The sequence below is a fragment of the Streptomyces sp. B93 genome, from assembly GCF_018070565.1.
Lineage (GTDB): Bacteria > Actinomycetota > Actinomycetes > Streptomycetales > Streptomycetaceae > Streptomyces.
Window position 1 is genome coordinate 56,707 of record NZ_JAGPXL010000006.1, and the last position, 202,163, is coordinate 258,869.

Annotated in this window: 206 protein-coding genes, 1 tRNA gene, 4 pseudogenes and 1 riboswitch (1 of these 212 running past the window's edge); of the genes and pseudogenes, 110 read left to right on the forward strand and 101 right to left on the reverse strand. The window is 71.6% G+C overall.

All coding sequences use genetic code 11. From position 1 onward, the window contains the following. The 6 genes in view from KBY47_RS07850 to KBY47_RS07875 are tightly spaced (at most 54 nt apart) and all read right to left on the reverse strand, a layout consistent with a single transcriptional unit that may run on beyond the window. Positions 1 to 355: the 5' end (the start) of a 4-coumarate--CoA ligase family protein gene (locus tag KBY47_RS07850; RefSeq protein WP_210920238.1), read on the reverse strand. It extends 1,250 nt beyond the left edge of the window; the window shows 355 of its 1,605 coding nt (coding positions 1-355); it begins with the start codon at positions 353 to 355; its stop codon lies off the left edge, out of view. Between the two features lie 53 nt (positions 356 to 408). Further along, the gene (locus KBY47_RS07855) at positions 409 to 1,542 is read right to left on the reverse strand and encodes an acyl-CoA dehydrogenase family protein (protein ID WP_210920239.1); all 1,134 of its coding nucleotides are present in this window, start codon (positions 1,540 to 1,542) and stop codon (positions 409 to 411) included. Positions 1,543 to 1,596: 54 nt separating this feature from the next. Beyond that, entirely contained in the window at positions 1,597 to 3,447 is a 1,851-nt protein-coding gene (locus KBY47_RS07860) for a biotin carboxylase N-terminal domain-containing protein (protein WP_210920240.1), read from the reverse strand. Positions 3,448 to 3,456: 9 nt separating this feature from the next. Next, complete coding sequence (locus KBY47_RS07865; RefSeq protein ID WP_210920241.1) at positions 3,457 to 5,055, reverse strand: acyl-CoA carboxylase subunit beta; 1,599 nt, start codon at positions 5,053 to 5,055, stop codon at positions 3,457 to 3,459. Beyond that, positions 5,052 to 6,731: an acyclic terpene utilization AtuA family protein gene (locus KBY47_RS07870; RefSeq protein WP_210920242.1), complete on the reverse strand. Its 1,680-nt coding sequence runs from the start codon at positions 6,729 to 6,731 to the stop codon at positions 5,052 to 5,054. The genes KBY47_RS07865 and KBY47_RS07870 overlap by 4 nt, the downstream gene beginning before the upstream one ends. Then, the gene (locus KBY47_RS07875) at positions 6,728 to 7,522 is read right to left on the reverse strand and encodes a TIGR03084 family metal-binding protein (RefSeq protein ID WP_210920243.1); all 795 of its coding nucleotides are present in this window, start codon (positions 7,520 to 7,522) and stop codon (positions 6,728 to 6,730) included. The genes KBY47_RS07870 and KBY47_RS07875 overlap by 4 nt, the downstream gene beginning before the upstream one ends. A 234-nt stretch (positions 7,523 to 7,756) precedes the next feature. On the opposite strand from KBY47_RS07875, the gene KBY47_RS07880 reads away from it, so the two are divergent. Next, the gene (locus KBY47_RS07880; protein WP_210920244.1) at positions 7,757 to 8,971 is read left to right on the forward strand and encodes an MFS transporter; all 1,215 of its coding nucleotides are present in this window, start codon (positions 7,757 to 7,759) and stop codon (positions 8,969 to 8,971) included. A gap of 64 nt (positions 8,972 to 9,035) precedes the next feature. Here the strand turns inward: KBY47_RS07880 and KBY47_RS07885 are convergent, their stop codons facing one another. Then, positions 9,036 to 9,983: a DMT family transporter gene (locus KBY47_RS07885; RefSeq protein ID WP_210920245.1), complete on the reverse strand. Its 948-nt coding sequence runs from the start codon at positions 9,981 to 9,983 to the stop codon at positions 9,036 to 9,038. 204 nt (positions 9,984 to 10,187) lie between these two features. Between KBY47_RS07885 and KBY47_RS07890 the strand changes: the two genes are divergently transcribed. Then, on the forward strand, positions 10,188 to 10,640 hold the full coding sequence (locus KBY47_RS07890; RefSeq protein WP_210920246.1) for an NUDIX hydrolase: 453 nt from the start codon (positions 10,188 to 10,190) through the stop codon (positions 10,638 to 10,640). 10 nt (positions 10,641 to 10,650) lie between these two features. On the opposite strand, the gene KBY47_RS07895 is transcribed toward KBY47_RS07890, so the two are convergent. After that, the gene (locus KBY47_RS07895; RefSeq protein WP_210920247.1) at positions 10,651 to 13,497 is read right to left on the reverse strand and encodes an FAD-binding and (Fe-S)-binding domain-containing protein; all 2,847 of its coding nucleotides are present in this window, start codon (positions 13,495 to 13,497) and stop codon (positions 10,651 to 10,653) included. A 252-nt stretch (positions 13,498 to 13,749) separates the two neighbouring features. Here KBY47_RS07895 and KBY47_RS07900 point away from each other — a divergent pair, with 252 nt between their 5' ends. The 7 genes from KBY47_RS07900 (at position 13,750) to serC (ending at position 21,068) form a co-directional block, all read left to right on the forward strand. Next, positions 13,750 to 15,999 (forward strand): ATP-binding protein, encoded by a 2,250-nt coding sequence (locus KBY47_RS07900; RefSeq protein ID WP_210920248.1) that lies wholly within the window; start codon positions 13,750 to 13,752, stop codon positions 15,997 to 15,999. Further along, positions 15,996 to 16,403, forward strand: coding sequence for a roadblock/LC7 domain-containing protein (locus tag KBY47_RS07905; RefSeq protein ID WP_210920249.1), 408 nt, complete (start codon positions 15,996 to 15,998; stop codon positions 16,401 to 16,403). The genes KBY47_RS07900 and KBY47_RS07905 overlap by 4 nt, the downstream gene beginning before the upstream one ends. Next, entirely contained in the window at positions 16,400 to 16,747 is a 348-nt protein-coding gene (locus KBY47_RS07910; protein ID WP_210920250.1) for a DUF742 domain-containing protein, read from the forward strand. Before KBY47_RS07905 ends, KBY47_RS07910 begins: the two co-directional genes overlap by 4 nt. Continuing rightward, positions 16,728 to 17,363 carry an ATP/GTP-binding protein gene (locus tag KBY47_RS07915; protein WP_210920251.1) on the forward strand — a complete coding sequence of 212 codons (636 nt, stop codon included), beginning with the start codon at positions 16,728 to 16,730 and terminating at the stop codon, positions 17,361 to 17,363. Before KBY47_RS07910 ends, KBY47_RS07915 begins: the two co-directional genes overlap by 20 nt. Further along, positions 17,360 to 18,595 (forward strand): cytochrome P450, encoded by a 1,236-nt coding sequence (locus KBY47_RS07920; protein WP_210920252.1) that lies wholly within the window; start codon positions 17,360 to 17,362, stop codon positions 18,593 to 18,595. The genes KBY47_RS07915 and KBY47_RS07920 overlap by 4 nt, the downstream gene beginning before the upstream one ends. Further along, positions 18,592 to 19,842, forward strand: coding sequence for a cytochrome P450 (locus KBY47_RS07925; RefSeq protein WP_210920253.1), 1,251 nt, complete (start codon positions 18,592 to 18,594; stop codon positions 19,840 to 19,842). The genes KBY47_RS07920 and KBY47_RS07925 overlap by 4 nt, the downstream gene beginning before the upstream one ends. 107 nt (positions 19,843 to 19,949) lie before the next feature. Next, positions 19,950 to 21,068: a phosphoserine transaminase gene (gene serC, locus KBY47_RS07930; RefSeq protein ID WP_210920254.1), complete on the forward strand. Its 1,119-nt coding sequence runs from the start codon at positions 19,950 to 19,952 to the stop codon at positions 21,066 to 21,068. Between the two features lie 93 nt (positions 21,069 to 21,161). Here the strand turns inward: serC and KBY47_RS07935 are convergent, their stop codons facing one another. Continuing rightward, positions 21,162 to 21,986 (reverse strand): ABC transporter permease, encoded by an 825-nt coding sequence (locus tag KBY47_RS07935; protein WP_210920255.1) that lies wholly within the window; start codon positions 21,984 to 21,986, stop codon positions 21,162 to 21,164. Continuing rightward, positions 21,983 to 22,963, reverse strand: a complete 981-nt coding sequence (locus tag KBY47_RS07940; RefSeq protein ID WP_374103060.1) for an ATP-binding cassette domain-containing protein — start codon at positions 22,961 to 22,963, stop codon at positions 21,983 to 21,985. Before KBY47_RS07940 ends, KBY47_RS07935 begins: the two co-directional genes overlap by 4 nt. A gap of 87 nt (positions 22,964 to 23,050) precedes the next feature. On the opposite strand from KBY47_RS07940, the gene KBY47_RS07945 reads away from it, so the two are divergent. Further along, entirely contained in the window at positions 23,051 to 23,815 is a 765-nt protein-coding gene (locus KBY47_RS07945) for a TetR/AcrR family transcriptional regulator (protein ID WP_210920256.1), read from the forward strand. Here KBY47_RS07945 and KBY47_RS07950 read toward each other — a convergent pair. Beyond that, entirely contained in the window at positions 23,790 to 24,803 is a 1,014-nt protein-coding gene (locus KBY47_RS07950; protein ID WP_210920257.1) for a WD40 repeat domain-containing protein, read from the reverse strand. The genes KBY47_RS07945 and KBY47_RS07950 overlap by 26 nt on opposite strands. Before the next feature lie 88 nt (positions 24,804 to 24,891). Here KBY47_RS07950 and KBY47_RS07955 point away from each other — a divergent pair, with 88 nt between their 5' ends. Both KBY47_RS07955 and KBY47_RS07960 read left to right on the forward strand, forming a co-directional pair. Then, entirely contained in the window at positions 24,892 to 25,569 is a 678-nt protein-coding gene (locus tag KBY47_RS07955) for an SGNH/GDSL hydrolase family protein (RefSeq protein WP_210920258.1), read from the forward strand. A 77-nt stretch (positions 25,570 to 25,646) separates the two neighbouring features. Then, a complete protein-coding gene (locus tag KBY47_RS07960; protein ID WP_210920259.1) occupies positions 25,647 to 26,207 on the forward strand; it encodes a Uma2 family endonuclease in 561 nt (186 codons plus the stop codon). A 1,496-nt stretch (positions 26,208 to 27,703) separates the two neighbouring features. Here KBY47_RS07960 and KBY47_RS07965 read toward each other — a convergent pair. Continuing rightward, positions 27,704 to 28,120: a hypothetical protein gene (locus tag KBY47_RS07965; RefSeq protein WP_210920260.1), complete on the reverse strand. Its 417-nt coding sequence runs from the start codon at positions 28,118 to 28,120 to the stop codon at positions 27,704 to 27,706. A 119-nt stretch (positions 28,121 to 28,239) separates the two neighbouring features. Between KBY47_RS07965 and KBY47_RS07970 the strand changes: the two genes are divergently transcribed. From KBY47_RS07970 to KBY47_RS07980, 3 genes are read left to right on the forward strand one after another with little or no spacing between them, the layout of a single operon-like run. Then, positions 28,240 to 29,016: a helix-turn-helix transcriptional regulator gene (locus KBY47_RS07970; RefSeq protein WP_210920261.1), complete on the forward strand. Its 777-nt coding sequence runs from the start codon at positions 28,240 to 28,242 to the stop codon at positions 29,014 to 29,016. Next, on the forward strand, positions 29,013 to 29,234 hold the full coding sequence (locus KBY47_RS07975; RefSeq protein WP_210920262.1) for a DUF397 domain-containing protein: 222 nt from the start codon (positions 29,013 to 29,015) through the stop codon (positions 29,232 to 29,234). The genes KBY47_RS07970 and KBY47_RS07975 overlap by 4 nt, the downstream gene beginning before the upstream one ends. Before the next feature lie 20 nt (positions 29,235 to 29,254). After that, a complete protein-coding gene (locus KBY47_RS07980) occupies positions 29,255 to 30,250 on the forward strand; it encodes an aldo/keto reductase (RefSeq protein ID WP_210920263.1) in 996 nt (331 codons plus the stop codon). A gap of 134 nt (positions 30,251 to 30,384) precedes the next feature. On the opposite strand, the gene thpR is transcribed toward KBY47_RS07980, so the two are convergent. Genes thpR through KBY47_RS07995 form a run of 3 tightly spaced genes read right to left on the reverse strand, consistent with a single transcriptional unit; the run spans position 30,385 to position 32,852 of the window. Then, a complete protein-coding gene (gene thpR, locus KBY47_RS07985; RefSeq protein WP_210920264.1) occupies positions 30,385 to 30,957 on the reverse strand; it encodes an RNA 2',3'-cyclic phosphodiesterase in 573 nt (190 codons plus the stop codon). Positions 30,958 to 31,006: 49 nt separating this feature from the next. Continuing rightward, complete coding sequence (locus KBY47_RS07990; RefSeq protein WP_210920265.1) at positions 31,007 to 32,374, reverse strand: MFS transporter; 1,368 nt, start codon at positions 32,372 to 32,374, stop codon at positions 31,007 to 31,009. Between the two features lie 40 nt (positions 32,375 to 32,414). After that, entirely contained in the window at positions 32,415 to 32,852 is a 438-nt protein-coding gene (locus KBY47_RS07995; protein ID WP_210920266.1) for a MarR family winged helix-turn-helix transcriptional regulator, read from the reverse strand. A gap of 164 nt (positions 32,853 to 33,016) precedes the next feature. Here KBY47_RS07995 and KBY47_RS08000 point away from each other — a divergent pair, with 164 nt between their 5' ends. Then, a complete protein-coding gene (locus KBY47_RS08000; RefSeq protein WP_210920267.1) occupies positions 33,017 to 33,199 on the forward strand; it encodes a CopG family antitoxin in 183 nt (60 codons plus the stop codon). A 37-nt stretch (positions 33,200 to 33,236) separates the two neighbouring features. Here the strand turns inward: KBY47_RS08000 and KBY47_RS08005 are convergent, their stop codons facing one another. After that, positions 33,237 to 34,691, reverse strand: a complete 1,455-nt coding sequence (locus KBY47_RS08005) for an NCS2 family permease (protein WP_210920268.1) — start codon at positions 34,689 to 34,691, stop codon at positions 33,237 to 33,239. 173 nt (positions 34,692 to 34,864) lie between these two features. Here KBY47_RS08005 and KBY47_RS08010 point away from each other — a divergent pair, with 173 nt between their 5' ends. Further along, positions 34,865 to 35,140 (forward strand): DUF2530 domain-containing protein, encoded by a 276-nt coding sequence (locus tag KBY47_RS08010; RefSeq protein ID WP_210920269.1) that lies wholly within the window; start codon positions 34,865 to 34,867, stop codon positions 35,138 to 35,140. Between the two features lie 98 nt (positions 35,141 to 35,238). Continuing rightward, positions 35,239 to 37,638: an HAD-IC family P-type ATPase gene (locus KBY47_RS08015; protein ID WP_210920270.1), complete on the forward strand. Its 2,400-nt coding sequence runs from the start codon at positions 35,239 to 35,241 to the stop codon at positions 37,636 to 37,638. A gap of 10 nt (positions 37,639 to 37,648) precedes the next feature. On the opposite strand, the gene KBY47_RS08020 is transcribed toward KBY47_RS08015, so the two are convergent. The 3 genes from KBY47_RS08020 to KBY47_RS08030 all read right to left on the reverse strand — a co-directional run bounded on the left by KBY47_RS08020 (position 37,649) and on the right by KBY47_RS08030 (position 42,816). Further along, positions 37,649 to 38,503, reverse strand: coding sequence for a DUF5707 domain-containing protein (locus tag KBY47_RS08020; protein WP_210920271.1), 855 nt, complete (start codon positions 38,501 to 38,503; stop codon positions 37,649 to 37,651). A gap of 172 nt (positions 38,504 to 38,675) precedes the next feature. Continuing rightward, on the reverse strand, positions 38,676 to 41,783 hold the full coding sequence (locus KBY47_RS08025) for a sacsin N-terminal ATP-binding-like domain-containing protein (protein WP_210920272.1): 3,108 nt from the start codon (positions 41,781 to 41,783) through the stop codon (positions 38,676 to 38,678). Positions 41,784 to 41,886: 103 nt separating this feature from the next. Next, complete coding sequence (locus KBY47_RS08030) at positions 41,887 to 42,816, reverse strand: DUF3027 domain-containing protein (protein ID WP_210920273.1); 930 nt, start codon at positions 42,814 to 42,816, stop codon at positions 41,887 to 41,889. A 303-nt stretch (positions 42,817 to 43,119) separates the two neighbouring features. Between KBY47_RS08030 and KBY47_RS08035 the strand changes: the two genes are divergently transcribed. The 4 genes from KBY47_RS08035 (at position 43,120) to KBY47_RS08050 (ending at position 46,580) form a co-directional block, all read left to right on the forward strand. After that, entirely contained in the window at positions 43,120 to 44,547 is a 1,428-nt protein-coding gene (locus KBY47_RS08035; RefSeq protein WP_210920274.1) for an MFS transporter, read from the forward strand. A 62-nt stretch (positions 44,548 to 44,609) separates the two neighbouring features. Continuing rightward, on the forward strand, positions 44,610 to 45,086 hold the full coding sequence (locus tag KBY47_RS08040) for a DUF2771 domain-containing protein (RefSeq protein WP_210920275.1): 477 nt from the start codon (positions 44,610 to 44,612) through the stop codon (positions 45,084 to 45,086). Then, entirely contained in the window at positions 45,056 to 45,736 is a 681-nt protein-coding gene (locus KBY47_RS08045; RefSeq protein ID WP_308405082.1) for a futalosine hydrolase, read from the forward strand. Before KBY47_RS08040 ends, KBY47_RS08045 begins: the two co-directional genes overlap by 31 nt. Beyond that, positions 45,723 to 46,580, forward strand: coding sequence for a 1,4-dihydroxy-6-naphthoate synthase (locus tag KBY47_RS08050; protein WP_210920276.1), 858 nt, complete (start codon positions 45,723 to 45,725; stop codon positions 46,578 to 46,580). Before KBY47_RS08045 ends, KBY47_RS08050 begins: the two co-directional genes overlap by 14 nt. 11 nt (positions 46,581 to 46,591) lie before the next feature. Here the strand turns inward: KBY47_RS08050 and KBY47_RS36980 are convergent, their stop codons facing one another. Continuing rightward, positions 46,592 to 46,975 (reverse strand): cold-shock protein, encoded by a 384-nt coding sequence (locus KBY47_RS36980; RefSeq protein WP_210920277.1) that lies wholly within the window; start codon positions 46,973 to 46,975, stop codon positions 46,592 to 46,594. A 165-nt stretch (positions 46,976 to 47,140) separates the two neighbouring features. On the opposite strand from KBY47_RS36980, the gene KBY47_RS08060 reads away from it, so the two are divergent. After that, complete coding sequence (locus tag KBY47_RS08060) at positions 47,141 to 47,392, forward strand: hypothetical protein (protein WP_210920278.1); 252 nt, start codon at positions 47,141 to 47,143, stop codon at positions 47,390 to 47,392. On the opposite strand, the gene KBY47_RS08065 is transcribed toward KBY47_RS08060, so the two are convergent. After that, positions 47,368 to 48,000: an HAD family hydrolase gene (locus tag KBY47_RS08065; protein WP_210920279.1), complete on the reverse strand. Its 633-nt coding sequence runs from the start codon at positions 47,998 to 48,000 to the stop codon at positions 47,368 to 47,370. The genes KBY47_RS08060 and KBY47_RS08065 overlap by 25 nt on opposite strands. Positions 48,001 to 48,058: 58 nt before the next feature. After that, complete coding sequence (locus KBY47_RS08070; RefSeq protein WP_210920280.1) at positions 48,059 to 48,946, reverse strand: hypothetical protein; 888 nt, start codon at positions 48,944 to 48,946, stop codon at positions 48,059 to 48,061. Between the two features lie 106 nt (positions 48,947 to 49,052). Between KBY47_RS08070 and KBY47_RS08075 the strand changes: the two genes are divergently transcribed. From KBY47_RS08075 to KBY47_RS36990, 3 genes are all read left to right on the forward strand, one after another. After that, positions 49,053 to 51,596, forward strand: a complete 2,544-nt coding sequence (locus tag KBY47_RS08075) for a helicase C-terminal domain-containing protein (RefSeq protein ID WP_210920281.1) — start codon at positions 49,053 to 49,055, stop codon at positions 51,594 to 51,596. A 233-nt stretch (positions 51,597 to 51,829) separates the two neighbouring features. Continuing rightward, a complete protein-coding gene (locus KBY47_RS36985) occupies positions 51,830 to 51,958 on the forward strand; it encodes a hypothetical protein (RefSeq protein ID WP_282108377.1) in 129 nt (42 codons plus the stop codon). A gap of 130 nt (positions 51,959 to 52,088) precedes the next feature. After that, on the forward strand, positions 52,089 to 52,346 hold the full coding sequence (locus KBY47_RS36990) for a hypothetical protein (protein WP_210920442.1): 258 nt from the start codon (positions 52,089 to 52,091) through the stop codon (positions 52,344 to 52,346). Here the strand turns inward: KBY47_RS36990 and KBY47_RS08085 are convergent. Beyond that, entirely contained in the window at positions 52,324 to 52,872 is a 549-nt protein-coding gene (locus KBY47_RS08085) for an ATP-binding protein (protein WP_282108385.1), read from the reverse strand. The genes KBY47_RS36990 and KBY47_RS08085 overlap by 23 nt on opposite strands. A 22-nt stretch (positions 52,873 to 52,894) precedes the next feature. On the opposite strand from KBY47_RS08085, the pseudogene KBY47_RS08090 reads away from it, so the two are divergent. From KBY47_RS08090 to KBY47_RS08105, 4 genes and pseudogenes are all read left to right on the forward strand, one after another. Next, positions 52,895 to 53,272, forward strand: a pseudogene (locus KBY47_RS08090) (transcriptional regulator); the annotation flags it as partial. A 55-nt stretch (positions 53,273 to 53,327) separates the two neighbouring features. Beyond that, positions 53,328 to 53,768 (forward strand): hypothetical protein, encoded by a 441-nt coding sequence (locus KBY47_RS08095; RefSeq protein WP_210920282.1) that lies wholly within the window; start codon positions 53,328 to 53,330, stop codon positions 53,766 to 53,768. A 648-nt stretch (positions 53,769 to 54,416) separates the two neighbouring features. Further along, on the forward strand, positions 54,417 to 55,532 hold the full coding sequence (locus KBY47_RS08100; protein WP_210920283.1) for a hypothetical protein: 1,116 nt from the start codon (positions 54,417 to 54,419) through the stop codon (positions 55,530 to 55,532). Continuing rightward, a complete protein-coding gene (locus KBY47_RS08105) occupies positions 55,529 to 55,888 on the forward strand; it encodes an ASCH domain-containing protein (protein WP_210920284.1) in 360 nt (119 codons plus the stop codon). Before KBY47_RS08100 ends, KBY47_RS08105 begins: the two co-directional genes overlap by 4 nt. A 587-nt stretch (positions 55,889 to 56,475) precedes the next feature. Here KBY47_RS08105 and KBY47_RS08110 read toward each other — a convergent pair. From KBY47_RS08110 to KBY47_RS08120, 3 genes and pseudogenes are all read right to left on the reverse strand, one after another. Continuing rightward, positions 56,476 to 57,039, reverse strand: a complete 564-nt coding sequence (locus KBY47_RS08110) for a DinB family protein (RefSeq protein ID WP_210920285.1) — start codon at positions 57,037 to 57,039, stop codon at positions 56,476 to 56,478. 80 nt (positions 57,040 to 57,119) lie between these two features. Next, the gene (locus KBY47_RS08115; protein WP_210920286.1) at positions 57,120 to 58,331 is read right to left on the reverse strand and encodes a recombinase family protein; all 1,212 of its coding nucleotides are present in this window, start codon (positions 58,329 to 58,331) and stop codon (positions 57,120 to 57,122) included. Then, positions 58,319 to 58,627 (reverse strand): annotated as a pseudogene (locus tag KBY47_RS08120) (recombinase family protein); the annotation flags it as partial. The gene KBY47_RS08115 and the pseudogene KBY47_RS08120, both read right to left, overlap by 13 nt. A gap of 159 nt (positions 58,628 to 58,786) precedes the next feature. On the opposite strand from KBY47_RS08120, the gene KBY47_RS08125 reads away from it, so the two are divergent. Then, the gene (locus KBY47_RS08125) at positions 58,787 to 60,427 is read left to right on the forward strand and encodes a DNA repair helicase XPB (protein ID WP_210920287.1); all 1,641 of its coding nucleotides are present in this window, start codon (positions 58,787 to 58,789) and stop codon (positions 60,425 to 60,427) included. A gap of 189 nt (positions 60,428 to 60,616) precedes the next feature. After that, on the forward strand, positions 60,617 to 62,665 hold the full coding sequence (locus KBY47_RS08130) for a UvrD-helicase domain-containing protein (protein WP_210920288.1): 2,049 nt from the start codon (positions 60,617 to 60,619) through the stop codon (positions 62,663 to 62,665). Between the two features lie 313 nt (positions 62,666 to 62,978). Here the strand turns inward: KBY47_RS08130 and KBY47_RS08135 are convergent, their stop codons facing one another. Then, entirely contained in the window at positions 62,979 to 63,671 is a 693-nt protein-coding gene (locus KBY47_RS08135) for a copper homeostasis protein CutC (RefSeq protein ID WP_210920289.1), read from the reverse strand. A gap of 142 nt (positions 63,672 to 63,813) precedes the next feature. After that, complete coding sequence (locus KBY47_RS08140; protein ID WP_210920290.1) at positions 63,814 to 64,494, reverse strand: maleylpyruvate isomerase family mycothiol-dependent enzyme; 681 nt, start codon at positions 64,492 to 64,494, stop codon at positions 63,814 to 63,816. 50 nt (positions 64,495 to 64,544) lie between these two features. Between KBY47_RS08140 and KBY47_RS08145 the strand changes: the two genes are divergently transcribed. From KBY47_RS08145 to KBY47_RS08155, 3 genes are all read left to right on the forward strand, one after another. Continuing rightward, on the forward strand, positions 64,545 to 65,201 hold the full coding sequence (locus KBY47_RS08145; protein WP_210920291.1) for a hypothetical protein: 657 nt from the start codon (positions 64,545 to 64,547) through the stop codon (positions 65,199 to 65,201). Between the two features lie 28 nt (positions 65,202 to 65,229). Next, the gene (locus KBY47_RS08150) at positions 65,230 to 66,333 is read left to right on the forward strand and encodes a GNAT family N-acetyltransferase (protein ID WP_210920292.1); all 1,104 of its coding nucleotides are present in this window, start codon (positions 65,230 to 65,232) and stop codon (positions 66,331 to 66,333) included. 62 nt (positions 66,334 to 66,395) lie between these two features. Next, on the forward strand, positions 66,396 to 66,986 hold the full coding sequence (locus KBY47_RS08155; protein ID WP_210920293.1) for a Uma2 family endonuclease: 591 nt from the start codon (positions 66,396 to 66,398) through the stop codon (positions 66,984 to 66,986). On the opposite strand, the gene KBY47_RS08160 is transcribed toward KBY47_RS08155, so the two are convergent. Both KBY47_RS08160 and KBY47_RS08165 read right to left on the reverse strand, forming a co-directional pair. Next, positions 66,983 to 67,249: a DUF4031 domain-containing protein gene (locus tag KBY47_RS08160; protein ID WP_210920294.1), complete on the reverse strand. Its 267-nt coding sequence runs from the start codon at positions 67,247 to 67,249 to the stop codon at positions 66,983 to 66,985. The genes KBY47_RS08155 and KBY47_RS08160 overlap by 4 nt on opposite strands. Continuing rightward, positions 67,246 to 67,626, reverse strand: a complete 381-nt coding sequence (locus KBY47_RS08165) for a hypothetical protein (RefSeq protein ID WP_210920295.1) — start codon at positions 67,624 to 67,626, stop codon at positions 67,246 to 67,248. The genes KBY47_RS08160 and KBY47_RS08165 overlap by 4 nt, the downstream gene beginning before the upstream one ends. 55 nt (positions 67,627 to 67,681) lie before the next feature. Here KBY47_RS08165 and KBY47_RS08170 point away from each other — a divergent pair, with 55 nt between their 5' ends. The 3 genes from KBY47_RS08170 to KBY47_RS08180 all read left to right on the forward strand — a co-directional run bounded on the left by KBY47_RS08170 (position 67,682) and on the right by KBY47_RS08180 (position 70,043). Next, positions 67,682 to 68,626, forward strand: a complete 945-nt coding sequence (locus KBY47_RS08170; protein ID WP_210920296.1) for a MurR/RpiR family transcriptional regulator — start codon at positions 67,682 to 67,684, stop codon at positions 68,624 to 68,626. 48 nt (positions 68,627 to 68,674) lie between these two features. After that, positions 68,675 to 69,616 (forward strand): N-acetylmuramic acid 6-phosphate etherase, encoded by a 942-nt coding sequence (gene murQ / locus KBY47_RS08175; RefSeq protein ID WP_210920297.1) that lies wholly within the window; start codon positions 68,675 to 68,677, stop codon positions 69,614 to 69,616. 79 nt (positions 69,617 to 69,695) lie between these two features. Further along, positions 69,696 to 70,043 (forward strand): DUF6336 family protein, encoded by a 348-nt coding sequence (locus tag KBY47_RS08180; RefSeq protein ID WP_210920298.1) that lies wholly within the window; start codon positions 69,696 to 69,698, stop codon positions 70,041 to 70,043. Here KBY47_RS08180 and KBY47_RS08185 read toward each other — a convergent pair. After that, positions 70,021 to 70,389 carry a hypothetical protein gene (locus tag KBY47_RS08185; protein WP_210920428.1) on the reverse strand — a complete coding sequence of 123 codons (369 nt, stop codon included), beginning with the start codon at positions 70,387 to 70,389 and terminating at the stop codon, positions 70,021 to 70,023. The genes KBY47_RS08180 and KBY47_RS08185 overlap by 23 nt on opposite strands. Before the next feature lie 121 nt (positions 70,390 to 70,510). Between KBY47_RS08185 and KBY47_RS08190 the strand changes: the two are divergent. Together KBY47_RS08190 and KBY47_RS08195 are read left to right on the forward strand one after the other, a co-directional pair. Next, positions 70,511 to 71,351, forward strand: a pseudogene (locus KBY47_RS08190) (Scr1 family TA system antitoxin-like transcriptional regulator). Then, positions 71,335 to 71,541 (forward strand): DUF397 domain-containing protein, encoded by a 207-nt coding sequence (locus tag KBY47_RS08195; RefSeq protein WP_210920299.1) that lies wholly within the window; start codon positions 71,335 to 71,337, stop codon positions 71,539 to 71,541. Before KBY47_RS08190 ends, KBY47_RS08195 begins: the two are co-directional and overlap by 17 nt. Positions 71,542 to 73,090: 1,549 nt before the next feature. Here KBY47_RS08195 and KBY47_RS08200 read toward each other — a convergent pair. Then, positions 73,091 to 74,330: pseudogene (locus KBY47_RS08200) on the reverse strand (IS256 family transposase). A gap of 516 nt (positions 74,331 to 74,846) precedes the next feature. Between KBY47_RS08200 and KBY47_RS08205 the strand changes: the two are divergent. The 3 genes from KBY47_RS08205 to KBY47_RS08215 all read left to right on the forward strand — a co-directional run bounded on the left by KBY47_RS08205 (position 74,847) and on the right by KBY47_RS08215 (position 76,682). Continuing rightward, complete coding sequence (locus KBY47_RS08205; RefSeq protein WP_210920300.1) at positions 74,847 to 75,320, forward strand: DUF5707 domain-containing protein; 474 nt, start codon at positions 74,847 to 74,849, stop codon at positions 75,318 to 75,320. A 139-nt stretch (positions 75,321 to 75,459) separates the two neighbouring features. Then, positions 75,460 to 75,978, forward strand: a complete 519-nt coding sequence (locus tag KBY47_RS08210; RefSeq protein WP_210920301.1) for a DinB family protein — start codon at positions 75,460 to 75,462, stop codon at positions 75,976 to 75,978. A gap of 134 nt (positions 75,979 to 76,112) precedes the next feature. Beyond that, on the forward strand, positions 76,113 to 76,682 hold the full coding sequence (locus KBY47_RS08215) for a hypothetical protein (RefSeq protein ID WP_210920302.1): 570 nt from the start codon (positions 76,113 to 76,115) through the stop codon (positions 76,680 to 76,682). 58 nt (positions 76,683 to 76,740) lie between these two features. Here the strand turns inward: KBY47_RS08215 and KBY47_RS08220 are convergent, their stop codons facing one another. The 6 genes from KBY47_RS08220 to thrC all read right to left on the reverse strand — a co-directional run bounded on the left by KBY47_RS08220 (position 76,741) and on the right by thrC (position 82,641). Beyond that, positions 76,741 to 76,974 (reverse strand): hypothetical protein, encoded by a 234-nt coding sequence (locus KBY47_RS08220; RefSeq protein ID WP_247694386.1) that lies wholly within the window; start codon positions 76,972 to 76,974, stop codon positions 76,741 to 76,743. A gap of 64 nt (positions 76,975 to 77,038) precedes the next feature. Continuing rightward, complete coding sequence (locus KBY47_RS08225; RefSeq protein WP_210920303.1) at positions 77,039 to 78,163, reverse strand: NADH:flavin oxidoreductase; 1,125 nt, start codon at positions 78,161 to 78,163, stop codon at positions 77,039 to 77,041. Positions 78,164 to 78,431: 268 nt separating this feature from the next. After that, positions 78,432 to 80,054 (reverse strand): chaperonin GroEL, encoded by a 1,623-nt coding sequence (groL, locus tag KBY47_RS08230; protein WP_210920304.1) that lies wholly within the window; start codon positions 80,052 to 80,054, stop codon positions 78,432 to 78,434. A gap of 387 nt (positions 80,055 to 80,441) precedes the next feature. Next, complete coding sequence (locus KBY47_RS08235) at positions 80,442 to 80,645, reverse strand: cold-shock protein (RefSeq protein WP_004986573.1); 204 nt, start codon at positions 80,643 to 80,645, stop codon at positions 80,442 to 80,444. Between the two features lie 440 nt (positions 80,646 to 81,085). After that, a complete protein-coding gene (locus KBY47_RS08240; protein WP_108707492.1) occupies positions 81,086 to 81,361 on the reverse strand; it encodes a MoaD/ThiS family protein in 276 nt (91 codons plus the stop codon). Further along, the gene (gene thrC / locus KBY47_RS08245; protein WP_210920305.1) at positions 81,358 to 82,641 is read right to left on the reverse strand and encodes a threonine synthase; all 1,284 of its coding nucleotides are present in this window, start codon (positions 82,639 to 82,641) and stop codon (positions 81,358 to 81,360) included. Before thrC ends, KBY47_RS08240 begins: the two co-directional genes overlap by 4 nt. An 18-nt stretch (positions 82,642 to 82,659) precedes the next feature. After that, a riboswitch (SAM riboswitch) is annotated at positions 82,660 to 82,819 on the reverse strand. A gap of 161 nt (positions 82,820 to 82,980) precedes the next feature. On the opposite strand from thrC, the gene KBY47_RS08250 reads away from it, so the two are divergent. Both KBY47_RS08250 and KBY47_RS08255 read left to right on the forward strand, forming a co-directional pair. Further along, positions 82,981 to 83,925: a glucosyl-3-phosphoglycerate synthase gene (locus KBY47_RS08250; RefSeq protein WP_210920306.1), complete on the forward strand. Its 945-nt coding sequence runs from the start codon at positions 82,981 to 82,983 to the stop codon at positions 83,923 to 83,925. Between the two features lie 62 nt (positions 83,926 to 83,987). Further along, entirely contained in the window at positions 83,988 to 85,388 is a 1,401-nt protein-coding gene (locus tag KBY47_RS08255; RefSeq protein ID WP_210920307.1) for a trehalose-6-phosphate synthase, read from the forward strand. 585 nt (positions 85,389 to 85,973) lie between these two features. Here the strand turns inward: KBY47_RS08255 and otsB are convergent. Genes otsB through KBY47_RS08270 form a run of 3 tightly spaced genes read right to left on the reverse strand, consistent with a single transcriptional unit; the run spans position 85,974 to position 88,343 of the window. Continuing rightward, a complete protein-coding gene (gene otsB, locus KBY47_RS08260; protein WP_210920308.1) occupies positions 85,974 to 86,828 on the reverse strand; it encodes a trehalose-phosphatase in 855 nt (284 codons plus the stop codon). Positions 86,829 to 86,847: 19 nt separating this feature from the next. Continuing rightward, a complete protein-coding gene (locus KBY47_RS08265; protein ID WP_210920309.1) occupies positions 86,848 to 87,084 on the reverse strand; it encodes a DUF3263 domain-containing protein in 237 nt (78 codons plus the stop codon). 17 nt (positions 87,085 to 87,101) lie between these two features. Continuing rightward, positions 87,102 to 88,343: an extracellular solute-binding protein gene (locus KBY47_RS08270; protein WP_308405083.1), complete on the reverse strand. Its 1,242-nt coding sequence runs from the start codon at positions 88,341 to 88,343 to the stop codon at positions 87,102 to 87,104. Between the two features lie 195 nt (positions 88,344 to 88,538). On the opposite strand from KBY47_RS08270, the gene KBY47_RS08275 reads away from it, so the two are divergent. The 3 genes from KBY47_RS08275 to KBY47_RS08285 all read left to right on the forward strand — a co-directional run bounded on the left by KBY47_RS08275 (position 88,539) and on the right by KBY47_RS08285 (position 91,726). Further along, complete coding sequence (locus tag KBY47_RS08275) at positions 88,539 to 89,480, forward strand: ROK family protein (RefSeq protein WP_210920311.1); 942 nt, start codon at positions 88,539 to 88,541, stop codon at positions 89,478 to 89,480. After that, a complete protein-coding gene (nagA, locus tag KBY47_RS08280; RefSeq protein WP_210920312.1) occupies positions 89,480 to 90,697 on the forward strand; it encodes an N-acetylglucosamine-6-phosphate deacetylase in 1,218 nt (405 codons plus the stop codon). Before KBY47_RS08275 ends, nagA begins: the two co-directional genes overlap by 1 nt. A 99-nt stretch (positions 90,698 to 90,796) precedes the next feature. Continuing rightward, a complete protein-coding gene (locus tag KBY47_RS08285) occupies positions 90,797 to 91,726 on the forward strand; it encodes a 1-phosphofructokinase family hexose kinase (RefSeq protein ID WP_210920313.1) in 930 nt (309 codons plus the stop codon). 21 nt (positions 91,727 to 91,747) lie between these two features. On the opposite strand, the gene KBY47_RS08290 is transcribed toward KBY47_RS08285, so the two are convergent. Then, entirely contained in the window at positions 91,748 to 92,701 is a 954-nt protein-coding gene (locus KBY47_RS08290) for a carbohydrate-binding protein (protein WP_210920314.1), read from the reverse strand. Positions 92,702 to 92,819: 118 nt separating this feature from the next. Beyond that, entirely contained in the window at positions 92,820 to 94,466 is a 1,647-nt protein-coding gene (cdgB, locus tag KBY47_RS08295) for a diguanylate cyclase CdgB (RefSeq protein ID WP_210920315.1), read from the reverse strand. A gap of 335 nt (positions 94,467 to 94,801) precedes the next feature. On the opposite strand from cdgB, the gene KBY47_RS08300 reads away from it, so the two are divergent. Beyond that, positions 94,802 to 95,395, forward strand: a complete 594-nt coding sequence (locus KBY47_RS08300) for a flavin reductase family protein (RefSeq protein ID WP_210920316.1) — start codon at positions 94,802 to 94,804, stop codon at positions 95,393 to 95,395. A 16-nt stretch (positions 95,396 to 95,411) separates the two neighbouring features. Here the strand turns inward: KBY47_RS08300 and arfB are convergent, their stop codons facing one another. Continuing rightward, entirely contained in the window at positions 95,412 to 95,849 is a 438-nt protein-coding gene (arfB, locus tag KBY47_RS08305) for an alternative ribosome rescue aminoacyl-tRNA hydrolase ArfB (RefSeq protein ID WP_210920317.1), read from the reverse strand. A gap of 196 nt (positions 95,850 to 96,045) precedes the next feature. Between arfB and KBY47_RS08310 the strand changes: the two genes are divergently transcribed. Then, the gene (locus KBY47_RS08310) at positions 96,046 to 96,621 is read left to right on the forward strand and encodes a TerD family protein (RefSeq protein ID WP_210920318.1); all 576 of its coding nucleotides are present in this window, start codon (positions 96,046 to 96,048) and stop codon (positions 96,619 to 96,621) included. 219 nt (positions 96,622 to 96,840) lie between these two features. Then, positions 96,841 to 97,386 (forward strand): N-acetyltransferase, encoded by a 546-nt coding sequence (locus KBY47_RS08315; RefSeq protein ID WP_210920319.1) that lies wholly within the window; start codon positions 96,841 to 96,843, stop codon positions 97,384 to 97,386. Here KBY47_RS08315 and KBY47_RS08320 read toward each other — a convergent pair. Further along, the gene (locus KBY47_RS08320) at positions 97,380 to 98,828 is read right to left on the reverse strand and encodes a M1 family metallopeptidase (RefSeq protein ID WP_210920320.1); all 1,449 of its coding nucleotides are present in this window, start codon (positions 98,826 to 98,828) and stop codon (positions 97,380 to 97,382) included. The genes KBY47_RS08315 and KBY47_RS08320 overlap by 7 nt on opposite strands. Before the next feature lie 586 nt (positions 98,829 to 99,414). Here KBY47_RS08320 and KBY47_RS08325 point away from each other — a divergent pair. Then, complete coding sequence (locus KBY47_RS08325; protein ID WP_210920321.1) at positions 99,415 to 99,915, forward strand: hypothetical protein; 501 nt, start codon at positions 99,415 to 99,417, stop codon at positions 99,913 to 99,915. 45 nt (positions 99,916 to 99,960) lie between these two features. On the opposite strand, the gene KBY47_RS08330 is transcribed toward KBY47_RS08325, so the two are convergent. After that, the gene (locus KBY47_RS08330) at positions 99,961 to 100,668 is read right to left on the reverse strand and encodes a pentapeptide repeat-containing protein (RefSeq protein ID WP_210920322.1); all 708 of its coding nucleotides are present in this window, start codon (positions 100,666 to 100,668) and stop codon (positions 99,961 to 99,963) included. 157 nt (positions 100,669 to 100,825) lie between these two features. Between KBY47_RS08330 and KBY47_RS08335 the strand changes: the two genes are divergently transcribed. The 3 genes from KBY47_RS08335 to KBY47_RS08345 all read left to right on the forward strand — a co-directional run bounded on the left by KBY47_RS08335 (position 100,826) and on the right by KBY47_RS08345 (position 104,611). Beyond that, entirely contained in the window at positions 100,826 to 101,998 is a 1,173-nt protein-coding gene (locus KBY47_RS08335; protein ID WP_210920323.1) for an FAD-dependent oxidoreductase, read from the forward strand. A 61-nt stretch (positions 101,999 to 102,059) separates the two neighbouring features. Then, positions 102,060 to 103,037, forward strand: a complete 978-nt coding sequence (locus KBY47_RS08340; RefSeq protein WP_210920324.1) for a zinc-binding dehydrogenase — start codon at positions 102,060 to 102,062, stop codon at positions 103,035 to 103,037. Between the two features lie 68 nt (positions 103,038 to 103,105). Further along, entirely contained in the window at positions 103,106 to 104,611 is a 1,506-nt protein-coding gene (locus KBY47_RS08345) for an MFS transporter (protein ID WP_210920325.1), read from the forward strand. A 77-nt stretch (positions 104,612 to 104,688) separates the two neighbouring features. Here KBY47_RS08345 and KBY47_RS08350 read toward each other — a convergent pair whose 3' ends face one another. Further along, entirely contained in the window at positions 104,689 to 106,098 is a 1,410-nt protein-coding gene (locus KBY47_RS08350) for an FAD-binding oxidoreductase (protein ID WP_210920326.1), read from the reverse strand. 79 nt (positions 106,099 to 106,177) lie between these two features. Between KBY47_RS08350 and KBY47_RS08355 the strand changes: the two genes are divergently transcribed. Further along, positions 106,178 to 107,053 carry an aminoglycoside phosphotransferase family protein gene (locus tag KBY47_RS08355; protein WP_210920327.1) on the forward strand — a complete coding sequence of 292 codons (876 nt, stop codon included), beginning with the start codon at positions 106,178 to 106,180 and terminating at the stop codon, positions 107,051 to 107,053. On the opposite strand, the gene KBY47_RS08360 is transcribed toward KBY47_RS08355, so the two are convergent. The 3 genes from KBY47_RS08360 to KBY47_RS08370 are packed head-to-tail and all read right to left on the reverse strand — an operon-like array spanning position 107,010 to position 110,388. After that, positions 107,010 to 108,920 carry a cell wall metabolism sensor histidine kinase WalK gene (locus tag KBY47_RS08360; protein ID WP_210920328.1) on the reverse strand — a complete coding sequence of 637 codons (1,911 nt, stop codon included), beginning with the start codon at positions 108,918 to 108,920 and terminating at the stop codon, positions 107,010 to 107,012. The genes KBY47_RS08355 and KBY47_RS08360 overlap by 44 nt on opposite strands. Then, positions 108,917 to 109,606 (reverse strand): response regulator transcription factor, encoded by a 690-nt coding sequence (locus KBY47_RS08365; protein ID WP_210920329.1) that lies wholly within the window; start codon positions 109,604 to 109,606, stop codon positions 108,917 to 108,919. The genes KBY47_RS08360 and KBY47_RS08365 overlap by 4 nt, the downstream gene beginning before the upstream one ends. 20 nt (positions 109,607 to 109,626) lie before the next feature. After that, the gene (locus tag KBY47_RS08370) at positions 109,627 to 110,388 is read right to left on the reverse strand and encodes a L,D-transpeptidase family protein (protein WP_210920330.1); all 762 of its coding nucleotides are present in this window, start codon (positions 110,386 to 110,388) and stop codon (positions 109,627 to 109,629) included. 83 nt (positions 110,389 to 110,471) lie between these two features. Between KBY47_RS08370 and KBY47_RS08375 the strand changes: the two genes are divergently transcribed. Next, positions 110,472 to 111,656, forward strand: coding sequence for a phosphatidylserine/phosphatidylglycerophosphate/cardiolipin synthase family protein (locus tag KBY47_RS08375; protein ID WP_210920331.1), 1,185 nt, complete (start codon positions 110,472 to 110,474; stop codon positions 111,654 to 111,656). A gap of 49 nt (positions 111,657 to 111,705) precedes the next feature. Here KBY47_RS08375 and KBY47_RS08380 read toward each other — a convergent pair. Beyond that, positions 111,706 to 111,783 (reverse strand) — tRNA-Thr (locus KBY47_RS08380). A 214-nt stretch (positions 111,784 to 111,997) separates the two neighbouring features. Here KBY47_RS08380 and KBY47_RS08385 point away from each other — a divergent pair. The 3 genes from KBY47_RS08385 (at position 111,998) to KBY47_RS08395 (ending at position 114,591) form a co-directional block, all read left to right on the forward strand. Continuing rightward, entirely contained in the window at positions 111,998 to 113,086 is a 1,089-nt protein-coding gene (locus KBY47_RS08385) for an ABC transporter ATP-binding protein (RefSeq protein WP_210920332.1), read from the forward strand. Between the two features lie 242 nt (positions 113,087 to 113,328). Further along, on the forward strand, positions 113,329 to 113,784 hold the full coding sequence (locus KBY47_RS08390; protein WP_210920333.1) for a hypothetical protein: 456 nt from the start codon (positions 113,329 to 113,331) through the stop codon (positions 113,782 to 113,784). A 72-nt stretch (positions 113,785 to 113,856) separates the two neighbouring features. Beyond that, entirely contained in the window at positions 113,857 to 114,591 is a 735-nt protein-coding gene (locus tag KBY47_RS08395; RefSeq protein WP_210920334.1) for a nucleotidyltransferase family protein, read from the forward strand. 85 nt (positions 114,592 to 114,676) lie between these two features. Here KBY47_RS08395 and KBY47_RS08400 read toward each other — a convergent pair whose 3' ends face one another. From KBY47_RS08400 to KBY47_RS08425, 6 genes are all read right to left on the reverse strand, one after another. Then, positions 114,677 to 116,398, reverse strand: coding sequence for a DoxX family protein (locus KBY47_RS08400; RefSeq protein ID WP_210920335.1), 1,722 nt, complete (start codon positions 116,396 to 116,398; stop codon positions 114,677 to 114,679). A 117-nt stretch (positions 116,399 to 116,515) separates the two neighbouring features. Further along, the gene (rlmB, locus tag KBY47_RS08405) at positions 116,516 to 117,454 is read right to left on the reverse strand and encodes a 23S rRNA (guanosine(2251)-2'-O)-methyltransferase RlmB (protein ID WP_210920336.1); all 939 of its coding nucleotides are present in this window, start codon (positions 117,452 to 117,454) and stop codon (positions 116,516 to 116,518) included. A gap of 100 nt (positions 117,455 to 117,554) precedes the next feature. Then, positions 117,555 to 118,952 (reverse strand): cysteine--tRNA ligase, encoded by a 1,398-nt coding sequence (gene cysS, locus KBY47_RS08410; RefSeq protein ID WP_210920337.1) that lies wholly within the window; start codon positions 118,950 to 118,952, stop codon positions 117,555 to 117,557. A gap of 234 nt (positions 118,953 to 119,186) precedes the next feature. Continuing rightward, positions 119,187 to 119,684 carry a 2-C-methyl-D-erythritol 2,4-cyclodiphosphate synthase gene (gene ispF, locus KBY47_RS08415; protein WP_210920338.1) on the reverse strand — a complete coding sequence of 166 codons (498 nt, stop codon included), beginning with the start codon at positions 119,682 to 119,684 and terminating at the stop codon, positions 119,187 to 119,189. After that, entirely contained in the window at positions 119,674 to 120,435 is a 762-nt protein-coding gene (gene ispD, locus KBY47_RS08420) for a 2-C-methyl-D-erythritol 4-phosphate cytidylyltransferase (RefSeq protein WP_210920339.1), read from the reverse strand. Before ispD ends, ispF begins: the two co-directional genes overlap by 11 nt. Positions 120,436 to 120,762: 327 nt before the next feature. After that, complete coding sequence (locus KBY47_RS08425; protein ID WP_003953493.1) at positions 120,763 to 121,245, reverse strand: CarD family transcriptional regulator; 483 nt, start codon at positions 121,243 to 121,245, stop codon at positions 120,763 to 120,765. Between the two features lie 590 nt (positions 121,246 to 121,835). Between KBY47_RS08425 and KBY47_RS08430 the strand changes: the two genes are divergently transcribed. Further along, the gene (locus tag KBY47_RS08430) at positions 121,836 to 122,495 is read left to right on the forward strand and encodes a DUF461 domain-containing protein (protein WP_210920340.1); all 660 of its coding nucleotides are present in this window, start codon (positions 121,836 to 121,838) and stop codon (positions 122,493 to 122,495) included. Positions 122,496 to 122,586: 91 nt separating this feature from the next. On the opposite strand, the gene KBY47_RS08435 is transcribed toward KBY47_RS08430, so the two are convergent. Then, positions 122,587 to 123,267 carry a response regulator transcription factor gene (locus KBY47_RS08435; RefSeq protein ID WP_004929857.1) on the reverse strand — a complete coding sequence of 227 codons (681 nt, stop codon included), beginning with the start codon at positions 123,265 to 123,267 and terminating at the stop codon, positions 122,587 to 122,589. After that, positions 123,264 to 124,547 (reverse strand): cell wall metabolism sensor histidine kinase WalK, encoded by a 1,284-nt coding sequence (locus KBY47_RS08440; RefSeq protein WP_210920341.1) that lies wholly within the window; start codon positions 124,545 to 124,547, stop codon positions 123,264 to 123,266. Before KBY47_RS08440 ends, KBY47_RS08435 begins: the two co-directional genes overlap by 4 nt. A 349-nt stretch (positions 124,548 to 124,896) precedes the next feature. On the opposite strand from KBY47_RS08440, the gene phoU reads away from it, so the two are divergent. The 5 genes from phoU to KBY47_RS08465 all read left to right on the forward strand — a co-directional run bounded on the left by phoU (position 124,897) and on the right by KBY47_RS08465 (position 128,124). Then, the gene (phoU, locus tag KBY47_RS08445) at positions 124,897 to 125,610 is read left to right on the forward strand and encodes a phosphate signaling complex protein PhoU (RefSeq protein ID WP_210920342.1); all 714 of its coding nucleotides are present in this window, start codon (positions 124,897 to 124,899) and stop codon (positions 125,608 to 125,610) included. 217 nt (positions 125,611 to 125,827) lie between these two features. Then, positions 125,828 to 125,995, forward strand: a complete 168-nt coding sequence (locus KBY47_RS08450) for a hypothetical protein (protein WP_210920343.1) — start codon at positions 125,828 to 125,830, stop codon at positions 125,993 to 125,995. Between the two features lie 142 nt (positions 125,996 to 126,137). Beyond that, positions 126,138 to 126,386 (forward strand): SCO4226 family nickel-binding protein, encoded by a 249-nt coding sequence (locus KBY47_RS08455; protein WP_210920344.1) that lies wholly within the window; start codon positions 126,138 to 126,140, stop codon positions 126,384 to 126,386. 176 nt (positions 126,387 to 126,562) lie between these two features. Continuing rightward, on the forward strand, positions 126,563 to 126,970 hold the full coding sequence (locus tag KBY47_RS08460) for a YciI family protein (protein WP_210920345.1): 408 nt from the start codon (positions 126,563 to 126,565) through the stop codon (positions 126,968 to 126,970). 8 nt (positions 126,971 to 126,978) lie between these two features. Further along, on the forward strand, positions 126,979 to 128,124 hold the full coding sequence (locus tag KBY47_RS08465; RefSeq protein ID WP_210920346.1) for an RNA polymerase sigma factor: 1,146 nt from the start codon (positions 126,979 to 126,981) through the stop codon (positions 128,122 to 128,124). Between the two features lie 463 nt (positions 128,125 to 128,587). Here the strand turns inward: KBY47_RS08465 and KBY47_RS08470 are convergent, their stop codons facing one another. After that, positions 128,588 to 129,157 carry a GNAT family N-acetyltransferase gene (locus tag KBY47_RS08470; protein ID WP_210920347.1) on the reverse strand — a complete coding sequence of 190 codons (570 nt, stop codon included), beginning with the start codon at positions 129,155 to 129,157 and terminating at the stop codon, positions 128,588 to 128,590. Next, positions 129,154 to 129,927 carry a GntR family transcriptional regulator gene (locus tag KBY47_RS08475; RefSeq protein ID WP_210920348.1) on the reverse strand — a complete coding sequence of 258 codons (774 nt, stop codon included), beginning with the start codon at positions 129,925 to 129,927 and terminating at the stop codon, positions 129,154 to 129,156. Before KBY47_RS08475 ends, KBY47_RS08470 begins: the two co-directional genes overlap by 4 nt. A gap of 727 nt (positions 129,928 to 130,654) precedes the next feature. Between KBY47_RS08475 and KBY47_RS08480 the strand changes: the two genes are divergently transcribed. The 16 genes from KBY47_RS08480 to KBY47_RS08555 all read left to right on the forward strand — a co-directional run bounded on the left by KBY47_RS08480 (position 130,655) and on the right by KBY47_RS08555 (position 141,542). After that, a complete protein-coding gene (locus tag KBY47_RS08480) occupies positions 130,655 to 131,077 on the forward strand; it encodes an NUDIX hydrolase (protein WP_210920349.1) in 423 nt (140 codons plus the stop codon). A 184-nt stretch (positions 131,078 to 131,261) separates the two neighbouring features. After that, a complete protein-coding gene (locus KBY47_RS08485) occupies positions 131,262 to 131,531 on the forward strand; it encodes a DUF6284 family protein (RefSeq protein WP_210920350.1) in 270 nt (89 codons plus the stop codon). Next, entirely contained in the window at positions 131,528 to 131,722 is a 195-nt protein-coding gene (locus tag KBY47_RS08490; protein ID WP_210920351.1) for a hypothetical protein, read from the forward strand. The genes KBY47_RS08485 and KBY47_RS08490 overlap by 4 nt, the downstream gene beginning before the upstream one ends. Then, the gene (locus tag KBY47_RS08495; protein WP_210920352.1) at positions 131,719 to 132,579 is read left to right on the forward strand and encodes a protein spdB; all 861 of its coding nucleotides are present in this window, start codon (positions 131,719 to 131,721) and stop codon (positions 132,577 to 132,579) included. Before KBY47_RS08490 ends, KBY47_RS08495 begins: the two co-directional genes overlap by 4 nt. Then, on the forward strand, positions 132,579 to 132,926 hold the full coding sequence (locus KBY47_RS08500) for an RRQRL motif-containing zinc-binding protein (RefSeq protein ID WP_210920429.1): 348 nt from the start codon (positions 132,579 to 132,581) through the stop codon (positions 132,924 to 132,926). Before KBY47_RS08495 ends, KBY47_RS08500 begins: the two co-directional genes overlap by 1 nt. Then, the gene (locus KBY47_RS08505) at positions 132,926 to 133,243 is read left to right on the forward strand and encodes a hypothetical protein (protein ID WP_210920353.1); all 318 of its coding nucleotides are present in this window, start codon (positions 132,926 to 132,928) and stop codon (positions 133,241 to 133,243) included. Before KBY47_RS08500 ends, KBY47_RS08505 begins: the two co-directional genes overlap by 1 nt. A 104-nt stretch (positions 133,244 to 133,347) precedes the next feature. Beyond that, positions 133,348 to 135,480, forward strand: coding sequence for an FtsK/SpoIIIE domain-containing protein (locus tag KBY47_RS08510; RefSeq protein WP_210920354.1), 2,133 nt, complete (start codon positions 133,348 to 133,350; stop codon positions 135,478 to 135,480). Between the two features lie 204 nt (positions 135,481 to 135,684). Next, a complete protein-coding gene (locus tag KBY47_RS08515; protein ID WP_210920355.1) occupies positions 135,685 to 136,149 on the forward strand; it encodes a hypothetical protein in 465 nt (154 codons plus the stop codon). A gap of 14 nt (positions 136,150 to 136,163) precedes the next feature. Next, complete coding sequence (locus KBY47_RS08520; protein ID WP_210920356.1) at positions 136,164 to 136,337, forward strand: hypothetical protein; 174 nt, start codon at positions 136,164 to 136,166, stop codon at positions 136,335 to 136,337. 14 nt (positions 136,338 to 136,351) lie between these two features. Continuing rightward, positions 136,352 to 136,840 (forward strand): hypothetical protein, encoded by a 489-nt coding sequence (locus KBY47_RS08525; RefSeq protein ID WP_210920357.1) that lies wholly within the window; start codon positions 136,352 to 136,354, stop codon positions 136,838 to 136,840. 4 nt (positions 136,841 to 136,844) lie between these two features. Then, the gene (locus KBY47_RS08530; RefSeq protein ID WP_308405084.1) at positions 136,845 to 137,117 is read left to right on the forward strand and encodes a hypothetical protein; all 273 of its coding nucleotides are present in this window, start codon (positions 136,845 to 136,847) and stop codon (positions 137,115 to 137,117) included. 86 nt (positions 137,118 to 137,203) lie between these two features. Continuing rightward, positions 137,204 to 138,109 (forward strand): bifunctional DNA primase/polymerase, encoded by a 906-nt coding sequence (locus KBY47_RS08535; RefSeq protein WP_210920358.1) that lies wholly within the window; start codon positions 137,204 to 137,206, stop codon positions 138,107 to 138,109. Next, positions 138,106 to 138,462: a hypothetical protein gene (locus KBY47_RS36365; RefSeq protein ID WP_247694388.1), complete on the forward strand. Its 357-nt coding sequence runs from the start codon at positions 138,106 to 138,108 to the stop codon at positions 138,460 to 138,462. The genes KBY47_RS08535 and KBY47_RS36365 overlap by 4 nt, the downstream gene beginning before the upstream one ends. Continuing rightward, positions 138,459 to 139,880, forward strand: a complete 1,422-nt coding sequence (locus tag KBY47_RS08545) for a phage/plasmid primase, P4 family (protein WP_210920359.1) — start codon at positions 138,459 to 138,461, stop codon at positions 139,878 to 139,880. Before KBY47_RS36365 ends, KBY47_RS08545 begins: the two co-directional genes overlap by 4 nt. Positions 139,881 to 139,969: 89 nt before the next feature. Further along, positions 139,970 to 140,218 carry a helix-turn-helix domain-containing protein gene (locus tag KBY47_RS08550; RefSeq protein ID WP_210920360.1) on the forward strand — a complete coding sequence of 83 codons (249 nt, stop codon included), beginning with the start codon at positions 139,970 to 139,972 and terminating at the stop codon, positions 140,216 to 140,218. Positions 140,219 to 140,306: 88 nt separating this feature from the next. Then, a complete protein-coding gene (locus KBY47_RS08555) occupies positions 140,307 to 141,542 on the forward strand; it encodes a site-specific integrase (protein WP_210920432.1) in 1,236 nt (411 codons plus the stop codon). A gap of 78 nt (positions 141,543 to 141,620) precedes the next feature. On the opposite strand, the gene KBY47_RS08560 is transcribed toward KBY47_RS08555, so the two are convergent. Continuing rightward, positions 141,621 to 142,382, reverse strand: coding sequence for a phosphoglyceromutase (locus KBY47_RS08560; RefSeq protein WP_210920361.1), 762 nt, complete (start codon positions 142,380 to 142,382; stop codon positions 141,621 to 141,623). 173 nt (positions 142,383 to 142,555) lie between these two features. Between KBY47_RS08560 and KBY47_RS08565 the strand changes: the two genes are divergently transcribed. Further along, positions 142,556 to 143,818, forward strand: coding sequence for an MFS transporter (locus KBY47_RS08565; protein ID WP_210920362.1), 1,263 nt, complete (start codon positions 142,556 to 142,558; stop codon positions 143,816 to 143,818). A gap of 10 nt (positions 143,819 to 143,828) precedes the next feature. Here the strand turns inward: KBY47_RS08565 and KBY47_RS08570 are convergent, their stop codons facing one another. Then, positions 143,829 to 144,296 (reverse strand): DUF2000 domain-containing protein, encoded by a 468-nt coding sequence (locus tag KBY47_RS08570; protein ID WP_210920363.1) that lies wholly within the window; start codon positions 144,294 to 144,296, stop codon positions 143,829 to 143,831. Between KBY47_RS08570 and KBY47_RS08575 the strand changes: the two genes are divergently transcribed. After that, on the forward strand, positions 144,295 to 145,107 hold the full coding sequence (locus KBY47_RS08575; protein ID WP_210920364.1) for an AraC family transcriptional regulator: 813 nt from the start codon (positions 144,295 to 144,297) through the stop codon (positions 145,105 to 145,107). The two genes, KBY47_RS08570 and KBY47_RS08575, sit on opposite strands and share 2 nt — an antisense overlap. Here the strand turns inward: KBY47_RS08575 and KBY47_RS08580 are convergent. Beyond that, on the reverse strand, positions 145,104 to 145,607 hold the full coding sequence (locus tag KBY47_RS08580) for a YbjN domain-containing protein (RefSeq protein ID WP_210920365.1): 504 nt from the start codon (positions 145,605 to 145,607) through the stop codon (positions 145,104 to 145,106). The two genes, KBY47_RS08575 and KBY47_RS08580, sit on opposite strands and share 4 nt — an antisense overlap. Continuing rightward, positions 145,600 to 146,940: a D-inositol-3-phosphate glycosyltransferase gene (gene mshA / locus KBY47_RS08585; protein WP_210920366.1), complete on the reverse strand. Its 1,341-nt coding sequence runs from the start codon at positions 146,938 to 146,940 to the stop codon at positions 145,600 to 145,602. The genes KBY47_RS08580 and mshA overlap by 8 nt, the downstream gene beginning before the upstream one ends. Before the next feature lie 239 nt (positions 146,941 to 147,179). Between mshA and KBY47_RS08590 the strand changes: the two genes are divergently transcribed. The 4 genes from KBY47_RS08590 to KBY47_RS08605 all read left to right on the forward strand — a co-directional run bounded on the left by KBY47_RS08590 (position 147,180) and on the right by KBY47_RS08605 (position 151,784). Further along, complete coding sequence (locus KBY47_RS08590; protein ID WP_210920367.1) at positions 147,180 to 147,755, forward strand: dihydrofolate reductase family protein; 576 nt, start codon at positions 147,180 to 147,182, stop codon at positions 147,753 to 147,755. Positions 147,756 to 147,918: 163 nt separating this feature from the next. Beyond that, complete coding sequence (locus tag KBY47_RS08595; protein ID WP_210920433.1) at positions 147,919 to 148,713, forward strand: class I SAM-dependent methyltransferase; 795 nt, start codon at positions 147,919 to 147,921, stop codon at positions 148,711 to 148,713. Positions 148,714 to 149,004: 291 nt separating this feature from the next. Further along, entirely contained in the window at positions 149,005 to 150,105 is a 1,101-nt protein-coding gene (locus KBY47_RS08600) for a C40 family peptidase (RefSeq protein WP_210920368.1), read from the forward strand. A 299-nt stretch (positions 150,106 to 150,404) separates the two neighbouring features. Continuing rightward, positions 150,405 to 151,784, forward strand: a complete 1,380-nt coding sequence (locus KBY47_RS08605) for a PP2C family protein-serine/threonine phosphatase (RefSeq protein WP_210920369.1) — start codon at positions 150,405 to 150,407, stop codon at positions 151,782 to 151,784. A gap of 51 nt (positions 151,785 to 151,835) precedes the next feature. Here the strand turns inward: KBY47_RS08605 and KBY47_RS08610 are convergent, their stop codons facing one another. The 3 genes from KBY47_RS08610 to KBY47_RS08620 all read right to left on the reverse strand — a co-directional run bounded on the left by KBY47_RS08610 (position 151,836) and on the right by KBY47_RS08620 (position 153,515). Then, positions 151,836 to 152,162 carry a DUF2516 family protein gene (locus KBY47_RS08610; protein ID WP_247694390.1) on the reverse strand — a complete coding sequence of 109 codons (327 nt, stop codon included), beginning with the start codon at positions 152,160 to 152,162 and terminating at the stop codon, positions 151,836 to 151,838. Positions 152,163 to 152,314: 152 nt separating this feature from the next. Next, a complete protein-coding gene (locus KBY47_RS08615; protein ID WP_210920370.1) occupies positions 152,315 to 152,920 on the reverse strand; it encodes a hypothetical protein in 606 nt (201 codons plus the stop codon). 154 nt (positions 152,921 to 153,074) lie between these two features. Next, positions 153,075 to 153,515, reverse strand: a complete 441-nt coding sequence (locus KBY47_RS08620; RefSeq protein ID WP_210920371.1) for a helix-turn-helix domain-containing protein — start codon at positions 153,513 to 153,515, stop codon at positions 153,075 to 153,077. Positions 153,516 to 153,624: 109 nt separating this feature from the next. Between KBY47_RS08620 and KBY47_RS08625 the strand changes: the two genes are divergently transcribed. The 3 genes from KBY47_RS08625 to KBY47_RS08635 all read left to right on the forward strand — a co-directional run bounded on the left by KBY47_RS08625 (position 153,625) and on the right by KBY47_RS08635 (position 156,651). Continuing rightward, the gene (locus KBY47_RS08625) at positions 153,625 to 154,497 is read left to right on the forward strand and encodes a GNAT family N-acetyltransferase (protein WP_210920372.1); all 873 of its coding nucleotides are present in this window, start codon (positions 153,625 to 153,627) and stop codon (positions 154,495 to 154,497) included. A gap of 154 nt (positions 154,498 to 154,651) precedes the next feature. Continuing rightward, the gene (locus KBY47_RS08630; RefSeq protein ID WP_308405086.1) at positions 154,652 to 155,584 is read left to right on the forward strand and encodes an NAD(P)-dependent oxidoreductase; all 933 of its coding nucleotides are present in this window, start codon (positions 154,652 to 154,654) and stop codon (positions 155,582 to 155,584) included. A gap of 113 nt (positions 155,585 to 155,697) precedes the next feature. Continuing rightward, positions 155,698 to 156,651: an RNA polymerase sigma-70 factor gene (locus tag KBY47_RS08635; protein ID WP_210920435.1), complete on the forward strand. Its 954-nt coding sequence runs from the start codon at positions 155,698 to 155,700 to the stop codon at positions 156,649 to 156,651. Positions 156,652 to 156,662: 11 nt separating this feature from the next. Here KBY47_RS08635 and KBY47_RS08640 read toward each other — a convergent pair whose 3' ends face one another. Further along, positions 156,663 to 157,241, reverse strand: a complete 579-nt coding sequence (locus KBY47_RS08640; protein WP_210920374.1) for a hypothetical protein — start codon at positions 157,239 to 157,241, stop codon at positions 156,663 to 156,665. A gap of 264 nt (positions 157,242 to 157,505) precedes the next feature. Between KBY47_RS08640 and KBY47_RS08645 the strand changes: the two genes are divergently transcribed. Beyond that, positions 157,506 to 158,615 carry a MerR family transcriptional regulator gene (locus KBY47_RS08645; protein WP_308405087.1) on the forward strand — a complete coding sequence of 370 codons (1,110 nt, stop codon included), beginning with the start codon at positions 157,506 to 157,508 and terminating at the stop codon, positions 158,613 to 158,615. Between the two features lie 70 nt (positions 158,616 to 158,685). Here the strand turns inward: KBY47_RS08645 and KBY47_RS08650 are convergent, their stop codons facing one another. Then, a complete protein-coding gene (locus KBY47_RS08650) occupies positions 158,686 to 159,024 on the reverse strand; it encodes a helix-turn-helix domain-containing protein (protein ID WP_210920375.1) in 339 nt (112 codons plus the stop codon). 87 nt (positions 159,025 to 159,111) lie between these two features. Here KBY47_RS08650 and KBY47_RS08655 point away from each other — a divergent pair, with 87 nt between their 5' ends. Beyond that, on the forward strand, positions 159,112 to 159,999 hold the full coding sequence (locus KBY47_RS08655; RefSeq protein WP_210920437.1) for an NAD(P)-dependent oxidoreductase: 888 nt from the start codon (positions 159,112 to 159,114) through the stop codon (positions 159,997 to 159,999). Here KBY47_RS08655 and KBY47_RS08660 read toward each other — a convergent pair. Next, a complete protein-coding gene (locus tag KBY47_RS08660; RefSeq protein WP_210920438.1) occupies positions 159,974 to 160,483 on the reverse strand; it encodes a hypothetical protein in 510 nt (169 codons plus the stop codon). The genes KBY47_RS08655 and KBY47_RS08660 overlap by 26 nt on opposite strands. 228 nt (positions 160,484 to 160,711) lie before the next feature. Here KBY47_RS08660 and KBY47_RS08665 point away from each other — a divergent pair, with 228 nt between their 5' ends. Next, positions 160,712 to 161,575 carry a nitroreductase/quinone reductase family protein gene (locus KBY47_RS08665; protein ID WP_210920376.1) on the forward strand — a complete coding sequence of 288 codons (864 nt, stop codon included), beginning with the start codon at positions 160,712 to 160,714 and terminating at the stop codon, positions 161,573 to 161,575. 16 nt (positions 161,576 to 161,591) lie between these two features. Here the strand turns inward: KBY47_RS08665 and KBY47_RS08670 are convergent, their stop codons facing one another. Beyond that, positions 161,592 to 162,662: a phosphotransferase gene (locus tag KBY47_RS08670; protein WP_308405088.1), complete on the reverse strand. Its 1,071-nt coding sequence runs from the start codon at positions 162,660 to 162,662 to the stop codon at positions 161,592 to 161,594. Between the two features lie 277 nt (positions 162,663 to 162,939). On the opposite strand from KBY47_RS08670, the gene KBY47_RS08675 reads away from it, so the two are divergent. Together KBY47_RS08675 and KBY47_RS08680 are read left to right on the forward strand one after the other, a co-directional pair. Then, a complete protein-coding gene (locus tag KBY47_RS08675; protein ID WP_210920378.1) occupies positions 162,940 to 163,719 on the forward strand; it encodes an HAD family hydrolase in 780 nt (259 codons plus the stop codon). 87 nt (positions 163,720 to 163,806) lie between these two features. Then, entirely contained in the window at positions 163,807 to 164,787 is a 981-nt protein-coding gene (locus tag KBY47_RS08680) for a hypothetical protein (protein ID WP_210920379.1), read from the forward strand. On the opposite strand, the gene KBY47_RS08685 is transcribed toward KBY47_RS08680, so the two are convergent. The 3 genes from KBY47_RS08685 to KBY47_RS08695 form a co-directional block, all read right to left on the reverse strand. Continuing rightward, complete coding sequence (locus KBY47_RS08685; protein WP_210920380.1) at positions 164,784 to 165,647, reverse strand: GntR family transcriptional regulator; 864 nt, start codon at positions 165,645 to 165,647, stop codon at positions 164,784 to 164,786. The two genes, KBY47_RS08680 and KBY47_RS08685, sit on opposite strands and share 4 nt — an antisense overlap. A gap of 66 nt (positions 165,648 to 165,713) precedes the next feature. Then, positions 165,714 to 166,424 carry an HAD-IA family hydrolase gene (locus tag KBY47_RS08690; protein ID WP_308405089.1) on the reverse strand — a complete coding sequence of 237 codons (711 nt, stop codon included), beginning with the start codon at positions 166,422 to 166,424 and terminating at the stop codon, positions 165,714 to 165,716. Between the two features lie 29 nt (positions 166,425 to 166,453). Then, positions 166,454 to 167,332, reverse strand: a complete 879-nt coding sequence (locus tag KBY47_RS08695; RefSeq protein WP_210920382.1) for a winged helix-turn-helix domain-containing protein — start codon at positions 167,330 to 167,332, stop codon at positions 166,454 to 166,456. A gap of 129 nt (positions 167,333 to 167,461) precedes the next feature. Between KBY47_RS08695 and KBY47_RS08700 the strand changes: the two genes are divergently transcribed. Further along, a complete protein-coding gene (locus tag KBY47_RS08700) occupies positions 167,462 to 167,650 on the forward strand; it encodes a hypothetical protein (RefSeq protein WP_210920383.1) in 189 nt (62 codons plus the stop codon). Positions 167,651 to 167,663: 13 nt separating this feature from the next. Here the strand turns inward: KBY47_RS08700 and KBY47_RS08705 are convergent, their stop codons facing one another. Next, positions 167,664 to 168,572 (reverse strand): FadR/GntR family transcriptional regulator, encoded by a 909-nt coding sequence (locus KBY47_RS08705; protein ID WP_210920384.1) that lies wholly within the window; start codon positions 168,570 to 168,572, stop codon positions 167,664 to 167,666. A gap of 159 nt (positions 168,573 to 168,731) precedes the next feature. Between KBY47_RS08705 and KBY47_RS08710 the strand changes: the two genes are divergently transcribed. Continuing rightward, positions 168,732 to 168,914 (forward strand): hypothetical protein, encoded by a 183-nt coding sequence (locus tag KBY47_RS08710; RefSeq protein ID WP_210920385.1) that lies wholly within the window; start codon positions 168,732 to 168,734, stop codon positions 168,912 to 168,914. 161 nt (positions 168,915 to 169,075) lie between these two features. On the opposite strand, the gene KBY47_RS08715 is transcribed toward KBY47_RS08710, so the two are convergent. After that, positions 169,076 to 170,341, reverse strand: coding sequence for a GNAT family N-acetyltransferase (locus KBY47_RS08715; RefSeq protein ID WP_210920386.1), 1,266 nt, complete (start codon positions 170,339 to 170,341; stop codon positions 169,076 to 169,078). 490 nt (positions 170,342 to 170,831) lie between these two features. Beyond that, complete coding sequence (locus tag KBY47_RS08720) at positions 170,832 to 171,434, reverse strand: aerial mycelium formation protein (RefSeq protein WP_210920387.1); 603 nt, start codon at positions 171,432 to 171,434, stop codon at positions 170,832 to 170,834. Between the two features lie 203 nt (positions 171,435 to 171,637). Here KBY47_RS08720 and dtd point away from each other — a divergent pair, with 203 nt between their 5' ends. Further along, positions 171,638 to 172,063 carry a D-aminoacyl-tRNA deacylase gene (dtd, locus tag KBY47_RS08725; RefSeq protein ID WP_210920388.1) on the forward strand — a complete coding sequence of 142 codons (426 nt, stop codon included), beginning with the start codon at positions 171,638 to 171,640 and terminating at the stop codon, positions 172,061 to 172,063. A gap of 12 nt (positions 172,064 to 172,075) precedes the next feature. On the opposite strand, the gene KBY47_RS08730 is transcribed toward dtd, so the two are convergent. The 6 genes from KBY47_RS08730 to KBY47_RS08755 form a co-directional block, all read right to left on the reverse strand. Further along, the gene (locus KBY47_RS08730; RefSeq protein ID WP_210920389.1) at positions 172,076 to 173,041 is read right to left on the reverse strand and encodes a folate-binding protein YgfZ; all 966 of its coding nucleotides are present in this window, start codon (positions 173,039 to 173,041) and stop codon (positions 172,076 to 172,078) included. A gap of 10 nt (positions 173,042 to 173,051) precedes the next feature. Next, positions 173,052 to 173,501, reverse strand: coding sequence for a Fur family transcriptional regulator (locus KBY47_RS08735; protein ID WP_210920390.1), 450 nt, complete (start codon positions 173,499 to 173,501; stop codon positions 173,052 to 173,054). Between the two features lie 16 nt (positions 173,502 to 173,517). Then, on the reverse strand, positions 173,518 to 174,093 hold the full coding sequence (locus KBY47_RS08740) for an FABP family protein (protein WP_210920391.1): 576 nt from the start codon (positions 174,091 to 174,093) through the stop codon (positions 173,518 to 173,520). Positions 174,094 to 174,330: 237 nt separating this feature from the next. After that, entirely contained in the window at positions 174,331 to 175,251 is a 921-nt protein-coding gene (locus tag KBY47_RS08745; protein ID WP_247694391.1) for a hypothetical protein, read from the reverse strand. Further along, on the reverse strand, positions 175,248 to 176,030 hold the full coding sequence (locus tag KBY47_RS08750) for a hypothetical protein (RefSeq protein WP_247694392.1): 783 nt from the start codon (positions 176,028 to 176,030) through the stop codon (positions 175,248 to 175,250). Before KBY47_RS08750 ends, KBY47_RS08745 begins: the two co-directional genes overlap by 4 nt. Further along, a complete protein-coding gene (locus KBY47_RS08755; RefSeq protein ID WP_308405090.1) occupies positions 176,027 to 176,791 on the reverse strand; it encodes a hypothetical protein in 765 nt (254 codons plus the stop codon). Before KBY47_RS08755 ends, KBY47_RS08750 begins: the two co-directional genes overlap by 4 nt. A gap of 144 nt (positions 176,792 to 176,935) precedes the next feature. Here KBY47_RS08755 and KBY47_RS08760 point away from each other — a divergent pair, with 144 nt between their 5' ends. Beyond that, positions 176,936 to 177,298, forward strand: coding sequence for a DsrE family protein (locus KBY47_RS08760; protein WP_210920393.1), 363 nt, complete (start codon positions 176,936 to 176,938; stop codon positions 177,296 to 177,298). Between the two features lie 9 nt (positions 177,299 to 177,307). Here the strand turns inward: KBY47_RS08760 and KBY47_RS08765 are convergent, their stop codons facing one another. The 9 genes from KBY47_RS08765 to KBY47_RS08800 form a co-directional block, all read right to left on the reverse strand. Further along, positions 177,308 to 177,694 carry a VOC family protein gene (locus KBY47_RS08765; protein WP_210920394.1) on the reverse strand — a complete coding sequence of 129 codons (387 nt, stop codon included), beginning with the start codon at positions 177,692 to 177,694 and terminating at the stop codon, positions 177,308 to 177,310. A gap of 10 nt (positions 177,695 to 177,704) precedes the next feature. Further along, positions 177,705 to 177,965, reverse strand: a complete 261-nt coding sequence (locus KBY47_RS08770) for a DUF3099 domain-containing protein (protein WP_210920395.1) — start codon at positions 177,963 to 177,965, stop codon at positions 177,705 to 177,707. A 97-nt stretch (positions 177,966 to 178,062) separates the two neighbouring features. After that, positions 178,063 to 178,353 carry a DUF1416 domain-containing protein gene (locus tag KBY47_RS08775; protein ID WP_210920396.1) on the reverse strand — a complete coding sequence of 97 codons (291 nt, stop codon included), beginning with the start codon at positions 178,351 to 178,353 and terminating at the stop codon, positions 178,063 to 178,065. Positions 178,354 to 178,386: 33 nt separating this feature from the next. After that, a complete protein-coding gene (locus KBY47_RS08780) occupies positions 178,387 to 179,226 on the reverse strand; it encodes a sulfurtransferase (RefSeq protein WP_210920397.1) in 840 nt (279 codons plus the stop codon). A gap of 127 nt (positions 179,227 to 179,353) precedes the next feature. Then, positions 179,354 to 179,434 (reverse strand): putative leader peptide, encoded by an 81-nt coding sequence (locus KBY47_RS37340; protein ID WP_353963671.1) that lies wholly within the window; start codon positions 179,432 to 179,434, stop codon positions 179,354 to 179,356. A 195-nt stretch (positions 179,435 to 179,629) separates the two neighbouring features. Next, positions 179,630 to 180,364 carry a DUF2993 domain-containing protein gene (locus KBY47_RS08785; RefSeq protein ID WP_210920398.1) on the reverse strand — a complete coding sequence of 245 codons (735 nt, stop codon included), beginning with the start codon at positions 180,362 to 180,364 and terminating at the stop codon, positions 179,630 to 179,632. A 435-nt stretch (positions 180,365 to 180,799) separates the two neighbouring features. Beyond that, positions 180,800 to 181,936, reverse strand: coding sequence for a hypothetical protein (locus tag KBY47_RS08790; protein ID WP_210920399.1), 1,137 nt, complete (start codon positions 181,934 to 181,936; stop codon positions 180,800 to 180,802). 8 nt (positions 181,937 to 181,944) lie between these two features. Further along, positions 181,945 to 182,199, reverse strand: coding sequence for a MoaD/ThiS family protein (locus KBY47_RS08795; RefSeq protein WP_210920400.1), 255 nt, complete (start codon positions 182,197 to 182,199; stop codon positions 181,945 to 181,947). 37 nt (positions 182,200 to 182,236) lie between these two features. Beyond that, complete coding sequence (locus KBY47_RS08800; protein ID WP_210920401.1) at positions 182,237 to 183,139, reverse strand: S9 family peptidase; 903 nt, start codon at positions 183,137 to 183,139, stop codon at positions 182,237 to 182,239. A gap of 273 nt (positions 183,140 to 183,412) precedes the next feature. Here KBY47_RS08800 and KBY47_RS08805 point away from each other — a divergent pair, with 273 nt between their 5' ends. The 6 genes from KBY47_RS08805 (at position 183,413) to KBY47_RS08830 (ending at position 189,085) form a co-directional block, all read left to right on the forward strand. Further along, on the forward strand, positions 183,413 to 184,192 hold the full coding sequence (locus KBY47_RS08805) for a response regulator transcription factor (protein ID WP_210920402.1): 780 nt from the start codon (positions 183,413 to 183,415) through the stop codon (positions 184,190 to 184,192). A 149-nt stretch (positions 184,193 to 184,341) separates the two neighbouring features. Continuing rightward, the gene (locus KBY47_RS08810) at positions 184,342 to 185,364 is read left to right on the forward strand and encodes a LacI family DNA-binding transcriptional regulator (RefSeq protein WP_210920403.1); all 1,023 of its coding nucleotides are present in this window, start codon (positions 184,342 to 184,344) and stop codon (positions 185,362 to 185,364) included. Positions 185,365 to 185,480: 116 nt separating this feature from the next. Further along, the gene (locus tag KBY47_RS08815; RefSeq protein ID WP_374103061.1) at positions 185,481 to 186,548 is read left to right on the forward strand and encodes a S1C family serine protease; all 1,068 of its coding nucleotides are present in this window, start codon (positions 185,481 to 185,483) and stop codon (positions 186,546 to 186,548) included. A 19-nt stretch (positions 186,549 to 186,567) separates the two neighbouring features. Continuing rightward, positions 186,568 to 186,744, forward strand: coding sequence for a hypothetical protein (locus KBY47_RS08820; RefSeq protein WP_210920405.1), 177 nt, complete (start codon positions 186,568 to 186,570; stop codon positions 186,742 to 186,744). Between the two features lie 155 nt (positions 186,745 to 186,899). Further along, on the forward strand, positions 186,900 to 187,634 hold the full coding sequence (locus tag KBY47_RS08825) for a response regulator transcription factor (protein ID WP_210920406.1): 735 nt from the start codon (positions 186,900 to 186,902) through the stop codon (positions 187,632 to 187,634). Beyond that, complete coding sequence (locus tag KBY47_RS08830; protein WP_210920407.1) at positions 187,631 to 189,085, forward strand: HAMP domain-containing sensor histidine kinase; 1,455 nt, start codon at positions 187,631 to 187,633, stop codon at positions 189,083 to 189,085. The genes KBY47_RS08825 and KBY47_RS08830 overlap by 4 nt, the downstream gene beginning before the upstream one ends. Before the next feature lie 19 nt (positions 189,086 to 189,104). Here the strand turns inward: KBY47_RS08830 and KBY47_RS08835 are convergent, their stop codons facing one another. Beyond that, positions 189,105 to 189,815, reverse strand: coding sequence for a hypothetical protein (locus KBY47_RS08835; protein ID WP_210920408.1), 711 nt, complete (start codon positions 189,813 to 189,815; stop codon positions 189,105 to 189,107). Between the two features lie 256 nt (positions 189,816 to 190,071). Here KBY47_RS08835 and KBY47_RS08840 point away from each other — a divergent pair, with 256 nt between their 5' ends. Continuing rightward, complete coding sequence (locus KBY47_RS08840; protein ID WP_210920409.1) at positions 190,072 to 192,114, forward strand: pectinesterase family protein; 2,043 nt, start codon at positions 190,072 to 190,074, stop codon at positions 192,112 to 192,114. On the opposite strand, the gene KBY47_RS08845 is transcribed toward KBY47_RS08840, so the two are convergent. Together KBY47_RS08845 and KBY47_RS08850 are read right to left on the reverse strand one after the other, a co-directional pair. Continuing rightward, the gene (locus KBY47_RS08845; protein WP_210920410.1) at positions 192,101 to 192,304 is read right to left on the reverse strand and encodes a DUF397 domain-containing protein; all 204 of its coding nucleotides are present in this window, start codon (positions 192,302 to 192,304) and stop codon (positions 192,101 to 192,103) included. The genes KBY47_RS08840 and KBY47_RS08845 overlap by 14 nt on opposite strands. Next, the gene (locus tag KBY47_RS08850; RefSeq protein WP_210920441.1) at positions 192,301 to 193,125 is read right to left on the reverse strand and encodes a helix-turn-helix transcriptional regulator; all 825 of its coding nucleotides are present in this window, start codon (positions 193,123 to 193,125) and stop codon (positions 192,301 to 192,303) included. The genes KBY47_RS08845 and KBY47_RS08850 overlap by 4 nt, the downstream gene beginning before the upstream one ends. Before the next feature lie 133 nt (positions 193,126 to 193,258). Between KBY47_RS08850 and KBY47_RS08855 the strand changes: the two genes are divergently transcribed. Together KBY47_RS08855 and KBY47_RS08860 are read left to right on the forward strand one after the other, a co-directional pair. Continuing rightward, on the forward strand, positions 193,259 to 193,477 hold the full coding sequence (locus KBY47_RS08855; RefSeq protein ID WP_210920411.1) for a hypothetical protein: 219 nt from the start codon (positions 193,259 to 193,261) through the stop codon (positions 193,475 to 193,477). Continuing rightward, entirely contained in the window at positions 193,474 to 193,770 is a 297-nt protein-coding gene (locus KBY47_RS08860; protein ID WP_210920412.1) for a hypothetical protein, read from the forward strand. Before KBY47_RS08855 ends, KBY47_RS08860 begins: the two co-directional genes overlap by 4 nt. Here KBY47_RS08860 and KBY47_RS08865 read toward each other — a convergent pair. The 5 genes from KBY47_RS08865 to KBY47_RS08885 form a co-directional block, all read right to left on the reverse strand. Then, a complete protein-coding gene (locus KBY47_RS08865) occupies positions 193,758 to 195,056 on the reverse strand; it encodes a hypothetical protein (protein WP_247694393.1) in 1,299 nt (432 codons plus the stop codon). The two genes, KBY47_RS08860 and KBY47_RS08865, sit on opposite strands and share 13 nt — an antisense overlap. Before the next feature lie 17 nt (positions 195,057 to 195,073). Next, positions 195,074 to 195,268: a hypothetical protein gene (locus tag KBY47_RS08870; protein WP_247694394.1), complete on the reverse strand. Its 195-nt coding sequence runs from the start codon at positions 195,266 to 195,268 to the stop codon at positions 195,074 to 195,076. Positions 195,269 to 195,360: 92 nt separating this feature from the next. After that, positions 195,361 to 198,039 carry an SUMF1/EgtB/PvdO family nonheme iron enzyme gene (locus tag KBY47_RS08875; RefSeq protein WP_210920415.1) on the reverse strand — a complete coding sequence of 893 codons (2,679 nt, stop codon included), beginning with the start codon at positions 198,037 to 198,039 and terminating at the stop codon, positions 195,361 to 195,363. Beyond that, positions 198,036 to 198,812 carry a methyltransferase gene (locus KBY47_RS08880; RefSeq protein WP_308405091.1) on the reverse strand — a complete coding sequence of 259 codons (777 nt, stop codon included), beginning with the start codon at positions 198,810 to 198,812 and terminating at the stop codon, positions 198,036 to 198,038. The genes KBY47_RS08875 and KBY47_RS08880 overlap by 4 nt, the downstream gene beginning before the upstream one ends. Positions 198,813 to 199,035: 223 nt before the next feature. Beyond that, entirely contained in the window at positions 199,036 to 200,841 is a 1,806-nt protein-coding gene (locus tag KBY47_RS08885; RefSeq protein WP_210920417.1) for a bifunctional UDP-sugar hydrolase/5'-nucleotidase, read from the reverse strand. Between the two features lie 144 nt (positions 200,842 to 200,985). Here KBY47_RS08885 and mshD point away from each other — a divergent pair, with 144 nt between their 5' ends. Further along, positions 200,986 to 201,912: a mycothiol synthase gene (gene mshD, locus KBY47_RS08890; RefSeq protein WP_210920418.1), complete on the forward strand. Its 927-nt coding sequence runs from the start codon at positions 200,986 to 200,988 to the stop codon at positions 201,910 to 201,912. Positions 201,913 to 202,163: the final 251 nt, after the last annotated feature.

A 202,163-nucleotide genomic window follows, 5' to 3' on the forward strand; every position in this document is an offset into this window, starting at 1 on the left:
TGACGATCCAGCGGGCGGCCGAGTCGCCGAGCTGCTTGGCGAACTCCTCGGCGGTGGCCAGCGGGTGCACGGTGGTGACCGAGGCACCCGCGCGGGTGGCCGCGTAGAAGGCGGTGGGGAAGGCGATCGTGTTGGGGCTGTGCAGGGCGAGCACATCGCCCTTGCGGACGCCCGCGTCGGCGAGCGCGGCGGCGACGCGCCGGTGGAAGCGGTCCAGCTGCTCGTAGGTGAGAGTGGTTCCGTCGGTGCCGTCGACGAGCGCGGGGAGGTCCCCGAACTCGGCGGCGCGGCCGAGGACCGCCTCGTGGATGGGGAGTTCTACGGGTGGGACGTCTGCGTACTCGCTGCGGAACATGGGTTCCTCCTCGCACGACGCTGTGCCGGACGGATGACGTCGGACGGACGACGTCAGTAGGACTTCGGCAGGCCGAGGGTCTGGTGGGAGACGTAGTTGAGAATCATCTCCCGGCTCACCGGAGCAATACGAGCCACGCGCGCCGCCGTTATCAACGAGGCGAGCCCGAACTCGCGCGTGAGGCCGTTCCCGCCGAGGGTGTGCACGGCCTGGTCGACCGCCTTCACATTGGCCTCCGCGGCGGCGTACTTCGCCATGTTCGCGGCCTCCCCCGCGCCGACGTCGTCGCCCGCGTCGTACAGGTACGCCGCCTTCTGCATCATCAGCCGCGCGAGTTCCAGGTCGATGTGCGCCTGTGCGAGGGGGTGGGCGATGGCCTGGTGGGCGCCGATGGGCGCCTTCCACACGGTGCGTTCCCGGGCGTACTCGATGGCCCGCGCGAGCGCGTAGCGGCCCATGCCGATCGCGAACGCGGCCGTCATGATCCGCTCCGGGTTGAGGCCCGCGAACAGCTGGAGCAGGCCCGCGTCCTCGTCCCCGACGAGCGCCTGAGGGGGCAGTCGTACGTCGTCCAGGACCAGCTCGAACTGCTTCTCGGCGGCGTTCAGCTCCATGTCGATCCTGCTGCGCTGGAAGCCGGGTGCGTCGCGCGGGACGATGAACAGGCAGGGCTTGAGGTTGCCGGTGCGGGCGTCCTCGGTGCGGCCGACGATGAGGGTGGCGTCCGCGATGTCGACTCCGGAGACGAAGACCTTGCGGCCGGTGAGCAGCCAGTCGGCGCCGTCGCGGCGGGCGGTGGTGGTGATGCGGTGGGAGTTGGAGCCCGCGTCGGGCTCGGTGATGCCGAACGCCATGGTGCGGGTGCCGTCCGCCAGGGCGGGGAGCCACTCCTGTTTCTGGGCGTCCGTGCCGAAGCGGGCGATCACCGTGCCGCAGATGGCCGGGGAGACGACGAGCATGAGCAGGGGGCAGCCCGCGGCGCCCAGCTCCTCGAGGACGATGGAGAGTTCGGTGATGCCGCCGCCTCCGCCGCCGTATGCCTCCGGCAGGTTGACGCCGAGGTAGCCGAGTTTGCCTGCGTCGGACCAGAGTTGTTCGCGGTCGTGGTTGCGGCCGTGGCGTCTGCCCAGTTGGGCGACCGCGGATCGGAGAGCCTTGTGTTCTTCGGTCTCGATGAGGGTGGTCACTGTTGTCCTCCGGGTGCGGGTGGTGGGTGGCTGGTCGCGCAGTTCCCCGCGCCCCTAAGGGGCGTCGCTGTCGACGACCGCCAAGAGGGTGCCGACCCGCACTTGCTGGCCCGGGGCGGCGTTCAGGGCGCTGAGCGTGCCGGTGGTCGGGGCCTTGATCTCGTGTTGCATCTTCATCGCCTCCAGCCAGAGCAGGGGCTGTCCGGCCTCCACCCGGGCGCCTGCCGCCAGGCCCTCCGCCACGCGGACGACCGTGCCCGGCATGGGGGCCAGGAGGGAGCCCGGGGCGTGCTGTTGCGTCGGGTCGGGGAAGCGGGGCAGAGCCGCGAGGCGGGTGGTGTTGACGTACACCTGGTCGCCGTAGCGTGTGACCTCGTACTTGCGGCGTACGCCGTCCACTTCCAGGACGACGAGGCCCCCGTCGGCGTGCACGACCCGCACCCCGTCCGCCTCGAAGCCGCCCGCGCGGGTGTGCCGGTACTGGACCTCTCGCTTCTCGCCCGCCACCGCGTAGCGCTTGGTCTGGGGCTGGGAGGGCAGGTTGCGCCAGCCGCCGAAGGGGGAGCGGGCGTGGGCGTCGGCCAGGGCGGCGGCGAGGGGGGCGTGGGGGTCGGGGACCGGGTCGGTCAGGTCGTCGAGGTGGCGGTCGTAGAAGCCCGTGTCCATGTGGGCGGACGTGAACTCCTCGTGGCGCAGGGAGCGGATCAGCAGGTCGCGGTTGGTGACGGGGCCGTGGATCGTGGCCCGTTCGAGGGCGTCGGCGAGTTTGCGGACGGCTTCGGCGCGGGTGGGGGCGTGGGCGACGGCCTTGGCGAGCATGGGGTCGTAGTGGACGCCGATGTCGTCGCCGTCGGTGTAGCCGGTGTCCAGGCGGACGCCGGCCGGGACGGTGAGGCGGTGCAGGGTGCCGGTCTGCGGGGCCCAGCCGTGGGCGGGGTCCTCGGCGTAGAGGCGGGCCTCGACGGCGTGGCCACGCGCGCGTGGCGGGTCGGCTTCCAGGGCCTCGCCCTCCGCGACGCGGATCTGGGCCGCCACCAGGTCGATGCCGAAGACGGCCTCGGTGACGGGGTGTTCGACCTGGAGACGGGTGTTCATCTCCAGGAAGTGCGGCCGGCCGTCGGCGACGAGGAACTCGACGGTTCCGGCGCCGGTGTAGTCGACGGCGCGGGCGGCGCGTACGGCGGTGTCGTGCAGCTCGGCCGTCAGCGCCTCGGTGAGGCCGGGGGCGGGGGCCTCCTCGATCACCTTCTGGTGGCGGCGCTGGAGGGAGCAGTCGCGGGTGCCGAGCGCCCACACCGTGCCGTGGGTGTCGGCGAGGATCTGCACCTCGATGTGGCGGCCGTCCTCGATGTACGGCTCGGTGAACACCTCGTCGTCCCCGAACGCGGCCAGTGCCTCCGCGCGGGCGGCCGTCAGTTCGGCGTCGAGGTCGGCGAGGCGGCGTACGACACGCATGCCGCGCCCGCCGCCGCCCGCCGCCGCCTTCACCAGCACCGGCAGGTCGGCCTCGGTGACCTCGTGCAGCGGCGCCAGGCCCAGGAGCTGTTTGGCGCGCGTCTTGGACGCCATCGCCTCGATCGCCTCCGGCGGCGGGCCGATCCAGGTCAGGCCCGCGTCGCGGACCGCGCGGGCGAAGTCGGCGTTCTCGGAGAGGAAGCCGTAGCCGGGGTGTACGGCGTCGGCGCCGGCGGCGAGGGCTGCCTTCACGATCAGGTCGCCGCGCAGGTAGGTGTCGGCGGGCGTCGCGCCCGGCAGCCGTACCGTCGTGTCGGCCACGCGCGCGTGGAGGGCGTTCTCGTCCGGGTCGGAGTGCACGGCGACCGTCCGGACACCCAACTCACGGCAGGTGCGGAAGACCCGGCAGGCGATCTCGCCCCGGTTGGCGACGAGCAGACTCGAAATCACAGGGTTCCCTCACATCCGGAAGACGCCGAAGCCGCCCCGTACGCCCTCGTAGGGCGCGGTGTGCACGGCGGACAGGCACAGGCCGAGAACGGTGCGGGTGTCGCGGGGGTCGATGACGCCGTCGTCGTAGAGCCGCCCGGACAGGAACATCGGCAGCGACTCGGACTCGATCTGCTGCTCGACCATCGCGCGCAGGGCGGCGTCGGCCTCGTCGTCGTAGGGCTGGCCCTTGGCCGCCGCCGACTGCCGGGCCACGATCGACAGGACGCCCGCGAGCTGCTGGGGGCCCATCACGGCGGACTTGGCGCTGGGCCAGGCGAACAGGAAGCGCGGGTCGTAGGCCCGGCCGCACATGCCGTAGTGCCCGGCGCCGTACGACGCCCCCATGAGGACCGACAGGTGGGGGACCCGGCTGTTGCTCACCGCGTTGATCATCATCGAGCCGTGCTTGATGATGCCGCCCTGCTCGTACTCCTTGCCGACCATGTAGCCGGTGGTGTTGTGGAGGAAGACCAGCGGGATGTCACGCTGGTTGGCAAGCTGGATGAACTGGGCGGCCTTCTGGGACTCCTCGCTGAAGAGGACCCCCTGGGCGTTGGCGAGCACACCGACGGGGTAGCCGTGCAGCTGCGCCCAGCCGGTGACCAGGCTGGTGCCGTAGAGGGGCTTGAACTCGTCGAAGTCGGAGGCGTCGACGACGCGGGCGATGACCTCGCGCGGGTCGAAGGGGGTCCTGAGGTCGCCGGGGACGATCCCCAGGAGTTCGTCCGGGTCGTACTTCGGGGGGACGGCGGGGCCCGGGTCCGGGTACGCCTTGCGGTGGCTGAGGCGGGCGACGACCCGGCGTGCCTGGCGCAGGGCGTCGGGTTCGTCGACGGCGAAGTAGTCGGCGAGGCCCGACACGCGCGCGTGCATCCCGGCGCCGCCCAGGGACTCGTCGTCGCTCTCCTCACCGGTCGCCATCTTCACCAGCGGCGGACCGCCGAGGAAGACCTTGGCGCGCTCCTTGACCATGATCACGTGGTCGGACATGCCGGGGATGTAGGCGCCGCCCGCCGTCGAGTTGCCGAAGACGACGGCGACGGTGGGGATTCCGGCGGCGGACAGCCGGGTGATGTCCCGGAAGATCGCCCCGCCGGGGATGAAGATCTCCTTCTGGGAGGGCAGGTCGGCGCCGCCGGACTCCACCAGGCTGATGCAGGGCAGCCGGTTGGCCAGCGCGATGTCGTTGGCGCGCAGCGCCTTCTTCAGGCTCCACGGGTTGCTCGCGCCGCCGCGCACGGTCGGGTCGTTGGCGGTGATCAGGCACTCCACGCCCTCGACCACCCCGATCCCGGTGACCAGCGAGGCGCCGACGGTGTAGTCACTGCCCCAGCCGGCGAGCGGGGACAGTTCCAGGAACGGGGTGTCCGGGTCGAGGAGCAGCTCGATGCGCTCCCGCGCGAGCAGTTTGCCGCGCCCGCGGTGCCGTTCGACGTACTTCTCACCGCCGCCCGCGAGTGCCTTGGCGTGCTCGGTGCCGAGTTCCGCGAGCTTGGCGAGCATGGCCTCGCGGTGGGCGGCGTAGTCGGCGCCGCCGGTGTCCAAAGAGGTCTGAAGAACCGTCACAGCAAGGTCTCCGGGATGTCGAGACGGCGGGAGCGCAGCCATTCGCCGAGCGCCTTGGCCTGCGGGTCGAAGCGGTGCTGGGCCGCGACGCCCGCGCCGAGGACGCCCTCGACGACGAAGTTGAGGGCACGGAGGTTCGGCAGGGTGTGCCGTACGACGGTCAGGTCCGCGGTCTCCGGGAGCAGTTCCCGGAACCGGTCGACGGTGAGGGTGTGGGCGAGCCACCGCCAGGCCTCCTCCGTCCGCGCCCACACGCCGACGTTGGCGTCCCCGCCCTTGTCACCGCTGCGGGCGCCCGCGACCAGACCGAGCGGGGCCCGGCGGGTGGGCCCTCCTTCGGGCACGGCTTCCGTGGGCGGCTCGGGCAGGGGCTCCAGTGCGCGCGTGTCGCGGGCCGGGGGCACGGCGGTCCGCCGCCCGTCGGGGAGGACCGCCACATGGTCCACGGCGCCCTGCTCGACGTAGGCCGCCTCGAACACCCCGTACGGGCTGCCCTTGCCGGGCGGGGCCGTCACGTGGAAGCCGGGATAGCTGGCGAGGGCCAGCTCGATCGCGGCGCCGCTGAAGGCGCGGCCCACCGCCTCCTGGTCGGGGTCGCGCACCACGAGCCGGAGCAGGGCGCTCGCGGTCTCCTCGGTGGCCGCGTCGGGGCGGTCGGTGCGGGCCAGCTCCCAGCGGACCTCGGCGGGCGGCCGTTTGGCCAGCGCCTGGGTCATCTGGGCGCGCACCAGCGCCGCCTTCGCCTCGATGTCGAGGCCGGTGAGGACGAAGACGACCTCGTTGCGGTAGCCGCCGAGCCGGGTGCGGCCGACCTTGAGCGTCGGGGGCGGGGCCTCCCCGCGCACGCCCTCGATCCGTACCCGGTCGGGGCCGTCCTGGGTGAGGCGGACGGTGTCGAGGCGGGCGGTGACGTCGGGGCCCGCGTACCGGGCGCCGCCCGTCTCGTACAGGAGCTGCGCGGTGACCGTGCCGACGTCGACGAGGCCGCCCGTGCCGGGATGCTTGGTGATCACGCAGGTGCCGTCGGCGTGGATCTCGGCGAGCGGGAAGCCGGGGTGCGTCAGCCCGTGCTTCACGCCTTGAAAAAAGGCGTAGTTGCCGCCTGTGACCTGGGTCCCGCACTCCAGTACGTGCCCGGCGACGACCGCGCCCGCGAGCCGGTCGTACTCCGTCGGCGCCCAGCCGAAGTGCGCGGCGGCCGGTCCGGTGACCAGTGCGGCGTCCGTGACGCGCCCGGTGACGACGATGTCCGCGCCGGCGTCCAGACAGGCCGCGATCCCGAATCCGCCCAGGTAGGCGTGGGCGGTGAGGCTCCCCGGGTAGGAGGCGGTGAGGTCGTCGCCCTCGACGTGCGCGACCCGCACCGGGATGCCGAGCCGGTCCGCCAGCTGCCGTACCGCGTCCGCGAGGCCCGCCGGGTTCAGCCCGCCCGCGTTGGCGACGATCTTCACGCCGCGCTGGTGGGCGAGGCCCAGGCACTCCTCCAGCTGCCGCAGGAAGGTGCGCGCGTACCCGGCGGAAGGGTCCTTCAGCCGGTCCCGGCCGAGGATCAGCATGGTCAGCTCGGCGAGGTAGTCACCGGTGAGGACGTCCAGCTCACCGCCGGTGAGCATCTCGTGCAGGGCGTCGAAGCGGTCGCCGTAGAAGCCGGAGGCGTTGCCGATGCGCAGGGTCACGGCGCGTCCCCCTTGGCGGCGCGTCCGGCGCCGGGCGGGCCCGCGAAGGCCTGGGCGATGTCCAGCCAGCGGTCGGCGTCGGCTCCCTCGGCCCGCACGGCGAGGTCGGCGCGGTGGGCACGCTGGGTGACCAGCAGGCAGAAGTCGAGTGCGGGGCCGGTGACGCGCTGGGCCGCGTCCTCGGGGCCGTACAGCCAGGTCTCCCCGGACGGTGCGGTGAGTTCGACGCGGAACGGGTCGGCGGGCGGGGTGCGGCCGTGGGTGTGGAAGGCGAAGTCGCGGGTCCGCACCCCGATCCAGGCCACGTGCCGCAGCCGGTCGGTGGGCTCCCGTGCGACACCCAGCGCGTCCGCGACGTCCAGGCCGTGCGCCCAGGTCTCCATGAGGCGGGCGGTCGCCATCGAGGCGGCGGACATGGGCGGCCCGTACCAGGGGAAACGGGCGCCGGACGGCGCGTCCCGCAGCGCCTCATCGAGCGCCGCGCGCCCCTCGCGCCACCGCGCCAGCAGTGCGGCGGGGGCGAGCCGGGCGCCTTCCTCGGCGCCCTCGTCGACGAAGCCGTCCGGGGCGGCGAGGGCCTGTTCGACCAGTTTCGCGAAGCCGTCCGCGTCCGTGACGGCGGTCAGGGCAGCCTGGTCGGTCCAGGCGAGGTGGGCGATCTGGTGGGCCACGGTCCAGCCCGGCGCGGGCGTCTCCCGCCGCCACTCCGGCTCGCTCAACTCCGCCACGAGGGCGTCGAGTTCCTCACTCTCCCTGCGCAGATCGTCGATCACGGGCGTGGGATCGGACACGGCTGGCTCCCCTCGGGCACGGCGGCGTGAGGGGGAGCATGGCAGCGGGGGCAGAAACAATCAAGCATGCTTGCATGAATTGACGGGCCACCTGGAAAAGGGGGTGCCGCGGGCCGCGCCGCCTGCCTACCATCGAGGCATGACCTGGCGACATTGATCTTCCAGCACCGCCTCCCGAGGGCCGCCTTCGGAGCCGTATCCCCGGCAACCGAATCGACCCCCTGGGAAGGCCCGATGACCATTTCACCCGCCCGCGCGCCCGGGACCGGCCGCAGCGGTGACGTACGGCGGCTGACACGCCCGCTGTACTGCTACGCGTTCCTCGACGAACTCGTCCTGCTCTACCCGGTGTACGCACTGCTGTTCGCCGACAGCGGCATGTCCGGCTGGCAGATCGCCTCACTGTTCGCCCTCTGGTCGCTGACCTCCGTCGTCCTGGAGGTGCCGTCCGGCGCCTGGGCCGACGCCGTGTCCCGGCGACTGCTGCTCTGGGTCGGCCCGCTGATCACCGCCGCCGGCTACGCCCTGTGGATTCTCACCCCCTCCTACCTGGCCTTCGCCGCCGGTTTCGTCCTCTGGGGCATCAAGGGCGCCCTCGGCTCCGGAGCCCTGGAGGCGCTGGTCTACGAGGAACTCGACCGGGTCGGCGCGTCCGGCCGTTACGCCCGTGTCATGGGCCGCGTGCACTCCCTCGGCATGCTCGGCGTCGTCGCGGCGATGGGCCTCGCGGGGCCCGTCTTCGCGGCCGGTGGCTATGACGCCGTGGGCGCCGCGAGCGTCGCCGGATGCCTGCTGACGGCGCTGGCGGCGTGGCGGCTGCCGGAGCACGGCAGGGACACGGCGGCCGAGGACGAGAAGGGCGGTTGGGCGGCGGCCCTGAAGGACGGCGTCACCGAGGTGCGCGGCAGCCGTGCCGTCCTCGGCGCCCTGCTGCTCGTCCCGGTGGTCACCGGCGTCTGGGGCGCCCTGGACGAGTACACGCCGCTGCTGGTGCGGGAGACCGGCGCGCCGGACCTCGCCGTGCCGTGGCTGCTGCTGGTGATCTACGGCGGTGCGACCCTCGGCGGCCTGCTCGCCGGGCGGGCGGCGCGCCTCGGCGCCGTACGGCTCGGGGTGCTGCTCGCGGCGTCGAGCGTCGCCCTGGCGGCGGGCGCGGCGACGGGCAGCCCGGCGGGCGTGGCGCTGGTCGGCCTCGCCTTCGGCGGCTTCCAGCTCGCCACCGTCCTGGCCGACGCCCGCCTCCAGCACGCCATCGGCGGCCCGGCCCGCGCCACGGTGACCTCGCTGGCGGGGGTGGTGACGGAGGTGGTGACCATCGCCGTGTTCGCCTCGTACGCCGCCCTCACGATGGGCGCGTCGCACGGGACCGCGTTCGTGGTGCTGTCGGTGCCGTATGCGGTGGCGGGGGTGGCGCTGATGGTGACGCGGGCGGGAGGGAGGAGAGCCTGAAGGCGGACTGAGGGGGTCTGAGGGGGTCTGAGGGGGCTGACGCGGGTCGGCCGCCGGGCGACCGTCAGGCCTTCTCCTTCACCCGGCTCCGCCCCCGCCCCACCTGCGTCCGCACCGCACCCATGCTGGCCGCGATGACGAGGGCGATCGCGGCGGCCTGGGTCGCGGAGAGGGCCTGGCTGAGGACGAGGAAGCCCGCCGCGGCGGCGAGGGCGGGTTCCAGGCTCATCAGGATGGCGAAGGTGGAGGCGGGCAGGCGGCGCAGGGCGAGGAGTTCCAGGGTGTAGGGCAGCACGGAGGACAGGACGGCCACCGCCGCGCCGAGACCGAACGTCACCGGGTCCATGAGCTTCGTACCGGACTCTGCGATGCCCAGCGGCAGGAAGAGCACCGCCGCGATCGCCATGGCGAGGGCGAGCCCGTCGGCCTGCGGGAAGCGGCGGCCGGTGCGGGCGCTGAAGACGATGTACGCCGCCCACATGGCGCCCGCGCCCAGCGCGAAGGCCGCGCCGACGGGGTCGAGGTCGCCGACGCCACCGCCGAGGAGGAACACCCCGGCGAGGGCGAGGGCCGCCCACAGGACGTTGATCGCGCGGCGGGAGGCGAGGACGGAGAGGGCCAGCGGGCCGAGGACCTCGAGGGTGACGGCGGGGCCGAGCGGGATGCGGGCGACGGCCTGGTAGAAGAGGCCGTTCATCGCGCCCATGACGAGGCCGAAGAGGACGACCGTGTTCCAGTCGGTGCGGGAGTGGCCGCGCAGCCGGGGGCGGCAGACCACGAGCAGCACGATCGCGGCCACCAGCAGCCGCAGCGCGACCACGCCGAGCGCCCCGGCGCGGGGCATCAGGCTGACCGCGAGCGCGCCGCCGAACTGGACGGACACGCCGCCCGCCAGCACCAGCCCGACCGGGCCGAGCGCGCCGAGCCGTCCGGGGGAGCCGTCCGTCGCGGGCCCGGCGGGGGCCGGGGCGGCGGAGGTGGAGGCACCAGGAAGGGCACTGGGGGTGGTCACGGCGGCTCCGGGTCGTCACACGAACGGTTCGTTCACTCTACTGTACTCACGTGTCCACAGCAGTGGACTCGGTAAGGCGTGTAGCCCTACGACGCAACTGTCAGGTGTGGGCCGTGCGACTGTCAACGGGTTACCGCCCCGTGGACAGCCCTCCGGCACCCGGTACCGTCCGCGCTGCGTCCCCCTCTCACCTTCGGAGGCCCCGTGCGACGACTCCTGGTCGCCCTGTGGCGCGCCCTGCGCCCCGTGCAAACCCGGCTGGTCTGGTGCCTGAACGCCAAGTTCGTGGTGGGTGTGACCGGGGTCGTGCGCGACGACGAGGGACGGGTGCTGCTGCTGAAGCACCGGATGTGGCCGCCGGGACGGCAGTGGGGCCTGCCGAGCGGCTTCGCGCACAAGGGCGAGGACTTCCGGCTCACCCTGGTCCGCGAGGTCAAGGAGGAGACCAACCTCGATGTCGCACCGGGCCGCCTGATCATGCTCAACAGCGGCCTGCGCACCCGCCTGGAGGTGGCCTACGAGGCCGAACTGCTCGGCGGCGAACTGCGTCTGGACCCCGGCGAGATCCTGGAGGCCCGCTGGTGCCACCCGGACGAACTGCCCGGGGACATCCAGCCGGTGTGCCGTCCGCTGGTGCGCGGGGAGACCGCCGTCTGAGCCCGGCCCGTCAGAGGTACTCCTCCAGCACCTCCGCCAGATGTCTGCCCCGCACCCCCGCCAGCTGCTCCAGCTGGGTCCGGCACGAGTAGCCGTCCGCCAGCACCACCGTCTCCCCCGGCGCCTGTCGCACCGCGGGCAGCAGTTGCTCCTCCGCGCAGGCCGCGGACACCTCGTAGTGACCCTTCTCGAAGCCGAAGTTCCCGGCCAGACCGCAGCAGCCGCCGCTCAGGTCCCCGGTCAGCCCGGCCGCCGCGCGCAGCCGCCGGTCGGCGTCGTCGCCGAGGACCGCGTGCTGGTGGCAGTGGGTCTGGCCGACGACGGGCCGGTCCAGCCGGGGCGGCCGCCAGTCGGGCGCGTAGCGCTCCAGCGCCTCCGCGAACGTCACCACCCGCGCCGCCAGGCGTGCCGCGCGCGGATCGTCCGGCAGCAGCTCCGGCAGGTCGGCGCGGAGGGCCGCGGCACAGCTGGGCTCCAGCACGACGACGGGTACGTCCGCTTGCAGCACCGGTGTCATCAGCTCCAGCGTGCGGCGCAGCACCGCGCGGGCCTCGTCGAGCTGGCCGGTGGAGACGTAGGTGAGGCCACAGCACACGCGGGTACGGCGGATGGCGGCGAGCGGGTTCAGCAGCCGCGACGAACCGTCGCCCACCGTCGACAGCCGCAGCGTCGGCGGCAGCGCGATCCGCAGCCCGGCCGCCTCCAGCACGCGTACGGCGGCCTGTCCGACGTTCGGCGAGAGGTGCTCGGTGAAGGTGTCGGGCCACAGGACGACCAGCGTGCCGTCCGTCCCCCGCGGTGCCCTCCTGCGGCGCCACCAGGCGCTGAACGTCCGGCCCGCCACCCGCGGAATCCCCCGCTCCGGCGCGATGCCGCCCAGCCGCTTGGCGAGCCCCCCGAGCGGCCGGACCCGGGCCAGCGCGTTGAGCAGCGGCGCGGTGCGCGTCCGGGCCGTCCAGCGCAGCCACACCGGCAACCGGCCCAGCGCGTAGTGGGCGGCGGGGCGGCGGCGCCCGGCGTAGTGGTGGTGCAGGAACTCCGCCTTGTAGGTGGCCATGTCGACGCCGACCGGGCAGTCCGAGCGGCAGCCCTTGCAGGACAGGCACAGGTCCAGGGCGTCCCGCACCTCCGGGGACCGCCAGCCTTCGGTCACCAGCTCGCCCGCGAGCATCTCGTGCAGCAGCCGGGCCCGCCCGCGCGTGGAGTGCGCCTCCTCGCCGGTCACACGGAACGACGGGCACATCACGGCAGGCCCGCCCGCCGTCGTCGTACGGCACTTGGCGACCCCGACGCAGCGGCGGACGGCCGCCGTGAAGTCGCCGCCGTCGGCGGGGTAGCCGAAGGCCACGTCGACGGGTTCGCGGGGCAGCGGGGCGAAGCGGAGGTTGTCGTCGAGGCGGTGCGGGCGGACCAGCATGCCGGGGTTGAGCAGACCGTCGGGGTCCCAGACGTCCTTGGCCCGCTCGAACAGGGCGACCGTCCCGGCGCCGTACATCGCGGGGAGGAGTTCGGCGCGCGCCTGCCCGTCGCCGTGCTCGCCGGACAGGGAGCCGCCGTGGGCGACGACGAGGGCGGCCAGTTCCCCGGAGAAGCGGCGGAAACGGGCGACGCCGGGCTCCGTCAGCAGGTCGAAGTCGATCCGGACGTGGACGCAGCCGTCGCCGAAGTGCCCGTACGGGGCGCCCCGCAGGCCGTGGGCGGTGAGCAGGGCACGGAAGTCGCGCAGGTAGGCGCCGAGCCGGGCGGGCGGCACCGCGCAGTCCTCCCAGCCGGGCCAGGCCTCCGAGCCGTCCGGCATCCGGGTCGCCGTACCGCTGGCGTCCTCGCGGACGCGCCACAGGGCGCGCTGCCCGGCGGGGTCGGTGACGACGGTGGTGTCCAGGGCGTCGGCGGCCCGCACGACCGCCTCCGCACGCGCGCGTGCCGCCGCCTCCGACTCCCCGCCGGTCTCCACGAACAGCCAGGCCCCGCCGCGCGGCAGCCCGGCCGCGTCCGGCACCAGGTCCCGCGCCATGCCCTCCACGGTGAGCGGGCGGTACGGCAGCAGGCCCGACGCCGCCTGCGCCGCCGCGCTCTCGTCGCCGTAGCCGAGTACGGCGAGCGCACGCGCGCGTGGCGACTCGACGAGCCGTACGACGGCCTCCGTGAGGATGCCGAGTGTGCCCTCGGAGCCGCAGAAGGAGCGGGCGACGTCGGCGCCGCGCTCGGGCAGCAGGGCGTCGAGGGCGTAGCCGGAGATACGGCGGGGCAGGTCGGGGAAGCCGGTGCGCAGCCGCGCCAACTCGCCCTCCACCAGCGGGCGCAGCCCTTCCGGGGCGCCCTGCCAGTCCGGCCCGGGGCGCAGCCGCCGCCCCCGCGCGGTGATCACCGACAGTTCGTGGACGTTGTCGGCGGTTGTGCCCCAGGCCACCGAGTGGGAGCCGCAGGAGTTGTTGCCGATCATGCCGCCGAGGGTGCAGCGGCCGTGGGTGGAGGGGTCGGGGCCGAAGCGCAGCCCGTGCGGGGCGGCGGCTTCCTGGAGGCGGTCGAGGACCAGTCCGGGCTGGACGACGGCCGTGCGCGCCCCGGAATCCAGGGCAACCAACCGGTTCATGTGCCGGGTGAAGTCCAGCACCACCCCCGCCCCGGTCGCCTGTCCCGCGATCGACGTGCCCCCGCCGCGCGCCACCACCGGCGTCCCGTGCGCCCGGCACACCTCCAGCACGGCGGCCACGTCGTCGGCGTCGCGCGGGGCGACGACACCGAGCGGAACGCGCCGGTAGTTGGAGGCGTCCATGGTGGTCAGCGCCCGGTCCATGACACCGAACCCCACCTCGCCCCGGACAGCGGCACGCAGTTCGGCCTCGAGATCCGTCATGCCCTCAGGATGCCCCGCCGGGCGGGCGGACCGGCCGACCCCCGGGGGCGCCGTTCACCACCCGCCCCAAGAACAACTCACGAATCTTCCCAAGATGATCAGTAACCGGCCTATAGTGTCCGCCAGTTGCGCGTGAGTGTCGGCTCTCGCCCGAACGAGACCGGACCATTTCAAGGAACCTTTCAAGGAACCGCCCGAGGGCCTCCCACGACGAACGGTGAACGCCCGCGGCCCCGACCGAGGACACCTCTCATGACCTCCCCCACGCTCCCCGGCGACCGCCCCGCCCTCCGTGGCCTGCTCCCCGTCCTCCTGCTCACGGCGGCGCTCGCGGCGGTCGCCGTCATCGTCGCCGCCGCGCTCGCACCGGACGCCGCACACGGCTTCGTGGCGGCCACGGGGACCATGGCGGCCCTGCTGCTCTGCGCCGCCGTCGCCGTCGCCGCGCACGCCAGGCAGTCGGCGCAGGCGGCCCGGCGGCGGCTGGACTCCGTCACCCAGGACACCGGCAGACTGCTCCAGGAACGCGCCCGGCTCGCCGAGGAGTCCCACCGGCAGCACGAGCGGCTGACCGGCGAACTGGCCCACGAACGGGCCAGACTCACCGCCGAACTCGACCGCGAACGGTCGCGCATGACCACCGAACTGGAACAGGAACGGTCCCGGCTGACCGCCGAACTGGACCAGGAACGCACCCGCCTCACCGAGGCCCTGACCGACCAGCACGACCGCCTCACCACCGAGCACAGCCAGGAGACCGCCCGGCTCACCGCCGAGCACGAGCAGGAGACGTCCCGCCTCGCCGCCGAGCACGCCCGGGACACCGCCCGCCTCACCGCCGAGAACAAGGCCCTGACCACCCGGCTCACCGAGGAACGCGAACGCCTCGTCGCCGAGAACGCCCGCCTCACCGCCCGGCTCCGCGAGGCCACCTCCGCACGCGCCGCCGCCCTCGCCGCCACCGCCAACGCCGCCGGACGCATGCAGGCCCTCGCCACCAGCATGCTCGCCGACCTGCGCGCCATGGAGGAGAAGCACGCCGACGAGGAAGTCCTCGCCGACCTCCTCCACCTCGACCACCGCACCGCCCAGGCCGGACGCCTCGCCGACTCCGTCGCCGTCCTCACCGGCGCCCGCTCCGGCCGCCGCTGGGCCCGCCCCATCGGCATGGAGTCCATCCTGCGCGGCGCCATGGGCCGCATCGGCGGCTACCAGCGGGTCCGCATCCACTCCACCAGCGACACCGCCGTCGCCGGACACGCCGCCGAAGGCGTCATGCACGCCCTCGCCGAACTCCTCGACAACGCCGCGAACTTCTCGCCGCCGACCGCCGAGGTCCACGTGTACGTCGAGGAGGTACCGGCCGGGGTCATCATCTCCGTCGAGGACAGCGGGCTCGTCATGGGCGAGGCCCAGCTGCGCCGCGCCGAGCGCGCGGTCTCCGGGGAGTCCGCCGAGCTGGGCGGCCTCACCGGCACCCGCCTCGGCCTCACCGTCGTCGGCAGGCTCGCCGTCCGCTACGGCCTGAAGGTCTCCTACCGCCCCTCCGCACGCGGCGGCACGGGCGTGCTGATGCTCGTCCCCCAGGACATCCTCGCGCCGCGGGACGCCTCCGCGCCCGTGGTCATACCGGGCGCCAGGACGGGCACGGCGGCCAGGGCCCTGTCCGAGGGCGCCAGGGCGGCGACCGGGGAGGCCAGGGGCGTACCGGCGGGCTCCAGGGCGGCGACCGGCGCCGCGAGGGGCGTATCCGACGACTCCGAGGGCACGTCCGGGGCCACCAGGGCCGTATCCGACGGCTCGAAGGCCGCGTCCGGAGCCGCCAAGGCCGTATCCGACGGCTCGAAGGCCGCGTCCGGGACCGCAGGCGCCGTACGCGACGACTCCGAGGCCACGTCCGGAGCCGCAGGCGCCGTACCCAACGGCTCCAAGGCCACGTCCGGGACCGCAGGCGCCGTACCCGACGGCTCCAAGGCCGCGTCCGGAGCCGCAGGCGCCGTACCCGAGGGCTCGAAGGCCGCCGAGGCGCCCCTCACCCCCGCCCCGGACCCCGTCGACCCCCTCCCCCGCCGCACCCGGCCCACCCCGGCCCCGCTCCTCGACGCGGGCGCGGGCGCCGACCCCGACCCGGACCCCACCCTCACCCTCCGCCGGGACGACACCGAACCCGTCCCGACCCACGAGTCGGCGCGGGACGACGGCACCGTCCCCTCCCAGGCGCCCCCGCACGCACTCCCCCGCCGCCGCCGCGGCCAGACCCTCGCCGAGGCCGAGCGCAGCCGCGCCCGCGGCGCGGCCACCCCCGCCCGCCGCGCCGCGCCCACCGCCGAGGAGACCCGGACCCGTACCGCCCGCTTCAGCAGCTTCCGTGAGGCCGTACGCAAGGTGGCGGCCCATGAGGAGCAGGCAGCACAGCAGGAAGAACGCGACGGCACCCCCCAGGCCGACGCCGAACCGACCACCCCCGCATCCCCGCACCCGGAAGGCGACACCACCACATGACCGGCACGACCACCGCCGACGAAAAGCTCACCTGGCTGATAGAGGGCCTGCTGGAGCGCACCCCGGGCGCGCGGCACGCGCTCGTGCTCTCCCGCGACGGCCTGAAACTGTGCCGCACCCCCGAGCTGTCCGCGGACCAGGCCGACCAGCTCGCCGCCATCGCCGCCGGTATCCAGTCGCTGTCGCACGGCGCGTCGGTGGAGTTCGGCGACGGCAGCGGGGGCGTGCGGTCCGCGATGACCGAGTTCTACGGCGGTGTGCTGTTCATCGTGGAGGCCGGCGACGGCGCCCACCTCGCCGTCGTCACCACCGAGGACGCCGACACCGGCCTCGTGGGCCACAACATGAGCGAACTGGTCGAGCAGTTGGGCGAGCACCTCACCGCCCCGCCCCGCAGCTCATGAGCCGCCCCGGCAGGGACGACGCCCCGGACCGGCTGTACACGCTCACCGGCGGACGCACCCGGTCCGGGCCGGGCAACCCCTTCGACCTGGTGACGCTGGTGGTCGCGGAGTGCGACCCGGTCCCCGGCATGCAGTCCGAGCACACGGCGATCCTGCGGCTGACCGAACGCCCCACGGCGGTCGTGGAGATCGCGGCCGAACTGAAGCTGCCGGTCAGCATCACCCGCATCCTGCTGGCCGACCTCCAAGCGGCGGGCCGGGTCAGCGCCCGCCACCCCCGCACGGCAGCCGTACCCGACCCCGACATCCTGGAGCAGGTGCTCGTTGGACTCCGCAACCTCTGACCCGCGTACGCCCTCCGAAGCGCGTACGCCGCTGGGCGCGTCGGCCGACAACGGCCTGAAGATCGTGGTCGTGGGCGGCTTCGGCGTCGGCAAGACGACGATGGTCCGCTCGGTCAGCGAGATCCGTCCCCTCAACACCGAGGAGACGATGACCCAGGCCGGCGAGTCGGTCGACGACATCAGCGAGGTGCGCGGCAAGACCGCGACCACCGTCGCCTTCGACTTCGGCCGCATCACCCTCGACGCCCGCAACGTGCTGTACCTGTTCGGCGCGCCCGGCCAGGAACGGTTCTGGTTCCTGTGGGACCGGCTGTTCTCCGGCACCCTCGGCGCGGTCGTCCTCGTCGACACCCGGCGCATCGACGACTCCTGGTACGCCATCGACCGGCTGGAGAAGCACGGCACGCCGTTCATCGTGGCCTGCAACGACTTCGGCGGCCCCGACTTCCCGCCGGAGCAGGTCCGCGAGGCCCTCGACCTCGACCCCGACGTACCCCTGGTGCGGTGCGACGCGCGCTCCCGGGCCTCCAGCAAGCTGGTGCTGATCACGCTGGTGGAGCACATCCAGGCCCGGTACGCCGACCCCTCCCGAGCCCCCCGTCAGGAGCTGGTGTGACCGCGACCCCACCCCCCACTTCCGTCCCCCTCGACGGCGCCTCCCTCCAGGGCGAACCCGCCCGGGTCTACCGGGAGATGCGCCGCGAGCACGGCAGCGTGGTCCCGGTGCTGCTGGACGGCGACATCCCCGCCTGGCTGGTGCTCGGCTACCGCGAACTGCACCAGGTCACCGGCGACCCGGTGCTGTTCAGCCGCGACTCCGACCTGTGGAACCAGTGGGACAACATCCCCGACGACTGGCCGCTGCTGCCGATGATCGGCCGCAAGCAGCCGTCCATCCTCTACACCGTCGGCGAACGCCACCGTCAGCGCGCCGCGATGCTCGGCAACGCGCTGGACGCCGTGGACCCCTTCGAACTCAAGGGGTACGCCGAGAAGTTCGCCGACGAACTCATCGACGGCATCTCCCCCAACGGCACCGCCGACATCATCGCGGAGTTCGCGATGCTGCTGCCGGTACGCGTGCTGGCCCGGCTCTTCGGCTTCCCCGACGACGCCGGGCCCGGCCTGGTCACCGCCCTCAACGACATGATCGACGGCCGGGAGAAGGCCATCGCCGGGCAGACCCACCTGTTCACGTCGATGACGGAACTGGTGGCCGCCCGGCAGGAGACCCCGGCCGACGACGTGGTGTCCCGGATGCTCGCCGACCCGTCCGGGTTCAGCGCCGAGGAGATCTGCCAGGACCTGATGGTGATGACGGCGGCGGGCCACCAGCCGACCGCCGACTGGATCGGCAACTCCCTCCACCTGATGCTCACCGACAGCCGGTTCGCCGCCTCCCTGTTCGGGGGCCGCAACAGCGTCGCCGAGGCCATGAACGAGGTGCTCTGGGAGGACACCCCGAGCCAGAACATCGCCGGACGATGGGTGTCCCGCGACACCCAGCTCGGCGGGCGCCGCCTGCGCGCGGGCGACCTGGTGCTGCTCGGCCTCCAGGGCGCCAACTCCGACCCGCAGGTCCGCACCGACGGCTCCACCCTCACCGGCGGCAACAACGCCCACTTCTCCTTCGGCCACGGCGAGCACCGCTGCCCGTTCCCGGCCCAGGAGATCGCCGAGGTGATCGCCAGGACCGGCATCGAGGTGCTGCTCGACCGGCTCCCCGACATCGACCTCGCGGTGGACGCCGACAAGCTGACCCGCCGCCCCTCACCGTGGCTGCGCGGCCTGACCGAACTCCCGGTGACCTTCACACCCACCCCCGCCCTTGGAGGCACACACAGATGACGGCTGGTACGGACACGCCGACGACCGGCACCGAGCAGACCCGCATCCACCTCGACCCGTTCGTCGCCGACCTGGACGGGGAGAGCGCCGCGCTGCGGGCCGCCGGGCCGCTGGCCGCCGTGATGCTGCCGGGAGACGTCCCCGTGTGGGCGGTCACCCACCACGCCGAGGCGAAGAAGCTGCTCACCGACCCCCGGCTGGTGAAGGACATCAACGTCTGGGGTGCCTGGCAGCGCGGTGAGATCGCCCCCGACTGGCCGCTGATCGGACTGGCCAACCCGGGCCGCTCCATGCTGACCGTGGACGGCGCCGACCACCGGCGGCTGCGCACCCTGGTCGCCCAGGCGCTCACCCCGCGCCGGGTGGAGGAGATGCGCGGGCGGATCACGGAGCTGACCGAGGGCCTGCTGAACCGGGTCGCCTCCCTCGACGGCGACACGGTCGACCTGAAGGCGGAGTTCGCCTACCCGCTGCCGATGTACGTGATCGCGGACCTGATGGGCCTGGCGGAGGAGCGGCTGCCACGCCTGAAGGAACTGTTCGAGAAGTTCTTCTCCACCCAGACCCCGCCGGAGGAGGTCATCGCGACCCTCACCGAGCTGGCCGGGATCATGGCCGCGACGGTCGCGGAGAAGCGCGAGAACCCCGGCGACGACCTGACCTCCGCCCTGATCGCGGCCTCGGAGGACGGCGACCGCCTCACCGACCAGGAGATCGTCTCCACCCTCCAGCTGATGGTGGCGGCGGGCCACGAGACGACGATCTCCCTGATCGTCAACGCGGTCGTCAACCTCTCCACCCACCCCGAGCAGCGCGAACTCGTCCTGACCGGCAAGGCGGACTGGTCGGCCGTGGTCGAGGAGACCCTGCGCTGGTCCACGCCCACCTCGCACGTCCTGATCCGCTTCGCCACCGAGGACATACCGGTCGGCGACAAGGTGCTGCCCGCCGGGGACGCGCTGATCGTGTCGTACGCCGCCATCGGCCGCGACGAGCAGGCGCACGGCCCGACCGCCGGGGACTTCGACATCACCCGCCCCACGGCCACCCGCCACATCTCCTTCGGCCACGGCCCGCACGTCTGCCCCGGCGCGGCCCTGTCCCGCCTGGAGGCGGGCGTGGCGCTCCCCGCCCTGTACGCCCGCTTCCCGGACCTGGACCTGGCGGTCCCGGCGAGCGAGCTGCGCAACAAGCCCGTGGTCACCCAGAACGACCTGTTCGAACTGCCGGTGAAGCTGGGCGGCTGAACCGGACCCGGGGGCGGCCGAGTGCGGTGGGCCGCCCCCTGGACACCCCGTCTCACCCGCCGGACGACGTTTCACCCGCATTTCGCCGAGCCGCTAGGCTCCCGCTCGTGGCTGAGATCCAGATTCCCTCCGACATCAAGCCCGCGGACGGCCGTTTCGGCGCGGGTCCCTCCAAGGTGCGGACGGAGGCGCTGGCCGCACTGGCGGCCACCGGTACGTCCCTCATGGGCACCTCCCACCGCCAGGCCCCGGTGAAGAACCTGGTCGGCAAGGTCCGCGAAGGCATCAGCGAGCTGTTCCAGCTGCCCGACGGCTACGAGGTCGTCCTCGGCAACGGCGGCTCCACCGCCTTCTGGGACATCGCGACGCACGGCCTGATCGAGAACAAGTCGCAGCACCTCAGCTTCGGCGAGTTCAGCTCCAAGTTCGCCAAGGCCGCCAAGCTGGCCCCGTGGCTCGCCGAGCCCACCGTCATCGCCGCCGACCCGGGCACCCACCCGCAGCCGGAGGCCGAGGCGGGCACCGACGTCTACGCCTTCACCCACAACGAGACCTCCACGGGCGTCGCCATGCCCATCCAGCGCGTGGCGGGCGCCGACGAGGGCGCCCTGGTCCTCGTGGACGCCACCTCCGGCGCGGGCGGCCTGCCCGTCGACATCGCCGAGACCGACGTCTACTACTTCGCCCCGCAGAAGTCCTTCGCCTCCGACGGCGGCCTGTGGATCGGTGTGTTCTCCCCGGCCGCGCTCGAGCGCGCCGAGCGCGTCCACGCCTCCGGCCGTCACGTCCCGGAGTTCTTCAGCCTGCCCACGGCGATCGACAACTCCCGCAAGAACCAGACGTACAACACCCCGGCCCTCGCCACCCTGTTCCTCCTCAACGAGCAGCTGGAGTGGCTCAACGGCCAGGGCGGCCTGGACTGGTCGGTCCGCCGCACGGCGACCTCCGCGCGCACCCTGTACGGCTGGGCCGAGGACATCAAGTACGCCAACCCGTTCGTCACGGACCCGGCCAAGCGCTCGCAGGTCATCGGCACGATCGACTTCACCGACGAGGTCGACGCCTCCGCCGTCGCCAAGGTCCTGCGCGCCAACGGCATCGTCGACACCGAGCCGTACCGCAAGCTGGGCCGCAACCAGCTCCGCGTCGCGATGTTCCCGGCGATCGACCCGGCGGACATCGAGGCGCTGACGAAGTGCGTGGACTACGTGATCGAGAAGCTGTGACGGCGTCCGTGTCCGTACGACGGTGAAGGGCGCCCGGAACTTTCCGGGCGCCCTCACTCGTTGAGCCGTCAGCGGCTCAGCCTCCGGCAACCGTCAGCGGCTCAGCCTCTGGAACCGCCGCACGGCCAGCGGCAGGAACACCACCGTCAGCAGCACCGGCCACACCCCCGCCATCAGCAGCGCGTGCTGCTCCACCCAGGAGTCCCCGCCCCCGACCGGCGTGCCGAACAGCTCACGCGTGGCGGCGGCCGTCGACGAGATCGGGTTCCACGCGGCGACCCAGCCCAGCCAGTCCGGCATGAGCTGCGGGGCGACGAAGATGCTGGAGATCATCGTCAGCGGGAAGGCGACGGCGAACAGCCCGCCGGCCGCCTCCGGATTGGGCACGATCAGCCCCAGCCACACCCCGACCCAGATCAACGCGAACCGCAGCCACAGCAGCAGCCCGAACGCGGCGACGAACCCCCACCCGCCGTCCGGCCGCCACCCCATGGCGAACGCGGTCAGCATCATGATCCCCAACTCGGCGCAGGCCACCAGCAGATCCGTCACGCCCCGCCCGGCGACCACCGCCGACGAGGCCATCGGCATCGAGCGGAACCGGTCGATGACCCCCTTGGTGGCGTCGTAGACGACGACGGTCGCGGTGTTGATGAACCCGAACGCCATGGTCATCACGAACATCCCCGGCATCAGGAAGTCCTTGTAGTTGCCGCCGCCCGGCACCTGCATCGCGCTGCCGAAGACATAGCCGTACAGCAGCACGGACAGGATCGGGAAGCCCAGCTGCCAGGCGATGTTGACGGGCTGGCGCTGGTAGTGGGTGAGCCCGCGCCGGACGATGTTCCAGCAGTCGGCGAGCATCCAGTACGCCCGCCCCCGGGCGGCCGTCGCATCCCTGAGCTCCACGGTACTCATACGGCGGCCTCCCGCTGCTCCGTGCGATGTCCGGTCAGGCGCAGGAACACGTCGTCGAGGCTGGGCCTGCGCAGCCCCAGGTCCTCGACCCGAACGCCCTCCTCCTGAAGGGCACGGGCGACCTCGGTGAGGGCGGCCACCCGGTCGGTGACGGAGGCGTGCACCCGCAACTCGGCCTCGTCGGAGTCCGGTTCACCGTCGGAGACCCGGGCGACCACCTTCACCACGGCCGCGAGGTCGGCACGCTCGGCGGCCACGACCTCGATCCGGTCCCCGCCGATCCGGTTCTTCAGCCCGTCCGGGGTGTCGTCGGCGATGGCCCGCCCCTGGTCGATGACGGTGATCCGGGAGGCGAGCTTGTCGGCCTCCTCCAGATACTGGGTCGTCAGCAGCACCGTCGTCCCCCGGGCCACCAGCTCCCGCACGGACTCCCACACCTCCCCCCGGCTCCGCGGATCGAGCCCCGTCGTCGGCTCGTCGAGGAACAGCACGGCGGGGGCGAGGATCATCGAGGCGGCCAGGTCGAGCCGCCGCCGCATACCGCCGCTGTACTTGCCGACGCCGCGGTCGGCGGCGTCGGTCAGATCGAACTGCTCCAGCAGTTCCACGGCCCGCTGCCGGGCCCGCCTGCCGCCCAGGTGGAACAGCCGCCCGAACATCTCCAGGTTCTGCCGCCCGGTGAGCACCTCGTCGACCGCCGCGTACTGCCCGGTCAGCCCGATCCGGGCGCGCACCTCGCGGGCCTGCCGCGCCACGTCGAGCCCGGCCACGCGCGCGTGCCCGCCGTCCAGCCTGATCAGCGTGGACAGGATGCGCACGGCGGTGGTCTTCCCGGCGCCGTTGGGCCCGAGCAGTCCGTGCACGGTCCCCTCACGCACGGCCAGGTCGAAGCCGTCGAGGGCGCGCTTGTCGCCGTACCGCTTCTCCAGCCCTTCGGCGCGGACGGCGTACCCGCCGCTGCCGCTCATGCCAGTCATACGTCCCCCTTCTCTGTAACTGAGTACACCGTACCCGATAGCGCGTACACCGTACCCAATTATTTTCGGCGGACCTACACTGCACCCATGGCGAGCAGCACGGACGAGACCAGCGGCAGCGGCGACATCGGCCGCACGCTCGAACTGTTGTGGGACACCGGCAAACGCCCCAGCCGCGGCCCCAAACCCGGCCTCACCCTGGAGCGGATCGTCGAGACCGCCGTGGAGATCGCCGACCGCGACGGCCTGGACGCCGTCTCCATGCGCCGTATCGCCACCGAACTGGGCACCGGCACGATGTCCCTCTACCGCTACGTCCCCGGCAAGGGCGAACTGCTCGACCTCATGCTGGACCGCGTCCAGCGCCCCTCCGAGAACCCCGCCGACCTGGGCGAGGGCGACTGGCGCTCAGCGCTCGCCGCGCTCGGCCGCGCCACCCTCGCCCTGTACCGCCGCCACCCCTGGCTGCTCAAGGTCAACCAGTCCCGCCCGATCCTCGGCCCGAGCGCCCTGGACGGCATGGAGAAGATGCTCTCCCGCATCAAGCCCATGGGCCTCACCGACCCCGAACTGGTCTCCGCGATCATCATGATCGACGCGTACGTCGTCGGCGCCGCGCGCACCCAGGTCTACGCGGAGGAGGCGGAACGCACGACGGGCCTGACCACCGCCGAGTTCTTCGAGGCCCAGTGGCCGGTCCTGGAGAAGGTCATGTCGACGGGCCGCTACCCGCTCCTCGCGGGCCTCGACGAGAACACCTGGGGCCCCGACTTCGACCACTTCGAGTTCGGCCTCCAGCGCATCCTGGACGGCCTGGAGGTACTGGTCAGGCGCCGCCACGCGAGCGACTAGCCCGCCGCAGCAGAAACACCAGCACCAACACGGCAGCAAAGGCGACAGCGGCCCCCGCCTTCACGCCTTGCCCGTCCCCGCCGCCGGACCCGGACCCGGAAGCGCCGCCCTCTTCCTCCCCGCCGGACGACGACCCACCGTCCCCCGCCCCCGGCGCGTCCTCGGGCTCCACCCGGCTGTTCGCCCCCTCGGCCCCGTACATCAGCTTCTTCCCGTCAGCGGTGAAGGTGACGGACTCCCCCTGCCCGAGAAAGGGCACCCCGACCCGCTCCCGCTTCTTCAGCTTCCCACCGTTCCAGTCATAGGCGATCGACCCGAAGTAACTGCGTACGACGAGGATCTCGCCGTCCGGGGAGAGCGCCGCGTCGGTGGCCTCCAGGTCGGGCACGGACGCGACGGGCTTGAAGACGTTGCTCCCCGGCGTCGCGGACGCGGACAGCTCAGCGGGCCCTTCATAGAGCCGCGAGCCCTCACTGTCCTTGTCGACGATGTACACCCGCCCGGTCTTCGGATGCACGACGAGGGACTCGGCGTCCCGGGCCCCGTCGGAGTAGGTGACGACGTACTGCGTGGCCTTGACGGTCTGATCCCTCAGCTCGGCAGGCTCAGGCAGCTGATAGATCCAGACGTAAGGCCAGGTGCCGCCGAGATTGTCCCCAATATCCCCGACAAAGATCTGATTGCCGGGCCCAATGGAAATGGCCTCGACATCACGGGGCTCACCCACACCGGTGAGGGTGAGCGTGGCAACGGTCTCACCACTGGAACCATCCACGGCATACAGATAGGCGCCGTCATCACTGTCGTTGTGGGTCCAGTAGATGCCGGGGTGCTGGCGGGAGGCGGCCAGCCCACTGGACTCGGTGATGCGCGCATCCTTGATGGTGAAGCCGTCGTCACCGTCGGCGGAGGCGGAGGGCACGGCGACCGCGCAGACGAGGAGGGCGAGCAGGGCGGCCCTCAGCAGGCGGACGAAGGATCGGCGCATGCCCCAAGACTGCCACCCCGGGCGACGGTTGACGGAGGGTGGTGGACCTCACGCCCCGCCCACCCCCGCGATCGTCCATCATGAGCGAATGCTCAGGTTCATGCCCGTAGGCGACTCCATGACCATCGGCAGCACGGGCGAGCACACCTGGCGCTACCGACTGTGGCAACACCTGTGCCGTACGTACGGCGGCCCCTTCACCCTGGTCGGCCCCCGGGAAACCCTCTACGACAAGGCGGCCGACGCCCCCACGTCCCACGCCTACGCCGACCCCGACTTCCCCCGCGCCCACCTCGCGGGCTGGGGCGAGGGCTGGCTGCACATGGCCCCGCTCATCGCCGGTGCGGTACGGAAACACCGGGCGGACGTCCTGCTCGTCTCCCTCGGCCTGATCGACCTGGGCTTCTACACCAACGCCGAGCAGACCGCGGACAACGTACGGAACTTCGTGACCGGGGCCAGGCAGGCCAACGCGCACGTGCGGATGGTGGTGTTGCCGGTGATCCCGAACATCAGGGCGGCGACGGACCCAGCCTTCGCGGAACAGGTCTCCCTCTTCAACGACCTCCTCGCCAAGTCCGTGGCCGACCTGGACGAACCCGGCTCCCCGATCCTCCTGGCCTCACTCCCGGAGCACTACGACATCCACTCCGACACGTACGACGGCACACACCCCAACACGAACGGCGAACACCGGATCGCGGGGGCGTTCGCGGGGGCGCTGTTCCAGGGGTGGGGGGTCGGCGGGGAGTACACGCACTCCTGACCGAATCCCGCCGCTTCCTGGTCACCGTGCGTATCGTTGTACCGCGCGACTGTACCTGCCCCCACAGGAGCGCCAGGATGACCATCGAGCAACTTGAGCAGTTGCCGCCCCCCGAGGGCTACAAGTCCGAGGTCGTGGACGGCAACGTCCTCATGACGCCACGGCGAACTGTTCACTGGCAGCTCATCCGCAGGATCCTCTGGGCACTCGACGACCGCTTCGGACGACACACGAACGTGCTCTCAGAAGTACCGGTGCGCTTCCCCGGCCCCCACTCGTACTGCCCCGCCATCGCCAAGCTGCGCGACGACGCGAAGACGGACAGCGAAGGCCGCTGGCACCCCGCGGACATCGAATTCGTCACCGAGATCATCTCAACGCGCTCAGCACAGCACGCCCACGGCCCGAAGAAGGCCGCCTACGCCAAGGCCAAGATCCCGGTGTACCTGGTCATCGACCTGAACGAGGGCAAGTGCCACGCCTACACCGCCCCGAAGGACGGCGACTACACCACCGCGACGAGGGTCACCTTCGGCACGGACGTCGACCTCACCCAAACCCCCCTCAACCTCACCCTCGAAACCGCCGCCTTCCCCCGCGACGGAGGCCCGCCGCGCCAACGCCCCCCACAGAGGTGACCGTTGGGGGCGCCCGCTTCTTGGCCAGTGTCGTGCTTCCGCGACCCGGCCTCAAGGGCGCTCCGCTACGCTCCGCGTCGGCTACGCCGATAGCCCTGCGGGCCACCCTTGACCCCGGCCCGCTCCAGCCCGGGTGAGAAGCGAGCGGACGGCCCGGAAAGACGGGTGGCCGGGGCGTGTTCTCCCTTCGGGTGGGCTGCGTGGCGGGCCGGGGTGGTGGGGGCGCGTCGGCGCCTCGCCAGCACGCCGGGCCGGCTCAGCGGCCTGCGGCCCGGTGGGCGGTGCGCGCTCGGTGGGTGGCGGCACGCCGAGTCGGCTCAGCGACTTACGGCCGGTGGGCGGTGCGCGTCAGGCGAGTGGCGGCACGCCGGGCGGGCTAAGCGGCCATTGCTCAGTGTGGGGGTGTGCGCGGGGTGAGTGAGGGGACGCCGGATGGGGTCGGCGGCTTGCGGACCGGTGGCGGGTGCGCGCCAGGCGAGTGGCGGTACGCCGAGTCGGCTCAGCGGCTGGCGGGCCCGCGGGCGGGGCAGGGTGCCTGTGGGGCCTGGGTGGTGGGGGCCTGGCTGCTGTGAGCCGTACCGGTGCTGGAGGTGCCGGTGTTGGTGGGGTGCTCGGATCGGTGTGGTGTGGGTGGCTTTTGGGACTCGGATCCGGATCTCTGGAGTCACATCAACCTCATGAGTGAGCCCTGAGGGAGTGATTGGCGCCTTTGGCTCACGGCATGCTTGGCCTCCACCGCTGTGATATGGGCGTATGCCTTGCCTGGTCAGGTGGCTTGTGAGTCAAAGAGGCCAATCGCTGTCCGAGGCTTTGCCTACTGGGGCGCGCCCACGCCCCCCGCCACCCACCGGCCCTCTGCCGCTGAACCAACCCCGGAGTGCCCCAATCGCCTGTCGCGCCCCGCCCACCGGGCCGCAAGCCGCTGAGCCCGCTCGGAGTGCCCCACTCACCCGGCGCGCGCCCGCCACCGACGGTCGGTCGCCGAAGCGAGCCTGCTCGGCGACTACCCCCCGCGTCTCCCCAGCCGCCCACCGGCCGATGGCCGCCAAGCCGATCCCGGCGTGCCCCGGACAGCTGGGCGCGCACCGCCCACCGGCCGTCAGTCGCTGAGCCGACTTGGCGTGCCGCCACTCGCCTGGCGCGCACCCCCACCGGCCCGCAGGCCGCCGACCCCACCTGGCGTGCCCCCGACCACCTGACGCGCGCCCTACCCCCACCGGCCCGCAAGCCGCTAAGTCCGCCCGGCGTCCATGCGAGGCGCTGGCGCGCCCCCACCACCCACGCTCACCACCCAGCCCGCCCAAGGGACCGGCACGGCTCGGCCACCCGTCTTTCCGGGCCGTCCGCTCGCTTCTTACCCGGGCTGGAGCGGGCCGGGGTCAAGGGGCGGCCGCAGGCCGATCGGCGCAGCCGACGCGGAGCGTAGCGGAGCGCCCTTGAGGCCGGGTCGCGGAAGCACGACACTGGCCAAGAAGCGAGCGGCCCCAACGGTCACTTCACAGCCGTACGCTCATCCGGCCCACCACCGTCCTCAGCAACTCACCCTCCACGAACAACGCCTCCGGCATCGGCACCGAGCGCCAGCCCAGCGGCCAGGTCACGCCCGTGAGCGCGGGGACGCCGACGTACGCCTGGCAGCCGTCCTTGCGGGTGAGGGCGCGGACGCCGGGGGGCCAGGTGAAGACGGAGGCGGTGCCGGGTGGGAGCAGGAAGTACATGCCCCGCTCACCCGTGACCTCCTGGACGATCGGGCCCGCCTGGAAGTCCGTGCCCAGCACCAGCTCCGTGGCGACGCGCTGGCCCAGTTCGCCCCTGATCCGTACGGCGTCGAAGTGGACGCCCGCGTGACGCAGGGCGTGACCGGAGGCGGGGATCCACGTGGGGATCCAGGGGGCGGCGATTCTCTCGTTCATGACGCAAAGCGTCCCGTGCGATCACATACTGTGACCAGGGCCCGCCAATCATGGTGCGCTGCTGTGCAGTTGGGGAGGCTGATGTGCGTTCCGGTGGACACGAGTCGGGGACTCTGGAGATGTTCGGCGCACTTCTGCGCTTCTTCCGCGAGCAGACTGGCATGACGCAGGAGGCCCTGGCCAAGTACGTCGGCTATTCCAAGTCCCAGGTGGCGATGGTGGAGCGGGGAGAACGGCCTCCGAAGGGTCGGTTCGTCGAGGTCGCGGACGAAACCCTGAGTGCACAGGGCGCACTTCTCGCGGCGGCACGGAAGCTGAAGGTCAGCCGCTTTCCCTCATGGTTCGAGGATTACGCCGCGTTGGAGGCGCAAGCAGTCGGCATCTACATGTACGCGACCCATGTGATCCCGGGCCTGCTCCAGAGCGAGTCGTACGCTCGGGCCATCTTCAGTTCCCATGTGCCCGCGCCGGAGGACGACGAGATCGAGGCCCGGGTGGCGGCCCGGTTGGGCCGCCAGCAGGTGTTGGGGCGCAGGCCCGCTCCGACCGTGGGCTTCGTGCTGGAGGAACACGTACTGTCCCGCCCTCTGGGTGGATCGGCCGCTCTGAAGGATCAGTTGGCCCACCTTCTCGACGTCGGCCAGCGGCGCAACGTGCAGGTCCAGGTGATCCGGCTGGACAGAGAGGCGCACGCCGGGCTGAACGGCCCGATGATTCTGCTGGAGACGGCGGAGAGGACCCAGGTCGCCTATGTCGACGGTCCGAGCGGAGGCTACTTCGTGACCGAACAACCGGACCTCGGAGACCTGTTCGCACGGTATGGCATTCTGCGGGCCCAGGCCCTCAGCCCTGAAGAGTCCATGACGCTGATCGAACGGGTGGCACACGACCTATGAGTACAGACCTGAACTGGTTCAAGAGCAGCTACAGCGGCGACCAGGGCGGCGAATGCCTCGAAATAGCCCCCACCCCCACCACCCTCCACCTCCGCGACTCCAAATCCCCCCACCGCACCCTCCAGCTCGCCCCCACCACCTGGACCGCCTTCCTCCGTGCGCTCCCCGCGCTCCCGGCGCTCCCGCCCGTCCCGAAATGCTTGCCTAGAGTCCACTAGAGGACGTTGGCTGGTGGACCATGAAGTACACACAGCTCGGACGTACCGGACTCAAGGTCAGCCGACTCGTCCTCGGCACGATGAACTTCGGTCCCCAGACCGAAGAGGCCGACAGTCACGTCATCATGGACGCGGCGCTGGACGCGGGCATCAACTTCTTCGACACCGCGAACGTGTACGGCTGGGGTGAGAACAAGGGCCGTACCGAGGAGATCATCGGCAACTGGTTCGCCCAGGGCGGCGACCGCCGGGACAAGGTCGTCCTCGCGACCAAGGTGTACGGCAACATGGGCCTGGACGGCGCCCCCGCCTGGCCCAACCACGACAAGCTCTCCGCGCTGAACATCCGGCGGGCCGTGGACGCCAGTCTGCGGCGGCTGCGGACGGACTACATCGACGTCTACCAGTTCCACCACATCGACCGGCGCACCCCGTTCGAGGAGATCTGGCAGGCGATCGACACCCTCGTCCAGCAGGGCAAGATCCTCTACGTGGGGTCGTCGAACTTCCCCGGGTACAAGATCGCGCAGGCCAACGAGATCGCCGCCCGGCGCGGTGGCACGATCGGCCTGGTCAGTGAGCAGTGCCTGTACAACCTGATGGAGCGCCGCGCCGAGATGGAGGTCATCCCGGCCGCACAGGACTACGGCTTGGGCGTCATCCCGTGGTCGCCGCTGCACGGCGGGCTGCTGGGCGGGGTGCTCAAGAAGGAGGCCGAGGGCGGGCGCCGTGCCTCCGGCCGGGCGGCGGACACCCTCGCCGACCCGACGGCACGCGCGCAGATCCAGGCGTACGAGGATCTGCTCGACAAGCACGGCCTGGCACCCGGCGAGGCCGCCCTGGCGTGGCTGCTCACCCGCCCCGGCGTCACCGGCCCGATCGTCGGCCCGCGTACGGCGGAGCAGCTTCGGTCGGCGCTGCGGGCGGTGGAGCTGGAGCTGAGCGAGGAGGTGCTGGCCGGGCTGGAGGAGGTCTTCCCGGGGCCTGGGCCGTCACCGGAGGCGTTCGCCTGGTAGGCCCGCCCGGGGAAGGGCACGGTGAACGGTGGCGGCTAGCCTCCGAAGGCCGCCGCCACCGCCACCACGACGAACATCAGCACGAGCGCACCGGCCATGATCCGGTTCCGGGTTTTCGGGTCCACGTAACGAGCCTAACCGGCGCCGCCGAGCGGCCAGCGGGCGACCGCCTCGTAGCGGGGTTGTTCGCCGGGCTGTCCGGACCTCGGGAGGTTGCTGCGGACGAGCGTCAGCTCGGCGACGGTCCAGCCGGCGCCGCCGAACCCGGCGAGGGCGGTGACGTAGGGCCGTACGTCTGTGGCGTCGCGGCTGCGGGCGACCGTGAGGTGGGCCTTGTACCGGCGGTGTTCCCCCATGTCGATGCCCGCCTTGCGGCCCGCGGCCTCGGTCCGGTCGGCCAGCAGCCGCAGGGCGTCCAGGTCGCCGTCCGCCCCGGCCCACAGGGCGCGCCCCCGCCCGAACTGGCCCCCTCCCCGCAGCGCCAGCGCGAACGGCTCGGTCCGGTGCGCGGCCCGCTCCAGGCGGGCCGACAGGTCCGGGACGAGGGCGTCGTCCACCTCGCCGTAGAAGGCGAGCGTGAAGTGCCACCCGGGCCGCCCGGTCCACCGCAGCCCGTCGGCCCCCGGCAGCTCGCGCAGCCGGTCGATCTCGGCGGCGAGCTCCCGGGCGACCTCGTCGGGCGGCAGCACGGCGGCGAAGAGTCTCATGGACCCAGTGTGCCCGCCGCGCACCTGTCCGTCCGGGCCCCGTGACCGGTCAGGCCGCCACGGTCACCCGCTCCGGCGCCCGGTCCTCGCGCGGTACGAACCGCACCCGGGGGTGCCCGTGGTGCCAGCCCACCGTCAGGCGCAGGCCGCCCGCGCGGGCGAGGACGAGGCCGATGACGACGGCGGCGAGCGCGGCGATCGCGCCGCCGGTCGCGAGGCCGACGCGGGCGCCGTAGGTGTCGGTGATCCAGCCGACGATCGGGGCGCCGACGGGGGAGCCGCCGAGGAAGACCATCATGTAGAGGGACATGACGCGGCCGCGCATGGCGGGGTCGGTGGACATCTGGATGTTGGTGTTGGCGGTGACGTTGACCGTCATGCCGAAGATGCCGAGCGGGATCATCAGCAGGGCGAAGAGCCACAGGGACGGTGTGAGCGCCGCCACGATCTCCAGGGCGCCGAAGATTCCCGCCGCCGTGCTCAGTACGCGCAGTCGTGCCCGGCCGCGCCGCGCGGCGATCAGGGCGCCCGTGACGGAGCCGACCGCCATCAGGGTGTTGAAGAGGCTGTAGGAGCCGGCGCCCGCGTGGAAGACGTCGTCGGCGAAGGCGGAGAGGTAGACGGGGAAGTTGAAGGCGAAGGTGCCGACGAAGCCGACCAGGATGATGGGCCAGAGGAGGTCGGGGCGTCCGGCGACGTAGTGCAGGCCCTCGCGGAGCTGTCCCTTGGTCTTCGGGGCGCGTTCGACGGCGTGCAGTTCGCGGGCGCGCATCAGCAGCAGGCCGACGATGGGCGCGACGAAGGACAGGCCGTTGAAGAGGAACGCCCAGCCGGTGCCGACGCCGGTGATGAGCAGGCCCGCGACGGCGGGGCCGACGAGGCGGGCGGACTGGAAGTTGGCGGAGTTGAGGCTGACCGCGTTCTGGAGCTGGCCGGGGCCGACCATCTCGCTGACGAAGGACTGGCGGGCCGGGTTGTCGATCACGGTCGCGAGGCCGACGGCGAAGGCGGCGACGTAGACGTGCCAGACCTGGACGTGTCCGGTGATGGTGAGGAGCGCGAGCGCGAGGCCGGTGACGGCCATGGACGTCTGGGTGACGAGGAGCGCGGGGCGCTTGGGGAGCCGGTCGACGAGGACGCCGCCGTAGAGGCCGAAGAGGAGCATCGGCAGGAACTGGAGGGCGGTGGTGACGCCCACGGCGGTCGCGGAGCCGGTGAGACTGAGGACGAGCCAGTCCTGGGCGATGCGCTGCATCCAGGTGCCGATGTTGGAGACGACCTGGCCCATGAAGAAGAGCCGGTAGTTGCGGATCTTCAGGGAGCTGAACATCGAGGACTTGCGGGTGCGGTCCGGGGGTGCGGTGAGGTCGGTGGTGTCAGGTCCGGGGGCGGAGTGTGCTCCGGGTCCCGTACTCAAAGGGGTCGCCTCCTGGTTCTGGGCAGTGAGCGAACGGTTCTTACAGGTGCGCCAGCTTCTCCAGTACGGGGGCGGCGGCGCGGAGTCTGGCCCACTCGTCCTCGTCGAGGTCCTGGGCGAGGGCCGCGAGGAAGGCGTTCCGCTTGCGGCGGCTCTCCTCCAGCATCACTTCGGCCCGCTCGGTCTGGGTGACGACCTTCTGCCGTCGGTCGTCGGGGTGCGGCTCCAGCCGGACCAGGCCCTTGGCTTCGAGCAGCGCCACGATGCGGGTCATGGACGGCGGCTGCACGTGCTCCTTGCGGGCCAGTTCGCCCGGGGTGGCGCGGCCGTACTTGGCGAGGGTGCCCAGTACCGACATCTCGGTGGGGCTGAGCGACTCGTCGACCCGCTGGTGCTTGAGCCGACGGGACAGCCGCATGATCGCGGAGCGCAGGGAGTTCACGGCGGCAGCGTCGTCGCCATGGGTAAGGTCCGGCATGTTCTTTAGAGTAACTCATTACTCTCCCTAAGGACCACTCGGGGCGGCTCCCCGAGGTCCCCTAAGGCGTGACGCTCACCACGGCACCATCCCTATCGCCCATACGGGTGATCTGGGAGCGGAAAACGGCGCACCACCCGACACGTCACCCGACCCTCGTGTCCATGTCCACCAGCGTGCTCAGCCTGCGGATCGACGGCGACCTGCTCGAACGCGTGCGGCACCATGCCGCCAAACGCGGAATGAGCGTCCAGGACTATGTGGTCCGGACGCTCATTCGGGACGACTTCGACGAACGGTTCCAGACCGCCGTCGAGGAGACGGAGAGGTTCTACGGCGTGACGTGAGCCGCCCACGTCACGTCACCCTCACGTCATCACGTGATCACGTCAGCCCCAGGGCGGGCATCAGGTAGTAGAAGGCGAACACCGCCGACACCGCGTACATCGCCACCGGCACCTCACGCCCCCGCCCGGCCACCAGCCGCAGCACGGTGAAGGTGATGAAGCCCATGCCGATGCCGTTGGTGATCGAGTAGGTGAACGGCATCATCACCATGGTCACGAAGGCGGGGATGGCGATGGTGTGGTCCGCCCAGTCGATCTCCTTGACGGAACCGGCCAGGATCAGGAAGCCCACCGCGAGCAGCGCCGGGGTGGCCGCCTGGGACGGGACCATGGTGGCGACCGGCGTCAGGAAGAGGGCCACGGCGAACAGCGCGCCGGTGACGACGTTGGCGAAGCCGGTGCGGGCACCCTCGCCGACGCCCGCCGTGGACTCGACGAAGGCCGTGGTGGCCGAGGAGGAGCTGGCACCGCCCGCGGCGACCGCGACGCCGTCGATGAACAGGACCTTGTTGATGCCCGGCATCTGCCCCTGGGCGTCGGTCAGCTTGGCCTCGTCGCTGACGCCCATGATCGTGCCCATGGCGTCGAAGAAGCAGGACAGCAGGACGGTGAAGACGAACAGGACCCCGGTCAGCACACCGACCTTGCCGAAGCCGCCGAACAGGCTGACCTCGCCGATCAGGCCGAAGTCGGGGCTGGCGACCGGGTTGCCGGGCCAGGTCGGGGTGGTCAGGCCCCAGGAGGGCACGTCGGCCACCGCGTTGATGATCATCGCTACGACGGTCATGGCGACGATCGAGAGCAGGATCGCGCCGGGCACCTTGCGCACGATCAGCGCCAGCGTCAGCAGCGCGCCGAGGACGAAGATCAGCACCGGCCAGCCGTTGAGGTGACCGTCGGCGCCGAGCTGGAGCGGGACGGTGGTCTGCGCGGCGTCCGGCATCCGGCTGACGAAGCCGGAGTCGACCAGGCCGATCAGCATGATGAACAGGCCGATACCGATGGCGATGGCCTTGCGCAGCCCGTAGGGGACGGCGTTCATGACGCGCTCGCGCAGGCCGGTGGCGACCAGGATCATCACCACGAGACCCGCGAGGACCACCATGCCCATGGCGTCCGGCCAGGCCATCCGCGGGGCGAGCTGGAGGGCGACGACCGAGTTCACACCCAGACCGGCGGCGAGCGCGATGGGCACGTTGCCGATGACACCCATCAGCAGGGTGGTGAACGCCGCTGTCAGAGCCGTGGCCGTGACGAGCTGCCCGTTGTCGAGCTGGTTCCCGTACATGTCCTTCGCGCTGCCGAGGATGATCGGGTTCAGCACGATGATGTAGGCCATCGCGAAGAAGGTGGCGAAGCCGCCACGCACCTCGCGCCCGAGCGTGCTGCCACGCTCGGAGATCTTGAAGTAGCGGTCGAGTCCGCCGTGCGCGGGACGACCGCCCGGCTGCTCAGGGGCGGGAACCTTGGCGTCGGTGGCCGAGGTGGACATGCGGGACCTCAATCTCCGGTGACCCTCCCCCAGGGTCCTTGGAGTTTTCTACGAATGAAAGCGGTCAACGACAAACGGTTTCAGTATGAACATATGAGAGCCCCGAAGGCACATCTCCGCGCGTAGAAACGGTCGCGATCTGCCTCACACCGACCGCCTCGTAAGCTGTGCCCATGGCGAAGTGGACACCCAAGCACGAGGCGCCGGAGCCCCTGGAGGGCCCCGTGGTCGCCACCATCACCGGCGGCACCGTCCTCTGGTTCGTCCTCTTCCTGGTCCAGCTCCCCTTCTACGGCTGGTTCGACGACCACGGCCACACCTGGTGGCTGTGGACCTGCCTCGCCGGAGGCGGCCTCGGCCTGATCGGCATCTGGTACGTCCGCAAGAGGGACGCCGCCCTCAAGCGGTCCGCGGCAGCCCCCGGCCCCGACCCCGACCCCGCCACCTGAGGCGTCGTACAACCACGGCACTACGGCCGTCCTCCCGTGGTCGGATCTTCACCCCGTTCCAGGGGTGAACGCCCCCGTCCGCACGTACCGTCGAATGCATGACGCACATCGACGCGGGCGCCGAAATCGACCCTGCGCATCCCGTTCGCGTGCCCCCGCCGACGTCCACGACCGGACTCAGCGCGGCCGAGGTCGCCGAACGGACGGCCCGCGGCGAGGTCAACGACGTACCCGTGCGCAGCAGCCGGTCCCTGACCGACATCGTCCGCGCCAACGTCTTCACCCGGTTCAACGCGATCATCGGCGTGCTCTGGCTGATCATGCTGTTCGTCGCGCCGATCCAGGACAGCCTCTTCGGCTTCGTCATCCTCGCCAACACCGGCATCGGCATCATCCAGGAGTGGCGGGCGAAGAAGACCCTCGACTCCCTCGCCCTGATCGGCGAGGTACGGCCCACCGTGCGCCGCGACGGGATCGCCGCCGAGGTCAGCACCTCCGAGATCGTGCTGGACGACCTGATCGAGGTCGGACCCGGCGACAAAGTGGTCGTCGACGGGGTGTGCGTCGAGGCCGACGGCCTGGAGATCGACGAGTCACTGCTCACCGGCGAGGCCGACCCCGTCGTCAAACAACCCGGCGACCAGGTCATGTCCGGCAGCTTCGTGGTCGCGGGCGGCGGCGCCTTCCAGGCCACCAGGGTCGGCCGCGAGGCCTACGCCGCCCAGCTCGCCGAGGAGGCCTCCCGCTTCACCCTCGTCCACTCCGAGCTGCGCACCGGCATCTCCACCATCCTCAAGTACGTGACGTGGATGATGGTCCCGACCGCGATCGGCCTGATCATCAGCCAGCTCGTCGTCAAGGACAACGCGTTCAAGGACTCCCTCGCCCGCACCGTCGGCGGCATCGTCCCCATGGTCCCCGAGGGCCTGGTCCTGCTCACCTCCGTCGCCTTCGCGATCGGCGTGATCCGGCTCGGCCGAAAGCAGTGCCTCGTCCAGGAACTCCCCGCCATCGAGGGCCTCGCCCGCGTCGACACCGTCTGCCTCGACAAGACCGGCACCCTCACCGAGGGCGGCATGGACGTCACCGACCTGCGCCCCCTCGGCGGCAACGACGAGTCGTACGTCCGCCGGGTCCTCGGCGCCCTCGGCGAGTCCGACCCGAGGCCCAACGCCTCCCTGAAGGCGATCATCGACGCCTACCCGGACAGCGAGGAATGGCGGTGCACGGAGTCGCTGCCGTTCTCCTCCGCCCGCAAGTACAGCGGCGCCACCTTCAGCGAGGGCAACGGCGAGACCAGCACCTGGCTGCTCGGCGCCCCCGACGTCCTGCTGCCCGCCGACGACCCCGCGCTGGCCGAGAGCGACCGCCTCAACGAGCAGGGCCTGCGCGTCCTCCTCCTCGCCCGCGCCGCCCGCGAACTCGACGACCCCGAGCCGACGCGCGACGCCAAGCCCGCCGCCCTCGTCGTCCTGGAGCAGCGGCTGCGCCCCGACGCCGCCGACACCCTGCGCTACTTCGCCGAGCAGAACGTCCACGCCAAGGTCATCTCCGGTGACAACGCGGTTTCCGTCGGCGCGGTCGCGGGCAAGCTCGGGCTGACCGGCACGGTCGTCGACGCGCGCCGGCTGCCCGCCGACAAGGACGGCATGGCGAGCGCCCTCGACGAGGGCACGGTGTTCGGCCGGGTCACCCCGCAGCAGAAGCGGGACATGGTCGGCGCCCTCCAGTCCCGCGGGCACACGGTCGCCATGACCGGCGACGGCGTCAACGACGTCCTCGCCCTCAAGGACGCGGACATCGGCGTGGCGATGGGCTCCGGCTCGGAGGCGACCCGGGCGGTGGCGCAGATCGTGCTGCTGAACAACAGCTTCGCCACCCTGCCGTCGGTGGTCGCCGAGGGCCGCCGCGTCATCGGCAACATCACGCGCGTGGCGACGCTGTTCCTCGTCAAGACGGTGTACTCGGTGCTGCTGGCGGTGCTGGTGGTCTGCTCGCAGGTGGAGTACCCGTTCCTGCCCCGCCACCTCACCCTGCTGTCGACGCTGACGATCGGCGTCCCGGCGTTCTTCCTCGCCCTCGCGCCGAACAAGGAGCGGGCGCAGCCGCACTTCGTGCGCCGGGTGATGCGGTACGCGATCCCGGGGGGCGTGGTGGCCGCGGCGGCGACCTTCACGACGTATCTGCTCGCCCGTGAGCACTACACGGGCAGCGGCGCCCTGGACGCGGAGACCAGCGCGGCGACGCTCACGCTGTTCCTGATCTCGATGTGGGTGCTGGCGATCATCGCCCGCCCCTACACCTGGTGGCGGATCGCGCTGGTCGCGGCGATGGGCGCCGGGTTCCTGCTGGTGCTGGTGGTGCCGTGGCTCCAGGAGTTCTTCGCGCTGAAGCTGGTCGGGATGACGATGCCGTGGATCGCGGTGGCCGTCGCGGCGGTGGCGGCGGCCACCCTTGAGCTGCTGTGGCGCTGGGTGGGCCGCCGCTTCCCGGCCTAGTGGCAGCCGGTTACTTCACATCGACGAAGTCACCGGTGGCGTTGACCGCGGAGGTGCTGGTCAGCCCGGCGAAGGCGTAGCGGTAGTAGCCGTCGGCGGTGGCCTTGACCGTGGTCTTCAGGGCGCCGCCGGTGCCGGAGGTGATGGTCTTCAGGGTGGTGTAGCTGCCGGTCTTGGTCCGGTACTGGAGCTTCACCGACTGCCCGTTGAGGCCGACGTAGCGGGCGTTCGGCCAGTCGGCGCGGGTCAGCTTGCCGCTGACCGTGACGGTGGCGCCCTTGGCGACCGGCTCCGGGGAGGCGTTGACCGTCAGCTTCGCCAGCCGCTGCACTTTGTGCTTGGCGTAGAAGTCGGTGTAGTAGATCTGCTGGTCGTTGGAGAGCACGCCGACGGCCACGTTCCAGTTACCGGCCAGGGAGTTGCTGTACAGGTCGCTGCCCGGGTAGGCGGTGATGGTCAGCTTGCAGGTCGAGGTGGTGGCGCTGCTGGCGGTGCAGGTGGCGTACTCCTCGTTCGGCGGGAGGTAGCCGTCGATGTTCGTCTCGACGTCGGTGCCGTGCCACAGGTCTATGTAGGCGTCCTCGATGCCGCTCGCGTGGCTGGCGGTCACGGACACGGTGAAGGTCTTGGCGGCGGTGGCGCCGACGACGACGTTCTTGCCGGAGTTCACCGTCACCTTGGAGACGGTGGGCAGCGCGGCGGCGGTGCTGAACGCCGAACGGTTGGCGGAGACGCCGAAGCGTTCGGCGGCGCTCGGCTTGGCCAGGCCGAGGTCGCCCTGCGAGGTGGCCTGCGCGCTCGGCACGGCGAGGGCGGAGAGGGCGAGCGCGCCGGAGACGGCGGCCACGGTGGCGCGGATACGCATGTGTTTCCCCTTGGAGGAGAAGGCCCCGCCGCCTGCCGGGCCTGCGGCTCACGGAAGCGGCGGCGGGGTTCAAGTGATCGTGGAGCCTGTTGGCTCGGATGATCAGATCCGCGACGGGCCCGAATGGTTGTACGGGCCGTGAAGAAATCGTGCAGGCCACCGGGGGAGGGGTTCAGTCGAACCAGCGGTCCCGCGCCAGCTCCTCCGTCCGGGACGGGTCCTCCAGCAGTGCCGCCACCTCGAACCGGCGCGGCCACTGCCCCGCCGCCCAGGCGAGACCGGCGGCGACGCCCTCCAGGGTGGCCGCGTGCAGCACACCGTCGTCGGTGAGCCGCCAGTCGATCTCCACGCCGTCGACGACGAGTTCCTCGTGCTCGACGTACGACGCGGGCGTACGCGGCCCGAGCAGCACCCGTACCGGCTCCGGTACGTCGTGCTCGGCGCCCTCCGAGTCCACCTGGCCGGTGACGGACTCGCTCAGCCGCCGCACCTGGAACAGCTCCGCCAGCTCGGCCGCCCGCGACGGCCGTACCGGCAGCAGCGGCACCCCGTCGGTGAAGGGCAGCAGGTCGGGCGAGTCGACGACGACCGCGTCGGCGGCGTCCACGATCTCCACCCGCCCGTCGACGACGGCCCGCAGCTCCTCCGGCAGGGTCACCTGCTCGGGGTCGAGATCGGCCAGCGCGCCGTACAGCCCGTGCAGCTGGGCGGCGGTGACGGTGCGCTCGGGATCGGCGAGCCGGTCGAGCAGTTCGGCGGCTCCCCCGGGCTCGTCCAGCAGCGCGGCGACGGACGTCCGCACGCCCAGCGCCCGCAGCACCTGCTCGTCGTCGAAGCCGGTCGCGTCGGCCTCGTCGTACAGGCCCCTCAGCAGCGGGTCGCCGCCGGCGGCGAGGAGTCCGGCCGGACGGCGGCCGTCGAGCACCGGGTGCCCGCGCAGCCACCACGCCGTGTAGGGCCGTACGACCTCATGGGTGCCGTCGGGCAGCAGGACCCGCACGGGCTGCACGATCGCGTCCCGCAGCGGCGGTTTGGACAGCAGGGACAGGGCCCGCGCCCACTGGTCGTCGGCGACGAGTTCGAGATCGCGTACGGCGGTCAGCTCGGTGGCGACGGGCGGCACCGGGCTGTCGGGGAAGCGGTCGAGGATGTCCTCGCACCACACGTCCACGGCGTCCAGCAGCCCCGGATCGTCGGGCTCGGGGAAGTCACCCTCGCGGGGGTCGAGTTCGTCCGGGTCGAGCACCACGTCCGTGGCCCGCACCAGCGCGAAGTCGGCGAGGACCCCGCACGCGGCGAGCGGCTGCACCCCCCACTTCCGGGCCAGCTCGCCGTCCACGGCGGGCAGTTCGTCGGGCCGGACGACCTCGGCGAAGGGGCTCCCGGGGAACACCAGCTCGGCGGCGGGCGCCAGTTCACCGTCCTCGTCCGTCAGCGCCAGAGCGCCCAGCCAGGGCTCCTCACCGGCTTCCAGTCCGGCGTCGCGGACCAACGCCAGCACGGCGTCGGCGAGTTCCTCGGCGTCCGGGGTGTCCTCGTCCCAGGCGCCGCCGTCCTCGTCGAGGGAGGCGGCGACGGCGGCCCGCACCTGCGGGGTGGTGAGCACGGCGCGGGGCGTGGCGGGCAGCGCGCCCAGCTTCTCCAGGATCGGGTGGGCGGCGTCCGCGTGGGCGACCTTGAGCCCGAGCCGGGCCAGCAGTTCGGCGTCGACGCGGGCGGCGTCGGCGGTCGGCAGCAGCACCTGCCGGGGCCCGATGGTGGTGCGCCCGTCGGCGAGGGGCACGGGCAGCCCGGACAGCCGGTCCGGGTCGACCCCGGCGAGACTGTCGTACAGCCGCCGCCACCAGCCCGGCGCCTTCTCCAGCCCCGCGAGCCGGTCGATCGCGTCGGTCAGCGGCACCCGGGCGACCCCGAGCGTCCGCAGCTCCACGCGCCGTTCGAGCCCCGCGGGCAGCAGCGTCGGCAGCACCTCGGCGAGGACCCGTACGGTCTCCGCTCCCGCGCCCTCGACGATCTCGGCGTCCCGGGGCCGCAGGGCCTCCGGAAGGTCACCGTCCGGCTCGGCGGCGGGCGGCAGGAAGGAGGTCCGCGGCAGCCGCGCCAGCACCGCCTGCCGCAGCGCGCCGTCCAGCGCGCCCTTGCCGAGCGGCCCGGGGACGAGGCCGATGATCCCCTCCCCGACCGGCCGCCACTGGGCGAGGAGTTCGGTGTACGCGTCCGCCGCCCGCTCCACCAGGAAGTCGGTCAGCGGTCCGGGCGCGGTGTGCCGCCGGGTGCTGTCCAGCGGGAACGAGGCGATGAGCAGCGCGGGCACGCCGAGCGGCTCGTCGCTCGGGGTCGGCGCGTGCACGACGGGACTGGTCCGGGGCCGCTCGGGGGCGCCCCCGTCATCCACGGGCACGGCCCAGGTGACCGACCAGTGCGGGCGCAGCCGCTCCTCGACCGGCCGGTCGGCGAGCAGTTCCGGCGCCAGCTGTCCGGACGCCGACGCCGTACGCCACCGGGTCGTGCCGTCCCGGTCGTCGGCGACGACGGTCAGGGCGTCCTCGGTGCGGCGGCTCAGGGTGCGGACGGTGTCTCCGGTCTCGACGACGACCTCGGCCAGTCCGGGCAGGGCGAGCAGCAGGGCGTCGTCGACGGAGTTCAGCAGCCGCTCGGCGAGATCGGCGGCGGCCGGGTCGCGCAACGGCAGGATGACGGCCGTGTCGTACGGGTCGGGGGCGGTGCCCTCGGCGGCGTACGGCAGCCGCAGCAGGGGCACGTGCCCGTCCCGGCGGCGGATCTCGTCCCCGAGCCCGGGGCTGCGCTCGGCGGTCCGCGCGGCCAGGTCACGGGCCTCGGCGAGGGACCAGCGGACCCCGCCGTGCCTGCCGACGACGGCCGGTTCGTCGGTGACCGCGAGCACGGCGGCGAACCCGACACCGAACCGGCCGACCGTGGCGGCGGCGTCCCGCTTGGCGGAGGCGCGCAGGGTGGCCAGGGACTCCACGCCGGGCGCGTCGAGCGGGGCGCCGGTGTTGGCGGCGACGAGCACGCCGTCCCGGAGGGTGAGCCGGAGCCGGCCGGGCACCCCGGCCCGCGCGGCGGCGTCGGCGGCGTTCTGCGCCAGCTCCACGACGAGGCGGTCCCGGTAGCCGCCGAGGACGAGATCCTCCTCGGCGTTGGCGTCCTCCCGGAACCGGGCGGGGCTGGTGGCCCAGGCGTCGAGCACGCCACGCCTGATACGGGCGGTCCCGAAGGGGTCCGCGCCCTCTGCTGCGGGCCGCACGAACTTGCTCACGTCCACTCTCCTCGTCGGCGTGAGCACGAAGGTACCGGAGCGCCGGACCACCTCATGCCGGGGCGGGGTGGGCTCAGCCAACCGGATCGCGACCCCCAGAGGCCTAGGAGTGCCCCAGCTCGGCGGTGTCCTCGTCGGCCGCCAGCTCCGGCACCGACCCCGAGTCCCGCGAGGGGCGCAGCGGGAACGGGTCCACCCGGGTCTCGTCGATGACCGGCGGCGGGGGCACCGGCGGCTTGGGCATGACGGCGGCCTCGGAGTGGCCTCCGCACCCGTAGGCGAGGGAGACGACGCGGCCGTCGGCCGGGGAGAACTCGTTGGCGCAGACGCCGAAGGCCTGCCCGAGGGAGCCGCCGAGGGAGACGAGGAAGCCACAGCTGACGCAGGACGCGGGGGCGGCCTGGGCCATCTGGGTCTTGGGTCCGTAGGACTCCTCCCAGCGGTCGGCGGCGACATGGAGGCCGTACCGGGACAGGACCCGGGCGCGGCGCATGCCGAGTTCCTCGGCGACGGCGGCGATGGAGCCGCGGGTGGGCGCCATGGGGAGGCTGGCGGGCGGCCCCTCGGTCACCTCGGCGTCCTCGGCCTCCACCAGGTCGGCCATGTCCTGGGAGACGGGCGCGTTCGGCGGGGGTTCCTCCTCGCCGGAGAAGCCGGGTTCGAGGCGGAGGTCCTCGGCGTCGGTGGGCAGGAGGTCGCCGGGGCCCATGTCGCCGGGGCGGAGGCGTTCGCTCCAGGGCACCCACTCGGGGGCGAGGAGGGCGTCGGGGCCGGGCAGCAGGACGACCTCGTCCAGCGTGACGATCTTCGCGCGGGAGGCGCGGGCCACGGTCGCCGCCCAGCGCCAGCCGCGGTAGCCCAGTTCCTTGCACTCGAAGAAGTGCGTGACCACGCGGTCGCCCTCGGAGACCAGCCCCACGTGTTCACCGACGACGCCGGGCGCGGCCGCCTCCTCGGCTGCGGCGCGGGCGAGGTCGACGGCCTCGGCGCACAGGCGGTCGGGGGTGCGGCTTCGCGTTGTCGCTGCGCTCACAGGTATCGCTTCTCTCCTACGCCGTCTCTCGGGTGCGCCTGCCTGAAGGCGGCGGGGCGGACGGAGCGGACCGGGGGACCGCGTCGACGTCCACGCGCCATCGCACTACGAGCGCACCTGACACCATCCATTCTGCGGGATGGCCGAGATACGCACGCTACCTGTTCGTGGGCGCTTGGCCTACACCGACGGGACGGATCGCCGCCCGACGGTGATCTTTGACCCCCGTCTCTCTTCCGTGAAGTGCGGGCCATACGCGCCGTACACGCACTACACACCCCTTTCTCGGGGCACTATGGCGGGGTGGCAGCCGCGAAGTCATCCGACGGTGCCACCGGCATCGGTGGCGGCATCGGCGGTAAGAGCGCAGGTGGCGGACGTACCCGGTTCCCCGGGTCGCTCCGCTCGGTCGGCCGTGCCCTGCACTTCCCGGTGACGGGCACCGCCCGCGGCATCCGCAGGGCCACCCATGCGCACGGCGCGGGCGAGTCGGGCCTCGGCAAGCTGATCGAACTGCACGCGGTGAACGGCGCGGGCGACGTGATGATCACGGTCGCGCTCGCCTCCACCGTCTTCTTCTCCGTGCCGACGGACGAGGCGCGTGGCCGGGTGGCGCTGTACCTGGCGATCACGATGCTGCCGTTCACCCTCCTCGCGCCGGTGATCGGCCCGCTCCTGGACCGCCTCCCGCACGGGCGCCGGGCGGCGATGGCGGGGGCGATGCTCGCGCGGGCACTGCTGGCCCTGGTGCTGTCGGGGGCGGTGATCAGCGGCAGCATCGAGCTGTACCCGGCCGCGCTGGGCGTTCTGGTGGCCTCCAAGGCGTACGGGGTCGTCCGCAGCGCGGTCGTGCCCCGACTGCTGCCCAAGGGCTTCTCCCTGGTCAAGGCGAACTCCCGGGTCACCCTCGGCGGTCTGCTGGCCACGGGTGTCGCGGCGCCCATCGGCGCGGGCCTCCAGGCGGTCGGCCCCCGCTGGCCGCTCTACGGCGCCTTCGTGATCTTCGTCGCGGGCATGTTCCTCTCCTTCTCGCTGCCGCCGAAGGTCGACTCGGCCAAGGGCGAGGACACCGCCCTGCTCGCGGCGGACGAGGAGCATCTGCACGGCCCGCACCTGAAGCCGGTGAAGCGTCCCGGCCTGCGCACGGTCGGCATCGGGGTCACCCACGCGCTCGGCGCCAACGCCGCGATCCGCTGTCTGGCCGGTTTCCTGATCTTCTTCCTGGCCTTCCTGCTGCGCGAGCATCCGCTGTCGGGGCAGAGCGCGGCCGTGTCCCTGGGCCTGGTGGCGGTCGCGGCGGGCACCGGCAACGCGCTCGGCACGGCGGTCGGCGCCTGGCTGCGGTCCCGGGCGCCGGAGATCATCATCGTGACGGTGGTCGCGATCGAGGCGACCGCCGCGATCACGGCGGCAGTGTTCTTCAGCGCGTTCCTGGTGGCCTGTCTGGCGGCCCTGGCCGGTTTCTCCCAGGCCCTCGCCAAACTCTCGCTGGACGCGCTGATCCAGCGGGACGTCCCCGAACTCGTCCGCACCTCGGCGTTCGCCCGCTCCGAGACGCTGCTCCAGATGTCCTGGGTGGTCGGCGGCGCCATCGGCATCGCCCTGCCCCTGAACGGCACCTTCGGCCTGTCGGTGGGCGCCGCGATCGTCGCCGCCGGCTGGCTGGCCACCGTACGGGGGCTGCTCACCTCGGCACACCGCGGCGGACCGGCCCGTCCCCGCGTGGCGTAACGCACGCCCCGCCCCGCACCCCGCATGGGGACCGGGCCGCGACCGCCCGATAGCCTTCGGCCATGACCACGCAATCCGCTGCTGTGCGACGCCGCCGCGCCGTCGCCGCCGCCGGCGCCGTATCCGCCGGACTGCTCGTCCTGTCGGCCTGCGACAAGCCGACGCCGATGTCGACGATCACCGTCGGATCGGACTCGGTCAGCTCCGAGGCGACCTGCTACAACGACGGTGACGCCCTGAAGACCGCGGACCTCACCAAGTGCCTGCGGGACGAGGACATCGACTCGATCACGGTCGACGTCGACGAGACCGTGCGCTTCGGCGTCGACCCGGAGATCGCGGACGAGGGCTGGACGATCCTGATGAACGGTCAGCCGCTGCTCGCCGAGCCCCTCAAGAAGACGTACACGACGATCCCGGGCAGCGTGTTCTTCAACGCGCAGTACGGCGCGCAGGGCGACTCCACCCTCGTCTCCATCAAGGAAGGCGAGAAGGAGACCACCGGTCTGTGGTCGTTCAAGCTCAAGAAGGACGACTGATCACGTCCGCCGCGGACATCCTCGTGGCCACCGCGGTCCCCGCCGAACGGGACGCGGTGGCTCGGACGTTCCCGGGCCGGGTCATCGCGGCCGGGGTGGGCCCCGCGGCGGCCGCCGCGGCGACGGCCAAGGCCCTCTCCACCGCCCCCTGCGCCCTGGTGATCTCCGCGGGCATCGCGGGCGGCTTCCTCCCCGAGGCCCCCGTCGGCTCCCTGGTCGTCGCCGACGAGATCACCGCGGCCGACCTGGGGGCCGAGACCCCCGACGGCTTCGTGCCGGTCACCGACCTGGGCTTCGGCACCGTCACCCACCGTCCGCCCGCGGCACTCGTACGACAGTGCGCGACCGCCACCGGCGCCCGCACCGGCGCCGTCCTCACCGTCTCCACGGTGACCGGCACCGCATCCCGCGCGACGGCCCTGCGCACCCGCCACCCCAGCGCGCTCGCCGAGGCCATGGAGGGCTTCGGCGTCGCCGAGGCCGCCGCCGCGCACCACGTCCCCGTCCTCGAAATACGCGCCGTCTCCAACCCGGTCGGCCCGCGTGACCGCGCCGCCTGGCGCGTCGGCGACGCGCTCACGGCCCTCACCGAGGCCTTCGGGAAGCTGACACCCGTACTGGAGAGCTGGAACCCCCATGACACCCGCTGACAGGCCCCTCCAGATCGCCTACTCCCCCTGCCCGAACGACACGTTCGTCTTCGACGCCCTGGCCCACGGCCGGGTCCCGGACGCCCCGCCCCTGGACGTCACCTTCGCCGACATCGACATCACCAACGGCATGGCCGAACGGGGCGAACTCGACGTCCTCAAGGTGTCCTACGCGGTCCTGCCGTACGTCCTGGACACCTACACGCTCCTGCCCTGCGGCGGCGCCCTGGGCCGGGGCTGCGGCCCCCTGGTCCTGACCCGCGACGCGGACACGGCCGACCTCACGGGCCGCACGGTCGCGGTACCCAGCGAGAAGTCGACGGCGTACCTGCTGTTCCGCCTCTGGGCGGCGGACACGGTCCCCGGGAAGGTCGGCGACATCGTCGTCATGCCGTTCCACGAGATCATGCCGGCGGTCCGCGACGGCAAGGTGGACGCGGGCCTGGTCATCCACGAGGCCCGCTTCACCTACCAGAACTACGGCCTGCACAAGCTCGCCGACATGGGCGAGCACTGGGAGACCACCACGGGCCTGCCGATCCCCCTGGGCGCCATCATCGCCAGACGCGCCCTCGGCCAGGCCACCCTCACGCACCTGGCGGCATCGATCCGCGCCTCGGTCCGGGCGGCCTGGGACGACCCCGAGGCCTCCCGCCCCTACGTCATGGAACACGCCCAGGAGATGGACCCGGCCGTCGCGGACCAGCACATCGGCCTGTACGTCAACGAGTTCACCGCCGACCTGGGACCCGACGGCTACGCGGCCGTACGCGGCCTGCTCACCCGCGCCGCGGCCGAGGGCCTGGTCCCCGCCCTCGGCCCGACCGCACTGGAATTCCCCTAGAGCCGCCCCGCCTATACGTCGAGCTGGTCGGCGACGGCCCGCAACAGCCCCGCGATCTTCTTACCGGAGGTCTTGTCGGGGTAACGGCCCTTTTCGAGCATCGGCGTGATGTTCTCCAGCAGGGTCGTCAGATCCTGGACGATGGAAGCCAACTCGTCGGGCTTCTTCCGCTGTGCGGCGGCGACCGACGGCGTCGGATCGAGCAGGGTCACCGAAAGTGCCTGGTCGCCCCGCTGACCGGCGACGACCCCGAACTCCACGCGCTGACCCGGCTTGAGTGTCTCGACTCCGGCGGGGAGAACCGAGGAATGGACGAAGACGTCACCGCCGTCGTCGCGGGAGAGAAAGCCGAAGCCCTTCTCGCTGTTGAACCACTTGACCTTGCCGGTAGGCACGTCTGTCCTCGTCCTCGTACTCGTCGGAAAACTGCTTCTGAAAACGGCTCTTGATAGCACTGGGGCGGGTCGTCCATGACCCGCCGGTACCAAGACTATTGGTCCAGGAGCCGGTGACAAGACGTCACCCGGTTGTTCCTTCGCGCTGGGAACTACCCTGGTCCGGTGCGTGACAAAACCCAAACGAATTCCGCCGCACCCGGTGACCGGCTGATCCTCGTCGGTGCCGTGGTGTTCTTCATCGGTACCGTGGCCACTCTGGTCACGGTGGCGCCCCTCCTCCTCGGGACGACCCCATTTCCCACCTACATGTTCGGCCTGAGCATGCTCATGGGGGTCGGCTTCGCCGTCGCGGGCGCGGGCGTACTGCGCTCGATCGCCGCGGCCCGACGTCAGGCCCGGGAGGCCGCCAGATAGTCCGAAAGCCACTCGGGGAACCGCGTCAGATCCTCCAGCACCACATCAGCACCCGCACCACCGAGTTCCCCGGCGTCACAGGGCCCGGTGGCCACCGCCACCGAAAGGGCACCCGCCGCACGGGCCCCGCGCACATCCCCGACGTGGTCCCCCACGTACACACCCGCGCCGTACTCCCGCAGCGCCACCGCCTTCGCCTCCGCCCACAGGTCACCTATGACCGCGTCCGGTTCAAGACCCAGGTGGGCTAGGTGCAACTTGGCGTTGGGCTCGTACTTCGCAGTGACCACGACGGCACGCCCCCCGGCCCCCCGCACCGCGTCGATGGCCTCCCGCGCCCCCGCCATCGCGGGCGTGGCGGCGACGGCGACCGCCGGATACATCTCCCGGTACAGATCGGCCACGCCCGCCACCTCCCCCTCCGGGAACCAGTTCCGCAGCTCCTCCTCCAACGGGGGCCCGAGCCGGGTGACCGCCAGATCGGCGTCGACGTACACCCCCGTCCGCTCGGACAACGCCACATAGCAGGCGTGGATGCCGGGCCGGGAGTCGATGAGGGTCATGTCGAGATCGAAGCCGACGGTGGGGAATCCGGTCGTAAAGGCCATACGGGCCATTGTGCAGGGCGCACGAAACCGGCCGGCCGCCGGACCACGGAAGGGGCCGCTACCCCCGCCGCCGGGCCCGCCACACCAGAAAGACGGCGGAAGCGACGGCGGCCCCCCGCACGACCCACGGCCAGGTCTCCCCCACCGCGCCGCTCATCGCGCCCTCGGCGACGGGCTCCCCCCACCGTCCCTCGCTCCGCCCCCACAGCCACACCGCCCCACACACGAGGGCCATCGCGGGCAGCCCCATCACGGCAACCCGCATCTCGGTACGGCTGAGCCGCCGGGACAGATAGACGATGACCCACCCGAAGGCGAGCGCGACGAGGTTCCCGAGCACGGCCCCCACCACGAGCAGCGCGGCGGCCCCCAGCAACAGCGGACTGCTCCACCCGCCCAGCGAGGGCAACCGCACCCGCCGTTTGACGACGGGGACGGCCTCCTCGACCTCCTCGGCCTCTTCAGCGGGCTCCTCCACCGCGGGCTTCTGAGGCCCGGGAGGCTTCAACAGCTCAGGAATCTCGACGCCCCCCACGAACCCGGGAACCCCGTCACCCCCCAGCGCCCCCGCGTCCACCCGCCACCAGTCGGGCTGCCGGGGCGCGACAACGGAAGCGGACGGCTCCTCCCGCCGGGGCCCGGGCTCGGGCGCGGGCTGCACGGGCACCGACACCTCGGCCTCGACGCCACCGCCGCCGCCCCCGCCTCCCCCGCCGCCCCCTTCGTCCGCGGCACTGACCACGTCGTCGGGGCTGCCGATCCGCCCGAGAATGCGCCGGACGGCCGCCGGACTGTCGACCACGGCCTTGGCCCGCCGCCGATCGATCTCGTCCCGCAGCTGCGACACGAGCCGCATCCGCTCGGCAGAGGGAAGCTGCCGCTGCTGCGCCACATCACCGACGCGGCTCAGATACTCGTAGACGACCTTGTCGCTCTCGATCCCCACGCGGACGACGGTAGCGCAGCACACCCCGCGGAACCCGAGCCGCGCACCGGACCGTAGAAACGTTCCGTTCCCCTCCCGCGCCCCCACACCCGCTACCGTTGGCCGGATGAGCAGCGACGAGAAGCCGACCGAGAAGCCGACCGCGCCCCGGTCCCTCGCGGAAGCGCTCCGCTCGCGCGACGACGCCTCCCTCGCCGCCCTCCTGCGCAGCCGCCCCGACCTCATCACCCCGGTCCCCACGGACCTCACCCAACTGGCCACCCGCGCCGGAACCCGCGCCTCCGTCGTCCGCGCCCTGGAACGCCTGGACCGCTTCGCGGTACAGACGGCACAGGCCCTCGCGGTCGCCCCGGACCCCGCGACCTACGACGACCTGCTCGGCCTCCTGGCGGGCGACGACCGCGACCCCACGGTGACGGCCGCCCTCCCCCGCACCCTGCGCCTCCTGCGCGAACAGGCCCTGGTCTGGGGCCCGGACGACCGCCTGCGCCTGGTCCGCACCGCCCGGGAACTCCTCTCGCCCTCCCCCCAGCACCCCTCACCCACCGGCCTCGGCCCCACCGCCCAGGAGGCGACCGCGGGCATGTCCCCGGTCCGCATCCAGGAACTGATCGCGACGGTCGGCCTGCCCTCCACCCACGACTCGGTCTCCGCGGTGGCCGCGCTCACCGCCCTGTTCACCGACCGCGCCCGGATGAACGACCTGCTCGCCGAGGCCCCCGCCGAGTCCCTGGAGGTCCTGGACCGCCTGGTGTGGGGCCCGCCCTACGGCCAGGTCACCGCCGACCCGGCCCCCCGTCTGCGCTGGCTGCTGGACCGCGGCCTGCTGCTGCCCACCGCCCCGGGCACGGTCGTACTCCCGCGCGAGGTCGCCCTGCACCTGCGCGCGGGCCGGGCCCACCGCACCCCCGAGCCCACGCCGCCCCCCGTCACCACGGCCGCCACCCACAGTCCACAGGTTGTGGACGCGACAGCGGCGGGCCAGTCGTACACCGCCCTCGCGACGGTCGAGGAACTCCTGAAGGACTGGGACGAGGGCGGCCCGACGGTACTGCGGGCCGGTGGCCTGAGCGTGCGGGACCTGAAGCGCACCGCGGTCGCCCTGGACGTCGCCGAGCCGGTCGCCGCGTTCTGGGTGGAGCTGGCGTACGCGGCGGGCCTGCTGGCCTCCGACGGCGACGCCGACGAGCGGTACGCGGCCACCCCGGCCTACGACGAGTGGCTCCAGCTGCCCGCCGCTGAGCGCTGGGCCCGCCTGGCGGAGGCCTGGCTGACGGCGACCCGGACGGCCGGTGTGGTCGGCGGCCGGGACGCCAAGGACCGCACCCTGTCGGCACTGGGCCCGGGCCTGGACCGCTCCGCCGCCCCGGAGGTACGGCACCGGGTGCTGAGCCTCCTCGCCGACCTCCCGCAGGGCGCCGCACCGGCCCCCGACTCCGTCCAGGCCCGGCTGCGCTGGGAACGCCCCCCGCGCGGCACCGACGACCTGCGCGCCCGCCTCGCCGAGTGGACGCTGAACGAGGCGGAACTCCTCGGCGTCACCGGCCGTGGCGCCCTGTCGGCACACGGCAGGGCCCTGCTCGGCGCACCCCCCGCCGTGAAGCCCGACGACGCGCCGCCCGAGGGCCCCGGCGACAAGCTCCCCTTCCACCACCGCCCGACCACCCCTCACCACCCCGTCCTCACCCCCCAGGAACAGGCCACCGCCACCGCGGCGGCCGCCCGCCTCCTGGCCCCCCTCCTCCCCGAACCCCTGGACCACGTCCTGCTCCAGGCCGACCTGACGGCGGTGGCGCCGGGGCCGCTGCGACGCCCGCTCGCGGACGTGCTCGACGTCCTCGCGGACGTGGAGTCGAAGGGCGGCGCCACGGTCTACCGCTTCACCCCGGCCTCCGTACGCCGCGCCCTCGACGCCGGCCGCAGCGCCTCCGACCTGCACGCCTTCCTCGCGGCGCACTCCCGCACACCGGTGCCGCAGCCGCTCGCCTACCTCATCGACGACGTGGCCCGCAGACACGGCCACCTACGGGTCGGCGCCGCGTCGGCGTACGTCCGCTGCGACGACGACGCCGTACTGAACGAGATCCTCGCCGACAAGCGGTCCAGCGGGCTCCGGCTGCGCCGCCTCGCCCCGACGGTGCTGGCGGCGGGGACCGACCCGGCGGCGCTGCTGGAGGGCCTGCGGGCGATGGGCTTCGCCCCGGCCGCGGAGTCCGCGGAGGGTGATGTGCTGATCACGCGTGCGCATGCCCACCGCACGCCCCCGCGCACGCCTCCGGAGCCGGTCCCGGAGGGCCCGCCCACCCCGGACGACACGTTGCTGACGGCGGCGATCCGCGCCATCCGCGCGGGTGACCTCGCCTCCACGGCACCCCGCAAACCGGCCGCGGACGCCCGGCCGGTCGGCGGTGAGCTGCCGCGCACCGGTTCCGCGGAGACGCTGGCGACGATGCAGGCCGCGGTGCTGACGGGCCAGGCCCTGTGGATCGGCTACGTGAACGCGGAGGGCGCGGCGAGCCAGCGCGTGATCGCGCCCGTGCGCGTCGAGGGCGGTTTCGTGACGGCGTACGACCACACCGCGGACGAGGTCCGCACGTACCCGCTGCACCGGATCACGGGGGTGGCGGAGCTGGCGGACGACGAGGGCTGAAACGGGCGGGAGCTGTGACGGGGCGGGGTCACCCACGCGGGTGTAGCCCCGGGTTCATGCACGCCACGCCGGACACTTCCCACCCATGAGGGAGCTTGGGCCGTGTCCCGCATTCCGTCGTGGGGCGTGGGGCAGCCACCGGTTGTCCTGATCAAGGACGGTCGGGACGGAAGCCGGAACACCGGTCGAGCCCACCAACCCCCAGCAGACCCCGCCAGAGAGGAAGCTCCGTCATGCGCGCTGCCCGTCGAGTCGCCGCCGTACTGACCGCCACCGCCGTACTGATCGGCGCCTTCGCCACCCAGGCCGCGGCCATCGGCATCGACGTCGCCGGACTGGTCATCGAGACGCCGCCGATCTGAGTCCCGGGGCCGGGCCGGGCCCCATGTCCCGGGAGCGGCCCGGCCCGCGCCCCCTCCCGCGCGCGCCCTCTTCCACGCACCCCCTGCCCCTTGTACGCACCCCCTGTACGTGAAAGGCCCTGACGTCCCCATGAGTGCCAAGCTCCCCACCCCCGCCCGGTCCGCCCAGGCCCGTTCCGCCATCGCCGTCTCCGCGGCGGCCCTCTTCTCCACGGCCGCGCTGATCGCCGCGCTGGCCCCGGAGACCTCCTCGGCCACCGCCGCCCCCACGACCTCGCCCGCCCTGCCCCTCCCCCTGCCGATCGCCGCCGCCGAACCGCTGGTGACGGAGGGCATCAGCGTCGAGGGACCGCTGATCAACAACGTCAGTCTGCCCACGCTGAGGTAGCCCGGACCCCGGCGCCCCGGCGCATCCGGTAGCTGTCGCCGTCGAGGCGGACGGTCTCGGCGTGGTGGGCCAGCCGGTCCGCCATCGCCGGGGCCGCCGGTCCGCCGAAGACCTCCCCCCAGCGCTCCAGCGGCCGGTCGCAGGTCACGACCAGCGAGCCCCGTTCGTAGCGGTGGGAGACCAGCTGGAAGAAGAGCCGCGTGGTGTCCGCGTCGAACGGGACGTAGCCGACCTCGTCGACGATCAGCAGGGAGTAGGCGTCGAGGGCGGCCAGTTCCTCGGTGAGCCGCCCCGCCGACCGGGCGCCGGACAGCCGCGCGGCCCACTCCTCGGCGGTGGCGAAGAGCACCCGGTGCCCGGCCTCGCAGGCGCGTACCCCGAGGCCGACGGCGAGATGGGTCTTGCCGGTGCCGGGGGGCCCGGTGAGCACCACGTTGCCGGGTACGGCGAGGAAGTCCAGCTTGCCGAGGCGCGCCACGGCCTCCCGGTCGAAGGCGCGGGGGTGGTCGGCGTCGAACTCGTCCAGCGTCCTGCGCGCCGGGAAGCCTGGCCCTCCGGTGTACGACCGTCACAGCCTGACCTTCTCGCCGGGAAACGTGCAGATCCATGCGATCAGCGTCGCCCTGGAGATGCATGAGCAACGTGAGGCGCTGTCGATAAACCGGCGCACGAGCAAGGAGTTGGTCGCGTCACTTCCCAACTCTCGTCAGGGGCACCATCACATGGACCTGGCCCGCGCGTGGCTGTGGGATGGGAACCGCGACAAGGCGCTGAAGGAACTGGAGAAGGCTGAGGAGATCGCTCCCCAGCTCGTCCGCAATCACCCCATCGCGCGGTCAACGCTGCGGAGCATCGTGTACGCCGAACGGGCAAGCGCTCGGGAGAAGCTGCGCCGCATGTCAGACCGCTTCCACCTCGACGGCTGAGGGTCATATTCCTGCGGTTCATATTGGGCCCCGAGCGCACACTTAGCTTCGGGGCATGGCCGAACGAACCACGCAGCAACTCCCCACGTCCCAGACCGTTTTAACCGCAGGGAGCCCGTTCCATCCCCGCCTTGGCGACCTCGCCATCGATCTGGCCAAGGCGGGAACGATCGGGGTCGTCGTCGCCCTGCCGAGCGACAGCTCGGCGTCCTACCAACTCCGTCCGCCTGGCGGAGGCGTGGACTGGCGCGCAAGGTCCGACGGAAGCACCCTCCGCCCCGTGCCGGTTCCGGTCACGCACGTCACGCCTGTGAAGCGCGACGCCGTGTACGACCCGCGTGCTCAGCAAGCCGCCATGGCGGTGACCGTCCACTACGAGGACGGCGGCGTCTGCGAGTCGATGCTCGTCCTCACGCCTGCGCAAGTCGAGCTGTACTACAACCAGCTCGGCCGCATGATCAAGGCGAGGGAATCGGCTCAGGATCGTCAGCGGTGAGGTCGGACGTGCTGATGCTCGCCCCACCGACCTCTGCACGTGCCTCCGTGCGGCCTCCCGTCGCGTTCCGGTGTGAGGCCACTGCCCATGACCTCAGCGGCTCCCGCGAGGTCCTGCTCGCCACCTATCGCGGCCGTTCCCCACGCCTCGCGGCACGGTGGCTGAGAGCATCGGCGCATCGTTTCGCGCGGCTGCTGTCCCCGGACTTCGACGCCCGGGGCCTGAGTGACGCACCGCTCCTCCTTGCGGGCCCCGAAGTCCCTCGCCCTGATGTCGAGTTACGGGCGTGGGCAGACAGCGATGCGGCGTACGAGCAAGCCCTTCAAGCCCTAGCAGCAGGCAGCGTCTTCGTGTTCGCCGTGGCGGACTACGACGCTCGGTACTGCCTCCGTGTGTACCCGCTGCCGACTCGCCGGCCTCGCCTTCCGCAGCATCCTGCCCTGGCCGGGGAGCTTCTCCACCCCTCAGTGAGGGCGGGCCGTCACCGACGTCCCCGCGGGCGTCGCCCGACCCGATGACTCCCGCCCCCGCGTCTTTTCCGGTTCCCCCGGCGCGGGGGCGGGTCCACCACGCGATCGCACTGAACCGCTCAACGCACACCCGCCGCTCTGCGGCGCTGTCCTGCCCATCTACCGAGGGGAAGACGCGGTGACCATCTATCCCGTATCGCCGAACACCGTGCTCGCCAACGCGCTGACGAATGCTGAGGACCTGCTGAGGCCGCACATCGCCCAGGTGGATCCGGAGCGCATCGTGTTCGTGGTGGGAACGCAGATCAACGGAGCACCGCACGTCGGCACGTCGCTGGTTCAGTCGCTCACGTTCGCCACGGCGGCCCGGATCCGGGACAGGTTCGGCTTACCGGCTGAAGTCCAGTTCGGCGCACTCGACAACGCCCCGTACGCCATCGTGACCGACAAGGAGACCGGTCACCGATACCAGCGGGCCTACGCGCACGCCCTGGGCGAGGTGGGCATCGCTGACCAGGTCGACAAGCTGTACCGCCCGCTGTTCACCGCGCTGTCCGAGCGCCTGGACGTGCCGTACTCCGTCGAGACCTACAGCCAGCAGCAGGCGGGCGAGCACTTCCGCCGTACCTGGCTGCTCCTGCTGCCCCGGCTGGACGCCGCACGCTGGCACCTGTCGCCGTCGTCCGGCGTGCCACACGTTCGTGTTCCCCGCCCGCGCCCTGGCTGCGGGTGGGCCGAGAAGTACGCCGAGCGCACCCACGTCCGTGACGACGGTGTCGAGCGTGCAACCATCTCGGCTGTGTGCCTGCACCACGGCGAATACGAGGTCGTCATTGAACCCCTGGGCGGTGCATACCTCGACCTCGCCACGCTGTACCGGAACCTCGTCAAGGAACTGGCGGTCGTTGGAGCGCGAGGCACGCTGTACGTCATGGTCAAGGGCAGCGACTGGATGCCCGGCTGTCTTCTCGTCGACGGCGCCCTACAGGCCGTGGGTCTCACTCGCGGACAGATGACCGCCCGGCTCTTCTGCCCCCAGGTCGTCACGGACACGGGCGCGAAGCTGTCCAAGTCCCTCATCCGCGAGGGGCGCGCGCCCTTGCCCGACGGTGCGGCCCCGTGGATGCTCGACACCCGCGAGTGGCCCGGCTCGTTGGGAGAGTACGTCGATCGCCTGCTCGGTCTGACCGACGTGTTACTCGCCGACCCACGCCATTTCTTCCGCTCGTACTCGGCCGGTGAACTCGGCCGGCTCGTGTCCGCTGCAAGAGCAAGGAGCGTTCCCGCCCCATGACGGAGACTGCCGCCGCGCGCGTCCGTGAACTGAACCTCTACCGCCGCTACTTCGACCTCGTCGCCGCTGGTCAGAAGACGATCGAGGTGCGGGTGAAGTACCCGCACCTCGAAGACCTGGCCGCTGGAGACGTCATCCGCTTCCGCATCAAGGGCACCGAAGAGACGTGTGACGTCCTGGTGAAGCGGGTCACGGAGTACAAGTCGTTCGAGGAGCTGCTTGACGGGGAGGGCCCGGCGAACGTCAACCCGGCCTCCCCTCGCGAGCAGCAGCTCGCCAACATCCGCGACATCTACCCGGCGGACAAGGAAGCGCTCGGCGCGCTCGCCATCGAAATCGAGCTGCCGCCTCGGTAAGCCCGCCGCACGGTCCCCGCTCCCCCGAGGGGGACCCCGGTGCCGATGGTACCGGGGCGGTCGGCGTGCTCGAACGCGGGAGCGACTGCAACCCGCGTACCCCACTGTCCAGTTTGAGAGGGTCACTGTCGAAGTCCGGTTGGCCGCTTCCCAGTTCTGACCTGCACCATCGAAAGTCAGCCACGGCGGCGGGTGCGTCGAACGAGCACCCGTCACGTGTGTCTCCAGCAACCCCCCGCCGGCCCCAGCCACGCTTCCTCGATCCGTCACGGCCCTCGACCCCCTCCCGGCTTGGGCGTTGCCGACGAAGAGCCTGGCACATGGGCCTGCTTGCTGCTTTGGAGTCCAACGGCTGCGAAGCGCGGACTGGTCGGATGGCACGGTCTCGCTTGGTCGGTGTCGGCCTGGTCCTGGTGCTCGGAGTGGTCGCGTTGCTTCCTGGTCTGACCGTTCGCCTCGGCATGGCTGCGCGCTGAGCGGGTGGGGGCCGCCGGAGCTGTGGCGGAGACAAGGAGCGGCGGCGGCCCATGGCCGCCAGCGCGCGGCCCGCCGTAGGCGGGCCGCCTTGATCGCCGGTTACCGGAAAGTCATATTCGGCCCGGTACGGCTCCGTCCTGCCAGCGGTAGAGGTCTCGCAGCAGGGAAATCTCGCCGCCGTGATGGATCAGCTCCCTGTTGACGTGCAGGACCCTGTTCTCCATGGGAAACCGCTCCGGACCCACCGTGGGCGGATTCTCCAGGTCAGCGTCCGAGAGCTCGCGGACTCCCGCCTTCCATCTCCCGTACATCTCATCGAGCTGTTTCAGCGCCTCGTCAGCGGTCCCCGCGTAGGCGAATGTCTCGGAGTCGACGCCCTGGCCGCCGAAGTACCATCCGACCCGATAGCCCAGGCACGAGACGATGATGTGCGCCAGCCGCCAGGCAATCGTGGTCACCGGCGCCGGCACCGGGTCAGGGGACGCGAAGTCCATCGTCCACTCCCCCGAACCCGCCGAAATCGGTGCGGCCGACGTGCCACGTGGGCGGATGCTCCAGCAGCCGCGCACCGGCTCCCAGAAGTATTCCTCGTCGGTAAGACCCTCCAGACGTGGCCGCAGGTTCTTGCGCCAGTACCAGTCCAACTGCTCCGCGAGCCGCTCGCTCCTTGTCATTGCCGCACACTACATACAAGCGGCGCCCCCACCTCGTCCGTCCGGTGGGGGGCCGCTACCTGTGTCCGGTGACGTCGGCGTCAGCCCTGGCTGTCAGCCGCCTCGGCCTCTGGTTTGTTCTCCTCCGCCGCTGCCGCCCGGCGCATGTGCCCCTCCTCGCCGAAGTACACCGACAGGCGTGAGATGTCCAGCTTCTTCCCGCCCCGCCGCGCCGGTGCCACCTCCACGTAGCCGCCCGCGTTCAACAACAGGTCTCGCTTACCGGCCACGTCCGAGCGCTTCCATTGCTCGGCGTGCGTCTCGCCGGTCGGCTCCGCCTTCACGCCCCCCGGCTTCGCCGTGCGCTGCCTCTCCTTCAGGGACGCCAGACGCTCCTCCAGCTTGGCGTACTGCTCCGCGTACCGGATCGCTCCGTCGTCGCCCTTAAACAGGCCCCGGTCGTAGCGATCTTTCTGCAAGTCGGCCAACGCTTCCTCGGCCTGCCTGATCTGCGGGCGGAAGTCTTCGCCCACCTCTTGGACCATCCGCATCACGGAAAGGTGCCCGTACTTCGCGAGGAACTGCTCGGTGACGTGCTCCTCGGTGGTCACCCCGGCCACGGTCGGCCCGTAGCACTTCACGCCCTGCTTCTCCTCCCCCTTGGCCGCCCGCTGGCGGTACTTCAGCGGGCCGATGCACCGGTACCGAAGCTGACCGTTGCGCCCGCTGAAGGTGTACATGCGCTCGCCGCAGACTCCGCAGTGCATGATGCCGCGCAGCAGCGACGTCCCCTCCCGGCGCTTCTCACCGGGGTTGGCACGGCGCTCCAACTCGTCCTGGAGCATCTGCCAGGTGTCCGTGTCGAGGATCGGCGGGCGGTTGACCAGGGGCAGCCCGTCCGTCCGCAGGATCGGCTTTCCGTCCTCGATGACCTGGCCGAGCAACTGGGGGTTGCCCAGCATGCTGCGCAGCGTGGTCGTGTACCACTGTTTGGAGTCGCTGCGCTTGCCCGTGGTCTGGCGTGAGGTGTGGCCGGGTGACGGGACGCCCTCCTTGTTGAGGTCGTTGATGATCTGCATGAGCGAGTCCTTGGCCAGGACCCGCTCCACGATCCGCTTGATCGTCTTGGCCTCGTCCTCGTTGACCGCGAGGACCTTGCCCGCCCCATTGGGGTTGGGGACGACCATGTACCCGTACGGGACCCGACCGCCGGTGTAGCGGCCCTCGCGGCGCAGGTGCTCGTGCGCGCTGGACACCCGCATGCCGATGGTGTCGGACTCCAGCTCGGCGAAGACCGCGATCACCTTCGCCATGGCCCGGCCCATGGACGACGTAGGTCGAGCGGCTCCGTGGCCGACGCGAGCGCAACGCTCTGGTGCTCGGCGAGTCGCATGATCTCCGCGAAGTCGACCGTCGAGCGCGCAAGGCGGTCGATCTTGAAGAACACGATCACGTCTAGCTCGGCGAGCCTGGTCAGGATGCGTTGCAGGCCCGGCCGGTCGAGCCCGCGCGAGAAGCCCGAGACATCGATGTCCTCCTCGGCGGCTACGACCTCCCAGCCGCGTGCCTCGCACAACGCCTCACAGGCCGCGCGCTGACGTTCCGGCGAAGTCGTCTCGTCGGTTTCCCGCTATAGGCGAACATAGATAGCGGCGCGCATCCCCGGCGCGCTGGCCGGGACGCCCTTCCGGCGTCGGGCACGGGGCATAGCCCGTGCTGTGACAGGCGTTGTTTCTGTCATGAGACGACCTTATCTCCGGAGGTATGTGTGTCCTGCCTAATCGTCCAGTCCGACAAGACGCTGCTCCTCGAGGTCGACCACGAGCGGGCCGACGAGTGCCGCCGTGCCATCGCCCCCTTCGCGGAGCTGGAGCGGGCGCCCGAGCACATCCACACCTACCGGGTCACCCCGCTCGGCCTGTGGAACGCGCGCGCGGCCGGGCACGACGCCGAGCAGGTCGTGGACGCGCTGGTGCAGTTCAGCCGCTACCCCGTGCCGCACGCGCTGCTGGTCGACATCGCCGAGACGATGGACCGCTACGGCCGTCTGACCCTCAGCAAGCACCCCGCGCACGGCCTCGTCCTCACCACCACCGACCGCCCGGTGCTGGAGGAGGTGCTGCGCTCCAAGCGGATCGCCCCGCTGGTCGGCGCCCGTATCGACCCGGACACGGTCGCCGTGCACCCCTCGGAGCGCGGGCAGATCAAGCAGACGCTGCTGAAGCTGGGCTGGCCCGCCGAGGACCTCGCCGGGTACGTCGACGGCGAGGCGCACCCGATCGAGCTGGCCGAGGACGGCTGGGCGCTGCGGCCCTACCAGAAGCAGGCGGTGGAGAACTTCTGGCACGGCGGCTCCGGCGTGGTCGTGCTGCCCTGTGGCGCGGGGAAGACGCTGGTCGGCGCGGGTTCGATGGCGCAGGCCAGGTCGACGACGCTGATCCTGGTCACCAACACGGTCTCGGCGCGGCAGTGGAAGCACGAGCTGGTGAAGCGGACGTCGCTGACCGAGGACGAGATCGGCGAGTACAGCGGTACGCGCAAGGAGATCCGCCCGGTCACCATCGCCACGTACCAGGTGCTGACGACCAAGCGGAAGGGCGTCTACCCGCACCTTGAGCTGTTCGACTCCCGGGACTGGGGTCTGATCATCTACGACGAGGTGCACCTGCTGCCCGCGCCCGTCTTCAAGTTCACCGCCGACCTCCAGGCCCGCCGCCGCCTCGGCCTCACGGCCACCCTGGTCCGCGAGGACGGCCGGGAGTCGGACGTGTTCTCCCTCATCGGGCCCAAGCGGTTCGACGCGCCGTGGAAGGAGATCGAGGCGCAGGGGTACATCGCGCCCGCCGACTGCGTGGAGGTCCGCGTCAACCTCACGGACTCCGAGCGTCTCGCCTACGCGACCGCCGAGGCGGAGGAGAAGTACCGCTTCTGCGCGACGACCGACACCAAGCGCAGGGTGACCGAGGCGATCGTCCGCCGCTTCGCGGGCCAGCAGATCCTGGTCATCGGCCAGTACATCGACCAGCTCGACGAACTGGGCGAGCACCTGAACGCGCCCGTCATCAAGGGCGAGACGACCAACGCCCAGCGGGAGAAGCTGTTCGACGCGTTCCGCCAGGGCGAGATCAGCGTGCTGGTGGTGTCGAAGGTGGCGAACTTCTCCATCGACCTGCCCGAGGCGACGGTCGCCGTCCAGGTCTCCGGCACCTTCGGCTCCCGCCAGGAGGAGGCGCAGCGCCTCGGCCGCGTCCTGCGCCCCAAGGCCGACGGCCACCAGGCCCACTTCTACTCGGTCGTCGCCCGCGACACCCTCGACCAGGACTTCGCCGCCCACCGGCAGCGCTTCCTCGCCGAACAGGGCTACGCCTACCGGATCATGGACGCGGACGAACTGCTGGCGGAGAGCTGAGCGACGCGCTGGAGGGGCCCCGCCGTGATTCGTCGGCGGGGCCCGCCGTAATTCATTCGCCGGGTCCCCGCCCCGTCACCTAAAATCTCCGCTCTTGCCCGCCTCCCTTCACGGAGTGCCGCCGACCGGACGGAAACCGGTCGGCACACCGGTTCCAGTCACCCCAGCAGGTCACCCGGAGGCACCCCCTTGTCCGCGTCCGTCGACGACCCCCTCGCGCGTGAACGCGCACACCTCACCGCCTCCCGCGCCGCCCTGCGGGCCATGCGGGAGGACGTCGAATCCCTCGACATCAGCAACTCCACCGCGAACTGGGTGGACGCGCAGATCCTGGCCCGCCACATCGACGAGCGCATCAAGGCACTCGCCGACCTCAGCCACACCCCGCTCTTCTTCGGCCGCCTCGACTACCTGCACGCCCCCGGCGCCGACGTCGCCGAGGGTGCGGAGGGCGAGCGCTTCTATATCGGGCGGCGGCACGTCCACGACGCCGACGGCGACCCGATGGTCATCGACTGGCGGGCGCCGGTCTCCCAGCCGTTCTACCGGGCGTCCAAGAAGGACCCGATGGACGTCGGCCTGCGCCGCCGCTTCGGCTACACGGGCGGCGACCTGACGGCGTACGAGGACGAGCACCTGTCGGACCCGGCGGAGGCGGCGCGCACCAGCAAGCTGCTCCAGCAGGAGATCGAGCGCCCGCGTGTCGGCCCGATGCGGGACATCGTGGCGACGATCCAGCCCGAGCAGGACGAGATCGTACGGTCCGGCCTTGGCGGCACGGTGTGTGTGCAGGGCGGCCCCGGCACCGGGAAGACGGCGGTCGGCCTGCACCGCGTCGCCTACCTGCTGTACGCCCACCGCGAGCGGCTGGCCCGCACCGGTACTCTCGTCGTCGGCCCGAACCGCTCCTTCCTGCACTACATCGAGCAGGTGCTGCCCGCGCTGGGCGAGCTGGCGGTCAAGCAGGCGACGGTCGACGACCTGGTGGCCCACGTGGAGGTGCGGGGCACGGACGACGCGGCCGCCGCGGTCGTCAAGGGCGACGCGAGGATGGCCGAGGTGCTGCGCCGGGCGCTGTACTCGCACGTGAGTGTGCCCACCGAACCGGTCGTGGTGGTGCGCGGCTCGCGCCGCTGGCGCGTCCCGGCGTACGAACTCCAGGAGCTGGTCCGGGAGTTGCTGGAGCGGGACATCCGCTACGGCGCCGCCCGCGAGGCCCTGCCGCAGCGCATCGCGCACGCCGTGCTGGTGCAGATGGAACGCTCCGGTGAGGCGCCCGACGACCGGGTGCAGGACGCCGTCGCCCGCAACAGCGCGGTGAAGGCGGCGGTGAAGGCCCTCTGGCCGCCGGTCGACCCGCAGAAACTGGTGCTGCGCCTGCTGTCGGACGCCGACTTCCTCGCCGTACACGCGGAAGGGCTGCTCAGCGAGGACGAGCAGAAGACGATCCTGTGGACGAGACCGGCCCGCTCCCCGAAGTCGGCGAAGTGGTCGGCGGCGGACGCGGTGCTGATCGACGAGGCGACCGACCTGGTACGGCGCACCCACTCGCTCGGCCATGTCGTCCTGGACGAGGCGCAGGACCTGTCCCCCATGCAGTACCGGGCGGTCGGGCGCCGCTGTACGACCGGTTCCGCGACGGTCCTGGGCGACCTGGCGCAGGGCACCACCCCCTGGGCGACCCGCGACTGGCGGGAGGCACTGGCCCACCTGGGCAAACCGGACGCGACGGTCGAGGAGCTGACGGCGGGCTTCCGCGTCCCCACGGACGTCATCGTCTACGCCTCCCGGCTGCTGCCGCACATCGCACCCGGTCTGACCCCGGTGGCGTCGGTGCGGGAGAACCCCGGTTCGTTCGAGATTCGCCGGGTGACGTCGGCGTCCGAGGTGGTCGCGGCCTGCGTGGAGTCACTGGGCCGCGAGGGCTCGATCGGCCTGATCGCCGCCGATGCCCGCGTCCCGGCCCTCTCCGAGGCCCTCAGCGGGGCGGGGATCACACCGCTCGCGCCCGGTGAGGAGACCACCCCCGACCGCCGTCTCACCCTGGTCCCGGCGTCGCTGGCGAAGGGCCTGGAGTACGACTACGTGGTCCTGGACGAGCCCCAGGCCGTCGTCGACGGCGAACCCGACGAACGCACCGGCCTGCGCCGCCTGTACGTCGCCCTGACCCGGGCCGTCTCGGGCCTGACCGTCACCCACGCGGCGCCGCTGCCACCGCAGTTGACGCAGGTGGCCTGAAGCCGCCCTCGGCCCGGCCGCGCTCAGGGGTGCCGCCTCGGTCGGGTCCGCTCGGCACCGCCGCCCCGGCCCGGCCCGAACCGCTGACAGGTGCCGCCTCGATCCGGTCCGCTCAGGACCGCCGCCCCAGCCCGGCCCGAACCGCTCACAGATGCCGCCTCGGTTCAGCCGCGCGCAGGGGTGCCGCCTCGGCCCGGCCGCCTGGAACCGCCGGCCCGGCCCAGTCCACTCGGCACCGCCGCTCCGGCCCCATCCGGTCAGCACCGCCGCCCCAGCCCCGTCCGGTCAGCACTGCCGCCCCCGCCCCGTCCGGTCAGGGCTGGTCGAGGGCCTCGCGCCACTCCCGCACCGCCCTCGCCGACACCGGCCCGGCCCACCCGTCCGGCCGGGCCGCGCCGCCGATGTGGAAGGCGTCGATACCGGCGGCGAGCAGGTCGGGCACATGGTCGAGCCGGAGGCCGCCGCCGACCAGGATCCGGGGCGCGTACCCCTGCTCCCCGTGCCGTGCCGCCTCGGCGAGGAGGGTGGGGAGGCCGTCGTCGACGCCGGTGTCGGCGCCCGCCGTGAGGTAGGTGTCGAGGCCGGGGAGGCCGTCGAGCTGCTTGCGCAGGGCGTCGCGGTCGGCGGCCCGGTCGATGGCCCGGTGGAAGGTCCACCGGCAGCCGTCCAGCGCGCCGACGACGCGCTCCACGGCGTCCAGGTCGACCCCGCCGTCGGCGTCGAGGAAGCCGAGCACGAACTCCGTCGCCCCGGCCTCCCGCATCTCCTCCGCGACACCGACCAGCCGCTCGACGTCCCCGGCAGCGAACCCGTCCGCCAGCCGCACCATCACGCGCAGCGGAATGTCGACGGCGGCACGGATCGCGGCCACGGTCGCGGTCGGCGGGGTGAGCCCGTCGGCCGCCATCTCGGTGACCAGTTCGAGGCGGTCCGCGCCTCCGGCCTGGGCGGCGACCGCGTCCTCGGCGTCGAGGGCGATCACCTCCAGGAGCGCACGCGTGCTCATAGGACCCCTTTCCTCGGGTTTCCCCTGGAGCGGCTACAGGTCTAGTCCAATATCAGGGTACGCCGGGGAAGGGCCACGATCACATCCGATGTTCGGCCGCGCATATCCGGCCGTCGTTCAGCCGGGGACGATCGGGGGGTGATCACCCGTAGATGTTCAGCTCCCCGGCCTCCACCCCCGCCAGCTCGAACCCGGCCCCGCCGTCCGGCACGGCGCGCCCCGCGTACAGCCGTACGAGGGTCGGGGCGTCGCCGATGTAGCGGGCGGGGGTCCGCTCCCCGCCTCCGTCCCCGAGCAGCAACGGCTCGTCGAGGTCGTCGAGATCGGCGTGCAGCGGCACATGCCCCCGCTCCCGGGTCACCCACGCCAGCAGCTGAAGCGCGTGCGGCAGCCCCGGCCCCGCGTACGCCCCCGGCTCGCCGAGCGCCTCGCGCACATCCCCGGCGTGCACCCACTCCCCCAGCGCCAGCGCGTCCAGCCGCCCCCGGGTCCTGGCCAGCACCGGCCCCGTCTCCGTCATCCCCCGCTCCAGCTCGTCGAGGATCCGCGCGGAGGTCCAGTCGGCGCGCTCGGCGATGTCCCGGTCGTTCGACTCGGGCGAGAAGACACCCTCCTCGAACCGTTTCTCCAGCACCCTGCTGAACGCGGCGGAACAGTGCGCGAGCACATCCCGCACCGTCCACCCCGGACACGCCGGCACCGGCCGCCCGAAGTCCTCCTCCGCCCGCCCCCGCAGCAGCGGCAGCAGCGCGTCCCGCTCGACGACCAGCAACCGGCCCGGCAGCTCGGCGTCCCGTCCGTTGTGCACATCCGTGGCAGTCATGGGGACCACGCTAGGCGGAGGATGCCGGTCGTCGGCGGCAGAATGGCCGCATGGCCGACGACCCGACCCCCCTGAGCGCCCTCCGCTTCCGCTTCGCCCACGCCCTGGAAGGGGTCCGGGGGCCGGGTGGGGCGCCCGACCCGGGGCCGTACGCGGAGAACCTGCTGGCGCGCTGGAGCGAGCCCCAGCGGCACTACCACACGGTGGCGCACCTCGCGGCGGTGCTCGGGCACATCGACGTGCTGGAGGAGTACGCGGCCGACCCGGACGTCGTCCGGCTCGCCGCCTGGTTCCACGACGCGGTCTACTTCCCCGACCGTTCGGAGAACGAGGAGCGGTCGGCGCGGCTCGCCGAGCGGGCGCTGCCGGAGGCGGGCGTGTCGCCGGAGAAGACCGCCGAGGTGGCCCGGCTGGTGCGGCTCACCGTCACGCACGACCCCGCCGCCGACGATGCCGACGGCCAGGTGCTGTGCGACGCCGACCTGGCGATCCTCGCCGCCGCCCCGTCCGCGTACGCCGCGTACACCGCCGCCGTACGCGAGGAGTACGGCTTCGTCCCGAACGACGCCTTCCGCGAGGGACGCGCCGCCGTGCTGCGGCAACTCCTCGGTCTGCCGCGCCTGTTCCACACCCCGTACGGCGCCGAGCACTGGGAGGCGACCGCCCGCTACAACCTCACCGGCGAGCTGGAAATGCTGTCGTCCTGAGAGCGCCGTCCGGTCTAGCCTGCTCGGCATGCGCATCACGGGTGGGGAACAGGTACGGCAGGCCGTCGCGGACGCGGTGGCGGTGCTCGGCACGGCGACCGGGCGGGACTGGGGCACCGTCAGGGCGGGATCGCTGGAGTGGAGCTGCCGGGGGACGGCCGCGCACATCGCCAGCGACCTGATCGCCTACGCGGGGAACCTGGCGGGGCGCGCCCAGAGCGCCTACGTCCCCTTCGAGATCACCGTCGACGGCACGGACGACGGCCTCGACCCCGCCGACAACGCGGGCCTCCTGCACGTCATCGAGACCACCGGCGCCCTCCTCACCGCCACCGTCGACACCACCCCGCGGCATGTGCGCGCCTTCCACCCGTACCCGTTCCGCAGCGCGAACCGCGAGGGCTTCGCCGCGATGGGCATCGCCGAGGTGCTGCTGCACACCCACGACATGGCGCAGGGCCTCGGCCTGGCCTACGAGCCGCCCGCCGAGCTGTGCCGGTTCGTGCTGACGCGGATCTTCCCGCACGTCCGCCCGGGCCCCGACCACTGGCACACCCTGCTGTGGGCGACGGGCCGCGGCGAACTGCCCGGCCGCCCCCGGCTCACCGAGTGGCGCTGGAGCAACAACCTCGTGATCACCTCCGAACGCCTCACCCTGGAGGGCGTCACCCCGGCCGCCGCGTTCGACCTGGCCGCGGGCGGCGACGGTGGCTTCGACTGGGTCGAGGGCGGCCCCATCGACGGCACCCGCGAGGGCGCCGGAATGCTGCTGAAGCAGTACGAGGCGGGGACGCACCGCCCCGAGTGGGGCATGTACGTCCTGGTCCGCCCCGACGACGACCGCGCCCTCGGCGCCATGGGCTTCCACGGCACCCCCGACCCCGACGGCCGCGTCGAGATCGGCTACGACCTCGCCGAACCGGCCCGCGGCCACGGCTACGCCACCGAAGCCCTGCGCACCCTCGCCGCCTGGGCGCTGGCGCGCGACGACGTCCGTACGGTCTTCGCCACCGTCGAACGGGACAACACCGCGTCCCGGGCGGTCCTCAAGCGCGCCGGGTTCACCCAGGTGAGCGCTCCGGAGGACGACGGGGGCGACGGGGGGCTGTACGCGTACGAGCTGCGCGGCTGAGGCGGGCTTCCCCGTTGACGATCTCGTGGCCTGAGCCATTGCCAGTCGCTACGGTGGGAACCATGACCGCACGGCCCGACTGGATGCGCCCGCCGCGCGCGGAAGGCTGGTTCGCGGAGGACCTGGACCGCCTCCCCGAGGCGCCCCGCCATACCGAGCTGATCGACGGAGCGCTCGTCTTCATGCTGTCGCCCCAGCGGTCCTGGCACGGCCGCCTCGTCACCGCCCTCACGACCACACTCATGGAAGCCGCACCGGCCGGTTTCGAGGTCGAACGGGAGATGACGATAAGGCTCGACGAGCGCAACCGGCCGGAACCCGACCTCCTCGTGACAACCGCCCCCTACGACCCTCACCGCACCTGGTACGCCCCGGACGAGGTGCGGCTCGTCATCGAGGTCGTCTCACCCGAGTCCGCGCACCGCGACCGCACGGTCAAGCTGCGCAAGTACGCGGAGGCGGGCATCCCGCACTACTGGTGCGTCGAGGACGAGCACGGCGCTCCGGTCGTCCACATCTACGAACTCGACGAACCGACCAGCCTCTACGCACCCGCGGGAATCTTCCGCGGCACCCTGAAGCGTCCCGTCCCCTTCGAGATCAGCCTCGACCTCGACACGCTCACCCCGCCCACCGGCACGACCGGCGCCTAGGCGCTGCGCCCCTTGGGCCTGCGCAGCCCCGCCGCGGTGAGGAGTCTCACCACCTCGCGGCTGCTCACCTCCACCGCCCCGGCGCGCACCGCGTCGGCGTAGCGGTGGGACGGGAGGTCGTAGTGGTCGCGTTCGAAGGCGCGGCGGGGCACGCCCAACCGTTCGGCGAACCGGTGGAGTTCGTCGAAGGAGCGGTCGCTGACGAGATGGGACCACATACGGCCGTGGCCCGGCCAGGTGGGCGGGTCGATGTAGACGGTCACGACGACGCGGACGCCCCGCCCCCGCCGAGGGCGCCGACCGCGGCGACCTTCACACCCGCCTGGTGGCAGACCCAGTGCGGGTCGGGCCCCAGCTCTGGCTCGACCTCCAGGGCGTGCGGGTCGCCGGTGCCGCAGACCGGGCACAGCGGCCAGCGGCCGTACCGCTCCAACAGGGCGTCCTGTACGTCCTGTGCGACCAGTCCGGCGAGGAACTCCGCGCCGTCCGGCCACTGCTCGACCCACCAGCGCCGCTGCACGACGGACTCCTCCACCAGCGACACCACGTCCGCCTCGGCGACCTCACGCGCCACCAGATCGGCGAGCACGAGGGCGCGCGCGGCATGCAGAGCCTGTTCCAGGGGGCTGATGGGGTCCATGCACCTATTGTGCGCACTCTTGACCAACGGACCGAACTGGAAATATTTTTCATATGTGAACCGCAACGTGAAGGAAACTTTCGCGGAGGGGAAGCCCACGACCGCCCCGGCCCCGTCCCCTCCCGCCCCCGCAGCTCTCGCCGCCAAAGTACGTACCCTCGCCCCCTCCATGACACGCTCCATGCAGCGCGTCGCCGAGGCCGTGGCGAACGACCCGGCGGGCTGCGCCGCCCTCACGGTCACCGGTCTCGCCGAACTCACCGGCACCAGCGAGGCCACCGTCGTACGCACCGCCCGCCTCCTCGGCTACCCCGGCTACCGCGACCTGCGCCTCGCCCTCGCCGGCCTCGCCGCCCAGCAGCAGTCCGGCCGCGCGCCCGCCATCACCACCGACATCGCCGTGGACGACCCCATCGCGGACGTGGTGGCGAAACTCGCCTACGACGAACAGCAGACCCTCGCCGACACCGCCGCGGGCCTCGACACCACCCAGCTCAGCGCCGCCGTCGCCGCCCTCGCCACCGCCCGCCGCACCGACGTCTACGGCATCGGCGCCTCCGGCCTCGTCGCCCAGGACCTCACCCAGAAACTCCTGCGCATAGGCCTGATAGCGCACGCCCACAGCGATCCGCACCTCGCCGTCACCAACGCCGTACAACTGCGCGCCGGAGACGTCGCCATCGCCATCACCCACTCCGGCTCCACCGGCGACGTCATCGAGCCACTGCGGGTCGCCTTCGAACACGGCGCCACGACCGTCGCCATCACCGGCCGCCCCGACTCCCCGGTCACCCAGTACGCCGACCACGTACTGACGACCGCGACCTCCCGGGAGACGGAACTGCGCCCCGCCGCGATGTCCTCCCGGACCAGTCAGCTGCTGGTCGTGGACTGCCTGTTCGTGGGCGTCGCGCAGCGCACCTACGAGACGGCGGCCCCCGCCCTCTCCGCGTCCTACGAGGCGCTGGCCCACCGGCACCGGAGCGCACCGCGCGGCTGAGCCCCGTCGCACGTCACTGACACCCACGTCGAAGAGAGCCGCCTCTCCATGACCTCATCCACCTCCGGCCCCCACGACCTGCGCGCCCAGTTGGAGACCCTGACCACCGAGGCCTTCCGCCCCGAACTCGCCGACATCGACCGCCTCCCCACCGTCGAGGTGGCACGGCTGATGAACGCCGAGGACGCGACCGTCCCCGCCGCCGTCGCCCGGCGCCTCCCCGAGATCGCCGCCGCCATCGACGCCACGGCCGACCGGATGAGCAGGGGCGGCCGCCTCATCTACGCGGGCGCGGGCACCGCGGGCCGCCTCGGCGTCCTCGACGCCTCCGAGTGCCCGCCCACCTTCAACACCGACCCCGGCCAGGTCCTCGGCCTCATCGCGGGCGGCCCCTCCGCCATGGTCACCTCCTCCGAGGGCGCCGAGGACTCCCGCGAACTCGCCGCCGCCGACCTGACCGCGATCGCCCTCACCGCCGACGACACGGTCGTGGGCGTCTCCGCGTCCGGCCGCACCCCCTACGCCGTGAGCGCGGTCGAACACGCCCGGACCCTCGGCGCGTTGACCATCGGCCTCGCCTGCAACGAGCACAGCGCCCTCGCCTCCGCCGCCGACCACGGCATCGAGATCGTCACCGGCCCCGAACTGCTCACCGGCTCCACCCGCCTCAAGGCGGGCACGGCCCAGAAGCTCGTCCTCAACATGATCTCCACGATCACGATGATCCGCCTCGGCAAGACCTACGGAAACCTGATGGTCGACGTCCGCGCCTCCAACGCCAAGCTCCGCGCCCGCTCCCACCGCATCGTCGCCCTGGCAACCGGAGCCGACGACCCGGACATCGAGGCGGCCCTGACGGCGACCGACGGGGAGACGAAGAACGCGATCCTGGTCGTACTGGCGGGGATTGACGGGGAAACGGCAGCACGGCTGCTGCGCGACTCGGGGGGCAGGTTGCGGGAGGCGCTGGCGGTGGCGGTGGGCGGGTAGAGGGAGGGGTGGGGACGGAGACTGCCGGGGGGTGCTCGTGGTCAGGGCTGCTAGGGAGACGGACGACGACGGGATACGCATGCCACGCCTGCGCCCGGCAGAGGTACTGGGCCGAGGGGCGGCATACGGCCTGGCGGCTTCCCTCACCCTCCTGATCAGCGCCCCGCTGCTCCCACCCGACGAGCGGCCGGACCACCTGTCGGCCATCAGCTTCCTCGCCCTGACCATCGGCCTGACCCTGCTCGTCATAGGGGCGTTCCTGTGGTGGTGCTGCCTCGGCGACATCCGCCGCTTCCGCGACTGGCGGACCCTCACCGGCCAGACCTCCGGCGTCACGGTCATCGCCCCCGCGTGCCTGCGCATCGGCGGCGTGACGCTGCCCCTGTCCCCCACGGCACTCCTCCTCACCCACCTGACCAGCGGCTGACCCGGTTCACCAACCGCACCTGCGCCCGCAACACCTCCTCCCGCCGAGCAGGCCGCAACACCTCCGGCGGACAGTCCCACTCACGCCCACCCCCGAGCGGCCGCACCTGCACGGACCTGCCGACGTGCCCCATGACCTCCCCCAGCCTGTCGTCCCGCTCGTCCACCACATAGCCGCCGACAACCGGCCACTCCCCACGCAGCGCCGACGCCAGCCGCTCGGCGACACGCGCGTTGCAACGCCCGAGATCGACGAGCGCCGCATCGACCCGAAGCCCCGGCAGCACGACCCCGACCCCCCTGAGCGCCTTCTTCAGAACCACCAGAACCTCATCAGCCGACCGCACGCCCACCACACCCACCTCTCCACGCAGAGTTCACCGTTCACCACACAGCGTGTCGACAACCCCTCTAACCTGGCCATACGGGACGCCCCAACAACCTCCTCTGTCCGACCGGGAGTTGCACATGCCAGGACCGAAGGACCTCGACCCGTCCTCCTCCCCCCCGCGCGCTACTGGGAGCAGAACTCCGCCACGCCCGCGAGAAGACAGGCCTCAGCCAGGAGGAACTGGGCCAACGACTGTTCGTCAGCGGCACGTTCATCGGCCAGCTGGAGGCGGGGACGCGACGGATGCAGCCGGAGTATGCGCGGATGCTGGATGAGGTGCTGGGGACGGAGGATTTCTTCCGCCGGAATTGCAGCGCGGCGGCCAAGTCCCGCTATCCCGAGCACTTCGCGGAAGCTGCGGAAGCGGAGGCGGTTGCCACGGAGATCCGGCAGTACGCTTCCACGCTGATCCCCGGACTCCTTCAGACACCGGCATACGCCCGCGCCGTCAACCGCGCTTACGAGCCCACAGCACCGGAGGAGACGATCAGCGAGCGAACGGAAGCCCGGATGGCGCGGACGCGTCTGCTCGATGATCCAACCAAGCCGCTGTTGTGGGCCGTGATCGACGAAGCGGCACTGCGCCGGAAGACCGGTGGCCGAGCGGTGATGGCGGAGGCGTTGCACCGCATCGTGGACCTGGCCGGACAGAGCAGAGTCATCGTGCAGGTCCTGACGTTCGACGCGGGAGCACACACCTCGATGGAGGGCTCCCTGAAGTTGATGGACTTCGAGGACGCCCCTCCCTTGGTCTACTTCGAGGGCGTCGGTACCGGACGCTTGGAGGACGACCCAGCCACCGTCACCCGCATGAGGTTCACCGTTGAACTCCTCACGGCCTCAGCCCTCTCGCCGCAGAAGTCCCTAGCCTTGATCGAGGCGTTGGCGCAGGATTACGCGCATGAGGAACATCCCTGACTACGACTTCAGCGCAGCCGTCTGGCGCAAGTCCAGCCACAGCGGCGGAAGCGGCGGCGACTGCGTCGAGGTAGCCGAAGCCCACCCCACCCTCATCCCGGTCCGCGACTCCAAGAACCCCGACGGCCCGAAGCTCACCTTCCACACAGAGCCCTGGTCAGCCTTCGTAACCAACCTCAAGCGCACGTAACTCCCAAGTGACCGTTGGGGCCGCCCGCTTCTTTGCCAGTGTCGTGCTTCCACGACCCGAGTAAAGGGCGCTCCGCTGTCGCTCCGCGTCGGCTGCGCCGATCGGCCTCCGGCCGACCCTTGACTCGGCTCGCTCCAGCCCGGGTAAGAAGCGAGCGGACGGCCCGGAAAGACGGGTGGCCAGGCCCGTTCTCCCTTCAGGTGGGCTGCGTGGTGGGCGTGGGTTGGGGGGCGCGTCGGCGCCTCGCCAGCACGCCGGGCCGGCTCAGCGACCTGCGGCCCGGTGGGCGGTTGCGCGTCAGGTGGTCGGGAGCACGCCGGGGTCGGCTGAGCGTCCAGCGGCCGGTGGGCGGGGCGCGCCGGGTGAGTGGCGGCACGCCGGGAGGGCTCAACGGCCATCGACCCATGACGGGCGCGCACCCAGTGGTCGGGAGAACGCCGGGATCGGTTAAGCGTCTCTCGGCTGGTGGGTGGTGGGTGAGGAGACGCGGGTGGCAGTCGCCGAGCACGCTCGCTTCGGCGACCGACCGTCGGTGTCGGGTGCGCGCCGGGGGAGCGGGCCACACCGGGCAGGCTTGGCGACTAGGGGCCCGGTGTTCGGGGCGCGACAGGCGGTCGGGGCACGCCGGGATCGGTTCAGCGGCAGAAGGCCGGTGGAGGGCGGGTGGTGCGTGCGCGGTCCGTGGACGGGGTTACACCAGATCGGCTCAGCGACCATCGGAGGGGCCGGGCTGTGTGTGGGCGGGGGAAGCACGGGGCGGGACCGGGACCTTGCCGGGATGGGCGGACCCTGGCCAGCAGGCAGGGGCTGACGGCCCTCACCCATCACGCAGACCTCACCGACCCCACAAGACAGAGCCCCAGACGCCAATTGGCCTCTTTGACCCACACGCCCTCTGACCAAGCACGACATACGCCCAGGTCACAGAGGGTGGAGGCCAGACACTCCATGAGCCAAAGGCACCAATCGCCTCTTCAAGGGGCACTTATGAGGCTGATGTGACTCCAGAGGTCCGCCCTGCGATCCCAACAGCCACCTGCACCTCAGGCATCCCACTCCTCACAAGCTCCGACACAGACGCGGATACCGACACCGGCACGGACAGTGGGAGCGGCACCGGCGCCCCACAGCAGCGAGGCCCGTCGACCAAACACCCGCCCCAACAAATCCACCCCGCCCACCAACCAGCAGGAGCCGCTGATCCCACCCGGCGCGCACCCCCACCGAGCACTGGCCGCTGAGCCGACCCCGGCGTGCCCCCACCAACCGGGCGCGCACCCGCCTCCGGCCGATAGCCGCCAAGCCAATCCCGGCGTGCCCCCGACCACCTAACGCGCAACCGCCCACCGGGCCGCAAGCCGCTGAGCCCACCCGGCGTCTGGCGAGGCGCCGACGCGCCCCCACAACCCCGGCCCACCACCCAACCCACCCGCATGGCCAACACGGCCCGGCCACCCGTCTTTCCGGGCCGCTCGCTCGCTTCTCACCCGGGCTGGAGCGAGCCGAGTCAAGGGTGGCCCGTAGGATGGCGTCCCGCCGAGTGGTGTAATCAGTCGAGCTCGCTTGGTTCCGCTTCGGCGGGGATCTGCCGTTGCGGGGTCGGCTTGTCGGTGAAGAGCTCGGCCATGGAGCCTTCGGAGAGGTAGCGGCGGTCGAAGACCTGCCACTCATCGTGGAGTTCGGCTAGGACCGCGGCGGCGAGCCGGTCGAGGGCGGCGGGGTTGGGAAAGACCTGGACGACGTCGGCCCGCCGTTTGATCTCCCGGTTCAGCCGCTCCAGCGGATTCGTCGACCAGATCTTCTTCCAGTGCGCCGGCGGGAAGTCTGCGAACGCCGTGATGTCTCCGGCCGCCTCCAGCAGCATGGTCCTGACCGGAGGGAACTGCCGTCCGAGCATGTCGGCCACGACATCCAGCTGGCTGCGGACCTGCTCGGCGGTGGTCTGCGCGAAGATCGTGCGGATGGTCGCGGCGACCATCTCCGCCGAGCCCTTTTCGATCACGGAAAAGACGTCGCGGACGAAGTGGACCCGGCACCTTTGCCAGGCCGAGCCGAGGAATACGGTGCGGATCGCAGCCACCAGCCCGCTGTGGCTGTCGGAGATCACCAGCTGGACGTTCTCCAGGCCGCGGGCCCGCAGCGAGCGCAGGAACTTCGTCCAGAACGGCTTCGACTCGCTGTCGCCGACCATCAGCCCGAGGATCTCGCGGTGGCCGGTAGCGGAGATGCCGGTGGCGATGACCACGGCCTGCGAGACGATCCGGTGATTCACGCGGGCCTTGCAGTAGGTCGCGTCCAGGAAGACGTAGGGGAACACGGTGTGATCCAGCGGCCGCTCCTTGAACGCGGTCAGTTCCTCGTCCAGCTCACCGCAGATCCGGGAGACCTCCGACTTGGAGATGCCGCTGTCCGCACCGAGTGCTTTGACCAGGTCATCGACCGAGCGGGTCGAGACGCCGTGCACGTATGCCTCCATGACCACGGCGAACAGGGTCCGGTCGATGCGCCGGCGCCGCTCGAGCAGCGAGGGGAAGAACGATCCGGTCCGCACCTTGGGGATCTTCAGGTCCAGATCGCCGGCCTGCGTGGTCAGCAGCCTCTCGCGGTGTCCGTTGCGCCAGGTGGTGCGCTCGCCAGAGTGCTCACGCGGGGCGGCCCCGATGGCCTCGGTCGCCTCGGCCTCGATGAGTTCCTGCAGGATGCTCGCACAGCGACCTGATCGTCTCAACACCGTCGGCCGTACGTATCGACTCCAGCAGCCGCAACAGGTCAGACTGGGACAAGGCCATCGCGTCCTCCTCCGGTTGAACTGGCCGTTCACCAGAGAGACTTGCGCGATGGCCTGCCCTTGTTCAGGGAGCAATGACCGACAGCGGATGCACGCCCCGGGCAGAGTTCCGCGCATTCCGCAGCCCTGACCGGCTACACCACTCGGCGGGACACCATCGCCCGTAGGGCCATCGCCGAAGCCGACGCGGAGCGACAGCGGAGCGCCCTTTACTCGGGTCGTGGAAGCACGACACTGGCAAAGAAGCGGGCGGCCCCAACGGCGACTTCGCAGCCGTACGCTCACCCGACCCACCACCTCTCACAGCAACTCACCCTCCACGACGCCTGGTCTCCGCCCCTGTGACATGGGCGGGTGTCTTGCCCCAGCCTCGCGGCTCCCGTACTCACCTCGTCCTGGTCGGGAGAGGGCTGGCGGATGAGTCGGCGTACTCATGTGCCGGGGCGCCGTGGGTCACACCATGGGGTCAGTGAACAGCGCGTTCACTCGCTGACTCAGCTTCTCTCAGGGGGATTCCATGTCCGCACGTCTGCTGGTCTCTTCGCTCGCCGGTGTCGCCGTACTGGGCGGCGCGGCGGCCGCCACCTTCGCTCTGGTCGGGTCGGCCGACGCCGCTCCTTCGCGACCGACGATCGAGAAGGCCTCGGCCACCTCGGTGGTGGTGGGGACGCCGGGGACCGACACCTTCACGTTCACGGCGACCATGGCCGATGACTCCGGCATCAAGGGCGTGAAGGTGCTGCCCTGGCCGAAGAGTTCCAAGCTCGACCCCACGGCCGCCGAGATGGAGCACGCGGAGAGCGCCACCTGCAAGGCCACCTCGGAAACGACCTCGGTCTGCACCTACACCCTGCCGATGGACGCACAGGAGGACGCCGCCGGCATGCCCTCCGGCACCTGGAACATGGCGGTCCTGGTCACCGCAGAGGACGGCGACACGACCTACTCCGCCCAGGCCACCACCTTCACGGTGACGCACAACGAGGGCTGACCAACACAGCCCACAGCCCACAGCCCACGGCCCACCCAACCCCAGCCCCCTCCGGCCAAGGCGGACAGGATCTGACCTACTCGACGCCTACCGTCATGTCTCGACCGACGGAAGAAAACTCTCCACGGAGGACAAGGCCATGACCACCACCCCCGACGAGCGCACCGACCTGCTGGAAACGCTCGCCAAGCACCGCGACTTCCTGCGCTTCACCACCCGTGACCTCACCGACGAGCAGGCCGGGAAGCAGACCACGGTCAGTGCGCTGTGCCTCGGTGGGTTGATCAAGCACGTGACGTCGGTGGAGCGCGGCTGGGCCAACTTCATCGTCGAGGGCCCCTCCGCGATGGGCGACTTCGACTCGATGACCGAGGCCGACTTCGCCCGCCGGGCCGACGAGTTCCGGATGCTGCCGGGTGACACGTTGGCCGGTGTGCTCGACGCGTACGCCGAGGTCGCCCGCAGGACGGACGAGCTGGTCCGCACGCTGCCCGACCTCAGCGCCGCCCACCCGCTGCCCAAGGCCCCCTGGTTCGAGCCGGGCGCCCAGTGGTCGGCCCGCAGGGTGCTGCTGCACATCATCGCCGAGACCTCGCAGCACGCGGGTCACGCCGACATCATCCGGGAGTCCCTGGACGGCGCGAAGACGATGGGCTGAGTTCCCGAGAGGGGACGAGGGGCAAGAGGAGAGGGGGAGGGGGGCCGGGCCAAGAGGAGAGCGGGGGGCGGGGGCCGGGGCCGAGAAGACAGCGGCCCCTCCCCTCCCCCGCTCCCCAATGTGACCATTGACCCATGAACCACGCCCAGCTCACCGCCCTAGGCCGCGCCCTCCGTCTCCTCGGGGAACACGGCGACGCGCTGACCGCCGACACCCCGGACGCCAAGCTGCACGAGGTGAAGGCGGATCTGAAGCGTGCGCTGGATCTGCTGGAGGAGAGCGTGGCCAGCGCGCCGCCCAGTACCCGGTGCGCCGAGCACCCCACGGGGCCCGTCGACGAGAGCGCCCCCGACCTGTGTCTGCTCTGCGAGACCCGGCGTCGGGCGGCCCGGCGGGCGGAGTTCAACGGGCCCGCCGCCCAGCACCAGCGCACCGAGTCCGCTCCCTCCCGCTACGGCACCCGTGGCGACCGCCCCCAGCCCCAGCAGCGTTGGCTGCCGGAGCTGTGGAACGGGCAGGAGTGGCAGCTGTGCGGGACCCCGCGCCGCGACCGCCGGGAGGCCGAGCTGTACATCGCGGCCCAGCGGCGTGGCTCGCGGCCCGCGATGGCGTACCGGCTGGTGCACGAGTTCACCGACTACGAGGTGCTGCGGGTGTGGGGCACCCCGGTGCGCGTCGACATCGAGCCTATGGGCAACCTGTGAGCGGCTGACCATCCACGGCCCGTTAGCCGCCCACGACCCGCTGACCGCCCACGGCCCGTCATCCGCCCACCGCCACCTTCTCCTCCGTACGGCCCACCGGGACCGCCACCGCCCGCTGCCCCGGGACGAACGCGGCCACGGCGAACGCCAGCAGCGCCGCGCCCGCGCCGACCGCCAGCACCGTACGGAAGCCGTCCTGTGTGGGCACCGGCACCGGGCCGAAGGACGTCGTCATCTGGGCGAGGATCACCCCGGCGACCGCGCTGGCCGTGGAGGTGCCGAGGGAGCGCATGAGGGTGTTGCGGCTGTTCGCGGCGCCCAGCCCCTCAGCCCAGCCCCCTCAGCCCAGCCCGACTTCAGCTCAGCGTCCGCAGCGACCCCGCGTCGTACGGGCGCAGCTCCTCCGTCCGCCCGCCGAGCACCTTCGCCGCCCACTCCGGGTCCTGGAGCAGCGCCCGGCCCACCGCCACCAGGTCGAACTCGTCCCGCTCCAGCCGGTCGAGGAGGCCGTCGAGGCTGCCCACCGGGGCGCCCTCCCCGCGGAACGCCCGCAGGAAGTCGCCGTCGAGGCCGACCGAGCCGACGGTGATCGTGGTCCTGCCGGTCAGCTTGCGGGTCCAGCCCGCGAGGTTGAGGTCGGAGCCCTCGAACTCCGGCAGCCAGTGGCGGCGCGTGGAGGCGTGGAAAGCGTCGACGCCGGCCGCGGCGATCGGGGTGAGGATGGCCTCCAGTTCCTCGGGGGTCCCGGCCAGCTTCTCGTCGTAGGCCTCCGGCTTCCACTGCGAGTAGCGGAAGATCACCGGGAACTCGGGGCTGACCCGCTCGCGTACCGCCGCCACGATCTCCGCCGCGAACCTGGTGCGGGCGACGGGGTCACCGCCGTAGGAGTCGGTGCGGCGGTTGGTGCCCGCCCACAGGAACTGGTCGATGAGGTAGCCGTGGGCGCCGTGCAGTTCGACCCCGTCGAAGCCGGTGCGCTCGGCGGCCGCCGCGGCGTCGGCGAAGGCCTCGATCACCGCGTCGATGTCGGCCCGGGTCATCACCTTGCCGGTGGGCTCGGTCGCCCCGAGGCGCAGGCCGGACGGGCCGATGGCCGGGGCGTCCGGGTAGGGCGGCTTCCCGGCCTCCCGCACCATGCCGATGTGCCACAGCTGCGGCACGATCCGACCGCCCGCCGCGTGCACCGCCTCGGCGACCTTCGCCCACCCGGCCAGCTGTTCGTCCCCGTGGAAGCGGGGGACGCGGTCGCTCTCCCCGGCCGACTCATGGCCGACGTAGGTGCCCTCGGTGACGATCAGGCCGACGCCCGCGGCGGCGCGGCGGGCGTAGTACGAGACCACGTCCGCGCCGGGGACGCCGCCCGGGGAGAACTGGCGGGTCATGGGGGCCATCACGATGCGGTTGGCCAGGGTCAGACCGTTGATCGTGGTCGGTCGGGAGAGGATCTCGGCGGCGCGCGAGGTGGGCGGCGCGGTGCTCATACGGACTCCTGGTGACGACGACGGTTCGATCCCTCAGCATCTTATGCACATGCATAGGTTGCTTACGGCTCAACCGTCGTCAGCGCTCACGCATTCCGCCCGCCCCCTGCACATCGCCGAACGACGTCACCGAACGACGTCACCGAACAACCCGCGCACGGAAACAGAACGCTCGCACGCGGAAACCGAAACGCCCGAGGGCGGCCCCCTGTCTCCAGGAGGGCCGCCCTCGGCGTCGTACGCGGTGGACCCGTGATCCTCAGGAGGATCAGAAGTCCATGTCACCGCCCGGCATGCCGCCACCGGCGGGCGCGGCGGTCTTCTCCGGCTTGTCGGCGATGACGGCCTCGGTGGTGAGGAACAGGGCGGCGATCGACGCGGCGTTCTGGAGCGCGGAACGCGTCACCTTCGCCGGGTCGATGATGCCTTCCTTGACCAGGTCGACGTACTCACCGGTCGCGGCGTTCAGGCCGTGGCCCGGGGTGAGGTTGCGGACCTTCTCCACCACGACGCCGCCCTCGAGGCCGGCGTTGACGGCGATCTGCTTCAGCGGGGCCTCGAGCGCCAGCTTGACGGCGGCGGCACCGGTGGCCTCGTCGCCCTCCAGCTCCAGCTTCTCGAACACCTGGGAGGCCTGGAGCAGGGCCACGCCACCACCGGCGACGATGCCCTCCTCGACGGCCGCCTTGGCGTTGCGCACGGCGTCCTCGATGCGGTGCTTGCGCTCCTTCAGCTCGACCTCGGTGGCGGCACCGGCCTTGATGACGGCCACGCCGCCCGCGAGCTTCGCCAGGCGCTCCTGGAGCTTCTCGCGGTCGTAGTCGGAGTCGCTGTTCTCGATCTCGGCGCGGATCTGGTTCACGCGACCGGCGACCTGGTCGGCGGAGCCGGCACCGTCGACGATGGTGGTCTCGTCCTTGGTGATGACGACCTTGCGGGCGCGGCCCAGGAGGTCCAGGGACGCGTTCTCCAGCTTGAGGCCGACCTCCTCGGAGATGACCTCGCCGCCGGTGAGGATGGCGATGTCGCCGAGCATGGCCTTGCGGCGGTCACCGAAGCCCGGGGCCTTGACGGCGACGGACTTGAAGGTGCCGCGGATCTTGTTGACGACGAGGGTCGACAGGGCCTCGCCCTCGACGTCCTCGGCGATGATCAGCAGCGGCTTGCCGGACTGCATGACCTTCTCCAGCAGCGGGAGCAGGTCCTTGACCGAGGAGATCTTGGAGTTCGCGATGAGGATGTAGGGGTCCTCGAGCGACGCCTCCATGCGCTCCATGTCGGTCGCGAAGTAGGCGGAGATGTAGCCCTTGTCGAAGCGCATGCCCTCCGTCAGCTCGAGCTCCAGACCGAAGGTCTGGGACTCCTCGACGGTGATGACGCCTTCCTTGCCGACCTTGTCCATGGCCTCGGCGATCAGCTCACCGATCTGGGTGTCGGCGGCGGAGATGGAGGCGGTGGAGGCGATCTGCTCCTTGGTCTCGACCTCCTTGGCCTGGTCGAGCAGGGCGCCCGAGACGGCCTCGACGGCCTTCTCGATGCCGCGCTTCAGGGCCATCGGGTTGGCGCCGGCGGCGACGTTGCGCAGGCCTTCCTTGACGAGGGCCTGGGCGAGGACGGTCGCGGTGGTCGTACCGTCACCGGCGACGTCGTCCGTCTTCTTGGCGACTTCCTTGACCAGCTCGGCGCCGATCTTCTCGTACGGGTCCTCGAGCTCGATCTCCTTGGCGATGGAGACACCATCGTTGGTGATCGTGGGGGCGCCCCACTTCTTCTCGAGGACGACGTTGCGACCCTTGGGGCCGAGCGTCACCTTCACGGCGTCCGCGAGCTGGTTCATGCCGCGCTCGAGGCCGCGCCGCGCCTCCTCGTCGAACGCGATGATCTTGGCCATGTGAAGTGGTCCCTCCAGGACTGGGGGTGATTCCTTCGGACCGCGCCCGCGCCCGCGACGGACGGCTCGCCTGCCGTGTGGTTCCTTGCCCCACCTGGCCTGCGGCCTCACCGACCCGGTCCTTCTTTGTCACTCTCACCTTCAGAGTGCTAACGCAATGATTAGCACTCTCCCCATCCGAGTGCAAGGCGCGCCCGCGAAGCGGGCTCGTTGAGGGGTGGTGGTCGGGCGACGGGTGGGCGCAAGCGGCTACCGGGGTCCGGACGGGGCGCTCCGCGCCGGGCGAACAACCCCCCGCCGGGCCCCTCGCCCGCCCCCGGACAGGCCGAAGGGCCCGTACCCGCGGCAGGCGACTGCCGCGGGTACGGGCCCTTCGTCGGAAGATGTTCAGGCGGTGACGCGAACCATGTCGGCCTGCGGACCCTTCTGGCCCTGCGAGATCTCGAACTCGACCCGCTGGCCCTCTTCCAGGGTGCGGTAACCGTCCATCTGAATCGCGCTGTAGTGGACGAAGACGTCCGCACCACCGTCGACCGCGATGAAGCCGTACCCCTTCTCCGCGTTGAACCACTTGACGGTGCCCTGAGCCATGCCTAACTCCCCTATTACTGGCCCTTGCACAGATCCACACTTCGCGGATCCGGGTCAGACCTCACCCCCCATGGATTGGGGGCGTGCGCCGGAACGCGTCGACCGCGGCTGAATGTATCTGTCCAACTGCCGTCTGCAACAGGTCAATCGGACGAGAAATCCGGGCAGCACCGGTCCGGAATTTACGAAGAATTCCCCAGATCCCAGGGCAAGTCGGGCCCGACAAAAGGATCGAATGGCGCAAAAGTGGCGCACACTTTGGCTACTTCTTATCGCACATGGAGCCGGAAGCTCTATGTGTTCGACGCGGGGAAGGCGACCCGTTCCCCAACTGTACCGTGCTCAACCACACGGAATTGCCCCCTCCGCTTCTCTTGCGGAGAGGGCAATACGACAAACATTCCGTAATCGGCGTTACCGAAAGTAACAGCCGTCCGGGGTCAGCCTCCGGCCACCGCCGGAATGATCGACACGCCCGCGCCGTCCGGCGTGGCCGTCTCCAGCCCCTGCTCGAAGCGCACGTCGTCGTCGTTGACGTACACGTTCACGAACCGGCGCAGCTTGCCCTGGTCGTCCAGGACGCGGGCGGCGATCCCGGTGTGGTTCTTCTCCAGGTCCGAGATGACCTCGGCGAGGGTCGCGCCCTCGGCCGCGACCTCGGCCCGGCCTCCGGTGTAGGTGCGCAGGATGGTGGGGATGCGAACGGTCACGCTCATGCGAGGCCTGCCTCTCGGAACGACTCCAGGTTGGGGCGGATGGTCGCGGTCAGACCGGTACCGGCCACCGCGTCAAGGGTCTTCAGACCGTCACCGGTGTTGAGGACGACGGTGGTCAGCGTGGGGTCGAGGACCCCGTTCTCGATCAGCTTGCGCGTCACGCCGACCGTCACACCGCCCGCCGTCTCGGCGAAGATGCCCTCGGTCCGGGCGAGCAGCTTGATCGCGTCGACGACCTGCTCGTCGGTGACGTCCTCGACCGCACCCCCGGTGCGCCGGGCGATGTCGAGCACATAGGGGCCGTCGGCCGGGTTGCCGATGGCCAGCGACTTGGCGATGGTGTCGGGCTTCTGCGGGCGCACGACGTCGTGCCCGGCCTTGAAGGCGGTGGACACGGGCGAACACCCGAGCGCCTGCGCCCCGAAGATCTTGTAGGGCCGGTCCTCGACGAGCCCCAGCTCGACCAGTTCCCGCAGCCCCTTGTCGATCTTGGTCAGCTGCGACCCGGAAGCGATCGGCACCACGATCTGATCGGGCAGCCGCCACCCGAGCTGCTCACAGATCTCGTACGCCAGGGTCTTCGACCCCTCCGCGTAGTAGGGCCGCAGGTTCACGTTGACGAACCCCCAGCCCTCCCCCGCCGGATCGCCGATCAACTCGGAGCAGAAGCGGTTGACGTCGTCGTAGTTGCCCTCGATGCCGACCAGTTCACCGCCGTAGACGGCGGCCATGACGACCTTGCCCTGCTCCAGGTCGTGCGGGATGAACACGCAGGACCGGAACCCGGCACGCGCGGCGGCGGCACCCACGGCCCCCGCCAGGTTCCCGGTGGACGAGCACGACAGGGTCGTGAACCCGAAGGCACGGGCCGCCTCCAGCGCCTGCGCGACCACCCGGTCCTTGAAGGAGTGGGTCGGGTTGCCGGAGTCGTCCTTCACGTACAACCCGCCGGTGACGCCCAGTTCCCGGGCCAGGTTGTCGGCCTTGACGAGCTTGGTCCACCCAGGATTCAGATTCGGCTTGTCGGCGACATCGGCCGGAACGGGCAGCAGCGGCGCGTAACGCCAGATGTTCGCGGGGCCCGCCTCGATCCGCCGACGAAGCTCTTCCGCCTCGTACGCGGAGAAGTCGTAGGCGATCTCCAGCGGCCCGAAACACTCCTCGCAGGCGAACACGGGGCCGAGCGGCACCCGGTGCCCGCACTCGCGACAGGACAGAGCGGCGGCGGGACCGAGATCGACACTGCTGGTGGGGTGGGGTGCGACAGTCTGCACAGCCATGTGAGGCGAGGCCCTTTCTCCTCATCTTCCTCACGACGCATCTCGCCGTGAGACGGATTTGGCACCTTCCCTAGCCGGGAGCCTCGCTGAGAACGGTCGCCATCGACCGGTACGAGAACCGACTGGAGGGTTGCCGGGGCTTCAACGGGCCGTGTCCCTCTGCCCCTCTGGATGAGCGGTATGCGGTTGTGAACGCCGACGACCCCCGACATGCGATGGTCATCCGCGTTGTTCAAGACTGTAACCGAAGGCCAGGACAGTTGAGATAGACGTCCGAACCGCGAGATGGATCACACCACCACCGTGACCACCTGATCGACCCGTGAGGAGCCGCCCACTGTGCTGGAAGAAGTCGAGCGCTGGCTGAGCACCCGCTCCTGGTCCAAGACCGATCGCCCGCTCCACCAGATCCTGGCCGCCAAACGCGCCACGGGCCAGACGGTCAGTGTCGTGCTGCCCGCGCTCAACGAGGAGGAGACGGTCGGCGACATCGTCGCCGTCATCCGCCGTGACCTCGTGGAGCGGCGCCCCCTGGTCGACGAGATCGTCGTAGTCGACTCCGGCTCCACCGACCGCACGGCCGAGGTGGCCGCCGCCGCGGGCGCCACGGTCGTCCACCGCGACGAGATCCTGCCCCGCATCCCCACCGTCCCCGGCAAGGGCGAGGTCCTCTGGCGCTCCCTGCTGGCCACCTCCGGGGACATCGTCTGCTTCATCGACGCCGACCTGAAGGAGTTCTCCGCCGACTTCGTCTCCGGCATCGTCGGCCCCCTCCTCACCGACCCCGACGTCGACCTGGTCAAGGGCATGTACGACCGTCCCCTCGCCGGGACCGGCGGTCAGGGCGGCCGGGTCACCGAGCTGATGGCCCGCCCGCTGCTCAACATGCACTGGCCGCAGCTCGCGGGGTTCGTCCAGCCGCTCGGCGGTGAGTACGCGGCCCGCCGCAGCCTCCTCGAACAGCTCCCCTTCCCCGTCGGTTACGGCGTCGAACTGGGCATGCTGGTCGACAGCCTCCACCTGGTCGGCCTCGACGCCCTCGCTCAGGTGGACGTCGGCGTCCGCAAGCACCGCCACCAGGACGGCCAGGCGCTCGGCCGGATGTCAGCGGCGATCTACCGCACGGCCCAGCTGCGCCTGGCCCGCGGCCATCTGATCCGCCCCTCGCTCACCCAGTTCGAGCGCGGCGAGGACGGCTTCGAACCCCGCACCTACTCCGTCGACACGGAGGAACGCCCGCCGATGGTGGAGATCGCGGAGTACGCGTCCCGCAAGGTGGCCTGAGACGACCCGCGGGTGGCAAACCGCACGTTTGAGCGTTTCCACCCCGGGCTAGGTTGAGGCGTATGGCTTCCACGCAGGCTGCACAGGTGCTGGTCGCGTCCAACCGCGGCCCGGTCTCCTACCAGGTGGACGAGGACGGCTCGCTGCACGCCAGACGCGGCGGCGGCGGGCTCGTCTCCGGCCTCTCCGCGATCGGCCCCGACGCGGACGCGCTCTGGGTGTGCTCGGCGCTGACCGACGGCGACCGCGAGGCGATCCGCCGCGGAACGGGTGAACCAGGTGTCCGCATGCTGGACATCCCACCGCCCATTCACGCCGACGCCTACAACGGCATCGCCAACTCGGTCCTGTGGTTCGTCCACCACATGCTGTACCAGACGCCCCTGGAACCCTCCTTCGACGCGGACTTCCGCCGTCAGTGGACGTCGTACGAGACCTACAACCGGGCCTTCGCCGAAGCCCTGGCCGAGGAAGCGGCCCCCGACGCCACCGCGGTCATCCAGGACTACCACCTCACCCTGGTCCCCGGAATGCTCCGCGCCCTCCGCCCCGACCTGCGCATCGGCCACTTCTCCCACACCCCCTGGGCGCCCCCCGAGTACTTCCGCCTCCTCCCCGACGACATCGCCGCCCAGATCCTCCACGGCATGCTGGGCGCCGACCGCCTCGGCTTCCTCACCCACCGCTGGGCCGACGCGTTCAAGGCCTGCTGCGACGCCTTCACCGACGGCCTCGGCGACACCAGCATCGGTGTGCACGGCCTGGGCGCCGACGCGGACTTCCTACGGGACCGCGCCCACCAGCCGGACGTAGCCGACCGGATGACAGCCCTCCGCACCGAGATCGGCACGGCACCCGACGGCACGCCCCGCCGCACGATCGTCCGCGTGGACCGCACGGAACTGTCCAAGAACATCGTCCGGGGCCTGCACGCCTACCGGCACCTCCTCGACACCCGCCCCGAGTGGCACGACCGCGTCACCCACGTCGCCTTCGCGTACCCGTCCCGGCAGGACCTGGCGGTGTACCGCGACTACACCGCCGAGGTCGAGCGGGTGGCCCGGGCCATCAACGACGCCTACGGCACCCCGAGCTGGACGCCGGTCGTCCTCCACGTCAAGGACGACTTCGCCCGCTCCCTGGCGGCGTACCGTCTCGCCGACGTCGCGCTGGTCAACCCCATCCGCGACGGCATGAACCTCGTCGCCAAGGAGGTCCCCGTCGTCTCCGACGAGGGCTGCGCGCTGGTGCTCTCCCGGGAGGCGGGCGCGTACGAGGAGCTGGGCGAGGACGCGATCGTCGTCAACCCGTACGACGTCGTCCAGACGGCCGAGGCGCTCCATACGGCCCTCACGATGCCGCCCACGGAACGCGCCGACCGCGCGAAGCGCCTCGCGGCGGCAGCGACGGCACTGCCGCCGGCCCGCTGGTTCCTGGACCAACTGAACGAACTGAAGTCCTGAGCCCACGGGGGCTGCCGTCGGGGGCGCTGCGCAACCCGGCACGAGCGGATACCGCTACACCGGGGAACCGTCGGGGTGGGCCGCGCAGCCCGGCGCTACCGGGGTGCCGCTGCGCCCACCCGTGCCGCCCCAGCGGCACGACTGCCCGCAGCTGGGGCGGATGCGGCCCGCCGCCAGGGTGGGCACCGCCCCAGCGGCACGACCGCCCGCAGCTAGGGCAGAGTCAGCACCGCTGCCCGGTGGGAGCCGCCCCCAGCGGCACGACCGCCCGCAGCTAGGGCAGAGTCAGCACCGCTGCCCGGTGGGAGCCGCCCCCAGCGGCACGACTGCCCGCAGCTAAGCGGAGACTGCCCCGCGACTACGGCAGCGAACGACGGGGTGCAGGCGCCGTACGGCGGAAGGGGACGTGTCGGGGGGTGTCCGCCCGCAGTGGTTCGCGCGGAAAACCCCGGTAAGGACCCAGTTGGCAGCCCGCGCGGTTCCGAGGACGGACACCCCCCGGCGCGGCCCCGACCCACCCCCCGGCGGACAGCGCCACGCAAGCCACTCACCGGACGGACACCGGCCGCCGCAGGCATGGGGCCGTCAGACCGACTCCGACGCCAGGGTGGAAAGGAGGCGGGCCACGCCCCGGGGCCCGTCGACCACCAAATCGGCCTGTTCCCGCAGCGCGGGCACGTCCTCGGGGCCGGTGCTGCACACCAGGACACCGAACGTGCCCTCGGTACGCAGCCGACCCACCGCGGCGAACGCGGCCAGGTCGCCCAGATCGTCCCCCGCGTACAGGACGGACTCCGCTCCCGTCTCGTGGACGTAGTCCAGCAGCGCCATCCCCTTGTCCACCCCCGCCGGCCGCAGCTCGAGCACCATCCGCCCCGGCTCCAGCACCAGCCCGTGCCGGGACGCCAGCTCCGCCAACGGAGCACGCAGCACCTCGAACGTCGCCTGCGGATCGGCCGCCCGACGCGTATGGACCGCCACCGCCCGCCCCTTCTCCTCGATCCACGCGTCCTCGCCGACGACCACCCCCACCCCGGTCAACACCCCGGGCAACTCCCCCCGCACCGCCTCCACCCCCGCATCCGCGGGCGGCGCCGTCACCTTCCCGCTCCCCGCGTCCCACCGCTCGGCCCCGTAGTGCCCGAGCACCACCAGCCGCTCCAGCCCGGCAACCCCCGCAAACCCCCCGTACCGCACCGCGACCTCCGCAGGCCGCCCGGTGATCACCACCACCGCCGCCACCTTCGGCGCCAGCGCCACCAGCGCCGGCACCACATCGGAATGCGCCCGCGCCTCCTCGGGGTCGGCCACGATCGGCGCCAGCGTCCCGTCGAAGTCGAGGGCGATCACCGCCCGCCCCGGCCGCGCCAGAAGCGCCTCGACACCGTCACGCCCGGCCTGCGTCCGCGGCACGGGCAGAGATCCGCTCGGTTCGCTCATAAGCGCGACCCTACCCAGGTCACCGCTCCCCGCGCCGCCCCTCCCGCACCCGCCGCAGCCGATTGACCGTCACCGGATCGTGCGCCAGCGCCCGAGGATCGTCGAGCAGCGCGTTCAGCAGCTGGTAGTAGCGCACCGGCGCCAGCCCCAGCTCCTCCCGTATCGCCCGCTCCTTGGCCCCGGGCCCGGAGAACCCCCGTCGCTCCAGCGCGAGCACGTCCCGCTCCCGCGCCCCGAGCTGTTCCTGCTCACTCATGCCAGGCACCGTACAGACTAGGACCCCGCAGCCGCCCCCTCCGCGGCCACCGCCGTCCCCGCGATCTCCCCGAGCACGGCCGCCGGACTCCCCCCGGAGCCCACCGCCCCGCCGATCCGCTTCTTCACATCCGCGCTCACGGCCGCCCAGGACGTCTTCCCGACGGGATACAGCTCGGACAGCGGCAGTTCCTCCAGGAACGGCTTCAGATCCTGGTCGGCCTCGGCACCGCCCATGGTCTGGGAGGCGGAGTTCGTCACGGGCAGCAGGTCGTACTCCCGCGAGAAGGCCAGCACGTTCTTCTCGCTGTACACGAAATCAAGGAACTCCCCGACCTCCCTCCCGTGCCCGTTCTGCTTGAACGCCATCATCCAGTCGGCGACCCCCATGGTCGCCTTGGTGGGACCGTTCACCCCGGGCATCGGCACCATGCCGAACTTCACGCCCTTCTTCGCGGCCATCGTCATCAGCGAGGGGTGCCCGTTCAGCATCCCCACGTCCCCCGCCGCGAACGCCGCGAACGCGTCGGCCCGGTTGAGCTTCCCCGGCGCGACGGGCCCGGTCAGCCCCTCCCCCACCAGCTCGTCCCGCAGCCAGGTGAACGTCTCGACGTTCTCCGGCGAGTCCACCGAGTACGCCCCGGTCTCGTCGGTGTACCCGCCACCCCCGCTGAGCAGCCACTGCATGGTCTCGGCCTGCGCCTCCTCCGCCCCCAGCGGCAGGGCGTACGGGTACTTCACCCCGATCGCCTTGAGCGCGGCGGCGTCGGCGGCCAGCTCCTCCCAGTTGCTCGGCGCCGAGATCCCGGCCTCGTCGAACAGCTCCTCGTTGTAGAAGAGCAGCCGCGTCGAGGCGGCGAACGGCATTCCGTACTGCACCCCGCTCACCCGCCCGGCGTCGGCGAGCTGCGCGGCGAAGTCGGCCTGGGCGGAGATGGAGAGCAGATCGTCCGCCGGATACAGCAAGCCATCCGCCGCGTAGTCCGCGTACGCGCCGATCTGCGCCATGTCCGGCGCGTTCCCGGCCTCGACCATCTCCTTGACCTCACGGTCGACGTCGTTCCACGAGTACACGTCGACGTCGATCCGTACGCCGGGATGCTCGGCCTCGTACTCCTCGACGACCTCGGCCCAGTACTTCTCGGAGCTGTTGGCCGCGCTGTCGCCGTAGTCGGCGGCGACGAGCTTCAGCGTCACGTCCCCGGAACCGCCGCCGATCGCGCATCCCCCTAGCGCGACCACCAGACCCAGCGCGCCCACGCCCGCGACCGCCCGACCGATTCCCGCCCGACTGCTCCGCACTGCCGTACCGTCCCAAACCATCTCGAACCCTCACCGAATCCTCAGTGTCCGATTTTCGAAACGAGGTCTACACCTCTCGAAAACCAGATCACAAGGTCTACACCACGTAAGTGGACTAGACCTCTTCCGGGTCCTCGGGCCACACTGTCCCCCGTGAAACACGTCATCGCCCTCGATGTGGGCGGCACCGGCATGAAGGCCGCCCTCGTCGGCCCGGACGGCACCCTGCTCCACCAGGCCCGCCGCCCGACCGGCCGCGAGCACGGCCCGGACGCGGTCGTCGAGGGCATCCTCGACTTCGCCGCCGAACTGCGCGCCCACGGCACGACGCACCACGGCACCCCGGCCGCCGCCGCGGGCGTCGCCGTCCCCGGCATCGTCGACGAGACGCACGGCACCGCCGCCTACTCCGCCAACCTCGGCTGGCGCGACGTACCCCTGCGCGACCTGCTCGCCGACCGCCTCGGCGGCATCCCGGTCGCCCTCGGCCACGACGTGCGCACCGGCGGTCTCGCCGAGGGCCGGATCGGGGCGGGCCGGGGCGCGGACCGCTTCCTGTTCGTGGCGCTGGGCACCGGCATCGCGGGCGCCATCGGCGTGGACGGCCGGGTGGAGGCGGGCGCGCACGGCTTCGCGGGCGAGATCGGCCATGTCGTCGTACGACCGCAGGGCACCCCGTGCCCGTGCGGGCAGCGCGGCTGTCTGGAGCGGTACGCGTCCGCGGCGGCGGTGTCCGAGGCATGGTCCGCGGCGACCGGCCGTGACGTGGACGCGGCGGACTGCGCGAGGGCGGTCGCGGCGGGCGACCCGCGAGCACGGACCGTCTGGGACCGGGCGATCGCCACCCTCGCCGACGGCCTGATCACCGCGCTCACCCTGCTGGACCCCCGCACCCTGATCATCGGTGGCGGTCTCGCCGAGGCGGGGGAAACCTTGTTCACACCACTGCGGGACGCGGTACGGGAACGCGTCACCTTCCAGAAACCGCCGTCGATCGTCCCCGCGGCACTGGGGGACACAGCGGGATGCCTCGGCGCCGGGCTGCTGGCCTGGGATCTCCTCGACACTACCGACCGCACGGAGGTAACGACCTGATGGCAACCCCCCAAGGGGCGCGAGGCCCTGTCGAACCCGCGGCCTCCGCCGCGCGGGCGCGCCAAGCCCCCACCGGCCCGCAGCTGGTACTCAAGGGCGCCCGTGTAGTGCTCCCGACGGGAGTTGTGGACGCAGGCCACGTGGTCGTCGAGGGCACCCGCATCACCGGTACCGCCCAGGAGAACGCCCACGTCATCGACGTATCGAACCACTACGTCGTCCCCGGCTTCGTCGACATCCACAACCACGGCGGCGGCGGCGCGTCCTTCACCTCCGGCACGGTGGACGAGGTCCTCACGGGCATCGAGACCCACCGCCTGCACGGCACCACCACCCTCGTCGCCTCGACCGTCACCGGCGACATGGACTTCCTGGCCCAGCGCGCCGGACTCCTCTCCGAGCTGGCCGAGCAGGGCGACATCGCGGGCATCCACTTCGAGGGACCGTTCATCTCCCCGTGCCGCAAGGGCGCGCACTCCGAGGAACTGCTGCGCCACCCCGACCCGGCGGACGTCCGCAAGCTGATCGACGCGGCGCGCGGCCACGCCAAGATGGTCACGCTCGCCACCGAACTGCCGGGCGGCATCGACTCCGTACGCCTGCTGGCCGAGCACGGCGTGATCGCGGCCGTCGGCCACACGGACGCGACGTACGAGCAGACCGTCGAGGCGATCGACGCGGGCGCGACGGTCGCCACTCACCTGTTCAACGCGATGCCCGCGCTGGGCCACCGCGCCCCGGGCCCCATCGCGGCGCTCCTGGAGGACGAGCGGGTCACCGTCGAGCTGATCAACGACGGCACCCATCTGCACCCGGCCGCGCTGGAGCTGGCGTTCCATCACGCCGGCGCGGACCGGGTGGCGTTCATCACCGACGCGATGGACGCGGCCGGTTTCGGCGACGGCCGCTACATGCTGGGCCCGCTGGAGGTCGAGGTCCAGGACGGCGTCGCCCGGCTCGTCGAGGGCGGTTCGATCGCCGGGTCCACGCTGACCCTGGACCGTGCCTTCAAGCGGGCGGTGACGGTCGACCGGCTGCCGGTCGAGGACGCGGTGGCCGCGCTGTCCGCCAACCCGGCCCGGCTGCTCGGCATGTGGGACAGCATCGGCTCCCTGGAACCGGGCAAGTACGCCGACCTGGTCGTCCTCGACGCCGATTTCGATGTCAAGGGCGTGATGCGGCGTGGCGCCTGGGTGGTGGAGCCCCCGGTGCGGTAGGGGAACCGGCACGAGGGCTGGGCCGACCGCCGTGTCTTTGGCATGATCGTGTCCCCGGGACACACCGCAAGCGCAGGCAATGGGGGGAGGTCGGCCCCGGTGATCCTCACGGTCACACTGAACACCGCTCTCGACATCACGTACCGCGTACGATCCCTGCGCCCGGGCACCGCCCACCGGGTCACCGACGTCGTGGAGCGGCCCGGCGGCAAGGGTGTCAACGTGGCCCGGGTGCTGGCCGCGCTCGGCCACGAGGTGACGGTCACGGGCTTCGCCGGCGGCGGCACCGGCCGGGCCGTGCGGGACGGGCTCACCGCCGTCCCCGGCATCACCGACGCGCTGGTCCCGATCGGCGGGCCGACCCGCCGTACGGTCACGGTCGTCGACGACGTGCCGGGCGGGGCCACGCTCCTCAACGAACCGGGCCCCGCCGTCACGCCCGCCGAGTGGTCGGCCTTCCAGGAGGCCTACGAGGATCTGCTGCGGCCCGCCGCCGCGGTGGCCCTGTGCGGCAGTCTGCCGCCGGGCGTGCCCGTGGGCGCGTACGCCGGTCTGGTCCGCACGGCGCGCGCCGCGAACGTGCCCGTGCTCCTGGACACCGGTGGGGAGCCGCTGCGCCGCGGTATCGCGGCCCGCCCCGACATCGTCAAGCCGAACGCGGACGAGCTGGCCGAGCTGACGGGCTCCCACGAACCGCTGCGGGCCACCCAGGACGCCCGGCGCCGGGGCGCCCGCGCGGTCGTCTCCTCCCTGGGCGCGGACGGCCTGCTGGCGCTGACCCCGGAGGGCCTGTGGCACGCGGCCCCGCCCACGCCCCTGCCCGGCAACCCGACGGGCGCCGGCGACTCGGCGGTCGCGGGCCTGGTGTCGGCGCTGGTCGAGCGCCTCCCGTGGCCCGACCGCCTGACCCGCGCGACCGCCCTCTCCGCGGCGACGGTCCGCTGCCGCACGGCGGGGGAGTTCGACCGCTGTGTCTACGAGGACCTACTCCCCCGTGTCACGGTCACCCCGGACGCGACGGCGGCGTAACCCGCAGGGCGAGGGCGTCTTCTAGCCTTCGCTGATGGCCAGCTGGTCGAACACGACATCGCACTTGTTGCCCTCATTGCAGGCCAGCTCGATGGTGTTCGTGCCCTTGGTGAGGTTGACGGTGGCCCAGGTGGTCTGCCAGCCCCGTTCCCAGTCGCCCTCAGGGGTGCCGCCGAAGTTCTTCATGTTCAGCGGGCGGGTGGTGTCCTTGCCGTTGACCAGGAGGGTCGCGTCGGCGTCCTTGCCGGGGATGCCGTAGCGCACGTCGAGCCGGTAGGTACCGGCTTCCTCGATCCCGTTGATGGTCCAGGTGACTTTGGCTCCGACCTGGTTGAAACCGGTGACATAGACACCGCCGTCGGCCTGCGCGCCCTCCACGTCCGAGGCCGTGGACATGCCGTCGCTGAGGCGGAGGGCCTTGGCGTCGATCGCCGGGAGTTCGGCCTTCTCCGCGTCGTCGGTCGCGCTGCTGGACGCGGAGGGCTCGCTGCTCTGGGACTGGGTCGCGGTCGGCCCGGCCTGGTTGTCGGTGTTGCCGTCGTCGTCGCCGTCGTCGCCGCCGAGCATGGCCACTCCGATGCCGATGACGACCGCGGCGACCACCGCCACGGCACCGATCAGCAGGCCCTTGGTGTTGGGCCCCCGGCCGCCTCGGCCGCCACCGCGACCGCCGGTGCCGGTGCTCGCCTGCTGGGCCGTGGGGGCGCCGCCGGGGAACGTCTCGGGGGCGGCGTAGCGCGCGTTCGGCTGACCGTAGGGCCCCTGCTGCGGGGGCACCTGGCCGTGGCCGGGGGGCGCGGCGGGCGGCTGCTGGCCGTACTGCCGCTCGCCGACCGCTCTGACCCGGCTGACGGAGTTGGGGTAGCCGTAGCCGCCGGAGGGCGGCTGGGCGCCGTTGGCCTGACCGTCGGCGTAGAGGTAGCCGAACGGGTCGTCGTCCTCAGGCGTGCTCGCGCCGTTGTTGCCGGGCGTCATCCCTTCGTACTCCTCAGGTGCGGGGCGGATGCGGTACGTGTGGTGAGGATGGCGAGCCTACCCGCTCTTGCTGGCCCAAACGGGTGACTCGGACCGCATCAGCGTGCTGACCTGCGTGTCATCCGGCACGTCTGTGCTGTTTGGGACGAGACCGTTTCTCGACGTACATACGTTCGTCAGCGGATTTCAGCACTTCGTCGGCGGTCATGCCGCAGTGCGCCCACCCGATGCCGAAACTGGCGCCGACCCGGACGGCCCGTCCTTCGGCGCGGATCGGCTGGATGATCTCGTTGCGCAGGCGTACGGCGAGGTCCTGGGCGTCGGCGCGGCCGAGGCCGTCGGCGAGGATGACGAACTCGTCACCGCCGAGCCGGGCCACGGTGTCGCCGTCCCGGACGCCGTTGCTGAGCCGCCGGGCGACCTCGATGAGGACCGCGTCGCCCGCGTTGTGCCCGAACCGGTCGTTGATCGACTTGAAGCCGTCGAGGTCGCAGAAGAGCACCGCGAGGCCCTTGGTGCCGTCGTCGCGGTCGCCCTCGGGGGCGATGGTGTGCACATGGTGGTCGTAGGCGTCGTAGGCGTCGGCGAGGGCGCCGTCCGGGCGGAAGCCGAAGTCGTTCTCGTAGGAGACCGTGGGGCCGTAGGCGTCGAGGGTCTCCAGGACGCCGCCGTGCGCGGTCTGCGGGCGCTGCTGGCACACCCGGGCGGAGAGCCGGGCGCGCAGCTCGGCGGAGTTCGGCAGGCCGGTGAGGGAGTCGTGGGAGGCGCGGTGGGCGAGCTGTAGCTCGCGGCGCTTGCGTTCCTCGATGTCCTCGACGTGGGTGAGCAGGAAGCGGGGGCCGTCGGCGGCGTCCGCGACGACGCTGTTGCGCAGCGAGACCCAGACGTACGAGCCGTCCCGGCGGCCCAGGCGCAGCTCGGCGCGGCCACCCTCGGCGGAGGTCCGCAGCAGGGTGCCTATGTCCTCGGGGTGGACGAGGTCGGAGAAGGAGTAGCGGCGCATCGCGGAGGCGGGGCGGCCGAGCAGGCGGCACAGGGCGTCGTTGGTGCGCAGGATGCGGCCGTGCTGGTCGCCGCCCATCTCGGCGATGGCCATGCCGGAGGGGGCGTACTCGAAGGCCTGCCGGAAGCTCTCCTCGCTGGCCCGCAGCGCCTGCTGCTCGCGCTCCAGGCGGACCAGGGCGCGCTGCATGTTCGCGCGTAGACGCGCGTTGCTGATGGCGATGCCCGCCTGGAAGGCGTACATCTGGAGCGCCTCGCGCCCCCAGGCGCCGGGCCTGCGGCCGTTGCGCGGCCGGTCGACGGAGATCACGCCGATGAGTTCGCCGCCGGGGCCGCCGTACATCGGCGCGAAGAGGCGGTCGGAGGGGTGCCACTCGTCCTCGAAGCGGGGGGCGGGGCCGTCGGTGTACCACTGCGGGACGTCGTCGTCGTCGAGGATCCAGCCCTCGGTGTGCGGTATGAAGATCAGGTTGCCCCACTGTTCGCCCATGCCGAGGCGTCGTTCCCAGGACTCGCGGGAGCCGACCCGGCCGGTGATCAGGGCCTCGGCCGCGGGGTTGCCGGAGAAGGCGGCGACGACGAGGTCGCCGTCGCCTCGGACGAGGTTGACGCAGGCCAGTTCGTAGCCCAGCGCGCTGACGACGCCGTCCGCGACCGTCTGCAAGGTGTCGGCCAGGCTGCGGGCCGCGTTCATGTCGGCCATGACCTGGTGCAGCTGTCGCAGGGACGCAAGCTGGACGTACGGCTCCGACTCGGTCTCCATGCTCGCCCTCCCCCCGAGACCTCGCAGCGAATCAGAAATCAAAGGGTTGTCATCGGCGCCTGGTCCACGGCACCTATTTCCGGACGGTGTCCTTACAGCTTCCCCGCCACTGAATCACAGCGCGCTGCCCACTCGGTACACAGGGTCAACAATTAGTGCCCCTTGTGACTCATGTCACAGCAGAACGTAATCAATTGCGTGGGCTTTCGTTTCTTTGTCGCCCCACCTCGTCCGCCCCCGGGACCAGTTCGCTGGTCCTAGGACCATCCGCCCAGGAGCATCCTCGGACCAGGGCCCGATGTGGGGCACCCCCACCGGAGACTAGCGTGCGGGGCGTGCCGAACCATCCTCTCCCCACCGCCGCCCTGACCGTCCCCGCCCAGGCAGGTGCCGCCGGGCATGCTGAGGGGGTGAGCAACGACGAGTTCCGGGCCGCCATGTCCCGGCTGGCCTCGGGCGTGGTGCTGGTCACCGCGAAGGAGCCGCCGCTGGACCCCGACGACCCGCTGGCACCGGGTGGCGAGGACGTCGGCATGACCGCCACCGCCTTCATGTCCGTCTCCCTCGACCCGCCCCTGGTCCTGGTGAGCCTGCGCGACGGCTCCCGCATGGACGACCTGCTCACCGAGCAGCCGCAGTGGGCGGTCTCCGTCCTTTCCGAGAGCCAGCGGCACATCGCGGGCCGCTTCGCGATGAAGGGCCGCATCAGCGACCGCCTCCTCTTCGAGGACATCCCGTACGTCCGCGGCGAGGTGACCGGCGCCCCCCTGGTCGGCGGTGCGCTGGCCACCCTGGAGTGCCGCACCGAGCAGCGCGTGGCCGCCGGGGACCACACCCTCGTCGTCGGCCGGGTCCTCACGGCGGAGGTGCGCAGCGCGGACGGCGGCCCGCTGACGTACTTCAAGGGCCGTTACCGGCAGTTGGGCTGAGCCGCCCGGACCCCGCCTACCCCCAGTCGCGCCCCGAGCGTCCCCGCTTGGTCTGGGAGCGCTGTTTCTTCTCCCGCAGCCGCCGCTCGTTGATGCCGCGCGGGATGCGGGTGGGCCTGCGGGGCTTGGGCGGCGGCGCGGTGGCCTCGGCGAGCAGGGCGGCCAGGCGTACGGCGGCGGCCTCGCGGTTGCGCCACTGGGACCGGTGCTCGGAGGCGCGGACGGTGACGACCCCGTCGACGAGCCGCCCGGAGAGCCTTTGCAGGGCCCGCTCCTTCCAGACCTCGGGGAGGGCCTCGGTGCGGGCGAGGTCGAAACGCAGCTCGACCTGCGAGTCGGTGGTGTTGACGTGCTGTCCGCCGGGTCCCGAGGAGCGCGAGAAACGCCACATCAGCTCGGCCTCGGGCAGGGAGACGGAGCCACGGATGAGGTGAGGACCGGACATGCCGACCATGTTCCCCGCTCTGTCCGGTCCACGTCACCCCAATATCGGATCGGGTCCGTCGGCGGTGAAGTTCGGCAAAGAAAGTAAAGACACCCGGAACTTGTGGCACCCCGCACGGCGTTCTTACGGGTAGCTGTAGCTTCGTGGCCGTACACCACGGCTCCGTACAACCGCGTACAAAACCGAGGGAAGGGACTCCCAAACCATGGCTGTAAGCCTGTCCAAGGGTGGCAACGTCTCGCTCACCAAGGAGGCTCCGGGCCTGACCGCCGTCACCGTCGGCCTCGGCTGGGACGTCCGCACCACCACGGGCACGGACTTCGACCTGGACGCGTCGGCCATCGCGGTCAACCCCCAGGGCAAGGTCTACTCCGACGCCCACTTCGTCTTCTTCAACAACAAGCAGACCCCGGACAACACCATCGTCCACACCGGTGACAACCGCACCGGCGAGGGCGAGGGCGACGACGAGGCGATCAACGTCAACCTGGCGGCCCTCCCGGCCGACGTCGACAAGATCGTCTTCCCGGTCTCCATCTACGACGCCGAGAGCCGCTCGCAGAACTTCGGCCAGGTCCGCAACGCCTACATCCGCATCGTCAACCAGGCGGGCGGCACCGAGATCGCCCGCTACGACCTCTCGGAGGACGCGGCGACGGAGACGGCCATGGTCTTCGGCGAGCTGTACCGCAACGGCGCCGAGTGGAAGTTCCGCGCCGTCGGCCAGGGCTACGCCTCGGGCCTCACGGGCATCGCCCAGGACTTCGGTGTGAACGTCTGACGGACACGCACCACCCTCGGCCGGGCCCCCGACCCAGCAGGCGTCGGGGGCCCGTCCCATGACCGGGTTCCGGGTCGCGGTCGCGGTCGCGGGTCGCGGGGCGCGGGTCGCGGGTCGCGGGTCGCGGGTCGCGGGTCGCGGGTCGCGGGTCGCGGGTCGCGGCACGATCGGGCGGGCTCGGGTCCCGGCCCGTCCCCCCGGCAGGCATAGGTTGCCCGCATGATCCTCGACGTGCTCAAGGGCTCCGCCGACCCCGACGGCCGGGACCTCCCGGGTCCCCTGCTCACCGAACTCACCGCGCTGTACGCCGCCAACCGCGACTTCCACGCCCTCAGCGGCGACTTCCCGGACCCGGACGACATCCGGCCGGAGCAGGTGGCCAGGGCGCTCGCGGACGAGTTGGCGAACCCGGACACGGAGGTACTGCTGGCCCGCAGCGCGGGGCGGCTCGTCGGGATCGCCGTCACCCTCGCCCGCCACCCGGACCCCGCCGACCCGGACCCGTGGATCGGGCTGCTCATGGTGGACCCGGCCGTGCACCGACAGGGGTACGGGCGGCAGTTGGCGGCGCTGGTCGAGGACCGCTTCCGCGCCGCGGGCCGTGACGGCGTACGGCTGGCCGTGCTGGACGACAACCCCCGCGCCCTCGCCTTCTGGACCGCCCTCGGCTACGAGGTGGTCGACCACCGCGCCGACCGCCGGCTGGGCCGCCCGTGCGCGGTGCTCCGCAGGGCGCTGCCACCTGCGGAGCCCGCGGCTCACTGATCGTCCGGTCTCCCGTCGCCGTACAGCCAGTCCCGCCAGATCGGGGCGAAGTCGGTGGCCGGGTAACGGCGTTCGACCCACGTCGTGAAGTCGTGCGTGTCGGCGTTGCCGTACCGGCGGGCGGCGGCCCAGTCCCGCAGGAGGACACGGAAGGCCGCGTCGTCGCCGAGGGCCTGGCGGATCCGGTGCAGGGTCATGGCGGCCCGGTCGTAGACGGGGCGGCCGGAGATGTGCGCGGCGTCGGGCGGGTCGGCGGGCGGGAAGGACCACAGGTCCTCGGCGTCGTCCGTGCCGCTCCCCGAGGACGCGGAACCGGCCGTGTGGAGCGCGTCGAAGGTCTGCTGGGCGGTCTCGCCGCCGTGGTCCTCGCGCCACAGCCACTCCGCGTAGGTGGCGAAGCCCTCGCTCAGCCACATGTCCCGCCAGGTCCTCGGGGTGACGGAGTCGCCGTACCACTGGTGGGCCAGCTCGTGCACGAGGAGCGCGGTGTCGGGGGCGCCTGGGAAGACCGGCCGGTTCTGGGTCTCCAGGGCGTACCCGGCGTCGTCGGGCCGTTCGACGATCGCCCCGGCGGAGGAGAAGGGGTACGGGCCGAAGTTCCGCTCCGCCCAGGCGAGGACGTCGGGGATGCGGGAGAGGACGTCACGGCTGGCGTCGGCCTGGTCCGGGTCCACGGCGGTGTACACGGGCAGGCCGCCCCCGGCGACGGTACGGCCGATGTCGTAACGGCCGATCGCGACCGTCGCCGCGTGGCTGGACATCGGCTCGGTGGCGCGCCAGGCGAACGTCGTGCGGTCGCCACGGGTCGTCGGCTCGCGCGTCAGCTCGCCGTTGGAGACGGCCTTCAGGCCCCGCGGCACGGTGACGGTGATGTCGTACGACGCCTTGTCCGCGGGGTGGTGGTTGCCGGGGAACCACGTCATCGAACCCGTCGGCTGCCCGAGCGCGAGGGCGCCGTCCTCGGTGGGCAGCCAGCCCTCCTCGGAGCCGTCCGGGTCGGTGAGGGTGACCGGGGTGCCCTGGTAGCGGACCGTCAGCCGGAACACGGTGCCCTCGTCGAGGTCGTCGCGCGGGCGGACCGTCAGTTCGTGGCCCGCGCGGTTCCAGCGGGCGGCGCGGCGGTCGACGGTGACGGACTCCACGTCCAGGCCCGCCAGGTCGAGGTTGAGGGCGGACAGGTCCTGGGTGGCGCGGGCGGTGAGGGTCGCGGTGCCGGCGAGGTGGCGGTCGGCTGGGGTGTAGGCGAGGGTCAGCGCGTAGTGGGTGACGTCGTAGCCGCCGTTGCCCGCCCTGGGGAAGTACGGGTCACCCAGGCCGTCGTCACCGGGGGTACCGGAGACACCGCCGGCTCCGCACGCGCCGAGAACGAGAGCAGCGGCGACACCGACGGCAACACCGGCGCCGGTGTTGCCGGGAAGCGGTCGGGGCCGGGGAGTGCGCACGCCCTGAGCCTATGAGGCGGGCGGGGGCGAGGAAGCCCGACACCGCCCCTGACCGAGACCGGAGCCGGCCCTGACCAAGACCGGAACCGACCTTGACCGGGTCCAGCGGCACACGCGGGGGAGACCGGTGCCGATGGTGGCCGGACCGAGCGGCGCGCGGGGGGTGCCGGTACCGCCCCTGACGGGACCCGTGCACGGTCGGGGGATGCCACTACCGCCCCTGACCGGACCCGTCCACGGTCGAGGGATGCCACTACCGCCCCTGACCGGACCCGTCCACGGTCGAGGGATGCCACTACCACCCCTGACCGGACCCGTCCACGGTCGAGAGATGCCACTACCACCCCTGACCGGGCAGCCCGGCCCGCGCGAGGGAGACCGTGCCGATCGTGGCCGGGGCCAGCGGCGTGGGCGAGTGCAACCGGCACCGGCCCTGACCGAGACCGGTACCCCCTGACGCCCCTGGCCGGCCCACCGGCGCACGCGAGGCCGGCCGGTACCGCCCCCGGCCGCTGGCCCACCGCCGCGCGCGAGCGAGGCCGGTGCCGGGCGTGGTCGGGCCCGCGTCACGTGACACCATCACCCCGTGCTCGACATCGGCTACGCCCTCTCCCCCCGCTTCCCCGACCCCCCGCAGACCGACTACCGGCGCGCGGACGTCCACGCCCTGCGCCACGACCTGTTCTGCGGGGACGTCTATCTCGCGGACACCGAGTCGGACCGGGAACTGTCCACAGCCTGGGGATGGGTGCCGGTGCTCGACTTCGCCTGGGCGCTGTGCGACATCGCCGAGCGGCTGGACCGGGACCCGCTGGGCTCGCGCGCCGCGAAGCCGCAGCGGGCGGAGCTGGACTTCACCGAGTCCACGGACCGGATGCTGTTCGAGCGCCGCTTCGGCTGGGTGGACGTCGAGGCGGACTGGATGCCCGCCGAGGAGCCCCCGCTCACCTTCTCCCACACCGAACTGCGCCGCGAGGCCCGCGACTTCCTGCACGACCTGATCGCCGACCTGGCCGACATGCACGAGGACCTCGCGGAGAACCCGGCCGTCTGGACCCTCCAGGCCCGCTTCCCCCGGCTGCCCTGACCGGCCCGCCCCCACTGCCGCGGCCCCTCCCCAGGGCCCCACTCCTTATTCCCCCTCCACCCTGATCCCCAGCGCCCCCGCCAGCACCGGCGCCAGCTCCACCAGCTGGCCCGGACTGATCACCGCCCCCGCCAGCCGCTCCACCCCCCGCTCGATCTCCAGCTCGGCCGCGCCCCGCAGGTCCACGTCCACCAGCGTCGCCGCGGTGAGGTCCGCCGCCCGCACCGCGCAGTCGACGAACTCGACCCGCTCCAGCCGCGCGCCCCCGAAGTCCGGCTCCACCAGGACGCAGGACTCGAAGACGACGTCTCTCAGCCGGGCGCCCCGCAGGTTCACGAAGTCGAGCTTGCCGCCCCGGACCAGCACCCGCTCCAGCACCGCCCCGTGCAACCGCACCCCGCCCAACCGGGCGTCCAGCACCTCCACGTCCCGCAGGGTGGCCTCGGCGAGGTCGGTGCCGACGCCGCGCGGGGCGCTGATCCGGGTGTCCAGGAGCCGGGCGCGCCGCAGCCGGGTCTCGTCCAGGGCGCAGCCGGTCAGCGCGCAGTCCATGAAGCGGGCGCCGCCGCCGTCCTGACTCCCGAGGTCGGCCTCCGTGAACTCCAGCCCGTCGTAGTCGCCGTCCGGCTCCAGCTCGCCCCCCGGCCACCGCTCCAGCACCGGCAGCCGCACCTCCGGCCGCCGCGCCCCCTGACCGCCGTACCCCCCTTCGCCCGCCGCTCGTCCGCCTTCCCGCCTGCCTCGCCGCACCATGCCCCCATGCTGCACCCCACCACTGACAACGCCCCCGACCTGCGCGAATGCCCCGCGCCTCGGGCCCGATGTCACATTTGGCCACCCCACACAGTCGTAGTGGTCGAAGGCCCAGCGAAAGACCCGCAGGCGATACCCGATCCGAGGGAGTCCAGCCATGCACCGCATCACCGTTGTCGGCGGCGGATTCGCCGGTCTCACCGCGGCCATCACCGCCGCCGAGGCGGGCGCCCAGGTCACCGTCCACGAGGCGCACCACACCCTGGGCGGGCGGGCCCGGACCGCCGACGCCCCGTACCGGACCAACCAGGGCCCGCACGCCCTCTACAACGGCGGCCCGCACTGGACCTGGCTGCAACGGCGTGACCTCATCGGCCCGCTGGCCCCTCTCCCGGCGCTGGAGGCGGCCCGGCTGCGGCTGCGCCACAAGGGCGTGCTGCGGCGCACCCCGCCGTTCTCGATGCTGAGGCTGCTGCGCCGTACGGCCCGGCAGGCCCCCGTGGACATGGACTTCCTGACCTGGGCGACCGAGCAGGCCGGTGAGGAGGGCGCGCGGGCGGCGGCCCACTACTCGGCGGTCGCGCTCTTCCACCACGACCCGGGGTCGTTGTCCGCGGCGTTCGTGCAGGAGCGGCTGCGGCGGGCCACCAAGCTGCCGCCGGAGGCGCACTACCCGCGCGGCGGCTGGGGAAGCGTGATCGACCGGATGGCGGCGCGGGCCTGGAACCTCGGAGTGCGGGTGGAGACGCTGTCGCGGGTGGACTCGGTGCCGGTGGGCGGCGGGCCGGTCATCGTCGCCACCTCCCTCGACGCGGCCCGGCGCCTCCTCCGCGACGACAGTCTGACCTGGCCGAGCGGCCGTACCGCGCTCGTCGACATCGCCGTACACACGCGGCGCGGGGACGCGTTCGCGGTGTCCGATCTGGACGCGCCGGGGTGGCTGGAGCGGTTCACGGCGCAGGACCGCACGCTCGCCCCGGCCGGGGAACAGTTGATCCAGGGGCAGGTGCCGGTCGCCCCGCACGAGTCCCGCGCGGACGGTGTGGCGCGTGCCGAGCAGTTGCTGGACCTGGCCTTCGAGGGCTGGCGGGAGCGCGTCACCTGGCGCGGTGAGGCCCTCGCGAACGGCCGTACGGGCGCCGTCGACCTGCCCGGCACGAGCTGGCGTGACCGGCCCGCGGTGGACCGCGGCGACGGTGTCTATCTGGCGGGGGACCAGGTCGCCGCGCCGGGTGTGCTGTCCGAGGTGTCCTTCAACAGCGCGCTGACGGCGGTGTCGCTGGCGCTGGGCAGGCACGGCCGACAGGCACTTGACCTCAAGCATGCTTGAGGTTGAAGGGTGGATGGCCGAAGGGACATGAGCCCACCACCGTCCACTTGGGGGACCCACCATGCACGCCATCCGCCTCCACGCCTTCGGCCCCGCCGAGAACCTCGTCCTCGAAGAGGTCGAGGACCCCCGTCCGGGCCCCGGCCAGGTGCGCATCGCCGTGGCCGCGGCCGGGGTGCACCTGCTGGACACGGCCCTCAGAAGGGGACAGCAGGGCCCCGCCCCCGCCCCGACGCCGCTGCCGACGATCCCCGGCCGGGAGGTCGCCGGTGTCGTCGTCGCGCTCGGCGAGGGCACCGACGCCGACTGGCTGGGCAAGCGGGTCGTCGCCCATCTGGGTTTCGCCCCGGGCGGCTACGCCGAACTCGCCGTCACCGACGCCGACCGGCTGCACGAGGTCCCGGACGGCCTGGACCTCACGGCCGCGGTCGCGATGATCGGCACGGGCCGTACGGCGATGGGGATCGCCCAGTTCGCCGAGCCGGGCCCCGCCGACGTGGTCCTCGTCCCGGCGGCGGCGGGCGGCATCGGCACCCTGCTGGTGCAGTACGCGAAGAACGCGGGCGCCACCGTCATCGGTCTCGCGGGCGGCCCGGAGAAGACCGCCAAGGTGGCCGCGAACGGCGCCGACCTGGCCGTCGACTACCGGGACCCGTCCTGGGCCGAGGAGGTCGCGGCGTACCGCGGCAAGGTGACCATCGTCTACGACGGTGTGGGCGGCGACATCGCCCGCACGGCCGTCGGCATGCTCGCCCCCGACGGCAGACACCTGGTGTTCGGCTGGTCGGCGCAGGGCATCGCGGACGACGCCGCGCCCTATCTCGTCGACGGGGTGTCGGAGCAGGTCCTCGGCCCGGTGATGCTGGCGAAGGCGGGCGGCCCCAACCCGATCCGCACGCTCGAACTGCGCGCGCTCGCCGAGGCATCCGCGGGCCGTCTCGTCCCGGCGGTGCACCGCTTCCCGCTCGCCGAGGCCGCCGCCGCACACCGTGCGCTGGAGTCGCGCGGCACGACGGGCAAGGTGGTGCTGGAGCCATGACGGCCGGACGCTCTCCTGGTGACCGCCCCGCGGATGCGACACGTCCTGATTCATGGTCTTCTGGCCGGATGAGTGTCACCCGGAAAGGTGAGACCGGCACGGCGGCGGACGACCACGACCCGCGCCGCTGGTGGGGCCTGGTGGTGATCGCGCTGGCCCAGCTGATGGTCGTGCTCGACGCGACGATCGTGAACATCGCCCTGCCGTCCGCCCAGCGCGACCTCGGCATGTCGGACGGGAACCGGCAGTGGGTGATCACCGCCTACACCCTCGCCTTCGGCGGGCTGCTGCTGCTCGGCGGCCGGATCGCCGATCTAGTGGGCCGTAAAAGGACGTTCGTGATCGGCCTGATCGGTTTCGCGGGGGCCTCCGCGCTCGGCGGGGCGGCCACCACCGACATCATGCTCTTCGGCGCCCGCGCCCTCCAGGGCGTCTTCGCCGCCGTACTGGCGCCGTCCGCGCTCTCCCTGCTGACGACGACGTTCACCGACCCGAAGGAGCGGGGCAAGGCCTTCGGTGTCTACGGCGCCCTGGCGGGCAGCGGTTCCGCGATCGGCTTCATCGTCGGCGGGCTGCTCACGGAGTACCTGGACTGGCGCTGGTGCCTGTACGTCAACGTGCCCATCGCCGTCATCGCCGTGTTCGGCGCGTTCGCGCTGCTCCACGACCGCCCCGGGCAGGCGGGCGCCCGGCTGGACGTGCCCGGTGTGCTGCTCGGCTGCGGCGGCCTGGTCGCGATCGTCTACGGCTTCAGCGAGGCCGAACCCCGCGGCTGGACCGACTCGTTCGTCCTCGCGCTGTTCGCGGCGGGCATCGCCCTGCTCACCGCGTTCGTGTGGTGGCAGACCAGGGCATCCCGGCCGCTGCTGCCGCTGCACATCATCAAGGACCGCAACCGCGCGGGCTGCTTCCTGACGATGATGCTGGCGGTCATCGGCATGTTCGGCCTGTTCCTGTTCATGACCTACTACCTCCAGGTCATCCTCGCCTACTCGCCGGTGAAGACGGGCCTGGCGTTCCTGCCGCTGACCGCGGCCATCATCGTCGGCGCCACCCAGATCTCCGCCCGGCTCCTCCAGTACGTGCCGCCGCGCATGCTGATGGCGCCGGGCATGGTCCTGGCGGCGGGCGGCATGCTGATCCTGACCCAGCTGACGGTCGACTCGTCGTACGCGACGCAGATCATGCCCGCGCTGATCCTGATGGGCCTCGGCATGGGCCTCACCTTCATGCCGGTGTTCTCCACCGCGACGGCGGGGGTGGCCCCGGAGGACTCCGGCGTCACCTCGGCCACCGTCAACACCGCCCAGCAGGTCGGCGGTTCCATCGGCACGGCCCTGCTCAACACCATCGCCACCACCAGCACCACCGCCTACGTCGCCGCCCGGCTGACCGACCCCGCCGAGCGCACCGAGGTCGTCCGGGAGGGCACGGTGCACGGCTACACGGTCGCCATCTGGTGGGCGGCGGCGATCATGCTGCTGGCGGGTGTGGTGGCGGCCCTGATGGTCACGGTGAAGCCCCCGAAGCAGGGCACACCGGCGACGGAACCGGTGCGGGAGCCGGTCGTCTGAGGACCGACGTCCACCCGACCCCCAAGGACCCACGTCCGCCCCACCCCAAGGACCCACGTCCGCCCGCCCACAAGGGCCTACGTCCGCCCCGCCACCCGGTCCGCCACCCGCGCCAGCCGCGACGACCCGGCCGCGTGCGTCGTCAGCTCCCGGCGGTCCGCCGCCCGGTAGGTGGCGTACAGGCCGTGCACGCCCAGCCAGCGCAGCGGCTCCGGCTCCCACCGGCGCACCCGGTGGCCCACCCACGGCAGCGCGGTCAGCGCGGTCGGCCCGGCCCCGCCCGAGTCGAGCCGCACCAGGTCGCGCAGGGTGCGGGCGGCGAGGTTGGCGGTGGCGACGCCGGAGCCGACGTAACCGCCCGCCCAGCCCAGGCCGGTGGCCCGGTCGAGGGTGACGGTGGCGCACCAGTCGCGCGGCACGCCGAGCACCCCCGACCAGGCGTGCGCGACCCGGACGCCGGTCAGCGAGGGGAAGAAACGGGTCAGGACCTCCTGCAACGCCTCGACGGTCGCCTCCCGTGTGCGGCCGTCGTTGTCGGTGCGGGAGCCGAAGCGGTACGGCACCCCGCGCCCGCCGAGCGCGATGCGGCCGTCGGCGGTGCGCTGGGCGTACATGTAGGCGTGCGCCATGTCGCCGAGGGTCTCGCGGCCCGCCCAGCCGATGTCCGCCCACCGCGCGTCGGTCAGCGGCTCGGTGACGATCATCGAGGAGTTCATCGGCAGCCAGGTCCGCCGCTGCCCCTTCAGCGCCGCCGTGAACCCCTCCGTGCAGCGCAGCACGTACGGCGCCCGCACGGTCCCGTACGGCGTCACCGCCCGCCCCGGCCGGATCTCGGTGACCGGCGTCGACTCGTGCACGCTCACCCCGAGCCGTTCGACGGCCGCCGCGAGCCCCTTCACCAGCTTCACCGGGTGCACCCGCGCCCCGTGCGGCGTCCACGCCGACCCCACCGCCCCGGCCACCCTGATCCGCTCGGCGGTCTCCCGGGCGCCGTACAGCTCACGGTCCTGTTCGCCGTACGACAGCTCGTGCTCGTGGAACGCCCTCAGCCGCGCCGACTGGGCGGGCGTGCGGGCCACTTCGAGCACCCCGCCCCGGTGGATGTCGGCGTCGATACCCTCCTCGGCCGCGACCCGCACGACCTCGGCTACGGTGTCGTTCATGGCCCGCTGGAGGCGTACGGCGGCGTCGTGGCCGTGCAGCCGGGCGTACCGGTCGCGGCCCGCGACGCCGTTGTAGAGCCAGCCGCCGTTGCGGCCGGACGCGCCATAGCCGCAGAACTTCTGTTCGAGGACGGTGATCCGCAGGGCGGGGTCCGCCTTCTTCAGGTAGTACGCCGTCCACAGCCCCGTGTAGCCGCCGCCGACGATCACCACATCGGCGGCCGCGTCCCCGGGCAGCGGTTCGCGGGGCGCGGGGAGGCCGTCCTGGGCGTACCAGAAGGAGACACCACCGTTGACGAAACGGCTGCTCGCTGAGGGGTCCATGGCCGGAAGCTAACCCGGCGGGGAGCCTTCTGTCTGCTACGGAATCCGTTGATTTCCGGGCTCGGTTACAGTCCCGGGGATGGTCGACATCCCGGCAGAACTGGTCGAAACCCAGACCCGCTACAACGGCGCCGCGGGCCGCGCCTTCATCGCCGCGCTCCCCGCGCTCGCCGCCCGCTTCCACGCCGACTGGGCGCTGCGCCCGGACGGCCCGCCGAGGTACGGCGTGTGCGCGCTGGTCCTGCCGGTCCGCCGCGCGGACGGCACCCCCGCCGTGCTGAAGCTCCAGCTGCCCGACGGCGAGACCGAGGGCGAACCGCTCGCCCTGCGCGCCTGGGACGGCGACGGCGCGGTACGGCTCCTCGCCCACGACGAGGCCACCGGCACGCTCCTGCTGGAACGCCTCGACGCCACCCGCACCCTCGCCGACGTCCCCGTCCACGAGGCCACCCTCGTCATCGGCCGCCTCCTGGCCCGCCTGACCGCCCGCCCGGCCCCGCCCGGCCTGCGCCGCCTCGCCGACCTCGCCCCGGCCCTGCTGGACCGCACCCCGCCCGCCCTGGCCCGCGTCCCCGACCCGGCGGCCCGCGCGCTGCTCACCGACTGCGCCGCCGCCCTGCGCGAGGTCGCCGCCGAGCCCGGCGACCGGCTGCTCCACTGGGACCTGCACCACGACAACGTCCTGGCCGCCGACCGCGCCCCCTGGCTGGCCATCGACCCCAAGCCGCTCTCCGGCGACCCCGGCTTCGACCTCTTCCCCGCCCTGCGCGACCGCTACGACCCGGCCGGCGTCCGCTGGCGCTTCGACGCGCTGACGGACGCCCTCGCCCTGGACCGCCCCCGGGCCCGCGCCTGGACGCTGGCCCGGGTCCTCCAGACCTGCGTGTGGGAGACCGAGGAGGGCATGCCCCTCACCCCGGAGCACCTGGAGATCGCCCGCCTGCTGCGCCGCTGACATCCGCCGGTGCCGGGCCCGCGGGCAGGCACAGGGTGAACACGCTGCCGGCACCGGGTGTGCTGGTGACGTCCACGGTGCCGCCGTGCGCGGCGAGCAGGTGGCGGACGATGGGCAGGCCGAGGCCGCTGCCGCCGGTGCGTCTGCTGCGGGACTTCTCCGCCCGCCAGAACCGGTCGAAGATGTGCGGGAGGTCGGCGGCCCCGATCCCGCACCCGGTGTCGGCGACCTCCAGGACCACGCTGTCGCCGTCGGGCCGCGCGGCCAGGGTGACCGTGCCGCCGGGCGGGGTGTGCCGCAGCGCGTTGGTCACCAGGTTGCCGACCGCCTGCCGCATCCGCACCGGGTCGGCGTCCAGCCAGCACGCGCCGGGGGCGGTGACCGTGCGCAGGTCGACCCCGGCGGTCTCGGCGGCGACGCGGTGGGCGGCGGCGGTCTGGTCGAGGAGGTCGGCCGCGCGCACCGGTTCGCGGTGCAGCCGCAGCGTCCCGGCGTCGGCGTCGGCGAGATCACGCAGGTCGTCGATGACGCGCTGGAGGACCAGCGCCTCGTCGTGCAGGGCGGCGAGCAGCTCCCGGTCGGGCTCGACGACACCGTCCCGGGTGACCTCCAGCCAGCCGCGGATGTTGGTGAGGGGGCTGCGCAGCTCATGGGCGATGTCGCTGACCATCGCCTTGCGCTGGGCCTCCAGGCGGGCCCGCCGGTCGGTCAGGTCGTTGAACGCCTCGGCGAGGATGCCGGTCTCGTCGCGGCTGGAGACGGGCACCCGCACCTGCCGGTCCGGGGACTGCCGTACCGCCTCCGTCAGGGCGCGCAGCGGTCGCACCAGGCGGGTGGCGACCACGGCGGTCACGGCGACGGTGACCGCGAGGACCAGACCGGCCACCCCGACCACCTTGACCTTGTTGGCGGGTGACATGTCGAAGCGCACCGGTCCGGTGGTGCCGCCGCCGAGGTGGAGCCGCGCCACCGGGGCGACGTACGGGTCGAGCTGGGCGCGGCGCGCGGAGTCGAAGCAGTCCCGGGCCCGGTCGGCGACGCGCTCGCCGTCCGGCGCGTCGGACTGGTCGGCCCCGTACAGCCTGCTCAGCTTCAGCCCCACCCCGTCGAAGTGGGGGTGCTCGGCGGTCAGGACGTCGGCGGCGAGCAGGTCGACCAGCTGCGTCGCCCGCTCGTCGACGTCCTTCTCGCGCCGCTCCAGACAGGCGCGGGCGCGCTCGCGCAGCTCCGTGACCGCCTTGTCCTCGGTGGCCGTCGGGGTGTTGAGCTTGCCGTCCGCGCAGGGCTCGGGCACCAGGGGGGCTCCGGTGCCGCCGTCGTCGGTGAGGAAGGGGCGGCCGCCGGGCATCCGGTCGATGCTCGCCCGGACTCCGTTCTCGGCCATGCAGCGCTGCCGGTCCCGGGCCAGCCGGTCCAGCCGGGCGCGTTCGGTGGCGGGCAGCCGGTAGGGGCCCACGACGCGCGGGTCCACCCCGGGGCGCTGGGCGCCCGGTTCGGTGTGGGTGTCGGTGCGCAGCGGGTCGACGGTGGCGGCGGCGCTCGGCGACAGCGGGGTGCCGGGTGGCGCGGAGTCGGCGATGAGGTCCCCGTTGGCGGTGACGAGGGCGATCCGGCGCCCGGTCCGCTCGGACAGCGCCCGTACGACGGTGTCGGCGCCGCTCCAGTCGGCGTGGGTGGCGGCGTGGCCGCTGAGCCGGGCGAGGATGTCCATGTCGTCGGCGAGGGCCTGGCCCTGTTCGGCCCGCAGCGCCTGGGTGGTGGTCTGGACGACGAGCCAGGCGGTGGCCGCGACGGAGCAGGCGGCGATCAGCACGGACGCGATCAGCAGCCGCACCAGCAGGCGCCCGCGCAGTGGTACGCCGCTCATGCCCGCCGCGCGCTCAGCTTGTAGCCGACGCCGAACACGGTCAGCAGCCGGGCCGGGCGGCGCGGGTCGTCCTCGATCTTCCGCCGCAGGTTCATGATGTGCACGTCGACGGCCCGCTCCGTGGACGCCCGGTCGATGCCCCGGGTGTGGGCCAGGAGTTGCCGTCGGGTGAAGACCCGCTCCGGCTCGGCCGCCATCGCCAGCAGGATCGCGAACTCGGCTGGGGTGCACTCCACCGGCGCCCCGTCGCAGCGCACCTCGTGGCGGACCGGGTCGACCGTGACCGCGCCCGCGCGGACCGGCGGGTCCCCGTGCCCGCTCCGGCCGCCGCGCCGCAGGACGGTGCGGACGCGGGCCATCAGCTCGCGCGGGCTGTACGGCTTGGTCATGTAGTCGTCGGCGCCGAGGTCGAGGCCGCGCAGCAGGTCGTCCTCGGCGGCGCGGGCGGTGAGCATCAGCACGGGCAGGTCGCCGTCGCGGCGCAGCGTCCGGCACACCTCGAACCCGTCGGGGCCGGGCAGCATCACGTCCAGCACGACGAGGTCGGGCGCGAGCCGCCGGGCCGCGTCGACGGCGGCCGGACCGTCGTGGACGACGGTGACGGTGTGCCCTTCCGCGAGCAGGGACCGGCGTATCAGTTCGGCCTGCATCTCGTCGTCCTCGACGACCAGCACATGTGCGCCCACTCGGCGGATCCTAGAACCTGTCAGCGGGCCAGGGAGGCGGCGTCGCCCATCACGACGACCGGGTGCCGGTCCGGGTCCAGGGCGCGCAGCAGGTCCCGCATGTGCTCCTCGGCGAGGCTGACGCAGCCCTGGGTGGGGCCGCCGTGGTCGACGTGCAGCCATATGCCGCCGCCGCGTCGGGCGCCGAGCGGGCGCGTCCAGTCCTGCGGTGAGGTGCCGGGCCGGCGGTTGTAGTCGATGGCGACGACGTAGTCGAAGGAGCCTTCCAGGGGCTCGCCCTCGAATCCGGTGCCGCTGAGCGTGAACCCGCTGGAGCGGTGGTACGGCAGCCGGGTGCCGGGGTCGGGCAGCCGTCCTCCGGCGTCGCTGAGGGTGTACACGCCGATGGGGGAGCGCAGGTCACCGAGGACGTGGTGCCCGGTCCACCCCTTGAGCGCGTTGTGCGCGGGCCACTCGGGCCCGCCCTGCCACCCGTCGGCGGTCCGCTCGTACAGCACGGCGACGGACCGCGGGGAGTCCTTGCCCTCCCCCGTGACGACGAGGACCTGTCGGCTCGCGTCCGGTATCCCGGCGCGTGTGGCGGCCCCGAGTCCGGGCACCTCCTGCGGGAGGACGTCGACGGACACCTCGGCCATGGGCTCCCGGCTCACCTCGGCCGCGGGGGCGGCGGCAGCCCGTGCCTCCCGCCCGGACTCCACCGGTGTGCTCCGCCCACACCCGGTGAGCAGTACCGGCACCAGCACGGCGGCCGACAGGGCGGTCCTCGCAGTACGCGTGATCATGCGCTCGACCCTGGCGCACAGTTGTGAGGAACCTGTCAGCCACAGCAGTCTGTTGGTCCTGTGCATGCCATACGATCCCGCCCATGATCACTCATAAGACGGCATTCAGACGCCGTCCCCTGTCCGGGATACTGCTGTTCATCCTGGCGCTGACGGCGACGATGGTCTCGGCACCCCCCGCGTCGGCCGCGACCACCAGTGACTGCGCGACCTCGACGTCCGGCCGCTACGAGACCTGCTTCATCTACGGCGGCGGAACCGAGGACCGGCTGCTCGTCACCAAGATCAAGGGCAAGATCGACGCGACCGCCGACGCCTCCGCCGCCGGGGAGACGGGCAACTACATCCGCGTCGCCCTCTACAACTGGTACGCCAGCGGCGGCGGCTCGGACATCGCGGCCTCGCTGGTGCGCGCCCAGCGGAGCGGGGTGAGCGTCCGCGTCGTGGTCGGCCCCTCGGAGTCCTCGATCACCACCTACCTCGCGAGCAACGGCATCGACGTCAGGTACTGCGCCGACTCCTGCATGGCCGAGGGCAGTGGCTCGATGCACAACAAGTTCTTCCTGGTGCGGAAGGGCGACACCAAGCTCGTCATCCAAAGCTCCAGCAACCTGAAGGGCAGCCAGGCCACCCACGCCCAGAACCTGCTGATCAGCCGCGACGACGACGCGCTGTTCTCCGCCTACGTCAACTACTGGCGCCGCCTGTACGCCAAGGACTGGACGTACGACGGCGTCACCTGGGACACCAACGCCAAGCGGACGATCGACGGCACCAACGACCTGTCGAAGGCCTACTTCTTCCCCCAGCCCCAGGCCACCCGCGTCGCCGACGTCCTGGGCAACGTCTCCGCCTGCGAGCCGGGCAACGACCGCGTCTGGATGGAGGCCAGCGAGTTCGACTCGTCGTCCTACTCGAAGGGGATCGTGGACCAGCTCAAGCGCCTGCGCGGCATCGGCTGCGACATCAAGGTCATCGTCCAGAAGCAGGCGGGCTACGACATGCTGCGCAGCTACGGCATCCCGGCGACCGACATCCGCTGCGACGGCTGGAGCCACAACAAGCTGCTGCTGATCGACGCCAAGTACGCCAGTGAATGGCGCAAGCCGGTCTTCGTCGGCTCCTACAACCTCACCGAGAACTCGGCCTGGCGCGCCAACGACGCGATGCTGCGCGTCATCGACGGAAGCGTCACCAACCGGTACATCAACCAGTTCCAGCACCTGTGGACGAACCCGCGCGCCTGCGACCCCGCCGGGGTGGAATAGCGCTCACGCCCGGGTCGCCCGGGTGAGTCACCCGGGCGACCCGGCTCACTGGAGCCCCCTGTCGGATTCGAACCGACGACCTGCTGTTTACAAGACAGCCGCTCTGGACCAGCTGAGCTAAGGAGGCACGCACGCGCGCGTGACGCCGTGCCCGTGCAGTGTACCCAGCTCCCGGCGGGGGCCCGTCGAAAATTTCCGCGAAGTTCACAGCCCTCCGGGTACTGACAGAACAGGTGAACGCCGGGTACCGTCCGAAAGCCAGTCCACAGCCGTGGACTACACCACCTTCCTACAACGGATCGTCCGGCACGTTCCTGCCGGTAGAAGGGGGCCCATTCACCATGGCCACAGTCACGTTCGACAAGGCGACCCGGATCTACCCGGGTTCCACCAAGCCCGCCGTCGACGGCCTCGACATCGAGATCGCGGACGGGGAGTTCCTCGTCCTGGTCGGCCCGTCCGGTTGCGGCAAGTCCACCTCCCTGCGGATGCTCGCGGGCCTGGAGGACGTCAACGGCGGCGCCATCCGCATCGGCGACCGCGACGTCACGCACCTGCCGCCCAAGGACCGGGACATCGCCATGGTGTTCCAGAACTACGCGCTCTACCCGCACATGACGGTCGCCGACAACATGGGCTTCGCGCTCAAGATCGCGGGCGTCAACAAGGCGGAGATCCGGCAGAAGGTCGAGGAGGCCGCGAAGATCCTCGACCTCACCGAGTACCTGGACCGCAAGCCGAAGGCGCTCTCCGGCGGACAGCGCCAGCGTGTCGCCATGGGCCGCGCCATCGTGCGTGAGCCGCAGGTGTTCCTCATGGACGAGCCGCTGTCCAACCTGGACGCCAAGCTGCGTGTCTCCACCCGTACGCAGATCGCCTCCCTCCAGCGCCGCCTGGGCATCACCACCGTCTACGTCACCCACGACCAGGTCGAGGCCCTCACCATGGGCGACCGGGTCGCGGTCCTCAAGGACGGTCTGCTCCAGCAGGTCGACACCCCGCGCAACATGTACGACAAGCCCGCCAACCTCTTCGTCGCCGGCTTCATCGGCTCCCCGGCCATGAACCTGGTCGAGGTCCCGATCGCCGACGGCGGCGTGAAGTTCGGCAACAGCGTGGTGCCGGTCGACCGGGACGCGCTCTCCGCCACCACCGAGAAGTCCGTCACCGTCGGTGTCCGCCCCGAGCACTTCGACGTCGCCGGAGCCGACTCCGACCAGGGCCTCGCGGTCACCGTGAACGTCGTCGAGGAGCTGGGCTCCGACGCGTTCGTCTACGGCACCGCCAAGGTCGGCGACGAGTCCAAGGACCTCGTCGTCCGCGTCGGCGGCCGCAACGTCCCGGAGAAGGGCAGCACCCTGCACGTCGTCCCGCGCTCCGGCGAGACCCACGTGTTCTCCACCTCCACGGGCGCGCGCCTCTCCGACTGAGCCACGCCGTGACCGGCGGCGACGCCGGGCGAACCACCCAGGTTGACGACAACGGGCCCCGCGACCGCGCGGGGCCCGTTTCGCATGCGTCCCGTTGTCGACAAATACCCCGGCACACCACCCCAATTCGAGCAGCGTGCGTCAACCCCGTACCCACGAAAGGGCACCTTTACGTCCCCCGATACGGTGGCGACCGCTCACCAAATGTCGCCAAATCATTACGGGGCGCTACCCTCACTCGCGTGAAGCACTCCACCACCCAACAGACGCGTCGCGGCCGGGGCCCCGCCCGCCGGATCGGCCGCACCCTCGCCCTCGTCCTGCCCGTCGTCCTGGTGCTCTCCGGGACCCTCGCGGTCGCCCGAGTCAACTGGTCGGGGAACCCCTCGCACCCGGTGCTCACCGCGGCGGACGCCTCGGCCGCCGGCGCCTCCTCCCGCGCCGCCACCCGTGCCCCGCACCAGGTGCTCCAGGACCGGCTGCTGACCGAGCTACAGGCGAAGGACCCGGGCGTCGCCCTCACCCACCTCCAGCAGGCGGTCAACGGCAACCCCTCACTCGCCCGGCACTGCGCCGCCATCGCCCGCGCCCTCGGCCGCGCCGCGGTCCGCGTGTACGGCCCGACCCGCGCCCAGTCCTACGCCCGTCCGGTCTGCGACACCGCCTTCGCCTCCGGTGTCGCCGCCGCCCACCGCTGACCCGGGGCCCGGCCCGCCCGTGCCCCGGGGCCCGTCCCGGGCCGCGCGCGGGCGCCCCCTACAGTTCGGGGCATGACTGATCAGAACGCCGCCGCGGCCCGACCCACCCAGGCGGTCATCCTCGCCGGTGGCCAGGGCTCCCGGCTGCGCCCGTACACCGACGACCGGCCCAAGCCGATGGTCGAGATCCCCGGCACGGGAACTCCGATCATCGGCCACCAGCTCGCCTGGCTCGCCGCCGAAGGTGTCACCGACGTGGTGGTGAGCTGCGGGCACCTCGCCGAGGTGCTCTGCCAGTGGCTGGACGGCACCGAGCTGCCCGTCTCCGTCACCACGGTCATCGAGTCCGAGCCCCTCGGCCGCGGCGGCGGCCTCAAGTACGCCGCCGCCCGCCTCCCCCGGCCCGAGCAGTCCTGGTACGCCACCAACGGCGACATCTGGACCCGCTTCTCGCTGCGCGACATGGCGGACTTCCACACCGAGCGGGACGCCGTCGCGACCATCGCCCTGGCCCGCCCGCGGCTGCCGTGGGGCGCCGTGCAGACGGACGGCTTCGGCCATGTCACGGACTTCATAGAGTCCCCGCCGTCCACGTTCGAGATCAACGCGGGCGTCTACGTCTTCTCCCCCGCCTTCGCCGCACTCCTCCCGGACCGCGGCGACCACGAGCGCAGTACGTTCCCCCAGCTGGCCCGCGAACGCCGTCTGGCGGGCTTCCCGCTCCCGCAGGGCGCCTACTGGCGCGCCATCGACACCGCGAAGGACCTCACGGAGGCCGCGAAGGAACTGGCGGCGCTCAAGCGCTGAACGCCCCGGAGACGGCTACGGCGAGGGGTCCCGCACCTGTGTGAGGTGCGGGACCCCTCGCCGTACGGCTGTCGGGGGAGCGTCGTCAGCCCAGCAGGCCCCCCACGAGGCCCGGCCGCCCGCCCGTCGACTCCCCGCCACCGCCACCGGCGCCGGTGTCGCTGTCGGGACCGGCTCCCGCGCCGCCCGTGGGATCGCCGCCGCCGCTGGTCGCGACGCCGCCGGAGGTCGGCCCGGAGCTGGTGCTCGGCGCCTGCTGGTCGGGCGAGGTCTGCTGCGGCGGCGCCTGCCCCGCGGTCCCCTGGGTCTGGCTGGGCATACCCCCGGGGACCGCGCCGGTGCCCTGGGTGGCGCCCGGCGTGGCGGCGGCGCCCGCGGTGGGCGAGGCCGTGGTGGCACCCTGCGTGGCGCCCTGGGTGGGCGAGGAGACCGTCGCCGACGGGGACTGGCTGCGCCTGCGCTCGGCGGGGTCCTGCGGCAGCGGGGAGCCCGGCAGTTCGTTGCGCGGGGCCTCGCCGGGCCCGGGGACGACCACCCGGTCGGCGTCGCGGACCGCGCTGCCGAGGAGCGATCCGATGAGCAGGGTGAGCCCGGTGACGATGGCGGTGACGAGGGCGCCGCGCCGCAGCACGTAAAGGCGCAGCTCCCAGATGTCGGAGCGCGGTCCGAGCCGCCGCCAGGCGCCGCTCGCGAGACGGCCGTCGACGGAGTAGACGGGCGCCCCGGCGATGATCAGCGGGGACCAGGCGGCGAGGTAGATGATGTCGGGGGTGTCGTAGGCGGGGACGCTCTTCCAGCTGACGGTGACCAGCAGCGCGGCGGACAGCAGCGCGCCGACCACGGCGGCGACCCGCTGCCAGCAGCCCAGGACCGTGAGCACGCCGACGATGACCTGGAGGAAGGCGATCACCAGCCCGGAGCCAACCGGGTGTGCGAGGGCGAACTGCCGCAGCGGCTCGGCGACTTCCCAGGGGTGCAGGGTGTTCAGCCACTTCACCATGGAGCCGCGCGCGCCGCCGTCGAAGTAGACGGGGTCGCAGAGCTTGCCCATCCCGGCGTAGATGGAGATGAAGCCGAGGAAGACCCGCAGCGGCAGCAGGACGCCGCCGAGGTTCATCCGGCGGCCGGGGTAGTAGGCGTGCCGGGCGGGGTCGTCGGCGTGCCTGCGGCGGGTGCCCTCGGACGGGTCGCCGAAGTCGTCGGGGGCGGAGAGGTCCTCGTCGTCGTACGGGCGGCGCGCGTACGGCTCGGTCTCCTGGTCCTCCTCGTCGGCGCTGGCGACGGTGCGCATGTGCGGCAGCAGCCGGGTGGCGTCACCGGGTCCGCGCTGGGCGCCGACGACGGGGGTCTCCACGGTCCGGACGAGGTCGTCGTCGTACTCGTACACGTCCCCGTACCCGGGGCGGGGGTCGACGCGGGGGATGACCTGGGTGGCGGCGGCGGGCTCGTCGGCGGTGCGCACGCCCGCACCGCGCACGGCCTGGAGGAGACGGTGCGCGCCGGTGTCGTCGGGGAGGGAACGGCCGCTCCAGACGACGGGGCGGCGCCGGGCACCGTCCTTCGCGCCCGGCGCGCCGACGACGGGCATCCGGGCGGTGTCCGCCGCGGCACTCATGTGCCGTGCGATCCGGGGGAGTTGGGCCGCCCGCCGCGAGGACGCGCCCAACTGCACGCGGAAGCTCGCATGATTGACGATGACCTGCGCCGGATCGCTCGGCACCTTCACCATGCTCAGCGCGGGAGCGTCGTCGAATCCCGACGAGCGGTCCCCCGTGGGTGTGCGGGGTGTTCTGGTGTCCACACTCATCTAACCGAGTGACGTGTGTTTAGGACACTGCCTTGACCTGGGCGATCTGTCCGGACCCCGTCAAGCTTGCCCGCAACGCCCGGATTACCCCGTACGGGTGACGCCGGGCACGCGCGTTCAGCCGCGCCGCCGCGCCGCCTCGTACAGCACGATCCCCGCCGCCACACCGGCGTTGAGCGACTCGGCGCCGCCCGGCATCGGGATGCGCACCCGGAAGTCACAGGTCTCGCCGACGAGCCGCGACAGCCCCTTGCCCTCGCTGCCGACGACGATCACGACGGGCCCCTCCAGCGCCTGGAGGTCCTGCACCTCGCTCTCCCCGTCGGCGGCGAGCCCGACGACCACCATCCCGGCCTTCTTGTACGTCTCCAGGGCCCGGGTCAGATTGGTGGCGCGGGCGACCGGCGTCCGGGCCGCCGTACCGGCGGACGTCTTCCAGGCACCGGCGGTCATCCCGGCCGCGCGCCGCTCGGGCACGACGACACCGTGGCCGCCGAACGCGGAGACGGACCGCACCACGGCACCGAGGTTGCGCGGGTCGGTCACCCCGTCGAGGGCGACGATCAGCGGGTCCTCGCCCGCGTCGGCGGCGGCGCCGGCGAGGTCCTCCGGGTGCGCGTACTCGTACGGCGGCACCTGGAGCACCAGACCCTGGTGGTTGAGCCCGTTGGTCATCCGGTCCAGCTCGGGACGCGGGGCCTCCATCAGGTTGATGCCGCCGCGCTCGGCCACCAGCTGGAGCGCCTCGCGCACCCGCTCGTCGTTGTCGATGAACTGCTGCACGTAGAGCGTGCTCGCGGGCACCCCGCCGCGCAGCGCCTCGACGACCGGGTTACGGCCGACGACCAGCTCGGAGGCGGCCTTGCCGGTACGGCGCTGCGGCGCACGCCCCTGCGCCCGGCGGGACTTCGCGGCGGCGGCGCGCTGCTTGGCGTGCCCCTTGCGCATCTCGGCGGGCGGCGTCGGCCCCTTGCCCTCGAGGCCCCGGCGCCGCTGGCCGCCACTGCCGACCTGCGCGCCCTTCTTGCCGGACATGCGGCGGTTGTTCGCGGCCATGACCTACCTGTCTGTGGGGAACGGAGAAGTACGTACGTCTTCTGTTACGTGTATGCAGTGTGCCGCCCGGAGGGCCGGGCGGCACAATCGATCACCGTGCTCAGCGCCCGCCGAGACTCCAGCGGGGTCCGTGCGGGCTGTCCTCGATGACCAGTCCGGACCGCTGGAGCTGGTCCCGGATGGCGTCCGCGGTGGCCCAGTCCTTGCGGCCCCGCGCCGCCTCACGCTGGTCCAGGACCAGGCGTACGAGGCTGTCGACGACGCCGTGCAGATCCTCGCCCCGGTCGTCGTCCCCGGCCCACTGGGGGTCGAGGGGGTCCAGGCCGAGGACGCCGAGCATGGCGCGCACCTCGGCGAGGCGGGCGGCCGCCGCGTCCTTGTCGTCGGCGGCGAGGGCGGAGTTGCCCTGCCGGACGGTGGTGTGCACCACGGCGAGGGCCTGGGGGACGCCCAGGTCGTCGTCCATGGCCTCGGCGAAGGCGGCCGGCACCTCGGCGGCGGGCTCGACCTCACCGGCCAGCTCGACGACGCGCTGCACGAACCCCTCGATCCGCGCGAACGCGGCGTCGGCCTCGCGCAGGGCCTCCTCGCTGTACTCGATCATCGAGCGGTAGTGCGGCGTGCCGAGGTAGTACCGCAGCACGATGGGCCGCCAGTGCTTCACCATCTCCGAGACCAGCACCGAGTTGCCGAGCGACTTGGACATCTTCTCGCCGCTCATGGTGACCCAGGCGTTGTGCAGCCAGTACCGGGCGAACTCGTCGCCGTATGCCTTGGCCTGGGCGATCTCGTTCTCGTGGTGCGGGAAGATCAGGTCGAGCCCGCCCCCATGGATGTCGAACTGACGTCCGAGGTACTTGTGCGCCATGGCGGAGCACTCCAGGTGCCAGCCCGGCCGCCCGCGCCCCCACGGCGTCTCCCAGCTGGGCTCCCCCGGCTTCGCCGCCTTCCACATGGCGAAGTCGCGCGGGTCCCGCTTGCCGGTCTCACCGGCGGAGGAGGGCTGCTGGAGGTTGTCCAGCTCCTGGTTGGACAGCTTCAGGTACTCCGGGAACGACCGCACGTCGAAGTAGACGTTCCCGTCGGCCTCGTACGCGTGCCCGCGCTCGATGAGCCCGCGCATCATCTCGACCATCTCGGTGATGTGTCCGGTGGCCCGGGGCTCGTAGGTGGGCGGCAGGCAGCCGAGCGCGGCGTAGCCGTCGTTGAACGCCCGCTCGTTCTCGTACCCGATGGACCACCAGGGCCGCCCCTGCTCGGCGGACTTGGTGATGATCTTGTCGTCGATGTCGGTGACGTTCCGCACGAACGTCACGTCATAGCCGCGGTACTCGAACCACCGCCGCAGGATGTCGAAGTTGAGCCCCGACCGGATGTGCCCGATGTGCGGCGCGGCCTGCACGGTGGCACCGCACAGGTAGATCGAGACACAGCCCGGCGTCAACGGGTCGAAGTCACGGATCTGCCGGGCGCTGGTGTCGTACAGCCGAATAGTCACCCCACCAGGGTAGTAGGCCCAGGCACCACCTCGAGCCCAATAACGCCCCGACCAAGCAACCACACCGCCGCCCAGCCGTGGCTGCGGGCAGTCGTGCCGCTGGGGCGATGGGGGTCCCCCCTGCTCGAGCGAAGCCGAGAGCTTGGGGGAGGGTGGGCGCTGGGGGTGCCCCCTGCTCGAAGAGCTTGGGGGAGGCACCCCGCCGCGCCGGGTTGCGCAGCGCCCCCCGCCCAGCTAAATCACCCGCACCACCAACGCCGTGGCCACAGCCATCAGCCCCTCCCCCCGCCCGGGAAAGCCCAGCCCGTCCGTCGTGGCCCCGGACACGGAAACCGGCGCCCCGACCACCTCGGACAGCACCTTCTGCGCCTCGTCCCGCCGCTTCCCGATCTTCGGCCGATCCCCAACGACCTGCACCGCCACGTTCCCGATCCGAAACCCCGCGGCCCGCACGATCCGGGCCGCCTCCGCGAGCAGCACCACCCCCGACGCCCCGGCCCACTCAGGCCGACCCGTCCCGAAGTGCTGCCCCAGATCCCCGAGCCCCGCCGCGGAGAACAACGCGTTGCACGCGGCATGAGCCACCACGTCCGCGTCGGAGTGCCCGGCGAGCCCCGCCCCTTCGCCCTCCCACTTCAACCCGGCACACCACAGCTCCCGCCCCTCCTCGAAGGCATGGATGTCCGTGCCGATCCCCACCTGCGGCAGCACCGCCACCGGCTCAGAACCCATCGTTCAGCCTCCTCCGCGCCAGAACCGCCTCCGCGAGCACCAGATCGAGCGGCCGCGTCACCTTGAACGCCTCCTCGTGCCCCGGCACGACCACCACCGGCAGCCCCAGCCGCTCGACCATCCCGGCGTCGTCGGTGACCTCACCGGTCACGCTCTCGTGCGCCCGCACCAGCGTCGCCCGGTCGAACCCCTGCGGCGTCTGCACCGCCCGCAGCCGCGCCCGCACCGGCGTGGCGAGCACCGTCTCGGCCGCCCCGGCCACCTCCGCGGGCTCGACCTCCTTCACGGTGTCCGCCAGCGGCACCGCGGGCACCACCGCGGGCGCCCCGCCCCGCACCGCCTCGATCACGGAGTCCACGGTGTCCACCGGCACCAGCGGCCGGGCCGCGTCATGCACCAGCACGATGTCGTAGCCGGGCGGCAGCGCGTCGAGGCCGAGCCGCACGGACTCCTGCCGGGACTGCCCGCCGGGCACGACGAGGACATCCGTCCGCTCCGGCAGCGCGTGCGCGTCGAGCATCGACTTGACCTCGGCGGAGCCGTCCGGCGGGGCCACGACGACGACCAGGGACACCGCCCGGGAGGCCGCCATGGCGTGGACCGCGTGGACCAGCATCGGGGTGCCGTTCAGCGCGCGCAGCGCCTTGGGGGCGCCCGGCCCCAGCCGCACACCCCGTCCCGCGGCGGGAATCACCGCGGCGGTACGCGCCTCGGCGGCAGGGGCGTTCGAACGACCGTCTTCGTCAAACATCGGTTCCTGTCAGGTTTGTGTGCCGGCCTGGCGTGGGTATGGCCTGGGCGTACCCCGTGCTCCTGGAGCGCGGGGAGTGCCGGGCGCGACGCCTTGACCGGACCCTTCCGTGACACTGGTCGAGCCAGCTGCCCGGGCCCGGCACACAAAGTATCGGGGGCGGAGCAGGCCCTGGGCGGGCCGTCCGGAGACGGACATGCCGCAGCGCCCGGCGACGAAAGACAGTTCTACGTCATCGTCATCGGGCACCGCGGCATTTCAATGCGCAAGATGTGCATGGCGTACGGCGGGTGCCGCACTGTTGGAGCGTGGACTGCCTGCCACGCGTCAGGACGCGAGAACCTCGTCGAGCAGAGCCTCGGCCTTGTCCTCGTTGGTGTTCTCCGCGAGGGCGAGTTCGCTGACCAGGATCTGCCGGGCCTTGGCGAGCATGCGCTTCTCACCGGCGGAGAGTCCGCGCTCGCGCTCACGACGCCACAGGTCACGCACGACTTCCGCGACCTTGATGACATCGCCGGAGGCGAGCTTCTCCAGGTTTGCCTTGTAGCGACGCGACCAGTTCGTGGGCTCCTCGGCGTACGGCGCGCGCAGCACCTCGAAGACCCGGTCCAGCCCGTCCTGACCGACCACATCACGTACGCCGACGAACTCCGCATTGTCCGCTGGCACACGTACCGTCAGGTCACCCTGGGCGACCTTCAGCACCAAGTAGGTCTTGTCCACGCCTTTGATCTGGCGAGTTTCGATGGCCTCGATCAGCGCGGCCCCGTGATGGGGATAGACCACGGTGTCGCCAACCTTGAACGTCATGTGACAGGTACCCCTTCCGTGGCTATCCAGGGTAACACGGATACGGCGTCTTCTGAATGGCGTTTTCGCAGGTCAGGGCATATCTCGGGGCTTGACAACAGCGCCGGGAACGTGCTTCGCGGGCCCGGCGGAGCAAGGAATTCGCAGGTCGGAGCGGCTGTCCGGGGCGCGGGAAACGCACGCGTTACACGCCTCCGGCACCCCCGCCAAGTGGCGGAACATCCCCATATGTCCGCTTCCAAACGCTCGACTTCCGCTACTCCGTTCGGCTCGTGGAGTCGGGTACGAGACGATTCCGGAATTGATCACCAGCGCTCTTCTCCGGTGATCAATTCCGGGGTGACGGCGGTCGCATTCCTTCGCCGGGTTTTCGCTCGGGATTGTCCCGCACGCCTTTTGCGAATGCCGACGGGCGACGGTCACAAGTGGCCCGGGAGTCGCGTCCGCGGTGTGTGAGTGACCGGGACACCCCGGTAGGGAGGGTCGGGTGCGGCGGCCGGGGAACGGATCGGTAACCTGGGGCCGCTGACAGATCCTTAGGGTGGCTTTACAAGGACAGCCGCCCCTGCGTTCAAGGAGTTGCCGCCGCCGTGAGCAGCAGCCTTCGACGCGGCGCCCTCGCCGCCTCCGCCATCGCGTTCTCGATCGCCTCGCTCGCCGCCTGCGGCGCCGGCAACAACGCCCAGACCCTGGAGATCAAGCCGGACAACGCGGCCACCAGCGTCGGGGACATCAAGATCCAGAACGCCGTCGTCATCACCCAGCCGGAGGCCGAGGCCACCGGACCGGCCGCGATCTCCGCGACCGTCTTCAACAGCGGCTCCAAGCCGCAGACCCTGGACTCGATCACCGTGGACGGCCTGGGCGGTCCGGTCGAGCTGTCCCCCGCCGGGGGCGAGGGCAAGCTGACCGTACCGGCGGGCGGCTCGATCATCATCGGCGGCCCGGACAACGCCTCGGCGGTCCTCTCCGACGGCGCCAGCCTCACCGACGGCGACGCCCACAAGGTCACCTTCTCCTTCAGCAGGACCGGCGACGTGACGCTGGCCGCCTTCATCGTCCCGGCCGAGGGCTACTACGCCTCGTGGGGCCCGACCCCGGCCGCCGAGTCGCCGGAGCAGCAGGAGTCGCCGGAGGCTTCCGGGTCCCCGGAGGCCACCGAGGGCGCCTCGCCGGACGCGACCGCCACGGCGGAGGGCACCGAGGGTGCTGAGGGCGCCGAGGGTACCGAGGAGACCACGGGCCACTGAGCGCCGTAGGGCGCAGGACAACGAGAAGGGCGGGACCTCCGAGAGGTCCCGCCCTTCCTCGTCGTACCGCCTACGGCCTGCGGTTCACGGCTTACGGCTCGAACTTGTAGCCAAGGCCCCGGACCGTCACCAGGTAGCGCGGCGCCCCCGGGTCCGGCTCGATCTTGGCGCGCAGGCGCTTGACGTGGACGTCGAGGGTCTTGGTGTCACCGACGTAGTCGGCGCCCCAGACGCGGTCGATGAGCTGCATACGGGTCAGGACGCGGCCCGCGTTGCGCAGCAGCATCTCCAGCAGGTCGAACTCCTTCAGCGGCAGGTCGACCTTGGTGCCGCCGACGGTGACCACGTGCCGGTCGACGTCCATGCGGACCGGACCGGCCTCCAGGGCGGCCGGGGTCACCTCCTCGGGCTCGCCGCGGCGGCGCAGCACGGCGCGGATGCGGGCGACCAGCTCCCGCGAGGAGAACGGCTTGGTGACGTAGTCGTCGGCTCCTATTTCCAGCCCGACCACCTTGTCGATCTCGCTGTCCTTGGCGGTCACCATGATCACGGGGACGTTGGAGCGGCCGCGCAGCTGGCGGCAGACCTCGGTGCCCGGCAGGCCGGGCAGCATCAGGTCGAGGAGAACGAGGTCGGCGCCGTTGCGCTCGAACTCGTCGAGTCCGTCGGGCCCCGTGGTCGCGACCGCGACCTCGAAGCCCTCCTTGCGGAGCATGTACGACAGGGCGTCGGAAAAGGACTCCTCGTCCTCGACGACAAGCACACGGGTCACGGAAGGACCTCCGGAGCGGGAAGTGTTCTGTACGGGGGTGAGTCAGGGGACGAGGAACGGGCTGGGTCAGCGGACTGACCGTCGTCGTCCTCGTCGTCGACGGCGGGGTGCTGGTGGGCCCGGTCACGGGCGGCGCCCGCCTCCGGCAGCCGCAGGGTGAACGTGGAGCCCTGTCCCTCGGAGCTCCACACCGTGACCTCCCCGCCGTGCGAGGCGGCCACGTGCTTGACGATCGCCAGCCCGAGTCCCGTACCACCGGTGGCGCGGGAGCGGGCCGGGTCGACCCGGTAGAAGCGCTCGAAGATGCGCTCCTTGTCCTTGTCGGAGATGCCGATGCCCTGGTCGGTCACGGCGATCTCGATCAGGTCGCCGCCGGGTGCGGCGACCCTGCGGGCGGCGATGCCGACGCGGGTCCGCGCGGGCGAGTAGTTGACGGCGTTCTCCACGAGGTTGCCGAGCGCGGCGGCGAGCTGTCCGCGGTGGCCCCAGACGTGCAGGTCGGCGGTGCCTCCGGCGGCCATGGTGATCTGCTTGTGGGAGGCGGTGTGGCGGCAGCGGTCGACGGCCTCGGCGACGAGTTCGTCGACCCGGACCGGCTCGGCGTCCTCCAGAGGGTCGTCGTTCTGCACCCGGGAGAGGTCGATCAGCTCCTGCACCAGGTTGGTCAGCCGGGTCGCCTCGATCTGCATCCGCCCGGCGAAGCGTTCCACCGCCTCGGGGTCGTCGGAGGCGTCCATGACGGCCTCGGAGAGCAGGGAGAGCGCGCCGACCGGGGTCTTCAGCTCATGGCTGACGTTGGCGACGAAGTCCCGGCGGACCGCCTCTATGCGGCGGGCCTCGGTGAGGTCCTCGACCAGCAGCAGCACCAGCCGGGAGCCGAGCGGGGCGACGCGGGCGGAGACCGCGAGGGCCTCGCCGCGGCCGGAGCCGCGCCGGGGCAGGTCCAGCTCGACCTGTCGTATCTCTCCGTCGCGCCGGGTGTCGCGGGCCATCTGGAGCATCGGTTCGACGGCCAGCCTGCCGCCGCGGACCAGTCCGAGGGCGTACGCCGCCGAACTGGCCTTGACCACGGCGTCCGCTTCGTCGAGGACGACGGCGGAGGAGCGCAGCACCGACAGCACGGTGTCCACGCCCGGCGGGAGCACCGGGTCGGTGTGCAGGGAGGTCCGGGTGGGGCGTTTCAGGTCGCGTTCGCTCCAACGGAACGCCAGCATGGCGATCACGCCGGTGAGCACACCGGCGATCGCTGCCACTGCGGCGACCGCCGCGTTCACGTCCATGCCTCCAGGTTAGGCATGCCCTCCGCGGTGCCTACAGTCGTCCGAGCACCAGCTCGAACACTCGTCGCCCAGAGTTCACCTTGGAGCCAGTGGTGGTTCATTTGGGGTGGCGGAAACGGACGCGTAGAGGCCGGATCGTGGGAGCGTGGGGGGAACGGCGCCGGTTTCACCATGGGCTTTCCGGCTCATGGGTAGGGCTGGGGCCGAGCCGGTTCCGGATCGTCGGGGCCCCGGCGGAACCACTCTTCGGACCCCTTCCGGGACGTCTCCCCGGCCCCTCGCCGGGGGCCTGGAGAGGTGCCGGAAGGTGTCCGGAACCACCCGAAAGAGACGCACGAGAGGAACCCTGATGCGGGACGCGTACCACGAGGAACTGGACTCGATCGGCGACGGACTGGTCGAGATGGCCCGGCTGGTCGGGTCGGCGATCGGGCGCGCCACCACGGCCATCCTCGACTCCGACCTGAAGCTGGCCGAGAGCGTGATCGAGGCGGACAAGCGGGTTGACGAACTCCAGCACGACCTGGAGGCCCGTGCCATAGCCCTGCTCGCGCGCCAGCAGCCGGTGGCGACGGACCTGCGGATAGTGGTGACCTCGCTTCGCATGTCCGCCGACCTGGAGCGCTCCGGCGACCTCGCCCAGCATGTGGCGAAGCTCGCACGGCTGCGGTTCCCGGAGCGGGCGGTCCCGCACGACCTGCACGCCACCATCCTGGAGATGGGCCAGCTCGCCCAGCGGCTGATGGCCAAGGCGGCCGAGGTCATCGTCACCAAGGACGTCGACCTGGCGCTCCAGCTCGAACAGGACGACGACGCGATGGACCTCCTCCACCGCACCCTGTTCCAGCACCTGATCGACGAGCGCTGGAAGCACGGCATCGAGACGGCCGTCGACGTGACGCTGCTGGGCCGCTACTACGAGCGGTTCGCCGACCACGCGGTGTCGGTCGCCAAGCGGGTCGTCTTCCTGGTCACCGGCGAGCACGCGGACGAGCTGCAGGCCGAGACGCAGCCGGAGATCCAGCCGGAGGTACCGCCGATGCCGGCGGCCGAGGAGGGCTGACCGGGCGGGGCCGGGTGGGGTGCGCGTTCTCCGGGCCGGGTGGGGGCGCCCCTGCCGGGGAGAGGCGGGTGCGCCTGCGCCCTTGCCGGGCCGGGGCGTGCGTGAGCCACTGTGCGCCGTTGATGCGCCCAGTGGAGCGGGCATGCAATGGGCAAGGCACCGGCGCCGTACGGAGCCAGGTGCAGGTAGCGGAACCGTCCTCCAGGAGGGACCGACCATGCCCGACTCCCCCACCACCCCGCCCGCCCCGACCCCGGACCCCACCCGGCAGCAGCCGACCGAGCAGCCCGCGGACCTGAGGAGCCTGCCCCTCGTCGCCGCCTGCGGCTGCGGCTCGGGCTGCGGCTGCGGCTGTCAGTCGGGCGGCCCTTGCCAGTGCGGCTGACGGAGACCCGCCCGCCACCACTTCGCATCGCCCCGCCCGTCATCGCGTCCACCGCCCCGTTCGCCAGGCTCGCCGCCCGGGCGCAGCATGGAAGGGGTACGGGAAGGTGAGAGCACGCCGAGGACGGAGGGAGGCAGAGATCATGCCCCAGTTCATGGACGTCCACCACGGGATGAAGGGCATCACCGCCGAGGGGCTGCGCGAGGCCCACAACGCGGACCTCGCCATCGAGAAGGACGAGGGCGTGCACTTCGAGCGCGCCTGGGCCGACCCGGAGTCCGGAACGGTCTACTGCCTCTCCGCGGCTCCGTCGGCGGAGGCGGTGCAGCGCATCCACGAGCGGACGGGGCACGCGCCGGACGAGATCCACCCGGTGCCGTTGTCGATCTGACCGACAGGTAGGTGCTGAGCCACGCCGTCCGCGCACGACGCGCGGGCGGCGAGCCGTGTTCTCGACGAAGCCCGGCGGGAAAAGAACCACACGGCGATGTCGAGAACCGTCATCCGCCTCCGTCCCCGGGGTGAGCGCGACCACAATGGGCCGCACGAGCACCGAGGAGAAGCACGATGGCCAAGTACCTGCTGCTGAAGCACTACCGCGGCGCCCCGGCGGCGGTCAACGACGTGCCGATGGACCAGTGGAGCCCCGGGGAGATCTCGGCGCACATGCGGTTCATGCACGACTTCATGGCCCGGCTGGAGAAGACCGGCGAGTTCGTCGACGCCCAGGCGCTGGCCCCCGAGGGGATGTGGGTCCGGTACGAGGGTGAGGGGCGCCCGCCGGTCACCGACGGCCCGTTCGCCGAGACCAAGGACCTGATCGCCGGTTGGGTGGTCATCGACGTCGACAGCGAGGAGCGCGCCGTCGAGCTGGCCGGGGAACTGTCGGCCGCGCCCGGTGCGGGGGGCAAGCCGATCCACGAGTGGCTGGAGGTGCGCCCGTTCCTGGCCGCCCCGCCCACGATCACGGAGTGACGCACTCGATGGACGAGGTTCTCCTCAGGAGCCTCACGCCGAGCGTGCTCACCGTCCTCGTCCGCCGCGGAGCCGACTTCGCGGCGGCCGAGGACGCGGTGCAGGACGCGCTGGTGGAGGCGCTCCGGGTGTGGCCGACCGACCAGCCGCGGGACCCCAAGGGCTGGCTGATCACCGTGGCGTGGCGCAAGTTCCTCGACGCGGCGCGCTCGGAGGCCGCCCGCCGCAGGCGCGAGGACCGCGTGGAGGAGGAGCCGCCTCCCGGCCCCGCGCCCTCCATGGACGACACGCTCCACCTCTACTTCCTCTGCGCGCACCCGTTGCTGACCCCGGCCTCGGCGGTCGCCCTGACCCTGCGCGCCCTCGGCGGCCTGACCACCCGCCAGATCGCCCGGGCCTACCTGGTGCCCGAGGCGACGATGGCGCAGCGCATCAGCCGGGCCAAGCGCACGGTCTCCGGCGCGCGCTTCGACCGCCCCGGCGACGTGGCCACCGTCCTCCGCGTCCTCTACCTGGTCTTCAACGAGGGCTACTCGGGCGACGTCGACCTCGCCGCCGAGGCGATCCGGCTCACCCGGCAGCTCGCGGCGGCCGTGGACCACCCCGAGGTGTCCGGACTGCTCGCCCTCATGCTGCTCCACCACGCCCGACGCGCCGCCCGGACCACGCCCGACGGCAGCCTGGTGCCGCTGGCGGGGCAGGACCGGGGCCGCTGGGACACCCGCCTGATCGCCGAGGGCGTCATGATCCTCCAGGCCGCCCTCGCCCGCGACCGGCTGGGCGAGTTCCAGGCCCAGGCCGCCATCGCCGCCCTGCACGCCGACGCGCCCCACGCCGCCGAGACCGACTGGGTGCAGATCGTGGAGTGGTACGACGAGCTGACCCGCCTCACCGACAGCCCTGTCGTCCGCCTCAACCGCGCGGTCGCCGTGGGCGAGGCCGACGGCCCCCAGGCGGGCCTCACGGCCCTGTCCGCCCTGGACCCCGCCCTCCCCCGCTGGACCGCGGTCGCGGCCCACCTCCACGAACGCGCGGGCGACCTCCCCACAGCGGCCCGCCTCTACACGGAGGCGGCCCACAAGGCCCCCACCCTCCCCGAACGCAACCACCTCACCCGCCAGGCGTCCCGCCTGAACACCCACCTACGCGCCTGACCCCCAACTCACAGCCGAACGACCGCTTCCGTGCCCACGACGGCCCCAAGAACCCCGGCCGTAAGCCTCACGGTCGTCGGCGTAAAAAGACGGCTCATCCCGACCCGCTCAGCCGCAAAGCCGTGTATACGCCACGCAGAGTCACGGACGTTGAACGCCACAACCCCGCAAACAACCACGAACCCCACATCCCACAACACCCGCAACCACCCCACGAAACCCCTCCCTGGCGGCCGGTCCCACGAACAAGCCCTCCCCCCGTGGATAACCCGCAGGGAGAGGGCGTGCGCGTGCGGGCTTACTTCTTCTTGCCCTGGGTCTGGCGGGCCCGTTTTTCAGCCCTGGTCAACGGGTTGCGGACCAGGGCTGACCTGCGGTTGAGCCGTCGTCATTGGTCGTTGTTGGTCGTCGTCGGCCGTCCTTGGAGGGCCCAGAGTGGACCCGGACGTCGCCCCGGGCTCACTCACGAAGAGGAGCAGCCCTCGCCCGGCTTGGGAGTGTCGTCGGTGAAACCGTGCTCTGCGGGACGCGTTGGGCGCTGAGCAAGCCAGCCGGACACCCGAGGGCCGCCGTTCATGGCCACTCCCTCAAGGACTGTCCGAACGTGCTCGAAGCCTTGCCGAAGGTAGTACGCCTGAAGCCCCTCGTTGGTCGTCCACGCGTCCAGACGCAGCCACTTGGCTCCGGCCCGGTAGGCCCGATCGCCCGCCCAATCGAGCAGGCGCCCCCCGACGTTCGCCCCAGCATGGGAGCGCGCGACCGTGAGCTTGTTGATGAACAGAGAAGGCTCCGCAAGCTCCTGCTCGGTCCAGAGGCCTGGCTCAGCGTCAGGGGTCAGGGTGATGGTCGCGACCGTAGCGGGGCCATCCACCACCATGAAGACGGTTCCCGCCTCGATAGTCTCCAGCAACTTGTCAGCGGGGTAGGGTCGGCGCCACTGGTCAGTGCCGAGACGGGAAAGCCAGGCTGCGGCCTCCTCACGGAAGGCGAGCAGCCGGGCAACGTCGTCTGGGCAGGCGGGGATGATTCTCACTGAGGCTCGTTCTCGCTTCGGGCGGTCAGGTCGCCGATCTCGTAGTTCATCCGGTTGAGGTCGCCCCGGAACGTGGTGATGGTGCATCGGATGGGTCGCTCTGCGGAGTAGCCGGTACGCGTCCAGAGCAGCACTGGCACTCCGGCGCCGATCTCCAACAGTCGTGCCTCCTCTGGGGTCGGCATACGCGCGGCGATCTCGTCGAAGTACCCAACCTGCACGATGCCCTGAGCGGCTAGATACCGCGTAGTTCCCTCTTCGATGTCCCCTGGCTCGGCAAGTCGCGGCGACGCGTCGACCAGCCACGACGGGTAGTAGGTCGCTTGCGTCGACCAAGGGACGTCGTCCACGAAACGGTGGCAGAACCGCAGCACCGCCTTCGCCCCTGTCGCAATGTCCAGTCGCTGGGCGATCTCCTCTGGCGTTGGCAGCATCTCGACCCGGAACCTCTGGTGCGGCCGTCGACCTGCGTTGGTGACGTCGGTGTTGTACGAATCCCCGTTCTGCGGAAAGTTCAGATTCTCGAACCGGGACGCGTTGAGTTCGAACACCTCGTGAGACTTGACCTCGTAGCCAAGTCCCTGGCTGGACGTCAGCAGTCCCTCGCTGACCAACAAGCTCAGCCCGTTGCGGACTGTGTTCCGGGACGCGTCGAACCGCTGTTGTAGGTCGTGCTCAGAAGGCAGCCGCGACCCCGGCGGGAAGGTGCCGTTGTCAATCTCGCGGCGCAGGGCATCGGCGACTTGCCGGTACTTCGGCTGCTTGCTCATGCCCTCATCATGACGCACTCGCGCAACTTGTTGGTACATGTAGGCCAACCCCCTTGACGACTCACTGTCCGTGGGTGCAGCATCACTGCGTCAGCTTGTACCAACAAGCTGAGCAGGTGGTGCAACACCCTCAAGTGTGCACCCACCTGCGGCGACGCCCGGAGGAAAGCCCGCAGGGGTGAGTACGAAGGAAGCGCCCGTTGGTTGAGAACTCAACAGAGTGTTGATTCGACGGGAAGTGAGTCCCCGTCCCCGCAACGGCCCGGGTGATGGCCGCTGGTGGCCACTTCGAGGCGGGGGAACCTGTCCCGCCCTGCGTGTCAGCTCTGGAGAACAGCCCCCGGGATCATCCCTTCCTCACGGGAGGTCAACCCGGTGTCTGCCACCTGGTGCGCGCCGCCCTGCTGGCGTCAGAGCAGTGACGATGACGCGCCCGATTCTCCCGGCTCGGGACCGGTGCTCCGTGGCAACGGCGTACCGGTGAAGCCGTGTCCCCGCGATCCGTGGGAGGTCGGTTGTGAGCCGACGACATACCAAGGCGCCGCCGCGACGGACTGGCCGCGCGGTGCCTGACTTGTAAGCCCGGTCCACTTCGGCCCGCAGCATTCGGTGCTGCGGTCGGCTGCCTCTCCCGCCCGTCCGCCCCGCCGTGAGGCGAGGGCGTACGGGCGGGAGCGCGGGGAGCCGGAAAACGCCGCTGCTTCAACTGAGCAGATCAGGAGTTGGCATGACCTGCATCGAGACCTTCGAGACCATCCGCTACACCGCTGACGTTGTTGTGACCACGACTGACGGGTACGTGTTGCTGGTCGAACGCGGCTGGGACCCGTTCAAGGGCCGGTGGGCGCTGCCCGGTGGTCACGTCGACCCCGGCGAGACCAGCCGCGTCGCCGCCGCGCGTGAACTCGCCGAAGAGGCCGGTGTGCACGCCGCGCCGGAAGAGCTGCGCCAGGTCGGCACGTTCGACCAGCCCGACCGTGACCCGCGTGGCCGGTACGTCACCGTCGCCTACCACCTCACCGTCATCCCCGGAACGATCGTCGAGGCCGGTGACGACGCGACGCGCGCCGAATGGTGGCCCCTGAGTGACCTGCCGCCGCTCGCGTTCGACCACGCCGAGATTCTCGCTGCGGCCACGGGAACCACCTGACCAGCCCCTTCCGCCCCGATGGTCGCAACGCCGGGTTCGACTCCCGGCGGGGGCACTCCGGCCGCGCTCTGGCGGCCGTGCCGCGCCGACGCGCGGCTGCTTACCTCCAACCGCGCGCACCCCCGGAGGGGCTACTCCGGGGGTGCTGTTCGGGCCGTTTCACCTGCTAGGGAGACCACGACCCATGAACCCCATCGTCACACTTCAGGACGCTGTTACCGAGTTCGCTCCGGGGACGGAGCCGACGACTGCGGAGCTGGACGCGATCGAGCAGGAGATGCCCGTCATCCTGGCGGACGTCGACCTGTTGGACGCGCAGATCATCACCCTCGACCGCACCCCGACCGAGCTGGACGCCCGCCGCATCCGCCGGGCCCGGCGCCGGGTGCTCGCTGAGCGGCGGGCGCTGGCCAACCGCCGCCGGGGCGTGAGCCTGCCGGGCGGTGCGGCATGAGCAACCAGACCCCGACCCCCAAGGGCTTTGCCCTGGTCCTCATCCTCACCGGCATCGCCGCCGCGCTCGCCGGTTCGCTGGCGACGCTGGCGACCGGTCACCGCCCGCTCATGGCGGTCGCTGCGGTCGGCTTCGCCCTCCAGTTCGCCGGGTGGGTGGCCCACGGCCGCCGGAACAGGGGTGTGGCATGAGCGCCAAGACCGTTCTGCCCGCCGTCGCGATGACGGCCGTGTCCATGGTCCTCACCCTCGCCGTGGTCGTGATGTGGCTCGGCGCGGCGGTGCCGTGGCCGGTCGCCGTGGTCGTCGGTCTGGGTATCGACGGGGGATGGCTGGCCACCCTCGCCTATGAGCGCCGTCTGGCCGCGCAGGGCGACCACTCCCGCACCGTGACGGCCGTGGGCTGGCTGTTCGGCCTGCTCGCCACCGCCGTCCTGGTCGTACACGCCCTCACCGCCGACCACGCGGTCGGCGCGTGGCTGGCCGTGGCCTGGCTGCCGGTCGCGGCCAAGGCCTTGTGGCTGGTGCACGGCCTGTGGGAGCGCACCGCGCTCACCCCGACCGCCCTCGGAGCGATCCGGGGTATCCAGCAGGAAGCCCGCGACGAGGCGGCCGTAGCGCGGGCCCGGTTGCGGGCGGAAGCCGCCACCGAAGAGACCCGGCTGACGGCCGTGACCGAAGCAGGGGCGCGCGTCGCACGGGTGCAGGCGAAGACCGCGCAGACCCTCGCCGGGGCGTGGTCGACGCTGGAGACCGCCCGGATTGGTGAGGACACCGGACGGGCGCTGACCTGCGTGACGGGCCGCGTCACACCCCACGACACACCCCGCTGGGAGCTGCCTGTGTGGGGTCTGATGGAGCCGCTGGCGGGGCGTTCGCTGGAGGCTGGTCCGGCGCTCACCGATGACGCCCTGGACGTCGTGGTGGACGAGATCCGCCGGAGCGAAGACCCCGCCTTGTCCTACCGCGAGATGGCCGCCCGTTTCCGTGCCGCCGGTCACTCTGCGTCTGAGGTGCGGTTGCGGGCCGCGTGGAAGCGCGTCGTCTGATGGGGGCGCTGCCGGTGTTCCGGTGGCGCCTGGCCCCGGACGGCTACGCCACCCGCCGCCAACTCCGCGCGGCGGGTCTGCGCCCTGGTGGCCAGCAGGTGGCCGCGCAGCTTGAACGCCCCCGGCGCCGCCGCCCGCCGCTGGTCGCGCACCTGTACCGCGTCGACATGGCCAAGCCCGTCCGCCCGATGACGGATGCGCGGTGGGCGGCTCTGGCCAAGGCCAACGCTGCCCGCCGCCGCTGCCCCGAGTGCGGACGCGACGCGGGCTACGTCATCCCCACCTCGCTCGGCATGTGCGTGCCCTGCGCCTACCCCAACCCGCCCGTAGCCGAAGGGACTGCCTGATGGGCAACTCCGACATCCGCCGCCTTGACCGGGAGATCCGGCAGACGGTGAAGAAGCTGGAAGCCGTCCGCCGGGGCGAGTGGTGGCCGCTCAACGGCCACGAGCGCCGCGCGATGGCCCGCGCCCTGGCGGGCGGCTCGTACCGCGTCGCCCGGGGCCGCAGTTCCGGGCGGGCGGAACAGCAGATGGACACCACCGGCAGTGCCGCTGAGATGCGGCTGAACGCGGAACTGACCGCGCTGCACGGCGAGCGTCAGCGGCTCATCACCGAAGCCGCCCGCGACAAGGCCAAGCGCAAGTCCTCCGGCTGGTGGTGACCAGCCTCTCAACCGGGGTGGCCGCCCCTGCCATGGACACGGCCACCCCGTCTCTCCCTCAACTCCCGCCCCCAGCTCAGGGGGCAGTCAGGAGATCTCCCAGCATGTCTGAGAACGTCGTCCACCTCCACAAGCCCACCGACCTGCCTGCCGAGGACGCCGTGACCCGGCTGACCGTGGTCCCCGACCCCGCCCCGGACGCTCCGGCCGTGCCGGTGCCGTTGTGGGTGCGCTCCGGGCGCGCCGTCAAGGGTGCCGTCACGCACGAGCGCACCCGCGCCACCGTCCGCGCGGCTGTCCGGCACGGGATGTACACGTTCAACGGCGGGCGGATCGTCGCGCGCCGCACCTGGGACGGGCGTACCGGGGCCCGCTATGAGCGGATGATCCGGGCGGCGGAAGCCGCGGGAAACCTGGAAGCCGCCGAAGAGTGGGAGGAACGCCTTCAGCGCTTCCGCACCGCCCGCCATCACCGCCGTATGGACCTGCTGCACTCGCCCGTGGAAGCCGCCAAGGGCGCCGCCGTGGGCACCGGCATGGGCATCGGCACCCTGATCGCCCTCGGGGTCGTCATGGCCATCAACACCGGCAACCCCATCGATGTGCTGACCCCGCTGGAAGCCACCATCGACTTCATCAGCCTGCTCATCCGGATCGTGCAGGTGGTGTGGGGTCCGGCGCTCACGATCGGCCCGTTCCTCGCCCTGCTCGCCCTGTGGGCCGTCGGACGCAACCAGCAGGCCGCACCCCAATGGGCTCTGCCCGCCAACGCCCGCAGCGCCGAGGGTGAGCCGATCACCCCGTCCATCGTCGTCAAGGCCCTGGGGCACCTGGGGTTGCCTGCCCTGCGCAAGGCCATCAAGGACATGGACGACGGGGGCGCCGCCATGCTGTCCCCGATCGTGATCGCCGGATGCGGTGTGGAAGTCGACGTGCTGCTGCCTCTGGAGGTGTCTACCGTCGAGATCCAGCAGCGGCGCCGCAAGCTCGCGGAGAACCTGTCCCGGCACGAGCACGAGGTGTTCATCACCATCCCCGAGGCCGCGCGGACCGTCAGGTTGTGGATCGCGGACTCGGGTGCGCTGGATGAGCCGATCGGTCCGTCCCCGCTGGTCACCGACGACACCCTGACCGCGAACTACAGGACCGGCCGCGCGCCGTGGGGCCGGAACCTGCGCGGGGACGCAGCGGAGCTGAGCCTGTATCAACGCCATGTGCTCGTCACGGGCCGCTCCAACCAGGGCAAGACCGCTTCCCTGCGTTCGCTGGCGCTGTGGCTGGCGCTGGACCGGTCGGTTCAGTTCTGGATGGCTGACCTCAAGGGCGTCGGTGACTGGGCCATGTTCGACGGCATTGCCGAAGTCCTCATCCAGGGTCCCTCGGATGACCACGTCATCCAGGCGACCGAGATGGTGGAGGACGCGGTGCGGGAGATGAACCGACGCATCGAGGTACGCCGCACCGACCCGGCCGCGACGTTCCCGCCGCTCATCGTCATCGTGGACGAAGCGCAGGTGGCGTTCATGTGCCCGGTCGTCGGTAAGGACAAGCGCCCCTACGGCGGTTCGAAGGCCACCTCCCGGTACTTCATGGCGGTCCGTAAGATCCACAACCAGGGGCGGGCGGTGGACGTGCTGATGTGGCAGGGCACCCAAGACCCCACCGACCAGAACCTGCCCAAGCTGGTCCGCGAGGGCGCCCACACCCGCGCCTCCCTCGTGGTGGGCACCGAGTCGCAGTCCCGCATGGCGCTCGGGGACAAGGCGGTCGATGACGGGGCCGCGCCGCACCTGCTGCGCCAGGGGCTGGACAAGGGGACCCTGGTCGTCGCCTCGGACGGCATCGAGATGCCCAAGGGCCAGTCCTCCATCACCGTGCGCACCCACTTCATCGACGACGAACCCGCCGCCGAGATCGCGGAGCGGGCGAAGATGCTGCGCGACGGGGTGACCACGCTGCGGACTGTCGAGCGGGGTGAGGAGCGCGACCCGCTCGCGGACATCGCCGCCGCCCTCGGCGACAGCACCCGCCTGCCCACCACCGACGTCCTCAAGCGGCTCGCCGCGCTGAACGAGGACGCCTACGGCGGGTGGACGAACGGCGACCTGAAGCGGGTGCTGGAAGCCCACGGCGAGGAACCGAAGAAGTCCCACGGCCGCATGGTCGTCCACCGCGAACACGTCCTCCGTGCGCTCGCCACCCGCGACACGGACGGTTCCGCTTCCGCCGCCGAGTAGCGGGGAGGCACACCCGCCCGGGGTGGGGAGGCGGGGAGAACTCCCCAACCACCTCCCCACCCCGCATCCCCCACGCTGATCAGCGAAAACATCAACTCGGGGAGGCGGGGAGGCACCCCAGCTCAGGGCCCTGAAACCCCCTGAACACGCCACCCGGCAGGGGGTGCCACCACCTCCCCCACCCATGCCCGGAAGGGATTCCGCATGTACCCCGACCACACCCACCAGCCGACCACCCAGCGGGCCGTGGAAGTCCACCAGCCCACCCCCATCACCCCCGCCGCCATCCACCCGGCGCCGGTCGTCCCCGTCCACCCGAGTGCCGTCCCGGCCGTCGCGAGCATCGTCCTGCCGGACGGCCGCGTCGTCACCGGCTACGCCATCAACCCCATGCAGCCCGCACCGGTCGCGGCCAAGCCGCCCGTCTCCCGCGCGGCCGTGAACGTCGCCCTCGGGGGCGTGGGCTTCCTCGCCGTGTGCGGCGGCCTGATCCTGCTCACCTCGTTCATCGCCGCGCTCACCGCGCTCATCGGCCAGCTCATCATCCTCGCCGCCGTGATCTTCGGCGGCTGGATCGCCGTGCAGGTGTTCAGCGCGAGCGGTCACAAGAGCGGCACGACGGTGAACATCCGCCGGGCCGTGATCAAGCGGAACAAGTTCTACGGCTGAGCCCCGAGGCTGTCATGGCGTTTCTCGACTGGCGGGACGCCCGCCACTTCGACGTCTCCCGCGACCTGCCGTGCGTGCTCTGCGGCAAACCCACCCCCATGCGCAGCCACGACCGCGAACCGGTCCACAAGGTGTGCGCTGAGGACTGGTGCGACCAGCACCCCAGCTCCAACCGCTTCCACGGCTGACAGGAGAACCCCGCGTGTTCGAAATCCGCGTCATCTGCGACCCGACCGACACCGACCGCATCACCGCCGCCCTGACGTCCGCGCTCACCACCGGCGACGCGCGCCGGTACCCGACCCGCGACGGCAAGCGCACCCGCCTCTACCTCACCGCCGACCACCGCCCCGCCCCGCAGGACTGGCCCACCCCCGAGCAGGCCTACGCCAACGCCCCCAGCATCAACAGCGAGATCGGATGGACGGCCCGCTACCTCGCCGACGCCGAGTGCTACACCGAACTCGACCGGCACTTCTACCTGCGCAAAGCCGCCCTACTCGACCGCATCGCCCTGCTCGACGAACCCGACGCCACGAGCAGCGACACCACCGAAACCGCCGAAGCGGCGGCCCTGATGCTGCTGGACACCGACCGGCCGCACCTCGCCCCCCACCTCGCCGAGCAGGCCGAGAGCAACCCGCGCGGCTACGTCCGCCACCAGTACGCCCACAACCAGGAACGGAGCTGACCACATGATGCGCCGCACCCTGTCCCGACTGCGCATCCAGCGCACCTACTGCCCGCGCCCGGCCCTGGTCCTCATCGACACCCCCCGCCCCGACTGCCCCGACTGCCAGGGCACGGGCGGCATCTCCTACGACTACGGCAACCCCGCGACCGGCGAGTACGAGGGCACCGACATCGACTTCTGCGACTGCTGGACCGCACGGCCCATCACCCTGCTGCCCCTGCCCCGCTGGCCGCACCGCACCCCCCGCCGCTACAGCGACGAACCCCCGTTCTAGCTACGCCAAGGGCGGCCCCCCATTCCGCCAAGAACCGGGGCCGCCCTTGCCAGCCAGTACCCGTCAAGGAACTGGAGACCTCCAGCATGACCCATGACCCCCGAACCGCGCTGCTACATGCGGCGCTGGAAGCCGCCGAACACGGCTGGCACGTCTTCCCCCTACGCCCCCGCAGCAAGCGCCCCGCCCTGCACGGCGAGAAGGCGTGCACCCGCACCGGGCCGTGCGCGCACGGGCACCTGAAGTGGGAACAGCGCGCCACCACCGACCCCGACCGCATCCGCGCCGCCTGGTCGCACGCGCCGTTCAACGTCGGTATCGCGACCGGCCCATCCGGTCTGCTGGTGGTCGACCTGGACACGCCAGAGCACAAGGGCAGTTGGGACGCACCTGACGGTGCGACAACCTTTGAAGCGCTCTGCGAGCGCGCCGGGCACGCCGTCCCCCACACCTACCGCGTGCGGACCACCAGCGGCGGAACCCACCTGTACTTCACCACCCCCGACGGGGTGCGGCTGGCCAGCACGGCGGGGACCGTCGCCGCATCCGTGGACACCCGGGCGTGGGGCGGGTACGTCGTCGGCGCGGGCAGCATCCTCCCCACCGGAACCTACGAGCCGCTGAGCGGCCCTGAGACGGCCGCTGTGCCCTCATGGCTGCTGAGCATCCTCCAACCCGCCCCCAAGCCCTCTCAGGTCCCCTCAACGGCCGCACTGGGGCAATCCCGCAGGTATGCGGACGTAGCACTCGCCAACGAGACCCGGAACGTCGCCACCGCCCAAGTCGGCGAGCGGGAAGCCACGTTGTTCCGCGCGGCGCGCGCCCTGGGTCGCTTCGTCGCGTGGGGCGACCTCCCCCGACACGTGGTTGAGCAGGCTCTTCAGGAGGGAGGCGAGACGGCCGGACTCACCGCCGCCGAATGCCGCTCCACCCTGCGCAGCGCCCTCAACTGGTCCATCACCCACAACCAGGGCCAGAGGAACGCGGCATGAGCGCCCCCACCCGCCCCCACCTGAAGAGCATCACCCCCACCCCCACCAGCCCGGACCCCGCCCAACCGGCCGCACCCCAGACGGCCGTGGGCGAGCCGAAAGGCGCCGCCCGCAAGGGCGTCCGAACTGCCCTTCGCCCTGACGGGCAGCAGGGCGACGGCCGCTACCCGGTGGCATGGCTGCACATCCGCGCCCCGCGCGGCGCGGTGCCCACCGCCACCTCCCGGTGCGAGTGCGGACGCGACCGCAGCGCGGTTGGTCGCCGCCGGGTGCTCGCCCTGATCGCCGACCACACCGCTCACCGCGACACCTGCCCGCTGCGCAGCCCCCAGGAAGGGAGGACCGCCGCATGACCGGCCCGGAAGCCCTGGAAGAACTGCCCGCACCGTCCAACCCGCTCGCCGTGGCCCGGCGCCTGCTTCCCGACTGGCAGACCAGCGACGGACGCCCGATCGTCCGGCGCTGGCGCGGCTCATGGATGCGCTGGACGGGAACGTGCTGGCGGGAGCTGGACGAAGCGCAGATGCGCGCCGCCCTGTACACCCGCCTGGAACACACCACCTACAGCGCCCCCGGCAAGGACGGACAGCCCGAACAGCGCGACTGGGCCCCCACCAAGCAGAAGATCAGCAACCTTCTGGATGCCCTCGGGGCCATCACCCTGCTGCCCACCGACACCGACGCCCCTGCCTGGATCAACCAGGGCGACGACACCGTGTCGGACGGGGGCCCGATCGTGGCGTGCGCGAACGGACTGCTGCGCATCCGCGACCGCGCCCTGCTCCCGCACACCCCCGAGTTCTTCAACCTCGTCTCCGTCCCTTTCCCCTACGACCCGGCAGCGACCGCGCCGACCTGGGAGCGGTTCCTGGCGCAGATCTGGCCCGACGCTCCGGACGCCATCACCGCGCTTCAGGAGTGGTTCGGCTACGTCCTTTCCGGCCGCACCGACCAGCAGAAGATCCTGCTCATGGTCGGCCCGTCCCGCTCCGGGAAAGGCACCATCGCCCGCGTGCTGAAAGAGCTGGTCGGCAAGGACAACCTTGCCGGGCCGACGCTGGCCGGACTGGGCACGAACTTCGGGCTGTCCACCCTGGTCGGCAAGCCCCTCGCGGTCATCTCCGATGCCCGGCTGTCCGGCAGCGACAACAACAGCCAAGTCGTCGAACGCCTGCTCACCATCTCCGGTGAGGACACCATCGACATCGACCGCAAGTACCGCCAGCCCTGGACGGGCAAGCTGCCCACCCGGCTGATGATCCTGTCCAACGAGCTGCCCTACTTCGGCGACTCCTCCGGCGTCATCGCCCGCCGCTTCATCGTCCTCAACATGACCGTCTCGTGGCTGGGCAAGGAAGACCCCACCCTCACCGAACGGCTCACCGCCGAGATGCCCGGCATCATCAACTGGGCCCTTAACGGACTCGCCCGCCTGCAAGCCACCGGCCGGATCACCGAACCGGTCTCCAGCCGTGAAGCGGTCACCACCATGCAGGACACCGCATCTCCCACGTCCGCGTTCATCCGCGAGCGCTGCACCACCGGACCCACATGCAGCGTCCCCGTCAACACCCTGTGGGCCGTCTGGCGCGAGTGGGCCGAAGACAACGGCGTGAAGGCGGTCGGCACCAAGCAGATGTTCGGCCGCAACCTGCTCTCCGTCGTCCCCCAGCTCAGCCGCACCCGCCCCCGGGACACCTACGGCCGACAGGTCGCCACCTACAACGGGATCACCCTCAACCAGTCCGCACCACATCTGCCTGAGTCGTGACTCATCGCGACTCAACACCCCTCCGAGACGCGCTGAGTCGCGATGAGTCACGACTCAGCGCAATGTATTTCCCACTTGTGGAGGACGCCATGAGCGCGACCGCCCCACCGCCCCCGGCCGACCCCCGCGCGACCCTCCGGGGCGGCCTCCCGGACCGGTACCTCACCCCCGACGACATCGCCGAGATGTTCGAGGTGCCCAAGGAAACCGTCTACCAGTGGCGTAGGAACCGCACCGGCCCTCCCGGCTTCCGCGTTGGCAAGCACGTCCGCTACGACCCCGCCGACGTGCGCGCCTACGTCACCGGCCGGAAGAGCGCCGAGCAGGGCGCCGCGTAGCGCGGTTCCTTGCTGCACCACCCAATCCCTCGGGGAGGGTCACCCTGTGGCCCTCCCCGTCCCATGCCCAGAGGGGACAAGCCTGACCATGGCAGGAAGCATTCAGGACCGTTGGTTCAAGACCGAGACCAACCCTGACGGAAAGACCGTCCGAGTCAAGACCGACCGCTACGGCACGGGGATGCGGTACCGGGTGCGCTACTTCACCCCCGAGGGGAAGCGGAAGGGGAAGTCGTTCCCGGACGGACAGAAGCGCCTTGCCGAGCAGTGGCTGAGCAGCATCACGGCGGATGTGGCGCGCGGCGACTTCATCGACCCGAACGCGTCCCGTACGACCTTTCAGGAGTTCGCCGAGAAGTGGCTTGCCAGCCAGAGCGGCGACCCCAACACCCGAGCCTCGATGGACTCTCAGCTCAGGCGGCACGCGTTCCCGCGCATCGGCTCCCATCGGCTCGGGTCGTTCCAGCCGAGCCACATCCGCGAGTTCGTGACGCAGCTCGAAGCGTCCGGCATGTCCGGCGCGTACGCCCGCGTGATCTTCTCCAACGTCCGCGCCGTGCTCTCCGCAGCCGTCGAAGACGGGTACCTGCGACGGAACCCCTGCAACTCACGCACGGTGACGCTCCCGGAGATGGGCACGCGTCGCGTAGTCCCCTGGCCCCCGGAACGCGTCTTCGCGATGCGGGCCGCCATGGTGGAGCGCTTCCGGACCATGGTCGACGTCGGTGCCGGGTGTGGCCTACGACAGGGGGAGATCATCGGCCTGTCTGTCGATGACGTCGACTTCGAGGGCGGCACTCTGCACGTGGTGCAGCAACTGAAGCTGAGCCTGAGCAAGCCTGTGTTCGCGCCTCCCAAGGGTGGGAAGCTCCGTGATGTCCCCTTGCCGGACCCCGTGGCGGACGCGCTGAGGGCGCACATCGAGCGCTTCCCGCCCGTCAAGGTCACCCTGCCGTGGATGCGCGCGAACGGACAGCCGGTGACCAAGCGGCTCATCTTCAGCGGGCCCAACGGTGGGCACGTCTGGCGTACGTCGCTGAATGAGGACCACTGGAAGCCCGCGCTGGCCAAGGTGGGCGTGATCCCGCAAGCCAAGAGCCGCGAGCACGCCGCCGCCCGCGAGCACGGTATGCACGCGCTCAGGCACTTCTACGCGTCCGTTCTGCTGGACTCCGGGGAGAGCATCAAGGCCCTTGCCGAGTACCTCGGTCACTCCGACCCGGGTCTGACCCTGAAGGTGTACGCGCACCTCATGCCGAGCAGTCGGGACCGCGCCCGGAAGGCTCTTGGGCGGGCCCTCCGACCGCAGGAACCGGAGGGCTGAGGTCCCAGAGTGGTCCCAGGACACGAAAATGCCTCCCGCCCGCGCCGTATGCGCAGGTGGAAGGCATGATCACAAACTCTACTTCTTCTTGCCCTGGTTCTTGACCGCCTCGATCGCCGCCGCGGCCGCCTCCGGGTCGAGGTACGTGCCGCCCGGGTTGAGGGGCTTGAAGTTGGGGTCGAGGTCGTAGGCGAGGGGGATGCCCGTGGGGATGTTCAGGCCCGCGATGTCGGCGTCGGAGATGCCGTCGAGGTGCTTCACCAGGGCGCGGAGGCTGTTGCCGTGGGCGGCGACGAGGACGACGCGGCCGGTGAGGAGGTCCGGGACGATGGCGTCGAACCAGTAGGGGAGCATGCGGACGACGACGTCCTTGAGGCACTCCGTGCGGGGGCGCAGCTCCGGCGGGAGGGTGGCGTAGCGCGGGTCGGAGAACTGGGAGTACTCGGCGTCGACGTCGAGCGGCGGCGGCGGGGTGTCGTAGGAGCGGCGCCACAGCATGAACTGCTCCTCGCCGAACTCGGCGAGGGTCTGGGCCTTGTCCTTGCCCTGGAGGGCGCCGTAGTGGCGCTCGTTGAGGCGCCAGGAGCGGTGGACGGGGATCCAGTGGCGGTCGGCGGCCTCCAGCGCGAGCTGCGCGGTGCGGATGGCGCGCTTCTGGAGGGACGTGTGGACCACGTCGGGGAGGAGGTCGGCGTCCTTCAGGAGTTCGCCGCCGCGGACTGCCTCCTTCTCGCCCTTCTCGTTGAGGTTGACGTCCACCCAGCCGGTGAACAGGTTCTTCGCGTTCCATTCGCTCTCGCCGTGGCGGAGGAGGATCAGCTTGTACGGTGCGTCGGCCATGGGCCCGAGCGTAATCGACGGGGGTGATCGCTCGCGCGGGTGACCGGGGGCCGGACAACGCGGGGCGGCCGCGTGGGGCCGGCGGTAATGGGTAGCTTGGCCCGGCTCGTGAATCGTAAGGTGTGCTTACCGCCTGTGCCGCTTACACTCGCTTACACCGTGGGGAACCCCGAATGTCGCCTGCCTCCCTCAGACGTGCCCTGTCCGAGACCGTTTCCGGGCTCCCCCGCGAGTTCTGGTGGCTGTGGACGAGCACCCTCGTCAACCGGCTCGGCGCGTTCGTGGCGACGTTCATGGCGCTGTACCTGACCCTCGACCGCGGGTACTCCGCCTCGTACGCCGGTCTGGTCGCCGCGTTGCACGGGCTGGGCGGGGTGGTGGCGTCGCTGGGGGCGGGGGTGCTGGCCGACCGGCTCGGGCGGCGGCCGACGCTGCTGGTCTCGCAGACGTCGACCGCCGGGGCCGTGGCGCTGCTCGGGTTCATGGAGCATCCCGTCGCCATCGCCGGGGTCGCCTTCCTCGTCGGCGCGGCCTCCAGTGCCTCGCGGCCCGCCGTGCAGGCGATGATGGCCGACATCGTCCGGCCCGAGGACCGGGTGCGGGCGTTCTCGCTCAACTACTGGGCGATCAACCTCGGTTTCGCGGTGTCCGCCACGGCCGCCGGTTTCATCGCGGAGAGCAGCTATCTCGCCGGGTTCCTGATCGAGGCCGCGATGACGCTGGTGTGCGCGGTGCTGGTCTTCCTCAAGCTGCCCGAGTCGCGGCCGGAGCAGTCCGCGAAGGCGGCGGACGAGGTACCCGTGGGGCTGGGGACCGTACTGCGCGACGGGCGGTTCATGGGCGTCGTGGGGCTGTCCTTCCTCATCGCGCTGATCTTCCAGCAGGGGTCGGTGGCGCTGCCGGTGGCCATGGGGCAGGCCGGGTTCTCGCCCGCGGACTACGGGCTGGCGATCGCCGTCAACGGGGTGCTGATCGTCGCGCTCCAGATCCCCGTCACCCGGTTCATCGAGCACCGGGACCCGCGGCGGCTGCTCGTCGTCTCGTCGCTGCTCGCGGGGTACGGGTTCGCCCTCACCGCGTTCGCCGGTTCGGTGGCGCTGATCGCGCTCACGGTGTGCGTGTGGACCCTCGCCGAGATCGTCAACGCGCCGACGCAGACCGGTCTCGTCGTACGGCTCTCCCCGGTGCACGGGCGGGGCCGCTACCAGGGCATGTACACGATGTCGTGGTCGGTGGCCGCGCTGGTCGCGCCGCTGCTGTCCGGGTTCGTCATCGACCGGTACGGCGCGGAGTGGCTGTGGGGGCTGTCCGCGGTCATCGGGACCCTCGCCGGGGTCGGGTACGCGACGCTGATGCGGCGGCTTCCGGAGCCGGAGGCGGAGACCGTCGCCGTCGAGCGGACGGCCGTCCCCGCCGCCGAGACCAGCACCGCCTGAGAGGGCGTGCCTACGGGTGCATCCGCGCGCCCTTGACCACCTTGTCGACCGCGTTGCGCGGGCCGTACACCGCGAGGCCCACCAGGTCGAGGTCCGCGGTCGGCACGGCCCGTACGGCGGCCCGGTTGTCGGCGTCGTGACCGGTGGCGAAGAGGTCGGAGGTGAACAGCGCGCGCGGCAGGGCGCGGGACAGCACGCGCGCGTGGGCCGTCGTCAGCGTCTCCTTGGTGCCCTCGAAGACCAGCACCGGCTGCCGGAACATCGACAGGTACGGCACGCCGTCGGCGTCCTCGTAGGGCTCCCCGACGACCTCGGGGACGGCCGTGCCGAGGCCGCTGACCAGGAAGGCGGTGACGTTCAGGCGCTGCCAGGTCTCCAGGTCGTCCCGCAGCAGTACGGCAATCTTGGTGTCGAATCGCGTGCTCATGGAATGAGACTGCCGACCGCCGCCGGGCCGCGTCTTGTACGTTCTTTGCATGGCCGCCGCCCGGGAGTCCGTGTCCGCCTGGCGTCCCGGAGTCCCCGGTGTCGTGGAGGTCTTCCACGCCCGCTTCACGGAGTACGCGTACCCGATGCACGTCCACGACGCCTGGACGCTGCTGATCGTCGACGACGGCGCCGTACGGTACGACCTGGACCGGCACGAGCACGGCACCCCGCACGACACGGTGACCCTGCTGCCGCCGCACATCCCGCACAACGGCTCCGCCGCCACCGCGGACGGCTTCCGCAAGCGCGTGCTGTACCTGGACGCCTCCCGGCTCGGGGAGGATCTGATCGGCCCGGCGGTGGACTCCCCCGACCTGCGCGATCCGCTGCTGCGACGGCGGGTCGGGCAGTTGCACGGCGCGCTCGCGCGGGCGGGCGACGAGCTGGAGGCGGAGAGCAGGCTGACGCTGGTCGGGGAGCGGTTGCGGGCCCATCTGCGGCCGAGGGCGGCCGGCCGGCCACCGTCGCGTGATCCCGTCCTCGCCCGGCGGCTGCGCGAGCTGCTCGACGAGCGGGTCGTCGAGGGCGTGGCGCTGGAGGCCGCCGCCGCGCGTCTCCAGGCCCATCCCGCCCATCTCGTACGGGCGTTCAGCGCCGCCTACGGCATCGCGCCGCACCAGTACCTGATGTCCCGCCGCGTCGACCGCGCCCGGCGGCTGCTGCTCGACGGGCGGTCACCGGGCGACGTCGCGGTCACCACCGGGTTCTACGACCAGTCGCATCTCACCCGGCACTTCCGCAGGCTGGTGGGGGTGACGCCGGGGCGTTACCGGCATCGGCGGCCGTCGGACAGCGCCTAGTTCTCCGGGCGCTGTGTCAGGTGCGCGAACGCGTCCAGGTTGCGGGTCGGTTCGCCGCGCGAGACGCGCCACGCGTACTCCTTGCGGATGGCGCCGGCGAAGCCCAGTTCCAGCAGGGTGTTGAAGCTGCCGTCGGCGGCCTCCAGCACCTGGCCGAGCAGCCGGTCGACCTCGTCGGGCGTCACCGCGCCCAGCGGCAGCTTGCCGGTGACGTAGATGTCGCCGAGCGGGTCGACGGCGTAACCCACCCCGTAGAGCTTGAGGTTGCGTTCCAGGAGCCACCGGTGGACGCCGCCCTCGTTCTCGTCGGGGTGGCGGATGACGAAGGCGTTCAGCGACAGGGAGTGGCGGCCGACGATCAGGGAGACGGTCGTGGACAGCTTGCGGGTGCCGGGGAGTTTCACCACGTAGTGGCCGGGCTCCGGGGACTCCCATTCCAGCTCGGCGTCCTTGAGCGCTTCCTCGACGGCCCGTGCCGCCGCACCTTGGCGTTCACCCATGGTGCGAGCGTACGCGACGCCTGTGGGTGTGCAGGGCGCCCGTGTAGACGTCGGCCGTCGCGGCGGCAGCGGTGTCCCAGCCGAAGGAGCGGGCGTGCCGGGCCGCGGCGTCGCCCATGCGCCGCGTCAGCTCCGGCGCCTCGGCGAAATCGCGCAGCACGCGCGCGTACGCCGCCGGATCGTGCCCCTGGACGAGGAAGCCGGTCTCCTTGTCGCGTACGGCGACGGGGAGGCCGCCGACCGCCGCCGCGAGCACCGGGGTGCCAGCCGCCTGGGCCTCTATGGCGACCAGCCCGAACGACTCGCTGTAGGACGGCATCACCAGCACGGACGCGGCCCGGAACCAGTCCGCCAGCTGCTCCTGGCCGACCGGCGGGCGGAACCGTACGACGTCCGCGATGCCCAGGCGGGCGGCCAGCTTCTGGAGGCCCTCGGGCTTGGCGAGCCCGCTGCCGCTGGGGCCCCCTACGACGGGTACGACGATCCGGGAGCGCAGCTCGGGGCGCTGGTCGAGGAGGACGGCGATCGCGCGCAGCAGCACGTCGGGCGCCTTGAGGGGCTGGATGCGGCCCGCGAAGAGCGGGATCAGCGCGTCCTGCGGCAGGCCGAGGCGGGCGCGGGCGGCGGCACGGCCGTCGGCGGGGTGGAAGCGGTCGAGGTTCACGCCGGGATGGACGACGGCGACCTTGGCCGGGTCGGCGGCGTAGTGCCGTATCAGCTCGGCGGCCTCCTCGGTGGTGTTGGCGATGAGGCGGTCGGCGGCCGTGACGATCTGGGTCTCTCCGATGACGCGGGCGGCGGGCTCGGGGGTGTCGCCGTCGGCGAGGTTGGCGTTCTTGACCTTGGCCATGGTGTGCATGGCGTGCACCAGGGGCACGCCCCAGCGCTGGGCGGCGAGCCAGCCGACGTGGCCGGAGAGCCAGTAGTGGGAGTGGACCAGGTCGTAGTGGCCGGGGCGGTGGCCCGCCCAGGCCTGCATCACGCCGTGGGTGAAAGCGCACAGCTGGGCCGGCAGCTCCTCCTTGGCGAGGCCCTCGTAGGGGCCCGCGTCGACGTGCCGGACGAGGACGCCGGGGCCGATCTCGACGGTGGGCGGGAGGGCGCCCGTGGTGGCCCGGGTGAAGATCTCGACCTCGATGTTGAGGGCGGCGAGGCGCTGGGCGAGTTCGACGATGTAGACGTTCATGCCGCCCGCGTCGCCGGTGCCGGGCTGGTGGAGCGGGGAGGTGTGCACGGAGAGCATGGCCACCCTGCGGGGGCGGCGGTGGCCGAGCCTGAGTCGGGAGGACGTCGCCGGGGAGCGCCGGCCGAGCCTGCTCACGTATTGGCTCACGTGCCGTTCCTCCTCGCCGTGGGCATGCCTGACGGAGGGTGCCCGGGGACCCTTCGTAGGGGGCAACACCGGAAGGGGGCGCTCCATTTCCCGCGGCCGGTTCTTTACCGAATCATTGCCAGGCTTCGCTCAACCGTTCGAGGGCGGGGTGCGTGGTGGGCGCGTGGCGGTGTCGATGAGTTTCCGGGGGGTTCCGGGTCTACCGGATACGACAGCGACGACACCCCGAGGAGCACGGCATGACCGCCACCTACACCTTCGACGTGTTCTCCAGCCTCGACGGCTACGGCGCCGCGGGCGGCGACTGGACCGGCTACTGGGGCAAGCAGGGCCCCGAGCTGCTGGACCGCCGCCTCGCCCTGTACAGCGAGGAGCAACGGATCGTCCTCGGGGCCCGGACGTACCGGGCGTTCGCGGACATGCTCGCCGCCGGCCCCGAGGGGTCCGGCATCACCGACCCGTGGGTCACCCGGATGCGGGACCTGCCCACCACGGTGGTGTCGTCGACGCTGGACGGCGCCCCCGGCCTGCCGCACGCGACCGTGGCGAGCGGGGACGCCGTCGACGTCGTCGCCCGGCTGAAGGAGGAGTCCGAGGTGCCGCTGCGCTCGCACGGCAGCCTCTCCATGAACCGGGCGCTGCTGGCCGCCGGCCTGGTCGACCGGGTGCAGGTGACGCTCTTCCCCGTCATCACCGGCCGCACCGGGATCGACCCGGTCTTCGAGGGCGCCGCCGACTTCGACCTGGAGCTGATCGGGACCCGGACGCTCGACGGCCGTACACAGGAGCTGATCTACCGGCCGACCCTCCACTGATCCGCCCGGACCTCGACGCCCGCGCGATCACACGCCCTGGAGGGCCCCACCGATCTGCCCGACCCTCGGCCCCCGCGCCACCGCATACCCTCGACGTGTGACCGCCCGCTCAGCCGCCCCCCTGCCCCGCCCCCGGGTCCGCCCGGGCAAGGGGACTCCGGTCGTGGGCGCGGTCACGCGCGGGACGACCAATCCGAACCGGCTCCGCCGCATGGACCGCTGGATCGCGGCCGTGCACGGCGCCGAGCTGCGCCGCGCCGCCGACCCCGTGGCCGTCGACCTCGGCTACGGCGCCGCCCCCTGGACCGCCGTGGAACTCCTCACCCGCCTGCGCACGAGCGCCCCGCACGCGCGCGTGGTCGGCGTCGAGATCGAGCCGACCCGGGTCGCCGCGGCCCGGCCGTACGAGCGGGACGGCCTGGTCTTCCGGCACGGCGGCTTCGAGGTGCCGGTGCCCGGACGGCCTTTGCTGATCCGCGCCGCCAATGTGCTCCGCCAGTACGACGAGGGCGAGGTGGCCGCCGTCTGGCGGCGGCTGTGCGCGCGGCTGGCGCCCGCCGACCCGTCGACGGGATCGCGGGGCGGGCTGCTGGTGGAGGGGACGTGCGACGAGATCGGCCGTCGGCACGTCTGGGTCGCCCTCGGCCCCGAGGGGCCGCGCACGGTCACCTTCGCGACCCGGCTGGGGTCCCTGGAACGCCCCTCGGACCTGGCCGAGCGGCTGCCGAAGGCACTCATCCACCGCAATGTGCCGGGCGAGCCGGTGCACGCCTTCCTGCGGGACTTCGACCGCGCCTGGGCCGCCGCCGCGCCCTACGCCTCCTACGGCGCCCGGCAGCGCTGGATCCGCGCGGTACGGGACATCGCCGCCGACTGGCCGGTGACGGACGGCCCGGTGCGCTGGCGGCAGGGCGAAGTGTCGGTGCGGTGGGCGGCGTTGGCGCCGCGCGAGGGCTGACGCCCGCCGCACAGCGGTCGGCGCCCCCTCCCCGTAGCCCTCGCCCTCCCGTAGCCCTCGCCCCCTCCCCGTAGCCCCTGGGCAACCCCCCGCTCCCCCACTGGCCTCCTCGCGGTGCGCCCTGGCGGGAACGATCTCCGTGAGTCGTTCGTCACAAAGACACGGGGATCGTCGTACGTGGGTGGGAATGGGGGGAGCAAGTCACTGCCTCTGTCGTTTTCCGCCGCGACATGGCACGATCCCCCAGGCGTCCGTAAGTTACTGACGGTAAATCAGCTGGGGGGAAGTGAGATGGGGACGGGCAAGCGAAGCCTGCTCACGGCGGCCGTGACCGTGGTCTGCGCGGTCACCGTACTGGCGGCGGCACCCGGCACGGCCTTCGCGGACCCGGCGCCCACACCCACCTCCGGCCCGGCCTCCCCCACGGTCCCGACTCCCCCGCCGGGCAAGGACCTTGAGGAGATCCGCCTGAAGCTCGACGCGCTCTACCACGACGCCGCCGTCGCCACCGACGCCTACAACGCCGCGGAGGAGAAGGCCGAGAAGCAGTCCGCGGAGATCGTCGAGCTGGCCAAGCGGATCGTCAAGGGCAAGAAGAAGCTGGACGAGCTGAAGGACCGCGCGGGCGCCGCGGCCCGCGCCCAGTACCGCACCGGCGGGCTGCCGCCCGAGGCCCAGCTGATGCTCAGCGACGACCCGCGGCAGTTCCTCGACGGCTCGGGCCGCATCCTCCAGGGCGAGCGCGCCACGAAGCACGTCATGGAGGAAATGACCCGCACCCAGCAGGACTTGGAGCAGTACGCCGCGGACGCCTCCACGCAGTGGAAGAAGCTGGAGGCCAACCGCAAGGAGAAGGCCACCGCCAAGAAGAAGATCAAAAAGCGCATCGCGGCGGCCGAGAAGCTGGAGTCCGAGCTGGAGCAGGAGGAGAAGGAGCGCCTGGCCCGGCTGGAGCAGGAGGCCGCGCGCAAGGCGCAGAACGCCTGGCTGGGCTCCGGCATCCTCGACGAGATCGACACCGAGGCCACCGGCCAGGGCAAGCAGGCGGTCGCGTACGCCACGGCCCAGATCGGGAAACCCTACGAATGGGGCGCCGAGGGCCCGAAGTCCTATGACTGCTCCGGCCTGACCTCACAGGCCTGGGCGACGGCGGGCGCCGCCATCCCGCGCACCTCCCAGCAGCAGTGGAAGCAGCTCAGGCACATCGCCGTCGAGGACATGCGCCCCGGCGACCTCATCATCTACTTCGACGACGCCAGCCACGTGGGCCTGTACGTCGGCGACGGCGCGATCGTGCACGCCCCGCGCCCCGGCCGGTCGGTGACGATCGCGGGCGCCGGGTCGATGCCGATACTCGGCGTGGTCCGGCCGGGCACCGAAACGGCGGAGTGACGTCGCATACGCCCCCGTGTGGCCGGAAACCGACATAACCCCCCTGTGGTTCCGGTCACGTGACCCACTCCACCCCGAACGGCCTTACCGCTCCCGCCCGGACGTGACCTTCGTCATCCCGGACCCCGTGCCACCCTGTCCAACTGCGGTAGGGATCGCGGCATATGACAGTGGCTCCCTGCCGAGCGACCTGCCTCACACCATTCCGCTGCGGCGCCGACACCCGCTATGGTCCCCGTCGGTAGGTCGATGTTCCTCGCCCTGCCGTGCCCTCGGGGGGAGGGAAGGAAGCCAAGACAATGCCCGTACCCGTACCGCGGCAGAGAGCGATCCCGGCCGTGGAGAGTGGTCAGGCGCAGCCCGCGTCCGCAGTCGGCGGCCCCTCCGACGCCCAGGCCGATGCCGAGGCCCCGCGCAAGGAAGCCCGCAAGGAAGACACGGTCGAGAACAACACGAAACCCGCCGACACCGCCCACACCGCCCACACCGCCCCCAGCCCCACCAGCACCACGCTCACGCTGCTGCTCATCGAGGACGACCCGGGCGGCTCGACGATCGTGCCCGAGCTGCTGGACTCCTCCGGCAAGCCGATCCGCGTCCGCACCGCCCGCAACCTCACCGAGGCCGAGCGGCTGCTCACCGACGACGTCCACTGCATCCTGCTGGACCTCGCGCTGCCCGCCCCGGGCCGCGCCGGTGACGGCGACGACGAGCTGGCCCCGCTCAAGCACGTGCTGGAGCTGGCGCCCCGGCACGCCGTCCTCGCCCTCACCGCCTCCGGTGACGCCGAGCGCGGCGCGGAAGCCGTGCGCGTGGGCGCCCAGGACTATCTCTTCCGCGATGAGCTGGACGGACGGCTGCTGAGCCGGGCCATCCGCTACGCGGTGGAGCGGAAACGTTCCGACACGGCCGAGCGGCGGCTCGCCGAGGGCAAGCTGCGCGCCCAGGAGAACGCCCGGCTGGAGCGGGGCCTGCTGCCCACGCCCCTGCTGGACGGCTCCGCGCTGCGCTTCGCCGCCCGCTATCGCCCCGGCCGCTCCCGCGCGCTGCTCGGCGGTGACTTCTACGACACCGTCCGCACCCCCGACGGCACGGTGCACGCCATGATCGGCGACGTCTGCGGCCACGGCCCCGACGAGGCGGCGCTCGGCGTGGAGCTGCGGATCGCCTGGCGGGCGCTGACCCTGGCGGGGCTCTGCGGGGACCAGCTGCTGAGCACCCTCCAGCAGGTCCTGGAGCACGAGCGCTCCGACGAGGAGATCTTCGCGACGCTGTGCACGGTGGACATCGCACCGGACGGCCGCCGCGCGGGCCTGTATCTGGCCGGGCACCCGGCCCCCCTGGTCGCCCGCCCCGGCCGACGGCCCCAACTGCTCCCCTACGACAACAACGGCCCCGCCCTCGGTCTGCTGCCGGGCGCTCGCTGGCCGCGCATGGAGGTGGAGCTGGGCGCCGAGTGGAGCCTGATGCTCTACACCGACGGTCTGATCGAGGGCCGCGTCGGCGACAGCGGTGAGCGGCTCGGCCAGGACGGCATGGTGGACATGATCCGCCGCCAGCTGTCCCAGGGCCTGCGCGGCGAGCAGCTTCTGCGCGCCGCGGTGAACGAGGTCCGCGAACTCAACGGCGGCGAGCTGACGGACGATGTGGCGGTACTGCTGCTGGACCGGGGCATGTGAGAGGACGCGGGCTCACCGGCCCCGTGCTCCGCTGTCAGCCGGAGGGGCTGGTCAGCGGCCTCCGTTCCACGGGCCGTACGGTCCGTCGCTGCTGGAGCCGCGGCGACCGCCGCCGCCGGACACCTGCTTGAGAGCGGGGCGGACGTCCACGAAGAAGACGATCGTGGCGATCAGGCCCGCGATCTGGAGGAAGATCATCGGCACGAACAGGTTCACCATCACGGTGACACCCAGGATGATCAACCAGAACTTCTTGTTCTGCTTGTCGGCGGCGCGGTAAGCGTCCTCGCGAGCCACCGCGGCCATGAAGAGGGCCACCACCGCGAGCACCAGCATGGCCAGGAACAGCAGTCCCACAAACCCTGCGAACCCCTGCATCAGCACAACGTCCACCACCCGACTCGGCTCGTCCTTACGCGGTCACCGTACCCGCACATCCCGGCCCGCTACCCGAACAACGGGTCGGACACCTCACTAGTGCCCGACCCGTGACCGTTCACCTGTCCGGGTGACGCCGGACACCCCCGCTATCACTTGGCGGGCGGCGTGGTCTTCTTGGCGGTGACCTTGCGGGCGGCCGGGGTCTTGCGGGCCGCGGTCTTCTTCGCCGGAGTCTCGGACTTCACCGCGGCCTCGGACTTCACCGCGGCCGGCTTCTCCTCCTTCACCTCGACGGGCTCGGCCTTCGGCTCCACGGCGATGGCCAGCTCCTCGATCTCCTCGGCGGCCTCGCCACGCCACTGCTTCACGGCCTGCTCGCCGTGCTCGGCGACCTTCTCGTAGGTCTCCCGGGCCTTGACGGCGTACTCGGCGGCGACGCCGACCCCGCGCAGCGCGAGGTCCTGGGCGTTCTCACCGAACTTCTTCAGGTCGGTGTCGAGGGAGCCGAAGAACTCCCCGACCTTGGTCTGGAGGGTCTCCTGCGTCTCCTTGACGCGGTGGGTCGCCTTCTCCTGGACCGCCTTCGGGTCGGTGTTGCGCACGGCCTCGAAACGGGCCGGCGCCTCGGTGCGCAGCTGCTCGACGAGGCCGGGCACCTTCTTGGCCTGCTGAAGGGCGAGGTCGGCGGTACCGGCGGCGAAGTAGAACGGCTTCGGGTCACTCAGGGTCTTACGCAGATCGTCGGCGATGGCCATCGTGGTGATCCTCCTGGATCCTCTTCTTGCGGTTCGTTCCGCTTCATGCGGTTCGTACCGCTCGTACGGTTCATTCCGGATTCTCTGTTCCCCCGCGGTCGCCGCCCGCCCGTCGTCCGTCGTCGTCCCCCTCGGATCAATCGGACCAACCGGATCAACCGGCCGTGGGCTCCCGCGGCTCGGCATCGCCGCCGAGGTCGCCCTCGACCCCGGCGCCGGTGTCGGCGTCATGCGCTCCGGCGGTCTCGAACCCGTTCTCCTTGCGGAAGGACTCGTAGATCTGGAGCAGCACCTGCTTCTGCCGCTCGTTGAGCGTCGGATCGGCGAGGATGACGGCGCGCGTCTCCACCTCGTCCCGGTCCCGCTCCGCGTCCAGGATTCCCGCGCGCACGTACAACGTCTCCGCGGAGATCCGCAGCGCCTTCGCGACCTGCTGGAGGACCTCCGCGCTCGGCTTGCGCAGCCCGCGCTCGATCTGGCTCAGATACGGATTCGACACCCCGGCGGCGTCGGCGAGCTGCCTGAGTGACAGCTGCGCGTTGCGCCGCTGCTCGCGCAGGTACTCACCGAGATTGCCGACGTTGAGCGATGCCATACGTCCACCTTGCCCCACCCTTGCTAACAATTGCAAGCAGCCGCTTGCAAAAGTTGCCCGGCTGGCTCAAAAACACAGGCCACCCACGCGGGCCGAGGATCATGAAGCCATGCGACCGGATGGCTGGCACCTCACCGACGACGTCGACGACTTCCTCGCCCGGGCCGGGGACTTCCTGCGCTCACGGCCCGCCCCGCACGTCATGCAGCTGACGTGGACCGAGCGACTGCGTACCCGCGGGGCCGCCGCGTACGGACCCCAGGCGCCGGTCCTCGGCCGGCTTGAGGAGGGCGGCAGGGTCCTGGCCACGTTCCTGCGGACCCCGCCCCGTCTCGGTCTGGGCCTGAGCCCTCTCACCCCCGGACAGGCCGACGCCCTCGCCGCCCACCTGGCCGCCCTCGGGACCACGCTCCCCTCCGTCGGCGCGGACGAGGACACCGCCGCCGCCTTCGCCGGGGCCTGGCGGCGGCACAGCGGCGCGACGGCGACCCTCCGCGTCCGGCTCCACCTGTACCGCCTCGGGACGCTCACCCCGCCGGAGCCGTTCCCGGCGGGACGGGGGCGGGCCGTGGGTGAGGGGGACCTGGAGCAGCTCATGGCCTTCTGCCGGGGGTTCGCCGCGGACGTCGGGGAGGACGTCACCATCGATGCCGGCTCCTGGGCCGACACCCGCTTCGCGGACAAGCGCTACACGTTCTGGGAGACGCCCGACGGCACCCCCGTCTCCCTGGCGGGCGCCAACCCGATGATCTCCGGCATGGTCCAGATCGACCCCGTCTACACCCCGGCCCACCTGCGCGGACACGGCTACGCGGGCGCCGCGACGGTCGCCGCGGTCAGGGCCGTGCTGGCGGAGGGCGCGACGGACGTCGTGCTGTTCACGGACGCCGCCAACCCGACCAGCAACGCCCTCTACCAGCGCCTCGGCTTCGTACGGATCGCGGACTGGGCGGCGTACGAGTTCGCACCGCCCGCACCGTGACCGTGAACCGGAGGCACCCGCCCGGCGCCCCGCGACCGGTCGAGAGCCGGTCGAAGGCGCTGGCCATGTCACACCCACGGGGGTCAGTCTCGTCTCGGTACCGGAAGCGTCTCCGGGATCGAGGTGTCATGACGAAGACGGGCGGGTGAGAGTCGTGCGGGTCTTTGTGGCGGGTGGGACCGGCGTGCTCGGGCGGCGGCTGGTGCCCCAACTGGTCGCCCGCGGCCATCAGGTGACGGCCACCACCCACGACGAGGCCGAGCTGGACCTGCTCGACCGGCTGGGGGCGGACGCCCTGGTGATGGACGGGCTGGACGCCATGTCGGTCGGGGAAGCCGTCGCCGAGGCCTGGCCGGACGTCATCGCCCACCAGATGACCCCCCGCTCCCCAGCGCCCGGCGACAGAACCGGCCTCAGGCACCTCGACCACTGGTCCGCCCTCGCGATCCGCCTGCTGACCGAGGGCACCGACCACCTGCTGGCCGCCGCCGAGGCGACCGGCGTCGCCCATGTCGTCGCGCAGAGCCAGGCCTGCTGGAACGGCGTCCGCGAGGGCGGCTGGGTGAAGTCCGAGAGCGACCCCCTGGACCTGCACGAGGGCACCGCCGCGCACGAGGCGGCCCTGGCGATCCGCTACGTCGAGGACACCGTCGTACGAGCCGGAGGTGCCGCCCTGCGCTACGGCGCCCTCTACGGCCCCGGCGCCTCCGACGACCAGGTCGAACTGATACGCCAACGGAAGTTACCCCTGGTCGGGAACGGTGCCGGGCACAGCTCGTGGGTGCATCTCGACGACGCCGCGCACGCCACCGTCCTGGCCGTCGAACAGAAGGCGCGGGGCGTGTTCAACATCGTCGACGACGAACCGGCACCCGCCCGCGAGTGGCTGCCCCACCTGGCGGCCTGCGTCGGCGCCAAGCCGCCGATGCGGGTCCCGACCTGGGTGGCCCGGATGCTCGCCGGGGACGTGACGGCGATCAAGATGACCGAGGGGCGCGGCTTCTCCAACGTCAAGGCAAAGTGGGAACTGAGCTGGGAGCTGCGCTACCCGTCCTGGCGACAGGGCTTCGAGGAAGGGCTGGCATGACCCGTACCGGCATGAACCGCGGTGCCGCCGAAACGTCCGGCACCGGCAGCACGTCCGGCACGTCGCACCCGTCCGGCACGACGACCACCCCTACCACCATGACCGAGACCACCATGACCGACGACGCCCCCACCCCCACCCGCACCGAACAGTTCGAGGAGCTGCGTCCGCTGCTGTTCGCGATCGCCTACCGCATCCTCGGCAGCGTCAGCGAGGCGGAGGACGCGGTGCAGGAGACCTGGCTGCGCTGGGAGGCCACCGCCACCCCGCCCAAGTCGACCAAGGCCTTCCTCTCGGCCGTGGTCACCCGGATCTCGATCGACGTCCTGCGGTCGGCCCGCGTCCGCCGGGAACAGTACGTCGGACCGTGGTTCCCCGAGCCGCTGCTGACCGACCCCTACGACGACCCGGAGCGTTCGGCGGAACTCGCCGACTCGGTGTCGATGGCCGCGCTGCTCCTGCTGGAGCGGCTGAGCCCGCTGGAGCGGGCGGTGTTCGTGCTGCGGGAGGTGTTCGGGTTCGGCTTCCCGGAGATCGCGACGGCCGTCGGACGCTCGGAACCGGCGTGCCGCCAGCTCGCGGTCCGGTCGCGCCGCCACATGGAGGCGGGCCGCCCCCGCTTCGACGCCGACCGCAGGGAACGCGAGGAGCTGGCCGAGCGGTTCATCGGCGCCTTCCGGGAAGGCGACATGAACGGCCTGCGGGAGCTGCTCGCCGCCGACGTCCAGCTGGTCGGCGACAGCGGCGGCAAGGCCCCGAACCTGCGCAAGGGCGTCTACGGCGCCCAGAACGTCGCACGGCTGCTCACCGCGCTCATCCCGGTGTTCGCGCAGATCGGCGGCAGGATGGAGTCGCGCCAGGTGAACGGCGAGCCGGGCGCCGTCTTCCGCGACCGGGACGGCAAGGTCATCAACACCATGTCCTTCGACATCCTCGACGGCCGGATCCAGGCGATCCGCACCGTGGTCAACCCCGACAAGCTCGGACACGTGGGCCCGGTCGCGGACGCCTGGGCCGTCAACCGCGAGGCGAGGGAGGTCCTGCGCCAGCAGCCCGGACCGGCCTGACCCACCGATCGCTACGGGCTTCCCGGACGGCGCGTCCAGAAGGTGACGCCGGCGCTGGTGGCGACCGCCAGCGTCCGGCCGGACGGCGAGAAGCCCGCGGCGCGCAGCTCGGTGACATCGACGTGCCGGACGTGCCACCAGCTCTCGCCCGGCGCGCCGGTGTACGGCCCCCCGCCGGCGGAGAGGAGCACCCGGTGGTGGGGCCAGTCGGGGCTGACGACGTCCACGGTCCAGCCGCCCGGTGCCGTGGTGTGCAGTCCGCCGCCGTAGAGACCGGCGACGCGGACCGGGACGCCGGTCACCGGGTCGAGCCCGGGGCAGCTCAGATCGTCCCCCTCGGGGTACGCGGCCTCGGGGTCGTACTCGCGGGCGATCCTCTCCCCGGTGACCGTGTCGAACATCCCGTGCCCCGAGCCGGACACCACCAGCGCGATGTCCTGCCCGCCCTCGGGATGGACCGCGAATCCCACGCCGACCAGCCCGCCGACCGCGATCTCCCCGCCGGCGACGAGCCGCCACGGCTCGGGTGCGGGCATCTCGGGCACGGCGAGATAGCGCTCACGCAACCTTCGCTGATACGACGTGCTCAACCCGTCCTCCTGCCAGCCAGCCCGGCGAGGCCCCCGCGACCCCCGCGACCGCCACGACCGCCACGACCGCCACGACCGCCACGACCGCCACGACCGCCCGAGCATCCCGCACCCCGACCACCCCCGTCGACTTCAATTGCCTTCGGCGCCGGGCGTTGACCTTGCCCTTGGGGCAGCCCGCAGCATCGGTGGCACCGGGCGACCAGCCCGGCACGAGGAAGCGACGGCCGGGGAGACGGCCGCGGGGAAGGCGAGGACGGTGGCGTGGACGGCACGGACCTGCTGACCATCGGCGCGTTCGCGAGGGCGGCACGCCTGTCGCCCAAGGCGCTGCGGCTCTACGACGAACTTGGCCTGCTGCCACCCGCCCGGGTCGACCCCGTAACCGGATACCGGCTGTACGCGCCGCGGCAGCTGGAGCGGGCCCGCCTGGTGGCGTGGCTACGGCGGCTGGGGATGCCGTTGGCCCGCATCCGCCGCGTCTGCGAGGCGCCCGACCCCGGTGCCGCGGCCCAGGAGGTACGGGCCTTCTGGGCCGAGGTCGAGGCCGATGTCGCCGCCCGCCGGGAGCTGGCCACCTTCCTCATCGACCACCTGGCATGGAAGGAACCCCTGATGACCTCGACGACACGGTCGGCCCGGCCCCTGGAGATCCGGTACGCCGCGCTCTCCGACACCGGGCGGGTCCGCCCCGGCAACCAGGACACCGCCTACGCGGACTCCCGGCTGTTGGCGGTGGCCGACGGGTTCGGCCCGGGCGGCGCCCCCGCGAGCGCCGCCGCGGTGGACGCCCTCAAGCGGCTCGACGGCCTGGACTCCGAGGGTGTCCCGGCGGGCAGCCTGCTCAACGTCCTGGAGGACGCCGTCGAACAGGCCGGTCGGGCCGTGCGCGGGGTCGCCGCGGCCGACCCGTCGACGGCAGACGTCGGCACCACCCTCACGGCGCTGCTGTGGACGGGCTCGCAGCTGGCCCTCGTCCACATCGGCGACTCGCGCGCGTACCTGCTGCGGGACGGTGGGTTCTTCCAGATCACCCACGACCACACCCTCGTCCAGTCCATGATCGACGACGGCCGCCTCACCCCCGAGGAGGCCGCGTCCCACCCGCAGCGGTCCCTGCTCGCGCGTGCCCTCGGTACGGACGTCGCCGCAGTGCCCGAGCTGCGGCTGCGGGACGCCCGCGCCGGGGACCGGTACCTGCTCTGCTCCGACGGACTGTCCACCGTCGTACCGCTGGCGGAGGTGCGCCAGGTGGTCTCCACGGTCGCCGACCCCGAACAGGCGGTGCGCGAATTCGTCGACCGCGCCAACCGCTCCGGCGGCCCCGACAACGTCAGCTGCGTGGTGGCGGACGTGCTGGAAACGTCCGGCTGAGGCCCGCCTACCCACAAAAAAGTGGGTACTTGGCAGCGCCCGGCCACCGGGCGACGCTGGTCGTGTTCGATCAACGGGCCACCAGCCGCTCCAGACGCCGGTGGCCCCAGTCGGAGAGGGGGCCCAGCAGTTCGGACAGCTCGCGGCCGAACGGGGTCAGCGAGTACACCGTCTTCAGCGGCAGGACGTCGTACACCTCACGGTGCACCAGACCGTCCTCCTCCATCTCGCGCAGCGCCTGCGTCAGCACCTTCTCGCTGAGGCCGGGCAGCCGCCGGCGCAGTTCGCCGGGGCGGTGCGGGCCGGACTCCAACAGCCACAGCAGGCTGGTCTTCCACTTGCCGTCGATCACCGCGATCGCGGCGGTCACTCCACAGACGTTCGGGTCCTGGGCACGGCCGCGCGTCATCCTCACCCCTTTTGTCGGCAATGCAGCAATTCGGCAATGCATTGATTCAGCAGTTCAGCGATCAACGGGAGTTCAAGCATGTCCACCATGTCCACGTACGACGACCAGTCTGCCGTCACCGTCCTCGGGCTGGGTCCGATGGGCCGGGCCCTGGCCGGTGCCTTCCTGGACGCCGGGCTGCGCACCACCGTCTGGAACCGCACCCCCGGCCGGGACCGGGAGCTGACGGAACGGGGAGCGGCAGCCGCGCCGACCGCAGCGGAGGCGGCCCGCGCGAGCGCGCTGACGGTGGTCTGTGTGGTGAACTACGACGCCTCCGACGCCATCCTCCGTGAGGAGGAGACGGCGACCGCCCTGAAGGGCCGCACGGTCGTCAACCTGAGCGCCGACACCCCCGGCCGCGCCCGGGACACCGGCGACTGGGCAGCCCGGCACGGCGTCCACTACCTCGACGGCGCGATCATGACCCCGGCCCCCACGATCGGCACCTCGGACGCGGTGTTCCTGCACAGCGGCCCGCGCGAGCTGTATCTGCGCCACAAGCAGGTGCTGGACGCGCTGGGCGGCAGCCACACCCACCTCGGGGAGGACATCGGGCGGGCAGCGGGCTACGACATCGCGCTGCTCGACCTCTTCTGGACGGCGATGGCGGGGTACGCGCACGCCCTGGCGGTGGCCCGCGCGGAGGGCATCACCGGCCGGGAACTGGCCCCCTTCGCCCAGGGCATCGCCGCGATCCTGCCCCCGCTGATCGAGGAGTTCGCGGGCGACGCCGACGACGGCACCTACTCCGGCGACCTCAACCCGATCACCTCGGCGGCTTCCTCCATGGCCCACATCGTCCACGCCTCCGAGGCGCACGGCATCGACGCGGGCTTGATGCGCACCGTCGAGGGCCAGGCCCGCCGCGCGATCGCCCTCGGCCACGGCACGGACGGCTTCATCCGGGTCACCGAACTCCTGGGCCGCCACTGAGCCACTCCTCCACCACCGCGAGGTCCGCGCCGGTGACCCCGTACCGATGATCAACACGATGCACCAACGCCGGGGCGGGGTGGTGCACTGCCACCCAGTCCCGGTCGACCTCACCGACCTCGTCATCGACCCACACGAAGGCCCGCCCGGCCGCCCACCGCACCAAGGCCGGGGTCTTCCAGTGCGGCGAACAAGGCCACCCGTACGACTCACCGGGCTCGGACGGCCCCGGGTCCGGCCACTCCACCACCGGCAGCGACGGCAGTCCCAGCCAGGGCGCGACGAGGTCGTTCGCGTCGTCCAGCCAGGTCGTGGCCCACACCAGCTCACACCCCAGGCCCCCCAACCGCGCCCCGAGCGCCGGATCGACGCGCCTCAGCAACGGGTGCGCGCCGGCCGCCCGGCCGCCGGCCCCGTACTCCGGATACGGACCGGGCCCACCGAACGGAATCAACGTCCCGTCCATGTCGAGGAAGAGCAGCACACCCACACAAACGACATTGCCCCTCTCCGCCCTCCCCCGCTACCGTTTTCCCCATGACTGCCGGGTCGGCCGCGGGCCGCGAGCGAGTGGGGTACCCGGCCTCTGAGTGAGGTCGATGGGGGTCCCCCCTGCTCGAGCGAAGTCGAGAGCTTGGGGGAGGGCGAGAAGCCCGCCGTTTTTCTCTGTGCCATCCACCTAGGACGTACGAACGGCGACAGAGAGAGAACCGTGTCCCACAACTCCATCCAGTTCAACGAGTTCAACCAGTGCGTCATCGACGAGTTCCGCGCCCACCACGGCCGCGTGGGCGGGCACTTCGAAGGCGCCCGCCTCCTCCTGCTGACCACCAAGGGCGCCCGCACCGGCCGCCCGCACACCACTCCCGTCGGCTACCTCCCCGACGGCGCGGACCGGGTCCTGGTCATCGCCTCCGCGGGCGGTGCCGACCAGCACCCGGCCTGGTACCACAACCTCCGCGCACACCCCGAAGTGACCGTCGAGACCGGCGTGTTCACCTACCAGGCGCGCGCCGTCGTCCTGACCGGCGAGGAACGGGACCAGGCGTTCGCACGGGCCGTGGAGGCGGACCCGGGCTGGGCGGCGTACCAGGAGAAGACCCGACGGGTGATCCCGGTGATCGCACTGTACGAGACCGCACCGGACGGTCCGCCGAACATCAACGCGGGCTCCATGGGCGAGGCGGTGAAGCTGGTCCATGACGCGTTCCGCCGCGAACTGGCGCTGATCCGGCAGGAGATGAGCACCGCCTCCCCCGACACCCTCGGCGCCCAACTCCGCGCCAACTGCCTCACCTTCTGTCACGGCCTGCACAACCACCACACCGGTGAGGACCTGGGTCTGTTCCCGTTCCTCGCCGACCGCCACCCACAGGCCGCGCCCGCCCTGGCCCGCCTCCGCGAGGAACACGAGAAGATCGCCGCCCTCGTCGAGGACCTCCGCCACGCGGTGACATCCGCCGACCCCACCACCGCCCGCACGGAGATCACCCGCCTGACCACGGCCTTGGAGGCACACCTCACCTACGAGGAGGAACAGTTGATACCCCTCCTGGAGGCACCCACCGCCCGCTGATCCGCCACCCCTGTCCTCAGGTCCGCTGCGCCGCCCCACGGCCCCGGCCGTGTCCGCGGTGCCAGCGGACGAGGGACGCCACGATCCCGCGCGGAGTCGGAACCGCCCCGAGCCCCAGTGGGGCCCGGGCGGCCAGCAGCACACCGTGCAGCTTCGCCGCGGCATGCGCGAACCGACGCCAGTCGGGCGGTGGGCCGTCGGCCAGCGACAGCGCCGTACGGATGACGTCGGTGAAGACGGACTGCGCCCTCTTGTAGCCGACGAGCAGCGGAAGGTCGTGGGCCATACCGTGGGAGGCGCCGGGCCGCACCTTCTCGACGGCGGTGCTCCAGCGGTCCGCGACCAGTTCCTCCTGGTCGGCGGGGTAGCGCATGAGGTGGAGGTGGGTGGCCAGGTCGTAGAGCGGGTCACCGACCATGGCCAGTTCCCAGTCGATGGTCCAGAGGCGTTTCCGGGGATCGACGACGAAGTTCGCCCGGTGCAGATCCGCGTGGAGGAAGCTGAAGGGACGTTCCCGCAACCCGAGCACATGCTTGCGGAGCCGTTTGAACGACTCTCCGTCCACCCCGAGGTCGTCGAAGAGACCGCTGAACGTCTCGGCGTTCCTGGCGTAGACCCGTTCCTCGGTGAACCTGATGAGGCGTTCCAGGAAGCCGTCGGTGTCACCGTCCCGCGGCCGGTCCTCGGCGACGCAGCGCCGTTTGACGAGAAGCGTTTCGGCAGAGATGGCGACCAGTTCCCCGAAGAGGGCGATGATCTGGTCGAGCAGCGCCTCAGGGACGCGGTGCCCCGAGGGGTGCAGTGCGCCCAGGGTCCGCCCCTCGATGAACCGTTGCAGCCGGGTGCCCCCCGCTTCGATGACATCGGGGATGCCGGAGACACGTCCCACCAGCGCCTGGAGGAGTCGTTCCTCGGAGTCGAAACACCGCCGGTCGAACCAGAGCAGGTCGGAACGCGGCTCCCGGCACTTCCACCGGCCCGATCGCGCTCCCCCCAAGGGCTCCAGGAGCGGGAATACGTACGTGTCATGGTGGTAGCCCCGCAGCGGTCCCTCGACCGCCGACAGGTCTCCGCCAGTCTCAGCCAAGCGCGACTGAGCACTCAGATCCGATGCGGATGCCATAGCCCGTTCTTTCGCCTTGGGCCCTTCCAGAAGTTACAGAAGTGGCAGCACGCTACTCCCTTGCCGATCCGGATCAGGCCAAGACGCTCGCGCGTGATGAAAACGTCCCGCAACCGGAACCGATCACCGCGCACGGGCTCGGTGCCCCGCCGTCCCCACCGGAACCACGCCCACGGCCTGCGGTGCTGGCCGCCGCCCCGGCAGGGACCGCACACTGGGGCGGGCAACGGAGAGGGCATCGATGATCGACGGACCTGACCGGCGAGAACCCCGGCGCGACACCCTGAGCGCACTCCTGCGCAAGACGAGCGCGGTGCTGCTCGACTTCGACGGACCGGTCACCGACCTGTTCCACGGCCACTCGACCGCGCCGGTGGCCCGGAAGATCAAGACGGTGGTGGCGGACATATGGGGGCCGCTGGACCCTGACGTGCAGGACTGCGAGGACTCCCACGGGATCCTCCAGCTCCTCAGAGACATGTACGACCGGCCCGCACCGGCCCCCCGCGACCGCGCGGCCCTCGACAAGGCCGAGGACATCGTCACTCAGTTCGAATACGAAATGGCCGCCTCGGCCGTACCGACCGAGGGCTGCGCCGATCTCCTCGACGCCCTGGCCGGTCTCCCCCAGCCGCCGCACATCGCGATCGTCAGCAACAACGCGGCCGGTCCGATCTCGTTGTTCCTGGAGAAGCACCACCTCAGCCGGGTGGTAGAGCTGGTCGTCGGACGCGACCCTCACGAACTGCGACACATGAAGCCGGACCCGGACTCGGTGAAGAGGGCGGCACGGCAGCTGGGGGCGCTTCCCGGGTCTTGCGTCCTCATCGGCGACCAGCTCACCGATCTCGAGGCCGCGCAGAGAGCGGGTGCCCGCTTCCTCGGCTACACACGGTCGACGGAGCGGGCCGCCGCGATGAAGCGGTACGGCGCCGGCTGGGTGACCGACTCGCACAAGCCCTTGATCGAAGCGGCCACGGCACTGCGCCGACGGGAGCAACGCCCCTGTGGCGCGGGGTAGTTGATCCGGGCATCATGGTGGGCGCCACGGAGATCGACTGAGAGCGCAGCCGCGACACGTCAGCGGTGTGAGCACAGGGGGTTTCAGGTGTCTCCCAGCGGACCGGGCGACGGCAGCCCGTCCGGAGTCGCGCGCCTACGGCAGGTGATCCGGGACTGGAAGCCCCGGGCCGTCAAATGGGTGCTCGTCCTGATCGCGGCCCTCGGGGTCGCGGCCGAGATCATCGATCCTCTCGGGGACGCGCTCACAGGACGTCCGCTGCTGGGTGGCTCCTTCGCCGCGCTCATCGCCCTCATCGTCTTCGACGCCATCAGCGACTCCGAGCCGCAGGAGGTGTCCGGCGTCTATGTGCTCGCCAATGTGAGCGACCTGAGTTCACCCTTCTGGGAGGCGTTCGAGGCACGCCATGTACGCGTCGACTTCTCCGGCTTCACCATGCAGACGCTGGTCAGTCTGCTCCGGGAGCCGCTGCAACGGATGGCCGAGGAGGAGGTGCACACCCAGGAGCTGACGCTGCGCATCATCGTGGCCCATCTGCACCTGCCGATGAGTCTCCCGGGGCGCCTCGACCCGGCGACGTCCGGGAACAGACCGCCGGAGGGGACCGTCCACTTCGCCGACTCCCTGGAGAACCGTCAGCGGATGCGCGACGAGTTCACCAGACCCAACTGGCGTGCGCTCAAGGGCCTCCTGGACGAGGTCCACCGCAGGCATCCACAGATCGCCATATCGTGCGAGGTCAGGGAGTCTCCGCAGATACCGGAGCGAAAGTTCTACATCCTCAATCAGGAGAAGGTGTTCTACGCCCCGTACGGGATCGTGGATACCACCATGACCTGGCAGGACGACTCCTACCGCATTCTCGACACCGCGGGTTTCGGCCTCCGGTACGGCAAGGCGCGCATCATCGGATGGGACCGGCGCTCGAAGTCCCGCTCCACCCAGGAGATCGCCGAGCACCACATGGAGTGGCACCGCAACCTCTGGGAGAAGCTCGCGTACATCAAGCCCGCGACACCCGTGATCACGGACCCCCGATGGGCCCCGCCCTCCCCGGGGGCCCGTTAGCCCTCGACGGCGAGATGGTTCCAGTACGACTCGAAGGTGGCCCGCATGGCCGCGAAGAAGCCGTCCTGGCCCGGAAGACCGTCAGCGTCCCGGTGGTGCACGAAGAGGGCGGGACCGGGGCCGAGGACGTCCAGCGCGGGGACCATGGCGTCGCCGACGGGGATGGTGCGCCGCACGACCTCGTAGGGGGCGAACAGCATGTCGGAGTCGTTGAACACGTACAGCTTGAACTGCGGTGTCATCGCCACCCGGCGGATCTCCACCTCGGCGTCCACACCCCACCGCCGGAAGCCGTCGACGAGTTCGGCGACCATGCCGGCGTACCGCTGGGCCATCGCCCGCCAGCGCTCCCCGATCCGCTCGTCGTCGGGGGCCAGGGCGGCCGGATAGGCCAGCCGGGGTTCCTCCGCGGGAAGCAGCATCCGCATCCGCACGCGGGCGGGGGTGATCTCCCCGGCCGCGATCCGCTCGGCCTGCACCCTGAGGTGGCTGACCAGTGTCTCGGAGGTCAGCGAAAAGGTGTCCAGGGTCACCTCGGGCTGCTCGAAGGCGCGGTGGATAAGCGGCCCGAGGGTGGCCCGGCCGTGCGTCTGCGGCCCTGGCTCGGCCCGGTCGGCGTCCGGCACCCGTACGACGCGGATGCCGCTGCCCTGACAAGCCTGGAGCCAGTTCTCGTCGATCAGTCTGCGCAGCACCCGCTGGATGGTGTCGCGGCTGACGCCGAACTCGTCGGCCAGCTGTCGCTGCGGGGGCAGCGGCTGACCCACTCGGAACGTGCCGTTCGCCAACTGCTCGCGGAGGACCTTCTCCACCATGGACGACGCCCTGCCGGGACGTTCCGCCCGCCCTGAGATGCCCATGGGCGGACCGTACCCATCCGCGGGGACGAACCCTCGCCCTCAACCGGATTGCGGGCCCCGTGGTTGTCAGGCAGACGAGTCCCGCACCAGCTCCAGCAGCGGCTCCAGTGAGGTCACCACCGTCTCCGCGCCCGCCTGGCGCAGGCACTTCTCCTTCTGCGGGTACCGCGCGTAACCCACGAACCGCACCCCCGCCCGTACGGCGGCGTCGTAGTCCGTCGGGGTGTCGCCGATCATCAGGGCGTCCTCGGGTCTGGAACCCATGGCCCTGAGGGCGCGGTTGAGGCTGTGCGGGTCGGGCTTGAGGAGGTGCAGCTGGTGGGTGCGGCCGTAGATGTGCGGGGCGAAGCAGCCGGTGAGGTCCCGGCTGTCCAGGTAACGGCGGACCGCGAGGGGGGAGTTGTTGGTGACGACGGCCAACCGGGCACCGACGGCCGCCCAGGTCCGGATCAGCGGATCGGCGTACGCCGTCGGCATCGCGGAGGCCGTGGCCCGCAGCTCCTCCTTGGTGAGCAGTTCCTCCAGCTCCGCGATCAGGTCGCTCTCCGGGGACCGGCTGCCGACGGCACGCAGCAGGACGTGCGGGTCGCTGGGGTCGATCTCCTCCTCCCGCAACAGCCCGCGGAGCCCGTTCTGCGCCAGCCAGTCCACCATCGCCCGCGCGACATGGTCGGCCGGGTGCCCGGCGAACAGCCGGCAGATCGGTCCGTCGAAGTCCCACAGGACGACGCGCGCCCCGGCGACCCGTCGCCGGAGGTGCTCGGTCGAGGCTGACACGTGTGCGGTCTGGGTCGTATCAGAAGTCACTAGGAGAGTGTCAGGTCCGTGGTGATGGTTTCCCAGAGGGCGTCGAACCACTTCTGGGATTCCTCCACGAACGCCTCGTCCCGGTGCCCGGCCCGCTTGTGGAAGGAGAACAGCAGCGACTCGGCGCCGAGCGCGTCGTACATGTCGAGAGTCTGGTTCTCCCACTCCTCCTCGCGCCGGGTGAGCATGTAGTACCCGAGCAGCGCCTCCTCGCCGTTGAGCAGGTACAGCTTGATCGGCGGGGTGAACGGCAGCGCCCGAAACCTGACCTGCACGTTCATACGGTGGGTGGAGCGCAGCGCCAGCAGGTTGTGCTGGAGCACCTGCCCCTGCGCGTTGCGCATCGCCAGCCACCTCTGGTGGACCGGGTCGTCCTCACCGCCGCCCTCGACCGGCACCGGGAACGCCAGGTTGATCTCCCGGGAGGGCAGCAGGATCCGTACGTCGATGGACTCGGGATGGATACGGCCCTCGTGGATCTGGCGTACGGGCTCGCCGAGGGCCAGCATCAGCGTCTCCGCGGTGTGGCAGACGACGTCGACCCGCACCCGCCGCTCCCGGAACGCCTCGGTCAGCCGGGGCGAGAGCCCGACCATCGTCGGCTGTGGCTCGTCCTGGACGGGGACGCGTGGGGCGATGCGCGGCGGGCTGCCCTTGCTGACGTTGGTGAGCAGGCCGTCCTCCTGGAGCACCCGCAGCGCCTGGCGTACGGTGCCGCGCTCCACCCCGAACTCGTCGGCCAGCTCGGCCTGGGTGGGCAGGCGGTCTCCCGCCTTCAGCTCCCCGACGCGGATGCGTTCCCGCAGCACGTCGGCGATCTCCTGCGGCGTGAGCCTTCTGCTGCCGTTCACTGCCACGTTCTCCTGGGTCACGACCAAACGCTACAACTCTCACCCACTTACGGGGAGTTGTTCGGAAGTTGTTTATGACTATCGACCAAGTGGGGACAACCTAAACAAAGATGGTCACCAACTTCTGCGAGTTGGTGAAGCGAAGGGGGAACCATCGTGCCTGCACTCGCCCTCCTCTCCGCCATCTTCGTCGTCGGCTTCGAGCAGGTCGTCGAAACGAAGTACGGAGCCACCGGCATCGTCGGCCTGCTGCTGCTCACCATGGGCATCAAGGCCAAGAGTCCCGCGGTCAGCTCCATCGGCGCGGTCGTCCTGGCCCTGCTGGTGACGGGCCCCGCCCTGTGAGAACCGGGAGCCATCAGCTCGTGAGCACCAGCTCCGAACTGATGGTCTCCCACAGCGCGTCGAACCACAGGCACGACTGTTCCACGAAGGTCGTGTCCCGCAGCCCCGCCCCCTGCTCGAAGGCGAACAGCATCGACTGGGTGCCCAGGGCGTCGTACAGCTGGAGCGGCTCGTCCTCGACCTGCTCCTCGCGACGCCCCAGCGTGTAGTAGGCGAACAGGGCCTCGGAGCCGTTGAGCACGTACAGCTTCACCGGCGGCGTGAACGGCAGCGCACGAAACCTGACCTGCACGTCGACGCCCCGCGAGGAGCGCAGCGCCAGCAGGTTGTGCCGGAGCACCCGCCCCTGCGCGTTGCGCATCGCCAGCCACCTCTGGTGGACCGGGTCGTCCTCACCGCCGCCCTCGACCGGCACCGGGAAGGCCAGGTTGATCTCCCTCGACGGCAGCAGGATCCGTACGTCGACCTTGGCCGGATTCAGCTCCCCGGCGTGGATGCGCCGCAGCGGTTCGCTGAGGGCGAGGGTGAGCGAGATCGCGGTCAGGCACAGGGCGTCGATCGCGACGTGCGAGGCGTTGAACGCCTCGGCGATCCGGTGCCCCAGGGCCACCGTGGTGGGCTGCGGCGGGGCCTCCGGCCCGGTGACGCCCGCCGGACCCGGCGCGACGGTCGCCGGGCTGCCCCGCGACACATTGGTCAGCAGCCCCTCCGTCTGGAGTATCCGCAGCGCCTGCCGGACGACCCCGCGCTCCACCCCGAACTCCTGCACCAACTGGGCCTGGGTGGGCATGCGCTGGCCCGACCGCAGCACCCCGGACCTGATGCGGGCGCGCAGTTCGGCCGCCACCTCGCGATGTGTCCGGTGTGACGGCTGAGGCCTCTTCCGCCCATTGACGGAGTCGTGTCCCGGCTCCACAACCAAACACTACAACTTCCCGCCATCTTCAGGCAGTTCATCGGTAGGTGGTTATGAGTCGACCCCAAGTGGAGATAACTAAAATCAAGTTGGTCGCCAACTTGAGCAACATGGTCAAACTTCACGGGGGGTTGGCCGCCAGGGTCGGCCCGGAAGGGGGGACGCATGCCGCTCATCGCCATCGTCGCCGCCCTGGCCATCGGCGTCGAACAGTTCGTCCAGTGGAAGCTCGGCCCGATGGGCATCATCGCGTTCCTCGCGGTGGCCATCGGGATCAAGGCGAAAAACACCATGATCGGCGGCATCGGCGCGGTCGTCCTCGTCATGCTGCTCGCCCAATCCGGCTGACCGGGCTCCCTTCCGGAGGGGAGCCGGGAGCCTGGTCGGCCAGCACAGCCACAACTGAACACCGACAACCGAACACGGGGAGCACAGCCACAACTGAACAGCAAGGCTACGGATACACCCGAACCCCACCGACCCCAGCCAGAAGGGAGCCCACGAAACCGTCAGAACATGTCCGGGCACCAAGGACGCCTGGACGTACGCAGCAGGGCGTCGGCCGCCAGGCCGGCGCCCGCTCGTTCCTCCCGCACCCGCCCCAGCGCGGCCAGCCGCACCACCGACTCCTCGCCCAGCCACAGCGACGCCAGCTCAGCCACCCCCAGCGTCAGATCGGCGTCGGCACGGGTAGCCGTACAACTCACCGCCTCCCCGTCCACCTCCAGCCGGTACCGCCCACCCGCGAACCCACCCGGGTCCACGACCTCCAGCACCAGCGCCCCCGACGCCCCCGGATAACTCCGCGACTCCAGGGCCCGTACGACATCCAGGATCCGCACCCACAGCCAGTCCGTGTGCAGGGTCAGCCGGGCGGCACGCGGATCGGGCAGCAGCAGCGGCAGCAGATCGTCCGGCGCCCGCCACCCGCTCTTCACGGTGGTCACCCAGTCGATGGAACACAAATAGGTCCACAGAGCCCGCTCGGCGGCCGGACCGACAGCCGTCAGCCATTCCACCGTCGCCGTGTTGTCGGGCTGCTTGGCATCGGACCACTTGTCGTCGGCCCGGTACGCGACCAGCCCCTCCACCTCACCGTCAGGCGCCCGGTACACGGCGTAGAAGGGCTCGGCCCAATCCTTCTGCCCCGGAGGGCGCAACGCCCCCGTCGCCACCTGCCACCACCGCTCGTCGCGATCGAGGACGCCGTGCTGGAGCCGCCGGTGCCGGTCGTGCAGACCGGGGCCGACCTTGCGGACGTACTCCGCGTCCACCAGCTCGACCCGGCCGCCGTCCTCCGGCTGCCCCGCCCGGCGCCGGTCGACGCCCGACCGGCGGGTGTCCACCGCCCACTCCGCGACGGACGTGGCGGGCCCGAAGCCGTACCGGCCGTAGATCGGATACTCCGCGGCGATCAGCGTCGCCACGACGTCGCCGCGCTCCTTCGCCGCCGCCAGGTCCATCTGCATCATCCGGGTGAGCAGCCCCCGTCGGCGGTGCGTCGCCGAGACCGTCACCTGCGTGATGCCGTCCGCCGGCACCGGGGCGCCACCGACGGCCGTCAGCTCCTGCGGGAACGAACGGAACGTCGCGACGCAGCGGTCACCGTCGAACGCGGCGAGGGTGCGGGACGGGTCGAGGTACGTCCTGCGGTCCGCGACGTCCTCGTCCGTGACGGTGGGCGGCTTCAGGAAGCCGGTCTTCAGGGCGCGGATCCAGGCGGGGATCTCCCGCTCGGTGACCGGGCGTACGTCGATGGCGGGGGTGTCGTCCATGGGGCGAGGCTAGGCGTACGACGGCCTGCCCGTCGCGACGTTTTTCGTTGCCGCCAGCTGCGGCAGATGGATCCCCGCCGCCAGGGTCGGCGCCGCCCCAGCGGCACGACTGCCCGCAGCTGGGACAGAGAGCAGCCCCGCTGCCAGGGCGGCATCGCCCCAGCAGTGCGACTGCCCGCAAGCGACGCGGAGACAGCCCCGCAGTTACGGCACATGGCAGCCCGGCGCCCGCAGCCACGGCACACGGCGGCCCCGCTGCCAAGGTGGGGCGTCGCCCAGGGTGCCCGTAGCCAGGTCAGCGTTACGGCGGTAAGCCACCGCGCGCCCGCAGCCGCCGTACTACGGAAGGGGACGTGTCGGGGGGTGTCCGCCCGTAGTGGTTCGCGCGGAAAGCCCCGGAGCCAATCAAGTTGGCAGACCGCGCGGTTCCGAGGACGGACACCCCCCGGCGCGGCCCCGACCCACCACCGGCCGCAGGCGGCACACGGCGTCACATCAGCAAGTCGTCCACCTGGGCCTCCCCCTCCCGGTACCGCCGCGCGATCTCCCCGCTGCACCCGTCAGCGGTGCGCTGAAGCCGCTGACGCCGACGCGAGACCTGCTGCTCGTACCGCACGAGCCGCCCCATCGCACTCGTCAGCTCGGCATCCGTACGCGCGTCCAGCGCCGACAACTCCACCTCGCCCAGCATCTCCGCCGCCAACCGCCGGTACTCCTCGCTGTACGGCGTCCCCAGCGTCACATGCCGCGCCGACGACCGGTACCGGGCCGGCGCGTCCGTCAGGATCTCCGGCAGCCGGTCCACCACGGACGACGCCGCATACGGCCCCCGCCGCGCCAACTCCGCCCGCAGGATGTCGATCCGCCCCTGCAACAACCGTCGCACATAGCTCAGATCCGCCTCGTCCCGCTGCGCGTCCCGCCGCAGCGTCCGCAGCTCGGGCAGGCTCAGCACGGTCAGGTCGTGCTCGCGCGGCTCCCCGGGCAGCCGCGGACTGTCGGTGCGCTGCGTCGGCGGCCGGGTGACCGGCCCGTCAACCGCAGGCGTCAGCGAGACAGCCGCAGGAGGCTGCCCCGTACTCGGTGTGCTCATGTGCCCTACCGTCCCCTCGACCGGCGTGTGGGCAGCATCGTGCCACCCCAACTGGCCGCTATGTGACCGAGTGCCCCCGATCGGCCCCAGATGGGGGGGTACGGAGCGAAAATCCGCCCTTCCGCCATGGTCCCGCCACCCCCCGCCACCCCCGGTCCGACACCCCCCGTCCGCCACTCCCGCCCCAGGGCATCATGGACCCCATGCGTGCGGTGGTTCAGCGAGTGGACGGCGCCAGCGTCGTCGTGGAGAACGAGACCGTCGGCGAGATCACCGGCGAGGGCCTCTGCGTCCTGGTCGGCGTGACACACGACGACACCAAGGAGAAGGCGGCCCAACTGGCCCGCAAGCTCTGGACCCTGCGCATGCTGCACGACGAGAGGTCATGCAGCGACATCGACGCCCCGCTCCTGGTCATCAGCCAGTTCACCCTCTACGGAGACGCCCGCAAGGGCCGCCGCCCCACGTGGAACGCCGCCGCCCCCGGCCCCGTCGCGGAACCCCTCGTCGACGAGGTCGTCACCCAGCTCCGCACCCTGGGCGCCACCGTGGCGACGGGCCGCTTCGGCGCCCGCATGCGGGTCGGCCTCACGAACGACGGCCCGTTCACGGTCCTCCTCGAGGTCTGACCTCCGAGGCGCCTACGGCTCGACCACGACCTCCTGAGCCGCCGCCGTCGTATCCGCGACCAACCGCGCATCCACCGGCACATTCCGCTTGACCAGCGCCAACGCCACCGGCCCCAGCTCATGATGGCGAACGGACGTCGTCACGAACCCGATCTTCCGCCCCTCCGGCCCCTCGTCGGCGAGCCGCAGCTCGGCCCCGTGCGGCGGCAGGTGCACCTCACTGCCGTCCAGGTGCAGGAAGACCAGCCGCCGCGGCGGCTTGCCGAGGTTCTGCACCCGGGCGACGGTCTCCTGCCCCCGGTAGCACCCCTTCTGGAGGTGTACGGCGCTGCCGATCCACCCCAGCTCATGCGGGATCGTCCGGTGATCGGTCTCGAACCCGAGCCGCGGCCGCTGCTGCTCCACCCGCAGCGCCTCGTACGCCAGCAGCCCGGCCGCGGGCCCGGCCTTCGCCGCGTACGCCTCGAGATCGGCCCGCGGCAGGAAGAGGTCGCGCCCGTAGGACGTCTCGCGCACCGCGACCCCGTCGGGCACCTCCGCGATGGACCCGGCGGGCAGGTGCACGACGGCGAAGTCGTCGGTGCGGTCGGCGACCTCCACCCGGTAGAAGAACTTCATCGACTCCAGGTACGCGATCAGCGCCTCGCGCGTCCCCGGCTCGACATGGGCCCACACGGTCGTACCGTCGTCGACCAGGTACAGCGCGTGCTCGATGTGACCGTTGGCGGAGAGGATCAGCGCTTCGGTGGCCTGCCCGGCGGGCAGGTCGCTGACGTGCTGGGTAAGCAGCAGATGCAGCCAGGTCAGCCGGTCGTCACCGGAGACCGTGATCACTCCGCGGTGGGAGAGGTCGACGAATCCGGTGCCGTCGGCGAGGGCGCGCTGTTCGCGGAACAGATCGCCGTAGTGCGCGGCGACGCCTTCGTCCACACCCTCGGCGGGGACGGCACCGGGCAGGCTCAGCAGAGGGCTCTTCATGACAGCAAGCCTACGACTCGGTAGTTGAACTCTTCAGCGAGCCGCCCTCGCCGCAGTCCGCACACCGCCCGAAGATCGCGAAGTGCTTCATGTCGGTCTCGAACCCGAAGGTCTCCCGCAGCTTGGCGGTGAACTCCGCGGCCACCGACACATCCGCCTCGATGACGTTGGTGCAGTCCCGGCAGACCAGGTGGATGTGATGGTGCCGGTCGGCCAGGTGGTACGTGGGCGCCCCGTGCCCCAGATGGGCGTGGCTGACCAGTCCCAGCTCCTCCAGCAGCTCCAGGGTCCGGTAGACGGTGGAGATGTTGACCCCCGACGCCGTCTTCCGCACTTCGCCGAGGATGTCGTCGGGGGTCGCGTGCTCCAGGGTGTCCACGGCTTCGAGCACGAGTTGCCGCTGCGGCGTCAGCCGGTAGCCGCGCTGCCTGAGGTCGCTCTTCCAGTCGGTGCTCACCACACTGGAGAGTCTAGGACTACTTGAAGAAGGCGATCCCGTCGTCCGGCATGTCGTCCGGGAGGGCCTTCGCCCAGCGCTCCACGTCCTCCGGGGTGACGACCTTCTTGAGCTGGGCGGACATGTAGGGCCGCAGCTCCACCTCGGGCGTCTGCTTCTCGCCGACCCACATCAGGTCGCCCTTGACGTAGCCGTAGAGCCGCTTGCCGCCGCTGTAGGGCCGGGCGTCCGGGATCCGGGCCACCGCGTCCGTCACCAGGTCGATCTGCGGCTTCTGGTCGGCCATCTCGCCGTACCAGATCTCGATGACACCGTCGTCGCGGGTCATCGTCACCTCGACCTTGCGGTTGCCGTCGATGCGCCAGAAGCCGTGCTCGGACTCCAGCGGGCGGACCTTGTTGCCGTCCTTGTCGAGGACCCAGGAGTACGAGTGGTACTCGAGGAAGTCCCGGCCGTCGTGGGTGAAGGTGACCTCCTGCCCGAAGTTGCACTTCTCGGCGCCGGGGAAGTCGTGCACCCCGGCACCGGCCCAGTTGCCCAGCAGGAAGGCAAGCGGGACCAGGTCCTTGTGAAGGTCGGACGGGATCTCGATCATGAGCAGCTCAGAAGTCTCGTACGTCGATGGATGGCGTCAGCGCTGGCCCTGGTACAGCTTCTTCACGGCGAGTCCCGCGAAGGCGAGGACGCCGACGCAGACCAGGACCAGCAGTGCTGAGAAGAAGAACTCCACGGGTGCTCCTCGATTGAGCGGGGTGCGGTAGACACACAGGACCGGCCCCCAGCTTACGCGGCCGGGGTCCGGTCCTCCCTGTGAGGTACGCCCTCCCGGCGATCACCCCAGCAACTGCCCCTGGAGCACCACCGTCTGCTGGAACGGGATCTCCGCGACCCCGCCCTCGCGGGACTGCACGATCACCGCGAGGACGTCCCCCGCGCTGATGTACGCCTGCCGGACCTGCTCCCTGCCGTGCGGCTTGACCTCGTCGAAGGCGCGGACCTCCAGGTCGTACAGACCGTCGGGCACGTCGAACCGCCCGTCGGGGACCGAGCCGTCGTCGACGCCCCGCACCTCGAAGCGCGGCAGGCCGGAGGAGATCAGTTCCTCCGCGAAGACCTCGTCGGCGACGGCCGCCGTATCGAAGCGCAGCAGGTAGATCTGGCTGCGGGTGCCGTCGCCCATTGTCCAGCCGCGGGCCGCGATGTGCCGCAGGCCGTAGTCGCGCAGGAGGTGGGTGATGTCCTCGCGGTCGGTGTCGGCCTCGAACAGCGCCACGAAGTCCTCGCTCCGCAGCCAGCCGTCCCGCCCCCGCAGCTTCGCGTCCGGCGCGGCGCCCTCGGGCGCGGGCAGTACGAGTCTCCGCAGGTCGGCGTGGTGGCTGGCCGCCGCGTTGGTGTCGGCGAAGGGGGCCGGGCTGCCCGACGGCAGCGGCGGCTTCGTCAGCCGCGGATAGGCCCACCGGCCGTCCGACTCGGTGGCGAGACCGGGTACGTCCGTACGCTCCACGGCGGTGATGCCGTACGCCGTCGCCGTACCGACCGCGGCGAACACCACCGCGGCGGCGGTCCACCGCAGGACGGCCCGCAGCACACGCCGGTCCTTGCGCACCGGCACCGGCACCGGCACGGGCACGGGCACGGGCACGGGCACGGGCTCCGCCGCCACCACGGCGGGAGGTCCCTCCGGCATCGGCGGCACGACGACCTGCTCGGGCACCACGACCCGCTCGGTCTCCTGGGCCTGCTGCTCGCTCATACCGCCTCCCCCGGACCGTCCACGCGGTCGAGCTGTTCCCGGAGCAGATCCGCCACCGCGTCCGTGTCCAGGGGCTTCACGCTGTACGCGGTGGCGGTGACGAGGACGTCCCCCCGCGCCGCCGCGCAGAACATGACGTCCAGGTCCTGCTCGGCGTCCTTGGGCGGCAGGTAGCAGTGCGCGTCCTTGTGGCCCTTGATCTCGGGCCCCTCGCGGAAGTCGTCCAGGACGTCCACGAACTCCTTGAGCGCGGCGGCGCCGCCACGGGCCGCACGCCGGTCCATCCGGGCGAGTTCCATGCTCACGGTGATGGCGTGGTCCGGGGTGATCGCGCCCCACTGGGTCCGCAGGTAGCTGCGCATGGCCAAGCCCTGGATCTCCTGTTTCTCCCACTGCCTCGCCAGCTCCCGGCGCGCGGACCGCGGCAGGTCCCGCAGCGACTCCGTACGGAGCTTCAGGGCTTCCTCGCCGTCCAGTGCGACGTCGGCCCCGAAGTGCTCGATGTCGGGTCCCCGGGTCCAGGTGATCTCGTCGTAGGGGACCAGCATCCCGGCGAGTCCGGTGGTCTTCGCCGTGGCCTCGCCCTTCTCGCGCTTGGGGAACTCCCACGCCGGTGCCCCGGCCTCGCGGTCGGCGTCCCGGACGGTCACGACGGTGTAGCCGGTGCCGGCCACCACCGCCCCGGCCACCACTACGGCCGCGACGACGGCGGCGATACGGCGCCCACGCCGACGAGGCGTCGGGACCGCGTCGGCCACCTCCGGTGTCTCGCTGCTCACAGCCGCTCCAATTGCCGCTCGGCCAGGTCCATGATCGTCTTCTTGGGGACCCGCTCGGTGTCCGTGACCCAGAGCTGCATGGCGATGTCACCGCGCCAGGCGAACGCCCTGGCCTCGTAGTACGGCAGATAACCGGGCTCGGTCACGGGCTCGGTGTCGGAGTACGCGATCCCGACGTCGTTGCCGGTGCCGGGGATGGGCCAGCTGTCGGTGTTCTCGTCCTGGTCGGCCCAGTAGAGGAGGTTCTCGACGTCGTCGCGGGCCCCCAGCGCCTCCTCCTGCCGGAACTGCACGAGCCGGATCTCGACGCGGACGTCTCCCTCCTCCCAGGTGGTGACGGCCGCGCGGCGGAACTGCGCGTCGGCGGTGTAGTCGAAGGCGCCGTCGGGCTCCTCGTACGTCGACGCGTACTCGGCGAGGTCCATCCAGCCCTCCTCGTCGCCCGCCCAGCCGCCCCACCGGGCCCCGCTCGGCATGTCCAGCAGCAGCTCGCGCAGGTCGCCGTCGGTCAGCACGCGCCGGTCCTGCACGACCGACAGCGGCTCGGGCGCCGGACCGGTCGCCTGTGGCAGCACCGGCTGGGACAGCGACGGCAGCTTGGTCGGCTCACGGTCGGCCTGCATCAGATAACCGGCACAGGTACCGGCGACGAGCCCGAGCACGGCGGCGGTGGCGACGAGCAGCGCGGTCCGCCCCCGCCGCCCCCGCCGCCGCCGTCGCGTCGGCTCGGCCACCACGGAGCCCTCCGGCACCTCAGCCACCGGTCTCTCCGGGTCCTCTCCCGGTTTTTCCACTTCTTCCACAACGTCCCCCACAGAACGTGAAGCGCGCATTCCGTACGCGCGCTGCACAGGAGACCCACAGCCGATGCCGCTGGTTGTAAGGGCGTTGATTACGATTCGGGCATGGCGAAGAAGCTCGTGATCAAGGTGACGGCCGGGGCGGACGCCCCCGAGCGCTGCTCGCAGGCGTTCACGGTGGCCGCCGTGGCGGTGGCGAGCGGCGTGGAGGTGTCGCTGTGGCTGACCGGTGAGTCCTCCTGGTTCGCCCTGCCGGGCCGCGCCGCCGAGTTCGAACTCCCGCACGCCGCCCCGCTCCCCGACCTCCTCGACTCCATCCTGGCCGGGGGCCGCCTCACCCTGTGCACCCAGTGCGCGGCCCGCCGTGAGATCACGGAGAAGGACGTCATCGAGGGCGTACGCATCGCCGGTGCGCAGGTCTTCGTACAGGAGTCCCTGGCGGACGACACGCAGGCCCTCGTCTACTGAGGGCCCGGCTCACTCGTCGCCCGGCACCCAGAGGCAGAACGGATGCCCCGCCGGGTCGAGCAGCACCCGTACGTCGTCCTGCGGCTGGTACCCGGCGAGCGTCGCCCCCTCGGCGACCGCCCGCCGTGTCTCCGTCTCCAGGTCGTCGACCTCGATGTCGAGGTGCAGCATCATCTGCTGCCCGCCGGGCTCCCGGGACGGCCAGACGGGCGGCACGTACGCGGGCTCGGTCTGGAAGGCCAGCGCGAGGCCCTCGGTGCCGGGCCGGGGACCGACGAGCACCCAGTCGGGTTCCTCGGCGCGGATCTCGTAGTCCAGCAGCCGGACGTAGAACCCGGCCAGTTCCCGGGCGTCGTGGGCGTCCAGCACGACGGTGGACAGCTTCACGGAAGGCATGCCCGCCTTCCTACCTCGGGCGCTTCTTGCCGTCCAGCTCGTCCCACCACTCATCGGACTGCGGGTCCCCGGACGGGGCGTCCCACCAGCGGTCCTCGGGGCCGCGGCGGTTGGCGACCATCGCGGCGAGCGGCGGGATGACCATGGCGACCAGACACATCGCGACCGCCGCCGGGATCGACCACAGGCGTACGACGGCCCAGGCCAGGACGAAGAGGCCGATGCAGCAGCCCATCATGGCGAAGTAGCGACGACGACGCCGTGCGTACATGTCTCCAGCGTAGGTCCGGGCACCCGATCGGCACGCCGAAGGGCCGCACACCCGGGTCAGCCCCGAGGCGTGCGGCCCTCAGCGTCGATACCGGCCGTCAGACCGCGATCGCGACCTCCGTGAGGGCGCCCTTCTCGGCGACGACGACCTTGCGGTCGGCGGTGCCGCCGGGCACCAGGGCGCGCACGGTCCACGTGCCCTCGGCCGCGTAGAACCGGAACTGGCCGGTCGCGGAGGTGGGCACCTCCGCCGTGAACTCACCGGTCGAGTCCAGCAGCCGGACGTAGCCGGTCACGGGCTCGCCGTCGCGGGTCACCTGGCCCTGGATCGTGGTCTCACCGGGCTTGATCGTCGAGGCGTCGGGGCCACCGGCCTTCGCTCCGCACATGGGTCTCTCCTAGGGACGTAGAAGGTCGGTCGGTTACTTGCCGGCGCCCAGCTCGATCGGCACGCCGACGAGGGAGCCGTACTCGGTCCAGGAGCCGTCGTAGTTCTTGACGTTCTCCACGCCCAGCAGCTCGTGCAGCACGAACCAGGTCAGGGCGGAGCGCTCGCCGATGCGGCAGTACGCGATGGTGTCCTTGGAGAGGTCGACGCTCTCCTCCTCGTAGAGCTTCTTCAGCTCTTCGTCGGACTTGAACGTGCCGTCGTCGTTGGCGTTCTTCGACCACGGGATGTTGCGGGCGGACGGGACGTGACCCGGGCGCTGCGACTGCTCCTGCGGCAGGTGGGCCGGGGCGAGCAGCTTGCCGGAGAACTCGTCGGGCGAGCGGACGTCGACCAGGTTCTGCGCGCCGATGGCGGCGACGACGTCGTCACGGAAGGCACGGATGGACGTGTCCTGCGGCTTGGCCTTGTACTCGGTGGCGGCGCGCTCGGGCACCTCCTCGACCAGCTCGCGGGCGTCCAGCTCCCACTTCTTGCGGCCGCCGTCGAGGAGCTTGACGTTCTCGTGGCCGTAGAGCTTGAAGTACCAGTAGGCGTACGACGCGAACCAGTTGTTGTTGCCGCCGTAGAGGACCACCAGGGTGTCGTTGGCGATGCCCTTGGCGGAGAGGAGCTTCTCGAAGCCCTCCTGGTCGATGAAGTCGCGGCGGACCGGGTCCTGGAGGTCGTCCGTCCAGTCGATCTTGATCGCGTTGCGGATGTGGTTCTTGTCGTACGCGGACGTGTCCTCGTCCACCTCGACGACGGCGATGTTCGGGTCGTCCAGGTTGTCCTGAAGCCAGTCGGCGTCGACCAGGACGTCGCTGCGGCTCATGCTCTCTCCTCCGGGGCAGGTGCGGCGGGGCGTGCGAATGCGGATGTCATAGAGGTGCGGGGTGCGCGAGGCGCACGGATGCCCTGGGTTCCAGGGCGGTGGGGAACGCGGAAGCGGAGGCTTCCGGTCAGAAGGTGCGACAGAGCATGGCGGCAACGCGGCACAGGTCCACTGCCCGCCGCTTGGTGAGGTCCGCCTGTCGTCTCATGGCCCCGATCGTAGGGACGGTCGGGCGGACATGTCACCGGCGTGTCGGATACTGAGACGCGATCGTCCACACTCCGGGATGGATCGCGAGTCCGGTCAGCGCCCGAGCGCGCCCCGGAGCCCGCTGCCCGTCGCCCCATCTACGGTACGGACGTCACCGTCTCGCCCCTCGGACAACCGCGGCACGAGGCCGTGTCTACCCCGCCAGCCGTACGTCGGAACCCAGCACCGTGATCCGCACCCCGTCGCTCTCCGCCCGGACCTCGTCCAGCCGGATACCGCCGGGCAGCCCGTCGATCCGCTGTTCGAAGTCGGTGATCGAGCGGATCTGCGTCTCACCGACCTGCACCCCGCCGATGCTCGGCAGTGCCTCCGCCTTCACCCGGACGGTGTCGCCCTCGGCGGTGACCGTGCTCAGCACGGAGACGGGCCGCGGCAGCTTGGTGCCGAACACCGTCGCCTCCACCGCGACCTTGATCTTGCCGTCGCCGCCGTCGGAGAGGCCGACCACCTCGGCGGTGACACCGGGGGCGACCTGGGCGGGCTCGGACTTCGCGGTCCTCAGCAGCTCGTCGTAGGCGATGCTCGCGGTGCCGGTGGCGGAGTTCGCGGTGGCGGAGCTGTAGTCGCCGGAGAACTCGACGCCCTTCATGTTCGCCCGGAGGTCGTCGATCCGGACGGTGCCGCCCTCGCCCGCGTTGGCCTCGTAGTTCTCGATGCCGATCTCGACGTCCTCCAGCTCACCGCCGACGAGCTGGGTGAGGAAGGGGAAGCCCTTGATGGAGACCTCGGGGGTCGTCGCCAGGTTCTCCGTGGTGCGGAGCTTGTCCGCGACCTCCCCCTCGGCGAAGTGCACGGCGAGGCGGTCGGCGCCCACGAACAGGCCGCCCAGGACCACGACGACGATCAGAAGTATTCGCAGCGCGCGCATGTTCCCCCACCTGGGCGGTCTTCAAGGACGAACGCCACGGTAACCCCGCCGGGGCGACCGGCCCGCGAATTGTCGACCAGCTGTGACAGGCGGGGCGGCCGGGCGGACGCCGGGCTGAGTGCAGGGCGGAGGCCGGGCGGGCCCCGGGCCGGGTGCCGGGGCGGGCGCCGCGCTGAGTGCCGGGCGGGCCCCAGGCGGACGCCGGGCGGGCGCCGCGCTGGGCGCCGCGCTGGGTCCAGGGCGGGCGCCGCGCTGGGCGCCGGGCGGGCGCCGCGCTGGGCGCCGGGCGGGCGCCGCGCTGGGCGCCGGGCGGGCGCCGCGCTGGGCGCCGGGCGGGCGCCGCGCTGGGTCCAGGGCTGAGTGCCGGGCGAGGGGCAGACGCTGTGCCCGGCGAGGGGCGGACGGGCGGGGCAGCGGGTGGTGGTACCGGATGCCTCAGCCCAGCGCCCGCCCCAGCACCCACACCACCGGTGCCGCCGCCGTCAGCGGCAGGGCCACGCCCGCCGTGAAGTGGACGAACCGGGACGGATAGTCGTAGCTGGCCACCCGGTGCCCGATCAGCGCACAGCCCGCCGCGCCCACGCCCACCAGCGCGCCCTCGGCGCCCACGCCCGTCATCCCGCCGACCGCGACACCCGCGCCCGCCGCCGCGAGCAGCGCCACGACCACCGAGGCCGGGGTGGGCAGCGGCAGCGCACGGGCGATGAGGGCGACGCCCACCGCGGCGGCGCCGACCGTCACCGCGTCCGCCTCGGCCGCGAGGTACCCGGCGGCGAGGACCGACAGCGCGGCCGAGACGACGGTCGCCGTCAGGCCGTACATCCGCTCGTCCGGGTCGGCGTGCGAACGCAGCTGGAGGACCAGGGAGAGCAGCACCCAGACGCCCAGGGTGCCGAGGATCGCGGCGGCCCCGTGCTCCGGGCCGACCCCGAGCAGCACCGCGTCCGCGGTCAGCGCGCCCAGGAAGGCCAGCGCGATGCCCTGCCGGGCGGGCCACATCCCGTTCAGCCGGAACCAGCCCGCGGCGGTGACCGCCTGGAGCACGACGAGTGGTACGAGGAGGGCGTACGACCCGATGGCCGCCGTACCGGAGAGCAGCAGCCCCAGCAGCGCGGTGAGCGCGGCGGGCTGGCCGCCCGGCTCGATGATCGGCGACCGCCCTTCGAGCCGGGCGCGCTGGGCGTCGGTGACACGGGCGTTGCCCGCGAGGGTGGCGGGGCCGTAGCCGTCCTTGCCCGAGGGGGCGGAAGCCGGAGCCGGGGCGGGGGCCGGGCCCGGTTGATCGCTCACCGGCGGCAGATACGCCGTCTCGGCCGCAGCGACCGGCGGCACCGGCGACTGCATCTGCGTCTCCCAGGTCTGCCCCTGCCACTGCTGGGTGTACTGCTGGGCGGCGTACGGGTCCTCGTACTGCCCGTACCCCTGCTGCTGCCCGGGCCAGACCGGCGCCTGAGGCGGCTGCGGCTGCGGCTGCGGCTGCCAGTGGGGGTCGTACGCCCCCTGGTACTGCTGGTCACCGCCGAACGGCTGATACGGCTGATCACCGCCGTACGGCTGATGCTGATCACTCATCGGTGCGGTCACCCTCCTGCGAACGGCGGGAGCACCTCGACCGTGCCACCGTCGGCCAGCCGTACGGTCTCATGCTCGCGCATGCCCACGGGGTCACCGTCGATCAGGAACGAGCAGCGCTTCAGCACCCGCGTCAGCTCACCGGGGTGCCGCTCGCGCACGGCGTCCAGCGCCTCGGCGAGCGTGGCCGCTTCGTACGGCTCCTCGGCGACGTGGGCCGCGGCCTTCGCGGCGGCCCAGTAGCGCACCGTGACCTTTGCCATCTCGTTCCTCGAGTCAGTAGGCAGTGACACGGTCAGGCTAGCCCGCCCCGCCGACAGTCCGTTCCGCAGCCCGGCTGACGGCCCACTCCCCGATCCTGCTCAGCAGCTCGTCGGTGGCGGCGTGCTCGGCGTGCCCCATGCCCGGCTCCAGCCAGAGTTCACCCTGGTCACCGGCGGCGGCGGCGAGCATGTGGGGGTGGTCGAGGGGGAAGTAGCCGTCCCGGTCGCCGTGCACGATGAGCAGCGGGGTCGGCGCGATGCGCGGCACCGCCTCCACCGGGGAGAGCGGCACCGGGTCCCAGTCGCGGTGGTGGATGCGGGTCCGGAAGCCGTAGCGGCCGACCAGGCGCCCCGCGGGCCGGGTGACGAGCCAGTGCAGGCGCCGCATGGGCGCGGTGCCCCGGTAGTACCAGCGGGCGGGCGCGCTGACGGAGACCACGGCGTCGGTGTCGGCGGCGTGCAGCGCCGCGTGCCGCAGGACGACGGAGCCGCCCATGGAGAAGCCGACGGTCGCCACGCGCGCGTGCCCGAGTTCACGGGCCCAGGCGACCGCGGCGGCCAGGTCGAGCACCTCGCGGTCGCCGACCGTGGACCGCCCGCCGGACCCGCCGTGCCCGCGGAAGGAGAAGGTGAGGACGGCGCCGTGCTCGCGCAGGGCGCGCGCCACCCGGCGGACATGTGGCCGGTCGACGTCCCCGGTGAACCCGTGGGCGACGACGAACACCGGCCGAACGGAGAGCGACGGGGAGCTTTCGCAGGCGACCGGGCTTTCGTATACGACCCCGCCCGGGTCGTATACGGCCTCGATCCGCACGCCGTCGACCGTGTACAGAAACGTCCGCAATCGCCCGGACCCGTCCCCCCGCGCCGTCTCGGAGTGTGGACGAACGGCGGATGAACGGATGGATCGGGCCACATGACCTGCCGGACCGTTGCTCATGTGGGCTATTCTGCTGGGCAGAGGACTCGGGCAGCGTAGCCCCCGGGTCCTTTTGTGCTTTCGGGAGCGTTGTATACGAAGCGGGAAACCGCGGGTGTACGGGTGGTCGAGGGCATGGCGGAGCAGTACGAAGCAGAGCCGCATACTCCCCCACTGCCCTAAAGGCGTGGGAGGTGCCCCCATCGCAGGGACCGAGGAGGAACCAGACGTTATGGGCGAGCGAACCGTGCACGAACGACGACGACACACGACGAACCGGGCGGGAGGAGCACGATGAGTTCCCTGCTGCTCCTCACCAACGCCCTCCAGCCGTCGACGGAGGTGCTCCCCGCTCTCGGTCTGCTGCTGCACAACGTGCGCGTGGCTCCGGCGGAGGGCCCCGCACTCGTCGACACCCCGGGCGCCGACGTCATCCTCATCGACGGGCGGCGCGACCTTCCCCAGGTCCGCAGCCTGTGCCAGCTGCTGCGGTCCACCGGCCCCGGCTGCCCCCTGATCCTGGTCGTGACCGAGGGCGGCCTCGCCGCCGTCACCGCCGACTGGGGCATCGACGACGTCCTCCTCGACACCGCCGGACCCGCGGAGGTCGAGGCCCGGCTGCGGCTCGCCATGGGCCGCCAGCAGATCGTCAACGACGACTCGCCGATGGAGATCCGCAACGGCGACCTGTCGGTGGACGAGGCGACGTACAGCGCCAAGCTCAAGGGGCGGGTCCTGGACCTGACCTTCAAGGAGTTCGAGCTGCTGAAGTACCTGGCCCAGCACCCGGGCCGCGTGTTCACGCGCGCGCAGCTCCTCCAGGAGGTCTGGGGCTACGACTACTTCGGTGGCACCCGCACCGTGGACGTCCACGTACGGCGGCTGCGGGCGAAGCTCGGCCCCGAGCACGAGTCCCTGATCGGCACCGTACGCAACGTCGGCTACCGGTTCGTCACACCGGAGAAGGCGGACCGCGGCGGCGACGAGGCGAAGGCCAAGGCGCCCCAGGCGAAGGCGGAGGAGACGGCCGACGTGAGCGCGCTGGACGGCACCGAGGTCGCGGCCGAGGCGTAGAGCGCCACGCGCGCGTGGCGGGGTCCCGGGACCCCGGCACGCGCACCGTGGGTCACGCAGGTGACCCCGCGCCGTCGCTCTGGGCGATGCGCTCCCGGGAAGTGGCGTACGCCCTGCCCAGAGCCGGTCCATCCGCGTAGACTCCGCGCGTGGCCAAGGTGACTAGGGATGATGTGGCGCGGCTGGCGGGGACTTCCACCGCCGTGGTCAGTTACGTCATCAACAACGGACCCCGGCCGGTCGCCCCGGCCACGCGCGAGCGTGTACTCGCCGCCATCAAGGAGCTGGGCTACCGGCCCGACCGGGTGGCGCAGGCGATGGCCTCCCGGCGCACGGACCTCATAGGCCTGATCGTGCCGGACGCCCGACAGCCCTTCTTCGCGGAGATGGCGCACGCGGTCGAACAGGCGGCGTCCGAGCGCGGCAAGATGGTGCTGGTCGGCAACAGCGACTACATCAGCGAACGCGAGGTCCACTACCTGCGCGCCTTCCTCGGCATGCGGGTCTCCGGACTCATCCTGGTCAGCCACGCCCTCAACGACCTCGCCGCCGCGGAGATCGACGCCTGGGACGCGCGTGTGGTGCTGCTCCACGAGCGCCCCGAGGCCATGGACGACGTCGCCGTGGTCATGGACGACCTCGGCGGCGCCCAGCTCGCCGTACGCCATCTGCTGGACCACGGCTACGACTACGTCGCCTGTGTCGGCGGCACCGCCCAGACCCCGGCCGTCGGCGACCCCGTCTCCGACCACGTCGAGGGCTGGCGGCGCGCGATGACCGAGGCGGGCATCTCCACCGAGGGCCGCCTCTTCGAGGCCCCGTACAACCGCTACGACGCCTACCGCGTCGGCCTCGACATCCTCTCCGGCCCGCAGCGCCCGCCCGCGATCTTCTGCTCCACCGACGACCAGGCGATCGGCCTGCTGCGCGCGGCCCGCGAGCTGCGCATAGACGTACCCGGTGAGCTGGCGGTGGCGGGCTTCGACGACATCAAGGAGGCGGCGCTGGCCGACCCGCCGATGACGACGGTCGCCTCGGACCGCTCGGCGATGGCGCGGGCGGCGGTCGACCTGGTCCTGGACGACGGTCTGCGGGTGGCGGGCTCCCGCAAGGAGCGGCTGAAGGTGTTCCCGTCCAAGCTGGTGATCCGCCGGTCCTGCGGCTGCGAATGAGCGTCCCCTGAGAAGCCCTCCGATCGGGCCGGGACCGGCTTTATATCGGGCATACGAGGTTCTGTCGGGCTTCTCAGTGAGCACTCAGGGGACTCTCATCGTCGGGCGACAAGCTCATGGACATGACCGAGAGCCAGCGCCACAGCGAGCACGAGAACCCCTACCAGGGCCAGCCCTCCGCCGAGGACCGGAACGCCTTCCACCAGGCTGAGCGGAACGTCTCCTCTCCCGTGAACCCGGAGTGGCCGCCCCCTCCGGCGTACCAGCCCACCTCGCTCCTCACCGAGCCCGCCGCCCAGCCCACCCGGCGCAAGCGGCGCGCCCGCGGCCCGGTCGGTCTCCTCGCCGCCGTCGCCATCGTCGCCGCGGCCGTCGGCGGCGGCACGGCGTACGGCATCCAGGAGCTGACCGGCTCCGGCACCATGACCGCCACCGCTGGCACCGGCACCGGCACCAGCGTGGTGCCGTCCAGCAGCAAGGGCGACATCGCGGCGATCGCGGCGGCGGTCAGCCCGAGCATCGTCGAGATCAAGGCCACCTCCGGCAGCGGCGAGTCCACCGGCTCCGGCGTGATCATCACCAGCGACGGCGAGATCATCACCAACAACCACGTCATCTCCGGCGCCGGCGACATCAAGGTGACGACCAGCGACGGCAAGGAGTACAGCGCCCAGGTCGTCGGCACCGACAGCGGCAAGGACCTCGCGCTGATCAAGCTGGAGGACGCCTCCGGTCTGAAGGCGGCCTCGCTCGGCGACTCCGACGACGTCCAGGTCGGCGACACCGTCGTGGCGATCGGCTCCCCCGAGGGCCTCACGGGCACCGTCACCAGCGGCATCGTCTCCGCCCTCGACCGCGACGTCACCGTCTCCACCGACGAGGGGCAGCAACAGCAGCAGCCCGGCGGTGGCTGGCCGTTCGAGTTCGGCGGTCAGCAGTTCAACGGCGACACCGGCTCCTCCACGACGACGTACAAGGCGATCCAGACGGACGCGTCCCTGAACCCCGGCAACTCCGGCGGCGCGCTGATCGACATGAACGGCAACATCATCGGCATCAACTCGGCGATGTACTCGGCGGCGTCCACGTCGTCCGACGCGGGCAGCGTGGGCCTCGGCTTCGCGATCCCGGTCAACACGGTCGAGTCCGACCTGGACACCCTGCGCGCGGGCTCGACGGACTGACGACGGAGGAGCAACGGTCATGATCAACCAGGTCCACCACCCCCGTACCGCCCCCACCGCCACCGACCCGGCCGGATACGCCCTCGCCCTGGAAGTGGCCCACGAACTGCACGCCCCCCGCACCCGGGCCCCGGAGCTGGCCCCCGCGGCCCACCGCGGGCGCCCCGCCCGCCGCCGCACCCCCGCCCGCGCCTGACTCCCCGGGGCCCCGGGGTTCCGGGCTCCCGGGGGCGACCGCCCCCGCCCCCGACGCGACCATCTCCGCCCATGCGACGCTGAAGCAAGCAGTCACGCAAGCAAGCAAGCACGCACCACCCCCGTCCCTCCACCGCAGCCGAGGAACCCAGAGCCATGAGCCCCGCCGAAGGCGACCGTGACCCCCAGCGCATCCTCATCGTCGACGACGAGCCCGCGGTGCGCGAAGCACTCCAGCGCAGCCTCGCCTTCGAGGGCTACGACACCGAGGTCGCGGTCGACGGTGCCGACGCCCTGGAGAAAGCCGCCGCCTACCGGCCCGACCTGGTCGTCCTCGACATCCAGATGCCCCGCATGGACGGCCTCACCGCGGCCCGCCGCATCCGCGGCACCGGCGACACCACGCCCATCCTCATGCTCACGGCCCGTGACACCGTCGGCGACCGGGTGACCGGCCTGGACGCGGGCGCGGACGACTACCTCGTCAAGCCGTTCGAACTCGACGAACTCTTCGCCCGCATCCGGGCCCTGCTGCGCCGCAGCTCCTACGCGGCGGCCGTGCCGGGCACCGACCTGGAGGACGACACCCTCACCTTCGCGGACCTGCGCATGAACCTGGCCACGCGCGAGGTGGCACGAGGCGTCCGCCCCGTCGAACTGACCCGCACGGAGTTCACCCTGCTGGAGATGTTCATGGCCCACCCGCGCCAGGTCCTCACCCGCGAGCAGATCCTCAAGGCCGTCTGGGGCTTCGACTTCGAGCCCTCCTCGAACTCCCTCGACGTGTACGTCATGTACCTGCGCCGCAAGACCGAGGCCGGCGGCGAGCCCCGCCTCGTCCACACCGTGCGCGGCGTCGGATACGTCCTGCGCCAGGGCGGCACCGAGTGAACAGACTCCTGCGCCGTTTCCGCACCCTGCCCATCCGCTCCCGCCTGGCCCTGCTGGTGGCGGCGGCGGTGGCGTTCGCGGTGGCGGCGGTGTCGGTGACGTGCTGGTTCGTGGTACGGGGGAAGCTGTACGACGAGATCGACAACGACTTGCAGGAGTCGGTCCGCGCCTACCCCCGGGCCCAGGTCCTGGCGGCGCTGTCCACGTGCAGCCAGTCACCCGACACGTCCGTGTTCGGGCCCGGCACCGAGGGCTACATCCAGATCGTCAAGACGGACGGCAAGGCCTGCCTGCTCGGCCGCTCCGCGGGCACGGTGAAGGTCACCGACGCCGATGTGGCGGTCGCCGAGAACCCCCAGCCCGGTGAGGTCGCATTCCGCACCGGCCAGAACAGCGACGGCGCCCCGGTGCGGGTGCTGACCACGGCGGTCCTGGTCGAGGACCCGGACGGCCGGTATGTGGTCAACGACGCCGCCCTCGTCGTGGCCCTCTCCCTCAAGGGCACCGAGTCCACGCTGAACGAACTCGCCCTGCTCCTCCTCATCGTCTCCGGCATCGGCGTCGTGGGCGCGGGCGCCGCCGGTCTCGCCGTGGCCCGCGCGGGCCTGCGCCCCGTCGACAAGCTGACGGAGGCCGTGGAACACGTGGCCCGCACCGAGGACCTCACCATCCGCATCCCCGTCGAGGAGGACAGCGACGACGAGGTGGCCCGCCTCTCCCACTCCTTCAACTCGATGACGTCGGCCCTGGCCAGTTCCCGCGACCTCCAGCAGCAGCTGATCGCGGACGCGGGCCACGAACTGCGCACCCCGCTCACCTCCCTCCGTACGAACATCGAACTCCTCACCCGCAGCGAGGAGACCGGCCGCCCCCTCCCCGAGGCGGACCGCAAGGCCCTGCTGGCGTCGGTGAAGGCGCAGATGACGGAACTGGCGGCGCTGATCGGCGACTTGCAGGAGCTGTCCCGCCCCGACACCGGCCAGCACACGGAGGCCAAGGCCGGGGTGATCGCCTTCCACGACACCGTCGAGTCGGCCCTGCGCCGCGCCCGGCTGCGCGGCCCGGAGCTGACGATCACGGCGGACGTGCAGCCCTGGTACGTCCGCGCGGAGCCCTCCGCCCTGGAGCGGGCGATCGTCAACATCCTCGACAACGCGGTCAAGTTCAGCCCGGAGTCCGGCACGATCGACGTCCACCTGACCGACGGCACCCTCACCGTCCGCGACCACGGCCCCGGCATCCCCGCCGACGAACTCCCGCACGTCTTCGACCGCTTCTGGCGCTCCCCGTCCGCCCGCGCCCTCCCCGGCTCCGGCCTCGGCCTCTCCATCGTCGCCCGCACGGTCCAGCAGGCGGGCGGCGAGGTCTCCCTGCGCCCAGCGGAATCCGGCGGCACGATCGTCACGGTACGCCTGCCGGGCGCGCCGACCCCGCCGCCGGACGTTCCCTAGGCCGGGTCGGGTTCGGCGGTCAGCCGCCCTGGTAGATCGTGGTGCACACCAGCGTGGCGCCGTCGTCCACCAGGGCTGCCCAGTAGCGTGTCCGGTCGCCGGCCACCCGGAGGCAGTGGTTCGCGTTGGCGCCCGCCGGGGCGCGGTAGACGCCGGTGATGTGCATGATCTGGTTGTACGGGGCGGGCACCGGCTCGCGTCGGCAGGCCACGGCCGTCATCAGGCCGAGGGAGATCGCGTCGCCGGACTGCTGGCCGAGCATGCAGTAGGTGGCGTGGTAGACGCGGCTGAGGCAGAGCTGCGTGGTGTCGCCGGTGGTGGCGGACCGGTAGCTCCAGTACGACTTCCCGTAGCCGGTGGGGCAGGCCCTGTTGGTGGCGGTCACCTGCACCTGCGCCCGCCCGTCGGCGCAGGACACGGGGTCCGGCGGAACATCGGCGCTCCAGTCGATACTGGTGGTCCCACCGCGGCCCGTGTCGTAGACCGCCAGGCAGTGACCGGGCGAGATGGCCTTGAACGCCTCTTCGGTGGGGTCCGGAGTGGGTGTCGACGGCTCAGGGTCGGGCTCCTCGGTGTCCCCCTCACCGGTGTCGGGCCCATCGGGGGTGTCGACGGTCGGCGGAGGCGTGTACGGGGCCCGGCTGGGAGACGGAGGCATGTACGGGGACGCGCTGCTGGACGACGGGGACGGGTCGGCCAAGAGGTCCTTCAACTCCGCCGCGTTGCTCACGCCCAGCCAGGTCAGGATCGACAGCAGGGATGCGATTCCCCCGGCCAGTGCCCATAACCTGGCAGTACGGTGATCATCGGATGCGCCCGCCACATGCCCTCCCCGGCCAAGGCTCAGGCGATATTAGCGGTTCTGACACCACCGGGATCCGAACTCCGTCCATCCGAACCGGTCCTGCGCAGTGCATCGGCAACCCCACGCTCCACCGCGGCGACAACCGGGAGACGACTGCTCCCCTCACGGAACGGACCCGCGCATGAGTGACACCCGCAAACCCCGCCACCGCCGCAGGCGGACGACGCTCACGGCCGTCGCGGCCCTCACCGCCGGGACCCTCGCCTACGGCACGGACGGGGGCCTCTTCGGCGCCGACGCGCAGAGCAGCGCCGCCGCGGCCACCGCCGCCTGGGCCTCGGACACGGCCGACGGCTTCGCCTCCGTCAACTCACTCGGCCAGAACGGCACGTACGGCGGCCGGGGCGGCCAGACGGTCACCGTCCGGACCCTCGCGGACCTGGAGAAGTACGCCACGGCCTCCGAGCCGTACGTCATCGTCGTAGCGGGAACGATCAACATGGACCCGGTAGGCAAGGAGATAAAGGTCGCCTCCGACAAGACGATCATCGGCTCCGGCACCTCGGGCCACATCGTCGGCGGCGGCTTCTTCCTCGGCCAGGGCGTCCACAACGTGATCATCCGGAACCTGACCATCCGCGACAGCTACCAGGGCATCTGGAACGACAAGGACCACGACTACGACGCCGTCCAGATGGACGGCGCCCACCACGTGTGGATCGACCACAACGACCTGCGCCACATGGCCGACGGCCTGATCGACGTCCGCAAGGACAGCACCAACGTCACGGTCTCCTGGAACCGTATGAGCAACAACAACAAGACGTTCGGCATCGGCTGGACCGAGAACGTGCTCACCGACATCACGATCCACCACAACTGGATCCGCGAGACGGAACAGCGCAACCCCTCCACCGACAACTGCGCCCACGCCCACCTCTACAACAACTACCTGGAGGACACGGCGGGCACCGACATCACGTCCTCCTACGGCAACTACTCCCGCGGCCGGACGTCGATGCTCCTGGAGAACTCCTACTTCCAGGGCTTCAGGAACCCGGTCATCAAGGACAGCACCGCCTCCCTGGTCCAGCGCGGCAACGTCTTCTCCGGCACCAGCGGCCGCAACGAGAGCGGCGGCAGGGCCTTCGACCCGAAGACGTACTACGCCTACACACTCGACCAGGCATCAGAGGTCCCGTCCCTCCTGAAGTCCCAGGCAGGCCCACGCAGCACCCTGGGCACGACAGCCGCCCTCTCGGCGGCGGCCACCCTCACCGTCGCCAAGAACGGCTCGGCCCAGTTCTCCACGATCCAGGCGGCGGTGAACGCCGTACCGGCGAACAACACCACCCGCACGGTGATCTCCATCGCCCCCGGCACCTACCGCGAGACGGTCAAGGTCCCCTCCAACAAGCCGCACATCACCTTCCAGGGCACCGGCGCCAGCCGCAAGGACACGGAGATCGTCTACAACAACGCGGCGGGCACGCCCAAGCCCGACGGCTCCGGCACCTACGGCACCTCGGGCAGCGCCACGGTCGCCGTGGAGGCAGACGGCTTCCAGGCCCGCAACCTCACCATCACCAACGACTTCGACGAGGCCGCGAACCAGTCCCTCTCCGGCCATCAGGCGGTAGCCCTGCGCACGGCCGCCGACAAGGTCTTCCTCGACTCCCTGATCATCAACGGCGACCAGGACACCCTCCTCCTGGACACGGCCGCGAAGGACAAACCGGGCCGGGTCTACGTCACCAACTCCTACGTCACCGGCAACGTCGACTTCGTCTTCGGCCGCGCCACGGCAGTGATCGACCGCTCGGTCCTCACCCTGAAGAAACGCTGGAACGGCACCTCGGCGGGCTACCTCACGGCGCCCAGCACAGCCGCCAACCGCAAGGGCTTCCTGATCACCCGCTCGGCCGTCAACGGCGACGTCTCGGCCGCCTCCTTCTACCTGGGCCGCCCCTGGCACGCGGGCGGCGACGCCACCCTCGACCCCCAGACCACCGTCCGCGACACCACCCTCAGCGCGGCCGTCAAGTCCACCCCCTGGACCGACATGAGCGGCTTCTCCTGGAAGGACGACCGCTTCGCCGAGTACAACAACACGGGCCCCGGCGCAGGCCCCGCCTCCCCCGACCGCCCCATCCTGACCCCCACCCAGGCCGCCGACCAGGAAATCACAGACTGGCTAAGCGACTGGACACCTACGGCTTCCTGACCGCCTCCACGAACGCCCGCCAGCAGTCGGCCCCGAAGACCAACACCCCGGTCTCCGGCGCCTTGCTGTCGCGGACGGGGACTATGCCGGGGTGGAGGCCATCGGCTATTTCGATGCAGTCGTTGGCTCCGCCCTCGCTGTAACTCGACTTGCGCCAAACGGCCCTGCCGAGGTCGGGGGTAGGCATCATGATCTGTGCTCCTCCTGTGTTTCTCTGATGAACGCGAGCGAATCTGACGGAGACAGCGCCAGGTCGCGGAGCCGGTCGAAGGACGCTCGCTGCCGGAGAACGTCGTCCATATCATCGATCAGTCGGCTGCACCCGTTGCCTTCCTTGTAGGCAACGGCCGTTCCATTCCGCTGCCAGAGCAGGGTGAGCGACCCGGTCATGTGGTGATGCGCCCCCGCGGAGAACGGCAGCACCTGGAGCGCCACGTTGGGCCACTTCGCCGCGGCCACCAAGTGCAACAGTTGGTCCCGCCAGACCTCCGCGCGGGCGGCAGGCCGCCGCAGGGCGAACTCGTCCATGATGATCCGCACTTCGGGCTGGGGTTCCTGCCGCAGGACGTACTGCCGCCCGAGTCGAGCCGCCACCTGCTCCTCCACGGCCTCATCGCCGTCGGCCGTTGTCTGGCCGCCAGACAACACCCCACGAGCGAAATCCTCGGTCTGGAGAAGTCCGGGCACGCCAGGCGTGAACACCCAGATGACCCGTGCCGTCGCCTCCAGCTCCATGTACTCCTTGTACTGGTCCTTGAAGGCGTCGAGCCGCGCGGCCTTCCAGTGCCGAACCAGCAGGTCACTGGTGCCGTAGTAGGCGTCCAGGTCCTCCATGACCGTCATCTTGGACAGTCGCTCCCCCGACTCCAAGCGGCTCAGATAGCTCTTCTCGTACCCCGTCTCGTCGGCCAACTGCGCCAGAGACTTCCCACCCTTCTCCCGCAGGATCCTCAGCGTCTGACCGAGCATGGCCCGCCCGGAAACGGGCTCAGCGTCAACCCTCTCCGCCACGTCACCCCTCTCCGTTGTCTGGCGCCCCAGACAACGCTCAGCCCCTTCCGCAGCGTACGCGGCTGCTGTGACGATCAGGGCACGAACGGTAATCACCGCTCGTCAACCCCCTGCCCAGCTGCGGAGAACCACCATGCACGCACGCCCACCCGGATTCCGCGAGACGCTGCTCATGCTGCTCACGCGGATGCTCTTCCCCGCCCGGGGCAGCCACCGAGCGGCCCGGCGACGCCCCTCGTCACCGCCGCTCCCACCGCCCCCACCGCCCACCCACCCCGATTCCACCTACTGGTACGACACCCCGCTGGTACGCCCGTACCTCCGCAGCCACGAGATGGGGGCCTCCGCATGACGAACGGACTACGCCTCCTCCCCTGGACCACCCCCGAGGGCAAGCCCTGCTACCTGAGCACCGACACGAACGACAGCCTGCTCTCCCGCCTCGCGGACGACGTGGAGGAGGCGCAGCTCGCCACAGGGGAACAGGTCTGCGCGGGCGCCAGGGCGGTGCTCGCCGACGCCAAGGCCGGAGAGCGGGCCGTCCGTTTCGCCCTCACCAGGGCCGTGGAGTCACTGGGCGAAGCCCTCCGCATCGCAGTCAGCCGCGGCGGCCGTCTGCCGGACGGTCAGGATCAGGATCCGTGACGACCACCCGGTTCACCTGGCGCACCGCTCCCACCCCGTAACGACGACATCACCAGCCGCCCGTACCTCGTCGTCAGGGCTCCCCCCGTGACCACGACGGACAGACCGAGCGCGAGGAGCAGATGGGACACCGAGTGGTCGTCGAGGACCTGGAGAATCCCGAGGGCGGTGCCGAGAGGCAGGCCGAGGATGGTGAGGACGCCGAGCGCGCCGCTGATCTGCTGGCTCTCCTGGGTCTGGACGAGTCTGCTGTAGTCGGCGGCCTCCGCGAGGATCTCCCCGAAGCGCGCCGGGAGCCGGTGTTGTTCCTGGTAAGCGAGCAGCAGGTCGTTCGCCGGGCCGTGGGCCGTGAGGTGCTGTCGCCAGTACGTGCTGCGGAAGACGGCGATGTTCCGCTCCAGGGCGGCGACGCGCCGGGCGATCCGGGCAGAGTCGAAGACCTCGGAGAGTTCATCGGTGAGTTCGTCGATGCGGTCACGCTGAAGGGTGCCCAGGAGTAGGGCGTCGAGGTAGACGCTGCGGAAATGCCGTGCCCCGAAGTCGAAGAAGTCGCCCTCACCGTTGTCGGCGCGATGTCCGAGGAAGGCGGCGCCCTGCCGGAGGACAAGGGCGCTCCAGTCCGCGGAGATGCGTATCACGTCCCTGAGGAGACGGCCCGTTACCTCAGGTGGCAGTGGAAAGTCCGCCGGCGTGGAACAGGACGCCAACTGCCACAGCCACTGGTCCGCACTGCCGGGCAGCTGACCATCCGGCCCGGTACGGAGCGCGGGAACGTGCTGTGCCGTCGGCGTCATGAAGGCGATCGTGTAGGGGCGAGCGAGAGTGGACGGGGCCTCCGGGTCTGGAGCCTCGGCGATGCCCGCGAACAGCGTGGCAGGGGCGAAAGGACCAGTGAGCGGTGTCCCGGCCCCGTCCGGGCGTCGTCCGGCCAGTGCTCGAAGCACCGGCAGCAGGGGCACCTCGACACTGAAGTGGAGGACGGCGAGGGCCTGCCGGGCTCGGGATGTGACGGCGGTCTGGAGCACTTCCATGCCGAGCAGGCGCAGCCCGTCCCGCTCGACGTCCACCGGCCGGTGCCAACGCCGGGGGCGGCGCGGCGTCCCGTAGAGGGTTCGGGCAGAGGCGGGCGTGAAGTAGGTCGACCGGGTCTCGGTGTCCGTGCGCCGTGCTCCGAGTTGGAACGGGAAGGGGCCCTCGGTCCAGTCAGTCACGTCCGGCGCCTGACGGAGGAGCCGGACGGGCAGGATGACGGACAGCTCCTGACGAGCACCGACCGTGTCGCTCAAGTTCCAGTGGTCATCGCTCACTGGTAGTACTCGGCCGGATCGGGCTGATCAAGCCGGATGACGAACTCGGCCAGATCGGGACTCTGGGCGGAGATGTGGAAGCGGACGCGTTCACCTGTGCGGATGGTCCGGAACCCTTCGGTCACGATCTGGCGGTAGTCGAAGCTGTAGTACCGCCCGTCCTCGTCGTCCCGCACGATGAACGACCCCACGGAACCGTTCAGCCCTCCGCCGCTCGGCCGTCTGTCCACGATAACCCCGTTCCGCGGCCCGCTACCGCGCCTCGTCCCCTCACTCTTTCCGTTCACGAGGCACCCTCCAGGTCCTGGACGCACCGGAAACCGACCGCGTTACTCGCGCCGCGTTTGCGGTAAATGCCCTTGGTGCTGGCCTGCATCGCACGCATCGGATTGTCGTAGCTGCCGCCGCAGATGACGGCCTCTCCGGGGTCGGCCGGACTGGTGGAGGTCCACTCCCAGCAGTTGCCCACCATGTCCACGACGCCGAACGGAGAACGGTTCGTGGGCCGCTCACCCACGGGAGTCGTTCCCGCCCGGCGCAGGGCGTCGTGCGCGAACTCCCGCTGCCACGCCTGGAAGGTGATCACGGGGCGGCCCACCCAGGTGTCGGCGCAGTTGACCCGGTCACCGTCGGCCGTGTCACCCCAGGGAAAGAGCCTGCCATCGGCGCCGCGGGCCGCCGACTCCCATTCGAGGGCCGTCGGCAGACGCTTGCCCTCGAACGCGGCGAAGGCGTAGGCGCTCCACCAGCTGACGCACGTCGCCGGGTGGGCGTCGTAGCGCGGATTCTCGTAGTAGTCGCTGTGCCGCATACGGTCGGTCCAGGGCCAATGCGAGAAGCCGTCAGGTTGGCCGGGGTGATCCCACCTTGAGGTGCCATCGCCCTCCAGGGCTTCCAGGAACCGCCGGTATCGGGCCACGGTAACCGCATGGCGGTCGAAGCGGACGGCACGCGTGACGCGTCGGATGAGCAGCCGCTCGGCCGGACCGACCAGATACGCGCCAGCGGGCAGCACGCAGTCGTCCGCGCCCTCCGGCGCCTCGGGACCGCTGGAGACGTGCACGAGGAAGGCCCGCACCTGCTCGGTGAGGAAGGCTCCGCCCGGGAGGTCGGCGGCGGAGTCTCGGTGGGCGGGGTTCATCAGGTACCGCGCTGCAAGCAGTTCCTGGTAGGCCGTGTGCACGAAGGCGACCTGATCGCATCCGGCCGGACGGAACAGAGGGGCGAGTACGCAAGCCTCCAGGTCGAGGCGCCCGTTCGCGAACGCGTCAGCGCCCAGCAACCGGTGCAGGTCGAGCAGTGAGAAAACGGTCCGGTCGGCGAGGAAAGCCCGCCCGAAGGCTTCTGGCAGCCGCTCCTCCAACTCCGGCTGCCCCCGCTCGGCGAGCGTCCGGACGACATGCGTCCCGAGCACGTCCGCCAGCGGCTGCCCGGACGGGATGTCGAGAACCGCCGTGAGGCGTTTCTCCAGCGGTGTGGCCTCCGGTTCGGCAAGGCGTACGACGTGGAAATGCGGAACGCGCGAGGGGTCTATGCCGTTGGCGTACATCTGTTCTACGAGCTGTTCCGAACGGCCGGCGCCGCTGTCCAGGAGCTGCCGCACCTGCGGGGAGTCCGCGAGGAAGGCCACCCGCGAGCTGATCACCACCGCCGACTCGGCGGACAGCACTGCGGCGAGTTCGCTGAACAGCCGCAGGAACCCGGCCGGACTGGGCTCGTCCACCGCCTCGTCCACGGCGTCCAGCACGCACAGGGCCGCGCCGGAGCGGATCAGATACAGGAACAGGTCGTACGCCCGCGATCGCTCCGACGCCATGGCCGGGGCGAGCAGCCGGGCTGCGTACTCGGCAAACGGCTCGTTCTTCGGTTTGAGCCCGAGATCGAAGTAAAACCGGAAGCGGCGCAGCGCGGGATCGGTCGCGAGTGACCGCAGGAGGGTGCTCTTGCCACTGCCGGGCCGCCCGGTCACCAGCACGTTCGCGCTGCCGCCCACGAGGCTCGCCAGCAACTCCGCCGCATCGCCCGAGTGCTCAACCCGCGACTCGCCGGTACGGGGATCGGTGGTGAGCACCGCCGCCGCAAGGGGTCCCATACGTGCTTCCGCACCGACGGAGGCGAGGGCCGTGAGGTGTGCGTCGACGTCGACGATGGTGTCGACCAAACCGTCGTACGACACGATCCGGACGTCGAGCCCCAGCATCTGGTGCAGGTTCCGACGGTCCGGGCGGTGGTCACTGCCGCCATGCCCGTCCGGTTCCTCACCGTGCCCGTCCAGCACGACGAACCGGGTCAGCTTCGGTAAGCGAGTGCGCAGCAGTTCGCCGTCGCCGGTGGCGAGGACGGTCCGCAGATCGTCCGCGTCCCGGGAGATCAGCAGCTCCACATACTCGAGACGGATGCCGGACTCGCGGCAGAAGAGGTGGTACACGGTGTCGGGGCTGAGGACGAACCGCTTGGCCTGGCGGTAACCGAGGGTTACATACAGTCCGGCCAGGAACTCGCTCCGTCGGACCACCTCGGGCGCCATGTCCGGCTCCCCGCCGAGGAGCGCCGCACTGCCGGTGTCGGTGAACCAGACCAGGACGTCCACCAGGCGCCGTACAGCCATGAGGCCGTCCTCGTCACTGATGTCGTACCCGTCGTGCGTGGAGCGGTTGCGCAGCCTGCGGATGTCGTCGAGCGCGTCGAGGACAGTGCTGCTACGGATGTAGGGGCGGCAGCGCTTCACAAGATCGTTCAGGGCCTTCGTCGCCGGGTCGCCCTCGACACCATGGTGACGCCACAGTTCCTTCAGCAGCTTTTCGGTCAGCTTGCCGACCAGCGCTACGGCGTTCTCCGGATAGCCGTCGTTCAGGGAGCGAAGCGGCCGCTCCAGGTCAAGGCCCAGACGTTCGGCGATCCGGGAGTGGTCGTCAAGCTCACTACGCAGCCGCTGGAGCCGTTCGTCAACGACGCTGCTCATCGGCCCTCGCCCCGCCGCTCCCCGAGAACGAACGCGAACCGGTCGGGAAACGTCAGCACGGCCTCCGGATGTGCCGCTCGCATCTCCTCGAGACCGCCTTCCATTTCGCCGTCGCTGAATGTGGAGAGCAGTGACATGTAGCGGGCGCGAACCATCCTCAGGTACCGCTCCTTGTCGATGCGCAGCTCGTGCTCGACGTAACCGAGATCCGCTTCGAGACCGGCTGCGCGCAGGTGCTCCACGATGTCGGCCGGGTCGGGCTGCAACTCCTCGAACCGATCCAGCGCGGCCTGGAACAGCGGGTATTGGATGGTGGTCGGCAGCATCACCACCAATAGCCGTCCGCCGGGCGCCAGCCAGTCCGCCAGCCCGCGCAAGGTGCCTGCCTGATCGGCCAGGTGGTGCACCGATTCCTTCATGAACACGGCATCGAGCTGGTCATAAGGCAGCGTGACCCGGCGCTCCGCGACGTCCTCCGCAGAAGCGAGGAGGGGCGTCAACGTATCTGGTGACGGAGCGATTTGGCTCAGCATCGCCTGCGACGGGTCGACGCACAGGATCGGCTGCCGCGGCCGAACCTGCCGGGCAATCTCCTGCGCGAAGAGTCCCGTGCCCGTTCCTATGTCGGCGACGCGGTCACCGACGCCGAGGCGCAGCGCCTCAGCGATCCTCGCGGACATCCAGGGCACGTACTCCGGCCGGTAGACCCACAGTTCGTCGTACTCACCCGCGAGCGCCTCATAGTGCGCTCCCGTGTCGCTCCGCTGCCTCACGGTCCCCCTGCCACCGTCTCCGCCACCGGACCCCGTCATCCGACACGCTGACAGGACCCATCGGCGACGATATCGCGGTGCATGTTGCCTCAACAGTGCTGATTACGTCGGCCGGTGGGCCACGACCCGCCACGCTGAGCCCGGCCGGAGACGACTGCGGGGGCCCTGGGCGGAAACCCCGGACCCCCGCAGCTGAATGACTGTCGAACCCCAGTCAGGCTCCCTACCGGACGATGGTGATCCGGTCAGCCGCCGGAGGCGCGATCGGGGACGTCGGCGAGGAGTTCGCCAGCAGGTACTGCTCCAGGGCCGTCAGGTCGTCCGCGCCGACGAGGTCGTTGCCGCCCTCGCCCAGCGTGGTGAAGCCGTCGCCGCCGCCCGCGAGGAAGCTGTTGGTGGCGACGCGGTAGGTGGCCGTCAGGTCGATCGGGGCACCGTCGAGACGGATGGAGTCGGTGACGACACGGTCGGCACCGGTCTTGGTCAGGTCCAGCGTGTACGTGAGGCCCGAGGAGATCTGGAGGATCTTCGGGGCGGCCTCGTTGGCGCCGGTGACCTGCTCCTTCAGCACCTGCACCAGCTGCGCGCCGGTGAAGTCCTGGAGGTTGACGGTGTTGGCGAACGGCTGGACCGTGAAGCCCTCCGCGTACGTCACCACGCCGTCGCCCTCGTCGCCCTTGGCCGCGTACGTCAGGGGCGCGCGGATGCCGCCGGGGTTCATCAGGGCGAGGTCGGTCTCCGGGTCCAGCTGCTTGCCGTACGTGAACTGCGCGTCGGCGATCAGGTCGCCGAGCGGGGACTCGGTGCCGGTGCTGGGGATGTCGGCGGAGATGTAGCCGATCGCGCGGTTGCCGATGGGCGCGGCGAGGGTGTTCCACTTGCTGATCAGCTCGGTCATGTCGGGCGCCTTGGCGACGTCCCGGGTGACCACGTGGTTCGCGGACTTCACGGCCGTACGCGCGATGTCACCCGTGCGGCGGTCGTAGGTCAGCGTGGTGTCGGTGTAGAGGCGGCCGAAGGACGCGGCCGAGGTGACCGTGCGCGGGTTGCCCGCCGGGTCGGGGATGGTGCAGGCGTACGCGTTGTGCGTGTGGCCGGTGACCAGCGCGTCCACCTGCGGGGTGATGTTCTTGGCGATGTCGACGATCGGGCCGGAGACGCCGTCGCCCGCGCCGGGGGAGTCACAGTCGTAGTTGTACGCCGACGAGGCGGGGAAGCCGCCCTCGTGGATCAGCGCGACGATCGACTTCACGCCCTGCTTCTGAAGCACCTTGGCGTACTTGTTGATCGTCTCGACCTCGTCCTTGAAGGTGAGGCCCTTGACGCCGTCGGCGGAGACGATGTTCGGGGTGGCCTCCAGGGTCACGCCGATGAAGCCGATCTTGACGTCCTTCTTCTTCCACACCCAGTACGGCTTCAGGATGGGCTTGCCGGTCTTCTCGTCGAGGACGTTCGCCGCCAGGTAGGGGAAGTCGGCGCCCGCGAAGCCCTCGCCGGTGTAGCAGCCCTCGGTCGGGTGGCAGCCGCCGTTCTGGAGGCGGGCCAGTTCCCGGGCACCCTCGTCGAACTCGTGGTTGCCGACGCTGGTGACGTCCAGGTCCAGCTTGTTCAGCGCCTCGATGGTGGGCTCGTCGTGGAAGAGACCCGAGATGAGAGGAGAAGCGCCGACCATGTCACCACCGGCCGCGGTGATCGAGTACTTGTTCCCCTCCCGAGCCTGCCGCAGATGGGTCGCCAGGTACTCGACGCCGCCCGCGTCGACGGTCGTGGTCGTACCGTCCTCGTTCAGGTGGGTGACCCGGCCGGACGAGCCGGTCGGGGGCTCCAGGTTGCCGTGCAGGTCGTTGAAGGACAGCAGCTGAACGTCCTGGTAGCGGCTGTCCTTGCCGGACTTGCCCTTCTCACCGGCGGACGCGGTCGACGGCAGAGCGGCCGCCAGCGCGCCGACGGTCGCGATGCTTGCGGTGGCCACGAGAAGCCGGTACGTCCGGCTTCTGCGGCGCCTGTTCGGCTGGGATGTGGCTGGCATGCGCCCCCCTGTGGGTCATGTGAGGCCTTGGGCTGAACGCCCGCAGCCTAGAGTCAACGCGCGTAGCGCGACAGGGGGTTCATGGTTACATCCTGGTTTCCCTTTGCCCCCGCCCCCCGTCCCCCTCCCTTTACCCTCATAGGCATGACCAGCGACGACATCGCCCGGCCCGGCCACTCCCGCTCCATCGACACCCTCACCGCGCTCACCCCGGAGCAGACCGAGGCCGTACTCGACCTGCTCGCCGAGGCCGCCCGCGACGACGGCCAGCAGGCGGTGTCCGAACAGGGCCGACTGGCACTGCGCGGCGGCCCCCGCGAGGGCGTCTCCCACTTCCTCCTCACCGTCGACGGCCAACTCCTCGGCTACGCCCAGCTGGAGGACACCGACTCCGTGGAGGCCCCCGCCGCGGAACTGGTGATCCACCCCTCCCACCGCGGCAACGGCCACGGCCGCGCCCTCGGCTCCGCCCTCCTCGCCGCCTCCGGCAAACGGCTGCGCGTGTGGGCCCACGGCGGCCACTCCGCCGCCCGGCACCTCGCCCAGGTCCTCGGCCTCACCCTCTTCCGCAAACTGCGCCAGATGCGCCGACCCCTGTCCGGCCTCGAACTCCCCGACCCCGTCCTCCCCGCCGACGTGACGGTACGGACCTTCGTCCCCGGCCAGGACGACACCGCCTGGCTCGCCGTCAACGCCGCCGCCTTCGCCCACCACCCGGAACAGGGCTCCCTCACCCAGCGCGACCTCGACGACCGCAAGGCCGAGCCCTGGTTCGACCCCGCGGGCTTCTTCCTCGCCTTCCGCGGCGACGACCTCGTCGGCTTCCACTGGACCAAGGTCCACGCCGAGGACCAGCTCGGCGAGGTCTACGTCCTCGGCGTCGCCCCCGGCACCCAGGGAGGCGGCCTCGGCAAGTCCCTCACCACGATCGGGCTTCGCCACCTCGCGGCGCAGGGGCTGCCCACGGCGATGCTCTACGTCGACGCCGACAACAAGGCGGCGGTGGCCGTGTACGAACGCCTGGGCTTCGCGACGTACGAGGTCGACCTGATGTACCGCACGGAGACGTGACGCCCACGGCCCCCTCTCCAGCGCGGGGCCACCCCAGCGGCACGACTGCCCGCAGCGGGGACGAACGCGGCCCCGCTGCCGGGTTGGGCACCGCGCCAGCGGAGCAGTTGCTCGCCAGCCAAGCGGGCGACGAGCCGCAGTCGCCGTACGACGGAAGGGGACGTGTCGGGGGGTGTCCGCCCGCAGTGGTTCGCGCGGAAAACCCCGGTAAGGACCCAGTTGGCAGCCCGCGCGGTTCCGAGGACGGACAC

Excerpts from the sequence above, each read along its gene's own strand:
- KBY47_RS08440 (WP_210920341.1), bottom strand. The coding sequence starts at position 124,547 with ATGGACGTGAACGCGGCGGTCGCCGCAGTGGCAGCGATCGCCGGTGTG.
- KBY47_RS08480 (WP_210920349.1), top strand. The coding sequence starts at position 130,655 with ATGACCTGCATCGAGACCTTCGAGACCATCCGCTACACCGCTGACGTT.
- KBY47_RS08330 (WP_210920322.1), bottom strand. The coding sequence starts at position 100,668 with ATGGTGCGGCGAGGCAGGCGGGAAGGCGGACGAGCGGCGGGCGAAGGG.
- KBY47_RS08610 (WP_247694390.1), bottom strand. The coding sequence starts at position 152,162 with ATGCAGGGGTTCGCAGGGTTTGTGGGACTGCTGTTCCTGGCCATGCTG.
- KBY47_RS08425 (WP_003953493.1), bottom strand. The coding sequence starts at position 121,245 with ATGACGTTCAAGGTTGGCGACACCGTGGTCTATCCCCATCACGGGGCC.
- KBY47_RS08455 (WP_210920344.1), top strand. The coding sequence starts at position 126,138 with ATGCCCCAGTTCATGGACGTCCACCACGGGATGAAGGGCATCACCGCC.
- KBY47_RS08825 (WP_210920406.1), top strand. The coding sequence starts at position 186,900 with ATGAGCCCCGCCGAAGGCGACCGTGACCCCCAGCGCATCCTCATCGTC.
- KBY47_RS08655 (WP_210920437.1), top strand. The coding sequence starts at position 159,112 with ATGTCCACGTACGACGACCAGTCTGCCGTCACCGTCCTCGGGCTGGGT.
- KBY47_RS08225 (WP_210920303.1), bottom strand. The coding sequence starts at position 78,163 with ATGAGCACCGCGCCGCCCACCTCGCGCGCCGCCGAGATCCTCTCCCGA.
- KBY47_RS08520 (WP_210920356.1), top strand. The coding sequence starts at position 136,164 with ATGGCGTTTCTCGACTGGCGGGACGCCCGCCACTTCGACGTCTCCCGC.
- KBY47_RS07910 (WP_210920250.1), top strand. The coding sequence starts at position 16,400 with ATGAGCCGCCCCGGCAGGGACGACGCCCCGGACCGGCTGTACACGCTC.
- KBY47_RS08150 (WP_210920292.1), top strand. The coding sequence starts at position 65,230 with ATGCGCATCACGGGTGGGGAACAGGTACGGCAGGCCGTCGCGGACGCG.
- KBY47_RS08615 (WP_210920370.1), bottom strand. The coding sequence starts at position 152,920 with ATGGCCATCGCCGACGATCTGCGTAAGACCCTGAGTGACCCGAAGCCG.
- groL (WP_210920304.1), bottom strand. The coding sequence starts at position 80,054 with ATGGCCAAGATCATCGCGTTCGACGAGGAGGCGCGGCGCGGCCTCGAG.
- arfB (WP_210920317.1), bottom strand. The coding sequence starts at position 95,849 with ATGGTCGGCATGTCCGGTCCTCACCTCATCCGTGGCTCCGTCTCCCTG.
- thpR (WP_210920264.1), bottom strand. The coding sequence starts at position 30,957 with ATGAGACTCTTCGCCGCCGTGCTGCCGCCCGACGAGGTCGCCCGGGAG.
- KBY47_RS07955 (WP_210920258.1), top strand. The coding sequence starts at position 24,892 with ATGCTCAGGTTCATGCCCGTAGGCGACTCCATGACCATCGGCAGCACG.
- KBY47_RS07905 (WP_210920249.1), top strand. The coding sequence starts at position 15,996 with ATGACCGGCACGACCACCGCCGACGAAAAGCTCACCTGGCTGATAGAG.
- KBY47_RS08490 (WP_210920351.1), top strand. The coding sequence starts at position 131,528 with ATGAGCAACCAGACCCCGACCCCCAAGGGCTTTGCCCTGGTCCTCATC.
- KBY47_RS08510 (WP_210920354.1), top strand. The coding sequence starts at position 133,348 with ATGTCTGAGAACGTCGTCCACCTCCACAAGCCCACCGACCTGCCTGCC.
- KBY47_RS08635 (WP_210920435.1), top strand. The coding sequence starts at position 155,698 with ATGACCGACGACGCCCCCACCCCCACCCGCACCGAACAGTTCGAGGAG.
- KBY47_RS08265 (WP_210920309.1), bottom strand. The coding sequence starts at position 87,084 with ATGAGTGAGCAGGAACAGCTCGGGGCGCGGGAGCGGGACGTGCTCGCG.
- KBY47_RS07980 (WP_210920263.1), top strand. The coding sequence starts at position 29,255 with ATGAAGTACACACAGCTCGGACGTACCGGACTCAAGGTCAGCCGACTC.
- KBY47_RS08105 (WP_210920284.1), top strand. The coding sequence starts at position 55,529 with ATGACGGAGACTGCCGCCGCGCGCGTCCGTGAACTGAACCTCTACCGC.
- KBY47_RS08565 (WP_210920362.1), top strand. The coding sequence starts at position 142,556 with ATGTCGCCTGCCTCCCTCAGACGTGCCCTGTCCGAGACCGTTTCCGGG.
- KBY47_RS08790 (WP_210920399.1), bottom strand. The coding sequence starts at position 181,936 with ATGAGTGATCAGCATCAGCCGTACGGCGGTGATCAGCCGTATCAGCCG.
- KBY47_RS37340 (WP_353963671.1), bottom strand. The coding sequence starts at position 179,434 with ATGAGACGACAGGCGGACCTCACCAAGCGGCGGGCAGTGGACCTGTGC.
- KBY47_RS07975 (WP_210920262.1), top strand. The coding sequence starts at position 29,013 with ATGAGTACAGACCTGAACTGGTTCAAGAGCAGCTACAGCGGCGACCAG.
- KBY47_RS08505 (WP_210920353.1), top strand. The coding sequence starts at position 132,926 with ATGGGCAACTCCGACATCCGCCGCCTTGACCGGGAGATCCGGCAGACG.
- KBY47_RS08165 (WP_210920295.1), bottom strand. The coding sequence starts at position 67,626 with ATGGACCCCATCAGCCCCCTGGAACAGGCTCTGCATGCCGCGCGCGCC.
- ispD (WP_210920339.1), bottom strand. The coding sequence starts at position 120,435 with ATGTTTGACGAAGACGGTCGTTCGAACGCCCCTGCCGCCGAGGCGCGT.
- KBY47_RS08195 (WP_210920299.1), top strand. The coding sequence starts at position 71,335 with ATGAGGAACATCCCTGACTACGACTTCAGCGCAGCCGTCTGGCGCAAG.
- KBY47_RS07960 (WP_210920259.1), top strand. The coding sequence starts at position 25,647 with ATGACCATCGAGCAACTTGAGCAGTTGCCGCCCCCCGAGGGCTACAAG.
- KBY47_RS08575 (WP_210920364.1), top strand. The coding sequence starts at position 144,295 with ATGGCCGCCGCCCGGGAGTCCGTGTCCGCCTGGCGTCCCGGAGTCCCC.
- KBY47_RS08235 (WP_004986573.1), bottom strand. The coding sequence starts at position 80,645 with ATGGCTCAGGGCACCGTCAAGTGGTTCAACGCGGAGAAGGGGTACGGC.
- ispF (WP_210920338.1), bottom strand. The coding sequence starts at position 119,684 with ATGGGTTCTGAGCCGGTGGCGGTGCTGCCGCAGGTGGGGATCGGCACG.
- KBY47_RS08005 (WP_210920268.1), bottom strand. The coding sequence starts at position 34,691 with ATGTCCACCTCGGCCACCGACGCCAAGGTTCCCGCCCCTGAGCAGCCG.
- KBY47_RS08450 (WP_210920343.1), top strand. The coding sequence starts at position 125,828 with ATGCCCGACTCCCCCACCACCCCGCCCGCCCCGACCCCGGACCCCACC.
- KBY47_RS08205 (WP_210920300.1), top strand. The coding sequence starts at position 74,847 with ATGTCCGCACGTCTGCTGGTCTCTTCGCTCGCCGGTGTCGCCGTACTG.
- KBY47_RS08310 (WP_210920318.1), top strand. The coding sequence starts at position 96,046 with ATGGCTGTAAGCCTGTCCAAGGGTGGCAACGTCTCGCTCACCAAGGAG.
- KBY47_RS36990 (WP_210920442.1), top strand. The coding sequence starts at position 52,089 with ATGAGTGCCAAGCTCCCCACCCCCGCCCGGTCCGCCCAGGCCCGTTCC.
- KBY47_RS08805 (WP_210920402.1), top strand. The coding sequence starts at position 183,413 with ATGAGTTCCCTGCTGCTCCTCACCAACGCCCTCCAGCCGTCGACGGAG.
- KBY47_RS08710 (WP_210920385.1), top strand. The coding sequence starts at position 168,732 with ATGCCGCTCATCGCCATCGTCGCCGCCCTGGCCATCGGCGTCGAACAG.
- KBY47_RS08395 (WP_210920334.1), top strand. The coding sequence starts at position 113,857 with ATGACTGATCAGAACGCCGCCGCGGCCCGACCCACCCAGGCGGTCATC.
- KBY47_RS08115 (WP_210920286.1), bottom strand. The coding sequence starts at position 58,331 with ATGGCGAAGGTGATCGCGGTCTTCGCCGAGCTGGAGTCCGACACCATC.
- KBY47_RS08290 (WP_210920314.1), bottom strand. The coding sequence starts at position 92,701 with ATGACGCCCGGCAACAACGGCGCGAGCACGCCTGAGGACGACGACCCG.
- KBY47_RS08355 (WP_210920327.1), top strand. The coding sequence starts at position 106,178 with ATGGTCGACATCCCGGCAGAACTGGTCGAAACCCAGACCCGCTACAAC.
- KBY47_RS08335 (WP_210920323.1), top strand. The coding sequence starts at position 100,826 with ATGCACCGCATCACCGTTGTCGGCGGCGGATTCGCCGGTCTCACCGCG.
- KBY47_RS08570 (WP_210920363.1), bottom strand. The coding sequence starts at position 144,296 with ATGCAAAGAACGTACAAGACGCGGCCCGGCGGCGGTCGGCAGTCTCAT.
- KBY47_RS07945 (WP_210920256.1), top strand. The coding sequence starts at position 23,051 with ATGGCGAGCAGCACGGACGAGACCAGCGGCAGCGGCGACATCGGCCGC.
- KBY47_RS08180 (WP_210920298.1), top strand. The coding sequence starts at position 69,696 with ATGCCACGCCTGCGCCCGGCAGAGGTACTGGGCCGAGGGGCGGCATAC.
- KBY47_RS08860 (WP_210920412.1), top strand. The coding sequence starts at position 193,474 with ATGACGAACGGACTACGCCTCCTCCCCTGGACCACCCCCGAGGGCAAG.
- KBY47_RS08760 (WP_210920393.1), top strand. The coding sequence starts at position 176,936 with ATGGCGAAGAAGCTCGTGATCAAGGTGACGGCCGGGGCGGACGCCCCC.
- rlmB (WP_210920336.1), bottom strand. The coding sequence starts at position 117,454 with ATGGCCGCGAACAACCGCCGCATGTCCGGCAAGAAGGGCGCGCAGGTC.
- KBY47_RS08400 (WP_210920335.1), bottom strand. The coding sequence starts at position 116,398 with ATGAGTGTGGACACCAGAACACCCCGCACACCCACGGGGGACCGCTCG.
- KBY47_RS08360 (WP_210920328.1), bottom strand. The coding sequence starts at position 108,920 with ATGAGCGGCGTACCACTGCGCGGGCGCCTGCTGGTGCGGCTGCTGATC.
- KBY47_RS08350 (WP_210920326.1), bottom strand. The coding sequence starts at position 106,098 with ATGGACCCCTCAGCGAGCAGCCGTTTCGTCAACGGTGGTGTCTCCTTC.
- KBY47_RS36985 (WP_282108377.1), top strand. The coding sequence starts at position 51,830 with ATGCGCGCTGCCCGTCGAGTCGCCGCCGTACTGACCGCCACCGCCGTA.
- KBY47_RS07950 (WP_210920257.1), bottom strand. The coding sequence starts at position 24,803 with ATGCGCCGATCCTTCGTCCGCCTGCTGAGGGCCGCCCTGCTCGCCCTC.
- KBY47_RS08885 (WP_210920417.1), bottom strand. The coding sequence starts at position 200,841 with ATGCCAGCCACATCCCAGCCGAACAGGCGCCGCAGAAGCCGGACGTAC.
- KBY47_RS08345 (WP_210920325.1), top strand. The coding sequence starts at position 103,106 with ATGAGTGTCACCCGGAAAGGTGAGACCGGCACGGCGGCGGACGACCAC.
- KBY47_RS07925 (WP_210920253.1), top strand. The coding sequence starts at position 18,592 with ATGACGGCTGGTACGGACACGCCGACGACCGGCACCGAGCAGACCCGC.
- KBY47_RS08745 (WP_247694391.1), bottom strand. The coding sequence starts at position 175,251 with ATGAGCGAGCAGCAGGCCCAGGAGACCGAGCGGGTCGTGGTGCCCGAG.
- KBY47_RS08535 (WP_210920358.1), top strand. The coding sequence starts at position 137,204 with ATGACCCATGACCCCCGAACCGCGCTGCTACATGCGGCGCTGGAAGCC.
- phoU (WP_210920342.1), top strand. The coding sequence starts at position 124,897 with ATGCGGGACGCGTACCACGAGGAACTGGACTCGATCGGCGACGGACTG.
- KBY47_RS08560 (WP_210920361.1), bottom strand. The coding sequence starts at position 142,382 with ATGGCCGACGCACCGTACAAGCTGATCCTCCTCCGCCACGGCGAGAGC.
- KBY47_RS08780 (WP_210920397.1), bottom strand. The coding sequence starts at position 179,226 with ATGAGCCGCAGCGACGTCCTGGTCGACGCCGACTGGCTTCAGGACAAC.
- KBY47_RS08855 (WP_210920411.1), top strand. The coding sequence starts at position 193,259 with ATGCACGCACGCCCACCCGGATTCCGCGAGACGCTGCTCATGCTGCTC.
- KBY47_RS08370 (WP_210920330.1), bottom strand. The coding sequence starts at position 110,388 with ATGATCACGCGTACTGCGAGGACCGCCCTGTCGGCCGCCGTGCTGGTG.
- KBY47_RS08375 (WP_210920331.1), top strand. The coding sequence starts at position 110,472 with ATGATCACTCATAAGACGGCATTCAGACGCCGTCCCCTGTCCGGGATA.
- KBY47_RS08590 (WP_210920367.1), top strand. The coding sequence starts at position 147,180 with ATGACCGCCACCTACACCTTCGACGTGTTCTCCAGCCTCGACGGCTAC.
- cdgB (WP_210920315.1), bottom strand. The coding sequence starts at position 94,466 with ATGGAGACCGAGTCGGAGCCGTACGTCCAGCTTGCGTCCCTGCGACAG.
- KBY47_RS08015 (WP_210920270.1), top strand. The coding sequence starts at position 35,239 with ATGACGCACATCGACGCGGGCGCCGAAATCGACCCTGCGCATCCCGTT.
- KBY47_RS08785 (WP_210920398.1), bottom strand. The coding sequence starts at position 180,364 with ATGCGCGCGCTGCGAATACTTCTGATCGTCGTCGTGGTCCTGGGCGGC.
- KBY47_RS08820 (WP_210920405.1), top strand. The coding sequence starts at position 186,568 with ATGATCAACCAGGTCCACCACCCCCGTACCGCCCCCACCGCCACCGAC.
- nagA (WP_210920312.1), top strand. The coding sequence starts at position 89,480 with ATGGCAACCCCCCAAGGGGCGCGAGGCCCTGTCGAACCCGCGGCCTCC.
- KBY47_RS08040 (WP_210920275.1), top strand. The coding sequence starts at position 44,610 with ATGACCACGCAATCCGCTGCTGTGCGACGCCGCCGCGCCGTCGCCGCC.
- KBY47_RS08720 (WP_210920387.1), bottom strand. The coding sequence starts at position 171,434 with ATGAGCACACCGAGTACGGGGCAGCCTCCTGCGGCTGTCTCGCTGACG.
- KBY47_RS07965 (WP_210920260.1), bottom strand. The coding sequence starts at position 28,120 with ATGAACGAGAGAATCGCCGCCCCCTGGATCCCCACGTGGATCCCCGCC.
- KBY47_RS08650 (WP_210920375.1), bottom strand. The coding sequence starts at position 159,024 with ATGACGCGCGGCCGTGCCCAGGACCCGAACGTCTGTGGAGTGACCGCC.
- KBY47_RS08715 (WP_210920386.1), bottom strand. The coding sequence starts at position 170,341 with ATGGACGACACCCCCGCCATCGACGTACGCCCGGTCACCGAGCGGGAG.
- KBY47_RS08155 (WP_210920293.1), top strand. The coding sequence starts at position 66,396 with ATGACCGCACGGCCCGACTGGATGCGCCCGCCGCGCGCGGAAGGCTGG.
- KBY47_RS08515 (WP_210920355.1), top strand. The coding sequence starts at position 135,685 with ATGTACCCCGACCACACCCACCAGCCGACCACCCAGCGGGCCGTGGAA.
- KBY47_RS08215 (WP_210920302.1), top strand. The coding sequence starts at position 76,113 with ATGAACCACGCCCAGCTCACCGCCCTAGGCCGCGCCCTCCGTCTCCTC.
- KBY47_RS08095 (WP_210920282.1), top strand. The coding sequence starts at position 53,328 with ATGGCCGAACGAACCACGCAGCAACTCCCCACGTCCCAGACCGTTTTA.
- KBY47_RS08210 (WP_210920301.1), top strand. The coding sequence starts at position 75,460 with ATGACCACCACCCCCGACGAGCGCACCGACCTGCTGGAAACGCTCGCC.
- KBY47_RS08075 (WP_210920281.1), top strand. The coding sequence starts at position 49,053 with ATGAGCAGCGACGAGAAGCCGACCGAGAAGCCGACCGCGCCCCGGTCC.
- KBY47_RS08475 (WP_210920348.1), bottom strand. The coding sequence starts at position 129,927 with ATGAGCAAGCAGCCGAAGTACCGGCAAGTCGCCGATGCCCTGCGCCGC.
- KBY47_RS08065 (WP_210920279.1), bottom strand. The coding sequence starts at position 48,000 with ATGGCCTTTACGACCGGATTCCCCACCGTCGGCTTCGATCTCGACATG.
- KBY47_RS08255 (WP_210920307.1), top strand. The coding sequence starts at position 83,988 with ATGGCTTCCACGCAGGCTGCACAGGTGCTGGTCGCGTCCAACCGCGGC.
- KBY47_RS08010 (WP_210920269.1), top strand. The coding sequence starts at position 34,865 with ATGGCGAAGTGGACACCCAAGCACGAGGCGCCGGAGCCCCTGGAGGGC.
- KBY47_RS08220 (WP_247694386.1), bottom strand. The coding sequence starts at position 76,974 with ATGCGCTCCCTCGGCACCTCCACGGCCAGCGCGGTCGCCGGGGTGATC.
- KBY47_RS08140 (WP_210920290.1), bottom strand. The coding sequence starts at position 64,494 with ATGACTGCCACGGATGTGCACAACGGACGGGACGCCGAGCTGCCGGGC.
- KBY47_RS08815 (WP_374103061.1), top strand. The coding sequence starts at position 185,481 with ATGGACATGACCGAGAGCCAGCGCCACAGCGAGCACGAGAACCCCTAC.
- KBY47_RS08840 (WP_210920409.1), top strand. The coding sequence starts at position 190,072 with ATGAGTGACACCCGCAAACCCCGCCACCGCCGCAGGCGGACGACGCTC.
- KBY47_RS08020 (WP_210920271.1), bottom strand. The coding sequence starts at position 38,503 with ATGCGTATCCGCGCCACCGTGGCCGCCGTCTCCGGCGCGCTCGCCCTC.
- KBY47_RS07935 (WP_210920255.1), bottom strand. The coding sequence starts at position 21,986 with ATGAGTACCGTGGAGCTCAGGGATGCGACGGCCGCCCGGGGGCGGGCG.
- KBY47_RS08000 (WP_210920267.1), top strand. The coding sequence starts at position 33,017 with ATGTCCACCAGCGTGCTCAGCCTGCGGATCGACGGCGACCTGCTCGAA.
- KBY47_RS08740 (WP_210920391.1), bottom strand. The coding sequence starts at position 174,093 with ATGATCGAGATCCCGTCCGACCTTCACAAGGACCTGGTCCCGCTTGCC.
- KBY47_RS08530 (WP_308405084.1), top strand. The coding sequence starts at position 136,845 with ATGATGCGCCGCACCCTGTCCCGACTGCGCATCCAGCGCACCTACTGC.
- KBY47_RS08555 (WP_210920432.1), top strand. The coding sequence starts at position 140,307 with ATGGCAGGAAGCATTCAGGACCGTTGGTTCAAGACCGAGACCAACCCT.
- murQ (WP_210920297.1), top strand. The coding sequence starts at position 68,675 with ATGACCTCATCCACCTCCGGCCCCCACGACCTGCGCGCCCAGTTGGAG.
- KBY47_RS08620 (WP_210920371.1), bottom strand. The coding sequence starts at position 153,515 with ATGGCATCGCTCAACGTCGGCAATCTCGGTGAGTACCTGCGCGAGCAG.
- dtd (WP_210920388.1), top strand. The coding sequence starts at position 171,638 with ATGCGTGCGGTGGTTCAGCGAGTGGACGGCGCCAGCGTCGTCGTGGAG.
- KBY47_RS07995 (WP_210920266.1), bottom strand. The coding sequence starts at position 32,852 with ATGCCGGACCTTACCCATGGCGACGACGCTGCCGCCGTGAACTCCCTG.
- KBY47_RS08460 (WP_210920345.1), top strand. The coding sequence starts at position 126,563 with ATGGCCAAGTACCTGCTGCTGAAGCACTACCGCGGCGCCCCGGCGGCG.
- otsB (WP_210920308.1), bottom strand. The coding sequence starts at position 86,828 with ATGAGCGAACCGAGCGGATCTCTGCCCGTGCCGCGGACGCAGGCCGGG.
- KBY47_RS08240 (WP_108707492.1), bottom strand. The coding sequence starts at position 81,361 with ATGAGCGTGACCGTTCGCATCCCCACCATCCTGCGCACCTACACCGGA.
- KBY47_RS08550 (WP_210920360.1), top strand. The coding sequence starts at position 139,970 with ATGAGCGCGACCGCCCCACCGCCCCCGGCCGACCCCCGCGCGACCCTC.
- KBY47_RS08600 (WP_210920368.1), top strand. The coding sequence starts at position 149,005 with ATGGGGACGGGCAAGCGAAGCCTGCTCACGGCGGCCGTGACCGTGGTC.
- KBY47_RS08135 (WP_210920289.1), bottom strand. The coding sequence starts at position 63,671 with ATGAGCACGCGTGCGCTCCTGGAGGTGATCGCCCTCGACGCCGAGGAC.
- KBY47_RS08795 (WP_210920400.1), bottom strand. The coding sequence starts at position 182,199 with ATGGCAAAGGTCACGGTGCGCTACTGGGCCGCCGCGAAGGCCGCGGCC.
- KBY47_RS08495 (WP_210920352.1), top strand. The coding sequence starts at position 131,719 with ATGAGCGCCAAGACCGTTCTGCCCGCCGTCGCGATGACGGCCGTGTCC.
- KBY47_RS08770 (WP_210920395.1), bottom strand. The coding sequence starts at position 177,965 with ATGTACGCACGGCGTCGTCGTCGCTACTTCGCCATGATGGGCTGCTGC.
- KBY47_RS08775 (WP_210920396.1), bottom strand. The coding sequence starts at position 178,353 with ATGTGCGGAGCGAAGGCCGGTGGCCCCGACGCCTCGACGATCAAGCCC.
- KBY47_RS07970 (WP_210920261.1), top strand. The coding sequence starts at position 28,240 with ATGTTCGGCGCACTTCTGCGCTTCTTCCGCGAGCAGACTGGCATGACG.
- KBY47_RS08340 (WP_210920324.1), top strand. The coding sequence starts at position 102,060 with ATGCACGCCATCCGCCTCCACGCCTTCGGCCCCGCCGAGAACCTCGTC.
- KBY47_RS08500 (WP_210920429.1), top strand. The coding sequence starts at position 132,579 with ATGGGGGCGCTGCCGGTGTTCCGGTGGCGCCTGGCCCCGGACGGCTAC.
- KBY47_RS08580 (WP_210920365.1), bottom strand. The coding sequence starts at position 145,607 with ATGGGTGAACGCCAAGGTGCGGCGGCACGGGCCGTCGAGGAAGCGCTC.
- KBY47_RS08845 (WP_210920410.1), bottom strand. The coding sequence starts at position 192,304 with ATGATGCCTACCCCCGACCTCGGCAGGGCCGTTTGGCGCAAGTCGAGT.
- KBY47_RS07895 (WP_210920247.1), bottom strand. The coding sequence starts at position 13,497 with ATGACGGATCTCGAGGCCGAACTGCGTGCCGCTGTCCGGGGCGAGGTG.
- KBY47_RS08875 (WP_210920415.1), bottom strand. The coding sequence starts at position 198,039 with ATGAGCAGCGTCGTTGACGAACGGCTCCAGCGGCTGCGTAGTGAGCTT.
- KBY47_RS08685 (WP_210920380.1), bottom strand. The coding sequence starts at position 165,647 with ATGGGCATCTCAGGGCGGGCGGAACGTCCCGGCAGGGCGTCGTCCATG.
- KBY47_RS07900 (WP_210920248.1), top strand. The coding sequence starts at position 13,750 with ATGACCTCCCCCACGCTCCCCGGCGACCGCCCCGCCCTCCGTGGCCTG.
- mshD (WP_210920418.1), top strand. The coding sequence starts at position 200,986 with ATGACCAGCGACGACATCGCCCGGCCCGGCCACTCCCGCTCCATCGAC.
- KBY47_RS07880 (WP_210920244.1), top strand. The coding sequence starts at position 7,757 with ATGACCATTTCACCCGCCCGCGCGCCCGGGACCGGCCGCAGCGGTGAC.
- KBY47_RS08315 (WP_210920319.1), top strand. The coding sequence starts at position 96,841 with ATGATCCTCGACGTGCTCAAGGGCTCCGCCGACCCCGACGGCCGGGAC.
- KBY47_RS08800 (WP_210920401.1), bottom strand. The coding sequence starts at position 183,139 with ATGAGCAACGGTCCGGCAGGTCATGTGGCCCGATCCATCCGTTCATCC.
- KBY47_RS08050 (WP_210920276.1), top strand. The coding sequence starts at position 45,723 with ATGACACCCGCTGACAGGCCCCTCCAGATCGCCTACTCCCCCTGCCCG.
- KBY47_RS08545 (WP_210920359.1), top strand. The coding sequence starts at position 138,459 with ATGACCGGCCCGGAAGCCCTGGAAGAACTGCCCGCACCGTCCAACCCG.
- thrC (WP_210920305.1), bottom strand. The coding sequence starts at position 82,641 with ATGGCTGTGCAGACTGTCGCACCCCACCCCACCAGCAGTGTCGATCTC.
- KBY47_RS08145 (WP_210920291.1), top strand. The coding sequence starts at position 64,545 with ATGGCCGACGACCCGACCCCCCTGAGCGCCCTCCGCTTCCGCTTCGCC.
- KBY47_RS07940 (WP_374103060.1), bottom strand. The coding sequence starts at position 22,963 with ATGACTGGCATGAGCGGCAGCGGCGGGTACGCCGTCCGCGCCGAAGGG.
- KBY47_RS08625 (WP_210920372.1), top strand. The coding sequence starts at position 153,625 with ATGCGACCGGATGGCTGGCACCTCACCGACGACGTCGACGACTTCCTC.
- KBY47_RS08110 (WP_210920285.1), bottom strand. The coding sequence starts at position 57,039 with ATGACAAGGAGCGAGCGGCTCGCGGAGCAGTTGGACTGGTACTGGCGC.
- KBY47_RS08465 (WP_210920346.1), top strand. The coding sequence starts at position 126,979 with ATGGACGAGGTTCTCCTCAGGAGCCTCACGCCGAGCGTGCTCACCGTC.
- KBY47_RS08385 (WP_210920332.1), top strand. The coding sequence starts at position 111,998 with ATGGCCACAGTCACGTTCGACAAGGCGACCCGGATCTACCCGGGTTCC.
- KBY47_RS08730 (WP_210920389.1), bottom strand. The coding sequence starts at position 173,041 with ATGAAGAGCCCTCTGCTGAGCCTGCCCGGTGCCGTCCCCGCCGAGGGT.
- KBY47_RS08485 (WP_210920350.1), top strand. The coding sequence starts at position 131,262 with ATGAACCCCATCGTCACACTTCAGGACGCTGTTACCGAGTTCGCTCCG.
- KBY47_RS08675 (WP_210920378.1), top strand. The coding sequence starts at position 162,940 with ATGATCGACGGACCTGACCGGCGAGAACCCCGGCGCGACACCCTGAGC.
- KBY47_RS08605 (WP_210920369.1), top strand. The coding sequence starts at position 150,405 with ATGCCCGTACCCGTACCGCGGCAGAGAGCGATCCCGGCCGTGGAGAGT.
- KBY47_RS08765 (WP_210920394.1), bottom strand. The coding sequence starts at position 177,694 with ATGCCTTCCGTGAAGCTGTCCACCGTCGTGCTGGACGCCCACGACGCC.
- KBY47_RS36365 (WP_247694388.1), top strand. The coding sequence starts at position 138,106 with ATGAGCGCCCCCACCCGCCCCCACCTGAAGAGCATCACCCCCACCCCC.